The organism is Shewanella sp. SP1S2-4 (assembly GCF_031932075.1).
Lineage (GTDB): Bacteria > Pseudomonadota > Gammaproteobacteria > Enterobacterales > Shewanellaceae > Shewanella > Shewanella baltica.
The window spans coordinates 1-230,686 of sequence record NZ_JAUOET010000005.1; the positions used below are offsets into that span (position 1 = coordinate 1).

At 46.0% G+C, this 230,686-nt stretch carries 193 protein-coding genes (1 of these 193 cut by a window edge); 88 read left to right on the top strand and 105 right to left on the bottom strand.

The genetic code is table 11. The annotated features are described in order from the left end of the window. The 8 genes from Q4Q52_RS07125 to Q4Q52_RS07160 all read left to right on the top strand — a co-directional run. Positions 1–851 (top strand): TonB-dependent receptor domain-containing protein (locus Q4Q52_RS07125; protein WP_311990196.1); only part of this gene is annotated, 851 nt, incomplete at its 5' end. A 1-nt stretch (position 852) separates the two neighbouring features. After that, the gene (locus Q4Q52_RS07130) at positions 853–2,223 is read left to right on the top strand and encodes an ABC transporter ATP-binding protein (protein WP_311990197.1); all 1,371 of its coding nucleotides are present in this window, start codon (positions 853–855) and stop codon (positions 2,221–2,223) included. Next, positions 2,213–2,893, top strand: coding sequence for an energy-coupling factor transporter transmembrane component T (locus Q4Q52_RS07135; RefSeq protein ID WP_006079414.1), 681 nt, complete (start codon positions 2,213–2,215; stop codon positions 2,891–2,893). Before Q4Q52_RS07130 ends, Q4Q52_RS07135 begins: the two co-directional genes overlap by 11 nt. Then, positions 2,886–3,428 (top strand): hypothetical protein, encoded by a 543-nt coding sequence (locus Q4Q52_RS07140; RefSeq protein ID WP_006079416.1) that lies wholly within the window; start codon positions 2,886–2,888, stop codon positions 3,426–3,428. The genes Q4Q52_RS07135 and Q4Q52_RS07140 overlap by 8 nt, the downstream gene beginning before the upstream one ends. A gap of 29 nt (positions 3,429–3,457) precedes the next feature. Beyond that, the gene (locus Q4Q52_RS07145; protein WP_311990198.1) at positions 3,458–4,195 is read left to right on the top strand and encodes a DNA-binding protein; all 738 of its coding nucleotides are present in this window, start codon (positions 3,458–3,460) and stop codon (positions 4,193–4,195) included. Between the two features lie 38 nt (positions 4,196–4,233). After that, positions 4,234–4,473: a hypothetical protein gene (locus Q4Q52_RS07150; RefSeq protein ID WP_006079419.1), complete on the top strand. Its 240-nt coding sequence runs from the start codon at positions 4,234–4,236 to the stop codon at positions 4,471–4,473. A 235-nt stretch (positions 4,474–4,708) separates the two neighbouring features. Beyond that, positions 4,709–5,899: an HD-GYP domain-containing protein gene (locus tag Q4Q52_RS07155; RefSeq protein ID WP_311990199.1), complete on the top strand. Its 1,191-nt coding sequence runs from the start codon at positions 4,709–4,711 to the stop codon at positions 5,897–5,899. A gap of 113 nt (positions 5,900–6,012) precedes the next feature. After that, a complete protein-coding gene (locus Q4Q52_RS07160; RefSeq protein WP_311990200.1) occupies positions 6,013–6,648 on the top strand; it encodes a paraquat-inducible protein A in 636 nt (211 codons plus the stop codon). A 73-nt stretch (positions 6,649–6,721) separates the two neighbouring features. Here the strand turns inward: Q4Q52_RS07160 and Q4Q52_RS07165 are convergent, their stop codons facing one another. The 4 genes from Q4Q52_RS07165 to Q4Q52_RS07180 are packed head-to-tail and all read right to left on the bottom strand — an operon-like array spanning position 6,722 to position 12,327. Beyond that, positions 6,722–7,027, bottom strand: a complete 306-nt coding sequence (locus tag Q4Q52_RS07165; RefSeq protein ID WP_011845399.1) for a DUF3240 family protein — start codon at positions 7,025–7,027, stop codon at positions 6,722–6,724. Next, positions 7,024–10,077 (bottom strand): CusA/CzcA family heavy metal efflux RND transporter, encoded by a 3,054-nt coding sequence (locus Q4Q52_RS07170; protein WP_311990201.1) that lies wholly within the window; start codon positions 10,075–10,077, stop codon positions 7,024–7,026. The genes Q4Q52_RS07165 and Q4Q52_RS07170 overlap by 4 nt, the downstream gene beginning before the upstream one ends. Before the next feature lies 1 nt (position 10,078). Continuing rightward, positions 10,079–11,107, bottom strand: coding sequence for a membrane fusion-like protein (locus Q4Q52_RS07175; protein ID WP_311990202.1), 1,029 nt, complete (start codon positions 11,105–11,107; stop codon positions 10,079–10,081). Continuing rightward, positions 11,104–12,327, bottom strand: coding sequence for a metal transporter (locus Q4Q52_RS07180; protein WP_311990203.1), 1,224 nt, complete (start codon positions 12,325–12,327; stop codon positions 11,104–11,106). The genes Q4Q52_RS07175 and Q4Q52_RS07180 overlap by 4 nt, the downstream gene beginning before the upstream one ends. A gap of 145 nt (positions 12,328–12,472) precedes the next feature. Here Q4Q52_RS07180 and Q4Q52_RS07185 point away from each other — a divergent pair, with 145 nt between their 5' ends. After that, positions 12,473–13,018, top strand: a complete 546-nt coding sequence (locus tag Q4Q52_RS07185) for a LuxR C-terminal-related transcriptional regulator (RefSeq protein ID WP_173497818.1) — start codon at positions 12,473–12,475, stop codon at positions 13,016–13,018. Between the two features lie 113 nt (positions 13,019–13,131). Then, on the top strand, positions 13,132–13,278 hold the full coding sequence (locus Q4Q52_RS07190; protein ID WP_105253023.1) for a hypothetical protein: 147 nt from the start codon (positions 13,132–13,134) through the stop codon (positions 13,276–13,278). Between the two features lie 23 nt (positions 13,279–13,301). Here the strand turns inward: Q4Q52_RS07190 and Q4Q52_RS07195 are convergent, their stop codons facing one another. Together Q4Q52_RS07195 and Q4Q52_RS07200 are read right to left on the bottom strand one after the other, a co-directional pair. Next, positions 13,302–14,252, bottom strand: coding sequence for a putative sulfate exporter family transporter (locus Q4Q52_RS07195; protein WP_311990204.1), 951 nt, complete (start codon positions 14,250–14,252; stop codon positions 13,302–13,304). A 286-nt stretch (positions 14,253–14,538) separates the two neighbouring features. Further along, complete coding sequence (locus Q4Q52_RS07200; RefSeq protein WP_311990205.1) at positions 14,539–15,102, bottom strand: malate synthase; 564 nt, start codon at positions 15,100–15,102, stop codon at positions 14,539–14,541. Positions 15,103–15,355: 253 nt separating this feature from the next. Between Q4Q52_RS07200 and Q4Q52_RS07205 the strand changes: the two genes are divergently transcribed. Next, positions 15,356–16,888 (top strand): DUF3612 domain-containing protein, encoded by a 1,533-nt coding sequence (locus tag Q4Q52_RS07205; RefSeq protein ID WP_311990206.1) that lies wholly within the window; start codon positions 15,356–15,358, stop codon positions 16,886–16,888. Between the two features lie 150 nt (positions 16,889–17,038). On the opposite strand, the gene Q4Q52_RS07210 is transcribed toward Q4Q52_RS07205, so the two are convergent. The 10 genes from Q4Q52_RS07210 to Q4Q52_RS07255 form a co-directional block, all read right to left on the bottom strand. Continuing rightward, complete coding sequence (locus Q4Q52_RS07210; RefSeq protein ID WP_259577597.1) at positions 17,039–18,286, bottom strand: glutamate-5-semialdehyde dehydrogenase; 1,248 nt, start codon at positions 18,284–18,286, stop codon at positions 17,039–17,041. Between the two features lie 48 nt (positions 18,287–18,334). Then, complete coding sequence (proB, locus tag Q4Q52_RS07215) at positions 18,335–19,435, bottom strand: glutamate 5-kinase (protein ID WP_311990207.1); 1,101 nt, start codon at positions 19,433–19,435, stop codon at positions 18,335–18,337. A gap of 11 nt (positions 19,436–19,446) precedes the next feature. After that, entirely contained in the window at positions 19,447–20,943 is a 1,497-nt protein-coding gene (putP, locus tag Q4Q52_RS07220) for a sodium/proline symporter PutP (RefSeq protein ID WP_311990208.1), read from the bottom strand. 3 nt (positions 20,944–20,946) lie between these two features. Next, the gene (locus Q4Q52_RS07225; protein ID WP_006079436.1) at positions 20,947–21,123 is read right to left on the bottom strand and encodes a hypothetical protein; all 177 of its coding nucleotides are present in this window, start codon (positions 21,121–21,123) and stop codon (positions 20,947–20,949) included. Positions 21,124–21,286: 163 nt separating this feature from the next. Then, positions 21,287–23,359: an FUSC family protein gene (locus tag Q4Q52_RS07230; protein WP_311990209.1), complete on the bottom strand. Its 2,073-nt coding sequence runs from the start codon at positions 23,357–23,359 to the stop codon at positions 21,287–21,289. Positions 23,360–23,364: 5 nt separating this feature from the next. Continuing rightward, positions 23,365–24,228 (bottom strand): HlyD family secretion protein, encoded by an 864-nt coding sequence (locus Q4Q52_RS07235; RefSeq protein ID WP_012090615.1) that lies wholly within the window; start codon positions 24,226–24,228, stop codon positions 23,365–23,367. A gap of 6 nt (positions 24,229–24,234) precedes the next feature. After that, on the bottom strand, positions 24,235–24,435 hold the full coding sequence (locus Q4Q52_RS07240) for a DUF1656 domain-containing protein (RefSeq protein ID WP_006079439.1): 201 nt from the start codon (positions 24,433–24,435) through the stop codon (positions 24,235–24,237). Positions 24,436–24,616: 181 nt separating this feature from the next. Continuing rightward, positions 24,617–25,972 (bottom strand): glutathione-disulfide reductase, encoded by a 1,356-nt coding sequence (gene gorA, locus Q4Q52_RS07245; RefSeq protein WP_259562727.1) that lies wholly within the window; start codon positions 25,970–25,972, stop codon positions 24,617–24,619. Positions 25,973–26,151: 179 nt separating this feature from the next. Then, complete coding sequence (locus tag Q4Q52_RS07250; protein WP_311990210.1) at positions 26,152–26,715, bottom strand: hypothetical protein; 564 nt, start codon at positions 26,713–26,715, stop codon at positions 26,152–26,154. A gap of 167 nt (positions 26,716–26,882) precedes the next feature. After that, positions 26,883–27,674, bottom strand: a complete 792-nt coding sequence (locus Q4Q52_RS07255; protein ID WP_311990211.1) for a hypothetical protein — start codon at positions 27,672–27,674, stop codon at positions 26,883–26,885. A gap of 268 nt (positions 27,675–27,942) precedes the next feature. Between Q4Q52_RS07255 and prlC the strand changes: the two genes are divergently transcribed. Beyond that, on the top strand, positions 27,943–29,982 hold the full coding sequence (gene prlC / locus Q4Q52_RS07260) for an oligopeptidase A (protein ID WP_311990212.1): 2,040 nt from the start codon (positions 27,943–27,945) through the stop codon (positions 29,980–29,982). Positions 29,983–30,170: 188 nt separating this feature from the next. Continuing rightward, positions 30,171–30,701, top strand: coding sequence for a thioesterase family protein (locus Q4Q52_RS07265; RefSeq protein ID WP_006079446.1), 531 nt, complete (start codon positions 30,171–30,173; stop codon positions 30,699–30,701). Positions 30,702–30,725: 24 nt separating this feature from the next. Here Q4Q52_RS07265 and Q4Q52_RS07270 read toward each other — a convergent pair whose 3' ends face one another. Further along, the gene (locus Q4Q52_RS07270) at positions 30,726–31,373 is read right to left on the bottom strand and encodes a glutathione S-transferase family protein (protein ID WP_311990213.1); all 648 of its coding nucleotides are present in this window, start codon (positions 31,371–31,373) and stop codon (positions 30,726–30,728) included. A 206-nt stretch (positions 31,374–31,579) separates the two neighbouring features. Between Q4Q52_RS07270 and Q4Q52_RS07275 the strand changes: the two genes are divergently transcribed. Then, on the top strand, positions 31,580–32,269 hold the full coding sequence (locus tag Q4Q52_RS07275) for a DNA-3-methyladenine glycosylase I (protein WP_311990214.1): 690 nt from the start codon (positions 31,580–31,582) through the stop codon (positions 32,267–32,269). Positions 32,270–32,401: 132 nt separating this feature from the next. On the opposite strand, the gene Q4Q52_RS07280 is transcribed toward Q4Q52_RS07275, so the two are convergent. Next, complete coding sequence (locus Q4Q52_RS07280) at positions 32,402–33,148, bottom strand: TorF family putative porin (protein WP_311988740.1); 747 nt, start codon at positions 33,146–33,148, stop codon at positions 32,402–32,404. An 898-nt stretch (positions 33,149–34,046) separates the two neighbouring features. Between Q4Q52_RS07280 and Q4Q52_RS07285 the strand changes: the two genes are divergently transcribed. The 4 genes from Q4Q52_RS07285 to Q4Q52_RS07300 all read left to right on the top strand — a co-directional run bounded on the left by Q4Q52_RS07285 (position 34,047) and on the right by Q4Q52_RS07300 (position 39,094). Continuing rightward, on the top strand, positions 34,047–35,192 hold the full coding sequence (locus tag Q4Q52_RS07285; RefSeq protein WP_220591495.1) for an efflux RND transporter periplasmic adaptor subunit: 1,146 nt from the start codon (positions 34,047–34,049) through the stop codon (positions 35,190–35,192). Positions 35,193–35,201: 9 nt separating this feature from the next. Then, complete coding sequence (locus Q4Q52_RS07290; protein WP_220591494.1) at positions 35,202–38,336, top strand: efflux RND transporter permease subunit; 3,135 nt, start codon at positions 35,202–35,204, stop codon at positions 38,334–38,336. 133 nt (positions 38,337–38,469) lie between these two features. Continuing rightward, positions 38,470–38,733, top strand: a complete 264-nt coding sequence (locus tag Q4Q52_RS07295) for a hypothetical protein (protein WP_311990215.1) — start codon at positions 38,470–38,472, stop codon at positions 38,731–38,733. Between the two features lie 37 nt (positions 38,734–38,770). Beyond that, positions 38,771–39,094 carry a hypothetical protein gene (locus tag Q4Q52_RS07300; protein WP_261272301.1) on the top strand — a complete coding sequence of 108 codons (324 nt, stop codon included), beginning with the start codon at positions 38,771–38,773 and terminating at the stop codon, positions 39,092–39,094. A 74-nt stretch (positions 39,095–39,168) separates the two neighbouring features. On the opposite strand, the gene Q4Q52_RS07305 is transcribed toward Q4Q52_RS07300, so the two are convergent. Then, positions 39,169–40,791, bottom strand: a complete 1,623-nt coding sequence (locus tag Q4Q52_RS07305) for an AbgT family transporter (protein WP_106648966.1) — start codon at positions 40,789–40,791, stop codon at positions 39,169–39,171. Positions 40,792–41,353: 562 nt separating this feature from the next. Here Q4Q52_RS07305 and Q4Q52_RS07310 point away from each other — a divergent pair. Genes Q4Q52_RS07310 through Q4Q52_RS07320 form a run of 3 tightly spaced genes read left to right on the top strand, consistent with a single transcriptional unit; the run spans position 41,354 to position 43,762 of the window. Next, positions 41,354–41,920, top strand: a complete 567-nt coding sequence (locus tag Q4Q52_RS07310; protein ID WP_259582100.1) for a LemA family protein — start codon at positions 41,354–41,356, stop codon at positions 41,918–41,920. A 49-nt stretch (positions 41,921–41,969) separates the two neighbouring features. Next, positions 41,970–43,007, top strand: coding sequence for a DUF3137 domain-containing protein (locus tag Q4Q52_RS07315; RefSeq protein ID WP_311990216.1), 1,038 nt, complete (start codon positions 41,970–41,972; stop codon positions 43,005–43,007). Further along, positions 43,007–43,762, top strand: coding sequence for a lytic transglycosylase domain-containing protein (locus tag Q4Q52_RS07320; RefSeq protein ID WP_311990217.1), 756 nt, complete (start codon positions 43,007–43,009; stop codon positions 43,760–43,762). Before Q4Q52_RS07315 ends, Q4Q52_RS07320 begins: the two co-directional genes overlap by 1 nt. Before the next feature lie 68 nt (positions 43,763–43,830). Here the strand turns inward: Q4Q52_RS07320 and Q4Q52_RS07325 are convergent, their stop codons facing one another. Both Q4Q52_RS07325 and Q4Q52_RS07330 read right to left on the bottom strand, forming a co-directional pair. Continuing rightward, positions 43,831–44,676, bottom strand: coding sequence for a 23S rRNA (adenine(2030)-N(6))-methyltransferase RlmJ (locus tag Q4Q52_RS07325; RefSeq protein WP_006079458.1), 846 nt, complete (start codon positions 44,674–44,676; stop codon positions 43,831–43,833). A gap of 92 nt (positions 44,677–44,768) precedes the next feature. Beyond that, positions 44,769–47,033 carry a bifunctional diguanylate cyclase/phosphodiesterase gene (locus tag Q4Q52_RS07330; protein WP_311990218.1) on the bottom strand — a complete coding sequence of 755 codons (2,265 nt, stop codon included), beginning with the start codon at positions 47,031–47,033 and terminating at the stop codon, positions 44,769–44,771. A gap of 266 nt (positions 47,034–47,299) precedes the next feature. Between Q4Q52_RS07330 and Q4Q52_RS07335 the strand changes: the two genes are divergently transcribed. The 4 genes from Q4Q52_RS07335 to Q4Q52_RS07350 all read left to right on the top strand — a co-directional run bounded on the left by Q4Q52_RS07335 (position 47,300) and on the right by Q4Q52_RS07350 (position 51,782). Further along, a complete protein-coding gene (locus tag Q4Q52_RS07335) occupies positions 47,300–48,049 on the top strand; it encodes a class I SAM-dependent methyltransferase (RefSeq protein WP_311905450.1) in 750 nt (249 codons plus the stop codon). Between the two features lie 315 nt (positions 48,050–48,364). Beyond that, entirely contained in the window at positions 48,365–48,913 is a 549-nt protein-coding gene (locus Q4Q52_RS07340; RefSeq protein WP_311990219.1) for a TnsA endonuclease N-terminal domain-containing protein, read from the top strand. After that, positions 48,910–50,763 carry a Mu transposase C-terminal domain-containing protein gene (locus Q4Q52_RS07345; protein ID WP_311990220.1) on the top strand — a complete coding sequence of 618 codons (1,854 nt, stop codon included), beginning with the start codon at positions 48,910–48,912 and terminating at the stop codon, positions 50,761–50,763. The genes Q4Q52_RS07340 and Q4Q52_RS07345 overlap by 4 nt, the downstream gene beginning before the upstream one ends. Next, a complete protein-coding gene (locus tag Q4Q52_RS07350) occupies positions 50,760–51,782 on the top strand; it encodes a TniB family NTP-binding protein (RefSeq protein WP_311990221.1) in 1,023 nt (340 codons plus the stop codon). The genes Q4Q52_RS07345 and Q4Q52_RS07350 overlap by 4 nt, the downstream gene beginning before the upstream one ends. Here Q4Q52_RS07350 and Q4Q52_RS07355 read toward each other — a convergent pair. Both Q4Q52_RS07355 and Q4Q52_RS07360 read right to left on the bottom strand, forming a co-directional pair. After that, positions 51,764–53,176, bottom strand: coding sequence for a DEAD/DEAH box helicase family protein (locus Q4Q52_RS07355; RefSeq protein ID WP_311990222.1), 1,413 nt, complete (start codon positions 53,174–53,176; stop codon positions 51,764–51,766). The genes Q4Q52_RS07350 and Q4Q52_RS07355 overlap by 19 nt on opposite strands. Before the next feature lie 2 nt (positions 53,177–53,178). Then, on the bottom strand, positions 53,179–53,700 hold the full coding sequence (locus Q4Q52_RS07360) for a hypothetical protein (protein WP_311990223.1): 522 nt from the start codon (positions 53,698–53,700) through the stop codon (positions 53,179–53,181). Positions 53,701–53,920: 220 nt separating this feature from the next. On the opposite strand from Q4Q52_RS07360, the gene Q4Q52_RS07365 reads away from it, so the two are divergent. After that, complete coding sequence (locus Q4Q52_RS07365; RefSeq protein WP_311990224.1) at positions 53,921–54,229, top strand: helix-turn-helix transcriptional regulator; 309 nt, start codon at positions 53,921–53,923, stop codon at positions 54,227–54,229. On the opposite strand, the gene Q4Q52_RS07370 is transcribed toward Q4Q52_RS07365, so the two are convergent. From Q4Q52_RS07370 to Q4Q52_RS07395, 6 genes are read right to left on the bottom strand one after another with little or no spacing between them, the layout of a single operon-like run. After that, positions 54,226–54,885: a hypothetical protein gene (locus Q4Q52_RS07370; RefSeq protein ID WP_311990225.1), complete on the bottom strand. Its 660-nt coding sequence runs from the start codon at positions 54,883–54,885 to the stop codon at positions 54,226–54,228. The two genes, Q4Q52_RS07365 and Q4Q52_RS07370, sit on opposite strands and share 4 nt — an antisense overlap. Positions 54,886–54,891: 6 nt before the next feature. Further along, entirely contained in the window at positions 54,892–56,241 is a 1,350-nt protein-coding gene (locus tag Q4Q52_RS07375; RefSeq protein WP_311990226.1) for a cyclic GMP-AMP synthase DncV-like nucleotidyltransferase, read from the bottom strand. Positions 56,242–56,280: 39 nt separating this feature from the next. Next, positions 56,281–56,961: a DUF6602 domain-containing protein gene (locus Q4Q52_RS07380; RefSeq protein ID WP_224021285.1), complete on the bottom strand. Its 681-nt coding sequence runs from the start codon at positions 56,959–56,961 to the stop codon at positions 56,281–56,283. A 43-nt stretch (positions 56,962–57,004) separates the two neighbouring features. Beyond that, positions 57,005–60,703 carry a DEAD/DEAH box helicase family protein gene (locus Q4Q52_RS07385; protein ID WP_311990227.1) on the bottom strand — a complete coding sequence of 1,233 codons (3,699 nt, stop codon included), beginning with the start codon at positions 60,701–60,703 and terminating at the stop codon, positions 57,005–57,007. 21 nt (positions 60,704–60,724) lie between these two features. Next, positions 60,725–61,915 carry a restriction endonuclease subunit S gene (locus Q4Q52_RS07390; RefSeq protein WP_311990228.1) on the bottom strand — a complete coding sequence of 397 codons (1,191 nt, stop codon included), beginning with the start codon at positions 61,913–61,915 and terminating at the stop codon, positions 60,725–60,727. Beyond that, positions 61,915–63,537 carry a class I SAM-dependent DNA methyltransferase gene (locus Q4Q52_RS07395; RefSeq protein WP_311990229.1) on the bottom strand — a complete coding sequence of 541 codons (1,623 nt, stop codon included), beginning with the start codon at positions 63,535–63,537 and terminating at the stop codon, positions 61,915–61,917. The genes Q4Q52_RS07390 and Q4Q52_RS07395 overlap by 1 nt, the downstream gene beginning before the upstream one ends. 276 nt (positions 63,538–63,813) lie before the next feature. Here Q4Q52_RS07395 and Q4Q52_RS07400 point away from each other — a divergent pair, with 276 nt between their 5' ends. From Q4Q52_RS07400 to cas6f, 4 genes are read left to right on the top strand one after another with little or no spacing between them, the layout of a single operon-like run. After that, positions 63,814–65,046, top strand: coding sequence for a TniQ family protein (locus tag Q4Q52_RS07400; RefSeq protein WP_311990230.1), 1,233 nt, complete (start codon positions 63,814–63,816; stop codon positions 65,044–65,046). Beyond that, a complete protein-coding gene (locus Q4Q52_RS07405; RefSeq protein ID WP_311990231.1) occupies positions 65,040–67,145 on the top strand; it encodes a type I-F CRISPR-associated protein Csy2 in 2,106 nt (701 codons plus the stop codon). Before Q4Q52_RS07400 ends, Q4Q52_RS07405 begins: the two co-directional genes overlap by 7 nt. A gap of 9 nt (positions 67,146–67,154) precedes the next feature. After that, the gene (gene csy3 / locus Q4Q52_RS07410) at positions 67,155–68,204 is read left to right on the top strand and encodes a type I-F CRISPR-associated protein Csy3 (protein ID WP_311990232.1); all 1,050 of its coding nucleotides are present in this window, start codon (positions 67,155–67,157) and stop codon (positions 68,202–68,204) included. 1 nt (position 68,205) lies between these two features. Further along, entirely contained in the window at positions 68,206–68,817 is a 612-nt protein-coding gene (gene cas6f / locus Q4Q52_RS07415; RefSeq protein WP_311990233.1) for a type I-F CRISPR-associated endoribonuclease Cas6/Csy4, read from the top strand. Between the two features lie 642 nt (positions 68,818–69,459). On the opposite strand, the gene Q4Q52_RS07420 is transcribed toward cas6f, so the two are convergent. The 7 genes from Q4Q52_RS07420 to Q4Q52_RS07450 form a co-directional block, all read right to left on the bottom strand. Continuing rightward, complete coding sequence (locus tag Q4Q52_RS07420) at positions 69,460–71,217, bottom strand: ATP-dependent helicase (RefSeq protein ID WP_311990234.1); 1,758 nt, start codon at positions 71,215–71,217, stop codon at positions 69,460–69,462. Then, on the bottom strand, positions 71,217–73,160 hold the full coding sequence (locus Q4Q52_RS07425) for an ATP-dependent endonuclease (RefSeq protein ID WP_006087120.1): 1,944 nt from the start codon (positions 73,158–73,160) through the stop codon (positions 71,217–71,219). Before Q4Q52_RS07425 ends, Q4Q52_RS07420 begins: the two co-directional genes overlap by 1 nt. Before the next feature lie 491 nt (positions 73,161–73,651). Next, positions 73,652–74,329: a hypothetical protein gene (locus tag Q4Q52_RS07430; RefSeq protein ID WP_311990235.1), complete on the bottom strand. Its 678-nt coding sequence runs from the start codon at positions 74,327–74,329 to the stop codon at positions 73,652–73,654. A gap of 743 nt (positions 74,330–75,072) precedes the next feature. After that, the gene (locus tag Q4Q52_RS07435; RefSeq protein WP_311990236.1) at positions 75,073–75,513 is read right to left on the bottom strand and encodes a hypothetical protein; all 441 of its coding nucleotides are present in this window, start codon (positions 75,511–75,513) and stop codon (positions 75,073–75,075) included. Continuing rightward, entirely contained in the window at positions 75,510–82,325 is a 6,816-nt protein-coding gene (locus Q4Q52_RS07440) for a SpvB/TcaC N-terminal domain-containing protein (protein WP_311990237.1), read from the bottom strand. Before Q4Q52_RS07440 ends, Q4Q52_RS07435 begins: the two co-directional genes overlap by 4 nt. A gap of 213 nt (positions 82,326–82,538) precedes the next feature. After that, positions 82,539–83,135, bottom strand: coding sequence for a tyrosine-type recombinase/integrase (locus Q4Q52_RS07445; protein WP_311990238.1), 597 nt, complete (start codon positions 83,133–83,135; stop codon positions 82,539–82,541). Positions 83,136–83,709: 574 nt separating this feature from the next. Further along, entirely contained in the window at positions 83,710–84,387 is a 678-nt protein-coding gene (locus Q4Q52_RS07450; RefSeq protein ID WP_311990239.1) for a TetR/AcrR family transcriptional regulator, read from the bottom strand. Positions 84,388–84,616: 229 nt separating this feature from the next. Between Q4Q52_RS07450 and Q4Q52_RS07455 the strand changes: the two genes are divergently transcribed. The 4 genes from Q4Q52_RS07455 to Q4Q52_RS07470 are packed head-to-tail and all read left to right on the top strand — an operon-like array spanning position 84,617 to position 88,440. After that, complete coding sequence (locus Q4Q52_RS07455) at positions 84,617–85,357, top strand: outer membrane protein OmpK (protein ID WP_311905452.1); 741 nt, start codon at positions 84,617–84,619, stop codon at positions 85,355–85,357. Positions 85,358–85,373: 16 nt separating this feature from the next. Beyond that, positions 85,374–87,134, top strand: coding sequence for an aryl-sulfate sulfotransferase (locus Q4Q52_RS07460; RefSeq protein ID WP_311905453.1), 1,761 nt, complete (start codon positions 85,374–85,376; stop codon positions 87,132–87,134). Between the two features lie 48 nt (positions 87,135–87,182). After that, complete coding sequence (locus tag Q4Q52_RS07465; protein ID WP_311905454.1) at positions 87,183–87,797, top strand: thiol:disulfide interchange protein DsbA/DsbL; 615 nt, start codon at positions 87,183–87,185, stop codon at positions 87,795–87,797. Positions 87,798–87,807: 10 nt separating this feature from the next. Further along, a complete protein-coding gene (locus Q4Q52_RS07470) occupies positions 87,808–88,440 on the top strand; it encodes a disulfide bond formation protein B (protein WP_311905455.1) in 633 nt (210 codons plus the stop codon). Between the two features lie 108 nt (positions 88,441–88,548). Here the strand turns inward: Q4Q52_RS07470 and cyoE (Q4Q52_RS07475) are convergent, their stop codons facing one another. The 6 genes from cyoE (Q4Q52_RS07475) to Q4Q52_RS07500 all read right to left on the bottom strand — a co-directional run bounded on the left by cyoE (Q4Q52_RS07475) (position 88,549) and on the right by Q4Q52_RS07500 (position 94,120). Beyond that, entirely contained in the window at positions 88,549–89,481 is a 933-nt protein-coding gene (cyoE, locus tag Q4Q52_RS07475; protein WP_311990240.1) for a heme o synthase, read from the bottom strand. Positions 89,482–89,494: 13 nt separating this feature from the next. After that, on the bottom strand, positions 89,495–89,836 hold the full coding sequence (gene cyoD / locus Q4Q52_RS07480; RefSeq protein ID WP_311990241.1) for a cytochrome o ubiquinol oxidase subunit IV: 342 nt from the start codon (positions 89,834–89,836) through the stop codon (positions 89,495–89,497). Continuing rightward, positions 89,836–90,456 (bottom strand): cytochrome o ubiquinol oxidase subunit III, encoded by a 621-nt coding sequence (gene cyoC, locus Q4Q52_RS07485; protein WP_006079490.1) that lies wholly within the window; start codon positions 90,454–90,456, stop codon positions 89,836–89,838. The genes cyoD and cyoC overlap by 1 nt, the downstream gene beginning before the upstream one ends. Before the next feature lies 1 nt (position 90,457). Beyond that, on the bottom strand, positions 90,458–92,437 hold the full coding sequence (cyoB, locus tag Q4Q52_RS07490; protein ID WP_311990242.1) for a cytochrome o ubiquinol oxidase subunit I: 1,980 nt from the start codon (positions 92,435–92,437) through the stop codon (positions 90,458–90,460). Positions 92,438–92,439: 2 nt separating this feature from the next. Then, on the bottom strand, positions 92,440–93,543 hold the full coding sequence (gene cyoA / locus Q4Q52_RS07495) for a ubiquinol oxidase subunit II (protein WP_311990243.1): 1,104 nt from the start codon (positions 93,541–93,543) through the stop codon (positions 92,440–92,442). Positions 93,544–93,730: 187 nt separating this feature from the next. Next, positions 93,731–94,120 carry a hypothetical protein gene (locus Q4Q52_RS07500; protein WP_006079495.1) on the bottom strand — a complete coding sequence of 130 codons (390 nt, stop codon included), beginning with the start codon at positions 94,118–94,120 and terminating at the stop codon, positions 93,731–93,733. A gap of 598 nt (positions 94,121–94,718) precedes the next feature. Here Q4Q52_RS07500 and Q4Q52_RS07505 point away from each other — a divergent pair. After that, positions 94,719–98,366, top strand: a complete 3,648-nt coding sequence (locus Q4Q52_RS07505; RefSeq protein ID WP_311990244.1) for an EAL domain-containing protein — start codon at positions 94,719–94,721, stop codon at positions 98,364–98,366. 97 nt (positions 98,367–98,463) lie between these two features. Beyond that, positions 98,464–98,940 (top strand): hypothetical protein, encoded by a 477-nt coding sequence (locus Q4Q52_RS07510; protein ID WP_012588855.1) that lies wholly within the window; start codon positions 98,464–98,466, stop codon positions 98,938–98,940. A 91-nt stretch (positions 98,941–99,031) separates the two neighbouring features. On the opposite strand, the gene Q4Q52_RS07515 is transcribed toward Q4Q52_RS07510, so the two are convergent. From Q4Q52_RS07515 to Q4Q52_RS07530, 4 genes are all read right to left on the bottom strand, one after another. Then, positions 99,032–100,534 (bottom strand): DUF3300 domain-containing protein, encoded by a 1,503-nt coding sequence (locus tag Q4Q52_RS07515; protein ID WP_311990245.1) that lies wholly within the window; start codon positions 100,532–100,534, stop codon positions 99,032–99,034. A gap of 147 nt (positions 100,535–100,681) precedes the next feature. Then, positions 100,682–102,046, bottom strand: coding sequence for an ATP-binding protein (locus Q4Q52_RS07520; RefSeq protein ID WP_220776494.1), 1,365 nt, complete (start codon positions 102,044–102,046; stop codon positions 100,682–100,684). Beyond that, positions 102,039–102,734: a response regulator transcription factor gene (locus Q4Q52_RS07525; protein WP_006079500.1), complete on the bottom strand. Its 696-nt coding sequence runs from the start codon at positions 102,732–102,734 to the stop codon at positions 102,039–102,041. Before Q4Q52_RS07525 ends, Q4Q52_RS07520 begins: the two co-directional genes overlap by 8 nt. 2 nt (positions 102,735–102,736) lie before the next feature. After that, complete coding sequence (locus Q4Q52_RS07530) at positions 102,737–103,027, bottom strand: PepSY domain-containing protein (RefSeq protein ID WP_012588852.1); 291 nt, start codon at positions 103,025–103,027, stop codon at positions 102,737–102,739. Positions 103,028–103,385: 358 nt separating this feature from the next. Between Q4Q52_RS07530 and Q4Q52_RS07535 the strand changes: the two genes are divergently transcribed. Together Q4Q52_RS07535 and Q4Q52_RS07540 are read left to right on the top strand one after the other, a co-directional pair. After that, complete coding sequence (locus tag Q4Q52_RS07535; RefSeq protein WP_311990246.1) at positions 103,386–104,342, top strand: choice-of-anchor H family protein; 957 nt, start codon at positions 103,386–103,388, stop codon at positions 104,340–104,342. Between the two features lie 80 nt (positions 104,343–104,422). Beyond that, entirely contained in the window at positions 104,423–104,896 is a 474-nt protein-coding gene (locus Q4Q52_RS07540) for a peroxiredoxin (RefSeq protein ID WP_113940228.1), read from the top strand. 71 nt (positions 104,897–104,967) lie between these two features. On the opposite strand, the gene Q4Q52_RS07545 is transcribed toward Q4Q52_RS07540, so the two are convergent. The 3 genes from Q4Q52_RS07545 to Q4Q52_RS07555 form a co-directional block, all read right to left on the bottom strand. Beyond that, entirely contained in the window at positions 104,968–105,357 is a 390-nt protein-coding gene (locus tag Q4Q52_RS07545) for a NirD/YgiW/YdeI family stress tolerance protein (protein WP_311990247.1), read from the bottom strand. 154 nt (positions 105,358–105,511) lie between these two features. Then, positions 105,512–106,777 (bottom strand): HAMP domain-containing sensor histidine kinase, encoded by a 1,266-nt coding sequence (locus Q4Q52_RS07550; protein ID WP_311990248.1) that lies wholly within the window; start codon positions 106,775–106,777, stop codon positions 105,512–105,514. Next, positions 106,749–107,417 (bottom strand): response regulator transcription factor, encoded by a 669-nt coding sequence (locus Q4Q52_RS07555; RefSeq protein WP_131525518.1) that lies wholly within the window; start codon positions 107,415–107,417, stop codon positions 106,749–106,751. The genes Q4Q52_RS07550 and Q4Q52_RS07555 overlap by 29 nt, the downstream gene beginning before the upstream one ends. An 86-nt stretch (positions 107,418–107,503) precedes the next feature. On the opposite strand from Q4Q52_RS07555, the gene Q4Q52_RS07560 reads away from it, so the two are divergent. Next, positions 107,504–108,796, top strand: a complete 1,293-nt coding sequence (locus Q4Q52_RS07560; RefSeq protein WP_311990249.1) for a DUF5666 domain-containing protein — start codon at positions 107,504–107,506, stop codon at positions 108,794–108,796. Between the two features lie 37 nt (positions 108,797–108,833). Here Q4Q52_RS07560 and Q4Q52_RS07565 read toward each other — a convergent pair whose 3' ends face one another. From Q4Q52_RS07565 to ompR, 3 genes are all read right to left on the bottom strand, one after another. Beyond that, positions 108,834–110,804 (bottom strand): methyl-accepting chemotaxis protein, encoded by a 1,971-nt coding sequence (locus Q4Q52_RS07565; RefSeq protein WP_311990250.1) that lies wholly within the window; start codon positions 110,802–110,804, stop codon positions 108,834–108,836. Between the two features lie 129 nt (positions 110,805–110,933). Then, positions 110,934–112,250 carry a two-component system sensor histidine kinase EnvZ gene (envZ, locus tag Q4Q52_RS07570; RefSeq protein WP_311990251.1) on the bottom strand — a complete coding sequence of 439 codons (1,317 nt, stop codon included), beginning with the start codon at positions 112,248–112,250 and terminating at the stop codon, positions 110,934–110,936. Between the two features lie 42 nt (positions 112,251–112,292). Next, positions 112,293–113,018, bottom strand: coding sequence for a two-component system response regulator OmpR (gene ompR / locus Q4Q52_RS07575; RefSeq protein WP_006079507.1), 726 nt, complete (start codon positions 113,016–113,018; stop codon positions 112,293–112,295). Positions 113,019–113,376: 358 nt separating this feature from the next. Between ompR and Q4Q52_RS07580 the strand changes: the two genes are divergently transcribed. The 5 genes from Q4Q52_RS07580 (at position 113,377) to Q4Q52_RS07600 (ending at position 124,495) form a co-directional block, all read left to right on the top strand. Further along, positions 113,377–118,266, top strand: coding sequence for a PAS domain S-box protein (locus tag Q4Q52_RS07580; protein ID WP_311990253.1), 4,890 nt, complete (start codon positions 113,377–113,379; stop codon positions 118,264–118,266). After that, complete coding sequence (locus Q4Q52_RS07585) at positions 118,266–119,198, top strand: diguanylate cyclase (RefSeq protein ID WP_311990255.1); 933 nt, start codon at positions 118,266–118,268, stop codon at positions 119,196–119,198. The genes Q4Q52_RS07580 and Q4Q52_RS07585 overlap by 1 nt, the downstream gene beginning before the upstream one ends. 83 nt (positions 119,199–119,281) lie before the next feature. Further along, positions 119,282–119,785: a transcription elongation factor GreB gene (gene greB / locus Q4Q52_RS07590; RefSeq protein ID WP_006079584.1), complete on the top strand. Its 504-nt coding sequence runs from the start codon at positions 119,282–119,284 to the stop codon at positions 119,783–119,785. Positions 119,786–119,948: 163 nt separating this feature from the next. Further along, a complete protein-coding gene (locus Q4Q52_RS07595) occupies positions 119,949–122,312 on the top strand; it encodes a Tex family protein (RefSeq protein WP_311990257.1) in 2,364 nt (787 codons plus the stop codon). A gap of 218 nt (positions 122,313–122,530) precedes the next feature. After that, entirely contained in the window at positions 122,531–124,495 is a 1,965-nt protein-coding gene (locus Q4Q52_RS07600) for an LTA synthase family protein (protein WP_259483618.1), read from the top strand. A gap of 97 nt (positions 124,496–124,592) precedes the next feature. Here Q4Q52_RS07600 and Q4Q52_RS07605 read toward each other — a convergent pair whose 3' ends face one another. Together Q4Q52_RS07605 and bioH are read right to left on the bottom strand one after the other, a co-directional pair. Further along, positions 124,593–125,150 carry a hypothetical protein gene (locus Q4Q52_RS07605; RefSeq protein WP_011845432.1) on the bottom strand — a complete coding sequence of 186 codons (558 nt, stop codon included), beginning with the start codon at positions 125,148–125,150 and terminating at the stop codon, positions 124,593–124,595. 61 nt (positions 125,151–125,211) lie between these two features. Further along, positions 125,212–126,006: a pimeloyl-ACP methyl ester esterase BioH gene (bioH, locus tag Q4Q52_RS07610; protein WP_311990258.1), complete on the bottom strand. Its 795-nt coding sequence runs from the start codon at positions 126,004–126,006 to the stop codon at positions 125,212–125,214. 32 nt (positions 126,007–126,038) lie between these two features. Between bioH and Q4Q52_RS07615 the strand changes: the two genes are divergently transcribed. The 7 genes from Q4Q52_RS07615 to nfuA all read left to right on the top strand — a co-directional run bounded on the left by Q4Q52_RS07615 (position 126,039) and on the right by nfuA (position 133,261). After that, positions 126,039–126,821 carry a ComF family protein gene (locus Q4Q52_RS07615; RefSeq protein WP_311990260.1) on the top strand — a complete coding sequence of 261 codons (783 nt, stop codon included), beginning with the start codon at positions 126,039–126,041 and terminating at the stop codon, positions 126,819–126,821. 178 nt (positions 126,822–126,999) lie between these two features. Continuing rightward, positions 127,000–127,746, top strand: coding sequence for a helix-turn-helix transcriptional regulator (locus tag Q4Q52_RS07620; RefSeq protein WP_311905475.1), 747 nt, complete (start codon positions 127,000–127,002; stop codon positions 127,744–127,746). 2 nt (positions 127,747–127,748) lie between these two features. Beyond that, a complete protein-coding gene (locus Q4Q52_RS07625) occupies positions 127,749–128,426 on the top strand; it encodes a response regulator transcription factor (RefSeq protein ID WP_006084628.1) in 678 nt (225 codons plus the stop codon). Then, the gene (locus Q4Q52_RS07630; RefSeq protein ID WP_311990261.1) at positions 128,413–129,663 is read left to right on the top strand and encodes a HAMP domain-containing sensor histidine kinase; all 1,251 of its coding nucleotides are present in this window, start codon (positions 128,413–128,415) and stop codon (positions 129,661–129,663) included. Before Q4Q52_RS07625 ends, Q4Q52_RS07630 begins: the two co-directional genes overlap by 14 nt. 174 nt (positions 129,664–129,837) lie before the next feature. Beyond that, positions 129,838–130,602, top strand: a complete 765-nt coding sequence (locus Q4Q52_RS07635; protein WP_212599498.1) for an outer membrane protein OmpK — start codon at positions 129,838–129,840, stop codon at positions 130,600–130,602. A 92-nt stretch (positions 130,603–130,694) separates the two neighbouring features. Continuing rightward, positions 130,695–132,443 (top strand): urocanate reductase, encoded by a 1,749-nt coding sequence (urdA, locus tag Q4Q52_RS07640; protein WP_263141477.1) that lies wholly within the window; start codon positions 130,695–130,697, stop codon positions 132,441–132,443. A 239-nt stretch (positions 132,444–132,682) separates the two neighbouring features. Further along, a complete protein-coding gene (nfuA, locus tag Q4Q52_RS07645) occupies positions 132,683–133,261 on the top strand; it encodes a Fe-S biogenesis protein NfuA (protein ID WP_006079591.1) in 579 nt (192 codons plus the stop codon). An 84-nt stretch (positions 133,262–133,345) separates the two neighbouring features. Here nfuA and Q4Q52_RS07650 read toward each other — a convergent pair whose 3' ends face one another. Both Q4Q52_RS07650 and Q4Q52_RS07655 read right to left on the bottom strand, forming a co-directional pair. Then, a complete protein-coding gene (locus tag Q4Q52_RS07650) occupies positions 133,346–135,283 on the bottom strand; it encodes a S9 family peptidase (RefSeq protein WP_311990262.1) in 1,938 nt (645 codons plus the stop codon). Between the two features lie 80 nt (positions 135,284–135,363). Beyond that, a complete protein-coding gene (locus Q4Q52_RS07655; protein WP_311990263.1) occupies positions 135,364–136,731 on the bottom strand; it encodes an MATE family efflux transporter in 1,368 nt (455 codons plus the stop codon). A gap of 22 nt (positions 136,732–136,753) precedes the next feature. Here Q4Q52_RS07655 and Q4Q52_RS07660 point away from each other — a divergent pair, with 22 nt between their 5' ends. Continuing rightward, positions 136,754–137,800 (top strand): polysaccharide deacetylase family protein, encoded by a 1,047-nt coding sequence (locus Q4Q52_RS07660; protein WP_311990264.1) that lies wholly within the window; start codon positions 136,754–136,756, stop codon positions 137,798–137,800. Here the strand turns inward: Q4Q52_RS07660 and Q4Q52_RS07665 are convergent, their stop codons facing one another. The 5 genes from Q4Q52_RS07665 to Q4Q52_RS07685 all read right to left on the bottom strand — a co-directional run bounded on the left by Q4Q52_RS07665 (position 137,801) and on the right by Q4Q52_RS07685 (position 141,778). Next, positions 137,801–138,433 (bottom strand): SCO family protein, encoded by a 633-nt coding sequence (locus tag Q4Q52_RS07665; protein WP_006084621.1) that lies wholly within the window; start codon positions 138,431–138,433, stop codon positions 137,801–137,803. Positions 138,434–138,480: 47 nt separating this feature from the next. Next, on the bottom strand, positions 138,481–139,386 hold the full coding sequence (gene cyoE, locus Q4Q52_RS07670) for a heme o synthase (protein ID WP_063882479.1): 906 nt from the start codon (positions 139,384–139,386) through the stop codon (positions 138,481–138,483). A gap of 14 nt (positions 139,387–139,400) precedes the next feature. Further along, the gene (locus Q4Q52_RS07675; RefSeq protein WP_311990265.1) at positions 139,401–140,378 is read right to left on the bottom strand and encodes a COX15/CtaA family protein; all 978 of its coding nucleotides are present in this window, start codon (positions 140,376–140,378) and stop codon (positions 139,401–139,403) included. Beyond that, positions 140,378–140,923 carry a hypothetical protein gene (locus Q4Q52_RS07680; RefSeq protein WP_219251877.1) on the bottom strand — a complete coding sequence of 182 codons (546 nt, stop codon included), beginning with the start codon at positions 140,921–140,923 and terminating at the stop codon, positions 140,378–140,380. Before Q4Q52_RS07680 ends, Q4Q52_RS07675 begins: the two co-directional genes overlap by 1 nt. Positions 140,924–141,013: 90 nt before the next feature. Next, the gene (locus Q4Q52_RS07685) at positions 141,014–141,778 is read right to left on the bottom strand and encodes an SURF1 family protein (protein WP_311905483.1); all 765 of its coding nucleotides are present in this window, start codon (positions 141,776–141,778) and stop codon (positions 141,014–141,016) included. Between Q4Q52_RS07685 and Q4Q52_RS07690 the strand changes: the two genes are divergently transcribed. Continuing rightward, positions 141,777–141,995, top strand: coding sequence for a DUF2909 family protein (locus tag Q4Q52_RS07690; protein WP_311905484.1), 219 nt, complete (start codon positions 141,777–141,779; stop codon positions 141,993–141,995). The two genes, Q4Q52_RS07685 and Q4Q52_RS07690, sit on opposite strands and share 2 nt — an antisense overlap. A 4-nt stretch (positions 141,996–141,999) precedes the next feature. Here the strand turns inward: Q4Q52_RS07690 and Q4Q52_RS07695 are convergent, their stop codons facing one another. From Q4Q52_RS07695 to lexA, 6 genes are all read right to left on the bottom strand, one after another. Further along, complete coding sequence (locus Q4Q52_RS07695; RefSeq protein ID WP_253989502.1) at positions 142,000–142,875, bottom strand: cytochrome c oxidase subunit 3; 876 nt, start codon at positions 142,873–142,875, stop codon at positions 142,000–142,002. After that, on the bottom strand, positions 142,872–143,453 hold the full coding sequence (locus tag Q4Q52_RS07700; protein WP_300483350.1) for a cytochrome c oxidase assembly protein: 582 nt from the start codon (positions 143,451–143,453) through the stop codon (positions 142,872–142,874). Before Q4Q52_RS07700 ends, Q4Q52_RS07695 begins: the two co-directional genes overlap by 4 nt. Position 143,454: 1 nt before the next feature. Continuing rightward, positions 143,455–145,047, bottom strand: a complete 1,593-nt coding sequence (gene ctaD, locus Q4Q52_RS07705) for a cytochrome c oxidase subunit I (RefSeq protein WP_311990266.1) — start codon at positions 145,045–145,047, stop codon at positions 143,455–143,457. 9 nt (positions 145,048–145,056) lie between these two features. After that, entirely contained in the window at positions 145,057–146,613 is a 1,557-nt protein-coding gene (gene coxB, locus Q4Q52_RS07710) for a cytochrome c oxidase subunit II (RefSeq protein WP_107402923.1), read from the bottom strand. Positions 146,614–147,015: 402 nt separating this feature from the next. Beyond that, positions 147,016–147,528 carry a cell division inhibitor SulA gene (locus Q4Q52_RS07715; RefSeq protein WP_006079607.1) on the bottom strand — a complete coding sequence of 171 codons (513 nt, stop codon included), beginning with the start codon at positions 147,526–147,528 and terminating at the stop codon, positions 147,016–147,018. Beyond that, positions 147,525–148,145, bottom strand: coding sequence for a transcriptional repressor LexA (lexA, locus tag Q4Q52_RS07720; protein WP_106649027.1), 621 nt, complete (start codon positions 148,143–148,145; stop codon positions 147,525–147,527). Before lexA ends, Q4Q52_RS07715 begins: the two co-directional genes overlap by 4 nt. Before the next feature lie 160 nt (positions 148,146–148,305). Here lexA and plsB point away from each other — a divergent pair, with 160 nt between their 5' ends. From plsB to Q4Q52_RS07735, 3 genes are all read left to right on the top strand, one after another. Further along, entirely contained in the window at positions 148,306–150,729 is a 2,424-nt protein-coding gene (plsB, locus tag Q4Q52_RS07725) for a glycerol-3-phosphate 1-O-acyltransferase PlsB (RefSeq protein ID WP_311990267.1), read from the top strand. Beyond that, entirely contained in the window at positions 150,729–151,985 is a 1,257-nt protein-coding gene (gene mtr / locus Q4Q52_RS07730) for a tryptophan permease (protein WP_311990268.1), read from the top strand. The genes plsB and mtr overlap by 1 nt, the downstream gene beginning before the upstream one ends. Before the next feature lie 148 nt (positions 151,986–152,133). Continuing rightward, entirely contained in the window at positions 152,134–152,907 is a 774-nt protein-coding gene (locus tag Q4Q52_RS07735; protein ID WP_311990269.1) for a VOC family protein, read from the top strand. Positions 152,908–152,987: 80 nt separating this feature from the next. On the opposite strand, the gene Q4Q52_RS07740 is transcribed toward Q4Q52_RS07735, so the two are convergent. From Q4Q52_RS07740 to Q4Q52_RS07770, 7 genes are all read right to left on the bottom strand, one after another. Next, positions 152,988–154,157 carry a ribonuclease T2 gene (locus tag Q4Q52_RS07740; RefSeq protein ID WP_311990270.1) on the bottom strand — a complete coding sequence of 390 codons (1,170 nt, stop codon included), beginning with the start codon at positions 154,155–154,157 and terminating at the stop codon, positions 152,988–152,990. 208 nt (positions 154,158–154,365) lie between these two features. Further along, positions 154,366–157,515 (bottom strand): efflux RND transporter permease subunit, encoded by a 3,150-nt coding sequence (locus Q4Q52_RS07745; protein WP_311990271.1) that lies wholly within the window; start codon positions 157,513–157,515, stop codon positions 154,366–154,368. Positions 157,516–157,524: 9 nt separating this feature from the next. Beyond that, complete coding sequence (locus tag Q4Q52_RS07750; RefSeq protein WP_311990272.1) at positions 157,525–159,066, bottom strand: efflux RND transporter periplasmic adaptor subunit; 1,542 nt, start codon at positions 159,064–159,066, stop codon at positions 157,525–157,527. Positions 159,067–159,087: 21 nt separating this feature from the next. Next, on the bottom strand, positions 159,088–159,348 hold the full coding sequence (locus Q4Q52_RS07755) for a heavy metal-binding domain-containing protein (RefSeq protein WP_226059658.1): 261 nt from the start codon (positions 159,346–159,348) through the stop codon (positions 159,088–159,090). A gap of 267 nt (positions 159,349–159,615) precedes the next feature. Further along, positions 159,616–160,053 carry a hypothetical protein gene (locus tag Q4Q52_RS07760; RefSeq protein ID WP_006079621.1) on the bottom strand — a complete coding sequence of 146 codons (438 nt, stop codon included), beginning with the start codon at positions 160,051–160,053 and terminating at the stop codon, positions 159,616–159,618. Between the two features lie 109 nt (positions 160,054–160,162). Beyond that, on the bottom strand, positions 160,163–160,618 hold the full coding sequence (locus tag Q4Q52_RS07765; RefSeq protein WP_259562678.1) for a DUF2057 domain-containing protein: 456 nt from the start codon (positions 160,616–160,618) through the stop codon (positions 160,163–160,165). A 101-nt stretch (positions 160,619–160,719) separates the two neighbouring features. After that, positions 160,720–161,082 carry a hypothetical protein gene (locus Q4Q52_RS07770; protein ID WP_311990273.1) on the bottom strand — a complete coding sequence of 121 codons (363 nt, stop codon included), beginning with the start codon at positions 161,080–161,082 and terminating at the stop codon, positions 160,720–160,722. 433 nt (positions 161,083–161,515) lie between these two features. On the opposite strand from Q4Q52_RS07770, the gene Q4Q52_RS07775 reads away from it, so the two are divergent. Continuing rightward, positions 161,516–162,079: a NapC/NirT family cytochrome c gene (locus Q4Q52_RS07775; RefSeq protein ID WP_006079625.1), complete on the top strand. Its 564-nt coding sequence runs from the start codon at positions 161,516–161,518 to the stop codon at positions 162,077–162,079. Positions 162,080–162,181: 102 nt separating this feature from the next. Here the strand turns inward: Q4Q52_RS07775 and Q4Q52_RS07780 are convergent, their stop codons facing one another. Together Q4Q52_RS07780 and rsmD are read right to left on the bottom strand one after the other, a co-directional pair. Continuing rightward, positions 162,182–162,466, bottom strand: coding sequence for a DUF1145 domain-containing protein (locus tag Q4Q52_RS07780; RefSeq protein WP_311990274.1), 285 nt, complete (start codon positions 162,464–162,466; stop codon positions 162,182–162,184). Beyond that, entirely contained in the window at positions 162,441–163,109 is a 669-nt protein-coding gene (rsmD, locus tag Q4Q52_RS07785) for a 16S rRNA (guanine(966)-N(2))-methyltransferase RsmD (RefSeq protein WP_006079628.1), read from the bottom strand. Before rsmD ends, Q4Q52_RS07780 begins: the two co-directional genes overlap by 26 nt. A 213-nt stretch (positions 163,110–163,322) precedes the next feature. Between rsmD and ftsY the strand changes: the two genes are divergently transcribed. From ftsY to rpoH, 4 genes are all read left to right on the top strand, one after another. After that, entirely contained in the window at positions 163,323–165,260 is a 1,938-nt protein-coding gene (gene ftsY / locus Q4Q52_RS07790; protein WP_311990275.1) for a signal recognition particle-docking protein FtsY, read from the top strand. A 3-nt stretch (positions 165,261–165,263) separates the two neighbouring features. Next, positions 165,264–165,977: a cell division ATP-binding protein FtsE gene (ftsE, locus tag Q4Q52_RS07795; RefSeq protein WP_006079632.1), complete on the top strand. Its 714-nt coding sequence runs from the start codon at positions 165,264–165,266 to the stop codon at positions 165,975–165,977. Continuing rightward, positions 165,974–166,939, top strand: a complete 966-nt coding sequence (gene ftsX, locus Q4Q52_RS07800; protein ID WP_311990276.1) for a permease-like cell division protein FtsX — start codon at positions 165,974–165,976, stop codon at positions 166,937–166,939. The genes ftsE and ftsX overlap by 4 nt, the downstream gene beginning before the upstream one ends. Positions 166,940–167,163: 224 nt before the next feature. Continuing rightward, positions 167,164–168,021, top strand: a complete 858-nt coding sequence (gene rpoH / locus Q4Q52_RS07805) for an RNA polymerase sigma factor RpoH (RefSeq protein ID WP_006079635.1) — start codon at positions 167,164–167,166, stop codon at positions 168,019–168,021. Between the two features lie 99 nt (positions 168,022–168,120). Here the strand turns inward: rpoH and menE are convergent, their stop codons facing one another. The 5 genes from menE to Q4Q52_RS07830 form a co-directional block, all read right to left on the bottom strand. Beyond that, positions 168,121–169,533 carry an o-succinylbenzoate--CoA ligase gene (menE, locus tag Q4Q52_RS07810; protein WP_311990278.1) on the bottom strand — a complete coding sequence of 471 codons (1,413 nt, stop codon included), beginning with the start codon at positions 169,531–169,533 and terminating at the stop codon, positions 168,121–168,123. Position 169,534: 1 nt separating this feature from the next. After that, complete coding sequence (gene menC, locus Q4Q52_RS07815; RefSeq protein ID WP_311990279.1) at positions 169,535–170,635, bottom strand: o-succinylbenzoate synthase; 1,101 nt, start codon at positions 170,633–170,635, stop codon at positions 169,535–169,537. 27 nt (positions 170,636–170,662) lie between these two features. After that, positions 170,663–171,457 carry a 2-succinyl-6-hydroxy-2,4-cyclohexadiene-1-carboxylate synthase gene (menH, locus tag Q4Q52_RS07820; protein WP_311990280.1) on the bottom strand — a complete coding sequence of 265 codons (795 nt, stop codon included), beginning with the start codon at positions 171,455–171,457 and terminating at the stop codon, positions 170,663–170,665. Next, complete coding sequence (gene menD, locus Q4Q52_RS07825; protein ID WP_311990281.1) at positions 171,457–173,178, bottom strand: 2-succinyl-5-enolpyruvyl-6-hydroxy-3-cyclohexene-1-carboxylic-acid synthase; 1,722 nt, start codon at positions 173,176–173,178, stop codon at positions 171,457–171,459. The genes menH and menD overlap by 1 nt, the downstream gene beginning before the upstream one ends. 181 nt (positions 173,179–173,359) lie before the next feature. Beyond that, positions 173,360–174,328 (bottom strand): LysR family transcriptional regulator, encoded by a 969-nt coding sequence (locus Q4Q52_RS07830; RefSeq protein WP_311990283.1) that lies wholly within the window; start codon positions 174,326–174,328, stop codon positions 173,360–173,362. 409 nt (positions 174,329–174,737) lie between these two features. Here Q4Q52_RS07830 and Q4Q52_RS07835 point away from each other — a divergent pair, with 409 nt between their 5' ends. The 4 genes from Q4Q52_RS07835 (at position 174,738) to nrfD (ending at position 177,387) form a co-directional block, all read left to right on the top strand. After that, positions 174,738–175,214, top strand: a complete 477-nt coding sequence (locus Q4Q52_RS07835) for a DUF2726 domain-containing protein (RefSeq protein WP_106649049.1) — start codon at positions 174,738–174,740, stop codon at positions 175,212–175,214. 77 nt (positions 175,215–175,291) lie between these two features. Beyond that, positions 175,292–175,753, top strand: coding sequence for a nitrite reductase (locus Q4Q52_RS07840; RefSeq protein ID WP_107402906.1), 462 nt, complete (start codon positions 175,292–175,294; stop codon positions 175,751–175,753). Positions 175,754–175,762: 9 nt separating this feature from the next. Then, complete coding sequence (locus Q4Q52_RS07845; RefSeq protein WP_006079643.1) at positions 175,763–176,449, top strand: 4Fe-4S dicluster domain-containing protein; 687 nt, start codon at positions 175,763–175,765, stop codon at positions 176,447–176,449. Continuing rightward, a complete protein-coding gene (gene nrfD, locus Q4Q52_RS07850) occupies positions 176,446–177,387 on the top strand; it encodes a cytochrome c nitrite reductase subunit NrfD (protein ID WP_006079644.1) in 942 nt (313 codons plus the stop codon). Before Q4Q52_RS07845 ends, nrfD begins: the two co-directional genes overlap by 4 nt. Before the next feature lie 280 nt (positions 177,388–177,667). Here the strand turns inward: nrfD and Q4Q52_RS07855 are convergent, their stop codons facing one another. Further along, complete coding sequence (locus Q4Q52_RS07855) at positions 177,668–178,099, bottom strand: Lrp/AsnC family transcriptional regulator (protein WP_006079646.1); 432 nt, start codon at positions 178,097–178,099, stop codon at positions 177,668–177,670. A gap of 251 nt (positions 178,100–178,350) precedes the next feature. On the opposite strand from Q4Q52_RS07855, the gene yjeH reads away from it, so the two are divergent. Beyond that, on the top strand, positions 178,351–179,613 hold the full coding sequence (yjeH, locus tag Q4Q52_RS07860; RefSeq protein ID WP_006079647.1) for an L-methionine/branched-chain amino acid transporter: 1,263 nt from the start codon (positions 178,351–178,353) through the stop codon (positions 179,611–179,613). Between the two features lie 90 nt (positions 179,614–179,703). On the opposite strand, the gene Q4Q52_RS07865 is transcribed toward yjeH, so the two are convergent. Next, a complete protein-coding gene (locus Q4Q52_RS07865; RefSeq protein WP_259483594.1) occupies positions 179,704–180,315 on the bottom strand; it encodes an energy transducer TonB in 612 nt (203 codons plus the stop codon). Between the two features lie 340 nt (positions 180,316–180,655). Here Q4Q52_RS07865 and Q4Q52_RS07870 point away from each other — a divergent pair, with 340 nt between their 5' ends. Next, a complete protein-coding gene (locus Q4Q52_RS07870) occupies positions 180,656–181,480 on the top strand; it encodes an HDOD domain-containing protein (protein ID WP_006084589.1) in 825 nt (274 codons plus the stop codon). A gap of 175 nt (positions 181,481–181,655) precedes the next feature. Here the strand turns inward: Q4Q52_RS07870 and Q4Q52_RS07875 are convergent, their stop codons facing one another. Both Q4Q52_RS07875 and Q4Q52_RS07880 read right to left on the bottom strand, forming a co-directional pair. After that, positions 181,656–182,129 carry a TerB family tellurite resistance protein gene (locus Q4Q52_RS07875; protein ID WP_311990286.1) on the bottom strand — a complete coding sequence of 158 codons (474 nt, stop codon included), beginning with the start codon at positions 182,127–182,129 and terminating at the stop codon, positions 181,656–181,658. Positions 182,130–182,229: 100 nt separating this feature from the next. Next, positions 182,230–182,760 (bottom strand): DUF2780 domain-containing protein, encoded by a 531-nt coding sequence (locus Q4Q52_RS07880; protein WP_220591418.1) that lies wholly within the window; start codon positions 182,758–182,760, stop codon positions 182,230–182,232. 190 nt (positions 182,761–182,950) lie between these two features. On the opposite strand from Q4Q52_RS07880, the gene Q4Q52_RS07885 reads away from it, so the two are divergent. Then, positions 182,951–183,658, top strand: a complete 708-nt coding sequence (locus Q4Q52_RS07885) for a hypothetical protein (RefSeq protein ID WP_126493141.1) — start codon at positions 182,951–182,953, stop codon at positions 183,656–183,658. A 33-nt stretch (positions 183,659–183,691) separates the two neighbouring features. Beyond that, a complete protein-coding gene (locus tag Q4Q52_RS07890) occupies positions 183,692–185,164 on the top strand; it encodes a DUF4145 domain-containing protein (protein WP_311990287.1) in 1,473 nt (490 codons plus the stop codon). Between the two features lie 19 nt (positions 185,165–185,183). On the opposite strand, the gene Q4Q52_RS07895 is transcribed toward Q4Q52_RS07890, so the two are convergent. Continuing rightward, a complete protein-coding gene (locus tag Q4Q52_RS07895) occupies positions 185,184–185,531 on the bottom strand; it encodes a hypothetical protein (RefSeq protein ID WP_106649060.1) in 348 nt (115 codons plus the stop codon). Between the two features lie 374 nt (positions 185,532–185,905). On the opposite strand from Q4Q52_RS07895, the gene Q4Q52_RS07900 reads away from it, so the two are divergent. Then, a complete protein-coding gene (locus Q4Q52_RS07900; RefSeq protein WP_311990288.1) occupies positions 185,906–187,777 on the top strand; it encodes a methyl-accepting chemotaxis protein in 1,872 nt (623 codons plus the stop codon). A gap of 365 nt (positions 187,778–188,142) precedes the next feature. Here Q4Q52_RS07900 and Q4Q52_RS07905 read toward each other — a convergent pair whose 3' ends face one another. Further along, on the bottom strand, positions 188,143–189,114 hold the full coding sequence (locus Q4Q52_RS07905; RefSeq protein WP_311890924.1) for a LysR substrate-binding domain-containing protein: 972 nt from the start codon (positions 189,112–189,114) through the stop codon (positions 188,143–188,145). Between the two features lie 113 nt (positions 189,115–189,227). On the opposite strand from Q4Q52_RS07905, the gene Q4Q52_RS07910 reads away from it, so the two are divergent. Further along, positions 189,228–190,436 carry a multidrug effflux MFS transporter gene (locus tag Q4Q52_RS07910; RefSeq protein ID WP_106649064.1) on the top strand — a complete coding sequence of 403 codons (1,209 nt, stop codon included), beginning with the start codon at positions 189,228–189,230 and terminating at the stop codon, positions 190,434–190,436. 156 nt (positions 190,437–190,592) lie between these two features. Next, entirely contained in the window at positions 190,593–191,216 is a 624-nt protein-coding gene (locus Q4Q52_RS07915; protein ID WP_311990289.1) for a tRNA-uridine aminocarboxypropyltransferase, read from the top strand. A gap of 384 nt (positions 191,217–191,600) precedes the next feature. Here Q4Q52_RS07915 and Q4Q52_RS07920 read toward each other — a convergent pair whose 3' ends face one another. After that, on the bottom strand, positions 191,601–193,721 hold the full coding sequence (locus Q4Q52_RS07920; protein ID WP_311990290.1) for an EAL domain-containing protein: 2,121 nt from the start codon (positions 193,719–193,721) through the stop codon (positions 191,601–191,603). Between the two features lie 293 nt (positions 193,722–194,014). On the opposite strand from Q4Q52_RS07920, the gene Q4Q52_RS07925 reads away from it, so the two are divergent. Both Q4Q52_RS07925 and Q4Q52_RS07930 read left to right on the top strand, forming a co-directional pair. After that, complete coding sequence (locus tag Q4Q52_RS07925; RefSeq protein WP_199908772.1) at positions 194,015–194,386, top strand: hypothetical protein; 372 nt, start codon at positions 194,015–194,017, stop codon at positions 194,384–194,386. 104 nt (positions 194,387–194,490) lie between these two features. Next, positions 194,491–195,141, top strand: coding sequence for a methyltransferase domain-containing protein (locus Q4Q52_RS07930; protein ID WP_311990291.1), 651 nt, complete (start codon positions 194,491–194,493; stop codon positions 195,139–195,141). A 46-nt stretch (positions 195,142–195,187) separates the two neighbouring features. Here Q4Q52_RS07930 and Q4Q52_RS07935 read toward each other — a convergent pair whose 3' ends face one another. From Q4Q52_RS07935 to Q4Q52_RS07945, 3 genes are read right to left on the bottom strand one after another with little or no spacing between them, the layout of a single operon-like run. Beyond that, positions 195,188–195,835, bottom strand: a complete 648-nt coding sequence (locus Q4Q52_RS07935) for a DUF6058 family natural product biosynthesis protein (RefSeq protein WP_310802944.1) — start codon at positions 195,833–195,835, stop codon at positions 195,188–195,190. Between the two features lies 1 nt (position 195,836). Continuing rightward, entirely contained in the window at positions 195,837–196,166 is a 330-nt protein-coding gene (locus Q4Q52_RS07940; protein WP_310802945.1) for an antibiotic biosynthesis monooxygenase, read from the bottom strand. Beyond that, positions 196,163–196,546: an NIPSNAP family protein gene (locus tag Q4Q52_RS07945; protein ID WP_310802961.1), complete on the bottom strand. Its 384-nt coding sequence runs from the start codon at positions 196,544–196,546 to the stop codon at positions 196,163–196,165. Before Q4Q52_RS07945 ends, Q4Q52_RS07940 begins: the two co-directional genes overlap by 4 nt. Before the next feature lie 64 nt (positions 196,547–196,610). On the opposite strand from Q4Q52_RS07945, the gene Q4Q52_RS07950 reads away from it, so the two are divergent. The 7 genes from Q4Q52_RS07950 to Q4Q52_RS07980 all read left to right on the top strand — a co-directional run bounded on the left by Q4Q52_RS07950 (position 196,611) and on the right by Q4Q52_RS07980 (position 204,248). After that, a complete protein-coding gene (locus Q4Q52_RS07950) occupies positions 196,611–197,330 on the top strand; it encodes a helix-turn-helix transcriptional regulator (RefSeq protein WP_014620552.1) in 720 nt (239 codons plus the stop codon). A 545-nt stretch (positions 197,331–197,875) separates the two neighbouring features. Beyond that, complete coding sequence (locus Q4Q52_RS07955) at positions 197,876–198,160, top strand: hypothetical protein (protein WP_311990294.1); 285 nt, start codon at positions 197,876–197,878, stop codon at positions 198,158–198,160. Positions 198,161–198,511: 351 nt separating this feature from the next. After that, entirely contained in the window at positions 198,512–198,811 is a 300-nt protein-coding gene (locus Q4Q52_RS07960) for a hypothetical protein (protein ID WP_311990295.1), read from the top strand. 191 nt (positions 198,812–199,002) lie between these two features. Beyond that, the gene (locus tag Q4Q52_RS07965) at positions 199,003–199,341 is read left to right on the top strand and encodes a hypothetical protein (protein WP_311990296.1); all 339 of its coding nucleotides are present in this window, start codon (positions 199,003–199,005) and stop codon (positions 199,339–199,341) included. Between the two features lie 547 nt (positions 199,342–199,888). Next, complete coding sequence (locus tag Q4Q52_RS07970; protein ID WP_311990297.1) at positions 199,889–201,304, top strand: amidohydrolase; 1,416 nt, start codon at positions 199,889–199,891, stop codon at positions 201,302–201,304. Positions 201,305–201,441: 137 nt separating this feature from the next. Then, positions 201,442–202,773: a pitrilysin family protein gene (locus tag Q4Q52_RS07975; RefSeq protein WP_311990298.1), complete on the top strand. Its 1,332-nt coding sequence runs from the start codon at positions 201,442–201,444 to the stop codon at positions 202,771–202,773. Continuing rightward, positions 202,770–204,248 carry a pitrilysin family protein gene (locus Q4Q52_RS07980; protein WP_311990299.1) on the top strand — a complete coding sequence of 493 codons (1,479 nt, stop codon included), beginning with the start codon at positions 202,770–202,772 and terminating at the stop codon, positions 204,246–204,248. The genes Q4Q52_RS07975 and Q4Q52_RS07980 overlap by 4 nt, the downstream gene beginning before the upstream one ends. A gap of 116 nt (positions 204,249–204,364) precedes the next feature. Here the strand turns inward: Q4Q52_RS07980 and Q4Q52_RS07985 are convergent, their stop codons facing one another. Further along, positions 204,365–206,386, bottom strand: coding sequence for a S9 family peptidase (locus Q4Q52_RS07985; RefSeq protein WP_311990300.1), 2,022 nt, complete (start codon positions 206,384–206,386; stop codon positions 204,365–204,367). A 294-nt stretch (positions 206,387–206,680) separates the two neighbouring features. Here Q4Q52_RS07985 and Q4Q52_RS07990 point away from each other — a divergent pair, with 294 nt between their 5' ends. Further along, on the top strand, positions 206,681–207,235 hold the full coding sequence (locus tag Q4Q52_RS07990) for a hypothetical protein (RefSeq protein WP_012586466.1): 555 nt from the start codon (positions 206,681–206,683) through the stop codon (positions 207,233–207,235). Between the two features lie 42 nt (positions 207,236–207,277). Here Q4Q52_RS07990 and trmL read toward each other — a convergent pair whose 3' ends face one another. Further along, positions 207,278–207,742: a tRNA (uridine(34)/cytosine(34)/5-carboxymethylaminomethyluridine(34)-2'-O)-methyltransferase TrmL gene (gene trmL, locus Q4Q52_RS07995; RefSeq protein ID WP_006079682.1), complete on the bottom strand. Its 465-nt coding sequence runs from the start codon at positions 207,740–207,742 to the stop codon at positions 207,278–207,280. Positions 207,743–207,902: 160 nt separating this feature from the next. Here trmL and Q4Q52_RS08000 point away from each other — a divergent pair, with 160 nt between their 5' ends. The 3 genes from Q4Q52_RS08000 to Q4Q52_RS08010 all read left to right on the top strand — a co-directional run bounded on the left by Q4Q52_RS08000 (position 207,903) and on the right by Q4Q52_RS08010 (position 210,630). Next, a complete protein-coding gene (locus Q4Q52_RS08000; RefSeq protein WP_311990301.1) occupies positions 207,903–208,676 on the top strand; it encodes an ABC transporter substrate-binding protein in 774 nt (257 codons plus the stop codon). A gap of 126 nt (positions 208,677–208,802) precedes the next feature. After that, positions 208,803–209,660 carry an EamA family transporter gene (locus Q4Q52_RS08005; RefSeq protein ID WP_311990302.1) on the top strand — a complete coding sequence of 286 codons (858 nt, stop codon included), beginning with the start codon at positions 208,803–208,805 and terminating at the stop codon, positions 209,658–209,660. A 28-nt stretch (positions 209,661–209,688) separates the two neighbouring features. Then, positions 209,689–210,630 carry a LysR family transcriptional regulator gene (locus tag Q4Q52_RS08010; RefSeq protein ID WP_259542882.1) on the top strand — a complete coding sequence of 314 codons (942 nt, stop codon included), beginning with the start codon at positions 209,689–209,691 and terminating at the stop codon, positions 210,628–210,630. On the opposite strand, the gene Q4Q52_RS08015 is transcribed toward Q4Q52_RS08010, so the two are convergent. Both Q4Q52_RS08015 and Q4Q52_RS08020 read right to left on the bottom strand, forming a co-directional pair. Beyond that, positions 210,614–211,495, bottom strand: a complete 882-nt coding sequence (locus Q4Q52_RS08015) for a patatin family protein (protein WP_311990303.1) — start codon at positions 211,493–211,495, stop codon at positions 210,614–210,616. The genes Q4Q52_RS08010 and Q4Q52_RS08015 overlap by 17 nt on opposite strands. A 77-nt stretch (positions 211,496–211,572) precedes the next feature. After that, on the bottom strand, positions 211,573–212,586 hold the full coding sequence (locus tag Q4Q52_RS08020) for a LysR family transcriptional regulator (protein ID WP_311990304.1): 1,014 nt from the start codon (positions 212,584–212,586) through the stop codon (positions 211,573–211,575). 124 nt (positions 212,587–212,710) lie between these two features. Here Q4Q52_RS08020 and Q4Q52_RS08025 point away from each other — a divergent pair, with 124 nt between their 5' ends. Next, a complete protein-coding gene (locus Q4Q52_RS08025; RefSeq protein ID WP_311990305.1) occupies positions 212,711–214,711 on the top strand; it encodes a ligand-gated channel protein in 2,001 nt (666 codons plus the stop codon). A gap of 56 nt (positions 214,712–214,767) precedes the next feature. Here the strand turns inward: Q4Q52_RS08025 and Q4Q52_RS08030 are convergent, their stop codons facing one another. From Q4Q52_RS08030 to Q4Q52_RS08040, 3 genes are all read right to left on the bottom strand, one after another. Then, complete coding sequence (locus Q4Q52_RS08030; RefSeq protein WP_311990306.1) at positions 214,768–215,709, bottom strand: DUF4424 domain-containing protein; 942 nt, start codon at positions 215,707–215,709, stop codon at positions 214,768–214,770. A gap of 28 nt (positions 215,710–215,737) precedes the next feature. Continuing rightward, positions 215,738–215,971 (bottom strand): hypothetical protein, encoded by a 234-nt coding sequence (locus Q4Q52_RS08035; RefSeq protein ID WP_106649081.1) that lies wholly within the window; start codon positions 215,969–215,971, stop codon positions 215,738–215,740. 132 nt (positions 215,972–216,103) lie between these two features. Beyond that, entirely contained in the window at positions 216,104–217,441 is a 1,338-nt protein-coding gene (locus Q4Q52_RS08040) for a coproporphyrinogen III oxidase family protein (protein ID WP_311990307.1), read from the bottom strand. Between the two features lie 378 nt (positions 217,442–217,819). On the opposite strand from Q4Q52_RS08040, the gene Q4Q52_RS08045 reads away from it, so the two are divergent. Further along, positions 217,820–218,731 carry a bile acid:sodium symporter family protein gene (locus Q4Q52_RS08045; protein ID WP_311990308.1) on the top strand — a complete coding sequence of 304 codons (912 nt, stop codon included), beginning with the start codon at positions 217,820–217,822 and terminating at the stop codon, positions 218,729–218,731. A gap of 69 nt (positions 218,732–218,800) precedes the next feature. On the opposite strand, the gene Q4Q52_RS08050 is transcribed toward Q4Q52_RS08045, so the two are convergent. The 4 genes from Q4Q52_RS08050 to Q4Q52_RS08065 form a co-directional block, all read right to left on the bottom strand. Further along, on the bottom strand, positions 218,801–220,192 hold the full coding sequence (locus tag Q4Q52_RS08050; protein ID WP_311990309.1) for a hypothetical protein: 1,392 nt from the start codon (positions 220,190–220,192) through the stop codon (positions 218,801–218,803). 269 nt (positions 220,193–220,461) lie between these two features. After that, positions 220,462–221,352 carry a hypothetical protein gene (locus tag Q4Q52_RS08055; protein WP_311990310.1) on the bottom strand — a complete coding sequence of 297 codons (891 nt, stop codon included), beginning with the start codon at positions 221,350–221,352 and terminating at the stop codon, positions 220,462–220,464. 132 nt (positions 221,353–221,484) lie between these two features. Further along, a complete protein-coding gene (locus Q4Q52_RS08060) occupies positions 221,485–223,026 on the bottom strand; it encodes an esterase-like activity of phytase family protein (protein ID WP_311990311.1) in 1,542 nt (513 codons plus the stop codon). Between the two features lie 481 nt (positions 223,027–223,507). Further along, on the bottom strand, positions 223,508–225,091 hold the full coding sequence (locus Q4Q52_RS08065; protein WP_311990312.1) for a methyl-accepting chemotaxis protein: 1,584 nt from the start codon (positions 225,089–225,091) through the stop codon (positions 223,508–223,510). Positions 225,092–225,756: 665 nt separating this feature from the next. Here Q4Q52_RS08065 and Q4Q52_RS08070 point away from each other — a divergent pair. Next, positions 225,757–227,814, top strand: coding sequence for a TonB-dependent receptor domain-containing protein (locus Q4Q52_RS08070; RefSeq protein ID WP_311990313.1), 2,058 nt, complete (start codon positions 225,757–225,759; stop codon positions 227,812–227,814). Between the two features lie 80 nt (positions 227,815–227,894). Here Q4Q52_RS08070 and Q4Q52_RS08075 read toward each other — a convergent pair whose 3' ends face one another. From Q4Q52_RS08075 to Q4Q52_RS08085, 3 genes are all read right to left on the bottom strand, one after another. Then, on the bottom strand, positions 227,895–228,878 hold the full coding sequence (locus Q4Q52_RS08075) for a formate dehydrogenase subunit gamma (protein ID WP_311990316.1): 984 nt from the start codon (positions 228,876–228,878) through the stop codon (positions 227,895–227,897). A gap of 79 nt (positions 228,879–228,957) precedes the next feature. After that, entirely contained in the window at positions 228,958–229,527 is a 570-nt protein-coding gene (fdh3B, locus tag Q4Q52_RS08080; protein ID WP_006083570.1) for a formate dehydrogenase FDH3 subunit beta, read from the bottom strand. Between the two features lie 29 nt (positions 229,528–229,556). Continuing rightward, a protein-coding gene (locus Q4Q52_RS08085; RefSeq protein WP_311990314.1) for a molybdopterin-dependent oxidoreductase crosses the window boundary here: on the bottom strand, positions 229,557–230,686 show its 3' portion. Its footprint extends 1,723 nt past the window's final position; 1,130 of the gene's 2,853 nt are visible here — the last part of the coding sequence; its start codon lies off the right edge, out of view — the gene reads right to left on this strand; its stop codon occupies positions 229,557–229,559.

Consider the following 230,686-nt stretch of genomic DNA (forward strand, 5'->3'; position numbering starts at 1 on the left):
GCGCCGAGAACTTAAATGATTCTGCCTGGTTATATACAGCCGCGGCTGAGTATCAGTACCAATCTGAGCTGCAGTACGGCTTTACCTTAGGTGGCGCTTACCATTCACTCGACACCACAGATAGTACCGATGGTAACTATTCGGCCATGGCCTCCAGTTATTGGCAGGCGGCGCAGGATTCTCGCTTAAGTTTAAGTGTGGCACGTAAAGTGCGTTTCCCGTCTATGGTGAACTTTTATTCGCAGCTATCTGGTAATCGTGATTTAGAAGCCGAAGAGTCTAAGCATGTGGAGCTGGGTTTAGAGCAGAATCTGCCGGCGAGTACCGATTTCTCCCTTTATGGCTATTACACGGATGCGAAAAATTACATCGCCAAGGATGTCGATGGTTTCTACCAAAATATGGGGCGTTATAAGTTCAAAGGGGTAGATTTCCAAATCAATAACCATACGATTGAGCACTTAGATCTGAGCTTCTCTTATAGTTTTCTCGATTCAGAAGAGATAGACGGCGACGATACCTTAGATGCCTTGCAATATCGTCCACGTCACCAGTTACGTTGGCAGATGAGTTACGAGTTTCCCTTCGAGACTCAAGTTCACCTCAACGTGGAGCGTATTTTAGACCAAGTTTATGCGACGCAGGTGAAGGTTGGCGGTCAGACGCAATATCAACAGCAGTCGTTAGACAACTACACCTTAGTGGACGTAAATCTGGTACAGCCATTAATTCGTGACAAGTTAGATGTTTACCTACGTGCGACTAACTTGCTGGATGAAAACTACTACCAGAGTGAAGCCCTGCCACAGGCGGGACGACAGATCTTCATCGGTGTGAACTGGCAGATCTAAGATGAAACTCCTAGCGCTCGAAGGCGTTAGTTTCAACTATGGCAGCCAGTTACCGACTGTATTGCAGGAGGTAAACTTGGCCATTGGCACCGGCCAATGCCATTGCGTGAGCGGTCCTACGGGCTCTGGGAAATCGAGTCTGCTAAACCTACTGGCGGGCGTGTTAAATCGCCCGCATGAAGGCGACATCTGGCGTTATCCTCAACTGGTTACGGGTCTGGTGATGCAGGACCCGCAAACTCAGCTGCTTCGGCAAACCGTTGGCGCCGAAGTGGCTTTCGCCTTAGAAAACCTTGGCATTCCCGCTGAGCAAATGCTGCCTAAAGTGCAATTGGCGCTACGGCGTGTGGGTTTGTATCTGCGCCTCGATACCCAGGTCAGCACGCTTTCCCTCGGTCAAAAATATCGTTTAATGATTGCCGCCCAACTGGTGTGCGAGCCGCATTTACTGCTGCTTGATGAGCCTTGGGCGCAACTCGATGATCACGGTGTGAGTGAGCTGCTGGTCGTGCTCCGCAATCTTATCCAAGATGGCATGGCGCTAGTGTTGGTTGAGCATAACGCCTCGGCCTTCGCTGAGATTATTCAGCATTACTGGCAGTTAGAGGCGGGCAAGTTATCCGAAGGCATTTATACCGTGACCGATGCGCCGCAAACTGAGGCGCCTGCGTGGCGAAATCAGCCTAAGTTTGAGCACTTAGGTAAAGTCTTGGTTAGCGCCGAAGCCTTTGAGTTTGGCTTCGATGCTTGTCCTACATTATTTGCGTGTCCGCAGGGATTCCAATTGCAGGCGGGTGAGATAGTGACCTTAGTGGGAGATAACGGCTCAGGTAAAACTAGTTTGTTGAAAACCATAGCTGGCGTACTCAGTTCAAGGCAGCGTCTTCCGCTTAAAGTGCTCGGGCGAAGACCTAAGCTGGGGATTTATGGCGCTGAGCTGGGTCTGCTGATGCAAAGGCCGAGTCGACAATTATTCGAGACCAGCGTGCTCGCCGAAATGCAGTTTAGCCTTAGGCGTTTTGAACTCCCCAAAGAACGCGCGGCGCAGATGTTGGATGAATTGGATTTATTTAGCTTAGCTCAGCTGTCGCCCCACAAATTATCCTACGGTCAACAGCACTTGATTGCCTTAGCGTCACTCGCCTGTTTACGCCCTAAAGTATTGCTTTTGGACGATCCATTGGCGGGGATGGATAAGCATTACTACGGCAAGGTGTGGTACTTGCTGAAGCGGTTAAGCTCGCAAGGTTGCGCTATTTTGCTCAGCAGTCACAGAAGCATTGAACACAGCGCTGTATCACGGCAATTGAGTTTGCGTAATGGTTTATTGGTGGAGGAATTGATTGAAACAGGAGAGCGTTATGTGGGCTAGTTGTCGGCGCCTACGCGCGCTGCGGCATTGGAGTTATGAGCGGCGGGAAACGGCACTTTGTGCGTTGTCGCTGCTATTGGTGTGCGTGCTCTCAGCCTGTGCTTTTGTATTGCCTGCTGCTTTACTCTTGCCATTAGCAGGGCTTAATGGACTGCTTGTTATCCACGGTTTGCTGCGGCGCGGCAGTATTTGGGGCGTGCTAAAGCTAGGTTTAGTGCAATTGAGCATTACTTTGAGTCTGTATTTAATCCTCTATGGCGTTGAACATTTAGCCCAAGGCGCCGTGGTGGTTGCGCGTATTATTTTGGCGACCATTCCCGGTTGGTGGTTGTGTATTACGGCGGCTCCCGAGCGGATTGGTGAAGTGTTAAGTGCGTTTTTACCGACCAAGTGGGCCTTTGTGGTCGCGGCATCCTTAAGTTTATTGCCCTATATGGCAGATGAAATTCGCGAGATATATCAGATCCAGTGTCTGCGCGGGGCACGCATTACACCTAAGGCGCTGCGTAACCCTAAAAATTGGTCCGAGTTGGTGTATTGCGTGTTGTTTCCCGTTTTAATCCAATTGCTTAAATTATCTCGCCAAATGGCCGTTGCAGCGCAGAGCCGTCACTTTGGTTTAGCGCAACGGCCAACACATTGGCATTCACCGAGAGACAAAAATGACTAAAAAAATCCCGCTGAGTCTACAAGACTCCTTATTTGTCGGCTTTTGCGCCACCTTGCTGGTGGCATTAACGGGCATGTTAAGGCTTAAGTTGGGCTTGTCTGGACACAGCATGTTCCTGATGAGCTTCTTTTATCTGATCTGTTACGGCGTGTTAGGTCGTTTCGGCAGTATGACGGCATGCGGTGCTATCGCGGGCATAGTGGCTATGGCTTTAGGCGTAGGTAAAGGCGGGCCTATGATTTTACTGAAGTTTGCCTTGCCTGCCATAGCAATGGATCTCGTCGCCTTACTCTTGCCGCTCAGTATGAACTTGCATTGGCGCTGCGTGATCTTAGGCATTGCAGGCTGTATCGCTTGGGCAGGTAAAGTGGCACTCACCAATATGCTCGCGGGCATGGCGCTGGATGTAGTGATGATTCAATGGGGCTTGAGTGTATTAAAAGGCGGCTTTTTTGCCACTCTGGGCGCCTTGCTTGTACCGCCTGTGTTGACGCGATTAAAAGCCCACGACCTGTTACACCGTGACAAATTTTAAAAACCTTTTTAAAGCTTTAGGAAATGCAGATGAAAAATTGGCTGATTTGTATCGACGATACCGATGATATAGGCACTAAGGGCACGGGCGAAATTGCCGAGGAAATCGCCCATCTGCTCGCGAATATGTCGGGCGGCCATGCTTCCTTTGTGACGCGGCATCAATTGTTTGTGCACCCTGATATTCCTTATACCTCACATAATAGTGCCATGTGTTTTGCGCTGCGCTCGCCACTGACGCAGGCCGAGATCCACCAATATGCCGTTGCGCACTTGGTTGCGGAATCGGCTCCTGCGTCAGACCCTGGCATCGCCATACTCGATGTCGACTCTCGCTATGATGCCGCATCTTTAATGGATTTTGGTCGCAGAGCCAAGGTTGAAGTGATTACGAAAGCGGCGGCCTATGATTTGGCGGAACAACTTAATATTCAACTGACCGAACATGGCGGCACAGGCCAAGGTGTTATTGGCGCGTTAGCGGGATTAGGGCTACGTTTGATGGGCAGCGACGGCAGGGTAAAAGGCCAGATTAAACTTGGCCAATTTGAGGATGTTTCACTCGAACTCAGCGTTGCCGATATCCTAGAACAAACCGGGCTTGATGCTGTGATGAGCATGGACAAGTATCGACTTGCGCTGGATGAGCGAGTACAGCTGAAGGGCAAAGTGAAAGCCGTATACCTTGATCACCAGTTTGTATTGCTCGTTCATCGAGAGGCAGAGCAATGGCGCAATGCGGGCAAGCAAGCCCTGCAAGCCTACTAGAGCAAGTTTAGTGAAAGAGTTTAAAAAGAGAGTGCTAAATGGATCTCAACTTGGTCGAACATGCATTTGAATTAAAGGATGACCGCTGGATTTTTAAGGCGGGACTGGCTCAATATCCACAGGCGAGGCAAGTTGCCAAACTGTGCACGCGTTTTATCCCAGATGATGAAGACGAGCAGATCGACGATGAGCCCCGCTCCTGCTACAACTGCCAATATCGCCGCTGGATGGTCGCTGGTTTCGAATGCCTAGCCCTTAGGCATTTATTGAAAAAGTGAGAGTGTGAAACGGGTCTTGCCTAAGCCTTGAGCTCTTATTCCATCGCATACTGTTTAAGGCATTTTGTTTACCAAGAAAGTCTATGGTGATTTTCTAATCCTCGTCTTAGAATGCCCTTCACGTCTGTTCTATAATAATCAAAAATAACAACAGAACATTTGAGCGTAAGTCGCTTTAATGTCGTATGGTTAAGTTGATATTTTATTCAGGCACATCATCCTTGGGGTTGTAGATATGAGTGAGTCGGCAGAATCAGTTGAACTTATCAAATTACCAGTGTCACAGCTGACATTGGGTATGTTTGTCAGTGCCATAGACAAAAATGATAAAGGTCAACTTGCTATTGCAAATGCAGGACAAATTAAACACAAGGATGCGATTTTAAAGTTAGCTAAAAGTGGTATTAAATTTGTTTGGGTAGACGCTGATCGTTCGGCTGAACATTGTGGGTTAAAGAAAAAAATCACTAACGATAATCAAATTGACAATAAAAAAGCACTCATTAGCCGCGATAAGCAACAAGCTCAAGCTAAAGTCATGCTTACCGAAGCGAAAGACCTCATTCGTAAAGTCTTATCTGAGACCTTCGAAGGTAAAGCCATCGAAGTAGCTCCCTTCGAAGCGTTAGCCGATACCATGATAGAGTCAGTGATGTTGGATGATGATGCGCTTAAATGTATGTCTGCACTTCGTTCAAAAGATGCCTATCTACTTGAACATTCAGTGAATGTCGCCTTTCTGCTGGTGACCTTTGGTAAATACTTAAAGCTAGATCGCGTCATGTTACGGGAAATGGCGGTCGGCGGGATTTTGCACGATATTGGCAAGATTAAAGTCGACAATAAAGTGCTGCATAAGCCGGGCAAACTGACGCCGGAAGAGTTCGAACATATGAAGCTGCATCAAGTGTATGCGCTTGAAATTATGAACGAAACTACTGGTCTGTCGCAGATCAGTAAAGATATCTGCTTAATGCACCATGAAAAATTAGATGGCAGAGGTTATCCAAGGGGTTTGAAGGGTGATGAAATCCCCCGCCATGGCCGTATGAGTTGTATAGTCGATATCTTCGATGCTTTAACAGCAACGCGATGTTATAAAGAGGCGATGAGCCCTGCCGCGGCCTTTAAAATTTTACTCAGTCTGACGCCATTCCATTTGGATCAAGAATTGGTCTATGAGTTTATTCGTTGTATTGGTGTTTACCCTGTGGGTTCCTTAGTTGAATTATCGGATGGTCGTGTTGGTATTGTTTGGGCCTCGAAAGATAGGGATGCGCTACATCCAATCGTAAAGTGTTTTTATTCTTTAAAAGTAAAACGTTACACTGATGTCGCTATGGTGGATTTATTAAAATCTGAACTTTATATTGAACGCGGTGTGTCACCGAGTACATTAGATATCGATCCGACTCCTTTCTATTAATCTTCAAATCCTACCTTAAATGCCGGTCATCTGAGTCGATGGCTGGTGTGAATGATTGCAGAGCCTGAGCTAAAAACCGTAAACTGAAAGTATTTCTCTGGTCGAGCAATGCTATGAACAGTGCTATGAAATCTCTATTTCCTATTTTTATCATTATCTTATCCTTGGCTTTGTTAATCCCTGGGGTGACTCAACCTATTTTGAGTATCAGCGGCAGTATCGATAAGGCCAAGCTGGCGGAACAAGGCATAGAGCAAGTTGCCCAAAGATTTGATGAGGACTCTGGGCGTGACAGTGCCCGCGGTATGTTAAGCATGGTCAGTGGTTTGCTTGGGTTTAATAGCCTTAAGGGCGAAGTCCAAGTGCTGCAGAAGACTCGTAGTATTTGGGGGACGGTAACCGAACTTTATCACTCTGGTAATGGGCTCGTCGCGGGATTAGTCATGTTATTCAGCGTGGTGGTGCCTGCCTTGAAGTTGAGTTTAATGCTGGCACAGCAATGTGTTAGCTCGATTGGCCTGAAACTGAGGATTAATGCCGTCGTCAACTTACTCGCCAAGTGGTCGATGGCCGATGTGTTTGTGGTAGCGCTGATCATCACCTTTATGGCGGGGAACGCCTCAGGTGGCATGGGGGAAATGTTAAAAACACAGGCGCAATTTGAAAACGGTTTTTACTTCTTTACCGCTTACTGCATTTTATCGGTCCTGAGTGGTTTTTTAGTGCGGCGTCCAACGCCAATTCTTTAGCTATTTTAAAGGCATACTGACTTTAGTAACAAAGTGAGTATGCCTTGCTCAGTGAGATCAACATCAATCTAGATTAAGACAGAGTGCCATTTTGATAAATGGGCATAATCCAATAGCGACAGGGATTATGTTTGCAGACCAGCGCCAAAGCAGTGAGCAGCGCGGCTTGTTGTGCAGCGGGGTGCATGATTTCGAATTTGCAGAACTCCCGATAACCTTCCACTTGTTCCTTGATATTAAAATGGCTGTGTTCACGGCTGAAACCACAAATATTCCCTAGGCTAAAGCCCGATAGAAACTCTAACTCTATCAAGGTATCGACTATGTCGTCCTTAATATCATTTTGGGCGATCAGTACTAACAGTTGTTCTGTGCTCATTTACGTTTCTCCAGCCAAAAATACAGAATTGGCAGTAAATACAGTGTGGTAATGGTTGAAGTGAGCAGACCGCCAATCACCACAATCGCTAAAGGTTTTTGAATTTCAGCCCCAGGACCTGAGGCAAACACTAGTGGCATAAGACCAAACATGGCCGTTGTCGCCGTCATCAAAATGGGGCGTAAACGCCGCACCGCACCTTGTTCCACCCGTTCGCGCAGGTTGCTGAACATGTGCTTGGTTTGTTCGTAATAGCTGACCATCACCACGCCATTGAGCACAGCGACGCCGAGCAGGGCGATAAAGCCAACCGAAGCGGGCACTGACAAATATTCTCCCGACAAATACAGGCTAACTATGCCGCCCATCATAGCGAAGGGAACGTTGGCGAGAATTAAGCCCGCTTTGGCAAGCGAGCCAAATGTCGTGAATAAAATCAAAGTGATCAGTGCGATAGCAATGGGGATCACTAGTAGTAAATTGCTGGTGGCCCGCTGTTGGTTTTCAAACTCGCCACCAAAACTCACGCTATAACCGCTCGGGAGTTTGATTTCCTGCGCAATTTTAGCGTTGAGCTCTTCTACAAAACTCACGATATCGCGACCTTGCACGTTAGTGGTGATCACTGAAAAGCGATTCCCTTGCTCACGCTCGATAAGGATGGGGCCTTGCTTATAGCTTAAGGTGGCGACATCACTCAGGCGTTTTAAGGAGTGATCTGGCATCACTAGTAACTGATTTTTAAGTTCATTAATGCTGCTTAAGTGGCTCTGATTGTTAGCAATCAGCACGGGTGTGCGCTTTTTACCTTGTAGCACTTCGGTCACGATCACGCCTTCGAGCTGGCTTTTCAGGTAGCGGGCAAACTCCATGGTGCTCATGCCAAAGCCTCGGGCGAGCTCGTTATCTAAGGTGAGGTTGATAAAAGGACTGCCTTCGATCATCGCCATTTTCACATCGACGCTGCCGTTGGTGGCATTAACCAGCTGTTGGATTTGGCTCGTGAGCTGACCTAAGGTGTCGATATCATTACCAAAGACCTTAATCGCCACGTCGCCAATGCTGCCGGTGAGCATTTCGGACACGCGCATTTGTATCGGTTGAGTGAAGTTAAAATTAACGCCGGGATAGTCCAATAACACAGTGCGGATCGCATCGATAAGCGCTTCTTTATTTGCAAAGCGCCATTCGCTGCGGGGCAGAAGTTCTAAGAACACATCGGTTTCATTGAGTCCCATGGGATCTAAGCCGATTTCATCCGCGCCAGTACGCGCCACCATCTGTTTGATTTCAGGAACTTTAGCCAGCAAGGTTTGCTGAATCTGCTTGTCGATGGCAATCGAAGCCTCGAGTGAAATCGACGGAGACTTCTCCAGCTGCAGAATAATGTCGCCCTCATCTAAGGTCGGCATAAAGGTTTTTCCCACTAACCCGAACAGCCCTAGGCTGACGATAAGCAAGCTAAAGGCGATCACTATAAAGCGTTTTTGATGGCTAAACGTGCTCTTGAGACTGCCCAGATAAAGCTGTTTAAGCTTTTCAATCGCCTTAGGTTCCTTGGCGGCTTTTTCGTTGACGAGATAAGAAGCAATAACCGGAATAACAGTTAACGACAACACCAGTGCCGACAGCATGGCAAACACGATAGTGACCGCAACTGGGGTGAAGAGTTTGCCTTCAAGCCCGCTCAAGGTCAGCAAGGGCGAGAACACTATCATGACGATTACAGTGCCCGACACCACGGGAATGGCAACGTCCTTGGTCGCGCGAAAAATCAAATGCAGCCGCGGTAATCTCTGCTTAGTCGCGATGAGATTCACCATGTTTTCGACTACGACCACAGATGAATCCACTAACATGCCTATGGCGATAACTAGCCCGCCTAGGCTCATTAGGTTCGCAGAAAGATTGAAGTAATCCATCATCAAAAACGTCATCAGCGCGGCGAGTGGTAGCGAGAGTGACACGACCAATGCGGCGCGCACGTTACCTAAAAACAACGCCAGCAAGATGATCACTAGCACTACGGCTTCGAATAAGGCATTGGAGATGGTATCAATCGCGGTATTGATCAGATTTGCGCGGTCGTAAAAGGTGTTTATCTGGCTGCCTTCTGGCAAGGTTAGGCTGATTTGATCGAGCTTTTCCTTAATGTTTTTGACTACTTGTGCTGTATTAGCGTCTTTCAGGGCGATGATTAACGCTTCGGCGGTTTCGTTGCCGTCTTTAGTCACTGCGCCATAGCGGGCTAAGTGGCCAATTTGAATATCGGCCAAATCCTGCAGTCGATACACTCTGGCATCATCGGCCTTGATCACTAATTGTTTGAGCTCGTCGATGTCATCGATGCGGCCTTCGGCGCGCACTATTATGGTGTCTGTGCCAATGGTGAGCTTGCCTGCACCTTCGTTGTGATTATTCTCAACGATCGCCTGTTGCAGCGCCGCAAAGCTCACGCCTGCAGCCGCCATGGCCGCAGGTTTAGGGGTCACACTAAAGCTTTTGGCATAGCCACCGAGGATATTCACATCGGCCACACCGGCAACGGTTCGCAGCAGCGGACGGATTTCCCATTCGAGTAATTGCCGTCTTTCCATCAGCGATAGATTGGGATTTTCGAGTGAAAACATAAAGATTTCGCTGAGCGGCGTACTCATTGGCGCTACGCCCCCCGTCACACCTTCAGGAAAACTGTCCCACACGGAGGCAATGCGCTCGCTTACCTGTTGGCGCGCCCAATAGATATCTGTGCCTTCGTCGAAATCGAGGGTGATATCGCTGATGGCGTATTTAGTTGTCGAGCGCAGAATCGATTGATGGGGAATACCTAACAGTTCGGTTTCAATCGGCACGGTAATTTGCGCTTCAATTTCCTCCGGTGTCATACCGGGCGCCTTGAGGATGATCTTCACTTGGGTGGGCGAAATATCGGGAAAGGCATCCAAGGGAATGGAAAACCAGGCTCGCGCTCCCGCTAACATAATAATCAGCGCCACAATCAGCACAAATAGGCGCTGCGTGAGCGAAAAGCGGATGACTGAGGTCAACATCTTATTCGCCTCCTAGGCCAAGCATTATGCCTTTAACTGCGGCAACCGACTGGGATAACACTTGGATTTGGCTGAGTTCTTGATCGCTTTCAACGATATATTGCTCAGGGGTTGAACCGAGAATATCGATCGTAATTGAGGTGAGCGTGTCGGCGGTTTTAGTGAAGACTTGGCTATCTTGCTCCCAACTAAAAACACTATTTTTAGGCAATAAATACACCGCCTTTTGATACTCGGGTATCACAGTGATCTGTTGTCCTAACAGTAAGTTACACTCCTGCGGCACGGGTGATGACCAAGCGGTCACGAAGGCACCTTCGGCGATGGCCGACATGGACTCAATGGCGATATGGCACTGATTGATGTTCACCGCCGAGAGCGAATGTGACTGGCTCATAGGCACGCTGACTTTGACGCGAATACTGTCGCTAGGCACCAGTGAAAATAGCTGTGAACCCGCCATATAAGGTCCATTCACTTGGTTGAGTTTAACGATTCCCGCCACTGGTGTGCCCACCACTAGGGAGTCTGTGGTGGCATCTGTGCTTTTGACTATCTCCATAAAATGCTGCATGTGCTCGTATTCGAGGTGAGTGCTGAAGTAGTCTTGGCTGATCTCGCGCCATTTTTCGGCGCTGATACTGCCATTGTTTAATAAGGGTTTATTACGCTCATAACGGCTTTTTGCCAGTTGATATAAGCTGCCAGCGGCTTCGACTTGGGCAAGGTAGTGGAACACTTCTGGCCCTGTCAGTTTGACTATCGCCTGGCCCTTAGTAACGAGCTGGCCTTGGCCGACGAGGAAGCTGATCTGCTGGATATTCTCCGGCGTGCTGATCCAGTAATCATTACCGGGGAGGATTTCAACCTGCGCGGGCAATGGGCTGCCCTCATAGCTGGCGACTTTCTGTGGTTGCACATAACTCAGGTCTAAATTACCGAGGGAACTAATTGTTAGGGATTCAGCCTGCGCTAACGTGGCTACACTGGCGGATAAACAGAAAAGGCATGCGCCGTACTTGGCCATCATAATGAAATTCCTAAGGCTTGCAGTTGTTGGGAGTGCAGTTGTTGCTGGGCAACTTGGTTCAGTGCCAAGCGGGATTCGGTATCGAGTGCATCCATATAGCGGCGCAGCCAGACTTCGTAGCTAACTTGATTTTGGTCTTTGACCTTGGCCAGCTCTTCAGTAATGGTGCGGCTAAGGTGTAAGGCTTGGGTTAGCAATGTCTGTTGGTCGTGTAAGTTTTGTTGCTGTTGCTCTAGCTTTTTAAGCTGAGTTTTTAGCTCGATATAAGTACGGTCGAGGTTGAGCGTGTGCTCTGTATTGGCTTGTTGCCATTGGGATAATTCGGTTTGCGATAGGGCAGAACCTAAAGTCAGTGGCACAGAAACGGCGATGCCAAGCTGTTGATCATCGACTTGGTTATCGGCGGTATTTTTGGACGTGAGTGAGATTGTCCAAGGGTCTTTATCCCCCGCTTGCTGGCTCTGGATGATCAGTAGCTGTTGCTGCTTCTGCAGGCTCAGTAGTTGCCATAATGGATGCTGCGCGAGCATGTCATTGGGTTGGTTGTTGGCAGAAAGTGGCCGCGCGGTTTCGGCTATGTCCTGCGGTATTTGCTCTTGTCCGGTGAGTTGTTGATAGAGGGCAAGCGCCTCAGCCTGTTGCTGGTTAAGGTCGACCCGCTCCAGTTCAATATCCACCAGTTCGCGCTCTAACAAGAGAATGTGGGCAATAGGCAGTTCGCCCGCATCTGTGAGTTGCTTTTGCTGATTATGGAGTCTGTCGAGTAATTGGCTCTTGCGATCTAATTGGGCCAGTTTCACTGCGGCAAGACGATGTTCCCACAGGCTTTGTCGCAATAATCCCGATAAATACAGGCCTTGCAGCGCGACTTGTTGCGCCTGAATGCCTTGGGTGAGTTGCTTAATTTGCTTATCGCTGCTGTGCATAGCAGGGGATTTTATTGGCAAATTGAGTGAGAGTTCCTGCTCGTAGCTGTTACCATTATCTAGGCTACCTAAGTGACTCAGGCTAATGCTCGGCAGGCCATTGAGCCAAGATGAGCTGCTTAAGCTTATTTGTGATTGCGGTAACTGGCCGCCCGATTGAGATAGAGAATGTAATCTTGCTTGGCTGGTGGTGAGTGCTTGAGATAGCTCGGAATTAGCGGCGTGGCACAGGAAATTGCTGCTGACTAAGGTCGCCAACAGACATAACTTGATACAAGACGTACTGACAGACATAGGACGATTCTATGGTAATAAAGTGTGCTGTCAGTGTAGGGATTGGTGGGCGAAAGTCGTGGGGGACATGTATCATAAAACCGTCTATGGTACATATGTCCCATAAATTAATGGGTTGATTTTGCTTTTATTTAGGAGTTTTTCGATGAAGGATCTTGTCATTATTGGTCTGTTGGCCTTGATCATATGCTTTAAGCTTTTTGACATCACTTCCGACATTCAATTGGGCATTCCCCAATGGCATATTGTGCAGGAAGCCATGTTATTAGTGCTCACTGTGATTGGTGCCATGTACTTAAGTTATGACCTTATTCGTCGCTCCCGCGAAGTGAAAGCGTTGGCTAAACGGTTGGAGCATGCGGATAAAAAAATCGACAATATGTCGACGCAAATGCGCTCTGCCAGACAAGAATATAGCCAAGCGGTGTCGCAGCAATTCGAGACTTGGGGCTTTACTAAGAGTGAGCAGCAAGTGGCATTTTTATTACTTAAGGGCTTAAGCTTTAAAGAAATTGCCGAAGTGCGCCAGACTAAAGAAAAAACCGTCAGACAACAGGCATCGACCATTTACAGTAAAGCGGCAGTCGATGGACGCCATACTTTTTGCGCTTGGTTTATGGAAGATTTTATTCAAGAACATAATCAAGATCTTGCTGCGAATGAAGCAGCATCAAGCCCTAAGGCGGCTTAATCAACGCAGGATTGGCTTAGCTGTTATAGCTATTTGTTATTGAAAATCGATATTTGCTGAGTTTTTAGTTCTAAACAATAATGAGCATCCCCTAAGTTTGCAGGAAGATGCAATTGAAAAACTGGCTGATTATCGTGTTTTGCCTGATTGCCTTGGTCGCTTCGACGCAAACCACAGGACTCGTGCGTTCACTTATCGAATTCTCCGCCTTTGTTGGCGTCCTCTACTGGGCTTGGCGAATGAAGCCGACGGCAGAGTAGATTGGCTTTGAGTTAAATCTTAGCTATTGAAAATAAAGAATATACACTAAAGACGTGATACCAATCGCTGCCCACAGCATCACCCCAAGCAACAAAGGTTTGGGGCCACTCGCCCGCATTTTCTGCACTGTAATTCCTGCACCAATCAAAAATAAACACAGGACTAATGCCCGTTTCGACACCATAAATAAGGTGTCATAAACAGCGTGGAATTGTGGCAACCAATGGGCCACAGCAATGGCTAAACAATAAAAACCGATAAAATACGGCAGGTTAAGCTTGCGCTTATCGCCACCAAACAACATAGCGCTGACCAATGCGATCGGGATAATCCACAGGGCGCGGGCGAGTTTTATAGTGGTTGCGGTTTTTAAGGCTTCATCGCCGTAGGCCGAAGCCGCGCCGACAACCGATGAAGTATCGTGGATGGCGATGGCACTCCACACACCAAAATCGTATTGGCTCATATTGAGTAAGTGGCCGAGTGCGGGGAATAAAAATAGCGCGACTGAGTTCAGCACAAATACGCAGGCTAACGCAGTGGCGGTTTGAGCGTTACGCGCATTGATGGCCGGAGCGACTGCGGCAATGGCACTGCCACCGCAAATAGCGGTACCAGAGGCGATTAAGTGGCCCGTGACATGATCAAATTTCAGGGCGCGGGTGAGCACAAACCCTAAGCTGAGGGTGAAAAAGATTGAGCCAACAATCAGGCCGAAGTTGTGGGTGCTCGCCTCGATCGCCGCGTTTAAGTTAATCCCAAACCCTAAGCCAATGATCGAATAAGACAGGAGTTTTTTGGTAAATGCAGCGATATTCCATTGCACTGGCACCCAACCAAGGCTGGCTAAGGTAAAACCGAGCACTAGCGCCATGGGCGATGAGATAAAAGGCGCGAGGCATAACAAACCCGCACAGATGAAAACGATGCGATGAGTCTTATTATCTTGCTGTGATGTCGATGAAGAATTCATAACGCCTTAGGCTCGAGCGATTCGGTTTATCGTTCCAACCACAGATCTTCACATTAAGCGACGGATACAAAATGGCGATCAATTGGATTGATCATGGAGACAGATGCAAGAGGGCATTATAGCTGTGTGTATGAGCCTCAATAAAATCAATTAAACTTATCTAGTCAGTCAGTTTTATTGACTCTCAGAGGATTGTGCAAAGCAGGAGGGTAAATTGAAGAAGGTGAACTGAGCTCAGTTCATCTTCTTGGCTAGATAATAAATGGCGAGGTTACAAAGCGTGAAATTATAAATTTACGATACTTTTCAAGTTGTAATCGCTGCCATCCTTTGCGGTAAACAACTTATCTTGGGTGTCGTTGGCGCTAGACATACCCGCATGTAATAGGCTGAGCCAATGGCGCGATGCGGCTGAACGTGACTCTGGTGTTCCGACGACCATGTTTAATGACGTTTCGATTTGGATATCTTCCAGATTGGCAACGTCTCTCGCACCTATCATGCCATTGCGGTCGAAACTGAGTTCAACGTGGCAACCTAGGTCCTGCAACACTATGGCGCAAGGCGCATCTTTAGTGCCGTTAAAGGCCACAAACTGTTTTGGCTGACGTAAACCGCTGTGGCTGCCGTCGGCAAAAAAAGCCAACAGGTGTTGATAGTAAACCACATAGCTGCTCACATCTTGGTGTGAACCAGAGTTGAGTGGAAAGAGGCGGTCGAGGAATTGTTTCGCATTGGCGATCTTCTCGTGCTCGGCGACATTCACTTGGGCCACGGCTAGCACTTCTTCTGCGATGAGGCTGCTTAGATTCGGTTGGATCTGGTTGCTCTTGATAATTGACATATTCATCGCTCGTTCCTCTCACTCTTTCAATTTAAAAAATTCAGGGTTTTGATTTAACTTTTGGCTTATCAAAGTTTGTTTTCAACTTGGCTTGTCCGCTTTAAGTGCTTGCCCGCTTTAAGGGTTAGTGGTTAAGCATTTCTTGAATGGGCTGACTCCGCTGGTTTGCTTGAGTCGTTTCTCGATTGCTTAATTTGTAGTCTAGTCTTTTTTTGACTACAATTTCACAATAAAAATTTTACACTGTGAATTTTACAAAATGCGCAATGACCAGAGCTTGATGAGAAAATCACACTTCCTAGGCACAAAAATACGTAACCTACGGAAACGTAATAACTTAACCATGGAAGATTTGTCAGCACGATGCATTCGAGTCGACGCCGGAAGTGCGCCCTCTGTGTCATATTTGTCGATGATCGAACGTGGCAAGCGTGTGCCGAGTGCCGGAATGCTGGCAGTCATCGCCGCGGTTTTTCAAAAAGATGCCGACTGGTTCCTCGACGATGTGCCCGAAGAGAGCGCTATTACGCCAGATAAGGGCCGCCGTGGCGGCATAAGCGGTATGGCGCTCGAACCTAGCTTTTTGTTTTCCAATGATATTTTGCAAATCGCGATACCAGAAATGTTGTCGCAGACGGGGATCTCAGGTCGGCAGTTTGCCCATTTATTGATCCGCGCCCATCAAGAACACCATCAAAATCATTTCCCCGATCTTGAACGTGCCGCCGAAGACGTCGGTCTCAAACGTATGCCCTTATCTCTGGACGATATGATGGATATCGCTAAGGGCATGGGATTAAAAATCAAGTGGATAGATAGTACGCCGCAGGAAGTGAGCGATGAAATGGGCGTGAGTTCGCGTCAGTTGGTCACCTCATTTATTGAGCCGCCGAGCACGATTTATGTAAATAAAATCCTCAAAAATCGCCCCAACAGACTCAAATATGATTTAGCCGTGCACATAGGTCATTGCGTGTTGCACAACAAAGATGGCCTCAAGAGTGTGATGATTTCAGGTCGCAAATTAGAAGTGGATGAAGAGGCGGGTATGCAGTCCAATACCTTGAACGCGCAGGATATCTTGCATGCGTGGCGCGATTTTGAATCGAGCTTCTTCGCCGGTGCGCTGCTGTGCCCTAAAGTGCCTTATCGCCAATTACTCGACCGCCACGGTTATGAGATTGAAGTACACAAGCAACTGCAAGTGTCAGCCTCAGTCGCCATGCGGCGTATGACTGTCGTCTCTCCTTATCCCCATTGGCATTATTTCGACGCTTACGCACCAGGCAAACTCAAAGCCGTTTACCGTGGTAACGGTATTCCACTACCTTGGGGCAATATGCGGTTAGTGGAAGACCCTTGTCAGCATTGGGCCGTCTTTAGGATGATCAGCGAGCCAACGGTTGGCACTTCGGCACAGATTTCGATTTTAAACGTAGGCAACGAACCACGCATTTACTGTTGCGAGTCAATTAAGGTCGAAGATTCGGCAGGCAACCCGCATGTCCTCTGTGCCGGTATTGATTTAAATCCGGCGATTGAAGCCCAAGGCAAAGATGCTCTCTCAATCGCTCACGATTTGAAAGATGCCTGTGTCGCCAGTGGCGGTTCAGTCACTATTCCAAAACACATTAAAAGCGATCTGGTGAGCGTCGCAAAAATCCTCAATATAAACTGGATAGAGCGCGGGATCAAAAACGACGCCCGCCTGATTTGCTCCCGCGGCGCAGTCTGCCCACGCCAACCGAGTTGCTATCAAGCCGGTAAATCACAGTGTGATGGAGTAGCGTAAAGGATGTCGCGGGAAGTTTTATAAAGGATTTAGTGAGTGGTTGCTATTAAGCACTCTTATTTCACTGTTGCCATAAAAAAGCCCCGAAGTATTTTGCTTCAGGGCTTTCGATTTTTGTGTTCACGTATTGGGTCGTTAAGGCGGTAACTATTACGCCCGCACTTGGCCTGTACCTGAGACTAAATACTTCTCAGCGGTCAAGGACTCGAGTCCCATTGGGCCGTAGGCATGTAGCTTAGAGGTTGCGATGCCGATTTCGGCGCCAAGACCGAGTTCGCTGCCGTCGGAGAAGCGCGAAGAAGCATTGACCATCACCACTGAAGCATCGACTGCACGTTGGAAGCGTGCGGCGGTTACTTCGTTTTCGGTGCAAATCACTTCGGTGTGCTGGCTACCAAAACGGGCAATGTGTTGGATTGCATGGTCGAAGTGATCGACTTGGCGAATGGCGATTTCGAGATCTAAATACTCTTGGCCGAAATCGTCTTCTTCCATATAAGTACAGTTTTCAAAATAGCCACCGGATTGGGTACAAGCATTGATTTTAACCTTATGCTCGGCCAGCGCTTTGGCCACTTTAGGCAGGAATTGCGCGGCAATTTCTTGGTGTACTAATAGGGCTTCGAGGGCATTACACACGCCTGTGCGCTGGGTTTTACCGTTGAGCAGTAAGTCCAAAGCAATATCCAGATCGGCATCTTTATCGACGTATAAATGACACACGCCTTTAAAATGCTGGATCACTGGGATTTTACTGTTGTCAGTCACAAATTGAATCAAGCCTTCGCCACCACGGGGAATGATCACATCGATATAATCCCGCTGCTGCATCAGTTCTAACATGAGGGCGCGATCTGGGTCGGGCACTACAGTGATTAACGCCTCGGGTAAGCCGTATTGTTTCAATACGCTTTGCAAAATAGTGGCGATAATTTTACTGGTGTGCAGCGCCTCTTTACCACCGCGCAAAATCACGGCATTACCGGATTTAAAGCACAGGGCACCTGCATCGGCGGTAACATTCGGACGCGCTTCATAAATCATACAAACTACGCCTAATGGCACGCGCATCTTGCTGATGGATAAGCCGTTAGGTCGTTGACCAATATAACGTTCATTGCCAATGGGATCGGGCAAGGCAGCGATGGTTTCAATGCCTACTGCCATGGCTTCTACGCGTTCTGGTGTTAGCGTTAAGCGGTCGAGCATTGCGGGGGCAACGTTATCGGCTGTTGCTCTGTGTAGGTCAATCAAGTTAGCGCTTTGGATTTCGTAGGACTTTTCACGTAATGAACGCGCCATGTCGAGGAGTACAGTATTTTTAAGCTGTTCGTCGACTTGGGCGAGAATAAGAGCCGCTTTGGCAGCTTCTTGAGATAAGTTTTTGATTAAAGTCATATTTACTCCGCTTAGATGTTTACTCGCTTAGTTTTATTCGGCTGATGCTTATTCGAGAATGGCGATGTTTTTCTCGGAAATGATCGGTCCAGTCTTTTGCTGAAATTCACTGGCAAACTCGCGATCGTCTTGGTCCGTAATAAAGCTAAGTAAACAACTGCTGTAATTGGATTTGGCCTTGGCCAATTTAGTACCATCACCTTTGCGTACTAAAATGGTGTCACCGGCAGAAAAGTCCCCGTTGATGGCAACGACATCGTCGCTGGTCAATTGCTCGCTATGGATGTCGAGGGAGATATTAAAGTCATTTTCAACAATGACTTCGCCCTGAGCCTGCGAGGTATGTGTCATCCAGTGCAGATGTTCTTGCATGGGTTTTTCATGGGAAGTGAAGAGTGTGCCCGGATTTTGACCCTTCAACAGTTGGTTGAATGAGTCAGCATCGAAACCATTGATGATAAAGGTTTCAATCCCGTGGGAAATCGCCTTCTTGGCGGCTTGTATCTTAGTCCGCATACCACCTGTGCCGACGGCACTGCTGGCGCCGCCTGCCATGGCGTAGATTTCGGCATTAATCTCGTTCACTTGCTTGATAAGCTGTGCATCGGGATTTTCATGGGGGTTTTGTGTGTAAAGCCCGTTCACATCTGAACAGATAATCAGGGTATCGGCATCGGCCGCCGCGGCTACCATGGCTGAGAGATTATCGTTATCGCCAACTTTGAGCTTGTCGGCGGTGACGGCATCGTTCTCGTTGATGATAGGCAGTAGCCCATGTTCGAGTAGGCTGAAAATCGTATCTTTAATACTGATGTAACGATCTCGGTTGCGTAAATCACCGTGGGTTAACAGTAGCTGTGCGGTCGGGAAATCAAATAACTTGTTCCATGTGGCCATCATATCGGCCTGACCTGCTGCTGCCATGGCTTTCTTCACTGTGACGCTAGGTTTATCAACCTCGCCAAAGTGATGCCATCCCGCGGCGACTGAGCCCGAAGAGACCAAGACAACTTGGATCCCTTGGGCACGACAATAAGTAATAAATTGGGCAATGCCGAGTAAGTAGTGACTGCTGCAACCTTGTTTGTGGGGTGCAATCAGGGCACTACCTACCTTAACGACAATGCGTTTCCAGGGTAAGTCAGTCATACCTGCGCGCCTCATCTGTCTTCGGCTAAAACACGGCCAGCCTTATGGAATAATTTAGTGGTTTTGGCACAGGGATCAGTATCGAGTAACGAGACTATCCAAATCACCACACTGCTCACGGCAAAGCCGGGGATCATTTCATACACCACTGTGGTTAAGGCTTGTCCATCTGCCAATACCGGGGCATAAATCCAAAACAACACTGTAGCTGCGCCTGACACTATGCCGGCAATCGCGGCTTTGTGGGTTAGGTTCGCTTTATACAAGCTAAACAAAACTAACGGACCGAAGGCGGCACCGAATCCTGCCCATGCATTACTCACCAGTGATAGCACACTGCTAGAACGATCGAGCGCCAGTAGACTCGCGACAATTGCTACGCCTGCTACGCCAAAGCGTCCCATTTTCACCATGTCTTTCTCGGTAGATTCTTTCTTCGACATCACGCGATAGATATCTTCCGTTAGCGAGCTTGATGACACTAATAGCTGCGATGAAATGGTGCTCATGATCGCGGCCAGAATGGCGGCCAGTAAGAAGCCACTAATGATCGGATGGAACAACAACTCAGAAAACACGATAAAGATGGTTTCAGGATCGGTCAGCTTCATACCAAATTTATTGGCGTAAGCGATACCAACAAGACCTGTTGCCAGTGCACCCACAATGGTCACTGTCATCCAGCCCATACCTATGTGTCTGGCGGTTTTAATGTCAGCTACTGAACGAATCGCCATAAAACGCACAATAATATGCGGTTGGCCAAAGTAACCGAGTCCCCAAGATAAGCTTGAGATAAGCCCTAACATAGTGACGTTTTGCATCGCATCGGTGAAGTGTGGAATCGACTGATACGCAAAGTTCAACATAGTGTCAGCGCTGGTAAATTCTTGATATGCCACGACAGGAACTAAGACTAAGGCGACAAACATAATACAGCCTTGGACAAAGTCAGTGAGGCTCACTGCCAAGAATCCGCCTAACAGGGTATAAGAAACCACAACCGCTAGTGTGACGACTAAACCTATGTCGTAGTTCAGGCCAAATGCTGACTCAAACAATTTACCGCCAGCCACTAAACCTGCTGAGGTATACAAGGTAAAGAAGATCACAATGATCACGGCCGAAATAATACGGATACTGCCGTTGGCATTGCCGAAGCGTTTAGCAAAAAACTCCGGGATAGTGAGGGCGTTGTCCGCCACCTCGGTATAAACCCTAAGTTTTGGTGCAACGACCAAGTAATTGATTAGAGCACCAATCAATAGCCCAAGTGCGATGTAAATGGTTTCGAAACCAACCAAAAACATAGCGCCGGGAAGGCCCATTAGCATCCAGCCACTCATGTCAGACGCACCCGCTGAGAGTGCGGTGACCTGTGGACTTACCTTACGGCCGCCAAGAATATAGCCTGACACATCGCTGGTGGATTTTTTGTAAGCGAATAAGCCAATGGCGAGCATAACGATAAAGTAGATAGCTAAGGAAATGTAAGCGAGGTAATTCATTGATTATTTTTCTCCTAACGCTTTGTTATTTTGAATAATACTCGGTTTCAAAATGACAAAGAGATAGGTGCTTAATATTGCAAGTAAACACATAAACTGCATTGATTCCTTAGCGTGTAATCGGGTAAAGCTTGCTACTTGCGAGATGAGATTTTCCTCTGGTGGGTTCTCCGTAGACATAATTTCTCCTTGGTTGATAATTGAATTTATATCACCAATATAGTTAGTTATCTAACTATATTAAGGCATTTTATCGGCCAAATATCAAGCTTCTATTGGATTTAAATGGTTTTGGTGGCAGTAAAAGAGTGGCTTTTGGGGCGGGAAATAGTTTGAGAACTGACTATTTTTCTGAGGTGTTTTTCTGCTCGGCGATACTGTGGGCAGTGCGTTCGAAGGTTAAAGTGATGCGTTCAAACATCCCAATAATCATAGTAAATTGTTCGTGGGGTAACGGACATTGGGCCAGCGCTTGTAATAAGGCCTCGCTGCTGATTTTAAACTCTTCTGCGACTTGTCCGTGGGCGCAGGCGATAAATGCCTGACCTAAATTGTGTTGCCAGAGGTTGAGTGCATTTTCTAAGCCTAAGTTTAAGTGCGTATCTGAAATTCCCTGCAACATGCGCCGCATCCGAATCGACACATGGCCCAGATTAAGCGCCGTAAACACCAGATCGGTAAATACCCTCGAACTCTTGCCCGAGCCTTTTTCATAACTGGCGATCCGCAGCAGTCGATCGCCCATGCGGGCGTTAAACCAAGGCTCAGGATCATCATGCTGCGCGATATGCACCAGATCTTTTTGGATGGATTGCAGCAGACGATATTGCATCAACCGCTGGCTAGGTTCGGTAATCAATTTAAACAACCAATACAGCACAGTAACGCCAACAAAAATTGCTAAGGCATTGCTGACGGTGTTTTCTATCGCAAATGAAATGGTATTGCTGGGCTGCACTAACACAGCAAACGGCACGCAAATGCCGAGCCCATAGGGCAAGGTCGGTCGATTCGCCAAGGCGAGTAAGCCGATAAAAAACGGCCCAGCGAGCACTAAAACCAGGATTTCGAAATCGCCGCTACTCTGTGCCAGCAAAGGTAAAGCGTAAAACACTGTGAGGGGTGCCGCGATAGTGATGCCGACAAGAATACGGCGCAAAATCGTGGTTAACATTGGCAGTGGTTGGCGCGCCATCATGATGGAAAAGACCACGGGCAGCAGGATCATCATGAGGACCGCGCTCGACCCTGTGCCAATCCACAATGAAGCCCCAATGACAAACACCGCCATGCTGCGCAGGCCCGTGGTAACGCCTATTAATGGATCTCGGTGAAACTCCATCGGCGGCGCGTTGAGCTGCACCGCAGAATGACTGGTCAGCACGTTGTAGCTCTTGAGCACCATGATCAGATCGGCGCTTAATTCCATCGCGACTTTGAGTAAGCGCGTCTCTAACGGCGCGCGGTCGCGGTATTGCATCAGGTTTTGCTGGAGTTGATACCTCAAGGTGCGCGCCATTTTGTAGCATTCTTGGTAATCACTCGATTGCGCCATCAAGGTAAAACTACTGCGCATATTGGCTAAGGATTTCGCGAGTGGTTCGCTAACAAGATGGGAATGATTACGTTGCAGCCGGCCAAATATTTGGATTGCCGCCAATAGCGAAAGAGTTTTATTGCAGAGAAAGTTCGCCGCATGGCTCTGCCCGCGTCCTTCGGGGCCTTCATAAATCACTGCGCTGGAGTCGTCACTCAGCGCCGATACTGACTCCATAATCGTGTCGATATGTTCATGGCGACTCGCATGTTTCCCCTGTAAATCGAGTTCTAATGCAAGATAGTTAAGCGTATGATTAATGGTGTTTTTAGCATGCAATTGTAGACTATGTTTTACCTTGGTCGGCCAAAGTAGCGAGCTGACTAAAACGGCGCAAATCGCCCCGACGACAATCTCGCTGATCCTCGACTGTGCCACATCGAATATTTTTGCACTATCGGCCGTGCTTGGGCTTGCCATCACAATGAGCACTATCAAGCAGGCGGTCATGCCCGCCATAGCAAAGGCATAGACAAAGTTTTGCTGGCGTACCATGGCCGACAACCCAGAATTTAGCCCTATCCAGCAGGCGAGTAATCCTAAGGCGAGTTCGGGATAGGGCGTAAACCAGTTGAGTATGGCAATCCCCGCGAGCGCGCCGACTAAGGTGCCGCCGATTTGGCATAAGCCCTTTTCGATCACGAGCCCGCTTTCAGGGCGGATTTGCAGAAATACCGCCGACACCAGCGCCCAATATGGTCGTTCTAGATTTAAGAACATGGCCACATATAAGGCGAGCGCCATCGAGATCACGCCCTTAATCGCGAAGATGAGGGTTCGTCGGTCTGGAAAGAATAAACTCTTCAGTAACAGCGCCATAATGACTATTTGTCAGTTTGTAGCTGGATGGAAACTGTCATGCCGACGCTCAGCTCTATGTCCTTAGGAATGCTATCTAGCTGAATATCGACCGGAATACGTTGCGACAACCTCACCCAATTAAAGGTTTGGCCGATTTGCGGCAATAACTGTCCATTAGTAGTGACATTAGTATTGGCGATTGCTTTACCTATGCTGGTCACTTTGCCATGCAAGACATGGCCGCCACTCATCAGGCTGACATCGGCGTTTTGACCTATGTGAACCAAGGGGATTTTGGTTTCTTCAAAATAGCCTGTGATATAGAGGGAGTCTTGTTTGACCAGCGAAAATACCGAGTTGCCTTTGCTGACATAGTTACCATTACGCAGACTTAAATTGATCAGAGTGCCATTTTCGGGAGCGTGAATTTGCGTTCGCGCTAAGTCAATTTTGGCGGTGTTCAATTGCGCCTGTGCGAGTTCATAACTGGTTCTTGCCAGTTCAGTATTGATAAAGGCTTCGTCGAAGGTTTCTTTGCTAACTAAGTTGTCATTGGTCAAACCGATACGACGTTTGTACTTATGTTTTGCCAGTTCCCATGCCAATTTTTGACTTTCCGCTTTGGCATTCAATTCGGCAATTGTGGCCTTGTAGCGGGTATCGTCCACAGTGAACAACACATCACCCTTATTGACGACTTGATTGTCTTTTACATTCAGTTGGTTCACCCAACCGGACACATCTGGCGCTATGGTAATGATTTCGGCGCGAACTCGGCCGTCGCGGGTCCAAGGAGAATAAAGGTAGTGTGACCATATCCAATGTCCCGCGATACCTGCAACCGCGACCACAATGAGGGTGAGGCTGATACGAAAGATTTTTCCCATGAACAATCAACTCCCAAGCAAGTAAATGACCAACGCCAGATAGCAGATAAACAGCCCAACTTCGAACCAAGCTTCGCGCCACAGCTTGTGATAGAGCCCAGTTTGATAGAGTACCAAGCGAGTGATGCAGGAAAGCAGAAAAGCTAAGGGGATAAAGATAATTAATGGACTAAATAACAAACCATCGAACGCGAGTTCTTTAAGCATTACGCTATTTATCCCGATGACAGTGGCGCAGCGATAACCGCGCTATGTGTTTAAAATGCAAAGTACTCAGTCGAGATTATAGGAAAGTCGCGTGAGAGTTAATGATTTTATGCTATCTATGATCAATTAGGGCCAGCATTAGCTGGCCCTAAATATGATGAAATCAAAGCAAAAATCGCTTTTACCTCATAGTAACGAACTCTTCGGCGCCCGTTGGGTGGATAGCAACAACCGCATCGAAATCGGCCTTAGTTGCACCCATTTTCATGGCGACGCCGAAACCTTGAAGGATTTCGTCCATACCAAAACCAATACCATGAATACCGACGACTTTTTCGTCCTTGCCAGCGCAGACTAACTTCATCTTACAGGCTTGGCGATGGGCCGTGACGGCGGTGTACATTGAGGTAAACGTCGAGGTATACACTTTGACGTTATCGTCGCCGTATTGAGTACGGGCTTCTGGTTCGGTCAAGCCCATAGTGCCGATTGGTGGATGGCTGAATACAACGGTTGGGATCAGGCTGTAATCCATTTTGGCATCTGTCATACCGTTAAATAAACGCTCGGATAACAAACGGCCCGCTTTAACCGCAACTGGGGTGAGCTCTACGCCGCCCGCCATAATGTCACCGACACAGTAAATCCCTTTGTGGGTCGTATTTTGCTGCTCGTCAGTGATGACATAGCCTTTGCTATCTACTTGCACTTCGGTGTTTTCTAAGCCGATATTGCCCGTCGCTGGTGAACGGCCAATTGCCCAAATTAGGCAATCGACTGTGATGCTTTCACCGTTCTCTAAGCTTAATGTCAGGCTGTCATCGGCATTTTTAACCACAGCTTTTGGTACGCTATGGGTGTGCAATGTTGGGCCTTCGGTCGCCATGGCTTCAACGAGGGCATCGACTAAGATGGGGTCAAAGTTACGCAGCGGCGCATGTTTACGCACTAATAAGTGAGTTTCACTGCCCAGAGCGTGTAACACGCCAGCGACTTCAACGGCGATATAGCCTGCACCTACAACGGCAACGCGCTTTGGTTGCTCACGCAGAGCGAAGAAACCATCGGAATCGATACCGTATTCGGCACCAGGAATGTTCGGAATAGTCGGCGCGCCGCCAGTGGCGATGAGGATGTTATCGGCAGTGTAATGTTCGCCGTCCACTTCAATAGTGTTGCCATCGACAAAACGGCCGTAGCCATTTAACAGGGTCACTTTGTTGTTGGCAAAACCACGGCCGTAGGCATCATGAATGCGGCCAATGTAGGCTTCGCGGTTCTCGACCAAGGTATTCCAATCGAATTTATTAACAGTGACGTCGAAACCATAATCTTTGGCGTAAAGGTTCATCGCTTCGGCAACATGGGCGCCATACCACATGACTTTTTTCGGCACACAGCCTACGTTTACACAGGTGCCACCTACGTGTTTGGCTTCGATGAGTAGAACCTTAGCGCCACGCATTGCTGCTCGGTTTGCTGAGGCGATACCGCCGCTGCCTGCGCCTAGGCAGATATAGTCAAAATGTTGAGCCATGAGTTTCTCCGTCTTACTTCAAGGATGAGATGCTTTACAGCAGAAGGTCATTGTAGGGGGGTTTGCGATAACAGACCAGCCCATTGCATGACTAACGCATAAGACCGTACTTTGACTGAAAAAGATCCCGAGCTTTACACTTACCTGAACTGGGCATTAGCTGTTCATCGGGTGGGCGTCTAGCGGCGATATTGGCAATTAGAGTGATCGTTTTGAGCTGGACCTTCTACGCCACATTTCAAACATTGCCATTCCTTTTGGCGGGCGCTGAGTTCGTCGGCTTGATACGTAGCGGTGTTATCTTGCTGGCCGCCCAGTTGTGCTTCTAACTGATCCATACGTTTATCGAGCCAGCGGCAGTTGGGATCATTGGCTACGTGTTCACGGCCGGCAAGTTGTTGCTTGCGGCTGAGTTTTTTACTCTTAGAAGCTTTGGTCGATTGCGTGGCTTTAGTTGATTTAGTGGCTTTGGATGGCTCAGCTGGCGTGAGAGTGGGAGCCGAATACTCGAAACTGCTTTGCACTTGGTTAGGCAGATTAATCGGTTTGCCCTCACTGTCGAGCAAGGTGCCTAGGGGCAAAGGCGCGGTTTGTGTCGATTGTAGTAAGGACTCTAGACTCGGTTCAGATTCAGGCTCAAGTTCAAGTAATTGCCGTGCGTCAGCCGAGTGTATGACTGGGAGTGAAAGTAGAAGTAAGGCAATAACGGCGGTGCGGATGAGATAAAAGTGCTGGGCTAACATTCCCTGTTCCTCGGTAAAATCGATATGAATGGTGAGTCGTTCCGTCGACGTTTTGAGTGTAGTTAGTGAGCGTTATTTTGCCAAATGGAGTGGGATAAATTGACTGAGGAAGGTTGTAATACTGAGCTAAAAACACTGAGCTAAAAACCACAGCGCTAAGAATGGAGTTAAAACGTCATCGCAAAGTGGATGCCTGCATAGGTCTCATCTTGCGAGCTCATATCGCCATTCGCCATCGCTTCTTGCTCAATATCTCCTTGGGCAATACTGTGGCTGATGTGACCATCGATACTCATGTAGGATGACAGCTGATAACTGGCTTCGAGGCCAAATTGCAGGTTATTGCGGCCATCGTGTTCTTCTGTGCGGTATTTAAAATCAAACCCTTGAGTTATGTATGGCGTGAGGCTAAGTTGATCTGTGACATGCCAATAACTGTGTAAACTCACTTCAACAAAGTAACCCGCCGCCTCGGTGGAATAGACATAACTTGTCGATGGTACTAGCCAAGGTTCAGCTGTGTAAGCGAGTTCGGCAAATAGCTCGTTATCGTGGCAACGGCTATTGCTGTAGCCTTCAATGCGTTGATAACCCACATTAGCCTCTAGGTTTTCGGCCACATCGAACCCATATTCAAGGCCGATATTCCACTCAGTGTAGGCTTGGCTATCGCCGCGGCCAACTAAAGCGTAGACGGTGATATTGTCTTGCTGGACTGCGGTATTCAGCCAATAGATGCCGCCATCTTGCAGATTATTGCGACCCTGTGAGACGTATTGACTGTCCCAACCTAAATCCAGTGTTACAGCTAAGGCTTGGCTATTCTGGCTGGGCAATCCTGCGCTTGAAATGCTCTCGATGCTCTCGATGCTCTCATTGGCGAATGCGTTGTCACTCAAGCCGTTGATGCCTAAAGTGCAGAGGATGCTCGCCATCAGTTTTACTGAGTGTGTTGCCATATTTTTGCTGATTTAGGTAGAAATGCGTTTGTTAAGGCGAGAATACCTTCCCCATAGATAAGTGTTAATGCGAATTGATTCGATTTGCGATCAAGCCGACAATAATGCTTAGGTACATTAAGCGTAAATGCTAAATGCGAACGAGTTCACTTTTTTTAAGCAGAAATAGCGTTAGCAAGGCGTTCGAAGGGGGCAATCGGTTTTCTTGCCTTGATAAATAGCCCGTTAGCCCTTATCTATAAGTGATACAGATTGTTGAGGAGTCAATATGAGCAACCCTTTGCTTAGCGGCGCAAAATTACCGCTTTTTTCACAGATTAAACCGGAACATATTCAAGTCGCCGTTGAGCATGCCATTGCTCAGTGCCGCACTAAGATTGATCAAGTGCTGCAGAATCAAGGTCCTTACACTTGGGACAACTTGGTCGCGCCACTAGAACAGGTTGACGATGAGCTGAGCCAAATTTGGTCGCCCGTTTCTCATATGAATTCAGTGACCAGCACAGATGAATGGCGCGCTGCTCATGATGCTTGTTTGCCGCTATTGTCGGAATACGGCACCTATGTTGGTCAACACCAAGGTTTGTATCAAGCCTATAAAGCCCTGCGTGCATCGAATGAATTTACACAATTAAGCCAAGCCCAGCAGAAGGTGATTGAACACAGCCTGCGCGATTTTGAACTATCGGGTATTGGCTTAGATGACGCGCAAAAAGTGCGTTATGGCGAAATGGTCAAACGTCTTTCTGAACTCACCAGTGGCTTTTCGAATCAATTACTGGATGCGACCCAAGCTTGGACTAAGTTGATCACAGATGAAGCTGAGCTTGCGGGCCTGCCAGAGTCTGCCAAAGCCGCCGCTAAGGCGATGGCCGATGCGCGTGAGTTAGACGGTTGGTTGTTTACCTTAGATTTCCCTTCTTATTTACCTGTCATGACTTACAGTGAAAACCGCAGTCTTCGGGAAGAGTGTTACCGCGCCTTCGTTACGCGCGCCTCGGATCAAGGCCCTAATGCTGGCGAGTTTGATAACAGCCCGCTGATGGACGAAATCCTTGCTTTGCGCCACGAACTCGCATTGTTACTCGGTTTTGACAGTTTTGCCGACAAATCCCTAGCGACGAAAATGGCTGAAACGCCAGCGCAGGTGATGGCATTTTTAAACGAGTTAGCGCTGCGCTCAAAGGATCAAGCTAAGGCAGAAGTGGCCGAGCTGAGAGCTTTTGCCGAGACGGAATACGGCGTGAGCGAAATGGCCTCTTGGGACTTAAGTTTCTATGCCGAGAAGTTGCAGCAGCATAAGTATGAGATTTCACAGGAAATCCTGCGTCCTTACTTCCCTGAAGATAAAGTGCTCTCGGGTTTGTTCTACACAGTATCGCGTTTGTTCGGCCTTAAAATCGTTGAGCAAAAAGACCTTGATCGTTGGCATAAAGACGTGCGTTTCTTCGATATTTTCGACGAAACTGACGAACACAGAGGCAGTTTTTACCTCGACTTATATGCCCGCACAGGTAAACGTGGCGGTGCTTGGATGGATGACTGCCGTGTTCGCCGTCAAACCGCCGATGGATTGCAAAAGCCAGTGGCCTATTTGACCTGTAACTTTAATGGTCCGGTCGATGGCAAACCTGCGCTATTCACCCACGATGAAGTGACGACCCTGTTCCACGAATTTGGCCATGGTATCCACCACATGCTGACCAAAATCGATGTTGCAGGCGTGTCGGGTATCAATGGTGTGCCTTGGGATGCGGTCGAGTTACCGAGCCAATTTATGGAAAACTGGTGCTGGCAGGAAGAAGCCTTAGCCGAAATTTCTGGTCACTTCGAAACGGGTGAGCCATTACCTAAAGCCTTGTTAGATAAGATGCTGGCGGCGAAAAACTTCCAATCTGGCATGATGATGCTGCGCCAACTCGAGTTCTCGCTATTCGATTTTAGAATGCACCACGAATACGACCCCGCTAAAGGCGCGCGCATTCAAGAAACCTTAGACGAAGTGCGTCGTCAGGTCGCCGTATTAACGCCGCCAGACTTTAACCGTTTCCAACATGGTTTTGCCCACATTTTTGCGGGCGGTTATGCCGCGGGTTATTACAGCTATAAATGGGCAGAAGTGCTGTCGGCGGATGCGTTTTCTCGCTTCGAAGAGGAAGGGATTTTCAACCCTGAAACGGGTCGTCGCTTCCTGCACAATATCCTCGAAATGGGTGGCTCAGCCGAACCTATGGACTTGTTTAAACAGTTTATGGGACGTGAGCCGAATATCGATGCCCTGTTAAGACATTCGGGCATTGCGGCATAGATTTAATGCGTAAGCTATTGCGATAAAAGATAAACTTGCCAATTTTAACTGGCTGGTTATCTCAGACCAATGAGCTTAGTTGAACGATAAAAAGACGCCTTAGGGCGTCTTTTTTGTGATCTGATTCACGCTTGCCCTGTGGTATGACCTCTGTTAGCCTGTGGCTCTTATTCCAAGGGCGACTCGTTATGAATCTGTATTTTCGTTTGTTTTGGTTGTTATTTTGGCGCACGCGTCACTGCCGTAAAATTGATTTTCTAGGCACAAGCCGTATCACTTATCGTGCTTTACCGAGCGATTGCGATATCAATTTCCATCTGACTAACTCCCGCTATCCCGCGTTTATGGATCTGGCGCGGACTTATATGTTGGCCGAGATGGGTCTACTGAAACGTTTCTTAAAGTTGAAGTGGATGCCGATAGTTAACGCCGCCGAATTTACCTATATTCGCGATATCAAGCCGCTAAAAACCTTTGAAATTGAAACCAAAGTCGTCGGTTGGGATGAGAAATATTTCTATATTGAACAACGCTTTGTGAGCGAACGTGGCCTACATTGTATCGTGCATGTGCGCGGCGTGTTCGTGTGCAAAGGTAAGCAAGTGCCGCTAGATGTGTTAGTGAAAGAGGCGGGTTATACCGATGCTGCACCTGAGTTGCCGCCAGAAGTCGTGAAGTGGAAAGCGTTCTTGCAGTTGAAGAAAGAACGCAATATGTGATTGTGTTGAGGCATGACTTACCCGCTAAGGTATGCCTCTTATTCCCGCCGTTTCCTCCATTTCAGCCAGTAACACCTCTTCTTGTACTAACATCCAAGCGCCACGCAATTGTGCCTGCTGCCAATAGCGCACGATTTCATCTAAATCCAATAGGTTTAGATGTTGGAAGCTATAGCTTAAACAAGGGATGAGTGCACAGTCGGCTAAGGTAAAGCTGTCGCCACAGACCCAATGATGTTGTGTGAGTTGCGCGTCTAAGCGTTGAAACTGTGTCAGTAGTTGTTTCTCTAATTGTTTGATTTCGAACTCGTTGCTGTCCTCGGTATGCTTCAACTTTTCTAATTGAAATAATGGGTTATTAATATCATTGTCTATGATGCGATCGAACAAACGCACCTGTAAGTTGCGTTGCGGTTCTTGGGGGAGCAACTGGGTACTGTTATTAAAATGCCTATCTAGGTATTCGATAATAATGCTGGATTCGGGTATCAGCTGTTCATTTTGTGCTTTAAGCAGGGGGATTCGCGCTTGCGGATAACGTTGGTGAAATTCCTTGCGTGAAAAAGGGTCGCGCAGATCTATGATTCTGGGATAGAAATTGGCCTGCTTTTCATAAAGTGCGATCAACACCTTTTGCGAATAGCGTGATAAGGGATGATAAAAAAGCTCCATAGGCACTCACTCCAAACCCTGTATTTTACTGACTTTACGCCTTAACTTTAGTCGTAATTGAAGCGCTTGCTGTAAGAGTTTTCTTAAAAAATGCTGGAATAAACACAATTTTTCTTGGCAAAGCCAAATGATCCATCAGGGGTAAAAATAGGTATTATGAGCCCATATAGGAAGTGTCGGGATTTAATTATTTTAAAGGTAATAATATGAGCCAGTTAGAGCGTTTTTCATCTATTTATGCCAGAGCCAGTGTGCGCAAAGGCGGCCCTGCGGGGCTCGAAGCCTTATTATCTGGTTGCCTGTCCGATGATGAAATTCGCCAGTATCGGGATGCTGAATTATTGTCTGCGATGAGTCGTCAGGTGTTTCAAAGTGGCTTTGTGTGGCGGGTAGTTGTTAATAAATGGCCTGAATATGAGAAGTCATTCTTTGGGTTTGAACCGCATAAAGTCTTGATGTTATCTCCAGAGCAAATTCAAGCGCGGGCGAGTGATGCGACGCTGATCCGCCATTTAAAAAAGACTCAAGCCATTTATGATAATGCTTTAATGATCCACGATATTGCTCGCGAACATGGCAGCTTGGCGCAGCTGATCGCCGCTTGGCCGACGCAGGATATTATCGGTTTATGGGCACTGTTGAAGAAACGTGGTACTCGACTGGGCGGCAACACAGGTCCTTATTTTCTGCGCGGTATTGGTAAAGATACCTTTTTGTTAACCGATGATGTGCAAGGCTATTTTAAAGCGCACAAATTGGTCGATGCGGGTTTTACGTCGCAGACAGCGCTTAAACAAGTACAAGCTGTATTTAATCAGTGGCAACAGGAATCAGGGCGTTGTTTGGCCGACATCAGCCGTATTTTGGCCTGTAGTGTAGGGGATAATCGAATTTAGGATATTTAGATTTAGCACTTGTAAGCGCAACATAAAAAAGACCAGCCGCGGGGCTGGTCAAGGCTCTATTTATCAAGCCACTGGAGTGCCGCAGGGAAGCAGCGGATGAGCGGGTAACGCGACTAACTACACTTAAAAACTTTTACTGATGCCAACCACAAATCTGTCATCGAAGATTTCAGTCTGAGTGCCATAGACTTTGTGGTCGGTATCCACTGTGCTGCCGTGGTAACGGACATCAAAATTCAACCCGTAGAATACTTTGCTAAGACCTAAGTTCCAGTGTCCCCAACCTTCGGCACCTTCACCGCTCAAGTCTTGATAACCGACTGAGCCTGAGATTTTCACGCCATTATCGAAGTTATAGCTTGGATGTAAGGCGTAGTTCACGCCGTGCCAGCCATCGACTCCAAACCAATCATCGACTGTGGGCGTGACTTCTAATTGCAGGTTGGCACGGCCAAACTGTTTGCCGACTTTGAGCCAGAGTTCTGTGTAATTTGAATAGGATGCACCCGGGTAGAGGTATGAAAATAGCATTACATCATAGGTAAATCCTGAGTCGCCAAATTCACCAGCTTTGCCGATAAAAGGCGCGGTAACTATCTCTAAATTAGGATCGGCAAACTTGATGTTGGAGCTAAATACCCCTGCATACCAACCTTCATTATGATTCCAGCTTAAGGTGCCTTGCACTACGGGGATATCACCATCTAAGGTTTCAGATTCACCGCGGAATACATAATCGGAGGCAAAGTTAACATTGGCATTAATCGTACCGCCTAAGAGCTGGTTGTCATCGGCCGCTTGGACAGTCATAGCAAGGGAAAGTAACGCCCCGCTAAGCAAAAATGTAGTGCGAGTCTTCATAATCATCATCTCAAAATTATTTCAAAATATTGGGAGTTGTTAGCGCACCATTATCGTAAAAATAAGTTGTGAATAGCCGTGATGCTTGGAATGAACCAATCACGAAAATATGTGAATGAATATGAACAAATGCGTTTTTAAGCGAGGAATTTTTAGCTTTGTAAGCAATATTCGTCATTAAAGAAGTGTTAATTGTGGGAGTCTGAGTTTCATTTAATGGGGTATTAAACTGGATTTCGGGTTTGCTCCGCCTATGGCTAACCACTAAAATAACCCGCTCAGTATGATTTGAGACGGTTACTTTTATTGTTGTGGGTTTGACTCAAGCCATTGGCGCCGTATTTCGGCCATATGTTTGAGGTAACAAACTGCACATTAATCCGCTAAATGATGTTTTTACGCGTAGGCAGTCTGAAGCCAATTCCTTGTTTACTCTCTTTCGGTATTGTCAGTCTTGATAGGGTCGTTTTTAGCGACTTGATGCTGAGAGTGGCCTGAGTAAAAACAACAGCGCTGCGTTTTTGTCTCTATGTACAAATTATTGCAACAAGTGGCGGTTAAGCTAACGCCGTTGAGCTGTGTGCCTTGGCCTGCGCTAAGTGTAGAATATGAACAGATTTGCAACATATTCAATATGGAGTAGGCTTATTGGGTGTTTTACGGCATATCCCTCTAACAATGTTGCTCAAAGTTAACGGGATTCTTAAATCGAATAACAATTCGATGAATATAGTAATGCCGAATGAGTGAAAATTTTCATTAGTTTACAATTTAGTTTCGTTATCTTCCTTGTTGATTCATATAGGCTATGAGATAAATAACGGATTTGATTTTAGTTACAATTACGGCTCGTGTCAGCGCAATAAGTGTACTGGTATGTGGGCAGTTAATATTTGAAGGAGTTCTCATGCGGCAGACAATTAAACTTGCCTCAGTTATAAGCGTGGCGTTATGGATGGCAGCTTGCAGCCCTCAAGAAGAGAAAGCTCAGGCGGGCGCTGGCCCACGTAGTATGGAAGTGGGAATCCTTAATGTTGTTGCCCAGCCACAAGTGATTCAGGTGGAATTACCTGGACGCAGTAAAGCTTTCCTCGAGGCTGAAGTTCGTCCACAGGTTAACGGTATTATCACTAAGCGTAGTTTTGTTGAAGGCGGCAATGTGAAACAGGGTGAATCCTTGTATCAGATTGACTCTTCAACTTACAAAGCTGCGTTAGTCAGTGCCAATGCCGATTTAGCCAGAGCCAATGCGGGTTTAGCCTCAGCAAAAGCTAAGGCGGCACGTTATCAGCAACTGGTGAAAACCAACGCCATCAGTAAGCAAGAATTTGATGAAGCTGAAGCGGCTTACAAAGAAGCATTAGCGAACGTCACAGTGGCAGAAGCTGCGATTAATACAGCTAAAATCAACCTGCAATACACTGAAGTATTAGCGCCTATCTCTGGTCGTATCGGTAAATCGAGTGTGACTGCGGGTGCGTTAGTGACTGCCAACCAAAGCCAAACATTGGCGACGATTCAACAACTTGATCCTATCAATGTGGATATCGCGCAATCGAGTGCGCAGTTGTTACGTCTTAAGGCTAAGTTGAAGCAAGGTAAGCTACAAGCGTCAGAAAATGCAGACGTGCAATTGTTGCTCGAAGATGGCAGTCAATACAGTCATCCGGGTAAGTTGCAGTTTGCTGAAGTGAGTGTGGATCCAAACACTGGTTCAGTCATTCTGCGCGCTGAATTTCCTAACCCTGAAGGTATCTTATTACCGGGTATGTATGTTCGCGCTATGTTAAATGCGGGCACGGATCCACAGGCTATCTTAGTTCCGCAAAAAGCGATTACGCGTAACTCTAAAGGTGAAGCTGTGGCTATGGTGGTGAATGACCAAGGTTTAGTCGAAGCGAAAACTGTGACGACCGCTGAAGTGATTAACAACCAATGGCGAGTCACTTCTGGTTTAGCTGTGGGCGATAAGTTGATTGTGGAAGGATTACAGAAAGTTCGTCCCGGCGCTCCAGTAACCACCAAAGTTATTTCTGAAACGCAAGCACAATAGGGCATAGCTATGGCACGTTTTTTTATTGATCGCCCCATCTTTGCGTGGGTGATCGCCTTGATTATTATGCTGGCGGGGATCCTCTCGATCCGCTCGCTGCCAGTGTCTCAATATCCTAACATTGCACCACCGACCGTAGTGATCAGTGCTAACTATCCTGGCGCTTCCGCTAAGATCGTTGAAGATTCTGTGACTCAGGTGATTGAGCAACGTATGACGGGTATCGATCATCTCCGTTATATCGCCTCAGCCAGTGACAGTTTTGGTAATGCTGAGATCACTTTAACCTTTAACGCTGAAGCCGATCCGGATATTGCACAGGTTCAAGTACAGAACAAGTTGCAGGGCGCTATGACCCTGTTACCGCAAGAAGTGCAGGCGCAAGGGGTTAACGTTAACAAGTCGAGTTCTGGCTTCTTAATGGTATTAGGCTTCGTATCGACTGATGGTTCGTTAGATAAGGGCGATATCGCCGACTATGTTGGTGCGAACATCCAAGATCCTATGAGCCGTGTTCCTGGTGTAGGTGAAATTCAGCTGTTCGGTGCCCAATATGCGATGCGTATATGGCTAGATCCGTTGAAGTTGACTCAATATAACTTAACTAGCTTAGATGTTATTGCGGCGATTCGTTCTCAAAACGCTCAAGTCTCCGCTGGACAGTTAGGTGGCGCGCCATCTGTGGCTGGCCAAGAGCTGAACGCGACCGTATCGGCGCAAAGTCGTTTACAAACGGCTGAAGAATTCCGCAAGATTATCCTTAAATCGGATATTTCAGGTGCAAATGTCTTCCTCGGTGATGTGGCGCGAGTTGAGTTAGGTTCTGAAAGTTATGCCGTGGTGTCACTGTATAATGGCCAACCTGCAACAGGGTTAGCGATTAAACTGGCAACGGGTGCTAACGCGCTGGATACAGCATCAGCAGTCCGTGAAAAAATCGATGAGATGAAGCCCTTCTTCCCGCAGGGATTAGAAGTTGTTTATCCATACGATACAACGCCTTTCGTTGAGCAATCTATCGAAGGTGTGGTGCATACCTTGCTTGAAGCTATCGTACTTGTGTTCGTTATCATGTACCTCTTCCTGCAAAACTTCCGTGCAACCTTGATCCCGACTATTGCAGTGCCTGTGGTATTGCTGGGTACCTTTGCGATTCTATCGATGGCGGGTTTCTCGATTAACACCCTAACCATGTTCGCTATGGTGCTCGCCATCGGTTTGCTGGTGGACGATGCGATTGTGGTGGTGGAAAACGTCGAGCGGGTGATGTCCGAAGAGGGCTTAAGTCCACTCGAAGCGACGCGTAAGTCGATGGATCAAATTACCGGTGCCTTAGTCGGTATTGGTCTGACCCTATCTGCTGTGTTTGTACCTATGGCATTTATGTCAGGTTCAACGGGTGTGATTTACCGTCAGTTCTCTATCACTATCGTCTCTGCGATGGCGCTGTCTGTTCTGGTGGCGTTGATTTTAACGCCAGCACTGTGTGCGACTATGTTAAAGCCAGTCAAGAAGGGCCATGGTCACATAGAAACAGGCTTCTTCGGTTGGTTTAACCGTACTTTCGATAAGCTGACTAATCGTTATGAATCGAGCGTAGCCGGTATCATCAAACGCAGCTTCAGAGTGATGACGATTTATGTTGTGCTGGTGATTGCAGTGGGTTGGATCTTCATCCGTATGCCTACCGCCTTCTTGCCAGACGAAGACCAAGGTATTTTGTTTACCCAAGCGATTTTGCCGACTAACTCAACCCAAGAAAGCACCCTAAAAGTATTGGAGAAAGTGTCTGATCACTTTATGGCTGAAGAAGGCGTGAGATCGGTATTTAGCGTGGCGGGCTTCAGTTTTGCGGGTCAAGGGCAAAACATGGGTATCGCTTTCGTTGGCTTGAAGGATTGGTCTGAGCGTGAAGCGCCAGGCATGGATGTTAAGTCTATTGCGGGTCGTGCCATGGGTGTGTTCGGCCAGATGAAAGATGCCTTAGTTTTCGCCTTCGTACCGCCTGCGGTTATCGAGTTGGGTACGGCGAACGGTTTCGACATGTACTTGCAGGATAAGAACGGCCAAGGTCACGAGAAGTTAGTGGCGGCACGTAACCAACTACTGGGCATGGCGGCACAGAATCCAAATCTGGTGGGCGTGCGTCCTAATGGCCAAGAAGATGCGCCGATTTATCAATTACATGTAGATCACGCTAAGTTAAGCGCGTTAGGCATTGAAATCACCAATGTGAACAGCGTGCTTGCGACGGCTTGGGGTGGTTCTTATGTGAACGACTTTATCGACCGCGGCCGCGTGAAGAAAGTGTATGTGCAAGGTGATGCCCAGTATCGTATGCAACCAGGAGACTTAGACACTTGGTATGTGCGCAATAACAAGGGCGACATGGTGCCATTCTCAGCCTTTGCGACGGGTACATGGGAATACGGTTCCCCACGTCTAGAGCGCTTTAACGGCTTACCGTCTATGAACATTCAGGGTGCTACGGCTCCTGGGTTCAGTACCGGCGCGGCGATGGAAATCATGGAAGACCTTGCTAAGCAGCTTCCTCCTGGTTTTGGTGTTGAGTGGAACGGCTTATCGTACGAAGAGCGTCTATCGGGTAACCAAGCGCCTGCGCTGTATGCCTTGTCGATCTTAGTGGTATTCCTCGTACTGGCTGCACTCTATGAGAGCTGGTCGGTGCCGTTTGCCGTTGTGCTTGTGGTGCCACTCGGGATCATCGGTGCCTTGATTGCAATGAACGGTCGCGGCTTGCCAAACGACGTATTCTTCCAAGTAGGACTGTTAACCACAGTAGGTTTGGCAACTAAGAATGCCATCTTGATTGTGGAATTTGCGAAAGAGTTCTACGAGAAAGGTTCTGGCTTAGTCGAGGCGACCCTGCATGCGGTACGTGTACGTTTGCGCCCTATTTTGATGACGTCTCTCGCCTTTGGTTTAGGTGTAGTGCCATTAGCCATTAGCTCGGGTGTGGGTTCTGGTAGCCAAAACGCCATTGGTACTGCGGTACTTGGCGGTATGATGAGCTCGACCTTCCTAGGTATTTTCTTCGTACCATTATTCTTCGTGATAGTGGAGCGTATCTTCAGTAAGCGTGAGAAGAAAGCTAAAGAAGAGAAGCCAAGCTCAGCTGAATAAGCTCAGTCGTTTCTAAACTAAAGCCCTGCAATAGCGGGGCTTTTTGTTATTTTAATGCTGTTAGTTATAAAGATGGATAGGCACTGTGCGCGAGTTCTGGCATATTGCGCTTAGGCCGTTAAGAGGAGGATACATGGATGATGCAGCATTGCAATTGCAAAAACTAGATGCACTACTTGCAAAGGGTAAGTGGTACTTTATTTTAGTCTTTGGCGCACTTTATTGGGGTATGCTGACGTCCCTCGTGGTCGCCTTAATCCATTATTTTATCTCGGGCGATCCATTCTGGGCGGAACTGCAAAGAGCGCTCTATATTTATCCCATTGGCGGTATTTTATTTGGTTGGTTTGCGTGGGTGCTGATTAATCGTAAGCGAGATAAACTGCGCGCCCAATAGCATCAATAGTTCTGGTTAAGCTGAGTGTAGGGGTGACATGGTGTTTTCGTGGGGTAATCTTGCAACTAAGCAACTTATCGTGGGAATGATATGCTATACCATAGCGCTGGCGTTTTTGGCCTATGGCGTTTATGCGTTTTATTTAGAGTCGCTTGCAGTGCCCGAGTTAACCCGCTGCGTCGGTGCTGCCGTGTTATTTGTGGGAATGGGATTAGCACCGCAATTCTTTTTTATGCCAGTAAGCCAAATCGTGTCGCAAGCCAAAGACACGCCAGAAAAATCCACACTGCAAACCTATGTGTTTAATCTCGGTATTTTTTTGATGATCTGCAGTCTGTTAATGGAATGGCTATACGACTAAATCTACGGGTTTTAGTGGATCAACCCGATAAAGTAAGGGCGTCGACTTGATCATCGACGCCCTTTTTATTGCGATTAAGGCGTGTAGTAAGTTGCAGCGCCCGGCCCGACGGGCAGACCAAAACCAAATACCCACAGGAAGAAGAACGCTGTCCAACCCACGAAAAACACCAGGGTGTACGGCAGCATAGTGGCGATCAGCGTGCCTATACCGAGGTTTTTCTGGTAACGACAGGCGACCGCTAATATCAAACCAAAGTAGCTCATCATAGGTGTGACTAAGTTAGTCACTGAGTCCCCAATACGGTATGCCGCTTGAATTGTTTCGGGCGCATAGCCGACCAGCATCAGCATAGGCACAAAAATCGGAGCGGTAATGGCCCACTGTGCCGAGGCGCTGCCGAGCATCAAGTTGATAAAGCCGCAAAGCATAATAAAGAACAGGAACACAATAGGGCCAGTCAGACCTATGGATTGCAGCCCATCAGCCCCTAACACTGCGAGTACCGCACCTAAATTACTCCAGTTGAAGAAGGCGACAAACTGCGCGGCGAAGAAGACGAGTACGATGTACATGCCCATAGTGCTCATGCTGTGGGACATGGCATTGATGACATCTTTATCATTTTTGATGCTGCCCACGACTTTGCCGTAAATAAAGCCCGGTATGGCAAAACAAATAAAGATGAAGGCGACTATACCCTTGAGGAAGGGCGAACCTGAGATAAGGCCAGTTTCTGGATGACGCAGCGGTGCACCTTCGGGGACGACTGAAAGCGCTAGGATAACGGCGAGCACTAACATAGATAACCCTGCCCATTTTAAGCCACGCTTTTCAATCGCACTAACGCTCTCCATTGATTGCAGTACGGTTTCATCCGCATCTTCACCTTGGTATTTGCCTAACTTAGGCTCGACGATTTTCTCGGTAACAAAGGCGCCGAGGAAAGTGATCACAAAGGTGGAAACAAACATGAAGTACCAGTTCACTTCTGGGCCGACGTTGTACTCAGGATCTATCATGCGCGCAGCTGCTTCGGTTATGCCAGATAATAAGGGATCGACAGTACCCAGTAACAAGTTAGCACTATAGCCTCCTGAAACCCCTGCAAAAGCTGCAGCCAAACCCGCCAGAGGATGGCGACCTAGGGAATGGAAAATCATCGCTGCCATAGGGATAAGCACCACATAGCCAAGCTCGGCGGCTGTGTTAGACATAATGCCGGCAAAGACTATGGTCACAGTAACCAATCGCTTTGAGGCGCCCATGACTAATGCACGCATAGCGGCGGATAATAAGCCAGAACGCTCAGCAATCCCGACGCCAAGAAGTGCGACGAGCACAGTGCCAAGCGGTGTAAATCCGGTAAAGTTAGTCACCAAATGCGACACTATCATCCGCAAGCCTTCGGCGTTCATTAGGCTAACCACATGAATTAACCCGTCTGCACTGCGGCCATGGGAGCCAACGGGCCTTGGGTCGACAACGGTTAAACCAAAGTAACCCGCGATGCCTGAAATAATGACCACAGCAACACAGAACAGTGCGAAAAGGGTGATTGGGTGGGGAAGAAGATTACCTAAGCGTTCAACAATATTGAGAAAACGCACAAACCAACCACTGGTGCTGATATCGCCATGTTGTGGATTTGGCTCAGGAGCCTTTTTTGGGGGGATATCACCGGAATTAAAACTCATCGTACTTCCTTTATGTCGACCTTTGCGCAGCGCACTATCTTTTACCCTAGAACTGGCGCGAGGCGTTGCCGACGGCCGATGACGTGGCTGAGGGGATGACTCTGGCTGCAAATACTCTGGGTGAAAGCTAAGGTAAAAGTTAAAAAATTAGCCGGAAAGTATGATTGTTAAGTTTTAATTGAAACTTAAATGTTGCGATGAGCGATATTGAAGCGGTTAGGAAAAAATAGGATAAAAAAATGGACTCTCGAGGAGTCCAGTATTCACGAGCAAAATTGGATGCTCTAATGTTGTGCCAATACACTATAGACCTTGTTTGCTGTATCGGAGCTGAATATCGTTAAATTTCTATTTTTATAGTGCTTTTTAATTCACATGAACAAAGATTATGGCCTAAAGTGGGATTTTGCTGGTGGTCGAAGCTCTAGATAACTGCTTCTACTGTCGCCAGCTCTGACCAGCGAATAATTTCATCGACTTAATCTGTGCCATAGGTGAAATTTCCGCTCATTTATGATTAGCTGTATCCTGTTAACAAGAATAAGAAACCTAAGGATGGAAGATGGAAAAATTGTTATTGGGATTAACGCTGATTTTTATCGTGACCTATCTTTGGTACGTCAGCTTAGTCAAAAAGCGCAATACCGCACTCGAGGCCCTGTCAGGTATTGATGTACAACTTACTAAGCGTGCCGATCTTGTGCCCAATATTCTAAAAATCGCTAAACGATTTATGGATCATGAAAAGTCGTTGCTCACTGAAATCACCGAATTACGTACTCAGCTTAGCCGTAATTATAACAAGGCTGATCCGAGTGCCGTTAAAGAGCATTTAGTTCAGGCTGAGCAGTTGAACGACAAAATGGGCGCCTTGATGGTGAATGTGGAGAACTATCCTGAGCTCAAGTCCGACAACACTATGCTGCAGGCGATGCAGACCTATAACGAAGTCGAAGCGCATATCTCCGCTGCGAGACGTTTCTATAATTCGGCAGTGTCAGAGCTTAATACTGCTGTTGAAATCTTCCCTGGCTCGATTATCGCTTCAATGGCGAGTATTAAAGTAATGCCTTTTTATGAAGTGAGCGAAGCGGCAAAAGCGCCCATAGATGCGGCGGAATACTTGTAAGCCTAGCTGTGCAGGGTGAGCTATCACCCTGCAATACTATGATATCAATATGAATATTTTAACCTTCATTTTAGGTAGCCCGATTCAAACTTATCGGGGTCATGTTGGTTTGTCTGCGGATTTGGATGAACTTCCTCAACTCGAAGCGTATTACGAAGAACACCTAGCCCCCATTAGTCGTAAATATGAAACTAAGCGCGTGGCCTGCCTTAAGGCGGCGCGCAAACGTTTATATTTGAGTTTGATGATAGTACTTGGGCTGACCTTGCTGACTGTGATTGGCTATTACCGCGGCGTTGCTTATTTTCCTCCTTTACCCTTGCTTGCTTTAGTTGGGTTGAGCTGGTGGAGCTTTGCGCCGACTCGAGATTTTAAACATCTGGTTCAACGGGATATTTATCCACTGATGTTTAAATATTTCGGAGATGATTTTGTTTATAGCCGCGAAATGCGCCTCGATATGAATCGACTCGTTGCGGCTAAGGTATTGCCGCAATACGATAAAGTCAGTTTCGGTGACTATATTCAAGGCCGCTATAAAGGCGTTGAGCTAACTGTAAATGAACTCACCTTGACCAAAAATGTGCAAGTCGAAGAGCTGGATGCCAGCACCAATAGGCGCAGAACCGTTACCCGCACCGAAACCCAGTTTAGTGGCTTAGTGGTTGAGCTGAGTAGCCATAAAGCGTTTATCGGCCACACTGTGGTGCTGAGGGATCGCGGTGGTTTAGCGAATTTATTGTCTGACAGCCATGCTGGACTGGTGCGAGTGAAACTTGAAGATCCGCAATTCGAAAAAGAGTTCGATGTGTTTTCAACGGATCAAGTTGAGTCTCGCTATTTGCTCAATACGGCATTTATGGAGCGCTTACAGGAACTTGCCAAGCATTTTGGTGGAAATATTCAATGCGCTTTCTTTCGCAACAAGTTGATTATGTTCCTGCCAAATCGCAGAACGCGTTTTCAAATGCAGTCCATTTTTAATGGTGCGACCTTTTCAGCAGAATTTAGTCAGATAAACCGAGAGATGAAGCAACTCTTTGCTATTATTGAAGTACTTAAACTTAATCAGCACACGGGACTTTGATGTTGCTCACTCGCTCGGTACCGACTCGTACACTGATGGCAGCGGCCTTTTTATCGCCTCGCAGCCTTGCCGTGTTGGGTCTGTGTTTATCGCTGATATCGAGTCTGATGATGAGTGTAAACGCGGAGGAGGCGAGCGTTAAAGCTAAGCCGCGTATCGTTGCCAGATATTCAGAGAGCGGCATAGTCAGCCGTGAAGGCTTAGAAAAACTCAAGATTTATCAATACCAACAAGCCAATGGTGTCACTGTATTTACCGACAAAGCCCCTGCCAATAACCCATATCAAATTCTGTTGTATGACTGTTTTGCCTGTCGCCCCGACTCGACTATAGATTGGAATGGTATCCGTTTATTTACCGCCAATTACGATGCCCTGATCACCCGTGCTGCCCATAAACATCAACTCGACCCCGCCTTGATCCGCGCCGTGATTCACGCAGAATCAGCCTTCAATGCGCGTGCATTGTCGCGTACTGGCGCTATGGGATTGATGCAATTAATGCCTGAAACGGCTAAAGAAATGGGTGTGGCAAACGCGTTTTTACCCGAAGAAAATATCTTAGGTGGCAGTAAGTATCTGGCGCAAATGCTAAAACAGTTTAACGGGGATGTGGCCTTGGCTTGCGCGGCCTACAATGCGGGGCCGACAACTGTGGTGCAGTACAATGGCATTCCACCCTATCCTGAAACTCAAGCCTATGTTGAGCGGGTGAAAATTCTATTAAAGCGTTATCGCGAGCAGAAGGGCGTTTAGCTGTAGGCTTTGTGAACTAAAATCAAGCGGCGAAAACCTGAGATCATCACCGCCATTTGAGTAGAAGGTTATTCGCCGACTTCCCATTTTACTGTGATATTACCGTCCGCTTGTCCGAGCGTCTTACCTAAGTAATCCATTAATTCGGTTGCGATTTCATCTAACTGCCAAGGCGGATTGATGATCCATAACCCTGCCGCTGTCATGCCAAACTCATCCGAATCGGGTTTAATCGCCTGCTCAATTCTCAGCTGACGTTTAATACCACTGCTGGCGAGGCGCGATAACATGCCTTCGGTCTGAGCGCGATTTACCACGGGATACCAAAGCATAAACACGCCCGTAGCAAAACGTTTATGCGCTTTAATCAGGGTTTCGGCTACATCTTGATAGTCGGTTTTCATCTCGTAGCTAGGATCGACGAGCACCAGAGCGCGGCGCTCTAATGGTGGCACTGCGGCGATAAGGCCTTTTAAGCCATCACCTTTGATCACTTTTACTTGCCTGTCTTCGCAGAAATAATCGTCCAGCAACACATAATCAGTGCTGTGCAGCTCGTGCAGCACCATGCGATCTTTAGGCCCCAATTCCATGTCTATAATGGCAGGCGAACCTGGGTAGAAGTTGAGTTCGTCAGGATTTTCTTCATTAAAATGACGCACGGCGGCGACATAGTCCTGCAGCGATTGCGGCAGATCAGTTTTATCCCAAAGCTTAGCTACACCTTCGAGGTATTCACCGGTTTTTTGTGCAAATTCATCGCTTAAAGCATAACCACCTGCACCCGCATGGGTATCGATATACACGAGTGGTTTGTCTTTCTTGTGCATCAGCTGCAAGGTTTGAAGCAAGATGGCGTGTTTCAACACATCGGCATAATTGCCAGCATGATAACCATGGCGGTAACTTAACATGGGGGATCCTAGTAATTTGCAAACAAAGCAAAGAGAGGCAAATGCCTGACGCCAATTATACCTGCGATGCTTGTAGGCGTAAATTTAATGCCTCAGTTGGCGCTCTTTTTATTGGCGAACCAGTGTGTGGGCGTTTGCATTTGAAAGGTTTTCAGCCATAGATTCGCGGGTGCGGGTTTACCGAATAGATAGCCTTGAAATTGTTCACATCCTAACGCCGTGAGTTGCAATAACTGGGCTTCGGTTTCGATACCTTCGGCAATGACGTTGAGTTTTAAGCTCTTGGCTAACAGGATGGCGGCGTTGACAATTTGGGTATGGCGTTCACTAATGCCCATTTGACTGACAAAGCAGCGGTCGATTTTAATCGTGTCGGCACTGATATCAATGAGTTGGCTTAATGACGCATGGCCAGTACCAAAATCGTCAATGGCGATAGATACTCCCATGCGAGCTAAGGTGTTTAGGCGTCGGCCCGTTTCTTTATGGGTTGAAAATACTGAGGTTTCCGTGATTTCAATCTCTAATAATGGGATGAGTTCGGGGTGATTCATATAGGTTTGGATCAACACTTTAAAGAAGCGATCCGATAAAATATCTTGCCCAGATAAGTTGAAGGCTATCCTGACCAGAGGCACATTTTTCGGCCAAGAACGGATCAGTTGTAGTAATTGCCTGAAGACTTTTATCGCAAAAATCGCCTGTAATTGGGATGACTCTATGATGGGAATAAACGTGTTCGGCATAATCATAGTGCCGTCTTCATCGAACATTCTTGCCAGCGCTTCAAAGCTAATAATGTGGCCATCTGCCCTTACTTTAGGCTGTAGCCACATTTCCAGACGATTGTGTTTCAATGCGTCGCGAATTTTAGCTTTCTGCGATGAGGCTTCGAGAAGATTATTAATCAAACCAATGTAATACACCATGACTGGGCTAGCTTGGGTGGTTTGCTTAATGGCAATTAAACATTGCTCTGCGGCTTGCTGCGGTGAGGCTTTATTGCCCGAACTGCAACCGACTCGGCACTCGAGATGATATTCAATCTGTTGTTCTTGCTTAAGCTGCAGGTGTGTTGGAATACGCTCGCGTAATTGCTGCGCGAGGTTTTCGGGGGAGATCAGCGGCAGGCTGGTAAACTCAAGCGCAAATGAGGCTCCCCTAAACCGGTATATTTTTGCGTGATGCCCAAAGCGATTTTTGAGTTCAGTCGCAAAGCCTTTTAGGATGGCATCCCCGACGCTGATACCGAATGCCGCATTGATTTGACTCAGATTATCAATTTTGACTAAGGCGACTGTCATATCCAAATGGATCGTACTTGGGGCTGGGTTATACCAGTGATTCTCGTTGGGTAATCCGGTCACTAAATCATAGAAATGTGTGCTGATATGGTACTTTTTAAGTCGGCTTAGTTCAATCGCATGGTTTGCCTGTTCTGTGACATCGTGGCAGTGAAACAACAAAGTGTCATGGTGCTCTAATGAGGCTTTCTGCAGCAGATATTTAATACTGTTATTGTTCTTTAAATGGGTCGGAAACGCGGCCGCCAGTAAATTTGTGCTGGTATCTTCGGTAAGTTCAAAAATGTCACATAGGCGAGTGCGGTTTAGTGTGACCTCTCCGGCGATTTCTTTGGCCGCATTATTCAGGTTGAGGATCACGCCGTCCTCATTACAGAAGAAGGACGCGGTACCATTATTTTCAAAGATTTCAGCATATTGATCTAAGGTACGTTGCAGATCATTTTGATGCTGGATCATTTGCTGCGCATGGACTTTCTGGGTTTTTAGCAGGCGCATCGCCGACAAGGGAATACAGATATTAAAAAAGACAAACAGCAAGCCATTCAGATAAGCGTGGGTCGCAGGCAGACTGATATCAATATCAATAATCGGGGGAATATTTTGGTTACGCAGTAGCAGTAGAAAAGGCAATACATTAAAAAACATCAGAATAACGGCTACTTTTCTGCCAAATAGAAAAAGCGCCATTAAGGGCAAGGTATATAAGAAGGTAATCCCTGCCTGGGATAAGTTAAAGTCTGGAATAAACAAGAGTATAGAAATACAGGCGGCAATCACCATGGCCAGCAGGCTAATTGAGCTGGCGAGTAAATATTTGCGGGTAAACCATAACGCCAAGAACAGTACAGTTAGAAAGCTGACCGTAATGCTGATAATGAAAGCGAGGTTTAATTCATACGCAATTAAAGAGCTATGCAGCACTATGCTAGTGGTCAACATTGCGCCACTGAGCAGAATAATCCGCAATAAGCTGGTTTTTAGTATTGTTCTATCAGGATTTAAAAAGTCTTGATCCCTAATAAACAAAAAACCTTTCAGCCATTGAAGCAAAAAGAGTCCTTATCCCATACGGAAGTCACGCAGGTTGACTGGGGATATAACATATAACATAAATCACTTAATTGTTATACAAATAGATTACTATCTTTATAAATCAGTGGATTACAGTGTGATGCTTGTTTGAATCCTTAAGGGTGCACTGCGACAAATTGACTAAGACAGTGATGAGTTTGCTGATGTGATTTGCTGACTGGCATATTCATAAACGAGATTTTTAGGCATAATGGCCATCATTTTCGTTGGTTAGAAGACAGCCTGTGACCCCGATTTTTTTCAATCAGCAATACCCAACACTTGTGGATATTTGTGCACGTTGGCAACTCGTCTACGATGCGAATGCGACCTTCGAATTGCGTTTTGAATCAGATACTTTATCACTGCATAAACGCGATGAGCCTAAGCTCGATGGCATAGTGGTGGACTTTGTGACTGGCGCCGTCGCCCATAGACGTAAGTTTGGTGGTGGTCGTGGCCAATCCATCGCTAAAGCCGTGGGATTAAAGCAAGGGGTTACACCGAGTGTGGTTGATGGCACTGCGGGTTTAGGGCGTGATGCGTTTGTGCTTGCAAGCCTTGGTTGCACTGTAACTATGGTTGAACGTCATCCTGTGGTTGCGGCATTGCTTGAAGACGGCCTGCGCCGCGCCTATCAAGATGCTGAAATCGGCGATTGGATGCGTGAGCGGATGCGCCTGTTTCATGGTTCGAGCCTCGAAGCCCTATCGAAATTGGCACTAGAGGTGGATGTGGTGTACCTCGACCCTATGTATCCCCACCGCGATAAATCGGCCCTCGTTAAAAAGGAAATGCGTGTATTCCAATCTTTAGTTGGCGCCGATTTAGACGCCGATGGTTTGCTCGCCCCCGCCATGGCCCTAGCCAGTAAGCGTGTAGTGGTGAAGCGCCCCGATTATGCCGAAGACCTCGCTGGCGTTAAGCCCAGTATGATTATCGAAACGAAGAAAAACCGCTTCGATGTCTATATAAAATCGGCAATGAAATCATGACACTGAAATATTAGATCTATAGCCAACAAGTTTGTCGCTGAACCCATACATTGACATAATGTACCCATAGCTTGACAAATTTAACTCATTCAATGACATAAAAATGGCTTTTGTAATTACAATACAGAAGCTATTTTCTTTAATATCAGTATCTTGGCTTTAAAATAACCCATAGTTTGACAAATATTTGTATCTTAGTACACTAAATGTACATTATTTGTGCGAATTTAACTCATGTACATAAGAAGCTTACGCAAACCATCACCGAACAAAAACGTATTTAAATTCGCTAGCGCAAAAGTTAGCGAAACGATAATGTGTGAAAGTTCATTGGAGTTTGATGCGTGCTTTCATCATGAATACAATGATTGTATAGAGGTGTTTGGTAGCCAGCCTGAAGGGTTCTATTACGCTTTTGAGGGCAAAAGATTGCCCTATACTCCTGATGCGATAATTCAGTTTTTTGATGGGACAGTAAAGTTCCATGAATATAAACCTTATAGCAAAACATTCGATCCAATCTTTAGGGCTAGATTTCTAGCAAAGAAAGCGGCTGCTCAGTCTTTAGGTGCAGATCTTATCTTGGTCACTGAACGTCAAATCCGTGTAAACCCGATTCTAAATAATCTTAAAATTTTGCATCGATATTCGGGAGTTTACGGCTTGAGCGACATTCAAGTTGAACTGCTCAATCTTATAAAAAAAACAGGGAAAATTAGTGTTAACGATGTGGCTGCAAAGCAATCATTAGCATTAGGGGAAATCCGTTCACACTTGTATTCCCTTATGCATAAAGGATTGCTTAAGGCGAACTTAAGCCAGGATGATCTTGGTTGTAATCCAGCGGTATGGTGCATTGAATGATGGATTTTGAGGATGAATTTAGTGAGTCTGAATTAGTTAAAAAACCAGATACCCCCATTCAATATGTGAAGTTAGAAGATACAGCATTAGTCAAAAGAGACTTAGATACCTTCCCTGAATTTTTAAGAGACAATGCGTTAAACAAATATCAACTCATTGTCTTCATAGACAAAAAAATTTCTGGTGGATGGACTCAAAAAAATCTAGATCCAATTCTTGATGTTCTTTTTACTACAGCCATGGACAAGCGGCCTAACTGGCGAACGTTAGTCCGTTGGCGTAAAACCTACATTGAAAGTGATGGTGACCTTGCATCATTAGTCGTTAAGCGACACAAAATGGGTAATAGAACAAGTCGAGTTAAGGGGGATGAAGTTTTTTTTGAGCAAGCACTAACTCGTTTTCTAGATGCCAAAAGACCTAGAGTATCTACAGCATATCAATACTATAGAGACGCCATCACAATTGAAAATGAGAGCATTGTTGATGGACAAATTCCTATCATTTCTTATAAAAGCTTTAACCAAAGAATAAAGTCATTACCTCCTTATCCTGTTGCAGTAGCGCGGCATGGTAAATTTAAAGCAGATCAATGGTTTGCATATTGCTCATCCCATATTCCCCCAACGCGAATATTAGAACGGGTAGAAATCGATCATACTCCACTAGATCTAATCCTGATTGACGATGAATTATCTATCCCAATTGGCAGACCTTATTTAACTTTGATTGTTGATGTTTTCAGCGGTTGTGTTTTGGGGTTTCACTTAAGCTATCGGTCGCCTTCATATGTTTCAGCTGCCAAGGCAATCGTACATGCAATAAAACCTAAATCACTTGAAGGTCTTGATATAGAGCTTCAAAATGAGTGGCCTTGCTATGGTAAATTTGAAAACCTAGTTGTGGATAATGGAGCTGAATTTTGGTCGAAAAGTTTAGAGCATGCCTGTAAAGAGGCAGGAATAAACATTCAATATAACCCAGTTCGTAAACCTTGGTTAAAGCCTTTTGTAGAACGTTTTTTCGGGATGATTAACGAATGCTTTTTAGCCGAAATACCAGGTAAAACCTTCTCGAATATCCTAGCAAAAGAAGACTATAAACCTGAAAAAGACGCCATTATGCGCTTTTCTACTTTTGTTGAAGAATTCCATCGCTGGATTGTTGATATTTATCATCAAGAATCAGACTCACGTGAAACACGAATTCCTATAAAACAGTGGCAGCGTGGCTTTGATATTTACCCGCCACTAAAGATGAGTACAGAGGACGAACAACGGTTTACTGTGCTGATGGGTATTTCAGGTGAGCGAACATTAACCAGAAACGGTTTTAAATTTGAAGAGTTAATGTATGACTCTACTGCTTTGGCCGATTACAGAAAGCATTACCCACAAACCAAAGAAACCATCAAAAAAATCATTAAAGTCGACCCTGATGATCTATCGAGTATCCATGTTTACCTCGAGGAATTAGGCGGTTATCTTAAAGTCCCCTGTACTGATAATAGTGATTATACCCACGGTTTGAGCCTTCATGAGCATAAAGTGATTAAGAAAATTAATCGTGAGATTATTCGGGAAGGGAAGGATGATTTGGGATTAGCTAAAGCGCGTATGGCTATTCATGCTCGAGTTAAACAAGAGCAAGAAGCATTTATAGCATCCAAAACCAAAGCAAAAATTACAGCGGTTAAGAAACAGGCTCAGTTGGCTGATGTGAGTAGCACAGGCCAAAATACGATAAAAATGAAAAGTGATGATCAGAGCTTACTTTTACCTAGTAAATCAGCAGCTAAACAAATCCATATTTTCGAAAACTGGGACGACGATTTAGAGGCTTTTGAATGAAGACATTAAGTCCTACTCAAATTGAACAACTGGGTAAATTTAGCGACTGTATTGTCATGCATCCTCAGCTGATAACCATTTTCAATGATTTTGATGAACTAAGGTTTAATCGAACTTTTCAATCAGATCAGCAATGTATGCTCTTAACGGGAGATACCGGAGTAGGCAAAAGCCATCTAATCAGCCACTATAAAAAACAAGTATTAGCTAGCCAAAATTACGGACGTGAATCTATACCAGTTCTAGTTAGCCGTATATCTAGTGGCAAAGGATTAGATGCAACACTAACTCAGATGTTGATGGATCTTAAACTGTTTGGAAGCCATCAAAGAAAGAAGCATGGCTATGCCACTGACTTGAGGAAAAAACTGGTTGATAACTTGGTTAAAGCCAAAGTTGAGCTGCTTATCATTAATGAGTTTCAAGAATTAATCGAGTTCAAAACAGTTCAAGAGAGACAGCTGATTGCAAATGCGTTCAAGTATATAAGTGAAGAAGCCAGAGTTCCTATTGTGTTAGTCGGTATGCCTTGGGCCGAACAAATTGCAGAAGAACCACAGTGGTCATCTCGCTTAGTGAGAAGAAGAAAACTTGAATATTTTAGTCTTCAAAAAGACAGCAAGTATTACCGCCAATATCTGATGGGTTTAGCTAAGTACATGCCCTTTGAGGAGCCTCCCAAGCTGGAAGACAAGCATGTGGCAATTCCCTTATTTGCAGCCTGTAGAGGTGAAAATAGGATTCTAAAACACTTTCTTTTAGAAGCATTGAAGAATGCGCTACTCGCAGGTGCTAACACGCTAGAAAATCAACATTTTGCTGACGCTTATACAACACTTTTCAATCGAACATCAGGGACAGTCTCAAATAATCCATTTACTCAACCAATAGAGGATATTCTGATTTCTGAAGTTTTTGAGCATTCTAGGTATAACTCAAATGCAATGTCAGCAGAAGACATGCTGATTGCTAGAGTATTTTCTAAACCACAAACCTTAGCTCAGCTACTGAGTAAATAATTATCAAACATTCTGACGATTTGCTCTTTATATGAACCTAGCAATGCCAAATTGTAAGAGTTCTCTTCGTCAATGGCTGACTTATGTGAAGCGCTAGCATGTCCATTAGTATTGGATAATGAAAAACCTGACAGATCCACATGTAACTCATTACCTATATTCCCTTGAGTAGCTTCACTTGATGTTAATTGCGGTAACTCTATGTCTAAATCCTGTGAGCCAGTCTGCTCGATAACCACAGATTGCTCTGGTAAATCTTGGTCAATTCTATAAGCAAACTCTGTCAGGCTTGATTCTGCTAACGTGAATAACCAAGCTTGTTGAGCGTCATTTGAATTAACCCTTAATATTCGACCTAGGACTTGTCGGTAATGCATTTCAGTTTTTATTCGGCTCAAATGACAACATACTTGCAGCCGAGGGATATCTGTACCTTCAGAAATCATCCCCACACTAACAATCCACTGGGTGTGACTTTGTCGAAATCCATCAATAATACAGGAAGGATTCTTTGAGCTAGATGTCACGATGCACGCACTTTGTTTAAGATCAGAGACAAGTATTTGGAGTAATCGTTTAGCATGCTTAATTGACGCCGCAACAACTAAACCGCCGGCATTCGGGTTACTCAGGCGTATTTCAGTTAATTTTTTAACGCTTTGATTCAACATATAATGCATTATTTGATGATGATTAATTAACGCCTGATAACTGTATCTTGGATCTAACAAGAGCTCAGCTATAGATGCAAATGTCTCAATCTCTTGATCAATTTCTAGTTTGATTTTGTTGTTATCAATTAAAACGATATTAGGCTGACGACAGACGTTATCCGCAATTGCCTGCTTTAATCCATAGCTAAAATCACAGTGGATTGTATTATCTGGTTCAGTGAATCGTGAAAGCACAATAGGGGCCTTGTCTGAGCGCCAAGGTGTACCAGAAAGCGCTAACGTATATGCCGCATGATATTGAATGTTTAGTAGTACCTCTTCTCCCCATGCATTGGCATTACTAAGAAGATTGCCCTTTAGATGATGAACTTCATCCATGATCACAAACACTTTATGCGTTCGTAAGAGCTGCCAAAACGCCTCAGTTAAGGAGGGCATGAACTGATAGGTATAGACACTACCAATTGCACCCATTAGCCCGTCAAATCGCTTGTTCAGACGCTTTGAAAAGGTTGAGCGAATGCTGTCATTCACCTCTGATGATGGAGAGAAGCACAGCACAAAATCAATTTTCCCCATAGCAATCAGTCTTGCAGCTAGTTCTGCAGCCATAATAGTTTTACCAGCACCTGGCGTGGCTAAACACATAAAGTGACTTTGAGTTTGGTATCGTACCAACGCCGCATCAACGCATTGGCTTTGCCATTGTCTTAACTTCACCGTCATAGGCCTTTGAGGTCGTTAAGGCATGACTCTACAGCTTTAATCTTCCCCATCAATGTTGAACTTTGATTACGAGCATTCATGTATCTTGGATAAAGCCTGGGTTTCGAATTGGGGATCTCTTCAATGAGACGTTTAAACTCTTCCGCTTCCCCAATGTATCCAAGTAAATCAACTTGATATTGGTTGAGTGTAGTCTTAAGGCGTGTTAGTTCTTGTGAGTTTGAAGATGTGATCGCTATTGCTTTGACTCGCGCGTTGCTGGGTACTAGCTGTGATTTATCGAACAGTGCTGTTTTATAATAAACGTGCTTATTCCCCTGGTTTCTTTTCTCCAAAAATCCAACATTGACCAGCTTTGCACAAGCACGACGCACCAGCTGATCTATATCTTTTGGCGATACTGAAGAATTTGCCTCTATTATCAAGTTTTTTATCTGAGTAATAGTGAATTTTTCAAGCTCTACGGCAATGATAATACTAAACAAAATTTCATTTATACGGATTAATTTTATAGCCACGGTTTTTACCAATAGTTTTTAATTTCAATGCTTAACGAGCCACTCCATGACATTTTGTTACGCTTAAATCAACAGAACCTTCATTGATAGGTAACTTGATATTACTTAGCTCAGATTAAATCTTGACAACAAGCCCTAAAAAGCTAAGGATTCCTTAGTATACCTTAAGTGAAAAAACTAAGACAATCTGAGTTATCAAAGGACAAATCATGTTGAAGCTGTGGCAGATAAAATCATCAATCCATTACCTCTTAGGCTTAAACAAGCTCGCACTGCTAAGGGAATTAGTCAAAAACAGCTTGGTATTCAGCTAGGTATGGAGGTTGGTAGCGCCAGTGCGCGTATGAATCAGTATGAGAAAGGTAAACACACGCCTGACTACAAGACCTTAAAGGCTATGGCCAATGAGTTAGGTGTGCCTGTCGCGTATTTTTTTTGTGAGTCAGAAAGCACAGCAGAGTTACTGTGCTTGCTTGAAAAGATGACTGAGGAAGAGAAAGCGGAGTTAGCTCGATTAATTAAGCGTTAGTTTTCAAGCATCAGAGAAATAGTTCCGGCTGTATTTTCACCTCGTTGCCAAGCTCTATTTGTCCAATAGGTACCGACAAGAAAAATATTATTATTTTCAAAGCGAACAACTAACTTTGCAGCACCATCGAATTTACTATCATCCGTTGGTAATGGATTATCAATAACAGATTCAAAAATATACGAAACATAGAAATTACCATCTCTCGGATCTTTGTATATTTCACTTTGAATGACAGTACTACGCTGGTAGTTATCTGTTGACTTTAATTTTATTTCAAAACCAATAAAGTCGGCTTTAATGACCATTTCAACGGTTTTTGTTTTGGAATTACCTTCTTCATCTTTAAAGCTTGAAACAACACATCCAGTCCACTTACCGTTTAAATTTGGACATACTTTCTCATTTAAAATTCCATCTAATTTTGGAATATACCATACTGACTTCCACCCCCATTTAGCAAGTAGCCAAATGATTAACACAAAAAGTAATGATACACCACTGGAATATGTAGATATTTCGAGTAAATTATCAAAACGTAAGGTTACTAAGAAATCGACCCCTCCTAATAAGCATAGGATGACTGATAATAGTAAAATTGAGAATATAAATGCTAGAGCTTTGATTAACCCAAGTTTAGGGAGCACCTTCCACATAATAGCTTACCTTTTTGGACCATAACTTTGTCGAGGAGGATTCCTCAAAGGCCTTTCAATAGAACTCACTATAACTTTTATCGATTTAGCACCTAAAATTTGACCATTGGATTCAATTACACACTCCATATAGTGAGTGCCTCTATACCCACAATGTTCTTCACAAACATCACTAAGTTTGAATGATCTAAAATGACCTAAGTCATTGGCGATTGATACTTCTTTTTCTTTGTTTCTAACCATCCACTTTACCGTTGAGTTGGTCGGATAGCTATTGGTATTAGCGATAGAGAAATCTAAATGTTCACCTAGAAATCCGTGAATAATGTCACCGGATGAGTCTTCTAAGAACCTATTATCTCGGTCTTTTTTCCGAATATTTATACTTGGTACAGTAGTAAGTGCTGGAAGGTTAGTAACATTCGCTAACTCTTCTACTTCTGCAAAAGGTGGGTATATATGTTCAAAAATAGTTGACCAAGATGGATGTGCTTCCATTGCTGATTTACAGTTGTTAGCCTGAATTAGGCTATCTAGTAAAAGTGCTAGTTGTTCACTTAGTCTTGCTTTATCTTTATCAGTACCACCGATTAAGTCATCGCCATTTATTGGACTAAGAATTTTATTATTTTCTTTTAAAAAGTGGAGTAGGTTGGCTGAATTTTTTATAAATACATCGTCATCTTGCTCAAAGTCATCAAATTTATTGGCTATGAAAACAGTGATTGCAATCGATGGAAGCTTAACTGCTCGAAGTGCAGCCCAAGTCTTAATGTTTTTAATACATCTTCTTAAGCGTGCTTTTTTTTCTGCTGGATAAGTACTTATTTTTTTGTCGAACCAGTCTTGCAAAGATTTCGGATCACTGTCTATCCAACCTAACGTTTCTGTTGCTAAGCGACAAGTTTCAGTCTCTTTATCAAAATAATATAGCGGAAGATCAATATGAAAGTTGCCTGGAAAGCAAACTCTCTCACAGTTCGGCTTTGAATCAGCTAACTTTGCATCATTATTAGCACTACAATAGCGCGTCAACACAGAACGAAAAATTGATTTAGCATCACTTGCCCGAATACCTTGAGACTCAGCATTGAACATTAAATAAACACCAGCATCAATATCAAAATCTTCATCCATTCTAACAGGACGAATTAGAGTATGATTCGGATACGATCCTTGGAGGCTGTATCTTACTTTTACGCCAAGACTATTTGATAACTCACTCTTTAAATATTGAAGTAGATGATCTTTTTTCGAGCGAGCATAGTCAATTTGTTCATCTAATAGCGTAACTCGTTTATTAAGTGTTTCCTTTTTTTCGTTTGAGGAAATAAACATATGTGCACTTTTTCCCATGAAATCCTTCTCCTATAATATTTTTTAATAGTGCAAGTTTTAATTCAACTCATCAGCTCTTTTTAACTCTTGAAAAAACATTTTTGAAAATGGAGCTGAGTGAAAAAGTTGGTATTTATTGTTTTCTTTCTTTAAGAAAAAACCCTTGGAATATGTGATATCTGCCTTATGACGATCAATGCCATTAACTTCCACGTTATCATCCAAGCAAAGGATGAAGTCAATATAATCATAAATTTTTTTGGATGAATCTTGTTCAAATATTTGATACTCTCGATCAAACTTTAAACCTGAACGCTCGAGAACGGTACTTGTTTTACCACTAATTTTGTAGCAGAACATGCCACAAACAAGATTAGGCATTCTTTGTTTTAATTTTTTTGATTTTTCTTCAAAATCGCTTATTTCGGTTAACTTTGCGTTTGTTTTAACTTCAATTATAGCTGCACATTCTTCTGAACTTATCCGTATCTGACGACCAAGAGAGCTATTCAGAGTACCTCTTTTTCGCAGAATAATGTCATGTTGGCCAAACTCTTGATCTTTAAAGTAAACCTCTCCTTTATGAAGTCTATTAGCTAAGTTATCAATTCTTGACCTGATTTCAGAATGAATAAACTCTTCACGAGCGTCACCAAGAACTCCTTTGTGGTTATATTTTTCAACGGCTCTTGACTGCAACCTTAGTAGATCATCAATGTATTCATATAGATATTCCACGGCTAGCATTTATCCTTAAGTATTTTCCATATCAGCATTATCTTTAAGCCGTCATTGGTTGTTCAGTCGTCACCATTGCATTGGCATTCACCGCTCGTATCACCCCAAACAGCTCGACCACTTTGCCTTCATCAAAAAAGCCGTAGGCGCTTTCGCCGTGGTAGTCAGTAAAAGGCGGCTCGAATATATGCGCCATATCTAGCACACCATTATTAACTAAGTAATCAATAACTTGGTTTACAAAGTTAATTTGTTCGGCGTTATATATCCCTTCATCTAAGAAGCTGCTGAAGGCTTCCTTAGCGGCATTCAAGTCCATGCCCACCAATTGCCGAATAAAGGTGCCTAATGGCTTTTCTTGTAGTATTTGGTGGCGATAGGCATCAACATCACTCATGCCACTGGCGTCTAACAGTAAACCGTCAAGAACATCTAAGTCGGCTTGGGTAATGGGTTTATTGCGCTTGAGTTTTTGAATGGTCAGTTGATCTTGATGATCTTGAATATACAGCTCAATTTTCTTGCGGTATTGGGCTAAATCCATCGTAGGATTTTGATACACGGCTGTTACGTCATGTACACCTTGTACTTCATCCACAAATTGGGTGTATACCACCTCTTTTTTATCTTTATCCAAGGCAAACATTAGGTTACGCAAGCGCTTACGAATATCTTCTAATGTCGTTACATGAATATCTTGCCAAAACTCATGCACTTGAATGTCTTGAATTAACTGTAACTGCGCTTGTACGGCAGGGATGGTGGACTTGGCCTCAAGTTGCTGGGCGATTTCCATCACTCGTTGCCGACTCAGTTCTGGCAGCATGCCTTTTTCAAGTAAGGCTAACTGCATGGTTAACATCAGATTGTCAAAACGATTGGATAAATTATTAACCTGCTCATCCTGATTAAAAGCGTCGGCTTCTGTGGGGAGCGCCGAGACATGGCTTTCAAGCTCAGTAAATTTTGCATCATCAATATGATCCCAAAAACCGCGTTCCAAAAACGGTTCAACCTTCTGACGTTTGGGCCTCACAATAAAATTATCAAGGTTCATGCCCGTTACTTGATGATGCAGCATATCCAGTTGATAGTTGTTTAAGCCCCGCAGTAGCTCGCAATCTTCGGGGTATTTATCGCGGTAGGTTTCATCGAGCAAGCGGGCATTGAGCAAGGTACTTAATTGTACCCGCTTTTCAAACACTTGCTGCATAACTGGTTTTGTAATGCCGACGGGTAAACCTTCAGGGTTGGCGTCAAAAAACTCAAAGTTTTGGCAATAATCGAATATTTTAAAAGTGGTTTTGTCATCACCTGGGCCAAATAAATTGGGGCATAAACGGGTGCCTCGGCCAACCATCTGAGTAAATTTGACCTTAGAGCGAACCACTTTAAAAAACACTAAATTGACTACTTCAGGCACATCAATACCTGTGTCAAGCATATCCACCGATATCGCAATTCGGCAGGTGGGATTCTTCGGATCAAAGTCTTTGCGCTCGTTTTCATCGCCGCCAAACTCATCGATCAAACTTTGGGCATAGGTTTCTTTAAAGGTGATCACCCGCGCCAGCTTTCCTGCCCATTTGGGGTAGTTTTTGTTAAACATTTTTTCAAGGAATACCGCATGATCATTGTTGGCCGCAAAGATGATGGTTTTACCTATCACATCGCCACCTTCCACATGAATGCCCCCAAGCGGCTCTTTACTCATCAGCTGGGCAAACATCTTCTCGGCGGTATCTTCATTGAACAGGAATTTATTTAATTCAGACGGCAAAACCTCATCGCGGCCCTCAAGCTCGGGTTTACTTTCCCATTCCTGTTTTTCCTCATCCGATAATGCTTGGTACTTCACCCCATCACGCAAAAACTGCGTCGCGACCGAAATCTTAGTCGGTGGCACTAAGTATTTTTCGGCATAGGCGCTGCCGTCTTCATAGGCATAGGTGGGCATGCCTTTTTGTAAGTCAAAAATGCCGTAGGTATCCTTTTCAACCTCATCTTTCGGGGTGGCGGTTAAGCCTACTAACAGGCCGTCAAAATACTCAAAAATTTGCCGATACTTGGCATATACCGAGCGATGCGCTTCATCGACAATGATTAAATCAAAATGGCCGACACCAAAGGGGCGCTCTTTCGCGCCACGGTCGAGCAGGTTTTTCATGGTGGGATAAGTGGCAAAATACAAGCGGCTGTCGATGCTGTCTTTGCTCTGGCCAGAACTTAATATGGCGCAACTGACACGGGGTAAAAGTTTAACAAAGTTCTTTTTTGCTTGAGATAACAACGCATTGCGATCGGCCAAAAACAACACGTTTTTCACCCAGTTATTTTTAACCAACAAATCGACCAGACTTATCACAGTACGGGTTTTACCCGTACCCGTTGCCATCACCAGTAGCGCCTTGCGTTGATGTTCAAGCTCAAAGTGCTGCAAAATATGGGTAATCGCCGCTTTTTGATAATGACGGTTGGTAATATCCTCATTGATCTGGGTAGTCAGTTTTTTGCCTTTACCCTTATCGTCATTAAAAAACGCCACCCTGTCACTGCGGCGCTTAATCATTAGCGCCAATTCATCGTGGGTATAAAAACCTTGTACTTTGCGCGGCGGGTAAAAGGCATCATCCCACAAATACGTTTCGTAACCGTTGCTGTAAAAAATAATCGGCCGCACACCGCATTGACGCGCTAAACAATCGGCATACAGCTTGGCTTGCTGTTGGCCGTCTTCTGGGCGGCGACTGGTGCGCTTAGCTTCGACGACTGCCAGCGCAGTGCCATCATCGCCCCAGAGCACATAATCGACAGCACCATTGCCCAGTGGATTAGCCTCCGAGATTGGCATGGTGGACACGGGATATTCGCGGTCGCGCTTAGCTTTAAGCGGCCAGCCCGCCTCATCTAGCAGCGCATCTATCAGGTAATCACGGGTTTCGACTTCGTTATAGTCATGGCTGTCCTGCGTGCTATCGGCCGTTTGCTTGGCCTTGGCAATTTGCGCAAGCAAAGTTTCGTTCTGCGCTTTTAACGCGGTATTTTCACTCAGCTGCTTTTGATAGTCTTCACGCTTAATGCTGTCACTTTCGGCGAGCTGTTTTTCAAGCTCTTGCACCCGCTTAATACTGCTGATGGCTTTAGTGACCAAGCCCGCATCAATGGCGAGCTTTTGCGGTACTAGGGCTTCATCAAAGGGCGCGATGGTAAAGCGGGTTTTATCGAGCGTTGGCGTATAAGTGCGCATAAACCAATACAGTACATGGTGCAGCTCTTTGACCGCTTGCAACGCATCCCGTTGTGGTGGGGTACTTTTGCCGTGCACCGCCTCGTTACCGATTTTTATGATGAGTTTAAGCTTGGGGAATAAGTTACTGGCAAGGTTATCTTTAAAGCCTTGGTCATGGATAAGCGACATTAAGGTCGCATCATGGCGCGGCCGTTTTAGCCAGTTGTCGATATCAAACACGGTTTCAACCATTAGCTCCAGCGCGTTACGGGCATAAAAGCCTGCAATACGTGGGTCGCTTTTAATATTGGCCTCGGCGCTTTGGGCGCGGGCCAGTATTTCGGCGCAATGTCGGCTAAAGAGATTGGCCTCCTTGCCTACCTTGGCATTCGCGGTATTAGCGCTAGAATTGGCTGCGCTAAGCAGCTCAGCCATAAACGTAAAGTTGCTAACACCCAGCGCTACACTGGCGGGGGTTACTGTACTGGCGGAAGGAGTGACCGTCTCTGACATGTAATTTCCTTTTACATTTTATTAGGTTTTCACGTTAGCAAGGTTAAGTTCGCCGCTAAAGGCTTTTTGCATTAGAGCGTTGAAATTATTTGATACTTCTTTCATCAGCTCTCTGTTTATATCGATTTGTTGTTGAATTTGAATCAACTGGCTTGAGTATTGTTTTTGGTCACTAAAACTAGGCAGATAAAATTCAAAAAGTGATAACTCTTTCCTGTTAATTTTCGGTATGTTAGCTCGCGAAGCCAACACCTGTAGGTACTCATCAAATGTAAGAGATAGAATTAATCCCCAAATGAATTCTTTCGTAGAAATACCATCTACTGGTTCCAATGGGTACATATCTGCACTACATAATCCATCAAAATTAGGAATTGCTACTTTTTTCAAATTGGGACGGATTTTTGAAAACAGAACACACCCTTGTTTGAAATGAAATTTACCACTAATCAATCCATCTTCTTTTGCTGTTTTATACGGTAGTATTTTCCCTGTGATTTTTTCAATGTGTTCAGGGCCGATATGTGGCATATCTTCATATTGCTCTAACTTGGGGTCCACTAATTTACTTGAAATATTAAATATCTCACTGAAAAAGACTTTCTTTGTATAACGTCCTTTTACCCTAAGATCACCGAACATCTCGATAAAGACAGACTGGGCGAGGCTGTTTAGCTCTTGCTCCATTTGTTCGCAGTCTTTACGCAGTTGATCGGCTTTTTCTAATACCCCCGCAATTTGCTTTTGGGTTTCCAGTGGTGGGAGTGGGATTTGGAACTCTGCTAGTTCAGAAACCCTAATATTCTTAATATTCGCACCATCTGAAGCTCCAGACCAGTTTCTAAAAGTTGGTGAACATAAGAAATAATAGAGATAGCTAGGAACACATTTAGTAATATCAGGCCTTATACCAGAACAGAAAGCTCCAAAAGATCCAATCCAATCCTCACTCGCTTTTGCACACTTACCTACCAAACTAGAACTTCCAGAAGACATACACATGATGATGTCATTCTTTTTGATAATCTGATTTTCTTTAATTTTTTCCTTTGGAACCCAAATTTGACCTTCATCTATTAATAGTTCGTTTTGAATACTACCAGCACGAATAACAGGTAATAGGCCTTTCTCTGGTGTTGATGAGCCATCAGCTTTAGAGAAAGTAATTCCCCTCACAATTTCAGATATTGCGTCCAAAGCAACAAGTTTCATCACAGCAATTTCTCCAACTCTTGCACACCCGTCGCCATTTTTTCTTGCAGGGTTTTAATTCGCGCTAAAATGTCTTTTGGCGAGTCATATTGCACTGCTTCGTACACCACTTGCTTATATTTATTCAGGCTTAAATCGCAGTCATTGGCGGTAATGCGTGCCACTGGCACCATAAAGCTTTGCTCTGTGGTGCTGCGTTTATACTCAGGGCTGGCAAAGTTCGGCGTGCCATCGGGATTGGTTAAGCTGGTAAAGCGGGCAATAATATCGGCAATATTGCTTTGCTCGTGGGTCGGCTGCCCTTGACTACCATCTGGGCCGTCTTTAAACAGTGGCGAACGTTTATCATCCAGCGAGTACCCATCGGCCTGCATATCGTAAAACCACACCTTGTCGGTGCCGCCGGAGTTGGTTTTGGTGAAGATTAAAATTGCGGTGCTCACCCCCGCATAGGGCTTAAACACCCCCGATGGCAGCGAGATAACCGCCTCAAGCTTTTGCTCGTTAACCAGTTTTTCGCGAATGCTTTTGTGGGACTTGGTTGAGCCAAATAATACCCCGTCTGGCACAATCACCGCGGCGCGGCCACCGACTTTAAGCATGCGTAAAATCAGCGCTAAAAACAGCAGTTCGGACTTTTCAGTCGGGCCCTTGGCTTTCACTTCAACTTGGGTTTCAACCCCGTCTGCATCGATTTCGGTTTTGTACTTTGGCGCGACTTTTTTGGCGGCAGGGTTTTTACCCAGCGCGCGCAGTAAATCCGGCGCAATAATGTCAAAATCGACCGAGCCCTTAAAGGGCGGGTTGGCCAAAATCAAGCTATAGGCTTCGCGAATATTGGCATCGCCTTGGTCTTGTAAACTATCGCGATACAGCACAGTTGGGTTTTCAATGCCGTGCAGCAGCATGTTCATCGCGCCGATGCGCAGCATACTTTTATCAAAGTCAAAGCCGGTGAACATGGCATTATTAAAGTGCTGGCGATTGGCAGGCTTATTAACCTCTTGCTTGTAGCGGTGTTCAACGTATTCGAGCGCCGCCATTAAAAAGCCACAGGTACCAGATGCAGGGTCGCAAATGGTGTCGCCCAGTTTTGGCTGCATCAGCTCGACCATCATTTGAATAATGTGGCGCGGGGTGCGGAACTGGCCGTTAACGCCCGATTGTTGCAATTTGCTTAATAGATATTCGTATAAGTCGCCCTTGGTGTCTTTGTCGTCCATGTTGATGGCATTGAGCAAATCGACCACTTGCGATAGCAGCTTAGCGGAGGGGATCATAAAGATGGCATCTTTCATGTGCTCAGCAAAGCTGCCTTCATCGTGAAGATTTTTGATTTTAGGAAACACCTGATTTTGGACTATGTCCATCATCACATCAGGATCTTTATCTTTAAAATGACTCCAGCGCAGTGCTTGTTCATCAGGGCCAAAAATGGGGTTAGCCACAGCAATGCCCGTGGCCTGCGCGCGCCGCTCTGCGGTGCGCTGAAGCTCGTCTAAACGGCGGATAAATAACAGATAAGAGATTTGCTCAATCACAGAGATAGGGTTGGCGACACCGCCAGTCCAGAACATAGTCCACACTTGGTCGATTTGATTACGTATTTTGCCTGTTAACATTTAATCTCTCTGTATTCAATATCACGAATCAAGCGGGGTATGGGCCACTTGATATGAGCCGCTTGGATATAGGCAGGAGCCTTAGCATTTGGCGGCTAAAAAATTGGCCTCATCATAGCAGCAAATTTGCGTTATGTTATGGTAATAGGTCAAATTTTTGAGCCAGTTATCTGCATGAGTTAAAGGTTATGGAAGGTAAAATTTGGAGGATTAACTTGCTATTTTTTCGGCATAACCTTATCGTCAAACTAAGAATTACTTAGTTTTTGGTGGGTGATGGCATTTTTATTTTCCCCTAGAGCGCGTGCATTCATTGATGAGTCGCTTGAAAGTTATTTGCTTCGAATCGTTTCAGAGAACTTTTTTGATTCTTATCAGCAGCTCAGTTTGGCGATCAGAGAAGAGCTACATGAGCTCGATTTTGAGGCACATGGGGCTTTTCCTATCGAGCTAAAACGCCTCAATATTTATCATGCCAAGCACAATAGCCACTTTAGGATGAGGGCACTGAGTTTGCTTGAGTCCCTTCTTGGTTTACCTCCTCATGAACTGGAGAAAATAGCCCTATTTAGATCTAACAGAGTCTTTATGGGGTCTAGCGTTGCAGTGCATCGTAATGGTATCGATATTCCTTTGAGCTTTATCCGTTATGCCAATGAGGATGATGTCGAGAGTGTGCCCGTTTGCCCTGAGTGCTTAAAGGATGAGCCTTATATTCGGCAAGTTTGGCATTTAAAACCATATACTGCCTGTGCCAAGCATGAGTGCGCGTTGATCCATCATTGCCCAGAATGCAAAGCAAAGCTCAACTACATCGAGAAAGAATCGATTAGCTATTGTTCATGTGGATTTGAGCTTTCAAAAGCAGCAGTTATTAGCGCCAAACAATCAGATCTCATGTTAGCGCGAAGCCTTATCAATGGTGATGTTACCTCTACAAATCCACTTATTAATGAAACATCTGCGACTCACCGACTTGCGGCTCTACTTTGGTACCAAAAGCGTCATGGTGGAAGTAATGACAATTCTTTTAGCGATGCAATTGAGTATTTTGATAACTGGCCTGACAACTTTTATCAAGAACTGGATAAAGTGACTCAAGGTGCTGAACTAAGGCTGATAGAGCTATTTAATCGTACTGCTTTTCGGTTTATTTTTGGTGAGTTGATTTTGCATTCACGATGTCTTTATCCAGAGGATAAAGAGCCACATTTTATCTATGTTGCTTTAATGCGTTATTTGCAAAGATTAGTTGAGTTACATCCAAAATCGAAAAAACCTAACGTGGCTGATACGCTAGTGACAGTTGCAGAAACGGCGGTTTTACTATCAACAACCCAAGAGCAGGTTTATCGGCTTCATCAAGATGGGATATTAACGTCGGCGTTTAGACAAAAAATGAAGCAGCGGATTGACCCTCACACAGCTGTATTTTATTTAAGGCAAGTGATCGAATATAAAAGTAGCTTTGGTAGTGATAGACAGGGGATGTACTTATCGGCATGGTAAAGAATTTACATTTGCGAGAACTGCTAGATATTGAAGATGTTCAAGCACGTTCGGCAGCGTTGAGGCGTGCATTTGCTGCTTATACAGAACCGTTAGATGTGACTGGCGAGGAAAGCTCTGCCCTAATTATTTTGCTTAATCTTACCTATCCGAAAAAGTTGGTGGATGACTTACTCGATAAAAGGTTAGCTAGAACAACGGTTAACAACCAAACCCATATTGATGTTTGCATTGACGAAGTACAATGGCTGCATACCCATAATCTCAAGTACCCAGATATTCGGGTCAGTAAACAAAGGCTCGTTGCCCCCAGTCCTCAATTACATCCCAATATACTGAGTAGCGCTAATTGCCAGCGTACTTTAGGGTGGTCTCATGACAGTGCTAAAGTCAATTTTGCCAAGCTGTTTGGCTGCCAGTTTATTTGGCAAGGTAAAGTAACTTGCCTTGCAACGTTAATGTGTGAAGCACCAAAACACTGGAAAGAGGCTTTTCAAGAACTTGGCATGCCTGTTAAAGATTTTATGAATGTTTGCGGCAGGGTGAAGCGTTTTTTACCTGAGGAGTTAAGCCCAGATAGAGTCGATAAATACTCCGTACAGGTTCGAATGCCATTCCGTGATGGATATATAGCGATTACCCCCGTTGTAAGCCATGCACTTCAGTCTGAACTCCAACAAGCAGCAATCAAAAAACAGGGCCGATATACCAGTCTTGAGTTTATTCGTCCCGCGGCAGTCAGTGAGCTAGCCGCATCTCTTGGCGGTAATGTTAAAGCTCTGAATTATCCGCCTCGTATTAATAAAAAAACTTACGGATTAAGCGACAATTTACTGGCTAGGGTTTTATCTGGTCAGGATGTATTGAATCTAAATGTATTGTCACAGCGCAGGTTTATCAAGGCATTGGATGAGCTGTTATCGAGCTCCTCAGCATTGGCGTTAAAGCAACGCAGGCAGCAAAAAGTCTCCTGTCTTAAACAGATAAGAGAGATATTATCTGAGTGGCTTGCGCCAATGTTGGAATGGCGATTTGAGGTCCAAGAAGGACCGAGAAATTTTAGTGAGCTTGAGCCTATTAATGGCTCATTAGAGTATCAGTTTTTAACCTTTGAGAATGAGCTATTACCTGAATTGCTGATGCCTCTGTTCGGTAGATTAAATTCGGTGATGTCGCATTCTGCAACGATAAGTCAGTATGCCTTTCACCAGAGATTGATGCCCTATCTTCGAAATAGCTTGAAATGGTTGTTAACTCATTTGGCTTATAAAGAACCTTTGCTACAAAAAGATGCTGAGGATGAGCATTTCCAGCGATATTTACATTTGAAAGGTATTCGGGTGTTTGATGCCCAAGCTTTATCTAATCCCTATTGTGTTGGTATTCCTTCTCTCACAGCTGTTTGGGGAATGATGCATAACTACCAGCGGCGATTAAATGAAGGCTTGGGTACTCAGCTTCGATTAACCTCATTTTCGTGGTTTATTCGTCAGTACTCATCTGTCTCGGGCAAAAAACTGCCTGAGTACAGTATGCAAGGATCGAAAGATAATCAATTTAGACGAGCTGGAATAATTGATAATAGACATTGTGATTTAGTGTTTGATCTTGTCATTCATATTGATGGTTATGAAGACGATTTAGCTATCTTAGATAATCAAACTGAAATGTTGAAAGCAAGATTTCCGGCGAACTTTGCCGGTGGAGTAATGCATCCTCCCGAGTTAGATGCTGTTGGTGCGTGGTGCCAGCTTTATCAATCCGAAGCTGAACTTTTCTCAACATTGAAAAGACTGCCTATGTCAGGAAAATGGATTATGCCGACTAGATATTCAATGGGTAATATTAGTGATCTTCTGTTTTTGTTGGATAAAAATTCATCGCTGTGTCCCACTATGGTTGGCTATTTACCATTGACTGAACCCGTTAGCCGAGTAGGTAGCCTAGAGCCTTTGCATTGCTATGCTGAACCAGCGCTTGGCGTAGTTGAGTGTGCATCGGCAATTGAGATAAGGTTACAGGGGCAAATAAACTATTTTAAGAGAGCGTTTTGGATGTTAGAGGCAAAAGAGCATTCAATGCTGATGAAACGGATTTAAGGAAGGTTTATGGAGCTATGCAATGTTTTAAAGTATGACCGATCCCTCTACCCAAGTAAGGCGGTATTTTTCTATAAAACGGCCGGTTCTGATTTTGTTCCTCTTGAAGCTGAAATCACTCGTATACGTGGTCAAAAAGCTGGATTCACTGAAGCTTTTAATCCTCAATTTAAGTCGAAAAACTTAGCACCCCAGGACCTTACACACTGTAATCCTCTAACGATTGAGGAATGTTATGTTCCGCCAAATGTAGGACACATCTATTGCCGCTTCTCGCTAAGAGTACAAGCTAACTCGCTCAAACCCTCTGGCTGCAGCGATCCTGAAGTTTTTACTTTGCTTGAAAAGTTGTCGGCAGCATTTAAGGAGTGCGACGGTTACCAAGAGCTGGCGACCCGTTTTTGTAAAAATCTGCTGTTAGGAACTTGGCTCTGGCGTAATCAAAACTCTGGTAACACTCAAATAGATATTAAAACCAGTACGGGAAAGTGTTATCAAATAAGTAATACGAGGCAGTTAGCTTGGAATATTTGGTCTGATGAAGCTCGGACTGTTCTTGATGAATTAAGTAAAGAGATGCACTTAGCTTTGACTGATCCGAATGTATTTTGGAACGCTGATATTACGGCAAAAATTGAGACTGTCTTTTGCCAAGAGATCTACCCAAGCCAAACCTTTGGTGAAAAGTCTGCAGAAGGTGAAACTTCAAAACAGTTTACTAAGGTTAAATGTACTGATGGTCGTTATGCGGTGAGTTTTAATTCGGTCAAGATAGGTGCGGCTATTCAATCAATTGATAGTTGGTGGGATCAGGACGATGTTAAACGGTTACGAGTACATGAGTACGGTGCGGACAAAGAGCTGGGTATTGCACGACGTTCACCTGAATCTGCACTGAGTTTTTATACTTTATTTGTAAATACTGAGCTGTATTTAGCTGAACTCAATCAACAGGCTGCAGAGTCAGGGCATTCAATTCATCCTAATATTTACTATCTTTTTGCTGTCCTGATAAAGGGTGGTATGTTCCAGAAGAAAGCCGAAACGAAGAAGGCATAATATGCAGCGCTACTATTTTATGGTGCGTTTCTTACCACGAGAAGCAAACTTGGCTCTGCTAATGGGGCGTTGTATCTCAGTTATGCATGGGTATATCTGCAAACATGAAATTAAAGGTCTTGGGGTGACGTTTCCTGCTTGGTCAGACGCTTCTATCGGGAATGTCATTGCTTTTGTTCATTCTGATGAAATTGTATTGAGTGAGCTGAAGCAACAATCCTATTTTCAATATATGAAAGAATGTGGCTTTTTTAGCCTTGGTAACGTTGAAATTGTGCCTAGTGATTGTATAGAAGTAAGGTTTAAGCGTAATCAGGCAATTGCAAAGATGTTTGTTGGTGAGGCTCGCAGACGCTTAAAACGTTTGGAAAAACGAGCGTTAACTCGAGATGAGACATTTAATCCTAAAAAAAATACTCAGCCAAGAGAGTTTTACACTTTTCATCGTATAGCAATCAGCAGCGGTAGTAATAAGCAAGATTACCTTCTTCATATACAGAAAATATTATCAAAGGAGCAAACTGAACCATTATTTAGTAGCTATGGACTTGCAAGCAATCAACAACAAAATGGAACAGTACCGGAGCTATCTTGTCTTGTAGATAAGATTTGACCTTTGGATCTTATGGTTCATGTAACATTTTGATTGTAAAGAATAATTTCATGTGAGCAATTATATGGTTATTAGCTTAATTTTGACTCTTGTAATTGATTTTATATAGGTTTATTTTATAAGTGTATAGTGACCTGCCGTATAGGCAGCTGAAAATGAAAAACAAGAGAATGGTGATTGGTTGTTAACGTGACCTGCCGAATAGGCAGCTGAAAATAATACTAAACGTGAGAATGCCGCGATGTATTAGTGACCTGCCGAAAAGGCAGCTGAAAATAAAAACAATCGTTTCGACGTTTATGTTAATACAGTAAACTGCCGGATAGGCAGTAAAAGCCTCTTCTTACCCTATGTAGGAAGAGGCTTTTTATTGGCAATGCCCCAATTTTCGCTGGATAATTGTTTGAGTGGAAAAGTGCCTTTTTAAGCTATTCATAGCCATTAAAAAGCTAAAGTTTTATCAAATTTGATGAAAATCACTACCAACAAGACGGTAGAAGTGACAATAAATATTGATCAATCTCTAGTAAGCTTTGGGACAATTGTGAGTTACGATCCATAGAGCATTTTGACTATTCGGATTACTTCTAGTATTGCAACCATACGATCAGCATACATGTGGTGACTAAACTCCCTTATCCACTACACAATAGTAAATCCAACCGACTCTAGTTGTTGCCTTTCTGGTGGTTTCAGCGTTTTTACTGCCCAAATCAGAAGTTCTCTCGGCCTTGATGATGCAACATAAGCAAATCTAGCAGCCTCGCTATCAGGGTCTTTGAGCCAATCTTTCCAATGAGAATCACCTCCAGGGCGAGCAGATGATATAACTATGGTGGCACAGTGGGTTTCGCCTTTCGCCCCATGAATAGTTCCTTTTGCAAACTGCAAAGATGGCTTGTTAGTAACAGCCAATGATGGCGCAACTTCAAGCTTGGAAGAGCCGGTCGGAGAAATTAAGTTTACGTTTTTCAACGGAGCTAATGTGCTTGCAATAGCTTCAGTACAAAAGCTCTGCTTTGGGAGAGCTCGGATTAATACCTTTGCTTTTTTTGTCCAGCTTGACCACTCAACATCAAAATTATGTAAAGAGTTACTGGTCAAATATTTTAATGCACCATATAAAAACTTGCGCCATGAAAGGTTAGAGATAATAGATTGAGGGCAATTTAAACTGTTTGGCTTGTAACTTTCCTTTAAGTGATAACGAAGAAACTCTGAGAAGTGCTGTAAAGACTGATTTAGAGCTTCCATATTATCGGGATTATATAGCTTAACAGCGAGAGCTAGATTCTGAATGTTGTTTGGCTTGGCAACAGAAGTCTGGAATTTGTTCAGTATGGAGTGGCCTCTTGACACAACAACGTTGTTTTCAAACCCATCACATTTTTCCTCAAAAGAACTTATGAGTTCTGTAGGGCAATTGTCATACTGGAGCACTAAGCACCTTGGTTCAAGCCAAGTTATGTTGCCAACTATATTGTCACGACCAGTTAGCTTTGCACATAGGTTGACGATGTTTTGGCAACTTCTAAAATTTCTTGTTAGATACAAGCAATTAAAATTATTATCTTGTACAAACTGTTTAACTTTTTTGGGCTCAACTTTACGGAAGCCATAAATTGCTTGATGAAGGTCCCCAACAAAGTGGAGACTTGTTCCATTGCGGGCTAGTAGTTTTACAATTGTTAGTTGTAATTCTGATAGATCTTGACACTCATCAATAATAATTAGTGGGTAGCGTACTGCAAGCAAAGAAAAATAGCAGTTAAACTCCTTTTGCTTCAGTGCTTTATAGGCTAAATATTCAATATCTTGATAGGTTGCAAATCCGCCTCTGAGCATTTTTTTCTTGGTAGTGATCAAGTCTTGTATTTGCGCCTTTTCCAAGGCAATTGAATTAAGGGCTCTATCTAGCTTTTGGTCTGCAGTTGCAAAAATAAATTTCTTTTTTATCGGGTCAAAGGAGTAATGGTGGGCACTTATTCGCCCTCGTTCTGAAATTTCATTTTCAGTTCGATACCCTATATACGCACTTGGCTCAATAATGCGTATTGACGCATCTCCATTTTGTCCGACATAACCCGTGAGATCAGTAGATAGTGGCGAGACGATATTCTTGTAGATAAAACTGTCAAATGTACCTAAAAAATGGGGGAATTGGCTCTGACCTTTGGGTAGATACTTTGAGACTCTTCTTGCTAACTCTTCTGTAGCGCTGTTTGCAAACGAAAGTGCAGCAAGCCCACCTGGATGCTTCTCCCAAGCATCGATTTCCTTAGCAACCTTTGCTGCAACTACTTCAGTTTTTCCGCTTCCAGGACACGCTTCTAAAAAGGTGTTATCTTCGATGCTTGAGTGCACATAAGCGAGTTGCTCATCAGTAAATTCAACAGCCATTAGCTTTCCTCAGCAACATCAATTGATGAAGCCCACAGAATTGCATCCCTGATATATTTAGGGGCAGCAAAAGGGCGGCCCTCACGTTGAATTTTTTCGGTGAGCACTTGAGCAAAAATCCCTTTCCCAATCTTATCATCGTCAATTCTTTTTAGAATGTTGTGAGCCATTACTGCGACATCTTCTGGAGATTTTTTTGTCCAGTCTATCGAAGCTAGCTGTGTAAAATGTTCAACTATTTTGCTCGTTCCATTTTTTGGCTTAGGCCACAGAGAAGCGATGATTTCAGACATTAACGCAGCATTGTTTCCTTCCATAGCTAAGTCATATTCTAAAGTCTTGTAATTACTCACATATAGCCGAGCATTGGTTGATTTATTGATGGAATCAACTAGTTTGATGGCATGGTTAGTCCCGTCTTTCATATGACCTTCATAGGGCATGAAATCCTCTTCGATTTCTTTTGTTTTATTTGTATCTTTCGGATCGGGAATCTGCCTTGTTTGCTTCTTCGGTGGATCTAAATCTGTGATGCCAGCACATCTAATAGGAATGTTATTCCAGGAGCTCCTTTCTTCATCATTCTCGCCATTAATATTACAATATAACTGCATGAAATGATTGAAATAAATTCCGTTTAGGTTAATTGCTGAGATGCCTAAATCTTCAAGGTTTTGGCGTCCTACTTCTTGTTCTTTCAGTACTATTTCTGCCAAGGCTGGAATGATCATTTGTTCAGCAATCCCTTCTACAAGGATTACACCACGAGCAAACAATAAGTTTGATTTAGTTACATCTAACCATCGGTTTATGAACTGACCGCTAGTTTTAGGAAGTCCACAGGTACGCAGAGGAGTTGCTACTGGGGCTGGTGACTTGGACAAATGAATGATCGATTCAAGGTCTACAGAAGAGGCTAAAACGGTAGAGTGTGTAGTTACAATTACTTGAACATTTTTATTCTCCTCCGCCACTGATTTTAAATGATTTAACAGCCTTATTTGCAGCTGAGGATGAAGATGGGCTTCTGGTTCTTCAATAAGTAATAGCTTGAAAAGTGGTTGGTCTTCATCTTCGTCATCAAGCGTTAGCTCTGCCAAAATTGACGCAATATAAAGCAAGTTGTTATAGCCCAAGCTATTTTGACTGAGCTCACGGAACAGTTCCTGATCTTTTACAGATAAGTCCGGGAAGAAGAGTAAGGTCAGGCTTTCAGCAATTTTAGTAAAATCGCTTTTCGCAAATTGGATGTTGGTTTTTTGCCCAAAGTAATGCCCAACTGCCTTGGTCAAATTTTCATTTATTAGCTTACTAGCTTCTTTAATCCCTAATTTGCCGTCATCAGCCAATGATTCATTGAATTCTTTCAATTTAGATTCAAGAGGATGAAGTTTAGTGTCTCTTTTACACTCTTTTAACTGTTTACGATTTAGAGCTTTTAGAAGCTTTGATAGCCTAGATTGGCGTCCATTTGATAGGTTTGCCTCAGCGTCTCTTAGTGGTGGAAGGTAAATACACTGAACAAGATCTAGTAGCTCAGGATCAAACTGGGAGCTTCTAGATATCCCTCCCCAAATAACCTTTTTGAATCGCCCCCGAACTTCCTTGTTTTCAGCTTGCAGGTTTAACAGCGCAGTATTAGAGGCTCCAACCCAGGGAAGAAACGCAACTTTATCTGCTGCGTCTAACCCATCAAACTCAGCGCTGATAGAGAGCGATGAAGCATTTTTGCCTCCAGCGACAAAAGGGCTGAAAAAATCATCGCTAGTAATGCTATATCTACCTGATTCAGAATCGTGAAAAAGCTGCCTAATAGCGCTAATTATTGCCGTTTTACCTGCGCCATTTTCACCAACTATCACATTTAACCCGCCTGCTAATTGGACGTTAAACTCTTTTCCAAAACACCGAAAACCTTCAGTTTTTAAGTTACTTAAGTACATCCATTACCCTACCCACTTAAATAAATTCATTCTAACTGTTTGATATGGTTTCTGTAACTAATTTTGAAAACTGGCTGTTAGTAACTTAGCTATTACAGTTCTTAGCGTGCTGGACATGTTGTAGTGGCTACGGAATAAACCAATACACTCAGTATTCACACGTCACATTCGATAACATTTGTTAAGGCAAATTCGCATAAACAGGATGTGAGTGAATTTTTACCCTAAATGATAATGGGGCAAAAGCGCGTTAGTCCAAAGCCTGCGTAAAATGACAGTGTTCGGCGTGTGAATCAGACTAGGCAAATCTGATTCACCAACACGATTTTTGGACACTAATGCGTTAATGCAAAGGGTCTAAAAATAGGTAGTGGGTTTAGTTAATAATGGGTATCTATTAAAATTTACACTGACCCCTATATCTAAACACATATATCTACACAGAAACGCGTAGTAAAATGTGACGCTTGCAGTTGCTTGTTATATGAGCCTTAAGTATGAATTTCACATATTGTATGATCAATGTCATCAGCTAAACTAATAGCTGAGTTCAATAAACGATTAATGGAGTCAACTGAGACATCGATCTGCTTATTATCCTTGTCGTAACCAGCTCTATGTACACAATGATGACGAACTGCCACAGCTTGAAACAACCATGACAACTCAGAAAATTGATGCCCTAAAACTGACTCATACATTGGTTTTATTTTTTTTAGATCGTGAAAAATCAAATCTTTAAGGTATGTAGCAACAGTTGCCTTTAGCTTGTCCTTAGTTTGATATAATTCACCAAGTGTAAATTGCCTTTTTGAAAGCTCTGGGTTTGTTTCAATAAGTTTTCGAGTTAATGTTTCTGAGTTGCAAACTTCATGAATAAAAACTCCAGCTAAATAGGCCTCCACAGAGGAAACAACATGAGCATGAATCATTACTAGAAAGCTAAATTTCGCATCTACAGGTACTTGGAGGTTTAATATTGTATCTATGCTGTTTATTTGATCCATGAGCAATTGATAGTGATTTTTATCTTCACTATCTTTAAACCAGTCAAAGTCCTCTACATGAAAATCACCTCCACGAGGATTCCCGTCGATTAAATCATCGATAAAATCTGGATCGCTCGCACTTCGCCCATACATTTCACATAAATCTTGATAATCGCTCATATATCCATTCTTTCAGTAAGCGCCGAAATTAATGGGCTTTATAAAGTTTAGTGAACGGCTCGTCCGAAAAACCGACCGTTTAAGTTATTGATGAGTATAACCTTATATTTTATATGTCTTTGAAGTAAAGCAATTTAATGACTCTTACACTCAAATAAAAAATTAGTGGGGTCAGAGTAAACTTTATAAAACTCACTTTTGGACAAAAGCGTGATAGATTTTTTACTCTAGTCCATTAGTTTCGGATTAATATTTGTAAGGCAACTATTGAACGTTAGTATTAAAACCGATGAACAAGCCATCCTAAAGCGAATGATCTTCTAAAACTCATTTTGTCAACACTTGCAGCAGACTGAGCAGCTCAAAGCAGTAGAAGTGATCACCCATAAACAGCAGAAGCGATCAATTGCGTCAGTGTCATCAGTTTGGTGGCGCTGCACCAAATCGCCCACACGGCTGTTACAGACTGAACGCTTCTACTGGCAACGACTGCCCAAGCCGCTGGTCAAATTGCCCAGTTTTAGGCAAGAAAAAGCCTCTAGGAAATGGGGCTGAATGACAAAAGTGTTGTTGGTGAGTGGCTTAATCAAAGCCATCCTTGCCCGTAAGGTCTTTACCTCATATCAAAAGTGAGTGTGGTCATAAATCATCTCTTTTGGGTACAGCTTAAAGAAATGACACAGAAATTTGAACACTACCGCGCGCCCGTTTAATTCGGAGCTGACCCTGACCCCCATTTATTTTTAGTTAAGTTTTTTTGAGCTCCTTGCTATTTCTTTAACATTTACGATTGTTCCTTTATTAAAACCAGAATAGCCTCTATTTTGGGCATCAAAGGTACCCGAAACTCGTACAAACTGACCATTTAACTCCATCAGGGCTTCCAGCTTATCTGGAGATATTCCTGCAGGTAATTCCAAACTTATTGATGAACTAAATACGTCTTCTACCAAATATTCCTTGCTCGGATATAGCGTTGCTAAATCCAAATCAAACCTATATACACCTGTTACAATTATGTCGAGACTATGAAATTTATTTGGGTTAGTGAGCACTTCAAAAATAGACACAGCAACTGCACCTTGGTTGTTTTGTAATTCCGCTTCTGAACCTTGCGCTCTCATATGCATAATTGAACTCAGCAGCAATGTTAAAAATAGGAATACTAATCTTGGGTTAATCATCTTTTCAATGCCCTCTTAATTTCGCTGTTTGATGGGGTTGCATCAGCAGGTGACCAATTGGGAGGCACTGCAGCCCCTCTCAATGTTCTGACTTGATAGTTTCCGTTCTTAAACTCAAGAACCCTAATCGCCCCCTTAGGGGTTAAAATGTAGTTTGGTGCACCACTAATAACAGGAAATGCATGATCACCCGGGCCAGGCATTTCCCTCTTTTCAGTTATCAATTTGGCAACTCCAGAATGCGGATTATCACTTTTGACATGCGTATGTGCACTAAAAAGCACTTCTGATGGATCCACGTCGAAGGAACACCCCTTATTAGTGCAAGACGATGGAGGCACTGAAGTTCCATCCCGCATAACCACTATTGCTTGTTCCTTGGTATCGCTACCAAAGGCGTCAAGTATCTCAGTGGCCCTCTTGTCAGCATCTGCAGTACCGAGCACATCACTTGTGGGAATCGATGAGTTGGTGAGCTTTGAAGATTCACTCGATCCAGTTACTTCCATGTGACTCCCACTGATACCATTCTTAGCGACATTCTGTTTACCTACATTCGTAGTACCACCTTTACTTCCTGTAAATGAGAGTGAAATATTGCTGTCTCCACTCGAAACAGAAACTGATGTTACATTATAGGTTTGCCCGTCAGCAGTAATGTGAACGCTACCATCCTTAAAAACTTCCATTTTCTCAAATGTTTTACCAGAGATATCTTCCTCTATGTCTTCCGACATATAACCTGTTGGGTCTACACCGCTCATCGGATTATTGAGGATATACGAATACGGGTTCGCACTCTGGCTGTTCTGGGGGAACTGCAAGAACGGGTCCACACTTAAGAAGCGGCCGACATTAAAGTCGTATATCCGGCCGTTCATATGAATTAACTGCTGCTCATTCAAATGCTCGTGATTGGTGTAGCCCTTAGTCACGCCTTGCCAGGCCGTCAGTAATACATTGCCTGCGGCAATATCCCGTGGCCGGCCGAACACATCATAACCCCGGTATTGCAGAACTGCGCCGGTTTGCCCATCGATTAAGGTATCGACACTGCCTAAGTGGTCCCTTAAGACATGCTGAAATGGTGATTGATTGCCTAAGCTCCCTACATGGGCTTTCATCTTGATGGTGTGGTCACCGATGTAAGTCTTATCGATGGTGGCACTGCTGCTCACCTCACGTTCAAAACTGCCCACATAGTAGGTTGTCGTAACGCTGCTACCTTGCTGCTTAACCTGTTTATAGCGCTGACCATTCGCATCATAACTAAAGGTACTGGTAGTGCCATTACGTACGACAGTTAACGGCTTGTTTTGGTCATCGTAAGTTAAGGTCGCCCCATCGCCAATTAACCGATTACCATTGTTATCATAAGTAAAGTTGTAGGTTGTACCCCCGCGAATAAACTGTCTTATCGCGTTGGGGCCTGCATTACCCCCTAAACCTTTACCCACGTTACCATAGAGATAACTGCTGCCATAATCGCCTTTGACCAGAATATTCCCCGCGGCATCATAGTCATAATTGATAGGCGCATACGTGGTGCCTTTAACGGTTTTGGTGGAATTATCGACCCGCATCAGTTCATCGTAGCTATAATCCTCTGCAAAGCGGGTGATGGCATTTTCTTGCCGAACCAGATTGCCCATAGCATCGTAGTCATAGTTAAGATACTGAATACCGACCGTGCTACAACTGCCGTTATTACTGGTACAAATCGAAAGTGGAGAGCCCGCTTCATTGCGGAAGAATTGTTGTATCTTACCGTTGCTGAATCGTTGCTGGTTGATACTCCCTAAGGCACTGTATGCCTCAACCGTGCGTAGAGACAATTCACTGCCATCGGTAAAGCGTTGATAGTCTTCAATCAGATAGCCGTTATCATTGAAACGGTAAGCAACATGCTCACCACTGGGGAAGGCCATGGCCTTGAGGCGACCAAATTGACTGTCGTAGGCATACTTTTCAGTTAAGTTAAGGCCGCCCATTTGCGTGATGGTTTGTATCATTCGCCCCGCGGGATCGTAACTGTGGGTTTGCGTGTGCCCTGTAACACTGGCTTGATATAATTTGCCATTACCGACCGTGGTGTCATACACCCAAGTGCGTGTAGTTTGGGTATTGGTTTGCTTTGTTTGTCTGCCCAACTTGTCGTAGGTAAACGTGGTGACGAGATCACGCGCATCAGTTTGGGTAGCTAATTCACCAAACTGGTTGTAACTGAATCGCCACTTACCCATATTGGGGTCATCAAACCATGCCTTGCGCCCCAAATCATCATATTGCGCTGTAATACGACTGCCGAGCACATCTTGAATGAGCACCGGTAAACCGGCGGCATTATAAGCAAAATAGCTGTGATGCCCTTTAGCATCGGTTGTACTCAGCAGTTGGCCCAAGCTGTTATAGCTGCGACTCATTTGGAGATTAAAATCACCCGAGACATTGATATCGGTTCGAATACCAGCATCATCATCACCATCAACAACATAAGTGTATTGCGATTGATAGGAGACCATGCCGTCGTCATATAACTTGTGACTGGGTCGGCCCAATACATCAAAGCCTTGATATTGCACGACTTCAGCCGTCCCATAGGATTGGGTTGGCCTAGTCTCGCTCACCAAATTGCCTCTAACGTCATAGTGTTTTTCGGTAATAATATCCCCAGCAAATCCAGCCGTAACGGTCTTCACCTCTCGATTTAAGCTGTCAAAATAGACGATGGTTTCCGGTTGACCACTGCTGCGCTGTGTGACGCTGTAGGCATAATTGCCAGTTAACCATTCCATACTGCTATACACGGTTGGCGTGACGACTGTGGCCCCTTTAGCGCTGCTGCCGCTGCTGGTGATTTTGCCGATAAAATTCACGATATTGGTGGTGGTCACACCGTTGATATCTATCGAGGTGAGCACTGCACCAGTCAAGGGGTCGTATTGCGTTGTTGACGACGCAACGCCCGGCCACTGGGCATTAAATGTTTGATACACAAAGTAACCATCATTACTCATGGAGACTTGGGTATAGCGGTCACCGACCGTGGTTTTTAATGCATGCCCATAGGGGTCATAAGCACTAAATTGCGTCGTACTTCCAGTGCCAGTTAAGGAGCCAATACCCTCGACCTTAGTCGATGTGAGCGCCATTACACCCTGCTCATTGGTACCATAGGTATGAGTGACTCTTTGTCCCGTTGCGGTGTTCGCGGGATTAAGCACCACACTTTCATGGGTTGTTTTATAGGCTACCGTTTGATTGGTGCTGCTCACCGTCGGCATTAACCAGCCGAGACTATTCGTAAAAGCTTGGTTAGTAGTTTGAGTATGCAGCACCGTATTGTCTTCACTGGTAACCGTGTTTGAGGTCACTTGGCAGTGGGCATTTTTAAGTGTGGTCTCTTTGACCGTTGAAACTCTGGCACTTGGGTTAACAGTCCATTTTGTGGTCGTGCTTTCTTGAGGGTAAAAACACGCGCTTTGGCCGACCACATAACTACTGGATAAAGGGGAATTTTTCTGTACTAAATACTGACTAAGAATGCGGTTATTTCCATCGGTGACTTTTTTGTTCTTCACCATCCCGGACCAAGGGAAGGTTTGTTCAAATTGAGTCAGAGTGGTGATGCTTTCACTATTAAGCGCATCGGAGCGGGTTTCAATGATGTCGCTAAAACCTTGAAAACCACGGCCTGCGACATGAAAACGGGCATTTTTATAGCTGTATTGGGTGGTATCGACCCCGCCAACCCCATTATCGCTCTTTAAGGTTGACACCACTCGCATGGTGTTGGTGAAGTAAACATAAGGATAATTTAATGTCGGTTCAGCAACACTATAACGTTGCTTCAACTGAGCATAATCCAGTTGAATTTTCTGCCCCATGCCAGTATTAACACTATTGATAACAGTATCTTGTGTCGTAGCATGGGCAAAAGCCAAAAATCCAACCGGATAACTGCTTGGCTTGCCACCTTGCTTACGGCCATAGAACCAAGTGCGCTTGACTGCATCCGACTCAAAACCCACCCCGGAGACAAAATCGACGCGGCCATCGCCCGTTAAATCAATCGGTGATAGTGTTGCTAACGCGCCATAAATCGGTAATTGCACATCGGTAAAGGTTTTACCATCAGGGTTGGTGAGCAGTACGTTCCAGTACCACACATCATATTCATAAAATTTTGGCGCAGAAGCCCCATCTACCGCCGCACACGCTTCATTAGTGCTCCAGGCCCAACATTCGTAAGTATATTTTTTACGAAATCTATCAGGATACAGAATGTCTTGGCGGCCATCGCCGTTATAATCGACAAATTGGATAAATTGCTCATGCACATAGCCTGCTGGCCCTCCATGGAGAGGGTCCTCGGCAATCTTGCCACCATCAACAGTCCAGGCGAGCTCTTTCATTCCCGTGTTATAAGGCGCTTCAAATAATCCGGCCCCTTTGTTAATAATGATGTAACGAGTAAAAAAGTTGTCGGTACTTTTGACTTTGTGCAGGGTTAAAATATCGCTTAGCCCGTCACCATTAAAGTCCACCCATCGACTGGGGGTGGCGCGATACAGCGTATTGACACTAATGGCAAAGGTTTGGTTTTTCTCGATAAATGAAACCGTGTTATTCGCACGGTTAAAGACAACCTTGTACCATTTTAGCGTTGAATTAAATTGGCTTGGCGCTAAATCTGGCACGCCATCACCATCCACATCGATGGGAATTAACGGCTCTGCAGCGCTGACACTGAAACTGCCGCGATAATCAAAACCATCACCCACAGCTTTACGCTGGTAAGCCTTATAGGTGATAGTGAAATTACCGACACCGGCTTGCTTGTTGGTGGCTAATAGAATGTCCTTGCGACCATCCCCATCGAAATCCATGACATGGCTAGTGCAAAATACATCTCCAAGCATTTGAGATACTGAAGCATAGCACGTGGCATTAATGCCAGTGGCATAGGCACGCTTTATGCTGCCATTAGGTTGTAAACTGGTGATGATTAACTGTGAATTATTATCGGTGTAGACAAAATCATCGGCCCCATCAAGGTCATAATCAATGGCACCGTTGACCACATTGGTACTGTATTCATTGGCAGAGGGAACGCCATCGCCATTAACGTCTCCGGCCCAGTTTTCAGCACTCTTATATGGCAAAGTTCGATAACTGACCTTTCTACCACCCCGAGAAAGATAGATACCATCTAATGGAATCGATAAATCCGCCACGCCATCACCGTCATAGTCGTTGTCTTTGCGCACAGCCAAACCGACGGTGTAATTGTCATTAATGGAGGCAAGCGCATGATTTGTTATCAAGTTATGCTGATAAATACGCTCAAACCAACCAAAATCGGTATTCAGACATTGGCTGGGGTCAGTACCATCACAGTAAGATAAGCTGGCAAGTCTCGCCGCATCGTTACGCGCTGCTGGAGAGAGGGGCGCATAATTGAATAGCCACTGCGCTTTTACGCCACCATCAATCAGTACATCTATACTACTCATGCGCTTATTGTTAATGCTATAGCCACCCCAGTGGTAACTGGTTTCTGCAGGCACAGCCGTATAGTTAACGTGCACGCTGCGCGAACCCTGAGTGCCTTTATAGCCGGTGTAATAAATATCTTGAAGGTATCGATTCCCTGCTGAAGAAGTATCGTAAAAATACGTGACTTCATTTCCATGCGAGTCTTGCGTGAGTTGTTGCAACCAAGAGGACGCAACACTAATGCCTACAGGGGTAATCCTACTATTAACATCGCCCCCTAAAAGATGGTAGGTACCATTAGCTTCATACACTTTGAAGTAAACTGAACTCGTGTTGAGCGCGCCACCGAGCTGTTCGATAATGACAGTGGAATTACGCTCCGTTTTATAGAACGTACCTAATGCCCCGTAAACACCCCGCACGCTGGAGTTGGGGGCTGTCGTCACCACAAGTCGACTACCGCTGTAGCACAACTTGTCATTACTGCTGTAAGTTGCATTGCTTGCGGTTGCATCTAAGTCATAGATTTGGCTACAGCGTGAAATACTGGAATACGCTGACAGTGACCAGCCCATTCCGGCCAAGCCTTCTCCGGCTTGGCTACTGTAATTAAGTGATAGCGAGGGCTGCATACCATTTCGCCCCGGCGCGACTGTTAGCGGCACGGTGTAAGAAAACGCGCCACCATCAACCGTCGCTTGTCCTTGAATTTCGCCGACTAATTCATCAAACGCAGGTGACGCTAACGAGTTGCTGGCATCCGGGATGGTCGCAATACTGGCTAGGGTTGATGACTGAGAGGGGGTGCCACCTGTTGGTGCGGTACCAACAAGCGTACTTGCGCTGTAGGCACTACACAATGAACCTTTGCAGGCATTGATACGGTAGTAATAACCTGGGAGCGTTTTACCCGATAAATTGATATAACGAGCACTTGTCCAGCTAGTAGGGCACACAGTACCAGTGACATTATCGAGTGCAGGGGCCAATGCCATTGACATTAATGATACACCATTATCGGCATTACCGAGCCCACTATAAACACTGCCCCATGTGCTACCGTTGGTAGATTCCTGGATATTAACGGCAGTGACTTCACATCCTATATTCCAATGTAATTCGACACTTGACGAATATCGACTACCGGAAAGAGAAGGTATTTCTATAGGTAAAGGAATACTCGATAATACAGGATCAATCTCGGCATCGGGTTTCGTCAGCGCCGCCTCACTCGGTGCTACGCCAACCAGTCCACATAGTAATATTAAAGCGGCAAAAGATGATTTACAGCGCTGCGTCCATAGCGGCAACATGGCATTCCCTTTAGTTTTAGTTCCTATTTTTGTCAAGTGACAATACGAAAATAAACACATCTTGGCAACATAGAGTAAACACTTTATTTTATTTTTGAAATCGGGGGGGTAATCATGTTCTCTCATCGAGAATGAGCGGATTATTTTTAAGACGCAATACCGCTACACCAAGGCAATAGGGATGGTTTAACCATCCCTATTGCCTTGGTACACTTACATTTCAATGGATTCAGATATTCGCAGTGCATCTTCAATCTCAACACCCAAGTAGCGGACGGTATTATCCAACTTGACATGGCCAAGCAAAATTTGAATCGCTCGAATATCTTTTGTTCGGCGGTAAATCAGCGTGGCTTTGGTTCGGCGCAGTGAATGCGTGCCGTATAATTCACTATTTTGGCCTAACTGACGCGCCCAGTTTTTGACTATAGCGCGGTAATAACTGTAACTCATCGGTTGATGAGCACATCTTGGGCTCGGAAATAAGTAATCCTCTGCGGTGAGCCGCTGTTCAAGTAACCAAGAGGTCAAACAATGTTGGGTTGGTGGCGTAATTTCAAACTGCACTTCACGGTGGGTTTTACGCTGTGTTAATCGCACTCGCGAATTGATGATGCCTGCAGAGGTAATGTCTTGAACCTGCAAATGCAGTAAGTCACAAGCGCGCAATTTTGAATCAATCGCTAAATTAAGTAACGCTAACTCTGCAATATTATGCTCTAACTCTAACCGAGTGCGAATGCGCCAAATCTCTTCCAATTTAAAAGGTCGTTTTTGGCCCATGGGATGACCTTTATTCCAAGCGTCCATACAAACCTCCTCAGGTTGTGATGAATAGACACTTAAATTTTAGGAAATGGTGCGCTTAATTGAACACATATGGATTATAAAATCTCATGGATAAATGGAATTAAAGCGGAGTCTAAAAATGGAGTGCTAAATTGCTTTGGGGCAATTTCGATTTAGAAATGGCAGCGCAACTATGCGATCGCTGCCATTTTAGTATCAAACTTATTGCTCCCCACAGTTACAGTTGAACAATTCACAGATAGAGAGTCATTAAAGACCGCTAAGAAATTTGCGCAAGATCTAGATTTAAGAAGATAGGTCGCTAGTAACGAATGCTGGATACTCAGTTAAGCAACTTTTCAATGCCCATTTTGATTCACTGGTGGCTAGATTAGCAATACAACCAATACTGTTTAGATCAATTGTCAGTTTGCAAAGGTTTAATAGTCATTTGTAGTAAAGTTACATTTTTCACTTGAGTTATTTTGTGGCTGTTCCTATTTGTCAGACTATGGGTACATTTTATGTCAATGTATGGTTACATGATTTAGCTAAGTAATTGTTTCTGGCTATACTGCTATGTCATAGTTTGGTTTCAGCGACAAAGTTTTCTACGTAATTCTTGGGCATTTCGAAGAGTTTGAGGCTTGATACTGTGGTTAGGGCATAATTCTTTTAGTAATTGTGTAATAAAGCGTGCATTATCAAAGCGTAACTCTTCAGAGTATTCCTTGCCAGTATAAGTGTTGTTTATCATTTCTCTGCCTCTAAGATAGGTGCATAAAAGATGGCAAAGCTGGTTAATTTGTTCGTCTGTTGCCTGAATTTCCTGTTGTTCTCTTGCTTGAATAAGAAGTTGAATAGGCGTTTCCCAATATTCTCTTGCTAAGTGATTTAATTCTTTCAAGTGAACTGAATTAGCATTTTTAAATATTAACCTATTACAAGAAATGGTTGAAATTGCACTATGGAGTGAGTGTTCTTCTGTAAATTTTATCTCTTCTAAAATATAAGCAATAAATTTTTCAAGTCCACTATTATCGTTAAAGTTAATCCACCATCGCATTGTAAGTGTCTGATTAAAAGCTCTAGTTGTAAGTGCTACTAAAATATCCTCTTTCGTTTGGAAAAGACTGTAAAACAAAGTTGTAGATATGCCTAGGCCTTTAGTGAAGTCTGAAATCTTTAAGGATATAACTCCTTTTTTTGCTATGATGGCCTCTGCTCTGTCCAAAATAGCCTCCCGAATCTTTGCATGTTCTAGCTTGTCCATGCCATTAATACTCTATTATTAAATTTTTTTAATCATAATTGTTTATGTGTTTCTTTTCTTTTCTCGGTTTAAAAATTGTGATCGTTAGCTCGTTAAAATAAATTTTTATTTTATGATGATTTTGTTTCAAATTTTTAAACAAAAAAGATTATGTTATTTTTTGTGTGACCGACGTCAAAAAATAACCCTTTTCAAAATGAATAATTGTTTATGTCGAATAGGGGGTAACATGAAAAAAATATTATCTTGTTTATTACTTTTTCCAGCTTTGTTTTCAGCGTCTTCACAGTCAGCAATGTTAGCTGTCGAGGCTGGTGTAATGGATTGGCAATCCAAAGCATCTGATTATTTTGGTGAGGCCAAGGATAATAATCCATTTGTTAAGGTTAAAGGTTTTACAGCTAATGAATATGGCGATTTATATGGTCATGTGACATTTGAAGATCCTGATGACAATGCTATGTATGGGACTGAGATTAATTTAATCGGCCAAATTAATCTGGGAGATAGCGATTGGAATTTATATGGTCAAGTATTTGATAAAAGCAAACCTAAGTGGGGAGAAACAAACACTTTATTAGGTATTAGCTGGGATAAAGATATCGATGATTATTATCTACAGGTTGCTTTAGCCGGTCATTATGTCGATGCCACTTATCAAGCTTTTGATAAGGACTTTGAAGGTGGTTTTAATGGTGGTTATTTTTACGTAATGTTGAGTAAAAACCTCAATGTTTTCGATCAGAACTTTAAATTAAGTTGGTGGCAAGAACATTATTTTGCTCGTGATGATGAATACTTGATTATGGCCGGTGATGGTAAAGATTTTGGTTTTAACGGTCAGTTTTCTGTTAATTGGAGTTTTACTGAAAATTTGAGTTTAAATCTAAGTTATCGTTATGCAGAAAATAATTTAGGTAAACAAGGGTATCAAGACGCTATTTTTTATTCTGTGCAATACAAACTTTAATTCTATGGTGACAAATATGAAACTGAAAAAGTTATGTTATTTAATGCTGATGTCATCAGCAGTATCATTAGCGGGTGTTTCAACTCAGGCATTAGCTGGTGGCGATTTACCTGGAACAAGTTCAACTGCGGTTGTTCAAGGACAATTAGGCCATGTGTATGTAGACCCATACAAATTTAGTCCATTGGTTGCCGTTATTGATTTGGGTGGAAAATCAATTTCTGATGTAGCTGTTACTGTAAAAGGTAAGGGTAAAAAGGGAATTGATATTAAGTATCCCGTAGGGAAAGGTCAGCTTGATACGCATAATGGTATTCCTGTATTTGGTATGTATCAAGACCACCTTAACTTAGTTAAAGTCAGTTATATGATGGCTGGAAAACGTGTTAATGAAGAATATAAAATCCGCACGAGCGCGTTGCCACATTTACATATTGATGGTGCAGATCGTACTCAATATGAATATGAGCCATTAAAAGTTGCTATGGGTTTTGAAGACCGCTTCTACCTCGTAGATGGCCAAGTAATTCCACCGAATATTCGAGATCACTGGGACTGGATCCCAACACAAAATATCATCGATACCAATGGTGATGTACGTTGGCATATGAATAGTGATGTTATTTACGATCGTCCAGGTGGGTCTATGGGTTTCAAACAAACCCGCGATGGCAAATTGGTATTTGGTCAAGGGTTGATGTTTGAAATGAACCAAGGGTTCTTAACGCCTTACTATGCCAAGTATGACTTTATTGGTAAGCCAATTTTCAAACGTGAATTACCGCGTGGCTTCAATGGCTTCTCCCACGAAGTTACCGAAATGCCCAATGGCAATCTTTTATTGCGCGTTGGTAAACGTGACTATGTGACTCCCGAAGGGTTGAGGGTTGATACCGTTCGTGACCATGTGATTGAAGTGGATCAAAACGGTGATGTAGTTAAAGTTTGGGATTTTAACAAAATTCTTGATCCAATGCGCGACACCGTTCTGAAATCATTAGACATGGGGGCGGTTTGTCTAAACGTCGACATGTCTAAGAATGGTCAAACAATGACCTCCGAACAATTAGCAAATGAACCTTACGGTGATGTTGCTGGTGTTGGTACAGGTCGTAACTGGTTACACGTTAACTCCATCGGATACGATCCAGTTGACGATAGCATTATCATCAGTTCTCGACATCAATCTGCAGTAATCAAAATTGGCCGTGATGACCAAGTTAAGTGGATTTTAGGCACTCCAGAAGGTTGGAAAAAAGAGCTTGCCAGTAAGGTGCTAAAACCTGTCGATGCGAAAAACAATCCTCTGAAATGTGATGCCAAGGGTTGTGAAGGCGACTTTGACTGGACTTGGACACAACACACGGCATGGCCTGTTGTTGACCGTGGCACAGTAACAGTGTTCGACAACGGTGATGGTCGTGGTTTAGAACAGCCTGCAATGCCATCAATGAAGTATTCTCGTGGTGTTGAATACAAAGTTGATATGAAGAAGATGACCGTTCAACAAACGTGGGAATACGGTAAAGACCGCGGTTATGAATGGTATAGCCCAATCACGTCTATTACTGAATGGCAACCCGATCATAAGACCATGTTTATGGCATCAGCTTCAGCAGGTTTATTGGAGGGGGATAAGGCTCCTGAACATTGGATTACCGAAGTGGATCCTAAAACCAATGAAATCAAAGTTGAAATTAAAGTGAAAACCCTGACAAAGCACGAGCCTGGTTATCGTTCAACCGTTGTTCACCCTGAGAAAATGTTTAACCGTTAATCTTATTAAGGACGGTGGCGTAGAGCCACCGTTTAACTGGAGTTTATTATGTTGAAGAAAAGTCTTGTTGTCTTAGGCGCTATGTTATTATCCTGCTCAGTTTCTGCGGCTAAATTTAGCGAAGGTGAACATTATCAGTTGTTAGGCGATGCCAGCTTTAATGCACCAAACCAAGTGGTAAAGGTGTATTCCGTAAACTGCCCATTCTGCTACAAATACGATAAATCAGTGACACCTGGCATGGTTAATAACCTGCCTAAAGGTGTCACTTTTGATGCTTACCATATCACGACTAAACCGCCATTTGGTGCTGAGAAAGCGCTAGTACTTGCCTATGCAAAAACTCAATCAGAAGAAGCATATAAAGCCGCTAAAATGGCTTTTTATAAGCACTATCACGATGACAAAATCCATTTTACTACGGCAGATGAAGCAATTGATTTCGGCTTAAAGGCTGCCAACTTAGATAAAGCTGCCTTCGATACTGCGAAAAACTCACCAGAAGTGAAAGCATTACTAACCAAGTGGGATCAAGGCGTTGCTGTGGCTAAAATCCAAGGTATTCCAGCCATTGTGGTTAATGGTAAGTATCTCATCAATACAAAGTCTATTCGTAGTATGCAAATGCTTGATGAATTAGTTGCTGAGTTAGTGGCGAAATAAGGAGGAATTAATGACGGTATTTAATTCACTCATTAAAGATTTCACACAAGCTCCAGTTCCTACGTTAGCTCGTTGGCAGGAAGGTCGAGTGCTGTGGGCAGTGATGCTTTTCGCTGCAGTATTTCTACTTTTGTCAGCTATGGGATATTTTCAGGTCTTTCTCGGCATGGCTCCCTGTGAATTATGCGTTTATATCCGATTCAGCCAATGTTGTATTGTAATTGCTGGCGCGATTATCTTAATCAACCCTAGAAACCATATTCTGAAAGCGATCGGTGTTGTGCTAGCGGTGTATGCGGTCGCTCAAGGTATGGATTGGTCTATTAAGCTCATGCATATTCATGATGCCGCACATCTGGTTGTAGATGAGTCAATGGACTTTTTTGCTGAAGCTGGCTCTGCAGCAGGCTCTGCTTGCTCTACTGAACCGCGATTCCCGCTTGGTTTACCATTAGATAAATGGTTGCCTTTCGAGTTTGCGCCAACAGGGGGATGTGGTGAGGATGATTGGTCATTATTAGGGATGAATATGGCGCACTATTGCATTATTGCTTATACCGTATTTGCTATCGGTTTGACGGCTGCAATTGTTGGTTGGCTTGCCGTATTACTTGGTCATAAATCTGCGAAAAGTCGTATTTAGCTTTATTGAGGCAATTCTGCCCAGTTAGCTTACTACGACTATATAGTTGTGCTTAATAAAAAAGCGCTAACCTAGGTTAGCGCTTTTGTTTTTGAATAAAGGTTATGTTTATCGCACTAAGGTAAACAGTGGGGTTTGACTGACCGCTTGAAAATCCAGCGCCATGGTTACACTGAGTGCTGTGATGGTAATAATTGAAAACCCAAACACTTGGCGAGCCCAGCGTTGCATGTCGACGCCGTGGCGATAACCTTTTAATGCCATGGCAAGCCACCACAGGCTGGTGGCACAGGTGACCGCCATAAAGGCGATACCTGTGTAACCCGCGAGTGGCAACAGTGCACTGACTAAGGCGAACACGGCAATATAAAGCACGATATGCAGTTTTGCTTTGGTCATGCCTTCTGCCACTGGCAGCACAGGAATATTGGCGGCCGCATAGTCATTAAAACGGAAAATCGCGATGGCGTAAGAATGTGGCATCTGCCATAGACTGAACATCAACAGCAAAATAGCCGCGCCCATGTCCATTTGGCCTGTCACACTGCAATAGCCAACCACGGGCGGTACAGCGCCCGAGAAGCTGCCAACCAAAGTGCCATACACTGAGTTACGTTTCATGTAGAGGCTATAAACCCCCACATATACTATGTAACCAATAACGGCAAATAGCAGGGCTAATGCATTGGTAAACAAGGCTAAGATGCTAAAGCCCAACACGCCTAAGGCGAGTCCAAACGCGAGGACGTTACCCACGGCAATTTCGCCCGTGACGGTCACGCGTTTGCAGGTTCGCTGCATCTTGGCGTCGATATCACGGTCAATACAGTTATTGACTGCGCAACCCGAGGCTACGACCAAGGACAATCCCACTAAGCTCGCCAGCATCAAGACCAGATTTACGTCGCCTTTGGCGGCTAATAAAAAACCGCCAGCAACGGAAATCAGATTCCCGAAAATGATGCCAGGCTTAGTCACCTGTACATACCCTTTGAAGCGTGCTTTCCATTGCGGTGACATAAATCTGTCTTGTATTTGCATAGACTGTTTCTCGTTACATCATCAAAGCGTTGGCTTCGAGTATGATCCACACCGACAAGCCGACTACCATGACAATAATCAGGGCGGTAAACAGGAAGGAGAAGGTATTTACTTTGCCTTCTTTCGAGAAATCTAAGTGCAAGAAGTACTTAAGATGTACCACTATCTGCACTATCGCCATCACTAGCACTAAGCTAAGGGTGGTCGTTTTCTCGAAGTGATGGGCCATTACGGCCCAAAACGGAATGGCGGTTAATACCACTGACAGCACAAAGCCCATTAGATATGACTTAATGCTCGCGGCCAGATCGTCAGTGCCATTGCTAGGCTTTTCAGTATGACTATGTGCGCTCATTAAAGTGCTCCCAATAAATACACGACCGTGAATACACAAATCCACACTATGTCGAGGAAATGCCAGAACAAGCTTAAGCAGCTCAGGCGGGTGATGCTGCGATTACCTAAACCGGTTTTCGCCACTTCAATCATCATGATCGCCATCCAAATCAGACCTGCGGTCACGTGCAAGCCGTGCATACCGACAAGGGTGAAGAAGGACGACAGGAAAGCGCTACGCTGTGGGCCATTGCCGTGTTCAATCAGGTGATGGAATTCATAGACTTCCATCCCGATAAACACACATCCGAGGGCGAAGGTGACGAGTAACCAAGCCAAGGTCGCAGCTTTGTTGTGGCGCTTAGCAAAAATCAACGCCATGCCATAGGTAATACTACTAACGAGCAGGGCGGCAGTTTCAATCAGCACAAAGTCCAATTCGAAAATGTCTTTACCCGAAACGCCACCGTCCGTGTTCATGTAGAGCACGGCATAGGTTGCGAAAACCGAGGCAAACAAAATGCAGTCGGTCATCAGGTAAATCCAAAAACCAAACAGAGTGTTGCCACTCGTGTCATGGTGTTCGTGGTGATCTTCTGCGTGAGCTACTTCTAAATCTGCTGGGATTGCAATACTCATATCAGCCCCTTACTACATTGTTTAAGTGGGCATTTTCAATGCGAGCCACTTCATCGGGTTGCACGTAATAGTCGACGTCATTGTTATAAGCACGGAACAGGAACACCACGAAAGCGCCCACTAAACCCACAATGGCTAACCACAGGATGTGCCAAATAGCGGCAAAACCAGCGGCAGTGATCCCCAGCGCCATTAAGATACCGCTTGGGGTATTTTTCGGCATATGGATAGCTTGGTAGTGTTTTTGACGTTGATAAGCCACGCCTTTTTCTTTCGCATCGGTAAAGGCATCGATATCAGCAACCTGTGGCAGCTTAGCGAAGTTATAGAACTGTGGTGGAGAAGCGGTTGACCACTCTAAAGTATGGCCATTCCATGGATCGCCCGTGGTGTCGCGGTTTTGGCCGCGGTCACGGATACTCACATACAGTTGAATAAACTGCAGAATGATACCGACCATGATGATGCAAGCACCCACGGCGGCTAAGTAGATCCACACGTTCCACGCTGGGTTATCAATGTGGTTGATACGGCGTGTCATACCCATAAAGCCCAGTACGTACAACGGCATAAAGGCCACATAGAAACCGATTTGCCAGCACCAGAATGACGCTTTACCTAAACGCTCATTCAAGTGGAAACCTGTCGCTTTCGGGAACCAGTAAGCAAAACCTGCTAAGTAACCAAATACCGCACCACCAATAATAGTGTTATGGAAATGTGCGATTAAAAACAAACTGTTATGTAGAACGTAGTCGGCACCCGGTAAGGCTAATAACACACCTGTCATACCGCCTATGGTGAAAGTCACCATAAAGCCTAGTGTCCACAACACAGGTACCGTTAAACGTAGGCGGCCACGGTAGATAGTGAACAACCAGTTAAACAGTTTCACCCCAGTTGGAACCGCAATCACCATAGTCATCACCCCGAAGAAGGCGTTGACGTTGGCACTTGAGCCCATGGTGAAGAAGTGGTGTAACCAAACGATGAAACCTAGAATTGAAATCGCACCACTCGCCCACACCATAGAGGTGTAACCGAACAGACGTTTAGAGGTAAAGGTTGAGATCACATCGGAGAAAATACCAAAAGCAGGCAAAATCAGGATGTAAACTTCAGGATGTCCCCACGCCCAAAACAGGTTGATATACATCATGGCGTTACCGCCACCGTCATTGGTGAAGAAGTGGAAGTCCATGTAACGGTCGAGTGTCAGCAGGGCTAACACAGCGGTTAAGATTGGGAATGACGCGACGATCAATATGTTCGCCCACGTACAAGTCCAAGTGAAGATTGGCATTTGCATCAGCTTCATGCCTGGGGCACGCATCTTCAGCACGGTGGCGATAAAGTTCACCCCGGTTAAGGTCGTCCCTATGCCCGAAATCTGCAGTGCCCAGATATAGTAATCGACCCCAACCCCCGGACTGTAAGCCAGCTCTGAGAGTGGTGGATACGCCACCCAACCTGTCTTAGCAAATTCACCTAAACCCAATGAAATATTGATCAACACAGCGCCAGAGGCGGTAAGCCAGAAGCTGAGGTTGTTCAAGAATGGGAAGGCAACGTCGCGGGCACCAATTTGCAGCGGCAACACTAAGTTCATCAGGCCTATCATAAATGGCATCGCCATAAAGATAATCATGATCACGCCGTGGGCGGTGAAGATTTGGTCGTAATGTTCAGGCGGCAGATAACCTGCGGCGCCGTTGGTGGCGAGTGCTTGCTGGGTACGCATCATAATGGCATCGGAGAAGCCACGAATGAGCATCACCAAAGCTAACACTATGTACATGATACCGAGGCGTTTATGGTCAACTGAGGTTAACCAGTCGTTCCAAAGTACGCTCCATTTTTTGTGTTTAGTGATCAAGGCTGCGATATACAAACCTACCACTGCGACGACCGCTAAGGTCACCATGATGATAGGCTCGTGATACGGAATCGCATCTAAGCTTAATTTACCGAGAAATGACATGATTACTCCGCCTCCACTTTTTGAGTGGATGAGTGCTCTAAGGATAAAGGTTCTGTGGATGAGTCCTGTGTTGATGACGGTACAGAAGGTGTTGAGCTATCCATGTCGGCCATGTTCTGTGTATTTTCCATCGCGTGCTCGCCTGCCATATGTGCCATGTCGTGCATACCTTTCATGTCTGCCATGTCAGATGTGTACTCAGTGCCCATGTGTTCCATGCCTGCGTGCATGTCCATTCCTTCGTGACCTTTCATGCCGTCATGTGAGTCCATGTGCATGTATTGCATCACGATTTGGTCAAACATCCCTTTGCTCACTGAGCCAAAGTATTCAACCGGATTGTATTCACTCGGTTTAGCCAGTGTGGCGTAGGCCGCTGAGTCCAATGTCTTGCCCTGTTGTTTTAACTTGGCAACCCATGCATCGAAGTCGGCAGGTGTCTGAGTGGCAATCGCTTTAAACTTCATGCCCGCAAATCCGGCGCCGCTGTAGTTAGCCGAGATACCATCGAAGGTGCCTGGCTCGTTAGCGATCAAATGCAATTTAGTAGTCATGCCCGCCATAGAGTAAATCTGGCTGCCTAACTGAGGGATGAAGAAGGAGTTCATCGCAGTGTCAGAGGTGATCTTAAAGTTCACTGGCACATTGGCAGGAAACGCCAGCTCATTGACCGATGCCACGCCTTGTTCTGGATAAATGAATAACCATTTCCAGTCCAGCGACACCACTTCAACCGTGACGGGTTTAGCTTCGTGCACTAAAGGCTTATATGGATCAAGATCATGGGTCGAACCCCAAGTGATCACACCGAGCACTATTACGATCACAATCGGCACTATCCACACTACGGTTTCAATCGCCGTTGAGTGTGCCCATTTAGGCGCATAGATTTCTTGATCACGGCCATCGCGATATTTCCACGCGAAGTACAATGTCATGGCAATCACAGGGATAACGACAATGAGCATGAGTAGGGTGGCGACGATAATCAGGTGTTTTTCATCGATACCGATTTGGCCCTTAGGGTCCAACACACCGCCATCACAACCCGCGAGCATGAATGCTACTGCCGCGATTGCCGCTTTACTTAATTTTCGAATTAACAAAGGAAGATTCCTCTAACCCTAAGGTTTACAACTCTGCCAAGCGTGAACAGGCAGTCGCACTAAGCGGCGTTATCTGAGCGCAAATCCTGAAATCCAAGAGGAATGACACAAAATGTGCCGCCATCCCGACGAAATCGAAGATCAGCTTTCAGCGCTTAATGCTTAATTTGAATTTAAAAACAGAGGGTTAAAATGGTGGGGCGCGACAACCGTGGGCGGTATGTTCGAGGGATTTTAGCCTTGGGGGTGCTAAAAAAAGTGAAGCGTTAGTTAAATCGAGATTATTGAAAAATTTGAAGCAGCAGTCGATTAAATGCCATAACTGCAGAATAACGAGGGGGTTGAGCAATAACAGGCTGAGCAGACTGGCGCCGATAAACTCGACTAAAAAGCCATTGCTGAGGCTGATGAGTTCACTAATATCGACACAACCGCCGATCAATACGTACAAAACGTCAGCTACAGGCAGCACAAACAATAACCCGAAAAACAGGGTTAGGTTTGTCATGCTAAAGGTTGAAAACCGAATAATCAGGTTCAATCTTTCAGCAATGAATTGGCTAAGAGCTAATTTCAATTAACGGGTCCGGTTGAACGGGAAAGGGAGTCAGTTGGCAGAACAAAAAATATTCAGCATGCAACTTTTTTATGCGGCAGGAGGATACCAAGAAGCGGCTATTGAATGAAAGCGGATCCCCGCGGTAAAAGGGCCTAAGCGTTAAAAAAACCTTAATTAAAACCAAATTAAACCAATAAATTTACAAAATTAACCGAAATTTAACTGATTTGGTTCTCATAAAATAAAAATGTGTGAGGCGCTTCATTTATTCGTTTTGGCTAAAGTTGATGTATTGGCGACGGTATGGCGTGGATTAATGCCCCATGAGCATGTGGGTTTTAGCCAACAGTCGCTTTTATCGCATACGAATGACACTGCTATTTACCCTTGCGCGCCGCACATTTTTGCATGCTGATTTTTGATGCGAGTTAAGTGTCGTGGAAGGGATTTTAGCTGGGCATCTCAAATAAAAACATCAAGTTAAAACAGCGGAAATGTCAGTCATTTACGCTATTTACATTAGATAATGCGATTATTAGACTGTGATTTCATCACAACCTTGATATCTGCTTGAGATTGATCGAGTGAGTAGGGCATGATACTTGTTAACATTTAGATGTGCCAGCTTGAAGGACTACACATAAAGTCATTTATTCCATACCTTAAGGTAAATATTTTCATCGCCTTAGCTTACATTGTTGTAGGTAAATTAGGCTTGATGATTGCTTTGCCGCCTGGATATTCTGCGGCGATTTGGCCTGCCGCAGGGATTGCTATTGCCGCATGTATCCTGTGGAAAGAATATGTCCCTTGGGTTGGCGTGTTAATTGGTTCGATGCTGATTAACATCAATATTGGCGGGCATATCCATTGGGGCTGGTTACCCTTTGCTATCTCGATTGGGTCTTGTATACAGGCTGTGCTTTCAGCCCATGTTCTTGGGCGAGTCGATCATTTATTCACCTTAGATAATCCTAATACCGTCATTAAATCCTGCTTGAGCTTAGCCTTAACTTGTATTGTGGCGACCGTTTTTGGCAACAGTGCCTTAGTGATCAACGGTACGATTCCACCATCTGATTTACTGGGAAGTTTAGTGAATTGGTGGACGGGGGATTTGCTCGGCGCAGTGATCTTTATCCCTTTGACTATGTTGCTATTTGATAAGCGGACTATCTGGCGTGCTCGCCGCATTCAGACGGGTGTTCCCCTGCTGGTGGGCTTTTTATTCTGCGTGGGAATTTATTACTACTCGGATATGAACCAGCGCCAACAGTTGCAGGATAAGTTTCAGATCCAATCTAATGCCGTGATTAGCAATATTGAAAGTTTTCAAGAGGCTAACCTGCAGCAAATCGTCGCCCTAGCGAGCTTGTTCGATAATAGCGAGCAGGTTTCAGAGGATGAGTTTGTGCAATTTGGCAAACGTAACATGCTGCAGCAAGATGGCTTTAGAGCTTGGTCTTGGTCGCCGTTAGTGGCGGCTGCCGATCTGCCCAGTTTTGAGGCATCGACCCGCTCAGCCATTGGCGGCCCTTACAAAGTCACGCGGCCTCAAGGCTGGCAAAATAATACCGATGGCTGGCTAGTGCCTGTGATGTATATTCAGCCAATCAGAGGCAATGAGGCGGCGCTGGGATTAGATCTCAATAGCGAGCCGACACGAGCCGCTGCCATTGCCAAAGTGCGCGCGACCTTAGCGCCTGTGATGACGGCTAAGATTCAATTAGCTCAAGATCCCAATGGCCCAGGTGGTACTTTACTCATTGCGCCCGCGTTCGACCGACTAGGTAGAATCTCAGGATTTTGTTCAGCTGTGATTGATTTGCAAAGCATTATTAATGATGTTGAGAGCGTAAAGGGACTGCAGTGGAAACTCTCCGACATGAGTGCGGGCGGTGCATTACTTTATAGCAATACCACGAAGTCGTTTCCCGAGTTTAGCAACAAGCTATTTAGCGATAAAACCGGCCAGTATTTTCAAGCAAGCCTGATGCTAGCGGATCGGCATTGGCACATAGTGATTTATCAATCCTATGCCGTGCTGATGGGCGATACTTTTAGCTTATCGCTACTTATGCTGCTCCTCGCCTTTATCACCTGTGCTGTTTTGGGTGGTATGACGCTGGTTTCCTCCGGCGAGCGCCAACGTATTGCCGAGAAAGTGACTGAAAAAACCATGGCCTTGTCGAAGGAAATTGCCCGTCGTCAGGCTTTTCAGGCTACCTTGGTACAAAGCGAGCAAAGATATCGTAATTTGTTTGATAAGGCGCCTGTAGGGCATGTGCTTAAACGTTTAGATGATGGTCAGTTTGTGGCGATTAACCCCGCATTCGAAGCCATGACGGGTTACTCACTCGATGAGTTAAATCAGCTTGACCCTTGGGATCTCACGCCAAAGCGTTATCAATTAAGTGAACCTGAGCAATTAGAACGCCTAAAGCAAACCCGTCGTTATGGCCCCTATCAGAAGCATTATGTGCATAAGAATGGCCAGTTAGTGGCAGTGCGCCTTAATGGTGCGTTAGTCACAGGCGCCGATGGTGAGCAGCTTATTCTCTTTATCGTTGAAGATATTACCGAGCAGGAGCGCACCGTTGCGCGGGTAAATCTATTGGCGCAGGTGTTCCAGCAGAGTGGTGAAGGCATCACTATCATGGATGCCAACGACATTATTGTGGATGTGAATAGTGCGTTTTCTCAGATCACCGGTTATTCCCGAGAAGAAATCATTGGTAAAAACTGTCGCTTTTTAGAGGCCGAGCGTACCGACAAAGGTATCGATCCTCAAGTGCGTGCTGCCCTAGAACAAACAGGTTTCTGGCAAGGTGAAGTTTGGGACAGGCATAAGCATGGTTACGATTTCCCTAAATGGTTGATGATGTCTGTGGTGCGCGATGACGCAGGTGCGGTGAGCCATTACATCGGCAGCTTTACCGATATCAGCGAGCGTAAAGTCAGTGAGGAACGGATTCATTTCCTCGCCCACCACGATTCTTTGACGCTACTGCCTAATCGACTCAGCTTGCAGTCGCGCCTTGAAGTGGTCTTTAGGGAGGCGCTGGCATCCGACAGCCAAATTGCGGTGATGTTTATCGACATGGACCACTTTAAAAATATCAACGACACCTTGGGCCATCATGTGGGCGATCAACTGTTGTTAGAAGTTGCGCGTCGTTTGAAAAACATCGTTGGTGATACTGACACTGTGGCGCGTCTGGGTGGCGATGAGTTTGTGGTCGCATTATCTGATACGAACCATGATGAGGTGGCCAGTTTAGCCGAAGCGCTGCGCAGCGGTTTGAGTCAAACCTATATCATTAATAATCAAGCATTACATTCATCGCCAAGTATCGGCATCAGTTTATTCCCGACCGATGGTGACAGTGTTGAAGCCCTGATGAAAAACGCCGATATGGCCATGTACCGCGCCAAATCGGCGGGGCGCAATAACTATCAATTCTTTACTGCGGCGATGAATACCTTGATCACTGAGCGCCAGCAAATTGAAACTGGCCTCAGGCAAGTGCTCGCCAACGATGAATTGCGGCTGCATTATCAGCCACAAATTGATATCCGTACTGGGCAAGTGGTCAGTGTTGAAGCCTTAGTGCGCTGGCAACATCCCGAATTTGGCATGGTAGCGCCAGACCGCTTTATTCCCATTGCTGAAGAGATCGACATGATCATTCCTATCGGCCAATGGGTGTTAGAAACCGCGATGGCGCAGCTTGCCGCTTGGCGCGCTGCGGGTGCGACCGAGCTGCGAATGGCGGTGAATCTGTCGGCGCATCAACTCCGTAAAGATAGCATTGTCGCCGATATCACCAATGTGCTTTTAAAGCATAAGTTGGGCAAAGGGGCATTGGAGCTCGAAATCACCGAGAGTGTGGCAATGCAATATCCGGAGCAGAATGCGCGCCTATTGGCTGAATTGCGCCAGCATGGTATCGAACTTGCGATTGATGATTTCGGCACGGGTTATTCCTCGTTATCCTATTTGAAACTCTTGCCCTTAGACAGATTGAAGCTCGATCGCTCCTTTGTGAAGGATATTGAGAGCGACCCGAACGATGCAGCTATCAGTGCTGCGACCATTTCTATGTCCCATGAGTTGGGGCTAACTGTGGTGGCCGAAGGGGTTGAAAACGAGGCGCAGTTGGTATTATTGTCGAGGATGGGGTGCGACTTAGTGCAAGGGTTTTATTTTAGTAAACCCTTAGCGGCAGAAGAGTGTTTCCGCTTTATCCAGCGTAATTTATAACGGCAGAGTGTTGCTGTTTTTCTAATGCTGGCGCAGAGTTGGACTATACTTGAGTTCGCATTATGTATGCGTTAATCGAAATACTAAGGATGGTTTTATGCAAGTCATCTTCACCAAAGGAACCCAGCGTTATGGTCAGTTGCGCTGCGTGCGCATGGACGGTAGTGCGACCCAAACCCAAATGCCAGAACAGGGCATTGCTCCCCACGATATGATCCATTATGTGGTTGAAAAACGTCTGCATATTCAAGGAGCTTTCTTCTCGCAGGTCAGAGCTGGCGCCGATATCAGCTTCGCCTTGGAACATAATGAAACCTCCCGCGCCATCGCAGATAAAACGGAAGTGTGGCAAACCGAATCCATAGTCGAGACCTTGCAGTCGCTACTCTGGTCGGGTGAAACGCCAACCTATGACGGCTTTATTTATCTGTTAGAGCAAGCCTGTAACAGCCGTGACCTAGCCGTTCCAACCGTTAGCCAATCGGACTTTGAACATATTCTCAATGAGATTATGGAGTTGAGTATCGAGTGGCAGGGAATGGGTGAAGGCCAGTCCCTGACCTTGAAGTTTTAAGCGGTTTAAAACTAAGTGATTTAACAACAACTGATTTAAAAAAAAGAGCGCAGTTAACTGCGCTCTTTGTGTTACTGCAGCCATAGCGGGATCATTCCCTATGACGGCGTTCTTGGCTTTGAGTTGAGCGACCTTGGTTATGTTCTACCGAGCGAGCGGTTTGCGCATTTTGGCGTGGCTCACTTTGTCTCACTCTCACGTCTTCGCGTTGTCTTGGCGCTGCTTGTCTTGGTTGTTCAATACGTTGCGGTTCTGCGCGTCTTGTCTCAGGTCGTGGCGTTTCAACTCTTGGGGTCGCAGTTCTTGGATTTTCTTGTCTTTGTGGCTGCGTCCTTTGTTGATCGACATTACGCGGCTGTGACTCCCGAGTTTGATATTGCCTTTGCTGTGACTCCTTCGATGGCATTGGCTTTGACTGCACGGGTCTCGATTGCGCGTCATTACGATCCTTGTGAGTCGGCGTTTGTACCATAGTCGCGGATCGACGTTCCTTTAACTCGGCCTGCGTTTTTTGATAACTCGGTGCGCGGTTATCACGTTCACGACTGGCGTTGTGATAGTCCTTATTGTCACGACTCTTATGACCCTGATTACTCATATTACCCTGATTGCTATGGGTATCTTGGCGTTCTTTTGACTTCGAGTATTGGCTATTAAAGTGCTGCTTGCTGCCGCTAGAGTGTGAATCTCTGCCGCGATACTTGTCTTCGTTGTAATAGCGTTGCTTCACGACGGGGTTGTGGTAACTCACGCCACGTCTATGTTCGGGTTTATGTTTCCAAGGCTGGGCACCATAACTGACTGTGTATCTTTCACGTGGGCGATAACGATGTGAATGGCGATAGTCGATCACGACCACTTTATGGTTGTGCCAGTGGAATGAACTGAAGAAGTAGTTAAAGGAAATATGGATGCCAGGTGACCAGTAGAAATGGTTATGACTCGGACGATAGGGATAGCCAGCATAGCCGCCAAATTCCCAATACACGGGGGGATAAGCCACACCCCAGCGCCATGTACCATAAACCACGCGCGGATCATAATAGGGCACGTAGACGATTTCTCGCTTAACGGGTTCTATGATGATCTGATTGTTGGCGCGGGTGATCGCCATGTTATCCATGTCTGCTAAGCTGTTCGCTTTATCAGCCTGTTGTCTTAGGGATTGAATGCTGTTCATCACTTGGCCTTCATCTTCTAAGAAGGCTTCACCGAGTCTTTGAGTCCAGTCGAGATCTTCACTCATTTTTTGCAGCAGCGTCGGAAAAGCCAGCAAAGCTTTGACGCTCGGGTCCCAGTCTTGATCTTCGGCCTGCGACATCAGTTGATCGACCGATGATTTGGGGCGCTGGGTTAACCAACGCTGTGCCTGCACGATTTCGAGTGGATAAGTTGAGGCAATAAGTATGTGGGTCAATAAACTATCGGGATACAGGGCAATAGGCGCCAGCATTTGTTCGAGTTCGGCTTGGCTTGCCGCAGTGCTCGAGCCTTGGCTCACAGATACGCCCGCAGCTTGTGCTGTAGTAGTGAAAGGCAAGGCCACTAATGCCGCCGTTAACACTAGCCAATTCCATCGATGTTGTCTGTTCATGGTTTGCTCCAATAATCCTGTTCGAGGATGTTATGGGCATCATAGGCGCTTGAATATGAACATAAGCTGAAAGCATTTTGCGGTTAAAAAGTTATGTTAAACCGCAATGTAGGAGGGGGTTTAAATTTATGATATTGAAATTAATGGTTAAATAGAATGTACGAAACTAATGCTGAACTTGGCGCCGCCCAAGGTTTCTGAACGTGAGACTGAAATTCTGCCGTTATAGCTGTCGACTAAATCGCGCACGATCGCAAGCCCAATACCATTACCCTGATGATAGGAGTCGGCGCGAATGCCGCGTTCAAAGATTTGATTTTGCAGCGCTTCACTGATCCCAGGCCCATCATCTTCGATGCAGATAAGCAGTTGATAGGCATCGCCGGTCACGGTTAATTTAACTGTGGACTTTGCCGCTTTGCAGGCGTTGTCGAGCACGTTACCGAGAATTTCCGTGAGATCCGCTTCATCACCTTTGAATACTGCTGCGTCTGCCATCTCGCCGCTGAGATTGATTTGCGGCTCACGATAAATTTTAGCTAAGGTGCGTAATAACTTAGCGGCGACTTCATCGACGCGAATGCCTAAATGCCACGAGGCCGCCGCTGCGGTTTGGGCACGTTTTAGCTGGTGGCCAATAATGCGGCTGATCACCGACACTTGCTCGCTGGAGGCTTCGCTTAAGTCGGCCTGACTCTTGATCACCGCCAGCGGTGTTTTGAGGCTGTGAGCAAGATCGGCCAAGGCATTACGGTAGCGTTTGCGTTGGGTTTGCTCGGTATTGAGCAAAATATTGAGCTGCCGCGCAACCGCTTGTAATTCAGTGGGGTACTGACTACTTAGCTGCATCGACTTACCTTGTTCGACGGAATGTAATTCTTGGGTAAAGCGCGCCAATGGCCGCAGCGTCCACACTAGCCAGCTCAGTTGGAACACCAGCATGACGAACATTAAGATTAGCAGCCAAGTCCAAAGCTGTTGATTAAATTGATCGATTTGCTGCTGAAATTCGCGCTCGTCCTTAATGATGTGAATCGTCACTGGCACGTTTTGATTTTGGCTGGCAAAACTGACGCTAAAGCTATAAATCAAATGGGGTTGTTCGGCGAGCTCGATTTGCTCAAAGGCACTTTGACCCGTTGCTGGGATGGTAAAATGCGGCGGTGGCACCATGCCCATAAAAGATTGCGAGTGCCACACGATCGTTTGTTTGCCGCTGGCATCTTCAGTGGTCGCAATGGCATACAGCCCTGATTGAATGAGGTTAAAACGATTTTCGAGTACTAATTCTGGGATAGAGATTTGTTTATTCTCGACTTCAGTCACCGCGAGTATCGAATAGACATAGGCGCTGAGTTCATTTTTGGTCGCGCTTTTAACTTGTTCGGTAAAGGCATCGTTTAAGGCAACGCCGATCAAAGGTAATAACACTAAGATAAACAATAGCGCGCTAATCACTAAGCGCGCTTTAAGGGAGTTCAATACTTGCCACACAATGGCACGTTTACTCATCGGCAGTGGGCTCGGGCGTTAACGCTTTTAGGCGATAACCTTGGCCGCGCAGGGTTTCAATCAGGTTATATTGATTATCAGGATCGAGTTTTTTACGTAACCGGCGAATAAAAACTTCGATGACGTTTGAATCTAAATCAAAATCCTGATCGTAGATGTGCTCCGTCAATACGGTTTTAGATTTCACTTCGCCCTGATGCAGCATAAAAAATTCGAATAACTTGTATTCAGAGCCGCTGAGGTTAACCAGTTCTTCACCCTTACGCACTTCTAAGCTGCTGGTATTCAAGCTAAATGGGCCGTTATAAATTAAAGGGCTGGCTTTGCCGGCAGAGCGACGGATCAGGGCTTTGAGCCGCGCGACCAGTTCTTGGGGATGAAAAGGTTTCGTCAGGTAGTCGTCGGCACCGGCGTCGAGTCCTTCTACTTTATCTTGCCAACTGTCCCTCGCGGTTAAAATCAGGATTGGGAAGTCGCGTTCCTGTTCGCGTACGCTACGGATAAGCGCGATACCATCGAGTTTAGGCAAACCGACATCGATGATCGCCGCATCATAGTTGTATTCGAGTGCTTGAAATAAGCCTTCTTCACCATCGCTCGCCACATCGATACTGTAATGGGCATCGAGCAGATGTTGTTTTAAGTTCGCCTGCAGTTCTAAATCATCTTCAACCAATAACAATCGCATAGTTAGTTCCTCGACACTCGGCCAGTTGCGGCATCCACTGAGACTGAAAACACTTGGCCGTCATTATTGAGGAGCTTAACCCGATACCCTGAGCCGCTGGATTGCACGCTCAGAACCTTGCCTTGGTATTGGCGCTGCACCATAGCCACAGCTTGATCTGGGCTATTGACCGCCAGACGGCGCTGCTCATTCTTCGCACCTTGGTTGCGATCATTCTGTCTATCATTGCCTGCCATGCTGCCAAAGGAGGCCAATAAGCAAGCGATTAGGGCCAATGTCAAACCAAGTTTCATATCTGGTACCCGCAATGTTCGGCGATCTTAAGTTAATGGGTGAGATGGATAACTTATCGAGTCGACTAAGAATACCTCATCACCTTAACAAACACATAGAGATCAGCCAATTGGTTGGCACAATTCCATCAAAATTAACTTTGGTAGTCATTTTGTTATTCGTGACAGAACTGAAGCTCTGTCAGCGAGTCTATTCCTATGCTCGCATTCAATATGCCCTAGTGTCGACTAATCCAGATGAACTAAGGCTGAACGTATTGTCGCGCTAAGAACACTAAATGTTGATGTTCAGCTTATGTTCACCTTCATTGCACTTTAATGGCTCCAATTTGAACGGGTTATCCATGGGGTATTCAAGATGAACACACTCAATAAACAAGGTATGGCAGCCACAGTTAACTGTCGGGTTAACACCCATTTCGTTAAAGCGACGGCCATTGCTGCGCTGTTTTTAGCATCTTCTGCTGTTAACGCTCAGCCCCGCGAACTGGAGTCATCGCAAAGCTTAACGCCATTTACTGCGGCCAGTGTCGGCATTGCCAAAAAAGCTGAAAACAGCGAGCAAGCAGCCGAGCAGGAACAGCAAGCTTTAGCCCTGTTACAACAAGCTGCGCCCGCAAAAAATGTCACTGAAGCCGCTGCTGCAGCCGTTAAATCCTTGGCGCCCGCGTTATCCTCTAAAGCGCCGACGGCAAACCGCGTGCAACTAATGGGCGCATCGCCGATGACGCGTGAGCAAGTGACTGCGAAACATGCGAGCCAAGGCATGCCGAGTTCGAGCACGACCAGTGAAGATCCCTATCGCGCCCCTGTGTATCACAGCTTTTCGATTTTTGATGCCAGCAGTCGTTTGTTCGAAGACTTTGACTACGATGGGTTTTATCAAACCTTTAGCGTGACCTTCGACGTCGATGTTAACGGCGCGTATCTTAATGAAAGAGCTGACTTATTTGCCGAGCTGTATCTCAGTCGTAATGGCGGCCCTTGGGTGCATTATTACACCACGGACGTGTTTACTATTTATGGCGATTCAACACAGGACGACTATGAAGTGCTGACCACGCTCTACACGGGTTATGCGACGGACCACTACGATGTGTTGATTGATGTGTATGAAGTGGGTTACAGCGATATTGTCGCGACCATCAGTGCCGATGAAACTGATGGTTTGTATGCGTTGCCACTGGAAAGTAGCGATCGAGACCGAGAGCCTGAAGTCATCGTCGTCGAAGAAAGTGGCGGTAGCTTATCGGTATTGGGTCTGTTATTCCTCGGTTTGTGTGCAGGGCTGAGGATGAATCGTACTCGCGGCTAATCACCCTTTTTTCTCTCTGTGTTTATCTCAGGTAAATAGGGCTAGTATGGTCAGGTTAATTTAACTAAATGGAGATAAATATGATTGCTCAAGGTCAAACATTACCAGCAGCTACATTAGGCCAACTAACGAAAGATGGCATGGTGAATCACCAAGTTACTGAACTGTTCGCTGGTAAAAAAGTGGTATTGTTTGCTGTACCCGGTGCGTTTACTCCGACCTGTTCTGAAGCGCATTTACCTGGCTATGTCGTATTAGCTGATCAATTTAAAGCGAAAGGCGTGGATTTGATTGCCTGTGTTGCTGTGAACGATGCCTTCGTGATGAAAGCGTGGGGCGAAGCGCAAAATGCCTCTGAATTGATGATGCTAGCCGATGGCGATGCCAGTTTTACTAAAGCGTTAGGCTTAGAAATGGACACTGCTGGTTTTGGTGGCGTGCGTTCACAACGTTACGCCATGATCATAGATAACGGCGTAGTGACTCTGCTGAATGTTGAAGAGCCAAAGGCTTTTGAAGCCAGTAAAGCTGAAGTTGTTTTGGCTGCTATCTAAGCGTATTTAAGACATGAAGTTTGGATGTGACCAAAGCCAGCCATTCATTGGCTGGCTTTAACTAAATCAATTTATTGTACGATTTGAATGTTGTCTGCATCTATGGTCACTTCAGACCAATCTTTATCCACTTCACCACGAATAATGACCTGAGTCTCAGGTGTTACTGTGTTGCCGCGCCATAAATCATCATCAATTTCGACCTTAATATCACCCGTAGCGTCACGGAAAATATAATCATCGTGTCCAATGAAAGAAATGATATGGCCCGTTAACTCAATTTGGGCGTCATCACTGGCATTGAGCGCGCTCACCACATCATGAATCACTTGTCTTACGCTCGGCCCTTGGAAGCCACCCTGTATTTGAGGTTCACCCGTTGTAGGTTGAAAGCCTGCTTGGCTGGCTATAGTCGTGAATGAAAGTGCCATTGCGAAAACGGTAAGAGTCATTTTATTCATCTGTTTGTCCTTTCTATGGTTTTATGTAACTCAGCCTCAATGGCTATTACAGTGTTGCGAGCATAGTGCCAAGACAAGCGTGAAGCGGTTGTGAAGATTGGTTTTGCAACTCAGAATTTGCTAAAACGAGGTCATTTATCCAAGCTAACTTCAGTTAATGGGCATTATCTATAAACTGAACATAAGCCTGATAGCTAGCACCATCGTTTTGGGTTGAAAATGCCCAGCCCATTCGCTCGCAAATACGTTCAATAATAATTAATCCGCAGCCATAGCCTGATGTATCAGTACTTTGAGTGCTTAGTGGATTCAGTATCCATAATTGGTTGCTTTGCATCGTAATTTCAATGTTTCCGGCACTGTAATTGAAAGCATTTTTAATTAAATTACCTATCACTATGTCAATAAAGCTCAGTGGCGCCTTGATGCTCAAGCAATCTTTAAGCGTTAAGCTGTAGGTGATTTCTTGCTTGGCAAAGTGCTGCGCCATTTCAGCTAAAATGTGTTCAAGGCGTGGTGCTAAATCAATTTGGCTGTAGTGCTGGGATTCAATGTCTTCTTTTCCGAGAAGTAAAAAGGCCTCGGTGAGCGTTTTCATTTGATGCCCTGCGTAATCAATACGTGTAATGGCTTTTTTGACCATTAATTGTTGAGCCTCGGTTGTCGCATTGGGGATTTTTTTGAGCAATTCTACCGAACCTTGGATCACCATAATGGGCGTGCGTAGCTCATGGGAGGCAAAACGGCTAAATTCTTGTTCCCGAGTGAAGTAGGCGGCAATTTTAGCTTTGTTGCTTAATAGGGTTTGCTCAATCTGGCGGGTTTCACGGTATGAAGTACTCGGTGTTGATGTCGGTCTTTTTGGTGATAGTTGATTGATTTTATTTTCAATCTCAGCAAGTGGACTGGATAGCAGACGTACAAAATACAATCCATACGCCATGATAAACAGGAGCAAACCGATCCCCATAATAGAGATCAAAATGTGCATTCTATCTTCATAGCTATCAAGGAAATCGTCCGCGTCATCCTTATAAACCACATACAACAGCCCTTGCCCAGAAGGATGAGCGGATATTAAAAAGTGTTTATCTTCACCACCCAGCTGATGTTCGTAAAACCCTGCATTTTCATAATGTTGCAGCCAGGCTGGTACAAATTCTTTGCTCCAATATGTTTTCAATTCATTGATATCGGGGAGCTGTGCTTTATCACCAAACCTTTGATAATTCTTTAGATATTCGCGAGTCTCTGTGGCCAGCGTTTGTTCGAGGCTAATCTTCTCAATTTGTTCTTCGGCGATATATATGAGGCTCCAAAAAATGGCAAACATCAAGCTAGTTAATACTAAAAAAGTGAGGCGGATTTTTTTATATAAACTCGGAAAATGCTCAGGGGATAAGTCGGTAACCTTGGCCATGGATAGTCTCTAATTTTGAGTCTGAAAAACCTTTATCGAGTGCACTGCGTAAGCTGTATATGTGGCTGCGAAGTGAATCACTCGAAGGAGCATCATCTCCCCATACTGTATCTACCAATTGCTCTTTACTCACGATAGCGGGCGCATGTTTTAGTAACAGTGAAAGAATGGTGCGCTGAATTTTACTGAGCTTAATTTCTTTACCAGCACGGGTAACTTGATGGGTTTGCAAATTTAAACTGATATCACTGAAGCGCAAAATACCCACATCTAAACGTGGGCCACGATTATGCAGTGAATGTAGTCGTAAGCATAATTCTTCCATCGCGAAAGGTTTATTTAAAAAATCATCCCCACCTGATGTAAAAGAATCAATTTTATCCTGCAAACTATCTTTGGCGGTTAAAAATATAATCGGTGTATTACAATAAATTTCTTCACGCAGTTTTTTAACCGTATTAATACCGTCTAATTTGGGCATCATAATATCCATTATGATGACATCGTAATGGTTTTGTTGAATTAAATTGATTGCACTTTCCCCGTGATATGCACAGTCGGCAATAATACCTTCTAGGGTTAAATAATCCATGATTGTTTCAATAACATCATGATTATCATCAACAATTAATACTTTCATAGGTTAATTCATTTCTTCACATTTGCTTGACGATCTTCATACTAAGATGCCCAGCACTGATTTAACAAGACATAATAGGGAAGAAAATGAATAAACTCTTAGTCTGTATTACGGCCATTTTGCTGGCAGGTTGCGGTGGTAATGATTCATCAACAGATACCTCTAAACCCGATCCTATCGTTCCACAACCTACGTTACCCGCAAAAATTAACGGTACAGTAACAAATATTGCTTCTGACAATAATTCGATTACGGTCAACGGATATAACGTAAATATCGCTAATGCTAAGATTCACTATGGTCAACAGCCGTTAGAGGTAAATGCCATTCAAATGGGGATGAGGGTCAAAATTGATAATGAAGGCCAACAGGCTAAAAATGTCATATTAGATCCAAGCCTCGTGGGTGAAGTCAGTTCCGTTAATCAAAATACTATTGCCGTTAATGGGATTAATTTAGTCGTTAAACCAGCGGACGCTACCCAGTATAAAGTAGGCGATTGGGTGGCGGTAAATGGTTACCCAACGGTAATGGGAGAATGGCAGGTTAATTCTATAAACCTTATCCCCAATTTTGCGTTTGCTGAAATAGAGGGACGTGTCTCTGGATTAAACAAGGCCACGCAACAATTCAATATCGGTTCGGCAGTGATTAATTATGCCAACGCACGTTTAGAAGGCAGCTTACAGGAAGGCGCATGGGTCGAAGTGGAAGGCCAGCAAAGTGGTGCTTCATTTTTGGCCTCTGAAGTCGAGGTGGAAGATACGGCGTCTTTTAACGATATGGAGCTAGAAGGGACTATTACTTGGGTCAACCAAGATAAAACGCAGTTTGAGCTTAATGCCCGTACTCGACTCTATGTCACTACAAATACTCAATTTGAAGATGGCAAGCAAGCTAACTTGGTTGAAGGCAAGCTAGTCGATGTAGATATTCAATCTATGCCGCAGGGTTTATGGGCCAGAGAAGTTGAATTTGAAACATCACATGATAATGGTGGAATACCTCCAACCTTAGGTAAAAAGTTCGAGCTAGAAGGTCTGGCGACACTGACTACCAATAATCAGCTACAAATTAATGGATTTACATTTGATATTGATGCCAGAACTCAATTCGATGACGGTTTAACCTTAGCGACACTTGACCAAAAATGGATTCAAATAGAAGGTGTTGAACTCGCAGACAACCAGTGGTTAGTGAAAGAAGTTGATCTTGAAGTGCGAAGCAATGAACTTGATTTGTCGGGTTTAGTGATGCAAAAGACCTTGTGGGGCTATCAAGCGACTGATGCTTCATTAACGCCATTTGAAGGCAAATGGGTTGATGTCGAATGTCAGTTCGATGGCTCTAATATCCATAATTGCCGAATCGACGATTAAACACAAATAGAGAAATTAAGTGAATAAACGTGCGGTTTTAGGCCGCACGGTTTATTTGGCTTTGCCCAATCCCCAAGCTGGTTTCAATATCTTCTACACTCTGCTGTACTTCTTGGGCGATGACTTCACTCTGTTGTGAACTGGTTTGCGCCTGTTCTTTTAAACTATCCATAGTGCGCACAAATTGATCGAGATAATCGACTTGCTCCTTGGCATTGAGCGAGCCTTGTTTGGCGGTATTGGCCATGTCGCTCGCTTGATTTTGCACCGTTTGCGCCACTTGCCATAGGCTTTGAGCGCGCAGTTTTTGGCTGCTGGTGGCCTCTGCTATGCCATCGACACTCTCGCTGAGGGCATGATTCGATTGGGTCAGTTGCTGCAGAATCTTCACGATTTCATTTAAAGACACTTGGGTGCGCTGACTTAAATTTCGCACTTCATCGGCCACCACGGCAAAGCCGCGACCTTGCTCTCCGGCCCGCGCAGCTTCAATGGCGGCATTGAGGGCGAGTAAGTTAGTTTGTTCGGCGATATTGCCAATTACATCAATGATTTTCGACACATCCGTCACTGAGTTATTCAGGCTTTCAAGGGAAGCATGGCAAAGGCCAACGGCGGTTTGCGTCTGCTCAGTTGCGCTCAGCACTGCCTCTGCTTCGGTTTGGCTCGACTGCATTTGGCGCATGGTTTCGGCGGCGCTGTCTTCCACGAGTGCCGAAGTGTGGCTCACCTCATTGGCGAGGCTGCGGATATGTTCGGTCTGTGTTTGCGTATCGGCCACAATCGTCTGAGTGTGCTCTGTGTGCTGCGATAGCTGAGTAATGCGCGCAACCAGTTGGCTTAATGATTGAGAAACCTTAGTGATTTGTTGGCGCTGTGCCTCGTCTTCCTGTTCAAACCTTTGCAGCAACTGGTTGAAATGACCTGCGATTTGGCCCGTCTCGCAGCGCCGATTAATGTCTAAACGCTCGCGGCTGTTTGATTCGCTTAATTTCATAAAGGCTTGGTTGAGACGTTTTAACGGTTTGACGACGCGGTTTTGCTGCAGGATTAAATAACCAATCGAAAACAAGGCCATGATGGAAACCATAGTGTAGAGGATCAGTTGTAGCTCATATTTCAGCTGTTGATTCTTTGCTGCTTGAGCCTCACCTAAGCCAATAAGCTGTTGTTCCACATTGCTAATCGCTTGAATGAGTTGATCTTGCATCTCTTGGTTGGCTTGCAGCAATTGGTGGGTATTAGCGACTTCTTTATTGTATCGATTGGCGAGACTCAGCAGTTCACTACGGTCACTTTCGCCGACTTCAACCTGTTCCGGTTCGCTGGCACCGAGGGCAAATTCATCGGCTTCTTGCTGCTCATATACACCGATTAACGGCAGTGCGCTGAGTGCGTCGTGCCACGTATTGAGCTCTTTGCTGGTGCTGTCTAAAATGCCCTTGAGTTGCTGATTTTTGCCGATCAGATAGCCATCGGTCAGCTGGGAAAGTTGATAGACGATGGAAGGTAAATCGCGGCTCAATTGCAGATACTGTTCGGCGACCGCCGCATTTGTGGCTAAGCCTTTATCGGCATAACTGCCCAAACGACGGTTATAGTCGAGCATTTCAGATTCGGCGTGGGCCAGCAGTTGTCGCGGGTTGCCAGCGAGTTTACCCGCTGCGCGGTACTTGGTATCTAAATCTTGAATGAAGCTGCTGAGACTTGCTTGCAAGTCATTATCGGTAGCGCCCATGGTGGCGAGATTAAGCTCTGTGAGCTGGTTCTTAATGGCGCTGAGTTTAGTTTTCGCTTGTTCAAGTTGGCTAGAGTTGCCGCTGGCGAGATAGCCGTCGAGATCGCGGCGTACGCCGACGAGGAAGTCTTCTTGTATGCTTTGCAGTGTGAGTGTTTGTTGTTCTATATTTTGTCGCTGATCACTACTCCACAGCACTACGGCCGCTAATAATCCCGCGAGCAATAACAACAGGGCAGAAGCTGAGAGCGACAGCGTTGAAATTTTCATTTTGCAATCTTCATAATTGTCAGAGCCAGTTAACTGTTCTGAGTTTATGAATTTAGCGTGACACTAATATGACAAGCGCCAACATGAATGTCAGCGTTGTCATTTGATTTGCCGATATGTGATCTCGCGTTATTCCAGCGGCAGCCACACTTGGGCCCTTAAACCGCCTTCGGCGCGGTTGGAGAGGGTGACTTGCCCTTGGTGTCTATCGATAATCCGTTTGATGATGGCGAGGCCTAGGCCTGAACCGACACTGCCACGGGCGATATCACCTTGGGTAAAGGGTTGAAATAGTTTGGTAATTTGTGACTCGTCGATTCCTGGGCCATTATCTTCAACACTAAAACCGATACGTTTGCCATCGAACTGCGAGCTAATGCGGATCCAGCCAGAACCATAGCGAAAAGCATTTTCGACTAAGTTACTCAGTACCCGCTTTATGGCAATCGCTTGGAATTGAGCTTCTGGGCAGTCAGTTAACACCACTTCAATTTCGCCGGCGCGATTGGCCTCTGCTTGAGCGACATCTTGAATGAGTTTATTGATTTGGCCTAGCTCACGGCTGGTTTCCTGATCTTGGCGAATATACGCAATAAACTGGCTGATGATGGCGTCCATATCTTCGATATCGTAGACTATGCCATCTTTAAGATATTGATCTTCTTCAACCATCATCTCAGAAGCGAGCCGAATACGGGTGAGCGGCGTGCGCAAGTCGTGGGAAATCCCCGCCATCAATAGCGCTCTGTCCTGCTCCAGTTGTTTCATGCTGTGCGCCATCTGGTTGAAGGCGTTAGTCACTTCGACAATTTCACTCGAACCATTCAGCGGCAAGGGCTCGGGGAATTCACCGCGGGAAACGGCAATCGCGGCTTTTTGTAGTCGTCTAAGTGGGCGGTTTTGTTGGCGGGCAAACCACCAACCCCCAGCGACGCTGAGGGCACCAATGACCATTAAATAGAGGGTGAGCGGCGAAAGGTCTGAAACATTTTGGCCAATTAGCGGCACTTTTATCCAAATCGAGGGCGCCTGTGGCGGACGGATCCAAATCTGCAATACGCTGCCGTGGGTGACACGCACTTCGGCGTCGCCGCCGAGATATTCCGACATCTGCGCCGACCAGAAACCATAGTAAGTCGCTTGCTCAATACCGGCTTCGCGCGCTTGCTGTTGATTGTAGATCTTCATGCCATCGTCGTGGACTTTGGCATTGAGGGCGTCGACTATGGTTAAGTGCTCACGGCCAATATCTATGCCATCGACAAACAGTAATTTGACTTGGCGAGCAATTAACTGATTGATTTGTTGGTAGCTTGGCTTAAGCACATAGACGGCAACCGTGACGTAAGACACCAGCTGATTGATCAGTAATAGACAACCAATCAGCATCACGGTTTGGCTAAACGCGCTGCGAGGCACAAACCGCCACCAAAACTTAGGTTTCATCGTGGGCTCAATAACCGCAGCAGATTAAGATGGCAACGCGGCTCATCGACGCGCGGCGCCATCGGGCACAAACACATATCCTAATCCCCACACAGTTTGAATGTAACGCGGATTTGCAGGATCTTTCTCGATTAAGCGGCGCAGACGTGACACTTGCACGTCGATGGAGCGTTCTAGCGCAGAATAATCGCGGCCACGGGCGAGGTTCATCAACTTATCCCGCGACAAGGGCTCGCGTGGATGGGTGACAAGCACTTTAAGCACGGCAAACTCACCGCTGGTGAGTGCAATCGATTCGTCGCCGTGGTACATCTCACGGGTGGCTAAATCTAGCGAAAACTCACCGAAGCTGATTTGTGCTTCTTGCTGGGCGGGCGCACCGGGCACATCTTGGGTTTGGCGACGCATCACTGCTTTGATCCGTGCGAGTAATTCCCGTGGATTGAAAGGTTTTGGCAGATAATCGTCGGCGCCTAACTCTAGGCCAATAATACGATCGACTTCATCGCCCTTGGCCGTCAGCATCACGATAGGAATAGGATTACCTTGCTGGCGCAAACGGCGACAGATAGACAGGCCATCTTCACCGGGCAACATCAAGTCGAGCACGAGTAGATGGAAGTTTTCACGTTCTAATAGGCGGTCCATCTGCTCGGCATTGGCTGCGCTGCGCACCTGATAACCTTGCTCCATCAGGTAACGCTCGAGTAACGCTCGCAGGCGCATATCATCATCGACGACGAGGATTTTCGAGGTTTCTTGTCCCATGGGATGTCCTTTAATTGCTCAGATTGGTGCTTATTCTACTGACGAGAAACAGTTAAGATTAACCAACTGGCTGAAATTGAAAACGAATCTGCCTAATATAGCCGCATTCAACCTAGGCGACTAGCTCACCTTAGTGGCTTGAATGCGATAAATGCTGACATTTATTGCCCAATGTTAATACTAAGCAAATGAAATTGCATGGGAATACTCGCGTTTATTCACGCCAAGGGTGAAATTGTAACTAAATGGGCATCAGCAACTTTTGGCGCATTTATCCTTTGTTGCCACTCGCTGAGTGGCAAAAGGATTTTTATTAGTCCAAAATCATAACTCTCTGATTATAAAATATTAGGCGTTTATGCACTTGTCCATGAGTTATAAAAATGCTTCGAAATGGGGCTTATTAGTCCTGTTGATTGGATTGGCGCTAAGCGCGTTATTAACAGGGTTGACGGGGCGCATGAACGCCCAAACGATTGAGCAAGCCTTGCGCGAAAACGCGGAGCAAATCAGTGAGAACGTGATTAACCGTATTACCTTATATCAATATGGTTTACGCGGGGCACGCGGCACGATAGTCACTGCGGGTGAGCATGATATTAGTCGTGCTAGCTTCCATCGTTATAGTTTAACGCGGGATGTGGACCATGAGTTTCCCGGCGCCCGTGGATTTGGCTTTATTCGTCGAGTACCCAGTGCCGATGAAGCGGCATTTATAGTAAGAGTTCGTCAAGATGATTGGCCTGATTTTAATATTCGCCAACTTAACGCTCATGATGGTGAAAGATACGTTATTGAATATATTGAGCCAGTAGACCGCAATAAAGCTGCCGTTGGCTTAGATATTGCCTCAGAGGCACATCGTAAAGCCGCTGCCGATGCGGCGATGTTATCCGGTGAAGTGCGTTTATCTGCACCCATCACATTAGTGCAGGCTACGGGCAGGCCGCTACAATCATTCTTAATTCTGCAGCCTATTTATCGCACGGGTTTAGTACCTAAAACACAACAGGAAAGACTTTCAGCTGGGTATGGTTGGAGTTATGCACCCTTAGTGACGAATGAAGTACTGACTGGGTTAGCGCTAAATCAAAAGATGACTAAGCTGCTCCTTAGCGATATCACCCAAGCTGAGCACCCCATCAGTTTTTTTGAAACACACCCTGATGATGCGTCTCCACTATCTGCATATCGCCATAAAATGACGAAAGACATTTTTGGGCGTCAATGGCAGATAGAAGTCATCGCTTATCCATCATTTATTAAGTCACTGCGTCTTAATCAGCCCAGTTTAGTGCTGTTGAGTGGCAGTTTGTTTAGCCTGCTTTTAGCTGCGTTAATTGCCATGTGGTCTATTAGTTTGCAGCGTAAGAAACAAGTACAACTTGAGCAGGCAAGGCGCGCTAACATGCTGGAGCATTCCCTCGATGGCATTATCAGTTATGACACTAAAGGCCAAATTACCAGTTGGAACCGAGGTGCGGAGCAGTTATTTGGTTATACCGAGGCGCACGCTCTTGGCCAGTCGTGTTGTAAATTGATTATTCCTGCCAGCATAGTGCAGCAAGAAAGAGCATTATTCGCCGAAGTGTTAGCGGGGAAAACCTTATTAAATCGGATATCTAGCCATCAACGACAAGATGGTAGCCATTTATCAACCTCGACAACAGCCATGCCTATTTACGACGAACACGGCAACATAGTAGGTATGAGTCAAACGATCCGCGATATTACGGCGCAGCAGGAAGCTGAGCGATATATATTGAGCTTAAATGCGAGTCTCGAACGGCAAGTAGCCAAGCGTACCCATGCGCTGCAGCAGGCGTTACTCGAAAACCAAACCTTGCTCGACACTATTAATCAACAGCTACTCTATTCCGTTACTGACCCCAATGGCGTCATCTTAGAGGTGAATGATAATTTTTGCCGTATTAGTGGCTATGCGCGTGAGCAACTGGTGGGGAAAACCCATGCAATACTCAAGTCAGGTGAACATGATGCATCTTTCTGGCGAGCTATGTGGCAACAGATAAACGTGGGACAGTCTTGGCACGGTGAAATCTGCAATCGTGATAAGCACCAAACGTTGAAATGGTTCGATACTGTGATTGGTCCAGTATTTGATGAATACGGTAAAATTGAACGTTTTGTGGCATTAAGGATTGATATTACCGACCGTAAGTTGACACAGATTGAGAAAAATAACTTAGGGTCATTACTGACTAACGTGCTCGATGCCGCCTCTGAAATGTCCATCATAGCCACTGATGTACAAGGGAATATCACCATTTTTAACCGTGGAGCAGAGCGCTTACTCGGTTATTCAGCCGAGGAAATGATAGGTCAATCTACCCCTGCGCCTCTGCATTTGCCAGAGGAGGTAATGGTCAGGTCTGCGGAGCTCTCCGCTGAATATGGTCACGACATTCAAGGCTTTGATGTTTTCATCTATAAGGCAAGAGCCGAAGGTTCGGAAACCCGCAATTGGACCTATGTGCGTAAAGACGGTAGCCAGTTTCAAGTGTCACTTTCTGTCACTGCGATGCGGGACAGTGTTGGCGAGATTATTGGTTATTTAGGCATTGGCGTCGATATTTCACTGATGTTACTGCAGCAACAAGCACTGATGACGGCCAGTAACCATTTAAGTAAGGCCGCCGAAGTGGCTCAGTTAGGTATCTGGACTTGGAATCTGCTCGGTAATTCGCTTGAATGGAATGAACGTATGTTTGCGATTTACGATCAGCCTGAAAGTCTTCGTGAACAAGGATTAACCTATGAGCACTGGTCGATGCGGGTCCATCCTGACGATATTGCTTTTGCTGATGCTAAATTGAAAGGCGCTGTTGAAGGAACGGCGAAATATGACCCTATTTTTAGGGTGGTAAGGACAGATGGCTCGATTCGCTTCGTTCAGGCAGCCGCCCAAGTAGAGCGCGATAAACAGGGTCATGCGATTAGAGTGATTGGGATTAATTTAGATATCACTGAACAGCAACAATTGGAAGAAAGCTTGCGAGAAGCTAAGCAGGAGGCCGATGCGGCGAGTGCGGCTAAGTCTGCATTTTTAGCCAATATGAGCCATGAAATTCGCACCCCAATGAATGCCGTATTAGGCATGCTGCAATTAATTCAATACACCTCTTTGTCTAAGCAGCAGCAAGATTATGTTAATAAAACTCAAACGGCCGCTAAGTCCTTATTAGGACTGCTGAACGACATTCTCGACTTTTCTAAAATTGATGCTGGCAAGTTAGTACTCGATCTTCATCCCTGTTCGATTGAATTGCTGATGCGGGATCTTGCCGTTGTACTGTCGGGTAACCATGGTGATAAAGATGTCGAGGTGATGTTTGATCTCGACACGGCTTTGCCTCCTTGGCTGTTAGCAGATCAACTTAGATTGCAACAGATCCTCGTTAACCTCGCAGGTAATGCCCTTAAATTCACTCACCACGGTCAAGTGATTGTCGGCATTGAATGTTTACGACATGAGGCAGATACAGTCACAGTGCAAATTTCAATTACCGATACGGGTATTGGTATCAGTGACGAGCAGATTGAGCGGATTTTTACCGGATTTGAACAGGCAGAATCCTCAACATCACGCCGTTTTGGGGGCACAGGGCTCGGGCTAGCAATAAGCAAAAGGCTGATCGGCCTTATGGGCAGTGAGTTACATGTGACCAGCAAGGTGGGTGTTGGAAGCCGTTTCTGGTTTGATGTGACGTTTCCTATCATACAAGTCGAAGAAACTCGGCACGCAGACCTTAGCGGATACCGAGTGTTAGTGGTTGATGATAATGAATTGACGGTAGAAATTTTAGAGAAAATTTTGACCGGATTTGGGTGTGAGGTTGAAACTGCCTTAGGCGGATATGCTGCTCTAGAGAAGGCTAAACAATCCCATGAAAAATCGGCACCGTTTGATGTGGTGTTGATGGATTGGCGTATGCCAGACCTTGATGGGTTGCAAACCGCCGAAATGCTGCGTAACTCAGACGCGAATAACCAGACTCCGCTGGTGGTAATGTTAACGGCTTACGGTCATGAAGTGATTGCCGAGAGTCAGCAGATTAGACATGTCCCTTTCGTTAATTTCCTCACTAAACCTGTGACATCGCAGATCTTGGCAGAAGCTGTGTTAAATGCCATCGAAGGTAAGACAATGGAGGCGCACCCTCAGCCGCGTTCACAACGATTTTTAGCAGGGCTAACCATATTAGTGGTGGAAGATAATCAACTCAATCGACAAGTTATCGATGAGCTATTGAGTTATGAGGGCGCGAATGTCGTATTGGCAGAAGGCGGCATGGAAGGTGTTTCCTTGGTGCTCGAGAGTGGTGACTTATTCGATATTGTCATCATGGACATGCAAATGCCCGATATGGATGGATTGGAGGCGACTCGACGTATCCGCGCAGATGGACGTTTTGCAGCATTACCGATACTTGCGATGACAGCTAATGCTTCACAGTCCGATAGGCAAGAGTGTCTCAATGCGGGTATGAATGACCATGTTGGCAAACCCATCGATATGCCACTATTACTACCGAGTATTTTGCGCTTAGTTGGCCGTGAGGATATGACCTCTGCTGAATTTGAAGGGCACTGGCCTGAAGCGACGCAGGATCAGAGTGATGAGCAATTACTCGATGATATTCGCCTGATCCTGCGTCGTTTTGGGGGGAATCAGTCTTTCTTCCAAAAAATGGCCAAAAGTTTTGCGCCTGAAATGATGAAGCAACTCGCGCTCTTTAAGCTGTCGACTAAGATATTTGATCACTCAACAGCGGCGGCGATTAGCCATGGTATTAAAGGCATTGCCAGTAATTTTGGTGCTCGGCGTTTAGCTGCGCATGCGGCTTACTTAGAGAAACAGTTTAAGCAAGAATGCCCTGAACTGATAGATATTAAGCGCTGGACGGATACGTTAGAGGAACTCATTAATCAGAGTAGTCAGCAGCTTTCAACCTACTTTGAGGTGGAAGAATTTAATGCAGTTATTAGCGATAATGTAGAAAAAGCCGTGTATTCTTCGGTATCGGTGCAAAGTGTTAAGACGGACCTTAATACCCTAATGAACCTATTAAAAGAGAACAATTTAGAGGCTATGGCCTTAACTGACCAGTTAGCTGAATTGCTGTCAGGCCATCCACAATGGTCCATATTGCATGGGCAAGTGCAAGCGCTCGATTTTAATCAGGCATTAGATACGCTACGGATTATCATGTTGGAGGAGGCGTAATGCATCTTGCAGAATTAATTGCTCGGCCCCAAAGTGAGAAAGGTAAGATCCTCATCGTTGATGATCAGCCGCTCAATATCAAAATATTGCATCAACTCTTCAATGAAGAGTATGAGTTGTTTATGGCGACTAATGGTGAGCAGGCGATAGGCATATGCCAGAAGGTACAGCCAGATTTAGTGCTGTTAGACATTGAAATGCCTGGTATGTCGGGTTTTGACGTTTGCCAACATATTAAAGCCGATCCTGAAACCGCGACTATTGGGGTTATTTTTGTCACGGCTCATTTTGATGAAGTGCAAGAAGTTAAAGGTTTTCAGCTTGGAGCAGTCGATTTTATCCATAAACCTATCAATCCAATTATCACCACTGCGCGGGTAAAAAATCAGTTTACCCTCAAGCGACAATCCGATCTGTTGCACTCTATCGCGCTGCTTGACAGTTTAACGGGTGTCGCCAATCGACGTCAGTTTGAGCAGCGACTTCCTGAAATATGGAAACATTGCTGCCGCAACGAGTTAGCCTTATCTGTGGTGATGCTAGATGTGGATTTTTTTAAACGTTTTAATGATCGTTATGGTCATCAGGAAGGTGACCAATGCTTGCGGCATGTTGCAAAAGCCATAAGCGATTCTCTGCTGCGCGCGACTGACTTTGTTGCACGTTATGGCGGGGAGGAGTTTATTTGTATTCTGCCAGAAACCAAGCTTGCCGGTGCCATTCATACGGCACAGAAGATAGTAAATGCAGTACAAGCTTTACATCTTGAGCATCTCGAGTCGAGCTTCCAAGAAGTGACGATTAGTGCGGGTGTTGCGAGCGTGCTGCCCAAAAGTGATTTGACTTGGCAAACGCTGATCGAAACAGCGGACCAGCAATTGTACTTGGCGAAAGAGAATGGACGTAACCAAGTAGTAGGTCTAGGGCTTTAGCCTGTGAGTTTGTATGTGATTTTTAGCGTGCATTTTGTGAAATTGCCGCTGTTTTTTGCTCAGCATGTGGATAATAAAGAGTTATGAAAGCGCATTTGATCACCCGACAGGGTTGGCAAACTTTAGATAAAGAATTGAAGTATTTGTGGAAAGAATATCGGCCGCAAATTACCCTTAAAGTCCAAGAGGCGGCGGCGCAGGGCGACCGTAGCGAGAACGCTGATTACACTTACAACAAGCGTTTGTTAAGACAAATTGATGGCCGAGTCAGATACTTAGTTAAGCGGTTAGAAGAATTAAAAATTGTCGATTACTCGCCGCAGCAGGAAGGTAAAATATTCTTCGGCGCTTGGTTCGAGCTTGAAAATGAAGCGGGTGATCGCGTGCGTTATCGGATCGTCGGTAAAGATGAACTCGATACCAAATTGGGCTACATCACCATCGACTCGCCCATGGCGCGTGCCTTAATCGGCAAGCAAGTGGACGATGAGGTGGTAGTGCAAACGCCATCGGGTCCAAAAGAGTGGTATATCAATCAGATCCGTTACACTCCTTTTGAAACCACTCTCGCCAGCGAGGCAGATTAGCGACAGGGTTGCTGCCGTGACAACCGCTGCGGTCACCATGGCATGACGGGGAAAGATCAAAGACTCTGCTTTGACCTAGGCTTTAGCATGAAACATACGGGGCGCCTGTGGTATCTTTGGCGCAATAACGACTTACTTTACAGTTAGGCACGACACTTTATTTATGCAAACTAATGCACATAACATCGCTCAGATTATCGCTCAAGAACTGAATGTTCGTGAGCAACAAGTTGCCGCAACCATCACTCTGCTTGACGATGGTGCGACAGTTCCCTTCGTTGCCCGTTATCGTAAAGAAGCCACGGGCGGATTAGACGATACGCAACTGCGTACCTTGTACACACGTTTAGGTTACCTGCGTGAGCTGAACGACAGACGCCAAGTGATTCTGTCTAGCATCCAAGCTCAGGGTAAGTTAACGCCAGAATTACAAAGGGCTATTGACGACGCCGACAGCAAGACACGTCTCGAAGATTTATACCTGCCCTTCAAACCTAAGCGCCGCACTAAGGGCCAAATCGCTATCGAAGCTGGGCTTGAGCCATTAGCCGATGCCTTACTGGTTGATCGTAGCGTAGATGTCGAGACTACAGCGGCGGGTTATATCAATAGCGAAGCGGGTTTTGCCGATGTTAAAGCTGTGCTCGAAGGTGCGCGTTATATCCTGATGGAACGCTACGCCGAAGACGCTGAATTACTGCGTAAAGTGCGTGAGCATTTAAGCCAAAACAGTGTGTTAGAAAGCCGTTTAATTGCCGGTAAAGAGAAAGAAGGCGCGAAATTCCGAGATTATTTTGAGCATACCGAACAGTTAGCTAAGATCCCATCACACCGTGCGCTGGCTATGCTGCGTGGCCGTAACGAAGGTTTCTTAACCTTATCTATGAATGCAGACCCCGCCGCCGAAGCGGGCCAAGGTAGTTACTGCGAAGTGATTATCTGTGATCACTTAGGGCTGAAATTAGGCGATAGCAGCGTTGATCAATGGTTAAAAACCGTGGTGACGGCGACATGGCGCATTAAGATTGCGCTACAGATGGAAACCGAGTTTATTTCGCAAATGCGCGAACGCGCCGAAGCCGAGGCCATTAAAGTTTTCGCCCGTAACTTAGGTGATTTATTGATGGCCGCTCCAGCGGGCGCGAAAGCGACCATGGGACTCGATCCAGGTTTACGTACTGGCGTGAAAGTGGCGGTGGTCGATAACACGGGTAAGATGTTGTGCCATGCGACGATTTTCCCGCATGCACCGCAAAATCTGTGGGAAAAGTCGATTCGTACTCTGGCGAACTTAGTCAAAATGCATAAGGTTGAATTGATTGCGATTGGTAACGGCACGGCATCACGGGAAACCGACAAGCTGGCCGCTGAGCTGATTGCCGCCGTGAAAGATACCCATCCACACTTGACCAAAGTAATGGTCAGCGAAGCGGGCGCGTCTGTGTATTCGGCATCGGAATTGGCGGCGCTGGAGTTCCCCGATCTCGATGTCTCGATTCGTGGTGCTGTGTCTATCGCCCGCCGTTTGCAGGATCCGTTAGCCGAACTGGTGAAAATTGAGCCTAAGTCTATCGGTGTGGGTCAATACCAACACGATGTGAGCCAAAGCCAATTATCGGGTTCACTGGAAGCCGTGGTTGAAGACTGTGTAAACGGTGTGGGTGTGGATCTCAACATGGCCTCTGCGCCTTTGTTGTCGCAAGTGGCGGGTTTAAACAAGACGTTAGCGAAAAATGTGGTCGATTACCGCGATGCCAATGGTCAGTTTAAGAATCGTAAAGAGTTACTGAAAGTGCCACGTTTAGGGCCTAAAGCCTATGAGCAAGCGGCGGGCTTTTTGCGTATTCGTGAAGGTGACAACCCACTCGATGCCTCGTCTGTACATCCAGAGGCTTATTCGCTAGTGGAAACTATCGCTAAGACTAAGCAAGTCGAGTTGGCGAGCCTGATGGGTAACTCAGATCTACTGCGCAGCATTAAGGCTGAAGAATTTATTACTGCGGAATTTGGTTTGCCGACTGTGACGGATATTTTAGCTGAGCTGGATAAGCCGGGACGCGATCCCCGTGGTGAGTTTAAAACCGCCAAGTTTAAAGATGGCGTGGAAGAACTTAAGCACTTGAAACCTGAAATGGTGCTCGAAGGTGTGGTGACCAACGTGACTAACTTTGGTGCCTTCGTCGATATTGGCGTACATCAAGATGGACTGGTGCATATCTCTTCACTGACCGACAAGTTTATTAGCGATCCCCACACAATCGTGAAAGCGGGTGATGTGGTCAAAGTTAAAGTGATGGAAGTGGATGTTGAGCGTCGTCGTATCGGTTTGAGCATGCGTTTGGACGAAGCTATCGACCAAAGCAAGTCGCAGCAAAGACCGCACAATCCTGCCAGAACTCATAACAGTAAGGCACCACAGTCAGCGAAACCTGCTGCGCGTCCTACGCAAAAGCAAGCACCTAAAGCACCTGCGAACGCGGCCATGGGCAATGCCTTTGCCGATGCCTTCGCTAAGCTGAAAAAGTAAGCGTTAACCGTTAAGACTCGGACTTAAGCCATGTCCGAGTCGACTTTTTTACATGTTACTCACAAAATTGTTGCATCAATGTCGTCTTAGGGAATATAAAGTCGGCATTTAATGCAACGTTAAGCAAAATCGGTTGTCATAGCACAGCTTATTCATCGATTTTTTTTCAAATTGACACTCCAACGCTGAGTGGCTCTTTATACGTTTTGGGGTAACACATGCAATCTGGTTTATCACCTCGCGGGCACAACAATGCCCATGGGCCTTTCCGCGCCATCTTTATTTTCTCGCTATTAGTGCTTTTTATTGCCACCGCGAGCCGTATCGCTTTAGGGCTGTGGCAAGCCGATCGCGTGGCCGCTGTGGATGGTTGGTCGCATCTCTTAATCCAAGGTTTACGCGTCGATATCGCTACCCTGTGCTGGTTATGGGGTATTGCTGCCTTAGGAACCGCATTGTTTTCGGGTGATCATTTTATTGGCCGTCTGTGGCAGCCGATTTTACGGGTGTGGTTAACTGTCGGTCTGTGGATCATCCTCTTTTTAGAAGCATCGACCCCTGCGTTTATTGAAGAATACGGTATTCGCCCGAATCGTTTGTATGTGGAATATCTGATCTATCCGAAAGAAGTGCTTTCTATGCTGTGGGCGGGTCGCAAACTTGAGCTGATCTTCTCCGTGCTATTAACTATCGGTACGCTTTGGGGCGGCTGGGTGTTAAGCGGTAAGCTCACTAAAAATCTACGTTTTCCGCGCTGGTACTGGCGTCCAGTATTGGCAGTGCTTGTTATCGCCATGACGTTATTGGGTGCGCGTTCAACCTTAGGCCATAGACCGATTAACCCTGCTATGGTGGCGTTTGCCGACGATCCATTAGTGAACTCTTTAGTCATCAACTCAGCCTATTCATTAGTGTTTGCCATCAAGCAGATGGGCAGTGAAGAAGATGCCTCTAAAGTGTATGGCAAGTTAGATAACGCTGAGATTATTGCGACCATAAGACAGGAAAGTGGTCGTCCTGACAGTGCATTTACCTCAACGGATATCCCATCGCTAAGCTTTAACCAAGCCAGTTATACCGGAAAGCCAAAGAACTTAGTGATCCTACTACAAGAGAGTTTAGGCGCTCGTTTTGTGGGGAGTTTAGGTGGTTTACCGCTGACTCCGAATATCGATGCTTTATCCAAAGAAGGTTGGTATTTCGATAATTTGTACGCCACTGGTACTCGTTCAGTGCGCGGGATAGAAGCTGTAACGACAGGCTTTACCCCGACGCCAGCTCGTGCTGTGGTGAAACTGGGTAAGAGCCAAGTTGGCTTCTTCAGCATAGCTGAATTACTTAAAAATCATGGCTATACAACGCAGTTTATTTATGGTGGTGAGAGCCATTTCGACAATATGCGTAGCTTCTTTTTGGGCAACGGCTTTAGTGACATCATAGATCAGAAAGATTATAAATCTCCGGCCTTTGTGGGCTCGTGGGGCGCCTCTGATGAAGACTTAATGCGCAAAGCGAATAGTGAGTTTGAGCGTCTACACAGTGAAGGTAAGCCTTTCTTTAGTCTAGTTTTTAGCTCGAGCAACCACGATCCATTCGAATTCCCTGATGATCGTATCGAGCTGTACGAGCAACCTAAGCAAACCCGCAACAATGCAGCGAAATATGCCGATTATGCGATTGGTGAGTTTTTCAAATTGGCGAAAAACGCGGACTATTGGAAAGACACGATTTTTATCGTGGTTGCCGACCATGACAGCCGAGTGGGTGGTGCAGATCTGGTTCCAGTATCGCGTTTTCGGATTCCGGGTTTAATCCTTGGGGATAATTTAGCGCCAAAACGCGATCATCGTATTGTGAGCCAAATTGATTTACCGCCAACACTTCTATCATTGATTGGTATTTCAGACTCTTATCCTATGCTGGGCCGAGATTTGACTCAGGTCAGCGATGATTGGCCTGGACGCGCGTTAATGCAATACGATAAAAACTTTGCCCTGATGGAAGGTAAAGATGTAGTGATCCTGCAGCCAGAAAAAGCGGCTCAAGGTTTCGAATATAACGAAAAAACTGAGCAGTTAACGCCTTATGCGCCAGCTGCGGCAGCGTTAGAGAAGAAAGCCTTAAGTTGGGCATTATGGGGCAGTTTGGCCTACCAGCAAGAGCTGTATCGTTTGCCTAAATAAGCGTTAAACAGCATAAGAAATGCCGCTATTTAGCGGCATTTTTGTTTATTATTTTTGTTCATCTTGTGCGGGAAAAGATTAATCCGATTGGAATAAGTTAAATCCACGTCGACATGATAGATTCTTGCTCTGGCTGAGTCTGTTGTTGATAGAACTGACCAATACGTTGTCCAAGCTGTTGATAAAATTGAGTCGGTTCTCCTTGGAGCGATTGACGCGCCGCACTACTGGTATTCGCTTTGGCGTTACTGCTGGCATAATTTGCCGCACCTTGACTGACCTTTAAGCGGATATCCTTACGTTGCAGCGCCGCTTGACCGCGTGCAGCAACTTTAAGCGTCTTAGGTAACACCCGCTCGGCCACCACAAGGGGGGCTTTTTTCTCTTGCTGTTGTTGGCTTTGTTGCTGCGAGGATTGCTGTTGCTGCTGTTTTTCTTGAACTTGTTGCTGATTATTCTCGAGCGTTTTGGTTTGTTGCTGAGTTTGATCCGCTGTGCGTTCATTCTGCGGATTAAAGGCGCGTTCTTCATGACCTTTAGTGGCAGCTTGTGGGGGAATGACCACAGGTTTCAGTTGGTTGTCGACCCGAGCCGAGTCCGTCGCGACATTACTGGTCGCTAGTGGGACTTGGGGGTAGTTACTGACAACTAACATGGAAAATTCCTTGGTACACTAATGGTTAAATACTAGCCATTAATCGCTCAAAGATAAAGCGTTAGCGTGTCTGTAACGCTAACCAAGGCATAAATACCTGCAAAAACTCCTGCTGATGGGAAATAAAGGGCGCGTGAGAGGCTTTGGCAAGCATCACATCTTCAATTTGCGGCGTGATCGGCATCTTAGGTGGTACGCGTTTGGGCACTAGCCCATCGAGTCGACCCCAGATTCTTAGCCAAGGTTGCTGTAATTCTGTCAGTTGCGGTCTTAAGTCGATGTCAGTCAGCATGCTTAAACCTTGATTTAAGGCTCTGGCATCGGGTAATGGGCGCGCAAGAACAAGATCGCGCAGCCGTTTGATATCTTCTTTGGCGGTTTCGCTACCCATGGCCTGAATCGCTAGAAATCTCTCAATAGTTTTAGGTAAATTTTGCCCAAGTTGTTCACTAAATTGACTCAGCACTTGGGGGGGGATGCCCGGCCATGCTTCATCCTCTCTCGCCATAAAGCAGGGTGATGAAGCGATAGTGATCAAGCCTTTGATTTTTTGTGGATAACTCAGTGCTGCCTGAGTCGCCACGAGCCCACCGAGTGACCAGCCGGCCCAAATAGCGTGTTCTGGTAATGCGACGACTAAGGCATCGACCCAAGCTAATAGATCACCTTCCACCATCTGACTATGGCCGAAGCCCGGCAAGTCGACATAGTGCACCCTATACTGAGACAGTGACTCATGTAATGGCGTAAACACAGCGCTATTGACTCCCCAACCGTGAAGCATCACCAGATCTGGCCCTTGGCCTCTGATTTCAATATGCAAATTTGCGTGGTTTGTGGATGTCACTTGGCTCACTTGAGTGCCTCAAAAATGGATTAGGTGAAGGTATGTCGCGCTTTGTTAAAAGGATTTGGCCGCCATCCGCTTGGCGGATAGTGTGTTTAGGCTATCAACTCAGCACAAGGTGGTTGGCGGGCAGTTTACCTAACCGTTGCCTGCTGTGCCACCAATCCATATCACTTCCCGAGACTGGCATTTGCGCCGTTTGTCTTCAATCTGGCTTATATCATGGGCCTATTTGCTTAGGTTGCGGTAAGTCGATGCAAATAGAAGTCGATTATTGCGGTGAATGCCAAAAGCGCCAGCCACGTAAAGTCATTGCGCCTTGTAGTTATCATCAAGGTTTGGGTGCTTGGGTTGGTGCGATTAAATATCAAGGTCAACTTGCCGCTTTGCCCGTGCTTTGTAGCGCCTTAGTGGCACGCATTAAGGTATTAGAACAGCAAGGATTAATCTCGCTGCCTCAAGCGATAATGCCAGTCCCATTGCATCCCAAACGCTTACAACAACGGGGATTTAATCAGGCGTGGTTAATTGCTCATGAGCTTTCACAGCTCTTACAACTGCCATTAGTGAGCGAGGGATTAACGCGCCAGCAAGACACTCGGCCGCAGGCCGGACTTTCGGGTGCACAGCGACGACGCAACTTACACGGGGCCTTTATGTTAGCGGATGATTTTGCGTTCCAGCGGATTGCACTGGTGGATGATGTGGTCACGACAGGCACCACAGTCTCTGAAATTGCCCGCTTATTCGAAGCGCGATACGTACATGTGCAGGTATGGTGTTTGGCAAGGGCTGAGGCGCCAGGCTTGTTGGATGATATTTAAAAACGGTTAAAAGCATTGCTCCATTATATCTTTGTGTATGTCAAAATTATGTCAAAAATACTGAGTAAAAAAGAATAAGTTTTACTTTTGCGACAAGATGTAAGTATCTGTATCAATGGGTTTTGTTTATTTTTTGTATTGAGATACCTTCCTATATTATTTCGTTTGGAGGGTATTTATGGACGCTAAACTGGCGCGATCAAATGCAGATACGGCATCAACGCTGAAGGACGTTATTCAGGCGATAAACTACTCTTTAAAGCTACATGGTTTTTGTGGTTTCTGGTTTCAAGGAGTTCCACATTGTGCGTATGAAAATTATCACTTTCCAAAAGATACCAATCTGTTCTCTCCTACGGCACTAAGAAAACCTATCGCCAGCATAGCTTCTTCCCCTGTTATGGCTGAATTACAGCGTTTTTATTTAAATCAGATAGCCTCCCATGATTTCAATTTTGGTTTTTCATTGGATACTTCAAAATCTTATATGTATAGATTCACGAGTGAAAAAAATGATAAGACCAGCCTACTGTTTAGTAAGCATAATATTCAAAGTGTTTTGAGCTGGCCCATCTCTTGCCACTCTAATCGTCATTGGGCTGGCCGCTTCATACTACTCAGCCATCTTAGTGCCTCGGAGGTGGTGTTAGAGGGATTGGCAGACACTTTAAAGGAAGCCCAAAACAAGCTGTTTGAATGTAATAAACAATTGTTCAATCCATTTCTACAAAGCTCGCTACTTAAAGATAATGCGAGAGATATCCTGCTCATGGTCGCAAACGGCCTTCAGAATGACGAAATTTCAACTCAGCTCCCGATAAGTGTCAGAGGAGTTGAATATCATATGGAAGCTATGCGCAAGAAATTTGGGGCTACAAATAGAGCAAACTTAATCCATTTAGCCCATCAATATGAGTTGATCTAAATATGTTGATATTACTGGTTGAAGATAATCGACTTCTCTCTAACAACATCATTCAATATCTTGAATTGAGTGGCATAGAGTGCGATTACGCTTTCAACCTAGCTCAGGCTGATATGCTCATTAGTCAGCAGCAATTTGACGCTATTATTCTCGACCTAAATTTGCCTGATGGTGATGGGATTGAAGCATGTGAACGCTGGAAAGCACAGTGCATTACTTCGCCCATAATAATGTTAACCGCACGTAGTAGTCTGAATGAGCGCTTGAATGGGTTTGCTGTTGGCGCGGATGATTATTTAGTAAAACCATTTGCAATGGAGGAACTCGTCGCGCGATTGAAGGTGGTTGCTCAGCGTCGTCCGGCGCCTCAAAGGCTAGTCATTGGGGAGCTAGAAATTGATTTTGGAAACCATAGGGTATATCGCCAAGGACAGCTTCTTGCTTTACCTAAAACAGGCTGGCAGATCCTTGTTTTATTAGCTCGGCGTAGCCCAGAAACAGTGAGTAGAGAAGAGATTGAGCGAACGATTTGGCCCAATAGTGCTCCTGATAGTGATAGTTTACGCAGCCATATTCATCTGTTACGAAGGGTGATAGATCGACCCTTTGAACGACAAATATTGCATACGATTCGTGGAGTCGGTCTAAGCCTTAGGGATGATATCAATGCAAGCTCCTAAGCTTAGCCTCAAGCGGAGCTACCAAGTATGGGGTGTTATTTTTCTATTAATAACATTAGGTATTAATAGCTTTATACCACTGTGCATGATGTGTGCAGGTATGATTTCTATGCATGAGGTCACCATACATAATGCAGGGCAAGCTGCTGAGTCATTACTGACTATGGCGGAACATGCTCAACCGCAAAAACAATTACTTAATCAGCCGATTCTAAAAACTGATAACTTAACCGTCTATCTTAATTGGTCAGATATCCCTCCGCTGATTCGACAATTAAGTAATGATGAAGTCTTAACTGATGCGAATACAATTCTGTATGAGCATGCAGAAGGTCCCTTTGTTGATGCTTTGAGTGTGTACTACACACAGAGTGGCCAGCCACTCTATGTTTGGCTGCAGTACAGCGTTACCCATGACTTGCAATTTGCACCTAAAAACATGACTGCAATCTTGCTTCTAGTATTGATAACCTTCTGTGCAAGCGCAGGCCTTGCGTTTTATATGCAAAGTAAAGTGATTACACCTGTCCATCAAATTAGCCATGCGATTAAGCAGCATGATTGGGAGGGAGGAGGGAAACTTAGCTTACCGAAACAAGAATATGCTGAATTAAAGGCTATTGTTGATGCTTTAGATAACTCAATTTTACAACTTCAAGAGGCTCAGCAGCGGGAGCTAAATTTTCTGCGATTTGCTAGCCATGAATTACGTACGCCTGTTGCAATATGCCAGTCTTCATTCGAAATCCTCGCTTTACAACAAGGTGAACTCACTGGAGCGACTTTGTATGCTTCTCAAGCGACTGGACAAATGAAGTCTCTTATTGAAACACTGCTATGGTTAACAAATAAAGAGTGCTCCAGCCTAGAAAAAGAAAACGTAGCTCTGTCACCTTTACTTCTCAGTATTATCGAGGAGCAGCAACAAGTACATGGTCATGAACAAAAAATACAGTTATTAGCTGATGATACTTGTTTGCTAGTTCAGCTCCAGCCTTTAAAAATAATAATAAGTAATTTATTAAGGAATAGTATTGAACATGGTGGAGTCGATATTAATATTACTCAAGATGCTTGTTGTATAGCAATAACCAATTCCTACAATAGTAAGGGCCGCCATGGATTTGGTTTAGGGCTTTTACTGGTGAAACGTCTCGCGAATCAACTGGGTTGGATTTTTACTCGCTCATCTGCAAATAATTTATTTACTGCTAGGCTGGTAATATCTAATAACTAAAGAATGGGAACTATAGATTTACTGCATTAAACCACACACTTTTAAAATTCAAAAGCGCCGTTGGGCTTAGATCACATAGTCATCATGCTATTCGTAGTAACTTTATTATATAAAGTTTACTGGTCGATAAGTATTTTAAAATACTTCCTAGAATACATGATTGAGAGGGACTCTATGTGTAAAAAAAGTGTGGCATCTATTTTAGTCAGTGCAATTATTTTCAGTGGTTCAGTATATGCTGATGTGAATAAAACGAGCGTGGATTTAGGTTATAAGTTTTATACCAGTGACGCAAAAAATGATAACCCAGGTGTTTTTAATCAACCTTTTGTAAAGTTGAATCATTTAGGAATTGCTGATTGGGGTACTTACTTTGCTAATCTTAAGCTCGAAAACCCTGCTGAAATCGCGGAAAATCAGAAGAACCTTGATGGTAAAACTACCATTAAGTCATTATTGATACTTGAAAATAAGCTGGGAGAGTCGCAGTTCAACTTCTGGACTCAGAACTTTATCTCTGCGAGTGAAACGCTAGTTGAAGATAATCTTTACTTAGGTATTACCCATAATGCAAAAATTCAAAATTTATCACTAAACTATGGTGTCGGTTTAAATTATACCATTGGTAGCTTTTCCCCCACATCAGAGAAGTTTAATGATCTGTCAGGTTATGCCGTGGTTTTAAATGCAAAGTACCCATTTGAGTTGCTAGGGTTAAAACATAGTTTAAGTTTGAATTATGAAGCACAAATTGATAGGGATGAAGCGCATCAAGCATTATTTTCATATGACAGCTATGGCCATCAGATAATTACAACATTACAAACAAGCCTCACAGATTCAATATTTTCAAAGTTATATATCACCCATTATGATAGCTGGGGTTCGCAATATAATGATGGGATTGAATACGGTATATCTGTTGGTTATCAGTTTTAACGGTTTATCAAATAGGTTGAAATTTTGATAAGTAGAATCTCATTTAATTTGGTGCTGTTCTAATTTTTATCAAAAATAATAAGGGAATTGTAATGCATTATAAAAAATCCATTATTGGTATTGCTGCAACGGCAACAGCAATTATTGTCGGCTGTCAAGTTACCCATCAAATAGTAAAAAGCCAGGGAACCGCTCAAGGCAAGCATGGTGAAGTGCAGGTCGAAACCACATTCAAAGACGGACACATTGTGGCGATTGATGTACTAAAGCAAAAGGAAAATAAGGTCCTTGCTGGTGCCGTATTTAAAGATGTTAAACAGGCGATTATTGATAATAACTCTATCGAGGTTGACGGTATTGCAGGCGCAACCGTAACGTCTAAAGCGCTTAAAGAAGCTGTGGGTAAAAGTATTGAAGCCGCAGGTGTTACGTTAGTTGCTGTCGCTTCAGCTAAAAAAAATGAAGCATTAACACCAGCAGAATATACCTATGATGTGGTGATTATTGGCTCGGGTGGTGCAGGTTTCAGTGCTGGTTTAGAGGCTATGGCCGCAGGCCGCTCCGCCGTTATTATTGAAAAAATGCCAATTATTGGTGGTAACTCATTGATCTCGGGTGCTGAGATGAATGTGGCTGGTAGTTGGGTACAAAAAAATATGGGTGTTACCGATAGCAAAGACCTGTTTATTAGCGACACGCTAAAAGGCGGCGATTTCAAAGGTGACCCTGAAATGGTTAAGACCATGGTCGATAATGCGGTTGATGCAGCTGAGTGGTTAAGGGATTACGTCAAAGTAGAATTTTACCCAGATCAATTATTTCAGTTTGGTGGACACAGCGTGAAACGAGCGCTAATCCCTAAAGGTCATACCGGAGCAGAGGTGATCAGCAAGTTTTCTATTAAAGCTGAAGAAGTTGGCTTACCAATTCATACCAATACTAAGGCTGAAAAGTTAATTCAAGATCAAACGGGCCGAATTGTGGGTGTAGAAGCGACTCATAATGGCAAAACGGTAACCTATTATGCAAAACGCGGTGTTGTGATTGCCACGGGTGGCTTCTCGTCTAACATGGAAATGCGTAAAAAATATAACCCAGAGTTAGATGAACGTTATGGCAGTACTGGTCATTCAGGTGGTACTGGTGACGGTATTGTGATGGCAGAAAAAATACATGCAGCAGCTAAAAATATGGGATATATCCAGTCATATCCCATTTGTAGCCCAACCTCGGGTGCGATTGCCTTGATTGCAGACTCTCGCTTCTTTGGTGCGGTGTTAATCAACCAGAAGGGTGAGCGCTTTGTTGAGGAATTGGAACGCCGAGATGTGATTTCACAGGCCATTCTAGCCCAACCAGGCCGTTATACTTATGTGCTCTGGAACCAAGCTATTGAAGATGTTGCCCATACTGTTGAAATGCATCAAGGTGAACTGAAGGAATTCACAAAAGACGGGCTAATGTATAAGGTCGACACCCTAGAAGAAGCCGCCAAAGTCTTTAATATTCCTGAAGACAAGTTGTTATCAACGATTAAAAACGTGAATCGTTATGCCGCAACAGGAAAGGATGAAGCCTTTAATCATCGCTCAGGATTGGTTGATTTAAGTAAAGGACCTTATTGGATTTTAAAGGCTACACCTTCTGTGCACCATACAATGGGTGGACTAGCGGTTGATACACGTACTCGTGTACTTGATGAACAAGGAAAAGTGATTCCGGGCTTGTTTGCTGCGGGTGAAGTGACTGGTTTAACCCATGGAACCAATCGACTCGGTGGAAATGCTTACACTGATATCATTGTCTTTGGTCGTATCGCGGGACAAGAAGCGGCTAAATAGTTTGTATTTTATGTCTGGCTTAAAGCGACCCAATTGGGTCGCTTTTGTTTGTAAATGATGCAGTTCACTCGCGTACAACACATTCGTTTAAAGCTTGTTTATGATGAATAAATCGTGATCGCTATGGCAAAAATCCATAAACTTGCTATCCAAAGGACTACAAAGCGAAGGTGAGTCGGAGTATCATACGGCTAATTCTTACTAAAACACTCAGGTATCCCCTGACGGAGCAGGTTTTCATGATTACCATTTCCGATGCGGCTCAAGCCCATTTTGTTAAGTTGTTAGCAGATCAACCTGAAGGCACTCATATTCGCGTATTTGTGATCAGTCCAGGAACCTCGCAAGCCGAGTGTGGTGTGTCTTATTGTCCACCGGATGCCGTGGAAAGTGATGATATTGAAATCGAGTTCACTGGCTTCAATGCTATGGTCGATGAGAAGAGTGCACCTTTCCTTGAAGATGCCACTATCGATTTTGTGACTGACCAATTAGGTTCACAACTCACGCTCAAAGCACCTAACGCAAAAATGCGTAAAGTGTCTGGTGATGCACCTTTAGTCGAGCGTATCGAATACGTGATCCAATCAGAAATCAACCCTCAGTTAGCCGGCCATGGTGGTAATATCATGCTGGTTGAAATCACTAAAGAAGGCGTGGCTGTACTGCAGTTCGGCGGTGGTTGTAACGGTTGTTCTCAAGTTGATATCACCCTGAAGGATGGTATCGAAAAACAATTGTTAGACATGTTCCCAGGTGAGTTGACTGGCGTACGTGACGTGACAGATCACCAACATGGTGAACATTCTTACGCTTAATCTTGTTTGTTAAGCTGAATGAAAAACGCGACCTCAGAGTCGCGTTTTTTATATTTGGCTTTCGCTTTAAGTGCAGTTGCTAAGTTATAACTTAGGGTTGAGATTATCAGCTAAGAACTTATCTAAGGCTTTAAACGTCGCGAGTCTGTTGTCGTTATTGCTCAGGTAATGATCACCATTTTCCAACTCAATATACTCCACTGGTTTATTTAGTGATTTGAGCTCGTCATACATTTCTCGGCTATGTTGAACCTTGACGACTCTGTCCTTATCGCCATGTAGCAGTAATACTGGGATGTTAATTTTATCTGCTTTACTGATAGGTGATCGCTCATAGAGGGCATCGAGATCATCTCCTATTTGCTCTTTAACCACTTCATAGTTGGTATGTCTGCGGCTTGATTTTACGAGGTAGGCCACATCGGTCACACCAGCCACACTGATGGCGCAACGGTAAAGATCGGGAGTCATAGCAGCCCCCATTAAGGCCGCGTAACCACCATAACTCGCACCGGCAATACAAATGCGTTTAGGATCGCTAATCCCTTGAGCAATTAGGTAACGAGTCCCGTCTTCAACATCGTTTTGCATTTCGAGTCCCCAGCTTTTTAGGCCAGCCTTCATAAACTCATAGCCGTAACCTGCCGACCCCCTGAAATTCATTCGAAATACCGCATAACCCCGATTAGCGAAAAACTGTGCCCAATAGTCAAAGTCGTTACTGTCGTAACTAATCGGGCCGCCATGGGGGAAAATAATCGTCGGTAGCTGTTTAGCTTCGAGTCCCTTTGGTACTGTTAGGTAAGCATCGATTTTGAGCTTATCCCTTGCTTCATAAGTTAGATGTTGGGTGTTGGCGAGTAGCTCACTATTGAGCTTGCCGTATCGGTTAGCGATGGGATAAAGCGTTTTTTCGTCCCTATCGCCGAAATAATAAGTGCCAGGCTCGGTCGAGCTGGTGGAATACACTATGTAGCGGCGTTCATTTGCACTGAATTGAGTAATATAGTTGTGAGCATCGGGTAATACAGCCTTAAGACCATTTTGTAGTCCAACATATTCTGTTTCCCAGAAGGTGTATTCCTCGCCGTCGCCTTCACTGATACCAATGACTTTTTTCTTTAATTGCGAGTAGAGTAAATCCCCTTCGACGTCAGTTGCTTCATTGGCGTAAACCAACTCTTTTGTAAGATTAGGGTCGGTCAGGTTCACTTTAAAAATGGCTTCGAAACCTTGGTGATAGGCGCGAACGTAGAGGATATTAGGGTCTGCATCAAAACCTAATGGCCAAACAGTGTCCTCAGAAAAAGCTTTAAAGGTCCAAAGCAAGCGTGAATCACTCTTTTGCTCGGCCTGTTCATAAATGCGGTACTCAGTATCATCGTTGTAGATAGAAATTCGGACTTTGTGCTGCCTGTCGGTAATCCAACTGATGATCTTCTTTTTAGCATTTTGGGTGTAACTGGATTTCCCCTGCGCTAAATTGACTTTCAGAACGCTGTCTTCGCCTACGTTTTCTCCCATTCCGTCTAATGACAGTAAAATATTATCGGGATCATCTTGCATAAGATCGATAATTTGTCCCTGATGTTGCGGGATCCAATTAAGACGGTCTAAGACGCTGCGCGGAAGGACACTCGAGGTCTTTTTCGTGGTCAAATCATACTTAACAAGGCGGGTTTCGGTTGTAGGTGTACCGTAACGGTTAGCCGGAAACTTAGCACTGATCAGTAAGATATTATCGTTTGCCCACTGCAGAGACAGGATGACAAATTTTTGGTTATCCGTGTGCAGCGGAATGCTTTTTTCGCCTGTTTCTATATCTTGGATACTAACGACAGTACCTTTGAGTTTGGCTTGATCGACCCGTACAACAGAAGCGATTTTTTTGCCATTAGGCGAGAGCTGCACGGAGCTAACATCTGGGATGCTTGCAAAGGCTTCAACGGGTAATTGTGGCGCAGTGTTGGCAACCGTATAGTTACATAGCCACAGCAATAGCAGCGGTAAAATCCTTTTCATTATCGATTCACATCTTTGTTACATTTGTAGAATCAACATAATAATGATTTTGAGATTAGTAAACTACTGTCTTTACAGATTTATTTATGTAAAAAGGCCTGACTGAAATAATAGTGCCCAGCAAGCGTTAGGCTTCTGGCGACCATAAAGGCACTCATTGCGGCCCAGAGAGCGTGGTTACCTTGCTCTGGTAATAATAGTTGCTGCAGTAAATACCATGTCGGGAAAAATGCGCCGAAGGTGGCGAGTATCATGCTATTACGCATCACTTTACCTTTAGCGGCACCTATGTAGACCCCGTCGAATAAATACGAGCTAAAGGACCATAAAGGCAAGAATATTAGCCAGATAAGATAGGTTTGCGCAGTGGCTCTGACCTCATTAATGCTGGTCAATAACGCGATAATATTACTGCCAAAAAGACTAAATACAGCGCAGAATCCTAGCGCTGTTATGGCCGACCAGCACCAAGCTAATATTACAGCTTCCCTTAATTGTTCTACCTGTTTTTGCCCATAGGCACGGCCGACTTCTGCCTCGGCATAATAGGCTATACCATCTAGAGCATAGGAGATTAATAGCAGCAAATTCAATAACACGGCATTGGCCGCAACGGTATTATCACCTAGACCTGCACCATGGAATGTCATAAAGGCAAAAGCTGCCTGTAAGCAGAGGCTACGGACAAAAATATCTGTGTTGAGCCTCAGTAATTTGCCATAACCCGTTAATGTGACATGAGGAAATAGCTGGGATAAGTGAAACTCGGGTGCGCGCTTGAGTTGTTGTAACACCATAGTGAGTGCGACTGAGAAAGCGGTGATATCGGCAAAGACTGAGGCAAGGGCAGCGCCTTTAACGCCCCAACCTAAGCCGAGGACAAACACCACATCGAGAATAATATTGGCAAGGTTGGCTAAAATCAGCTGCCACATGGCGGCTTTAGGTTGTTGTCGCCCTAAGAGCCAACCTAACATCACTAAATTGAGCAGGGCGAAGGGCGTTGACCAAATCCGTACCTGAAAATACTCGCGGCAATAACGTTCGACCTCGCTACTCGCTTCGGATAATCCTAACGCTAAATTCAATATCGGGACTTGCAGTGCGATAACGCCTGCGCCCAATAATATCGCTAGCATAGCGCCTTGGACTAAGAGCTTGTGCTGGGCGTGAAGATCGTCAGCACCAAAGGCTTGCGCGACTAAACCTGTCGTCGCCATACGCAAAAATCCCAATAACCAAATGATTAATGTGATAATCGTTGACCCGACAGCGACTCCCCCTAAATAATAGGCTTCACTCAGATGACCTATGACAGCCGTATCGACTAAGCCCAACAGTGGGACAGTGATATTGGAGAGTATCATCGGCAGGGCGAGGATGAGTAATTGACGATTTTTCGCGCCGTTGAGCATCAGGTCGAGCCAAGTTAATTTAGCTGTATTCATTAATTTCAGAGGTGTTCACATTATGGTTAAACGTGTGCTGTTGGCACTCATAGGGCTAATGACGTTTTCTGCCCATGCCGTGGTCATTCTGCAATATCACCATGTATCTGAGACCACTCCGGCGGCCACAAGCGTGACGCCCGCGCAATTTCGTGAGCAAATGCAGTTTCTAGCCGATGATGGCTTTAAGGTGATCCCGCTTTCTCAGGTGGTTGAAGCGATAAAGCAAAAACAAGATTTACCGGCCAAAACAGTCGCGATTACCTTCGACGATGGTTATCGCAGCATAGCCACGACGGCGCATCCTATCCTAAAGGAATTTGGCTTTCCCTACACCTTGTTTGTGGCAATTGAGCCGATTAAACAAAAGTTTACTGAGATGATGACCTGGGATGAGCTGATAACGCTATCCAAGGAAGGCGCCGATATTGCTAACCACAGTTGGGCCCACGAACATTTGATTCGCGCCTTAGAAAATGAATCACAGGCGCAATGGTTAACGCGGATAAAAGCCAATATCTTAGATACAGAAAAGGCGATTGCAGATGCCACTGGGCACAATTTTAAAATGCTGGCTTATCCCTACGGTGAGTACAATCAAGCCTTGCAGGATATGTTAACCGAGAACGGCTTTGTCGCTTTAGGGCAGCAATCGGGAGCCGCTGGGCCCTATTCGCCGTTAACGGCACTGCCGCGTTTCCCTGTTGCGGGACAATATGCGGATTTAAAAAGCCTTAAGGCCAAGCTATACAGTTTAAACATGCCTGTAATTGCGCAGAGTCCTAGTGATCCTGAGTTAAAGGGCGGCCATTGGCGCCCAGAGCTTAAAGTCACCCTCGATATGAGCGATATCTCGGCTAAGCAAGTGATGTGTTATATCCAAGGCCAAGGTTCAAAACAGCCGACTTGGTTGAGTGAGAGCGAGTTTAGTGTTCAAGCGGATTTAGCTTTACCTGCGGGGCGTTCGCGTTATAACTGCACTGCGCCGAGTAAGGCGCGCAATGGCTACTATTGGTTTTCTCAACCTTGGGTGAGGCCAAAGGATGATGGCTCTTGGGTCAAAGAGTGATCAACGGCTAGGTTTGTATTGCGCCACTATTTTTCTAAAATCGCTAATCATTTCATCATTTAACACCTGCGGCGGTTTGCCTAATGCGGCCGTAGGTTTAAACACTGCGACTCGCGTTCCCTGCGGCGACACCAACACATAACCCGCACTATGGTCGACTTGGTAGTTTTCCCCTTCACCGACCATGGCATAGGTCAGTCCTAAGCTGCGGGTGAGCGGGAAGATTTGTGTCTGCTCGCCCGTGACCGCTTTAAATTCTGGATTGAAAAAATTCACATAGGTCAGGAGTTTATCCGGTGTGTCCCGTTTAGGGTCGACGGATAAAAACACCACCTGCAATGGCGCAATTTTGTTTAGATCGGGATAAGCCGCCGCGAGTTTATTTAAGGTCGTCGGGCAAACATCGGGGCAAAAGGTAAAACCGATAAAGAATAAGCTCCATTTCCCCTGCAAGCTGGCGTTGGTAAAAGCCTGCTGATGTTGATCGACCAATTCAAAGGGCGCTAATTCATAGGCTTGCGGAAACAAAAAACCACTCTCTAGCTCGATAGGTTTCGGGGGATTAAATTTCACCGCAAATAGGCCGCCAAGGCCGATCAATAATATGGCGATGACTAAAATTCTTTTCTGCATTATTGGCTCCATAACGACAGGTTAGCGCGACAAACGAGTTGCATACACTAGTTCCACAAATAGTGGTCGAGCAGTAATGCCATGAATAACAACATCAAATGATAGATAGAGAAGCGGAACACTTGCATCGCTAAGCCATCATGATCCCGATATTTAAGTTGCCATGCTTTATAGATAAATCCGCTACTGAGCAAACTAGAGCAGACGAAATATACAGGCCCACACATGCCAACCAGTACAGGTAATAGGCAAGCAATCGCCAGCAATACTGTGTAGAGCAGAATACAGGTTTTAGTAAACTCGACACCGTGGGTAACCGGCAGCATGGGAATATCCACTTTGGCATATTCGGCGCGTCTGTGAATGGCCAGAGCCCAAAAATGTGGCGGCGTCCATGTAAAAATGATGATCACTAACAACAGCGCATGGCCGTGAAATTCGTTCGTCACTGCAGTCCATCCCAGCAAGGGTGGCATAGCTCCCGCAAGGCCTCCAATCACAATGTTTTGTGATGTTGCGCGCTTCAAATAGGCCGTATAAACCAAGGCATAACCAATCAAGCTGGCAAAGGTGAGCCAAGCTGTGAGTGGATTTACTAAGGAATATAAGACGATAAAGCCAAGACTACCTAAGCTAGCGGCGAAAATTAACGCGCGGGTTGCCGAAATACGCCCTTTGGGTAGTGGGCGATTGTAGGTGCGTGCCATTAAGCCATCAATACGGCGATCGATCAGATGATTTAACGCCGCCGCCGAACCCGCCATCATGGCAATGCCCAGCATGCCTGCGAGTAAAGGTTGAACGGGCACAGCATGGGGCACAGCCAGACACATGCCGACTAAGACAGTGAGCAGCATGAGTGCGACCACTTTAGGTTTAGTCATTTCAAAATAGGCGCGCCATGTCACGCTGAACGTGGGTAGGCTACTGGTGATTGAGAGTGGTTTTGCCATCTTGGAGCCCTCGCTTAGGCTTTGCGCCATAAGAAATAGTTGATTGCGACTAAGGTCAGCAGCAGTAGTGCCGCCCCGCCGTTGTGAGACACGGCAATACCCAGTGGTAAATGCATTACTACGTTAGAAATACCTAAGCTCACTTGTAGGATCACTAACCCTGCCAATAAGAGGCTTAAGGCCCTCATTCCTGCCGCGCCAACAAATAATCGATAGGCGAGCACGAGTAATAAACTCGCGGTAACAATAGCGCCAATTCGGTGGGCGATATGGATAGTCATACGGGCTGGGTAATCGAGCACTCCAAATTCGAAACTAGGGTGTTGGCCTTGGAATGGTGAAAAGGCCTCCGCTATTGCCAAGTTATCCACCCAGTTGCCTTCGCAAATGGGTAAAGCGGTGCAGGCTAGCGCCGCATAGTTAGATGAGGTCCAAGCGCCCAGCATAATCTGACCCACAAGCACGAACAGGCTCACCAGTGCCAGCGGTGCCAGATTGCGGGCATAGGTTTCGCTATTAAAGATCCGCCGCGGCCGCGTTCGTAGATAGAGGAGTAACAACAGTGAAATTAGGCTGAAACCACCAATAAGATGCGACATCACCACTATGGGCATGAGTTTCATCGTCACTGTCCACATGCCGAGTGCGGCTTGAAAGAGGATCAGCAGCACTATGATGAGCGGTAACTTTTTCGGTGCTTCTGGCGTTTTCAGGCACAAAACTAAGATTAACAACACCAGTAAGCCAAGTCCGCCTGCGATATATCTGTGGATCATCTCCAGCCAGGCTTTCTCTGGGTGGATATCGTGATCGGGATAGATGGTTTGGGCATGGGCGATTTCATGGTCTTGGGTAGGCACCTTGATATGGCCGTAGCAACCCGGCCAATCGGGGCAGCCTAGACCTGCATCCGATAGGCGAGTGTAAGCACCCATTAAAATCACTAATAGGGTAAAGACTAAGGTTAAGCGTAGAACCCAAGTTAGCTGCATCAATCTACCCTCGACAGTTTTAACAACTTACGCAGATCCGCAACCAAGGCCTTGCCTTGAGCTAAATGCGCTTCTCTACCCTGCACTTGGGGATAGCGCAGCACTAAGCTGCCTAAGGGATCGACTATGATCAACTGCTGTTCATCTAGCCAGTGGCTTAAGCCAGCATTGGCGGGACGAGTGTTGAAGTTAAAGGCGCTTAAAGCATTAAGATCGCTGTCGGGATGAGTGAGAATGAGTGGTTCGACTCGCGCCTGATCTGGCCCTAGCGCAGTGTGGCTTTGGCGTAAAATATACAGGCGTTCGCGGCAAGCATCGTCGCATTGGGCGGGCAGTAAATATAGCAGTTGCCATTCTTTGGGATTGGGGTTTTCAACCCCAAGGCTGGCATAACTGGTCTCAGGATTGATCAGCTCGCCATGATTAGTGGCGCCGCCGTGGTATAAATTCAGGCTCAGCACTAGCTTGGCTATCACCACGGGCGCGATAAACGCCAGCAACAATAAGCCCAATGCCTTGTGTTTCGATTTATTCTGGGAGTTCATGCTTGCTCCTCTCATTCAAATTATCCCTAATTTATTGTTTTATATTTATTTAGTTTTATTAGTGTCTTGCTAAGTATGGTACGAATTTCCTTATTTGCTCCTTGAGTTTGCGACTGTTTGGGCGCTATGGCGTTTTACATATTTAATCCCTTGCCACAGCATTAGCCCTGCAAATACGGCTGCCATCGAAAACCACTGCAACGCATAACCCCAATGTTTTTGCGCCGACAGTGGGAAAGGTTGCCAAGGATGGGGCAATGTGAGGGAAGGTAATTGCTCTGGTTGCAACACGACAGGTAACACTGGGTGCCCTAATACCTTAGCCATTTCGGGCATATTTAAATTTTGAAAGCGAATACTTGTCCCTGTTTCTGCCATTAAAGCTTGGCTCAAGGGATTGATTTGCTTTTGATAAAGCCTGCCTTCGATATTTAATGCCCCGCTTAGGGGAGTGATGTGGGGTAACACATCCCGATGGGATCCAGCGGCAACAAAGCCTAACTCGACCAGCAACCAAGGTGTTCCAGCTTCCACTTGCAGGGGCTGAAAGGCTAAATAGCCCACTTGGCCCTGATAAATTTGATTATCCAGTAGCCAGATTTGCGAGCTCGTGGGTGTGGCGTGCACTTGAAGTCGATAACCTGTCACCCCTTCTTTATCGATTTTGAGTTGGAGCTGCTCAAAACTTAATGGTAGCAAGGATTGTCTTGCCTCCATTTGGGCTAACAGCCTAGTTTTTTCTTCGCCGCGGGCTAATTGCCATAGACCCAACTTGACCAAAATCCCGAATACAGCCACAGTCAGTATCAGCAAAAAAACCGTTAATTTATTCAGCAGGACATAAGGATATTGCATGAATACCCTGTTTATTTTTAAGTTGGCCTTAGTTCTGCTGTTGCTGTTTATCATTTTTAATTTAGGTAGTGCCTTGTTTATTATGGTGAAAGGCGACAACAAAATGCCTATGAGCCGCTATCTTGGTCGCCGGGTGCTCTTCTCTGCGCTCGTTATCCTGCTATTGCTGGTGGCATTAGGGACTGGATTAATCAGCCCCAATCCCACGCCTTACTAGCGCCTTAGAGTACGTAGACGAAAATAAACAAACACAGCCAGACCACGTCCACAAAGTGCCAATACCAACTGCCCGCTTGGAAGGCGAAATGCTTATCTGCGCTAAAGTGCCCCTTCAACACTCTGAAAAACAACACTAATAAGAATACCGTTCCTAGGGTCACGTGCATGCCGTGAAAACCCGTTAGCAGGAAGAAGGTATTGCCATAAATCCCAGAGGTTAAGGTGAGTCCCATTTCCTGATAGGCGTGGATATACTCTTCGGCCTGTAAGGCAAGGAATCCCATACCTAAGAGTATGGTGATCCCGAGCCACAGCGTAATGGCAGAACGCTTGCCTTTCTCTAAGCTGACATGGGCAAAATGTAAGGTGACAGAAGAGGTTAGCAGCACAATAGTGTTGATTAATGGCAGACCAGTCCATGGCATAGCCTCGGTTTTTGTCCCATCAGGTGTGGTGATCAATGGCCAAACGGCTTCGAACTGTGGCCAGAGCACTTCGTGGGTCATGGCATTATTCGAGGCGCCGCCAAGCCAAGGCACCGCGACCATGCGGGCGTAGAATAATGCCCCGAAAAATGCCGCGAAAAACATCACTTCGGAGAAAATAAACCAACTCATGCCTTGGCGAAAGGATCTATCCATTTGATGGGAATAGAGTCCTGTCATGGATTCGTTGATCACGGTTCTAAACCAACCCACTAGCATAAAGAGGATTACGGCGATGCCAGCGAGCAGTATATAGCCGCCACCGGAGGCACCCGATTTGAGTTGTTGTACAAAGCTTCCTGCACCAAAGGCGATTAAAAACAGCCCTATAGCACCAATGATGGGCCAAGCGCTTTGGGCGGGGACATAGTAAGGTTCATGTTTTGTAGTCATTTTGCAGCTCCTTGCTCTAGGGCAGACGCTAACTGCTTGTCGGTAATGTCGTAGAGGGTGTAAGAGAGGGTCAGAGTGTGGATGGACTCAGGTAACTGAGGATCCACAAAGAAAATGAGTGGCAACTCTGCGCTGGTCGAAGCCGCTAAGTGCTGTTGATTAAAGCAAAAACATTCAGTTTTATTAAAATAGGCAGCACCTTGGCCTGGGGATACCGAAGGTATCGCCTGACCGATTATGGCTCTGTCCGAGAGATTGCGTGCCAAAAAAGCCGTGTGGATAAGTTCGCCGGGGTGGACTTCGAGCCGCTTGGTTTGCGGCTCAAATTTCCACGGCATACCCGTTTGCACTTGGGAGATAAATTCCACAGTAACAACCCGGCTAGTATCAACAGTAATAGCTTGATAATTGCTGGCGGTGCTGGAGGTTTTACCGTTAATCCCAAGCTGCTCACATAGCACATCGTATAGCGGCACCAGCGCAAACCCAAAGCCAAACATACCGATACAACCCATGACTAATAGGCTGATGAGTTTACGATTTGACTTAGGTTTTTCTGGCTGGCTATGGTTGGTCATTTCATTTCACCTCGGGTGGTGTCGTGAAGGAGTGGTAGGGTGCTGGGCTTGGCAATGTCCACTCTAAACCCTCACTGCCTTCCCAAGGTTTAGCGGGGGCTTTTTTGCCGCCACGGATGCACTTGATCACTAGTACTAAGAAAATCAATTGCGATAAACCGAAGGCAAACCCACCAATAGAGACGATTTGATTAATATCGGCAAATTGAATCGAGTAGTCGGGAATACGCCTTGGCATACCCGCCAGCCCAAGGAAATGCATTGGGAAAAACAGTACGTTGACCGAAATCACCGAACACCAGAAGTGCCATTGTCCCAGTCGTTCGTTGTACATATGCCCCGTCCACTTAGGTAGCCAGTAATAGGCCGCCGCCATGATGGAGAAAATCGCCCCAGTTACGAGCACATAATGGAAATGCGCCACCACAAAATAGGTGTCGTGGTATTGGAAGTCGGCGGGCGTAATGGCGAGCATTAACCCCGAAAAACCGCCAATGGTGAAGAGTATGATAAAGGCCACGGCGAACAACATAGGGGTTTCGAAGCTGAGCGAGCCGCGCCACATAGTCGCCACCCAGTTAAATACTTTCACCCCCGTTGGCACCGCAATCAACATAGTGCAATACATGAAAAACAGCTCGGCAAACACTGGCATACCTGTAGTGAACATATGATGTGCCCACACGAGGAACGACAGAATTGCAATACTCGCAGTTGCATAAACCATTGATGCATAGCCAAATAAGGGTTTGCGACTGAAGGCGGGCACTATGGCTGAGATGATACCAAAGGACGGCAAGATCATGATGTAAACTTCGGGGTGGCCGAAGAACCAGAAGATATGCTGGAACATCACAGGATCGCCACCCCCCGCGGCGTCGAAGAAGCTAGTGCCGAAAAACTTATCGGTCAGCACCATAGTTACAGCGCCCGCAAGTACGGGCATCACAGCGATCAGCAGGAATGCAGTGATAAGCCAAGTCCACACAAACAGCGGCAACTTCATCCATGTCATGCCGGGCGCACGTAAATTCACTATGGTTACAATCACGTTGATTGCGCCCATGATCGAACTTATCCCCATGATATGAATAGAGAACACGAAGAGTGCCGTGCTGTCAGGACTATAAGTGGTAGACAGTGGCGCGTAGAAAGTCCAACCAAAGTTAGGTCCGCCGCCTTCCATAAACAGCGAACTGAGTAGGATGGTAAAGGCGAAGGGTAAGATCCAAAAACTCCAGTTATTCATCCGTGGCAGCGCCATATCGGGCGCACCAATCATCATAGGGATCAGCCAGTTTGCTAGCCCAGTAAAGGCGGGCATTACCGCGCCGAATACCATGATCAGCCCATGGACTGTGGTCATTTGGTTAAAGAAGTTGGGCTCGACCAATTGTAATCCGGGCTGAAACAGTTCAGCGCGGATCACCATGGCCATAGCGCCACCGGTTAAAAACATAATGAAGCTGAACCATAAATACAAAGTACCAATGTCTTTATGGTTGGTGGTTAGCACCCAGCGCATGATGCCCTTTGGCGCACCATGATGATGGTCATCATGGGCTGCGGTTTGATCTTGAGTCGTTGTGCTCATCATAATCCCCTACTGTCCATGGCTTGCGATATCAGCAGGTTGCACTGTATCGCCGGTATTGTTGCCCCAAGCATTGCGCTCATAGGTAATGACTGCTGCGAGTTGCTGTGGGCTGAGTTGTTTGCCAAATGCTTGCATAGCCGTGCCTGTTTTGCCGTGCATCACAATATCGAGATGATTGGCGACGGGCCCAGTGGCGATAGCACTGCCAGCGAGGGCGGGGAAGGCGGGTGGTATGCCAGCTCCCGTCAACTGATGGCAGGCCGCACAAGTGGTGGTGTAGACAGTTTCACCTTCGGCCATCAGTGCCTCATGGGTGAGAGTGGGGAGGCTCGCCGGATCCACTATGGTTGCGGAGTCGACAACTGCTGCGGGCTCAGTTGTAGGTGCGGGAGTTGGGGTCGTATTGGCTGGTGCGGTAGCAGGTGCCTGTGTGCCTGCACTACCGTTCATGTGCTCGTTGACGTCTTTGGCCTGTACAGCATCGCCAGTATTATTGCCCCAAGCATTACGCTCATAGGTAATCACAGCGGCAATTTCTTGTGCAGTCAATTGCTTACTAAAGGCTTGCATAGCCGTACCCGTTTTACCGTTGAGCACAATTTCAAGGTGGCCGCTGAGCGGTCCCGTTGCTATCGGACTGCCTTTGAGGTGTGGGAATACGCCTTGTAACCCCTCGCCATTGGGCTGGTGGCAGGCTGCGCAGTGCCCGAGGTAAACTTGCTCACCTTGGGTCATCAGATCATCTTTGCTAAGGGTCTGTGATAAAGCGGCTTGAGCGGCTTCTGCCGCCGCGCCTGCGGCTTGTTTCTGCTCCGTCACCCAAGCTTCAAACTCGGCTTCGGGTATGGCTTGCACTACGATCGGCATAAAACCATGGTCTTTACCGCAAAGTTCGGCGCATTGACCACGGTAAATACCGGGTTTGTCGATGCGAGTCCAAGCCTCATTGATAAATCCTGGGTTGGCATCTTTCTTCACGGCAAAAGCAGGTACCCACCATGAATGGATGACATCTTCAGAGGTCATCAAAAAGCGGATTTTGCGATTTATCGGCAGAACGAGCGGCTTATCGACCTCCAATAGGTAGTGTTCACCCTTGGTTTCGGTACCGTCGATTTGTGCTCTAGGGGTTGCGAGTATGCTGTAAAAATCAATGTCTTGATCGAAATAGCTGTAATGCCATTTCCATTGGGAACCCGTGACTTTAACGGTCAGATCGGCGTCGCTGGGATCTTCCATCGCAATTAAGGTTTTTGTCGCAGGAATCGCCATTAAGATCAAAATGATAAATGGCAGAATCGTCCAAGCGATTTCAACTTTAGTGCTTTCGTGAAAGTGGGACGCGACAGCGCCTTTGGATTTTCTGTGGTTGATCATGGCGTAAATCATCACGCCAAAGACCACAAGGCCAATGGCGCAGCAGATATACAAGATGGTCATGTGCAAGTGATAAACCTTGCCACTGATCTCGGTTACGCCAGGGGTCATGTTGAACCGCATGTCCGCGGCGGCCAACGGTGGTGCGAATAACACCACGAGTAAACAATACAACAATTGCTTCACAAGACTTCTCCTCTGCCAATTGCGAATAGCAACTACAAAGAAGAGCAACACAGTAAGTCTCAACTCTATGCAAACTCTTCAGTTCCCAAAAAAGCTTTTTTGACTTCAACGTGCGTTGGCGGCTGTTACTTTTAATTAAGTATTATTACTGCTGGTATTAGCCACGCTGGCACATACGACTGAAATAAATCTGTTCTCTATTTTTAGTGGCATTTTGAACTCGATTACGGCTCGATTTATTTGCCACGGGCGGCGATATATCATCGCCGACTAAACCAACCATACTTGCTGTTTAAATATTGATCAAGATCACTTATTTATCTAATTGTCTGAAAAATTGCCAAAAAAAAGCCTCACATTCATAGGCGAGGCGGCTTTCAAGGTAAAAAATTAAATGAATATTTAATGTACAGCACTAAAAAAAGATTGTTGGCCGAAGAGGCTACCTTGCTCAATGCGTACGTCGCCATGTAAGTGACTGTTTACGTCTTCTAGCACTATGCCCATGGCGCGGGCACTTTTAGCGACAATTTGCAGGCGACGATTATCGCGTGCATCCAATGATTGGGTCCAGGTAATAACCGCACTGGACGTACCACTTGTTAAGGCTTTTTCCATTGCCCACAGGGTTTCCACTTCATCTTTCGCGTGCACCAGCAAGACTCTGTCCATACGCACGCCTGCATTGGCGAGCATTTGTTTGTAGCCAATACTCGGTGGGTTGATGAGCACTAACCAACGGCCCTGTTGGCTTAACTGGGCGAGTTGCGCACTCAGATGGATTAATTCTTGGCGGCCTTGAGTCTTAGTTGGCATGCAGGCGATAGGTGCGTGGTGCCAGTCATAGTCGGCATCACGGACTTCATCGAGCCACAAGCCCGGATGGCGGGGTGCATTGCCAAGTAGTTTGTTCATAGCCAATCTCCATTACGGATCACACCGACGGCGAGTCCTTCAATTGTTAAACTTTGATAGCCTAAATCCACTTTTATCGGGGAATAGTCTTCATTTTCGGCGTGTAGATAGACCACATTGCCTTTTTTTTCGAAACGTTTAACAGTGACATCGTCGTCGACTCTAGCGACAACCACTTGACCATTTCTAGCTTGTTGTACTTTATGAACAGCCAGCAAATCTCCTTCGAGAATGCCGATATTCTTCATGCTGTCGCCTTTAACCCGCAGTAAGAAATCGGCGGCGGGATGGAACATGCTCGGGTCGACTTGGTAGTACTGTTCGACATGTTCTTGGGCAAGAATAGGTTCGCCAGCAGCCACTTGACCGATAAGTGGTAAACCTGTTTCAGTTAAATCTTCGACTTCCGCAGGTAGGCGAATGCCCCGCGATGTGCCTGGCATGATCTCAATGCAGCCCTTTTTCGCCAACGCTTTAAGATGCTCTTCAGCCGCATTGGCGCTCTTAAAACCTAAACGGGTCGCGATTTCTGCCCGAGTGGGTGGCATGCCAGTATCGGCAATATTTCGTTTAATTAGCTCTAAAATTTCAGCTTGGCGTGGCGTCAAAGGTCTCATGGTGTTTCCTGTTTTTCTATACAGTTACTGTTAGTATATACAGTATTATTTGCAGCGCAAGTATTAACCACTTTTTAGCTATGTTGGAGAGAATTAGCGAATATTACCCATAGTCTGGTATTCTACCGGGCTAGTAAACGTACTTAATTGCATAAGAATAATGCCTAAACACGACTCTCTTTGGTTGAAATCATTACGCTGGATCCAAAAACACTTAGTGCACACTATTGTTGTGCCTCAGGATCCCTTTGCCGATCTGAATCTGGATGCCTCCAGACCCCTTGCTTATGTGATGAAAACGGAATCGCTGAGTGACATCGCTGCCCTGAGTGAAATAACGGCTAAGTTAGGACTACCGAGCCCCTATGAGCCCTTAGTGGCGAATGGTGTGATTGCGCCTCGGGTTGTCTGCCTCCAGGGGCGTAAGCCGCTGTTTGGCGAGCGTGCCGGTAACGAGCCTTTCCTCGAATGCTTTATGCGTTTGTTAGCCGTGCATAAGGAGCGCCCTGAATTAGACATTCAATTGGTACCCGTGAGCCTGTATTGGGGCCGCACACCAGGGAAAGAAGATGACACTATGAAGGCGGCTGTGTTTGAGCGGGAAAACCCGACTTGGCTGCGCAAATGCTTGATGATTCTATTCTTAGGTCGACATAACTTCGTGCAGTTTTCGAATGCGGTATCCCTGCGTTATATGGCCGACGAGCATGGCACCGACATGGGGATTGCCCATAAGTTAGCGCGGGTCGCGCGGGTGCATTTCCGTCGTCAACGCAAGGTGATGACAGGGCCTGTGCTGCCAAACCGCCAAGCACTGTTTCATTCGTTGCTCAAATCTGAATCGTTGCGTAAAGCGATTCAAGAAGAAGCCGTCAGTAAGAAGATTTCAGAGACCCAAGCGCGCGAGACAGCCATTGAGTATCTCGATGAAATCGCTGCAGATTACTCAGATAGTTTAGTGCGTATTGCCGAGCGTTTCTTAACTTGGTTATGGAACAAGCTTTACAGCGGGATCAATATCAAGGGTGCCGAGCAAGTTCGCCAGTTGCACCACGATGGTCACGAGATTGTTTATGTGCCTTGCCATCGCAGTCACATGGATTACCTGCTGTTATCGTATATTTTGTACTATCAAGGTATGGTTCCGCCGCACATTGCCGCAGGTATTAACCTCAACTTCTGGCCCGCTGGACCTATGTTCCGTCGCGGTGGTGCCTTCTTTATCCGCCGTAGTTTTAATGGCAACAAGCTGTATACCGCAGTATTCCGTGAGTATTTAGATCAACTGTTTGCTAAAGGTTATTCGGTGGAATATTTCTCCGAAGGCGGCCGCTCACGTACCGGTCGTCTATTGGCGCCCAAAACTGGCATGATCGCCATGACGATGAACAGCGTACTGCGCGGTATTGAACGTCCTGTCACACTTGTGCCTGTGTATTTAGGCTATGACCATGTGATGGAAGTAGCGACTTACCATAAAGAGTTAAGCGGTAAGAAAAAGAAAAAAGAATCTGTGTGGCAGGTGTTCGGTGCCATTCGCAAATTAGGTAATTTTGGCCAAGGTTACGTGAATTTTGGCGAGCCTATTACCCTGCAAAATTTCTTAAATGAGCGTGCGCCAAACTGGCGTGCTGAGTTGGCCGATGATCCCGAGCAGAAACCAAGTTGGTTAACGCCAGCGGTAAACGTGCTGGCTAATCGGGTGATGACGCGTATCAATGATGCCGCAGCCGCGAGTTCAGTGACTTTGACCAGCTTAGTTTTGCTGGCGACAGATCAAAACGCCTTAGAACGTAGTCTGCTGGAGCGTCAGCTTGATTTGTATCTGACCCTACTCAAAAAAGTGCCTTACACTTCTTATACATCTGTTGCCGAAGGTGATGGTAAGCATTTAGTGCAGCAAGGTTTAGAGCTGAACAAGTTTGTTGTAAGTGCCGATCCTTTAGGGGAAATAGTGTCTATCGAGGCGAGTCAGGCAGTGTCTATGACTTACTATCGTAACAATATCATCCACTTATTTATCGTGCCGTCCTTAATTGCGAGTTGTTTAACGCATAATGAGCAAATCCCGCGTCAGCAAGTGGTGTCAATCGTTGCCGATTTTTATCCACTGCTGAAAGCCGAACTCTTTATGGGCATTAAAGATGTACCTGCATATGTCAATCAAGTGCTGGATTTCTTCATTGAACAAGGGTTAGTGGTTGAGACTGATACCTTAACCGTCGTGCCTGAACACACTAGCCAACTATTATTGTTAGCCAGTTCCGTGAGCGAGACCTTGCAACGCTATGCGATTATTTTCAACCTGTTAGCGAACAGACCTAAGATGGAGCGCTCAGAACTTGAGTCTGAGAGCCATTTACTCGCCCAGCGTTTAGGGGCTTTACATGGCATTACCGCGCCTGAGTTCTACGATAAAAAACTCTACGGTACTTTGAGCGTGAAGCTCAAAGAATTGGGATATCTTGCGGATAGTGAAGATAAGTCCAATATCAATCGCATACGAGATCAGGCCAATAGCTTATTACGTCCGTCAGTGAGACAAACGATAGTGGCGAGTGTCACCGCGGAGCACACAGTTTAATGGCAAATCATATGAATGCGGCTAAGCATAAGCCCGCAGGTAAGTCCTTGCTCGGTGGTGCCATGATTATTGCTGGCACGACCGTAGGTGCTGGGATGTTTTCTCTGCCCGTGGTCGGTGCAGGTATGTGGTTTGGCTATTCGATTTTAATGTTATTGGGTATTTGGTTTTGCATGTTGATGTCGGGCTTATTGTTGCTCGAAACCAATTTGCATTTCGAACCCGGTGCTAGCTTCGATACCTTAAGCAAGCAAACTCTTGGGCAGTTTTGGCGGATAGTGAACGGCGTTTCTATCGCTTTCGTGTTGTATATTTTGACCTATGCCTATATCAGCGGCGGTGGTTCGATTGTGAATCACAGCTTGCAGGGCATGGGAATTGAGTTACCGCAAAGTGTGGCAGGGCTAGTATTTGCCATAGTATTGGCGAGCATAGTGTTGATCAGTACTAAAGCCGTGGATCGCATTACGACGATTATGCTCGGCGGTATGATCATTACCTTCTTCCTCGCTATCGGCAATTTATTGATCGAAATTGATGTGACTAAGTTGCTCGAACCCGATGGTAATAACAGCTTTTCACCATATCTGTTGGCGGCGCTGCCCTTTGGTCTTGCCAGCTTTGGCTACCACGGTAACGTTCCCAGCTTAGTGAAGTATTACGGCAAAGATTCCGCCACCATTATCAAGGCGATTTTCGTCGGCACCTTTATCGCGCTGGTGATTTATGCCTGTTGGTTAGTGGCGACTATGGGCAATATTCCCCGCAGCCAGTTTATCGATATTATTGCCCAAGGCGGCAATATGGGTGTCTTGGTGGGCGCTTTGTCTGAGGTGATGGCGAGTAGCTGGTTAAACAGTATGTTGACCTTGTTTGCCAACTTGGCCGTGGCCTCATCTTTCTTAGGGGTGACCTTAGGTTTGTTCGATTATCTCGCCGACTTGTTTGGTTTTGACGATTCACGCTCGGGCCGGATGAAAACCGCGTTAGTGACCTTTGTGCCGCCAACGATTTTAGGATTACTGTTCCCCGACGGCTTCTTAGTGGCGATTGGCTTTGCGGCATTAGCGGCGACAGTGTGGGCGGTAATCGTCCCGGCGCTGATGGCCTATAAATCGCGGCAGTTATTCCCCGAGAGCACAGGTTTTAGAGTGATAGGCGGTACACCGTTAATTATTCTTGTGGTGTTATTTGGCATAGTCACGGGTGCTTGTCATCTGCTCGCGATGGCAAATTTATTGCCTCAGTATTCCTAATTTGTTTCGATGATTTAAGCCCTCTGCGTGAGGGCTTTTTTGTCTTTAGCGGTTGAGTTTTGTCTTACAGATCTTTTTAACCTGAATACTGGACAGAAATACAAACTCAGGCTTAACTCGAATGATTGTTAAAACAAAGGAGCCGATAATGAAAATGACTCAGTACGCACAAGGACATGCATGTTGGGTTGAACTCGCAAGCCACGATTGGCAAGCTGCTAAGGCATTTTATCAAGCGTTATTTGGTTGGGACTCAGTTGAAATGCCGATCCCAGAAGGTCATTTTTCGCTATTTAATTTAGCAGGTGATGATTTAGGTGCCATGTACCAAATTCCTGAGTCTGAGTCGCAGATCCCCAGTCATTGGCGTGTCTACTTTGCCGTCGATGATATCGATGCCAGCATTGCAGCGATTCAAGCGGCGGGCGGCCAAGTGCACATGGGGCCGCATATTGTGGGTGATGCGGGCGTGATGGCGCAGGTGAGCGATCCGCAAGGCGCACGCTTTGCCTTATGGCAAGCGAAGAACCACATAGGTGCTCGCCGTCAGGGTGAACTCAATACCCTTTGCTGGGTTGAGCTGGCTTGCAAAGAGCCGCGTACTGAAGAAGCCTTTTACTGCAAAATCTTCCCTTGGACCAACATGCCAAGTGACATGCCTGACATTGAATACTCAGAATGGCAGCTTGATGGTCAATCCATCGGCGGTATGATGACGATAATGCCCGAATGGGGTGATATTTCTCCCCATTGGTTGCTCTATTTTGTGGTGGCGGATTGCGATGCGTTTGCTGAGAAGGCCCAAGCCTTAGGTGCGCAAGTGTGCATTCCGCCTAGTGATATCCCCGATGTGGGTCGATTCTCTGTGATAGCTGATGCTCAAGGTGCCACCTTTGCGGTGATCAAGCTTAATCAGATGTGACAGCTATATTTAGGACGAGTCACATTTAAGATTAAAAACGGCGACACTCAGTCGCTGTTTTTATTCGTCTAACCATTTGTTTAATTAGCATTATCGATCATGATTGTCTCAGGGCAGGAGCCTCTGCCTGCCTTGTTAGCTTTGGCGAGTAGGCTAGGCAAGGAGTCTGAGGCTTTAATGACCTCGGGCAAATTAATGCGGATTTCACTCAGTAATCCCTTGCCACATTCTAGACTCATTTTAGTGTGAGCACCTTGACCGAAGCTGATATCAAAACTTTGGTTTAACTCACTTTTACTGACACTCTTACCTATGTTTTCATGAATAAATTTTTGTACCCATGCCGAGGCATTGACCGCTTGGGTCAGCTGGGTTGCCAATAAAAAGTACTCGTTAGGGTCTTGGCTACGGCAAGTACCGTGTTTCCACCATTCGTGGCGTTCTAAACAGGTGCCATATTGGGCGCTTGGCATGACTTCTTCTAAATTTTTGCGCACCGATGGATTCAGTTCAAACTCAGGATAAGTACAGAAATCATTCGGCTGCAGTTTGACTGTGCTGCAATAGCCATAACGTGTGCCGCATTGTTGTTTATTCGGCCACAGCCCGTGCAGGCTGAAGTGTTGCCACTGGCTCGATTCTGGCGTTTGGCTGAGGGCGCGGCATTCGGCTTTGCGGCGGCCATAGAGTTCACAAAAGGTGCTTTGCCAGCTTAATGCCAGCACGTTGGTGTCAAATTCACCGCCGATTCGGCATTGATCCCCTTGGCGTTTCTCTGGTGTGCCATGCTCCTTAAGGCCGTCTCGGCTTTTGGCTTTGATATCCGATGCCGTGGTGGTTTGCGCGGGTTCTACCGCCGTTGCAGGTGTCGATACATTACTGCCGGCAACATTGGAAAGATACTGACCACAAGTGCCACTGATCCAACGCATGGGAGACTTCACTGCGTTGGTGCGCACTCGCAGCCAATCAGGTTTGGCGCTGTTGCCGAGGATTTCGAGTACTGGGTAGCGCTCACCAATATTGCTCTGCCGTTGATCTGGATTCGTCTGCTTATTTTTCGATTGAAATAGCTCACAGCGTTTATCGGCAACGAACTCACCGGTTGCGGGCGCGGCAAAGGCAGGTGCTGCTGAAATGATTAGCGCAGCGCATAAACCGAACGCCGCAAGTAACGTACGCGATAGGCTTTTAAGGGAAAGTGCTTGCGGCCATATCCGGCGGATGGTCAAACAAAATGGCTTAATCATGTGATGGAATCCTTTCTGCTGCAGTAAGTCGGGTCAATCCTGTGGTGCGCTAAGTTAATGGTACACATAAGCGTTATAAACTAAGAGGCTTATTTTACTCAGAGTGTTGTGTGGCACGGCTGCTAAATTAGATTTTTAATCTGATTGAATGAAAAATCCTCTCAAACTCTAATAGCTTGAGGGGATTTTTATGGGTGCTCTCTTGCCGTTAACTTACGTGCGCAGCTTCTTTGTTTAATTTACGCGAGTAAATCAGTAGATAGAGTGCAGGCAGGACAAACAGCGACAGTATAGGCGCTGTGACCATACCGCCTACCATAGGTGCGGCGATTTTTTGCATTACATCGTTACCAGAACCTGCGCCCCACATAATGGGCAGTAGGCCGAAGAAGATGGTTGCCACTGTCATCGCTTTGGGGCGAATGCGCATGACAGCGCCTTCAATCAAGGCTTCTTTCAAGTCATTGACGCTGTGGTAATTATCTTTTTCTTGCCTGTGTTTGATGGCGTTATTGAGGTACACCAACATTACCACTCCAAACTCGGCGGCGACACCCGCTAAGGCAATCATACCGACAGCGACGGCCACTGAGATGTTGTAATCCAGCAGATATAACAACCAAGTGCTACCGACCAATGCGAAGGGGAGGCTGAGCATAATAATGCTGGCCTGAATGGTGGAGCCGAAGGTCATCATCAGCAGGATGAAGATGACGGCTAACGCCATAGGGATCACTTGTTTAAGCTTAGCATCGACTCTTTGCATATATTCGTACTGACCCGCAAAGCTATAGCTGTAACGGGGCGGGACGACGAGTTCGGCGTCTAAGGCAGTTTTCGCGCTGGCGATATACTCACCGATAGAGGTGCCCTCAATATCGATAAACACCCAAGAGATTAAGCGGCCATTCTCACTCTTTAACATAGGCGCGCCATCGTTAATTTCGATGTCGGCCAAGTTACGTAGCGGCAGATAATGCCCCGACTTAGTGATCACGGGTAGCTCGCGCAGTTTCTCAATATTGTCGCGCAGCTCACGGGGATAACGCAGATTGATAGGATAACGTTCGGCACCTTGCACCGACTCGCCAATGTCCATACCGCCGATGGCGTAACGCACCACATCTTGAATATCCTGCAACGTCATACCGTAACGTGCGGCTACATCCAGTTTCGGACTGATATCGATATAACGGCCGCCGCCACTGCGTTCGGCGTAGGCCGATTTGGTGTGCGGCACTTTGCTTAAGATAGCTTCAATCTTAGTGCCAATGCTTTGCAACTCGTTGACATCGGCACCAGTGATCTTAATGCCGACAGGGGTTTTGATCCCCGTCGAGAGCATGTCGATACGGGTTTTGATGGGTTGCACCCAAGCATTGGTGAGTCCCGGTACTTTTACGGTTTGCTGCAGCTGGGCAATAATGCCATCTAAGGTCATGCCTTCACGCCATTCGTCATGGGGTTTAAGCATGATAGTGGTTTCAAGCATGGTCAGCGGCGCGGGATCGGTCGCGGTTTCGGCGCGTCCTACTTTGCCAAACACGCGGGCTACTTCGGGCACGGTTTTGATCAAACGGTCGGTTTGCTGCAACACTTCGGCGGCCTTACTGGCACTGATGCCGGGCAATGCCGTTGGCATGTAGAGTAAATCACCTTCTTCGAGGGCGGGCATAAACTCGCTGCCCATGCGGGTCATAGGATACCAAGCGCTGGCCAGCGCGACTAAGGCTAACATCAGGGTGACTTTAGGGAATTTCAGTACCAGTTTTAGTGACGGTTGGTAAATTGCGATCAAGAAACGGCTGATGGGATTGCTACGTTCGCTGGGGATTTTGCCGCGAATAAAGTAACCCATCAAAATCGGCACTAAGGTGATTGATAAAAAGGCCGCCGCTGCCATGGCGAAGGTTTTAGTGTAGGCCAGTGGCGCGAATAATCGACCTTCTTGCGCCTCGAGTGCAAACACAGGTACAAAGCTTAAGGTGATAATAATTAATGAGAAAAATAGCGCAGGGCCGACTTCAATCGAGGCCTCGGCGACGATGCGCCAATGCTCTTTTGTATCGGGTTCGCGCTCATGTTCCGCTTTAAAATGCTCTAAATGTTTGTGCAGGTTTTCGATCATCACAATCGCGCCATCCACCACGGCGCCGATAGCAATGGCGATGCCGCCAAGGCTCATGATATTGGCGTTAACACCCATCTTATTCATCACAATAAAGGCGATTAGGATGGATAGCGGCAGGGTGATCACGGCCACGAGTGTGGAGCGCGCATGCAGTAAAAACAGCAAGCAGACTAAGCCGACCACCAACATTTCTTCGACGACCTTGCTAAACAGGTTGTCGACGGACTTAAGGATCAAGTGGGATCTGTCATAGGTTGGGATAATCTCAACCCCATCGGGCAGGCCAGCTTTGAGTTCTTCGAGTTTTGCTTTCACTGCATCAATTGTCGCTAAGGCGTTTTCGCCGTAACGCATCACCACAATACCGCCAACGACTTCACCTTCACCGTCGAGTTCTGCTATGCCGCGGCGTGAGGCTGGGCCTTTACGCACAGTGGCAACATCTTTGAGGGTTAAACCTGTGCCAGAAGGACTGGTGATACCAAGGGGGATTTCACGAAAATCCTCTAGCGTCTGGCGATAGCCTTTGGCGCGCACCATGTACTCGGCTTCGGCCATCTCGATCACTGAGCCGCCAGCTTCGCTGTTGGCTTTGTCTATGGCTTGTTTAATGGTGGCGATATCGAGCTTATAGATCGCCATTTTGTCGGGCTCAAGCACTATCTGATAGGTTTGCTCCATGCCGCCGACGGTGGCGACTTCAGACACGCCTGCCACGCTTTGCAGCTCTAGCTTGAGATACCAATCCTGCAGACTCTTGAGTTGCGATAAATCTAAATTGCCGGAGCGATCGACTAGCGCATATTCAAACACCCAACCGACGCCAGATGCATCGGGGCCGAGGGAAGGTTGCACATTTTGTGGTAAACGGCTGCTGATCTGACTTAGGTATTCAAGCACCCGTGAGCGAGCCCAGTAAATGTCGGTGCCATCTTCAAAAATCACATACACGTAAGAGTCGCCGAACATGGAATAACCACGCACGGTTTTAGCACCAGGTACGGCTAACATGGCGGTCGACAAGGGATAAGTCACTTGTTCTTCAACCAATTTTGGCGCTTGACCCGGATAAGGGGTTTTAATGATCACTTGCACATCGGATAAATCCGGCAGCGCATCGAGCGGCGTTTTTCGCAGCTCCTGTACGCCCCAAACAGTGATCATGATGGCGATAATCAACACCATAAATCGCTGCCTGATGGACGCCTCGATAATATATTTCAACATAACGCGCTCCTAGTGCTGATGACCGCTGCTTAAACGCATTAAACTGCCCTTGAGGCTAGCCTCGGAGTCGAGTAAGAATTGCCCCGAAATCACCACACGTTCACCTTCATTCAGGCCTGAAATAATCTCGGCCTTGCCTTGGCTCATCATGCCGACGGTTACGGCCTTGGCAGTAAAGCTGTCGTCGCTTTGCTTAACGATTACGCGGTTTTCTTTTCCCGTTTGGATTAAAGCTTCCTGCGGGATCACTAGCACATCTCTACTCGGGCCACCAAATAGTGAGACTTTGGCGAGGGTTTTAGGTCTTAAATCGACGTCGTTATTGTTGAGCACCACTCGTACTCGCAGGCTGCGAGTGACAGGATCAAGTTCAGGGTAGATGTAATCGATTGTGCCTTCGACGCCGCTGATATTCATGGCGGGGACGGCAATTTCGGCCTTCTGACCTTTGGCAATCCAGCTTTGCTCATTCTCAAATACGTCGGCAATCACCCAGACTTTAGACAGATCCACCACAGACATGACTTCGGTTGACGGCTGGATATACATGCCATCGCGAACATCGAGGGCTTTCACTATGCCGTCTTCTTTGGCGTAGAAAGGTACCCGATATTGAGTTTGATGTGATTCCGCTAATTGTTTGATTTGCCTGTCGTTAAAACCGAGGAAAGATAAGCGTAAGCCCGCATTACGCACCAAATCTTTGTAGCGACCTTGGCCGTTTGCTTTAGCTGTGTCTATCGCAAGCAGGTAGTCATCTTGGGCGTTGATTAAATCGGGGGAGTAGATCTCATAGATTAGCTGGTCTTTCTTGACGGTATCACCCACGGATTTGATCATCAGCTTTTCAATCCAGCCGGTAACACGGGCATGGATATGGGTGATCTGGCTTTCGTCATAGTCGATTTGACCGACGGTTTCGACGAATTTCCACAGTGTGTCGCGTTCAACCTTGGCCACCTTTAACGCCAGTGCTTGCTGCATACTGCCGGAAACATTGATGTTGATCTCTTGGGTATTGCCGCCCGTTTCAACTTTTTCTAAGTTCATGCCGCAGATAGGGCAAGTGCCTGGGACATCACTAATAATGTGGGCATGCATAGGGCAAACGTACTTGATTGTTGTCACGTTATTTTGGGTTTTAACTAAACTGTCGGCCTTAAGTGCAGGAGTATCAAATACTTGACTCGAAGCCTTGGCAGCAGAGGTTTGCCCATGCTCAGAGGCCTGATGATCGGCGGCTTGATGCTGTGCATGCTCGGCAGCAGGGCTCTCGGCATCGAGTTTTTCGACCAAAAACATATTGCACTTAGGGCAGCGACCGGGCTCATGGCTGATCACTTCGGGGTGCATAGGGCAAGTGTAGGTTTTCACTTGATTTAACGGATTATGCTTAGGCGCAGTTGCAGAATTTACTGCCGCTTCGGTCGCCGTGGGCTCTTGTGTGTTAGCCAGCTGGGCATGGCTCAACCAAGGCGTACTGATGAGTAAGCTACTCAAGATCAGTACGGCCTTAGGGGCCTGCTTTTTTACTGTATTAAATTGGTTCATATGCCTCATCTCCAGCCTAGCTTAGTGGTGTTCGTGCGCGTTGTGCATCGTACCTTCAGCCGTTTTTACTTCCGTCGCCTTTGGCTCTAAGTCCATGCCACATTTAGGGCAAGTATCGCCTTTATTGCCAGTCACTTCGGGGTGCATAGGGCAAACATAGGTTTGTGCTTGTTGCTGAGGATTTACATTGTCGTGTTGATGTTCGTGCGGCGCAGCCGTGGCAAACACGCTAGTGCTGCTCAGCAAGAATGCGATTAAGGCGAGGTTAGTTAGTGTTTTCATATTATTCACTCCATCGGATTAACGGCCGAATATGAGCGCATAAACGTCTGTGAGCACAGTGGTTCAAAGCGGTTCGCTTCGATAGACGGATTGATGCCACAACTTGGCATTCAGCTCAGTTATTAACGTTTTGCTAGACTCGGGTGCACGATTTAACGATAAGGCACCACAATAAACGGCTAAATTTGGCGTTAGCTTAGGGCTAACCGAATTGTCGTTTTAGCTTGGCTTCTTGAGGGCGATTTGCCCATTAAGCGCAAAGTAGGCCTAGGCTATCGGAGGTTTAAAGGCCGAAGACAAAGAGATCGAGTGGAAATGAGGCATAGGAGTGGCCATTGCAGTATCGCTCATGCTCACACTTGGCCAGAGGTGTGGGCTGAATAGAGTGCCAGCGACTGAAATCGTCAAACAATGACCACAATCATTTGAACATGATGTGGTGCCATCACAGCAATGCTGTTTCGCGCCGGGAAGCATTTTATCGTTGCAGCAATCCGCGTTGGCCATTGAATGTGAGTCAGAAGGGTTCTCTGTGTTCATCTGCATCATGGCAGCATGGTGCATTTGGGGGGAAGCTTCATGATTCATCGCACTCATATCCATAGTGTGTGGCACCATGGCGTGACCATTAGACACAACACTTTGCCCGACGAGTGCGAGTAAAGTGAACATGACTAAAAAGTAACGACCGAGTGTGTGATGCATAAGTATTCCAAATGATGAACGGCTCGAGTCTAGCATAGAGGCATTATGCTGTAATGATTTAACTCACATTTCAGCACATGCCTCAGATTAAATATTTAACTCGTCTAAATTAGAAAGCGGGATTGCTTACTAACATTTTCGCCATCAGCTGGCTGTGGCTTTGCAGTGGATATTCGCCCGCTTTGTCACCATTAATACTGAGTTGAATCGTTGGATATTTAATAAATTGGCGCGCTTCAGCTTCAGTCATTATTTTGGGCTGGGTGATTTGGTAGCTATCACTCGCCTTCACATCCAGCACTAAGTAAAGCGGCGCTGATTTAACCCAGTTACCACTATCATCGGCGCGATAATCAAATATATCCTGATATTTTAGCTCGAGCAGTACTTTCCCTGCGGAGAGTTGGATGGGTTTAAAGGGCGTGGTTGGCACACCATTGATACTGATAACACTGAGCGCATCTGTGCTTTTTAAGCTGGCGGCTGTAACTGTGGTGCTACTTAATAAGGCACCGATAACGAAAGTAAGACCTAGTAAGCTTTTGTTCAATAAAGTGGTTTTCATAATAAACTCCAAAAATTCTCTGTACCTAGTTGCAGTGCGAATATGCAGCGGCGCAAGCTAAGGTGTTTAGTCGGTTTTACGTTGTAAAAAACGAGTGACGTTTACAGTGAATAGGAGTTAGGAGGCGGTGTGGTGAGCCCGAGGTCGGCAGTTTGCATCGCCCAGCCTTGGATGGCAATACGCTTGCTTGCTGGGTTGGCGAAGGCCAGTTCTAGCACTGCAGGCTCAAGGTAAAGTGATGATAGGCAATGGGTTTGACAATGACTTGTCATACTATCTTGGCAGTGTTGCAAGCAATCGGATGCAGAACAATCTGGCATGGTGCAGTTCATTTCTGCATCCATCATCAGCATGGTTTGACTGCTGTGGCCATTGGTATTGGCTGAAGTTGGCATAGCACTCACCATCGCCGATTGGGCGATTAGCGAAAATAGCACTGCTATGGTGATCCAAAATTTAGCCATGATAACTCGGAAAATTGATTGCTACCCTTAGAGACCTTAGCTAACCCGATAAAGTTTCATATCGCGTTCAATTTTTAATTTCTAATGATTTATTTCCTGGCCACTTCTAATAATTAAACAAAACGTCGATTAGATCACATTTCTATTTTCTAGAAATGATTTGATAGTTATTGATTCTCAAAGGGGAAATCCCATCGCGATAATCGCTAACTTGCGATTATGGGGTGATTGCATTAGCTTTAGTTAAAGTGCATTGCAGCTCAGCTAGCGGTTTTTACCAAATGTCGTCCTAATAGTTAGAGCTAAGTCTCATTTTGCGCTTTTAAGGTTAATTTAATCGGCAAATTTCGGCTTAAAATCAAATTTCTAATAAATGAAAGAACATAAACTAGTCTTATAAAAACTAATTTTGACAATTTTTGGAGATAGAGTGATGAACTGGCGTGCACTATTTAAACCTAGCGCAAAATATTCAATCCTGGCGCTACTGGTCGTCGGTATTGTTATCGGTGTTGTGGGCTATTTCGCAACCCAAACAACCTTACATGCAACCAGCCAAGACGCATTCTGTATGAGCTGCCACAGCCAGCATTCATTGAAAGATGAAGTGATGGCGTCTGCCCACGGTAACAACCGTGTGGGTATCGTGGTTCAGTGTCAGCAATGTCACATCGCACAGGAACCATTCCAATACCTGAAGAAAAAGATCATCGTTTCTAAGGACGTTATTGGTTTCTTAACTATCGATGGCTTTAACACGCAAGCATGGTTAGATGAAAACCGTAAAGAACAAGCTGAGTTAGCGCGTGATTACCTACGTGCAATCGATTCTTCAACCTGTCAAAACTGTCACAACCGTATTTATGAAAACCAATCAGAAAATATGAGCAAAATGGCAGTGAGAATGCACAGCAATAACTTCAAGAAAGCCCCTGAAGACAGAAAAACCTGTATCGACTGTCACAAAGGCGTCGCTCACCCTTACCCTAAAGGATAAGGTTTAACGATTAACTTACGTTATCGTTAGTCATTAAAAAGCCCTCTGTTGAGGGCTTTTTGCTGTCCGTGTCTGAGTACCTGATGGTGTCTAAATGTTAGGTTAACTCGCTGGAGTAATCACTTTTTGTCGATAAGCTAACAGGCTAAAAATACCGAAGATAAATACTTGCAGATAATCAAGCTTTGTTAATGGCAGTAAGGTCTTAAATAGCATGTGGAAAATGGCCACTTGGAAGCAGTGCATCATGCAGGTTATGCCAAACAGGATATTCAAAATAATTGCCACATTACCTTCAAATGGCATAACCAAGTTGTAGGCCATCATCAACCAAGCGATGAGGGTAATGGCTTTACCTAGGTTAATCAGCAAGGGCATGGCTTTCATCTTCGATAGGCTCGGCAGTGTTTTCGGCTTGATATTGATATAAGCGGTAACTCACTTGCCCCGCATTCTTTTCTTTCAAGGCGTGCCAGCAAGGTGGAATGGCCAGTTGGGTTAATTCAGATTCGATCTCGACATAAATCAGCGCGCCATCATTGAGCCAAGCTTGAGTATCGAGCAGTTGAATGGTCTTTTCTGCCAATCCTTTGCGAAAGGGCGGATCGATAAACACCACATCGAAACCTTGCTCGCAGCCCCTTTGCAACACCACTAAAGTATCGGCGTTGAGCACTTCGGCCTTGTCGCATTTTAGGGTTTGCAGATTTTCTTTTAATTGCATGGCTGCGCCGCGTTGCAACTCGATAATCTTGGCGAAACTGGCATAGCGAGATAGGGCTTCGAGGGCTAAAGCGCCGCTGCCGCCGAAACAGTCGAGCACTCGCGCATTAACTAAGTCATTGGCAAGCCAGTTAAACAGGGTTTCGCGCACTCTGTCTGTTGTCGGGCGTAAACCTTCGAGATCTTGAATAGGTAAACGACGCGAACGCCATTGGCCCGCGATGATCCGCACTTGACCGCTACCGGGTTTATTTTTGGCTGTTGGACTTTTGGTCACATTATTTTTGACCGTTCGATTCTTAACCAAAGTGCCCCCGTGATTTTGCCTGAAGAAAGAAAGTGGTAGACTATGCCACCTTAATAAAGGCCACTATTTTATATCAAAGTCTCACTAAAAGGTGAGAAGGCTGAGTGAGCTTAGCTAATTGCCGACTTTTTGGGCGTAATTGCCGAGGCAATCTGGTATAACATCAGGGTCTTATTCAAAATTCAACACTGAAGTAGAGCGCTGGAATCACACATGGCAAAGAAAGGTTTTTTCTCCTGGTTTCGTAAAGATAAGTCACAAGATGAGGTCGTCGCTGAAACTCCAGTTGTTACTCCAACACAAGACACTGAAGCAGCAGAGCGTTTAGAACAGGAACGCGCAGAGGCGCAACGTTTAGCTGCTGAGGCAGAGGCTCAAGCGGCCGCAGAAAAGCTGGCAGCAGAACAGTTAGCTGCCGAGCAGGCGCAAGCCGAGCGTATTGTCCAAGAACAAGCCGCAATCGAAGCCCAGCGTTTAGCCGAGCAACAAGCCGAAGCGGCGCGTCTAGCGGCTGCTCAGTTAGAAGCGGAACAACTTGCGAACGTGCAAGCAGAGCGTATTGCTCAAGAACAAGCGCAAATTGAAGCCCAGCGTTTAGCCGAACAACAAGCCGAAGCGGCACGACTGGCGGCAGCGCAACTAGAAGCTGAACAACTTGCTGCAAATAACTTAGCCGCTGAAAAAGCCGCTGCAGAGCAATTAGCCCAAACGCAAGCTAAGGCTGAAGCCGAGCGTATTGCTCAAGAGCAAGCACAAATCGAAGCTCAACGTTTAGCAGAACAACAAGCCGAAGCGGCACGACTGGCGGCAGCTCAGTTAGAAGCTGAACAACTTGCTGCAAATAACTTAGCCGCTGAAAAAGCCGCTGCAGAGCAATTAGCCCAAGCGCAAGCCAAGGCTGAAGCCGAGCGAATTGACCACGAACAAGCACAAATCGAAGCTCAACGTTTAGCCGAGCAACAAGCCGAAGCGGCACGACTGGCGGCAGCTCAGTTAGAAGCTGAACGACTCGCTGCTGAACAAGCTGCAGCCGAGGAAGCTGAAAGTGCTCGTGTTGCCGCCGAACAAGCTGCCGCTGAAGTGTTAGCTGCGGAGCAACTCGCTGCTGAAGCATTAGCACGTGAGCAAGCAGAGGCGTTAGCGCAACAACAAGCCGAAGCTCTGCAACCCGCTGAGCCTGTTGTTGAATTGCAGCCTGAGCCGCAGGCGAGACCCGTTAAGGAAGGGCTATTTGCTCGTTTGAAACGTGGCTTGATGCGTACCAGCGAGAATATTGGCAGTGGTTTTATCGGCCTGTTCCGCGGCAAGAAAATCGATGATGATCTGTTTGAAGAACTCGAAGAACAGTTATTAATCGCCGACGTTGGCGTCGAAACAACCACGCGTTTGATCAAGAATTTGACCGAGCAAGCGTCGCGTAAGCAATTGAAAGATGCTGAAGCTTTATATGACTTGCTTCGGGAAGAAATGCAGAAGACGCTCGATCCTGTTGCAATTCCGTTAGTGCCAGACAATGCAAATGGCCCATTTGTGATCTTAATGGTCGGCGTTAATGGTGTGGGTAAAACCACTACTATCGGCAAATTAGCCAAACAATATCAGAGCCAAGGTAAGTCAGTGATGTTAGCCGCGGGCGATACCTTCCGTGCAGCGGCGGTAGAACAGTTACAGGTTTGGGGTCAACGTAATGATATTACTGTGATTGCCCAACATACGGGTGCCGATAGTGCCTCTGTACTGTTCGATGCTTTGCAAGCGGCTAAAGCCCGTAAAGTGGATGTGTTGATCGCTGACACTGCGGGTCGTCTGCAGAACAAAGCGCACTTGATGGAAGAACTGAAGAAAGTGGTGCGAGTGATGAAAAAGCTCGACCCTGATACGCCACATGAGGTCATGCTGACACTAGATGCGAGCACGGGACAAAATGCGATTAGCCAAGCGCAATTATTCCAAGAAGCCGTAGGTGTAACGGGTATTACCATCAGCAAGTTAGACGGAACGGCTAAGGGCGGCGTGGTGTTTGCGATTGCCGACAAGTTTAATATTCCGATCCGTTACATAGGCGTGGGTGAGCAAATTGATGATTTGCGTACTTTTAATTCGAAAGAATTTATCGATGCCTTGTTCACTCAAGAAAAAGCGGATAGCTAATTTATGATTGATTTTCAGCAGGTCAGTAAGATTTATCCTGGCGGCCAAATGGCGCTGGAAGATGTGAATTTTCATCTACAACAAGGTGAAATGGCATTTTTAACCGGCCACTCGGGTGCGGGTAAAAGTACGCTGTTGAAATTAATCACGGTTATCGAGCGGGCGACGACTGGTCGTGTCGCCATCAATGGCCACGACATCGCCAAAGTCAGCCCTAAGCATGTGCCTTATTTGCGTCGCAATATCGGCATGATTTTTCAAAACCATCACCTATTGATGGACCGAAGCGTGTTCGACAATGTGGCCTTGCCGCTGGTGATTGAAGGTTTCTCCCACGGTGAAATCCGTAAGCGAGTGGCCGGCGCCCTCGACATGGTGGGTTTGTATGGCAAAGAGCGCCATAACCCGATTATGTTGTCCGGCGGTGAACAGCAACGCGTCGGCATTGCCCGTGCAATTGTCAACAAGCCACCCTTACTGCTCGCCGATGAACCAACGGGTAACTTAGATCCTAAATTATCGATGGATATTTTGCGTCTGTTTGAAACCTTCAACGATGCAGGAACCAGCGTGTTAATCGCTACTCATGATTTAGGCTTAATCGCGCGGATGAAATATCGCACTTTCACCCTCAAACAGGGTCGTATGTTGGGCGCACAGGAGTTACATCCTAGCGTGCATACGCGCGCGCCGACGAATAGAGGTGAAGGGCAATGAGCGACAGCGCTAAATTAACCCGCAGTAAGTTACCTCTGTCTGGGCGGATTGTGATGTTCTTTATTCGCCACGTACAGCAAGCTATGGCGAGTATGGGAGAACTCTGGCGCAACCCAGTGTCTTCCGTGATGACGATGGCGGTATTAGGTGTGAGCCTGAGTTTGCCTGCGGCATTGCAAGTGTTAGTTAAAAACGCTGAGACCATTACCAGCTCGTGGAACAGCGCAGCGGAGATATCTTTGTTTATCGAAGACAATCGCAGCGAGCAAACGATTCAGAGCCTCCTGACGCGGATTCGTACTTATTCCGAAGTGGATAAAGTGCAGTACATAGATAAAAACCAAGCCCTAGAAGAGTTTCAACGTCTGTCTGGTTTTGGCGAGGCCTTGGCCTATTTAGATAAAAACCCTCTGCCAGCGGTCATTACCGTCACACCGACACCGCGTTATTCAACGCCAGTGGGCGCCCGTGAACTGTTAACTAAACTAGAGCGCGAGCCTGAGATTAGCTTTGGCCGCTTAGACATCGAATGGCTAGAGCGGTTACAGGCGGTAGTGCGCCTACTCGAACGCACTGTGATGGCGATTGCCGCATTACTCGTGCTGGCTGTGGTCTTAGTGATAGGTAATACGATTCGCTTAGCCATTATGAATCGACGCAGCGAAATAGAAGTGATGAAGCTTGTTGGGGCAACCGAAGCCTTTATTCAGCGTCCATTCCTCTACACTGGGATTTGGTACGGGGTGATTGGCGGCATATTGGCTTGGCTGATCACTAACTTATTAGTGTGGTATCTCGATTCGGCTCTTGCCGAGCTGTTGGGCTTGTATGGCAGTCAACTCGAGATGAAATCGCTCACTTTTACTGAACTGCTGCAATTGGTTGGACTTGCCTCATTTTTAGGCTGGTTAGGTTCGTATTTGTCTGTACGCCAGCATTTACGGTCGATTGAACCTTCATAATAATCAGTCGATTAAACTAAAAAAAGTGATGAAAAAAATGCTGAGGAATGAACTTTTGTTCACTTGCAATGTCTACTTCAGCGAGGTAAAAAGGGTATCCGCAAACGAGCTGAGGTTGACATACTCTGTCAATTAGCCGATAGTTCGTGAGCTTATTCTTAGGGTATTTTGTTATTGAACCTTAGAATGCACTCGTAAGTAGTCTGATAAATGTAGGAGAGCGAATGACCTTTCAAACGCAATCAATGGCACTGACAGTCCCACAGGGCGCCAGTAGTCTAGAAGCTTATATCCATTCAGTGACTAGCATCAGTATGCTGGACGCTGAGGCTGAGTATGAGTTAGCCAAGCGTTTACAGGAAACTGGTGATCTACAAGCTGCGAAGCAACTGATTATGTCGCACTTACGTTTTGTAGTGCACGTTGCTAAAGGCTATTCAGGCTATGGCTTGCCACAGGCAGATCTGATCCAAGAAGGCAACATAGGCTTGATGAAAGCGGTTAAACGCTTCGATCCGGATGTTGGCGTGCGTCTCGTCTCTTTTGCTGTGCACTGGATTAAAGCTGAAATTCATGAATATGTGCTGAAAAACTGGCGCATTGTTAAAGTCGCGACCACTAAAGCGCAACGTAAGTTGTTCTTTAACATCCGTAAAGCGAAAAAACGCTTAGGTTGGTTCAGCGATGCAGAAGTCACTATGGTGGCTGAAAATTTAGGTGTATCTAAGGCCGATGTGACCGAAATGGAATCACGTATGGCTGCGCAAGATCCGGCATTTGATTTAACCAATGATCAAGATGAGGAGCATGATTTTGCCCCAGTCCATTACTTGGAAGATCATTCATCGGATTTAGCGGAAAACATTGAAAACGACAACTGGGAATCGAATGCCCAAGGTCGGTTATTATCGGCCATCAAAACCTTAGACGAACGCAGCCAGCATATTCTGCGCGCCCGTTGGTTAGATGACGATAAAACCACACTGCAAGAACTTGCAGAGACTTATCAAGTGTCGGCTGAACGTATTCGCCAACTTGAGAAAAATGCCATGAACAAGCTGAAAGCTTGCATGGAAGCCTAAGTCGCATCACATGTAAAGTGACTGTGATTTAGCCATAAAAAAACCTGCTACGGCAGGTTTTTTTATGGCTAAATTTGGCTTGATGACCTTGATGATAAATCAGTGTTTAACAAGATTAGCTATCAAGGCTTTTCTGTTTACTTTCAGTCCTATTTGTTCATTATTTTCTGGCCATGAATAATATTGTCTTGGGCGTTTGAAGCGGGCGATTTTGTTGGCAAGGAATAGTTCGAGCGTATTTGCAATCGACTCTGGGTGGTGGGTTAAACTGCCGCGAATGATGGCGGCAGGGAGATTGCCAAATTGTACATCTGGTATGGCAAAAACGATTGCATCGTCTATTTGTGGGTGCTGTTTAAGCGCGGCTTCGATTTCTTCTGGCTGGATGTTTTCGCCGCCGCAGATGAACATGTTATCGACGCGGCCAAGGATGCGTAGATTACCATTTTCGTCCCATTCGCCCCTGTCTTTGGTATAAAACCAACCGTCGGCATCGAGTGGTTTTTCGATTCCCTTATCCGTGAGATAACCCATAAACAGGCACTCGCCGCGCACCCAAATCACACCGTCTTCGATTTTAAGCTCACGTTTGGGAAGCAATTTGCCACTGCTACCATCGCTTAACGCTGGGCCTGTGGTGATCTGCGAGCCCATTTCCGTCATGCCGTAACTCGTGTAGCTGGCGATATTGCGTTGCTTAAGCTCGACGAGTAAGTCTAATGAAACTGCACCGCCGCCCAGCAATAATGCTTTGATGCTTTTAAGTTTGCTGCTTGTATCGGCTAATAACTTGCTCAGTTGTGCTGGCACCAAAGAGAGGTGGGTTAGCTTATCTTGGTCAATTTGCTGACTAAGACTCAGCGCGTGATCTGGCATCACAACAGTGGCACCGGCTAGGGCACAGCGGTTCAATATCGCTAGACCGCCGATGTGGAATAAGGGCAAGGAGAGCAGCCAAGCATCACCTTGTTCGAGCGGGATTAAGCTGCGAGCGCCTTCGGCATTGGCAATATGGTTGGCTAAGCAGTGAACCGCCGCTTTTGGAAAACCGCTAGACCCCGACGTTAAAATCACATTGGCGGGTCGGGTAACATCGATAGATTGGGCTAACTCGTTGCTGAGGCGATTAAAATCTAAAGCTAATTGGCTGCAATTCTGCAGATCAGAAATCTCAGCACGCCAAACATAGTGGATCTGATGTTCATCGATTAAGCCTTGGATCTGCGCGAGAGGAAAACGGGGTGAGATAGGGAAAAAGATCGCCCCGATATCGATGCAGGCCCAATAGAGGCAAATCATCTGGAGATTATTCACTGCAATACAGGCGAGTGGCTCACCCTCTGTAAGACCTGCTGCTCTTAGCTGCTGACCTAGAGCGATAACGCGCTGGCTAAGCTCAGAGTAACGAATGTCTTGTCCCGCCAACTTGATGGCCGTCTGCTGTGGAAACACCAGTGCGGCTTGGTGCACAGGGGACTGTGCTAGCGACTTCGATAGGTGGGTAGCAGACAAACTAGTTTTCCTCACGCTTGGCTGCACCCAAATCACTTTGCTGCGTTGAATCAATGGCGTGTTGTGCAATGAGTTCAAGTTGGGCGAGTGTGAGGCAGTGTTTTTTACCCGATGACACGACTAAATCTTGGCTAAAGGCGCTTAGGGTATCGAGTCCTGGGATTTCATCGGGTGTGAGAATCGCGGCTAAATGGGCCAGATCGCTAATGCCTAAACTGCTTTCAAGACTCGAACTGATAATGCAACGCACGCCATAGCTTTGCGCCGTATCGATTAAATTAGCTAGCTTTTCAATACTGCCGAGCAGCATAGGTTTGATGACGAGCGCAGTCAGGCCATTTTGCATCGCAAACTGATAATCGGGATCGTTAAGTGATTCATCGAGGGCGTAGGGCATACCAATCGCTTGATAAAATTCCAGATTATCCTGTGGATTCTGGCAAGGTTCCTCTATGTATTCGATGGTGTCTAGGGGCAAACAAGCGGCAAATTCGATCGCTTGTTCCAGTGTAAACCCTCGGTTTGCGTCTAAACGTAGCTTGAGATCGTGGCGGGTGCGTAAAATGCCATAAATCAGGCTCAGTTCGTCTTCGATTGAGGTCTGCGCGACTTTAACTTTCACCGAATGAACATGCATGCCGAGCGCCGCAATCTTGTTATCGAGCAAGTCTTTGCCCGCATCTGTTGGATGATAAATCAAAGGGACTGTGGCAGTTTGTGGGCGGATAGCATCGAGCTTACCCATTAACTTGGCATGCAACAGACTTAAACCAAAGGCCAAGGAAGGGTAAGGGCTTTGCTCGGCGTAATCCAGCAGGGTATCGATATGCTGACCGTCGAGTTGGGGTAATAACTCAGTTAACGCCGTTTGCACTTGAGCCAGTGTTTCGCGGCTAAATCCCACTAAGACTTGTTCATCGACATCTATGCCTGAAAGTGGGGCAATTTCAACTTCGACTTGTCTGTATTCGCCACCAACATTAGCGCTGGCGCAGGCTTGCAATACTAATCCAGCCCTGTGGTCGATGCGTTGCTTGCCTACGGGCAATAATACATCGAGCGGTAGTCGATATTGATACAGGTTAAGCGAAGTTAAGATCATATATTTCCTACATTTTAATTCTGTTATTTACCCAAGCAGCTTAACTATTTTTGTGATTAATGCCTCGGGAGCTGCTTGGTGTATGTTGTGTCCGGCGTCGCTAATACTGTGGACTAGAATAGGTGCGTGTAATTGCCACTCTTGGGCGAGGGCGTGAAACTTGGCATCTTGGCTGCCCGCAAAGAAATGGCATTCACAGGCAAGCTGCGAAGGCACATTCCACATCGATGCTTGGCGCGCAAGTGAAGTGGCTAAGAATATCTCTTTAAGCAGCTGCTTAGGATGCCGATCTAAGACGGCAGATCTCTGCTCAATTAAGGCTTTACGTTTGGTCGCAGTCATGTCGGCAAACACGGGCTGCTGATACCACAAGTTTAAAAAATCTTTGCTAGCCAGATGCAATAAACGCTCGGCCCACTGGGCATCATTCTTGGTTCTGGTCGTTTTTTCTTGCGGGTCTGCGAGCCCCGGATGGCAAGACTCGAGGTTCAAACTTAGCAAGCGCTGCGGATAGGCTTTTGCAAGGTGCAAGGCAATACGCCCGCCTAAGGAATAACCGTAGAGATGAAACGGTTCGGGACTTGGATTAAGGCTATCGAGCCGCGCTATTATGTTTTCGACGCAAAAGTCGAAATCGAGTTTAGCTTCAGTCGACCCTTCAGCTTGATTATCTCCATGGCCCGGCAGATCTAAGCAAATACAATGGAAGTGCTGGCTTAGCGCAGGCATGAACGGCAACCAGTCGGCCTTAGTACCCAAAAAGCCATGCAGTAGCACTAAGGTCGGTAGTGAAGGATCGCCGTAACGGGCCATGGTTGGCATTAGCTTTGTTTCACCCAAAGGTTGAGCGCGGCGATTTGGTCGCTGGCTTGGTTTTGGCTCACATTGACTTCAATGATCGAAGCCCCCTGAAAATCCAGCGCTTCATTATAACTATCTTGAAAATCGGCTAAATTATCCACTTGATTATAGGGCAAATTAAACATGGCTGCGGCGTAGCCAAATTCTAAGCCGTGGCTGAGTCGATAATAATCACTGCGGACTTGTTCATTGGGAACCGGTAATAAGTTAAAAATATTGCCACCATCGTTATTGAGGATCACGATCACCAGCGGGCTGCTTAAGCCTTTGGCGATGGCCAGCGAGTTAAGATCGTGCAATTGCGATAAATCACCGATGATCAAACTGGTGGGTTTGCCTTCGTGGGCCGCAATGCCGCAAGCGGTGGCGAGCAAGCCGTCAATACCAGAGGCGCCACGGTTGGTATAAGTGGTCGCTGTGCAGCAACTGACAGGGGCGTACATGTCGTACAAGCGTACAGGCAGGCTGTTGCCGATAAAAAGCTGCTGTTCTAAGGGACGAGTGTTGGCGATAGCGCGTATCACCTGCGCTTCACCAAATTCCCCTTGATCTATATTGCGCACAAATAAGTTATGCAATTCATCGTTATAGGTGATTAAGGTATTCGCCCAGTTTGCCGAGGATGAACGATACCAGTTCAAGGCCGCAAACTGCTCTGCATTGGCATGCCAAATGTGCTTCGCATTGTGGCTCGGGTCAAGCCTGTCTTGTTCTGGTAACACCTGCCAATAGCTATGCCAATTTTGCTCGGCGAGATAGCCTATCACCCGTTTTGATAATAAACGGCCGCCAAATACGAGTACGCGATCCGCTTCCTGTAATAGATTGCGTGCCCTTGGATGTTGAAGCAGTTGATCAATATTACCTATTGCCGCGGGATGCTGACGCAGTTGCGACTGGGCATCGGTAAGCAAAGGCCAGCCGATTTTTTGCGATAGGGCAATTAGTTGCTGTGGATCTTGCTCGGGTGTGAGTGTGCCGACAACGATCACGCCTTTACCGTGGACGAACCGCATAATGGCATCGTCACTGGGGCTGCTCAGCTGCTTGCTCTTGCCATATTGGGTATATGGGCGGGCGAGCTGCAGCCAAGTTTGCAATGGTTTGAGGTAGGGTGATTCGGCATCGAGAATCGCGCCACCGAGTTCACTCGGATACAAGGGCTCACGGTACATGCAGTTGATGTGCACCGGACGAGTTTGATTCGCCACTGCTTCATCCACTGTGGTGAGCAATGCCTGCGGTGCGATATGCATGTCCGGCGTTGGCAAATTAACTTGGGTGGCGTAATTCGCAAAAATCCCCGGTTGGACTATGGCTTGATTGGCACCGCAGCCGAGTAATTCCGGCGGACGATCGCCGCTTAAGACGATCAAAGGCACATGGGTTAGCCAAGCTTCAACAATCGCAGGATACAAGTTGGCGACGGCGGTGCCCGAGGTGGTGATGATAGCGACCGGTGCGCGGCTGGCTTTTGCCAGACCTAAGGCCATAAAGCCGAGTCCACGTTCGTCAAAATGCAGGTGACGCTGGAGTTTAGTTTGCTGGGCGGCGGCGAGGGTTAACGGCGTCGAGCGCGAGCCCGGTGCCATACACACATGTTGCACACCAAGACGTGCTAACTCCTCAAGAATAAGTGCGCCCCAAATAAGATTAAGAGTGGCTGTATTTTCGGTCCGCATAGCTGAATCTATTAGGATAAAGATGGGCTTAGTGTAACGTGTTTATGCTCCAAGATGTATGCTTGGCTTAACAATTCTCGGCGGGTTTGTGTGGGAGCTGAGGTGGAGCCTAAGCTAAGGCAGGGGATGCCTATCACCTCTGTACAGTGGCTAATCTAAGCGTTGCGTAAGCGGCTTTGGGCTAAATAATATGGTCAACAATCTTTTTAATTTGCCCACTTAGCCACACTAAATCATCACTCACTTTGCTTGGCTGATTTTTTTGCACTAAGAAAATGGTTGGCGCTTCAGTATGAGCATATAAACGTTCGGCTTCGTGTTGTGACAGTTGGCATGTGTGCAGTTCAGCCACATCACTCACCATCTCGTAAACCACGCGGTAGGGTAATAACGACAGTGCCTGACTCTCACCTAGGTATTCAAACAAACTTGAAATACTGGTAATGGTAATTTCAGTATTGAGTTTAATGTTACTCTTCAGGCAAAACTCTTGGTAAGGACTGAGCTTAGAGCTGGGATTACCGAGGTCGGTATTGACGTAGGGATATTCTGCAATCGTCTCTAAAGTAATTTCTCGTTTGAAAATAGGATGATTACGGCTCGCAATAAGGTAAACCTTATCCATGCGTTGCAAAGTGGTCGTCAGGAGTTTATCACCAAAGGCGGCCACATCTGCCGTACTTTTATTGCAGCAAATACCCAGTGTAGTATCACCGTTAACAATATCTTGGGTCGTATGCATAGACCAAGGCGTGATATTAATGTGCATCAGCTTCTGTTCATCTTTAATGGCTTGCATTAATGCTTTCGGAAAAGCGTAAGCAATTAAGCCGGGAGCTGCAATTTCTATATGCGTCTTTACTAAGTTAGCATTTGCGGCTCTGGCCTTATGAAACTTTTCAGTACATTCAATGGCTTCTTTCGCGATTGGATATAAATGGGTCGCAAACTCATTAGGGAATAGTCCGTATTTACGACGAATAAAAAGTTCATCACCAAAAATTTCCCGTAGATTTTTAAGGCTACGACTTATTTTAGGAGCTGGAATATCAAGGGCCTTAGATACATAAGTTGCAGACTTGTTCTCATATAATGAAACGAGTATTTTCAAACTCAGAATATCCAGGCCATCCATGTTACTAATGTGCATTTTTTATATTCCTTTTGTCGAGCAAATACTTTAAAGAACGATTAATTATGGCGTCATTAAATAATTTTAATGTGAAACATATCTCAACTTCAAAACTATAATATCGCAGTCTGCTAGTGTCGTTTTTAGATTTAATATTTTTTATATTTCAAAATGCGATAAAGATAAATTTGGAATTTTAAAAGGTGAAATTCATATAGTTTAATTTCACATTGGCGATTATCAATTATCAATTTTTACATTCAAGATTTGCGCTAAATAGTAATGAGATCTGATTCTTAACTTGTTGTTTATTATTAAATTGCCATTGTTAAATGTGATCTTGGTCAAAAAAAATAAAACGCTTCACGTTAATACTGAAGTTGCTTTAAAGGAGATAACAAAAAATAAATAGGTTATTGGAGGCGTTATGAATACTTCAGTCATTCTCAGCTATGCGTTTATGTATTTCGTGCTGTTTGTAGCAGTGCCATTTGTTTTTGTCATGTTCGTCATGACCTGCATTAAGTTTTTTAAAGCGGGCCCCGATGAGGCAGAACATCATGAAATGAAACTTAAACCAGTACTGTTCGATAAACAAAGTTTTAACTTTTTTAAATCTTTAAAAACCGTAGTGGAAGGCAAATACGATGTTTGCTGTAATGTCCCGCTAGACACTGTATTTGAAATGGACCAGCATGATGCTGATTTAAATCATGAGTGCCGACTAGACTATGTGTTAATAGATCATGACTCATCTGAAGTGAAAATGGTGATCAGTGATTTTGGCAAAGAAAATAACTCGCCAATGAAAAAGCTGTTTAGTAAGTTCAATATCAACTTTATTGAAATGAACCAACATAAACAGTGGGATACACAAAGCCTAAAGCAAGCGTTAGCCGTCTGATCCGACCGTCGGGTTCGGGTAACTCCGAACCCTGACACTCCTCTTCTTCCTTCCCCAAATAAATGTGAGGACTCCCTATGTCCAAAAGACAATGGCTGTGGTCGATTCGCTTGGGTGCAATTGCATTGCTTTTAAGCTTTGGTGCGACAAGTGCCGAGTCGGCCCTTCAAATTAACAGTGACATGAGTTGTATGAAGTGTCACAAACGTAACGGTCAAATGTTAGGGCATCACGGCCAAGATGCGATGAAAATGACCTGTTCAACCTGTCATGGCGAAAAAGGCGACCACCCTAAAAAGCCGAATGATATCGTAGTGTTTGGTCTGAAAGATGGCTCGGAGCTTGATACTCAGCTCGCCGTTTGTCACAAGTGCCATACACAGCGAAAACTGGGCGAAACCGAATGGACGCATAATGTGCACGCACAAAAAGTGCCCTGTGCCGCCTGTCATAAATTACATAGCCCAACCGAACCTATGGCGGATATGACGCCAAAAGTTCGCAGTGAGCTGTGCCGCAATTGCCATAGTGGCCAGTAGGGGTAGGTTATGGAAAATTCAAAAAGAAGATTTCTAAAAGGCACATGTGCATTATTTGCTGGCGCTACGGGCGCATCACTGCTCGCCACAGTGAATGCCGCTGAAGGTGCTAAAGCAGAGTCGGATATTAAATATGCGATGATTCATGATGAAACTAAGTGTATTGGTTGCCGCGCATGTGAAGTGGCATGTCGTGAGACCAATCAAGTGCCAGAAGGGGTTTCTCGGGTCAGGATTGAACAAACTGGACCGTTCGGTGAGTATCCGAATGAGTATTATCACTTTAGCCGTATCTCTTGCCAGCATTGTGAAGATGCACCTTGTGTCAACGTCTGCCCAACGGGCGCTGCCTTTATTGATAAAGAAACCGGCATAGTGTCAGTCAATGCGTGGAAATGTGTCGGCTGCCAATATTGTATTGCGGCTTGCCCTTACAAAATTCGCTTTATTAACCCAGTCACCCACGCGGCGGATAAGTGTGATTTCTGCCGTGAGACGAATCTCGCTCAAGGAAAACAGCCTGCCTGCGTTGAGGCGTGTCCGACTAAGGCGTTAGTGTTCGGTAATTTAAAAGATCCGACGTCTGAGTTAGTACAAGTGCTGCGCGCTAATCCAACTCAACGCGCGAAAGTCGCCCTCGGAACGCGACCTAAGTTGTTCCGTATCCTGGCGAAATCCGGGGAGGTGATACTATGAGTGCCCTACATTTTGATACCTTAGTCTGGCATTGGCCGATTGCGATCTACTTGTTTTTGGCGGGTGTATCAGCAGGGGCTATGTTCTTCGCCGTACTGTTGAAACATTTTGTTTTGAAGCAAAACGCCTATCAGTCTGGCTTTGTGCGAGCCGCCTGTATTGTCGCCCCAGTCGCCGTGATGGCGGGCTTAGGCATATTGGTTGCAGACTTAACTAAACCCCTAGATTTTTGGAAGATTTTGGTGTTTTACAATCCAAAATCTGTGATGTCGATGGGTGTACTTATTCTGTTGATTTACCAAGTGTTTATGTTTATGTGGATTGGGTTAACTTTCCGTAAACCTGTCGATGCTTGGTGTGAATCGCGTTTCCCTATCGTCCTTAAACTGACGGCATTGCTAGCTCGGTTTGAGGCGACGATTACGGGATTACTGGTCATTCTATCCTTAGCATTGGGCGCGTATACCGGCTTCTTGTTATCGGCGTTACCTGGTTATCCCATGCTGAAAAATCCTGTGCTGCCTTTACTGTTCTTGGCATCAGGGCTGTCTTCCGGTGCGGCATCTTCTTTACTCGGTGGCGTGTTGATGAATGGCAAACCGAATGACAAAGAGGTGCACTTTATCCACAAAGTGGAAATCCCGCTGATCTTAGTTGAGATTGTGCTGCTGTTTACCTTCTTCGTTGGCTTATTGCTCACCGGAGGACAGAGTAAAATTGCCGCCTTTAATGCCTTAGGTTATGGCTTCTGGGGCTGGATTTTCTGGGTAGGGATTATCGGACTCGGTTTATCAGGACCCTTAGCAATGAACCTGTTTATGACCACGACGTCGAAACGCAAGTGGGCTTATGTAGCAGGGACGGCTTGCTTGAGCTTAATCGGGGTGTTATTGCTGCGTAACTTCATACTGTACACAGGACAAATGACGATCGCTTAAGGTGCGAACGCTTCATTCAAGACGAACAAGATGATAATAATCAAGGAAATCGACGGATCGCGGAAACAATGTCAAAGGAAAACATTGTAGATGAGGCCCTTGCGGCGCTGGCTGAGCTCTCAAGGGGTAAGTCTAGTCGCGGTTGGTTGTGTAACAGGGAGGTCGCTGGGCAAGGATGCCATATTTTACACTTCAATATTTTGCCCTGCCTCCAAATGGGCCTCGCCACCTCTATTCCTTAGGGTGGCGTTTCTTGCTTTAGGGGCCACTCGATTTTCCTTTACTCGCCTAAATTATTAATCCACTCACTCATCACTACATGGGTTTTGATCTTGATGATATCTGTGTGAGTGTCGATATATTCACGGATCTCATGCAGGCGGCGCATCGAGGGTGCATGCACGTACACGAGTAAATCCATATCACCGGAAATACCACGGCAGGTAATCACTTCGGGGATCGCTTGGAATACGTGTACCACGTCGGCGCAACGTGGACATTGATGCTGGATTTCGAAATAAGCCGACACCCCTTCTTTTTGCGACTCACTCAAGAGCACTTGATAGCCACGGATCACCCCAGTCTGTTCGAGTTTTTTAATCCGCTCGGCTACCGCGCTGCGGGAAAGGTTCACCTGTTCGGCAATATTCGACACGCTCTGGCGTGCATCCTGACGCAAACTATGAATGATGGCGGTATCGAATTTATCCAAGGGTGACTCCAGTGAAAATGGCTATATTGGATTTGTGTGCAATTTTGCCATTGGTTTGAATGGCAACAGAATTTACTGAGTATTTGAGCTTATAATTTCACCACACCTTAAGCTGGCCGTCATTTTGACGGAAATAACGCTATTTGCCGTGATTTTGCCGGTATTGGACGTGGAGAACACTGAAATTAACGGCAGATTGTGGGGCAAAATCTCACTATACTGACAGCTCAAATACCACAGAATATTAACAGATGAATTCAAATAGCGGAACTATAGGTCGTTGGCAAGGTGCGGGTCTGATGGCGACCACTTTGCTTGGTACTGGGGTGTTTATTTTGCCTCAGATGACAATTGAAAAAGCGCAATCTGGCGCGCTAGTCGCATGGATATTACTTACCTTAGCCATTATTCCTGTGGCGCTGGTTTTTGGCCGTTTAGCGAGTGTATTTCCCCATGCCGCTGGCCCCGCTTACTTTGTCGAAAAAGCCTTTGGTCGCACCGCTGGACGAACAATTGGACTGATCTTTTTACTGGTTGTACCCATGGGCGCGCCCGCCGCGATTTTGATGACCTTTCAGTTTGTGAATGCCTTAATGCCGATATCGGGTTGGTCCAAGGTCGGTGTTGAAGTATTAGTGATTTTTGGCCTGTTCCTGATTAATTTAAGGGGGATTCAAGTGTCGGCCAAGCTGCAATTTGGCTTAACGCTGTGCATAGTGGCCGTCGTGGTCCTCTTATTTGGCGCAAGCAGTTTTCAGCCAGGTCACCTGACAACACTCGCCAGCCATGGTATGCCTGAAATGCCAACCGTGATGATTGCCGCTGGCATCGCTTTTTGGAGTTTCTTGGGCATAGAAGCGATGACGCATTTGGCTGATGATTTTCGTCGTCCACAGCAGGACATGATCCCCGCTATGATGATGGGCACTGTGCTGGTGGGGGTAATTTATGTGGCTTGTACACTATTACTACTGTTAGTGCCGACGGATAAAAGCGTCGCCATGATCGGCGTGTTTGATCAGTTGCTCGGTGGTTACGGCGCGCAAGTGATTGGCGTGTTGGGGATTGCAAGTGGATTGGCAACCGTGAACGTGTATTCGGCCAGTGCGGCACGTTTAGTGTGGAGCTTTAGTTGTGAAGGCATTTTGCCGCGCTTTTTTGCGGTGAAGAATGCCCACGGCGTACCTATTCGCGCACTGGCTGCACTGTTATCTGTGATGGCGAGCGTGATAGTGCTGACTTATCTTACTGGACAAGAGTTAGAACACCTTATTGCATGGAGCAACGGCGTATTTGTGGTGATCTATTTGATGGCTATGTTAGCGGCCGCTAAGTTATTACCGCGCCATAATTGGCCACTAGTAGCGCTGGGTTGTGCGTTTTGCTTGGCATTAGGTTTTGCCTTAGGTGCGAGCATGTCCTATGTATTGGTACTGATATTAGTGGTGGCGCCATTTCTGTGGTGGCAAAAGACTCATATCAGCCGCAAACAAGGTTTAGCGATTCCTGAGTAATCCTGAAAAAAGTTCAATCAAAAAGCCCTGAACTCTTTTAATTCGAAAGAGATTGCAGGGCTTTTTTGTGCGTTTTGATTCGTCTGCGGATTAAATTTTTTGATCTAATTTAAAGTCTAACTGCACTTGCTGATTGAGTTGCGCAACGGCTTTGCCTGCATCAAATTTCGGTTTGTACTTCCAATTCTGCACCGCTGATAACGCCGCCTTATCGAAAACACGCTTAGGGTTCGCATCCAATACCCGCACATTACTCACAGTGCCGTCGGCCGTAATATCAAACCCCACAACCACATAACCTTCTTTACCACTTTGCGCCGCATCTATGGGATAACGAGGCGACACTTGCACAACTGGCAGAGCTTCGGCTGTCATCGCAGATTGTGTATAGAGGGTGGTTTGCGTTGGCATTTCGGGCATGAATGTCTCAGGAGTAAAAGTTAACGACTCGCTGTTTTCACCGGGGACACTCACACGCTCCCGCGCAGGAATGGGCTTTGGTGGTTCGGGCTTAGTTTTTTCTTTTGGCGGTATCGGCGTGCGTTCTGCCATCAGTATATTGATTTGCGGCGCATCCGAGGCTTGTCCTGCGACAGTTTGTGGATTGTTGATGAGCTGCGCCATAAAGACGAACAGCCCTAAGGTGATTAAAGCACTAGCTAAGATAAGACCAGTGCGGCTAACGAGTGCGTTTTGGCTCATATTGCTTCCTTACAGTGAGTTAATGGCCTTTTATCAATATCACTCTTTACTGAATTTTTGAAATATTTATTTACAATTTAAGCAAAGTTGCTCCTCTAGCGTTAGGGCTTCAATCCCGCTTTCGCTCTGCGTCAGCCTGTGCATAGCTTTATGGATCTCGATGCTGAATATGTTGGAGTGTGACTAATATTGAGCGAAATCGAGGGGTAAACCTTAAGTTTGATGGCCGGTAATAGGTGTCGCAGAAGGATTGCACATTACTGATATTTAATTATATCTAGCGAGCGAGGCGCTAGTTTGTGTTCTATATTTTGATCATTCATACAGAAGGAGCATAAAAATGGATTCAGCTGCGTTACTCAATCGAGTGGATGAATTACCCAGGTTACCCAAGGCGATCAGTGAACTATTAGACGCAGTCAATGATGATAATGCGACAGTAAAAAGTATTGCCACTAAGGTTGCACACGATCCCTTAATCAGCGCGAGGGTATTACGCCTTGCCAACTGTGCCCACTATGGACGCAGTCGAGAGGTGGGTACGATCGACGAAGCCGTGGTGCGTCTTGGGATGCAAACCCTGCGTACTTTAGTGCTTGCATCGGCCGTAATTGGCGCGGTTCCTAAGTGTGAAGGAATCGACTTAGCCCAGTTTTGGGGGCAAACCTTTGAGATTGCCCTATACAGCCAAGAAATGGCGAAACGTTGTGGTGCTATACCTGAAGAAGCATTCACCTGCGGTATCTTGCACCGTATTGGCGACTTACTCATTGCGGCTGTGTCACCTGAAGATGCGGCGAAAATTGCTGAAGCCGTGGCGCAGGGCAAAGATAAGCATGAGTTTGAGCGTGAGTTGCTTGGATATGATTCACCCGATATCGGCGCATTGCTGGCCAAAAATTGGAAATTCACCACAGCGTTGGTGGAAGGTATTTTGTATCAAGATCATCCTAAGGATTCGGACCCATTTTCAAAACTTGCCGCATTATTATGCCTATCTTACAAAGTGTTGGATGAGTGGGATACCATTGAGGATGATGAGAAAACCAGTTGGTTATCCCAGTTAGCCACCAAGAAAGGATTAAGAATGGAGATGGGTGGATTGCGGACTAAGTTGACTGAGTTACGCGGTTCAGGGTTCGAAATCGGTAAAGCCTTAGCTTAGGATTTAAGTGAGTTGGGTTTAAGTAAATCGCGCGGCAGGACAAATCATTTTTAGTCAAAGGCGATATCAATAGAGTCTTGAGACTATAGCGTGAATGTGAAACGAGATAGCGTTTTGCATTCACGCTTTTTTATGCGACGGATTAATCGATTGGTACTTTGATTTAACCGTGGAATTACTGAGGCGCTTGATCAGTATGTCGACTGGCGGCGATGGCAAGATTGCGCATTTGAATTAACTCGCTGTGTTTGAGGTACAGCAAATCAGCGGTACGGCGAATGATTTGGTCTTCATATTGGGATAACTGCCCATCGGCATAGGCCAGTTGCCACATGGCGAGCAATAATTGCTGCTTTTGCGCTAGGCTAAATTCGGCGTTAATGGCTGAGGTAAATTCAAACAGTGAGGTCGCGCTACCTTGCACACTTTTAGCCTCAGTAATCAATGTTTTAGCGTCAGCTTCTGACATTGATAGCGTTTCTGTCAGCAGCTTAGGCAATAAGGCTTCTTCCTCAGCCGTTAAGGTATCATCGGCAAACACCACTTCAAGTAACATGCTCGCTGCGGCGAGTTTAAGTTGATGCGCCTTGTCTTCAGGTGAGACTGCTTGCGTATGTGCTTCAAAGAATCGTCTTAACTTCGCAATCATATTTGGCGGTTCTCATGTTGGGGGCAATATAAGGTAGAGTCGATTGAGGGGCGAAAGTTCACCCTAAGCACTGAGTTGCTTAGGGTGAGATAAAACGGGATTACAGTAGCGAGTTCAGACCTTTCATCAGTAAGTCAGAGGTGCCTTCAGTGCCATTGGTTTCTAAGTAAGACTTAGCAATGTTGATCATTGGCATCGCCAGATCTTTAGAAATACCCAATTTTTCAAAGGCGTCTAACACCATAGCACTGCCTTGCAGTGATGAGCCTAAATTACCCGCCTTGGATAACAAGCCAGAAACGCCTGATGTTGAGTCCAATTTAGGTGCTGCCGCTAACAAGCTATCGGCATTAGGAATGCTGGCAGCCAGTTTTGAATAGTCGGTTGTCCCTAGGCTAGATTGTGCTAAGCCTAATAAACTGCCTAAGCCACCTTCGGCTTGAGTTTGGTTTAAACCCAATTGTGACATGACGTTGCCAACCAAATCATTTGACTGAGTCGCTGCCGCCGTCGTGGCCGCTTTTTCCGTTTTGGCTTGAGTTCCGGCCAAGTTATCTAACCATCCTGCACTGGCTGGCGCCGCTAAAATACAAGTGCCGAGGAAGATCGAGAGGGTAAGAGTGTGTTTCATATGGAAGCGTCCTTTGATGGTTTGCGCACGTGTTCGCAGGACAGTTTAGCGGGTTTGCAACTTTTGTTGCAGTAGTTTTCTGTGATTTACGATTCACACTGGTGATTTCTGCTGTGCATTGCTTCGGGATTTTCGGTATCCTTAGCGGCAATTCTAAGTGTTAATTCATTTCAATTATTTGGAAAGTCGCATGTCACTGTCCGCAATTTTGTCAGAAGCCTATAACTTCTTCCGTAATCATCTGGCGCAACTCGCTATGCTGACGATTCCATTACTTTTGATCCAAGTGGGGATCCAGTTGTGGCTTGGCGTAGAGATGAGTAAAGTCGATCTTGAAAATCCACAGTTTGGCGCACCACACATGGTCGCCATGATGCTGTTACTGCTCACTTTTTCGGTATTAATCGCCGCCCTGACACTGTTTTTAGAACTGCGTTCTCAAGGGCATAGTCCTTCTGCTGGCATGGTGCTGAAGGCCAGTTTACCTTTTGTTCCACCACTATTATTAGCTGGGGTGTTTTCTGGTTTAGCGATTTTAGCGCCAGTGATGCTGTTTGCTGCCTTTGGTCCTGTGTGGCTGGTGGGGTTGGTTATTAGCTTCTATCTCTTCGCCCGTTTGGCCTATGTGAACTTTATGGTCGTGGTTGAGCGTTTAACACCGCTGGAAGCCATCAAGGGCAGTTTTAGCTTTAGTGGCCCTATCGTGCTGAAAACTATTGCACTATTAATGCTCTATCTGCCTCTTTCTGTGGTGGGTAATCTGTTGTCAGGCGCAGCTTCTATGGGCGGATTACCGCTGCAAATGCTATCGGATACCTTTATGTCTTTCATTGGCTTATTCGTTAACGTGGCTTTGTTCCGCTTATATATGGTGTCGAAAAAACCAAGCGTCGAGTAATGTAAACTCAATTCAGCCTGCAGGGAATCACTCATGGGGACGAAAACGGTCATTAAGGATAGCGAGTTTATCCAAGATTTTTCGGCTTCCTTGAGTGATGACTACCTCAAGGCAAAAAGCTATGTGCAGGATGTGCCGACTCAGTCGCTACTGCACATTCGCAGCTTTACCCACAAGCTTACTGAGTTACTGGGACAAGATAAGCAAATCGCGTTCTCGAGTCCGAATCTATACGATAGGATCGAGCAACTAAATCAGCAGCGTGTTATTGATGTTAAGACGACCCGCGCCCTGCATCGATTGCGGGCTGACGGTAACCGCGGCGCTCATCCTGAAAAATATCACCTGACCCAAGCGCAATTGCTCGCGCTGGCGCAAAAATCTATTAAAGATGTTTTGGCGCTAGTCGAACACTTGTATCCCAAGGTTAAAGGCCAAGTCGCACCTGATTATCGTTATGAAGCATCTGATACTCTGACGGCGAAGGATTTATGCTACCGCGCTGTGATGGAAGATGACGCCGAAGCCCAGTATCTAGTGGGAATATCCTTTAAGACCAAGGCTCTGATACTGAAAGAGCAAGAGCAGCAACAAGATCAAGAGTTTGTCACTTCAGCTGAAGCTACTGCTAATCCAGAACCTTCTGGCGTTTTACCTCTTACTTCCCACATTAGCGCCGCTGACAGTTTTGCCCGTGCCGCCTATTGGTTTGCCCTTGCGGCGCCTAAGCATATGGAAGCCTTACATGAGCACGGTGTGGCCTTGATCCACGGTTATCAAGGTGTGCCAGAGGTGGCGAAAGGTGAGCAACTTATTGCGACGGCGGCCGAGGCAGGGGTAGTCAATGCGATGGCGTTATTGGGATATTTTTATCTTGTCGGCAGTGAGTCATTTCAACCCGATAGCAAATTAGCGCAGCAATACTTACAGCGCGCAGCGGAGGGTGAGCAAACCGAAGCGATGGCGAACTTAGGTGTGCTGCATTACCAGCAAAAAAATCTAACTCAAGCCTATCATTTTATTAGCAAAGCCGCGCAAGCGGGTTATCCCCATGCCCAGTATCATTTGGCATTAATGCTCGCCAATGGTGATGGCTGTACTCGAGATATGATTGCCAGCGAGTATTGGATGGCAGAAGCTGCCGAGCAAGGACAACTCGATGCCATGCTGACGCGGGCGCAGCATATGCTCAATGACGATAATGCCTTTGGTAGTGACTTGACTCAGGCTGAGGATTATCTGCGCCAAGTGATTAAATATGGCCACAGTGTGCCCGCGATGATCGAGCTGAGTATGGCGCTGGCCGACGGTATCTTAGGGCGAGTTGATGTTGTGGGAGCCGCCGCTTTGCTGAAGCTGGCGCGACAAAATGCCAATAAAAAAGAGGCTGATATTATCGAGCCTCTTTGGCGTTCTCTTGCATTACAGATTGAAAATGTACTTAAAGTCACTCAAGATCCTGCGGAAGTTCATAGCCTTAATCGCGCACAGACATTACTCGCTTAAGGGGAGTATGCTATCGCTGCTAGTGTTCATCCTCTTTATGCTCAAAAGTTCGCCCTTGATAGCGCGTTGCATTCGTTTCCCTAACAATTGTCTCTGAACCATAAACTTGGCTCTGTGGCTCTTCTGCTGCATGGGCATGTTGCTTGGCGTTTGCCTGTGCTTGATTAAATTTAGCCAACTGACGTGCCATGTAAAAACGGCTAAACAGGACTAAACAACCGAGCGCAATAGCGCCAAATAAAAGCACGAAGGGCAATAAAAATAGCGATAAACAGATCAGGCTAACGCTAAGCGCCATGGCTAACCAAGCCCGTGGGCCAGAAATTCGGGTCTGCAGCGGGCTCTGTTGGAACTGGTGATAAATCATAAGAACTCCTCGATAGGCAGTGGACATTTAGTGTGCAATAGCGAGTGTGTCTAGGTCACGTTAATCTTGATTAATTTACTTTATTTTACCTCTGATGCTATTAAGCTGTTACGTATCATCTTGATATGTGAACTCGAGGTCGCCCATGTTGTTCATCGAATAACGGTCGGTTAATTATATGTTTTAACAAGAATCTTTTTGATTTAAATCTGAGCAACTTCTTTGCGAACTGTACAGAGTATGAGAAAATTCAGTTCAGATTAAGCTGCAGTTTTAACTCAGTTAGCCGCCTTATTACATTGGATGTAAATGTTTGTTCAACTCGCTCAGACACCCTCTTATTTCACTGCTTTGTTAATAAATTAGACGCCAACATGAACTCATATTCGCTCAAGCAAAAAATTCTGTTCTCCGTCGTGGTAGCCCTTTCACTCGTGATTGGTTTGTTGTCATGGCAAAGTTATTCCAGCCAAAAGTCCCAGCTGTTACAAAACAGCCTAGAACAAGTGCAACGCTTAGGTGAGCAGCAGGCAGAGCGTATTCAAGAATGGTTGGCTGGCCGCCAAGATATTATGGGGGCACTGGCGAGTAAAGTTGAGGGTGATAGCCTAAATACATTACAACAAGCACAAGCGTCGGGCCGTTTCCAGTTAACTTATTTTGGGAGCCAAGCGGGGCAAATACTGGATTCTGATCCGAGTATAGACCGAACGGGCTATGATCCCCGTAGCCGCCCTTGGTATCAACAAGCCACCAGTGAGCGCGGTCTTATTTTGACAAAACCATACGTGGATGTGGCTTATAACATTCTGGTTGTGACTATGGCGCAGCCTACCGCACAAGGTGTTGTGGGTGGTGACTTATCTATCGCCAGCCTAGTGGACGGTGTTAATCGGATGAAGTTACCGGCCAACGGTTATGCCATCATGATGCACAAAGACGGCACGGTTATCGCTTATAAAGATCAAGCTAAGACGATGAAACCTATAGGTGATATCGATAATGAGCTGAATCGTAACTTGCCTGAACAGAGCCGTGCATCTGGCACTCTGTTACCTATGTATTTTGAAAATGAAGGACGCGACAAGTTAGTTTGGAGCGTTGATATTCCTAATACAGATTGGGAATTAGTGTTAGTGCTTGATAAGGAAACGCTAGAAGCGCCACTCACGAGCCTGTTACTTACTCAGCTGGGGCTATCGGCACTTGTATTGCTCTTGAGTGTGTTAGCGATTTCTTGGTTAGTTGGCATGTTACTGGGCCCGTTGAGCCGAGTATCGCAGGCACTGGCGCGTATCGCCGATGGTAACGGTGATTTAACTCAGCGTATTTCTGTCGATACTCAAGATGAAGTGGGCGTACTTGCCGACAGCTTTAACCGTTTTGTCGGTAGTCAACATCAGTTGATCAGCCATATCCGTCAGTTAGCGAATGAGTTAGATGCTGATGCTGAACGTAGTCTTACCACCACGCAAACCTCGGTGGCTGAACTGCAACGTCAGCAACAGGAAGTCGCTATGGTCGCGACTGCGGTAACTGAAATGGCAAGTGCGACCAATGAGATTGCGGCCAATGCTGAAAACACGGCGACGGCCGCTCAACAATCTGCAGCCAGCAGTTTACAGGGTAAAGAGTTAGTCAATAAAACCCGTAACTCGATTAATTCGTTGGCCGATGAAGTCACTCAAGCGACCGATGTCATTGGGGATTTGAGCCGTCATGCTCAATCAATTTCAAGCATTCTAGCAACGATTCAAGGGATTGCAGAGCAAACCAACTTATTAGCGCTTAACGCGGCTATTGAAGCGGCTCGTGCTGGTGAACAGGGCCGTGGCTTTGCCGTGGTCGCCGATGAAGTGCGTGTACTGTCACGCCGTACTCAGGATTCGACCCAAGAAGTGCACACCACGATTGAAACGCTGCAACGTACGACCGCTAGAGCCGTCAGCTTGATGGAAAGCAGCCAAGCATTAGCGGGTCACAGTGTTGATGATGCGAATGCGGCGGCAAAAGCCCTTGAAGAGATTACACAAGCGGTCAACGTGATTTCAGATATGGCAGGCCAAATTGCTACCGCAGCGGAAGAGCAGACTCAAGTGACGGGTGAAATCACCCAAAATACGGTTGCGATTAAAGATGTGACCGATGAGATTACCGCCTCGGCCATGGCTGATTTGGCACAGGCGCGAGACTTAAAAGCCCGTGCTAACGATCTTAATGCACAGGTCGCGACCTTTATTCTGTAGCCACTATTTGTAGCGCTTCACTTTGATAAGAGCCCGATAACGCCTTTGCTTTATCGGGCTTTTTTATTGATGGTGATTTGGTGTTTCATACCAATCGTATTAAATATCTGTTCATTCAGCGGAAGTTCAACGCGCTTTAGACAAGGCGAAGGCTTGAAGGCATAGTGGTTCTCTGTCGAAAGCCTTGAATGCAGTATAAAGCGCGTTGCCATGCCATTAACATCAGCCGCCCTTCGGGAGCCACACAGGCATCCCACTCCGGTGTTGCATTGACTTAAAAGGGAATAACCATTTCTGCGTCAATTCGCCTTGGATTGAAATGCCTGTGTGGCTCTGAACTGATTAGATATTTAAAGTGATTGGTATTAAAGCATTTCTGCGGGAGTAAATAACTTAGCGACACTCTGACAAATCGTTTCTCTAATCCATTTATGCCCTTGATCTTCATCATTTCTTTGATGCCATAACAGCACATAGGCCATGGGCATAAATTCGAAGGGTAAGGGCAGTAGTTTAAGCGGATAGAGCTGGCAGGCGTGCCTTGCAAAGCTCGAGGGCAGAGTGAAGATTAAGTCGCTGTGGGCGCATACACTGGCGGCACCATAAAAATCGGGTACTGTCGTACTGAGCCGGCGTCGATGGCCGAGATCGGCAAGAAAGTAATCCAGTGCCCACCAATCGCTGCCTTCACAGCGAACCTGCACATGGGCCATGTCGAGGTAGAGTGGGAGCTTCCATTGTTCTGAAGTGAGCGCCGCCATCAGCGGGTGGTCTTCACGCACTAAACACACTTGTTGATCGGTAAACAGTGTTTGATAGGCAATCCCTTCGGGCAGGCGATCCACCTGAAAATCGGACAATGGATGCAAGTCCCGCCCTGAAATACCAAAGTCAATTTGCCCTTGTTGTAAATCCTGCATCGATTTTTCGGTCCAGACATAGGAGTCAAGTTTGACATTGGGTGCAGTGGTCAACATAGGGCCAATAAAATATGGGATTAAGGTTTCATAGGCGCTTTCCACCATGGCAAAGGAGAACTGTCGATTGCTACTGGCGGGATTGAAGGTCGGAGGTTGGGTGAGTTGATACAAGTCTTGCAAAATATTCGGCAGTTTTTGTCCCAGAATGAGGGCGTGCGCCGTCGGTTTTAAGCCGTGGGCCGTGCGCTGAAATAGCGGATCATCTAAGGTTTCTCTGAGCCGATTTAAGCTCTTACTGAGGGCTGACTGGCTTATATGTAATCGGCTGGCGGCGCGAGTCACGCTTTGCTCTTCTAGCAGAACTTTGAGTATGACCAGCAAGTTAAGATCGATTCTGGCTAAGTTGTCGATATTCACAGATATTCCTCAGAGGAAATTTACTTTGGAAATTATACCATTTCTGTTCATACCTTGAGTTAATTAAAATAGCGCCCACTGAAATACCTTTTCCTGATCAACTGAGATTATTTATGCGGCGCAATCTATTACCTATCCTGATGTCTATGGTGCTTCTTAGCCCATTAGCCATCGATATTTACTTACCTTCAATGCCAACTATGGCGGCAGAATTCGCCGTATCTGCCAGTGATGTGCAATCCACGATCGTATTATTTTTATTCGCTATGGGTTTAGGTCAAGTGTTGATTGGGCCATTAGCCGACCGTTATGGTCGCCGTCCCGTGGCTATTTTCGGGGTGTTACTCTACTGTGCGAGTAGCCTTTTAGCAGCTGCAGCTGTCGAATTTCATTGGTTACAGATTGCCCGTTTGCTGCAAGGTTTGGCTGCCTGTTCGACTTCTATTGTGGTGTTCAGCGCCGTACGTGACTGCTACGATCAAAAGGAAGGCGCTAAGATTTACAGTTACTTAAATGGCGCCATTTGCGTTATTCCCGCATTAGCACCGACCTTAGGCGGCTTATTAGCAATGCAATTTGGTTGGCGCTCAACCTTCGTATTCATGACGTTATATGCCATGTTGATGATGCTTGTTGTCGGTTATCGCTTACCTGAGACTCGACCTGCTAATACGGTCACCACTGGCCCACTTTACCGTTGGGGTCGATATAAGCCTGTACTGGGTAACGCTCATTTTTTGTTTTATGCCTTTGCTTGTATGTCGGCGATGGCGGCGATTTTGTGTTACGTGTCGTATGCGCCTGTGTGGCTGATTGGGCATTTAGGGCTTTCTGAGCTCATGTTCAGTGGTCTATTCGGTTTCAATGCCGTGTTTAATATCGTGGCCTGTTTTACTGCACCCCTGATCATTCGCAAACTCGGTAATCGTCCTACAACGATTTTGGCCCTGTCCATACTCGTTTTGTCTGCAGCACTCACTGTGGCGGGTCAGCAATTCGGTCCGAGTACTGGAATGATGGCAGCGTTTGCCTTTATGTTGCCTATGTTGATGTTAGGGGTTGGATTTTCCTTCTTACTCGGTCCAGCGACCAGTATGGCTCTGTCGGCCTTTGGTGAACGAGCTGGAACTGCCGCGGCTATGTTAGGTTTTATTCAGATGAGCGGTGCGTCCGTGCTTGCTGGACTCGTACAACAAACGAGTTTAACCGCCCCTTATGCAGTGGCCTTAGTGATGGGCGTATTTCCTCTCGGTTTATTATTGATGATGGCGCTGAGTCGATTTGACCACTGGCATCAAGAGCAGTTAGCTGGCGAGCATTAGTTCGCAGCACAGGTTAATTACAAAGTCGTTAATCACAGAGTACACCCTTTACCCACAGTTTGTTTGACCGCGAACTGTGGGTATTTTTTATTGTGTCTAATACCCTTTTATCCTTTGGTATACTCGTAAAATAACTCACTAAACCGAGGGTAAAGCTTGTCCCGCCACTATTGTGCTATTTGTCGTTATCCCCTGAATGCTTGTCTGTGTGCGAGTGTTCTGCCTATCTCTCCAATGACTCAGTTGGTGGTTTTACAGCACCCGAGTGAAGTCGAACATAAAAAAAATAGTGTGCGGGTATTGAGTCTTGTGGTCGCAGAAACGCAAGTTTATGTGGGCGAAAACGAGCCCGACTTCAATGGTTTGCGGGAATATTTAGCGGCATGTAATAAGCCTATTTATCTCGTCTATCCCTCTGAGCAAAGTGTGAGTGTTGAACAGCAGCCTATCAACCCAGATTGTGTATTGCTCTTACTCGATGGTACTTGGCGTAAGGCATTTAAGATGTTGCAGCTGAATCCTTGGTTAACCCAGTATCCAGCGGTGCATTTGACTGAAGGTTATGAGTCGCGTTATCGGATCCGTAAGTCGAGTCGTAGCGACAGTTTATCGACCTTAGAAGCTTGCGCTTATATGCTAAGCGCTCTTGATCCTGCACTGGATGTTCAGCCATTAATGGCGGCATTTGATGCTATGGTTGAGCTGCGGATTAAGGCGATGCCGAGCACTGTGCAGGCTCGTTATCAGAACTCAAACAAACCTAACTGCGAGACTAAGTGAATGGTTTGAAATTATTTAGCCTTAGAGGTTTTAGGTCTGATTTAATGCCTTTAAGTTATTGAGTTTTGATACTGCGTACGAATTAAATTAGTCAAAATCTTATTCAGATCACGCTAACTTAGTGTGAAATACGGTTTAATAATAAGGATTCATTTGCGCAGCAAATGATGAGATAGCTTTGCCAGCCAATTGCTTTGCAGGGGAGTGATTCCATTGTTAATCACAATTAGTTGATGGCGTGCTGGCAGGGCTATCGAGCTTTAAGCTATATGTTTTTGTTAATAATAGTGAAAGTGCTTTGCCAGTCCATAACTGGCTTTGCAGGGGAGTAATTCTATTGTTAATCACCATTAGTTGATGGCGTGCTGGCAGGGCTATCGAGCTTTAAGCTATATGTTTTTCCGCAAGAAAGGTTTGGGTGAAGTTATCGACTGAACTCGGATAACCAAAAAGAAATCCTTGGGCAAAACCTTGGCCCATGTCTGTCATTATGTCCCTTTGTTGTTGAGTCTCTATGCCTTCGGCGACGAAGTGAATATCGAGTGCCTGTGCGAGTTGCACTATGGCATTGCAGAGCTTTTGTCCTGAAACTTCGTTTAAGCGCAAGGCAAACTCGGCATCAATTTTTACACTGTCTATGGGCAAAGTGCCTAAACGACTGAGTGAGGATAATCCAGTACCAAAATCATCGATAGCAATGCTGACACCTAGGGCTTTTATGCGGTTGAGTGTGAGTCGTGCTTGCTCAGGTTGGCGTAACAGTGCCGATTCGGTGATTTCTAAAATCAGTGCTTCAGCAGGTAAATTAGCCATGTCCAAGGCGTTAATTACTTGGTCGATAAAATCTAAGTGTTCCAATTGCAGTGGCGACACATTGACTGAAATTCTAAAGTCTGCCTGATTATGTGCCCGCCATAGTGCCGCTTGCACACAAGCTTGTTCTAATACCCATTGACCAATACTGACAATTAACCCTGTTTCTTCCAGCAATGGTACAAAGTCGGCAGCGTCATAATACTCGGTAGGTGATTTTTGCCAGCGCAGTAATGCTTCGGCTGCAATCGTTTGATTTGTGTGTAAATCCACTATGGCCTGATAGGCGAGAGTGAACTGTTTTAAGCTGTGAGCATGTCTTAGACTATTGATTAACTGCAGCTTTAACTCTGCGGCCTGGCTCATAGCCTTATCGTAAAACACGAGGTGCGGTAAGCTCTTTTTAGCACAATACATGGCCGTATCTGCAAGACTTATCAGCTGTCCCGCTTTATCACTGTGGGTCGGAAATAGTGCAATGCCGATACTTGTGCCTAAGAAAAACTTTTGTCCTTCAATTTCAAAGGGGCTCTCAAATAAGCTGAGTATCTGTTCTGCAAACAGTTGGATTTCATCCTTGCAGCTACAGTCTTGCAGCACTAAGGTAAACTCATCTCCGCCCATCCTAGCTATGTCGGCTTTTTCGATACAACCGGCTTCGAGTCTGGCTGCGACGAGTTGTAATACTCTATCGCCCATGGAGTGGCCGAAGCTGTCATTGATATTTTTAAACCCATTGAGATCTAAAAACATTAGCGCACCGAGGGCGAGGGGATCGGTTTTAAGTTTTTCGAGGGCAGTATTGAGGATCTGCTTAAGGTGGAATCGGTTAGGCAATCCAGTCAAGGTATCGTACATAGCACGGGTCGTCAGCTGAGTTTCTAACAACTTTTTCGTGCTAATATCACTGAAAATATTCACATTATAGTGAGCGCCATCTTCGGTAATGATTTTACGGCTACTCTGCCAAGCTGGGAAATTGCTACCATCTGAACGTTTCTTCCAGGTTTCACCCTGCCAAAAGCCCCTTTGCTTCAGTGCAGTTTGGCATTCGGTTTCTGCCCCTAAATGATGGCTTTTCAACTCTAAAAATTCAGGGGTTTTACTGATAAGCTGCTCGGCGCTATAACCGCAAATACGGCACATAGCTTTATTAACTGCCAAAATCTGATCTTCCGTGTCTGTGATATACACAGCTTCGGCACTTTCCTCGAGCGTCGTCGACAAAATCTCTTTAGGAATATGGGCAAAGCCATCGGTAATAATTTCGCGCATTTGATTACGGCGATTGAGCGCTTTAAATTCCACGAGCACAACGGGCTGTTGCTGCAGATAGCAGCGATAAAGGTTTACTCGAGTTGGCAGTTCATTGCCGAGTTGACTCAAGTGTAGCCAGTTGAATTCAACATTATTTCCTGCAATGGCTTCGAGGATCATTTCCCTCGCATATTCAACACTGTTGCGGCCGGAGGATTGAATTCTCGGAGAAAAGTCATAGGGCGTCGCATTCACAAAGGCGTCATACTCAGTCTCAAAATAACCGAGTGTCGCTTGGTTGGCGCTAATAAAGCTGAAGCCTTGAATTAAGGCTAGGGGAGTTTTGTGGGGATGTGCTTGCCAGAGCGACAGCTTTTCTTGCAGTACTGGATCATCCGTACTGAGTTTCTTAAGTAAGTGTTGCCATCTGATCATTTAGGATACTCCCTTGTGACACATATAAGGTCACATCCTATTTTTTAGGTCTTCGTTGATACGAAGTTGCCCAATAGTACATCATTCCAATGGGGTTAAAAATAAACCTAATTGTTGTTTCACTCAAATAGAAACTCAAAAAGTGTAGTTTAAGACTTGTATTTAAGCATATTTTTTAAGAACACCTGCTGCATATTTCAAACTTTGACAGATTTTATGCTATGTTTTTCGCATCGTGTTTGAGTTGGCTGTTATCGTTCATCCATCCGATGACCAAATAAAGGAGGCAGGAAATGGCACATTTATCTAAGGTGCTCATCTCTAAAATGTTGATGTCGTTCATACTGATTTCCAGCATTCATCTTGCTGTGGCTAATGCCGCCGATGCGCCAAAGCCAAAATTAACCCTAGAGCAAAGAGCCGATAAGGCCCGTATAGACTCCCAGCGATTAGAGCAGGCCCAATTAGAGAAGGCGCGCCAAGCCGCCAAGGAGACTGCAGAGCGAGAAGATAAAATCAAACAGCAGTCCCAAACCCATGATTGGGAGGCTCAGCAAAAACTCAAGGCACAGAAACAGTTCGACGAGAGGGAAAGTCGCGAGCAAAAATATTTACGGGAAGCAAAAGAAGCCGCAGCAAAAGAGCGTAAAATCCCAAAGCCTTAAGCGGGCCATCGACACAGTCGATTTCAGCTAGGCAGTGCTAGCCTTATTTGTTGGCATTGCGACTACTCTCATTAATTACACCTTACTATCCCTAGGAATTGTTGTTGAATATCTGCCCCTTATGCCACTGCACAGAATTACTCGCTTATCATCAGGATAAAAAGCGCGATTATCACCAATGCCAAACCTGCCAACTGGTTAGCGTGCCAGCCCAGTTTTATCTCTCGGCCGAGGAAGAAAAAGCCGAGTATGATAAGCACGAGAACCATGCCGATGATCTGGGCTATCAAACCTTTTTAAATCGCACACTCGAGCCACTACTTAGCCGTGTTAGCACTTCGGCCCAAGGGCTCGATTTTGGCTGCGGCGAAGGCAAAGCCTTGAGCTTGATGGCAAAGGCGCGGGGTTATCAAATCGATAATTACGACCTTTATTACGCTAATAACCCCGCAACCTTAGTCCGCCAATACGACTTTATTACCTTAACCGAAGTCATAGAGCATGTGAGCGATGCCGCAGGTTTGCTTGCCCAACTTGATAGGTTATTAAAACCCAACGGCATATTGGCTGTGATGACCAAGCGCGTACAAAATCAAACCGCCTTTGCCAGTTGGCACTATAAAAACGATCCCACCCACATCAATTTTTACGCACAAGCGACCTTTGAGTGGCTTGCGCATTACTATGGCTGGCGACTCGAAATCATCGATAAAGACGTAGTGTTTTTATATAAAGAGATGCATAAAGTAAATTAATGCAGTCGTAGCGGTTTAACTAAAATCATGTCCTTTGCAGCTAAGGCTATGTGTTGGCGTGATCCGCTAGTCGATAACGCCGACGTATTTCATCCACTAGACGATAGCGGGAACTTCGGGATTTTTCGTGCGGCGCAAATGCAGCGCTGACCTCATCTAGCAGCGTGACTGCCGTTGTCAGTTTGAGCAACTCGTTATGACTCAGCTCGTCTTTGCTGGTTAAAGCGTTAATTGTGATTATGGCGAGTTCTTTTGCGACAATATCTTCCGGCAATCCAGATTGAGTACATAAGCCATAGGTGCCCGCTAGGAAATGCTCCCATTCCTGCTGTATATGTTGCGCTAGATTGGTGTCTGGAATCCGCTCGAGGCCGTTGCCTTCTGGGGCGGTTAATTTTTCAATGGCTTCAAGATAGCGCCGCTGAAAGATGGGATAAATGTCTGTGTCTGTATCGAGTTGATGCAGCATAGTTAACCAAGCGCCATAGCCTTTGGCATAGTATTCAATTGCCAGCTGTTCATTATGTGTGCCAAAGACGGAATCGCAAACTATGCTGAGCTGCAGTCGATAGGAGCATGCAGGCATAACGCCTTGAGTTTGGTAGTTAATCAACCTAGCTTCTGTCTGCCCTGTCACTTCGAGCAGTTGTTGCCGAGTATAAAAATGGGCGTTCAGATACTCAAGTAGCAGCATATCAGTTGCTCCTTGGTGCCTGAGTACGGTCGAACATGCCATAGTCACGAACAACTTCGGCAACCCGCAGGCGATAGTCGGCAAATAATTGTACGCGTCCTTGAGTTTGTGCCTCGCGGTGATATATCTGTTGTCGCCAAGCCTGTACCGCAGCCTCATTCTCCCAGAATGACAGCGATAATAAGCGTTCGGGATTGACCATGCTCTGAAACCGTTCGATTGAAATAAATCCTGCAATTTCACTCAGGCTTGATTTCAGGTCGGCGGCTATCTCTAAATACCGTTCTTGGCAGCCGGGATTCGGCACGACTTCAAAAATAACGACCATCATAGTTTTGTCTCCGCAGCTCTTTGATAGGTCTTTGCTATCGGCTTTAGGAAACTGCGTTTTTCACTCAAAATGAATTCTCCTTGCTTGGCCAACTGAAAATTTGCCTTGCCTGCGGCTTCTGTCTTCAGTTTGTCTCTATAGCGTTCATAGTGGGCCAGACTATCGAAGCTAATGAGACCAAATGCAGTGTCGTTGGTGCCTTCGTGTGGCAGAAAGTAGCCAAGGAGTTCGCCGCCGTAGGCTGGAATGATATCGCCCCAGTTTTCAGCATATTGGGCAAATTGTTCCAATTTGAAGGGGTCTATTTTGTATTCGATAAAACAGGTAATTTTCATAGTGTTTGGCGCCATTGGCTTGTGTGCTAAAGGTTTTAGTTGCATTGTAATTACCAGAAAAATTAATGCTTCGATGGTTATCGAACTGTCCCCGAATGAGATTACAAGCATGGAACCTAACATCGCTTTTATTGCCAACTTGATTGGTGACGCCGCCCGCTCACGTATGTTGATAGCTTTAATGGGCGGAGAGGCATTGACTGCGACAGAACTGGCTCTTGAAGCTGACATCACGCCACAGACTGCCAGCAGCCATTTAACTAAGTTGGTTGAAGGTGAGCTATTGCTCGTGCGTAAGCAGGGGAGGCATAAGTATTTTCAGCTCCAGAGCCGCCAAGTGGCCGAACTGTTGGAAAGTCTGCTCAACATGAGCGCTGCCATTGCGAACCCTAATGTCATTCATGGACCTGCGGACCCTAGATTGAGACTGGCTCGCATTTGTTATGATCATCTCGCGGGTGAATTGGGGGTTGCGCTTTATGACAGCTTAAGTCGGCAGGATTTGATCGTCCATGAAGGGGGCGAAACAAAAATCACCGCAGCAGGGATGACCTTTTTTGCTAAACGTGGCGTAGAACACTCGTTGCTGGGTGCACCAGATGATGTATTCGATGTACCGAAAAGTCGTCAATCTCGCCGCCCTTTGTGTAAGTCATGCCTCGATTGGAGCGAGCGTCGCAGCCATCTAGCTGGTGTTCTAGGTCAATGGGTTCTTAAGGATATTTTGGCTAAAGGCTGGGCAGAGAAAGCCCTCGACACCCGTGCCCTACAATTTTCAAGCCGAGGGTTGAAATCCTTTCGTGCTGACTATGGCATTGAGTCAAAATAGCCAAGGTAAATTGGTCTATTTTACCAATGATGCATAGCGACTTGGCCTTGTTTAACAGCGCGCCGCCAGTCCGATGGTTTGAAGAAATTTATCAATAAAAATATGTGACCTGAAGGTTTTTATAAAATGTCTTTAGGACGAAGTTTAAATACATGGTCGTTAAAATCCGTGAATCAAACTTACCTAGTTTGGTTCTGGTGCTAAAAACAGGCATTTAGTGTTAGCTTCGGGCTAACGTGCTTTTGTCCAATACGCATCTCTTAGGCCTCAAGTTGCCTTGTGCACTTAGCATCACTGCATTGCAGTCAAGTGATAATCATTTGCATTTAACTAGTATTTATGGTACTGTATTGATATGGGCTAGTTCTAGCCTCCATTACTTTACTCAAGATATAAACCATATATTGTCGTTACCTTTACATCTTCTCAATAAGTTATTTCTTTTCAAAAGGAGGTATTTTCATGCCTGAATAAAAATATGCACTCAATTAATAGAATGGTTTCTAACCAAGTTAGCTGATTATGAAATAATTATAAGGAAACATATGCTAAGTAAACAAAGTCAGGATTATTTAAATGATGTTAAAAATCGCATGAAGAAGCGTCAAGGTGAGATAAACATTATTACAACTCATCCAATTCCAGAAATATATAAGCTTGTCTTCCTAAGTGGAACGCCTAGTTATATGGTTAATGCTAAAGAACTTCAGGGGAAAAACACTGAGGGAAGTATAGTCCATCTAAATGATACCATTTATAAGGTAGTAAAACGACTAACCATATCTAGTAAGGTTATAGAGCTACATCTAGATGATGTATCACCTCAATAAAGCAAAGAAATCTAATATGGCACTTGTGTTAATGTGACCTTAACGGGCGATGAGGGGAAATCTAGCTCTCTTCTGTCCCAAAGCGAGAAGTTAATCATTCTACCGCAGACTTACCCAGGCGCGTAAAGCTGCCTTCTACATTGATTTTAGTGGTTGTTTTTGGGCTCCAAAATCAGTACTAATGTTGGTTTATATTTTGTGTATAGGGCGTAAATCAAGATCATTAATCGGTGAAAAGTGAGCCTAAAAGAATGATAACGCTACCTCAAAAAAATAAAATTCCGATAACATCATTCATACCTATTTAAATGGTATGTTGCCGCGGAGAATTCTAACAATAAGGAGATTAAGATGATTGAATTGAAATATGAATATCAAGATAAAGTTGGCAGTTTAATACTATATGAAATAGTTGGTTACAGAGGAATGCAAGACCTGCTCAATTCTCTGGAAACATCAGATATTCAGTTCAGCATAATAGAACAAGCTTTACTTGTGTTAAATCCAGAAATTGATTCTTCTCATGAAATTTATGCGTGTGAACGAGGGGGGGGAAGAAACGTAGTATCTCCATCTTCAGAAGCTACAAGATTAGGTTTTAAAAAACTAGAAGCTACTATTGGTGGATATAAGATCAATGTCTTATCTTAGTTTTTTGGCTGTGTCACTTAAATCGTGTCCATGAATCACTCTAGGACTAAGTGTTTTAGTCTTCTTCTGTTTGTTGTTTTCGTGATATATGGTGGTGACGATTATGACAAAATTTTACCAACGCATGTTGGCTGACTTGTTTTTAGCGGAACTCCAAACCAGCCGTAAATGCATTACTTTTTAGGAAGAGTATGGAACTTAAAGATATAGTCGGGTGGTTTCTTGGTATATTGATCCCATTGATTGCTTTCGCTTATACGGCACCTAAAGTATATAGTGCAGTTCTACGCGATTGTGTGAAATATGTATTTTGGGGATGGTGGTTAGTTGTGTTTGTTACCATGACTCTTTGGTTTATAGAGAAAATTGAATTACCAAAGGTATCTTTTTTTTCAGACTATTTTAGGAAAGTCTTAGACGACTTATCGGGTCCAGATTTATTGCTGGTTGTGTTTATTCCACCTCTGTTTGTGTTGTGTTTTGGTAGATTGTTAGGGAAGGTCTCGAAGTATCGTGAATATGAAAGGTGACAAAGTCCATAAAGCAGATTCGCAACACGATCACATTCGATGTAAAAAAGTAGCTGAAAATTGTGCCGTTGAATCACTCTAGAGCAGACTGATTCACGCTACCCCCTAAAACCCGACCTCGCGCCCCGTTTGCGGCTATGCTGGGGCGGTTTTTCTCTTAAGATGAATCAAATCGCTTAAGAATTGATTCAATGCCAAATAATGGAAATTAAGTCGGCTTCTGGTCGTGAAAATTTGCGCCTAAAGAACAGAGTGATTCATCCATTGATAGATGTTGTGGATGAGAAATAAGCTAAATATGTACGCCGGAATTAACGGCATTAAGCACTGTCATGGAAGTGACCGTCCGTGGCATGGATGCCACGTTCGAGCATTCATGGACGGACTGGCTGCGAGTCACTGGAATGACAGGGCTTAATCTCTATCGCTGACGTTTTTTAGTCCTTAATACCTGTTGTGTTTTTTACCTTCATCATTAAATCTATTAACAATTAATCCATGTCCGTGTAGTTTAGGTAGCTTATAAAAACAACAATAGGCTATCGCTATGACTTTACCTTCTGTATCACCATCTGCTATCTCAAAATCAGCAATCCTAAAGGCGTTTGAATTTAAATCTTCAGCAAATAAATCCCATTTTTCTAAGACTTTACTCGCTTCGGCTTTAGCCTTGAGCTTTATGGGCGCGAGTTTGAGTTCGGCACAAGCAGCGACCAGTGCTATGCCGGATGCGGCTAAGTTGACGGCGGGTGTGGAGCAAAAGGTGATCGACTGGCGCCGCGATTTACATCAACACCCTGAGTTGTCAAATCGTGAGTTTCGCACCAGCAAGATTATTGAAAAGCATCTGAAATCATTAGGATTGGAAGTACAAACGGGTGTGGCGCATACAGGCGTTGTGGCCATTTTGAAAGGCGGGAAGCTGAAAGGTGGCAAGTCTGGTCCGTTGATTGCAATTCGGGCGGATATGGATGCTTTACCTGTTACTGAGGTGGTTGACTTGCCCTTTGCCTCTAAAGCGACCGATACCTATCGAGATCAAAAGGTAGGGGTGATGCATGCCTGTGGCCACGATACCCATGTGGCCATGTTGATGGGCGTGGCTGAAAACCTTGTGAAAGTGAAAGACAGCCTCGCGGGTGATGTGATGTTTATCTTCCAACCTGCCGAAGAAGGCGCGCCAGACGGGGAAGAAGGCGGCGCAGAATTGATGCTTAAAGAAGGGCTGTTTGCTAAGCGTAAACCTGACCAAGTGTTTGGTATGCATGTTACCTCTAGCATGCCGAGTGGCATGATTGGCGTGCGCAGTGGCCCAGCGATGGCGAGTGAAGATTCCTTTACGATCAAAGTGAAAGGCCGCCAAACCCACGGTTCGCGTCCTTGGAATGGGGTCGATCCTATTGTCGCTGCGGCGCAAATTATCACTAACGTGCAAACGATCGTCAGCCGTCAGGTGGATATCACTAAAGCCCCTGCCGTGGTGAGTTTTGGTGCGGTTAATGGTGGCATTCGCTCTAACATTATTCCCGATGAAGTCGAGCTGATTGGCACTATTCGCACCTTCGACCAGCCCATGCGCGCCGATATCAAACTGCGTTTAGCTGAAATGGCCGAGTTGTCGGCGAAAACGCTTGGTGCGAGTGCGACCACAGAGATCCACCCAGGTTATCCTGTTGTGGTCAATAATCCCGAGTTAGTCGCTAGCATGCGTCCTGTGCTTGCCAGTGTGGTGGGCGATAAGATGCTGATTGAACCTGGGTTAATTACAGGTGCCGAAGACTTTTCTTATTACGCCTTAGAAGCGCCGGGGATGTTTTTCTTCCTTGGGGTGACGCCAAAGGGAACTGACCCTGAAACCGCGGCCAGCAATCATTCTCCGGCTTTTTATGTGGATGAAAGTGCGTTAAAAGTGGGAGTTGAGGCCATGACTAAAGTGGCGTTGACTGCGCTAAATGCGCAATAAGTCGGACAGACGTTATTCCGTAAGCTCTTCGGTATAACTTGAGCTTACAAAAAATCGGCGCGGGATACGCTTTCTGCGCTTGATTTGTTAAACAATTTACCTCTATATGTGGATATTTACAGCAAGGAGCGAACAAGATGAAGCGCACGCTATCGGCTCTTGTGTTGGCCATGGGACTTTTGAATCCCCTAAGCCAAGCACAGGCCACCACGGCAGAAGACATTAAGAGTTTCACGCTAGATAACGGCATGAAAATCATGGTGCTAGAAGATGCCTCAATTCCCAATGCCAACATGTATTTGTTTTGGAAAGTCGGTTCACGTAACGAAGTGCCCGGCATTACCGGTATTTCGCACTTTTTCGAACACATGATGTTTAACGGTTCGAAAAAGTACGGCCCGAAAATGTTCGACCGCACTATGGAAGCCGCAGGTGGCGCGAACAATGCGTATACCACTGAAGACATGACGGTTTATACCGATTGGTTCCCTGCCAATGCGCTTGAAACTATGTTCGATCTCGAAGCCGACCGTATCGCAAACTTAGATATCAACCAAACTATGGTCGATAGCGAACGTGGTGTAGTGCAGTCGGAACGCTCCACTGGCTTAGAAAACTCTAACTGGAATGCCCTTGAAGGCGAAATTAAAGGTGTGGCGTTTTTAGCTCATCCTTATTCGTGGTCGGTGATCGGCCATGAGTCGGATATTGCCGCTTGGACGCTGGAAGATCTCGTGCAGTACCACAAAACCTATTATGCGCCGAACAATGCCGTGGTTGTGATTGCCGGTGATGTGAAGGTTGCCCAAGTTAAAGCCTTGGCCGACAAATACTTTGCGCCTATTCCGGCACAAACTCCGCCTAAAGCGATTCGCACCGTAGAACCTGAGCAAAAGGGCGAGCGTCGTACCTTTGTGCAAAAGGCATCGGTGAGCACACCGAATGTGATGCTGGCTTACCATATTCCGGCGGCGACTCACGCAGATTATTATGCGCTGGATTTATTAAGCTCGATTTTAAGCCAAGGTAATAGCTCGCGTTTATATCAATCACTGGTTGATAAACAAGTGGCCTTAGAAGCGCAAACCTATATGCCGATGTCGGTCGATCCTAACCTCTTCTATGTGATGGGTGTTGCCACGCCTGAGGTGAAAGCCTCGACGCTGGAGCGTGCGCTGATTGAACAAATCGATGCGATTGCGACAACGGGCGTTACCCAGCAAGAACTGGATAAAGTTAAAAATATCAAGTTGATGGATTTCTATCGTTCGATGGAAACCATTAATGGCAAGGCCAATACCATAGGCACCTATGAGATGTATTTTGGCAGTTACGACAAGCTATTTAATGCGCCAGAAGCCTATAACAAGGTAACGCCAGCGGATATTCAACGTGTTGCCCAAACCTATTTACGTAAATCGAATCGCACTGTAGCTGTGCTGGCGGCAAACGAGGAGATCTCTAAATGAAATCAACGGCAGCGAAATTGACAGCAATGAAATCACTTAAGATGGCATCACTCGGGAAACCTTCTAAGTTAATGGCCGCATTAGCCCTAGGCACAAGTTTAGCCTTAGCAGGTTGTGCTACGACATCGGCGCCAAAACGCGTCGAAACTGGCAGCTTTGTGATGCCAAGTTACGACAAGTTCGTGCTGGATAACGGCTTAACTGTGTATTTAATGCCGCAGCGCGAAGTGCCTTTAGTCACCTTAAATGCCGTGGTACGTGCGGGGGCTGTCAATGACACCACCGCAGGCGTGGCGCAAATGACGGCAGAAGGTTTGCTGTTAGGGGCGGCGGGTAAATCTAAGGCGGATATCGAGCAGCAAGTGGATTTTCTCGGTGCAAGTTTAGGTGCTGAAGCGGATAAAGAAGGCAGCTATCTCAGTGCCGATTTTATGGCGAAAGACACTGACGTCATGCTGGGCTTATTTAGCGCGGCGATGTTAACGCCAGACTTTGACGCTGCCGAGTTCGATAAACTTAAGCAACGCGCGATTGCGGGGCTGCAGCAAGATAAAGAAAGCCCACGGGCGGTGATTGGTCGTTACTTCGATAAGCTGGTATTTGGTGCCCATCCTTATGGTAATGCGGCTTCGGGTAACAGTGATTCGCTTGAACAAGTGACAGTGTCGCAACTGCGCGCTTTCCATAAGAGTTACTACCAACCGGCCAATACCGCGATTACCGTCGTGGGTGACTTTGATGTTGCTGCGATGAAGTCTAAGCTGACGCAAACCTTTGGTCAGTGGAAAGGCAGCGAAAAGCTGGTGCAGCCTGACTTAAATCAAGGCTTGCCTCAGTTAACTGCGGCTAAAGTTTTGCTGGTGGATAAACCCGATGCAATCGAAACCACCTTTGTTATCGGCGGTTTAGGCATTAGTCGTGACAATCCAGACTATGTCGGTTTAACGGTAGTGAACACTATTTTAGGTGGTCGTTTTACCTCTTGGCTTAACGACGAGCTGCGGGTAAACGCTGGCTTAACCTATGGCGCACGCTCAGGTTTTAGTCCTTATACCGATTCGGGTGTGTTTACTATTAGCACTTTCACTAAGACGGAAACCACTCAAGAAGCGATTGATCTCGCACTGAAAACCTATGCTCGTTTATGGGAGAAAGGCGTAGATCAAACCACCTTAGATTCGGCTAAAGCCTATGTGAAAGGTCAGTTCCCACCTAAGTTTGAAACCTCAGGCCAACTGGCGGGATTATTGTCTGGCATGTATCTATACGGCTTCGATGATAAGTTTATCAATGAGTTCCAAGCTAAGGTGGATGGTTTGACCTTAGAAGAAACTCAAAGGCTCGTGAAAACTTACTTCCCGCAAAAAGATCTGCAATTTGTGCTGATTGGCAACGCGGCTAAAATTGCACCTATCGCCGCTAAGTATGGCAAAGTGCAAACCGTGGATATTAAAGCCACTGGCTTTGGCCAATAAGCTCAGTCATTTTAAGCTAAGTCATTTCAAACTAAAGCGTTAGCCTACGCTTTAGTTTAAGTAAACCCATTAAAAAGGTCTGCATTGCAGACCTTTTTTGTATCTATGAATCGCGTTTAACGCGCGCCAGGTTCGGCAAAGTGGGTCATCCACTTCTTCACTTCGTTATACCAGTAGACTGAGTTATTAGGCTTCATAATCCAGTGATTTTCATCGGGGAAATAAATCATCCGCGATTCAACATGTCGACTTTGCAGGGTGTGGAACAGTTCGAACCCTTGGGTCGCCGGCACTAAGTAATCGAGTTGACCATGGCTGACTAAGGTTGGAGTGTTGAAGTTAGCCGCAAAGTAATGGGGCGAAATGGCTTTATACAGTTCTGGATTATCCCAATAGTAGCCAAATCGGGTACTGTGTACGGCAAAGTCCGACGCCATTTGTGCATACATGTCGTAAACCGCAGCATGGATCAATAGCGCTTTAAAGGGATGCGGCTGACCCAAAATAATCGAGGTCAGGTAACCACCATAACTTGCACCACCCGCCACCATGCGATCACTGTCTATCCAGCTTTGTTGTTTAAACCAGTCTGCCGCCTTGAGCACATCCTCAAGGGGTTTTGTCTTCCAATCGGGATTGATGGAATCGGCAAATTCCTGACCAAAGCCACTCGAACCGTGGAAGTTTGGCCACGCCGTGACATAACCCCAAGAAGCAAAGGTTTGCGCGTTCCAACGGAAATGGAAACCGTCGGTAATGGCATTGTGTGGCCCGCCGTGGACGAGCATAAACAGTGGGTATTTTTTGCTGCGATCAAACCCTGCGGGATAGTGAACCCACATTTGAATATCTTTACCTTGATAGCCTTTGTAGGTAACTGATTCATAGGTACCTAGGTCGACATCTTTGAGAATATCGTCGTTAAAGTTTTCTAGGCGTTCAATCTTACCATTGCGAGGATTGATGCTGACCAAGCGAGCGGGATACAAAAAGCTCTGATTGGTGGCAATCAGTTCGCCATCTTTGCCTATGGCGGGTTGGCTAAAATCGGTTGCCTCTGTGATGGCTTTTACTTTGCCGTTCTTGGCATCGATAGAGTAAATACGGTTTGTGGCTGCGTCCTCCACAGTGGCATAAAAGCCCTTGTTGTCGGGTGTCCAACTGAATTGAGAGACAGAACGGTCCCAGTCAGCAGTGAGTGTTGTGAGTTTACGGCTGTCGATATCCAGCAGCATCAGCCTTGAGGTATCGGCGTAGAAACCGGGGATTTTTTGGCGGGTAAAGGCGAGCGTTTTACCGTTAGGGCTAAAGCTCGGATTCAGATCCGGCGCTTGATTATCTGCGGTGAGATTTTCGGCCTTGTTGCCTCCAATTGTGGCGAGAAATATATCAATTTTAGGATCGACTTTATTCTCTGAGCCATAGGCATTGAAGGCGATCCAGCGTTCATTGGGGGAAACATCATAGCTTGCACTGCTTTGATCTGATCGTGGTAATTCATGGCCCGCAGGCTGGGTGATGTTTTCGACATTACCGCCTTTGGCCGGAATTCTAAATACGTGGGCTTGACGACGTTCATCTAACCAGTGATCAAATTGGGAATAGGGCAAGGCGTTCCATTGATGGGCGGAAACCTTATTGTCTGTATCTGTGGTGAGCTGGGTTTTCATTTCTTCCCAGCTTTGATTAGGGAAGATATTGCTGATGAAATACAGATGCTTGCCAACCCACTTAATACTGTTAACGCCTGTGGGAATATCGGTTAAGCGCTGCGCTTCACCCGGACCGTCCATCGGCAGCAGGTAAATTTGGCTCGCCTCGTCTTCATTGCGCTGACTCACAAATGCCAAGATTTTGCCGTCGGGGGAAAACACGGGCTCGCTCACCCTTAAACCTTTGGCTGTGATGGCTCGGTTTTCCTTGCCATCGAAATGCCACAGCTGGGTTGAGCCTTTATCGGCTTTTAGATCGTACTCTGTGACTGGCGCGATGATGTGTTCGCCTGTGGGGGATATAATTGGGCTACCGATACGTTTGAGTTGCCAAAGTAATTCCGCTGAGAGTGGTTTGCCTTGGTCTGCAAATGCCGAGCTAAAGGGCATCAGTAAACAGAGTAATAAAATGCCTGTCTTCTTCACTATGAGTCTCCTTGTGATACAAACAGTTACTAGGATTATGATGTTGCGTATTTTTGCTAAGTGGCAAGTTAGCATGAAAACCCGCTATGCCTGAATAAGCTGTTATGTAAGCAACTGTGAATCTTTGTTGGGTATCTCAGCTCAAAAGAGGTTGATGTAGGCGGTAAACAGTCAGGCTAACTGCAATACAAAAGCGTTCATTCCGTCGTTAAAGGAATCATTTGTGATGGGGGATTTGTCGATTGATGCTTTTAACGCTAATGTATTGATATGTTTCGGGTAGGTGCTAGAGATATGCCGCTTAAAATCGACCGTTTGAACCTTATGCTGGGTCTTGCCATTGTACTGAGCGTGTTTTCGTCCTTCTCAGTCATGGCCGCTAAGGTCAGTTTCAAGGAATTTTGTCCACAATTAGTGGGGCAATGGGCGGGTGATGCTGCCAAGGCGGGGGAGATTCCGAGAAAAGTGGCCGTCACGGGCTTTTGCTCCCACGATCAGCGCCAGTTGATTTTATCTGTGAGTATCGGCACGCGGGCGCCCTTTAGCGAAACTTGGTGGTTTAGGGAACAAGGCGATCAAGTGTTACTGACCTATTACGACGGTGTGGCGGAAGATAAACAGCAACTCTTTAGTTTATATCGACAAAATGGGGATTATTCTCTGCTAGGGGAAGGGGTTGTTAATGCGAGACCCGCGTTGATCCAGTTACTCTTTGATGCTCAGACTCGGGCTCAAAATCAAGCGGGTGGATGGCAATGGACGCAGAACATCCAATATCTCGATGATGATATCGATCGCTATCAGCTGTTTCGTGGGATTGAGATGACGCCTGTCGCACCATCTCCTTAGCCGCCCCTTAGCCACAAATCAGCGATTTAGCTTCGACAGCGTTTAAAGTGCGCCAGCAAAATCCAGTTGGCGCCACGCTTCATAGCTGATAATCGCCACCGCATTTGACAGATTCAAACTACGACTGGTGGCCGCCATGGGGATGCGCAGTCTCTGTTCAGTCGGAATCGATTCGATAATCGCCATCGGCAAGCCGCGGGTTTCAGGGCCAAATAGCAGCACATCATCTTTCGCAAAACTCAGCTCAGTATGCGGACGACTGCCTTTAGTGGTGCAGGCCATAATGCGCTTACCTGCCATGGCTTCGAGGAAGGCATCGAAGTCTTTGTGGCGAGTCACATTGGTCAAGTCGGCATAATCTAAACCGGCGCGGCGTAACTTTTTCTCTTCTAGATCAAAACCTAATGGCTCAATCAAATGCAGCTGACAACCGTTGTTGGCGCATAAGCGAATGATATTACCTGTGTTAGGTGCGATTTCTGGCTCATAGAGTGCGATATGGAACATACTGGCCCGCCTATAGAAAAATGACGGCTGATTATACGGCAAACGGCGGCTAAGCGCAGTGACAGAGTGATGCTTTATCACGTTCTCATTTGGATGCGAGGAATGAACGCCACAATCGTTGTCGTCTGCTAAGCTTGAGACAGCCACCGAGGGACCATTCATGTTCAGTCACTTTATTACCTTGTGTATTTTTTCTGTACTTTTCCTTCACAGTATTTTCACCCCAGCCTATGCCGCGGATGATGCTGTCACTAATGCTGGCGGCAAGCGGCAGATGACGGCTTATTTAGGGGAGATCCCTGGATTAATTAATGCCGATGGCACAGGGCCATTTGTGGAACTGGTTAAAGCAATTGATAGGGCAGATCCTGAGGTTGAAATTGATATTAAGGTTTTCCCGCTTTCACGGGCGATGCTAGGCGTGACGCTTGGTCGTGCTGATTTTGGTTTGCCCGCAATCCGTAATAATGCCGCGTTAGATGCCTTACCTTATCGTTTTAGTTCTGTTTCATTTGGGCAAGTCACCCACGTGCTTTATACCAATGTGGATAAGCCGATAACGAAGGCCATGTTATTTGATCAGCAGCAAACGGGGCGCGTATTTACCGTGGAGGCGATTCCAGATTACATGCCTATCCCTGCGGAGCCTTCAATAACCATTAAACGTTCTTTGCTAAAACTTTCCCATGGCCGTATCGATGCCTTCGTTTGGGCGCAGGAAGAGGCCGATATGATGCTGAAACAGTTGAAGTTGCATAATATCCACCGTGAAGACTTTGGCGATTTTGAAGATGTGTTTGTGATTGCCAAGGGCCCCGAAGGGGATGCCGTAGATGCATATTTGACTCGCATGATTGAATTACTGCGGCAGACTGGAGAGTTAAGCCAGATTTATCAAACTATCCATCTGTCCTACAATGACTGGCAACTTTAGTTTTAAAATCAAATAGTTAACCTGATTAACTCCCGCCGATAATGAGATATTCATAAACTTCACTTGCTAGGAGTGAAGACTGAGAATAATATATCTTCACATCAAGATACTTTTTAAAGAGTTATTATGCCTTTTGTAATCGCCTTACTCGCCCCTGTGTTTTGGGGGACGACCTATGCGTTAGTGAGTCTCTACTTACATGACATGTCGCCCTATTGGGTGGCTGTGTGGCGCGCGCTGCCTGCGGGGATACTGATGTTGATGCTGCGTCCTCGCTTGCCAACGCTGGTGTGGTCAAAGCTCGGTTTGCTGGCTTTTTGTAATATCGGCGCCTTCTTCACCTTGTTATTTATCGGCGCGTATCGTTTGCCGGGCGCAGTGGCGGGGACCTTAGGGGCGACGCTGCCGTTAATTTTCTTAATTTTAGCTTGGGTGATTGATAAAAAACGTCCTGGAATGAAGTGGTTACTATTAGGCTTAATGGGCCTTGGCGGGGTGATTTTACTGCTTAACCCGTCGGCGGATCTCGACCCTATCGGCGTGTTGTGCATGTTGAGTGCCACGACGTTAATTGCTTTCTCTTCTCGCTGGATGCAAAAGTGGGATGTGGGTGACTTTTTAGTGCTCACAGCATGGCAACTGTTTTTGGGCGGCTTGATGTTAATTCCGCTGGCATGGTTTATGGCGGGCCCGCCGCAGTTACCTAGCCTGACAGTGGTGCCGTCGTTACTATGGTTAGTGATTGCCAACACCGCCATCGCTTATTGGGCTTGGCTGTGGTCGATGCGAAATTTAGGACCAGAAATCATGGGCATGGTCGCTTTAGTCAATCCCGTGGTTGCCGTATCATTAGGCGTATTGATTGTGGGTGAGACCTTAGACATGCGTCAGTGGGCGGGGATAGGTGTGATATTACTGTCGCTGTTATTGATGAAATTGCCACAGAATTTAAGGTTAAACCCATTTAAAAAAGTGCAGCCCTAGTCAGTATTTTGGGGTAAATGAGGGATAGATGCTAAAACGTTTGGATCTGAATTTACTACCCGTACTGGAAATCCTGCTTGAGGAGCAAAGTGTGACCGCCGCTGCGGCGCGTTTGCATTTGAGCCAGTCGGCGGTGAGTAAACAACTGACGCGCTTGAGGGAAGTATTTGATGATCCTCTGTTTGAGCGCACCGCCTACGGCCTAAAACCGACGCCTAAAGCCTTGTCGCTCGCGCCGGAGTTGCGCCAATGTTTACAGCAATTAGCGCAATTTACCCGGCCCGATACCTTTGAGCCCGCCTTAAGTCAGCGGCAGTTTAGAATGCATTTGGTTGAGACCACATACTCGCTGACTTTTCCGCATTTTATGCCCTCGCTGCTCGCCCAAGCGCCCGGTGTGAGTCTCAATTGCCAAACCTGGCGTCTCGATACTATGGACAGATTACTGCGCTGCGACATCGACTTAGCCATAGGTTGCCGCGAGTGGGACGAGCGTTCGCCCATGCATGTGAGTCATATTCCCGACGACTTGTGCCATGTCGAGTTAGTGCAGGATTATACTGTGTGCTTGATGCGCCGCGATCATCCGGCGTTAGCACAAGAGTGGAATTTAGACACCTTCTTGAGCTATCGCCATCTGCAAGTGGCTTTTGGTGGCATAGAGCATTGGTTGCTGGATGATGTGCTGCAACTTGAGGGGCGTCAGCGTGATATCGCCGTGAACATGACCGACTTCCAGAGCGCACTCACCCTGTGTGAACAGAGCGACTTGATCCTCTGCGCGCCGTCACGTTATGCATTTGCTGTGATGAAATCCTTCGAGCTTCAGTCTTTACCATCCCCTATCAAGCTGATCCCCGGCGCTTATTTATTGATGTGGCATAAACACTTCGAGCACGACTTGAGCCATAAATGGCTGCGAGAACTGATCATCAGTCAAGTGCTGCCGTCGATTACGCCTCGGGTTTAGGCTCTTTTGGCGCAGCTAACCAAGCCGTTAATGCGGGTAAGACTGTTTTCCCATCCGCTAGCCCTTGTTGATAGACGGCGGTCACTTTATCGATATTGCGATCGAGCCTGGATAAATTAAGTGGCTGCGCTGGGCGGATCACAAAGGCGTTATCTTCTGCAACGGCTTGGTCTAACTCGGTTAATGCTTGATTATAAACTCGGTGCCGCTCACTCAGCGCATGGGAAACTGCGGGATAGCGTTTGTAGGCTTTGCGGGCTAACCAATTCATTTTCATCGCGGATTTTTGGTAATGCTGATCTTGAGTCAAGATCACCACTTGGCGTGAGTAACCATCTTTGCGTGATTGTGCTAACGGTATCGGTTCGCCGATCCCGCCATCGAGGTAATGATGTTGGTTAATCACGCTGGGTTTAGACATAAAAGGCAGGCTAGAGGAGGCGATGAGCACGTCGAGTAATTTATCGTGGTCGTCAAAATCGTCCATACCAAAGTAATCGGTTTTCCCTGTATTGCAGTTAAAGGCGCCAACCTTAAATTCGGTATGACTATTTAAAAATGTATCAAAATCAAATGGCAGTAACTCATAGGCCATGCGGCGATAGGTAAAGTCAGTGTTGACATAGTTGCCCGTAGTCAGCCAATGGCGCAGGCCCATATAGCGTTTATCGTTGAGATATTGCTGCTGAATTTGAAGATTACGACCGAATTGACGGGACACATAGGACGCGGGGTAAATGGCACCCGCAGACACCCCAATCACATAGTTGAAGTTGAGCGACTGCTGCAAAAACGCGTCTAACACACCTGCAGTATAAATGGCTCTGAGGCCGCCACCTTCCAACACTAAGGCCACATCTTTCATCGAGTTATATCTTTTTATCGGTTCATCCCAGCAGAATACCCCAGCTTAGCGCAGAAATGAATGCAGATAGGGCACGTTTAAGAAGCGTGGTCGACGTCGGTGTGATGGGACGCTTGCTTGGGTTTTATGGGTAAGATATTGGTTATGCTACCCTTTGTGCCGTCTTTTTGAACACACTGTTTAAAGTGATAGGCAGGGTTAAAATTCGCCTGACTGAAGTATTGGCTAAGCGTATTGAGCGCTTCTTTCACTTTCGCGGGCTGCTTATCCCGCGCTGAAGTGACGCTATACACGCTGTAGGTATTGAGTGACCACTCGGGTAAGAGGGTGACAAGCTGGCCGCTTTCGAGGTATTTGTGCACTTCAGGTTCGGGCAGGGCGGCAAATCCGAGACCATCGAGAGTGAGTTGGATTAATGCCTGCATATTATTGACTGTAATGCGCTGGCTTGTCAGCTCGAAGCACTCTTGGCTGCGGGCGAGGGTCAAGGTTTCACTGTTAGCGCAGTGGTGATTAATGCGATTAAAGGCTGCTAATTCAGTCGGGTGAATTAGCTTTTCATACGTGGGTATATAGTCTGACGAGGCACACAGCAACATACGCCAATCCGCTAAGTGGCGGGCAATTAAGTTAGAATCCGATAAGGGACCGATGCAAATTGCCAGATCTATGCCCTCGTTGACTATATCTATTGGGCCATCCTGCAGCAGTAAATTCAAACTTATCTGCGGATGCGCCGCCAACAGGTAGTTAAAGGGCTCGCTCAATAGGCCGCCGCCAAAACCTATGGGCGCGGCAATCTTTAATTCCCCCGAAGGAATCCCTTTCAAGTTATTGAGTTTTTGCTCTGTGCTTTCGACTATCGCGATGACTTTTCGGCAATTTTCATAGAACAAGCTGCCCGCCTCTGTGAGGGTAAGATTGCGAGTATTGCGGTGGAATAGACTGATCCCCATATCCATTTCGAGCTTAGTCACTTGTTGACTCACAGCCGAGGAGCTGAGGTTTAACTGCTGCGCTGCGGCGCTCATTGAGCCCTTTTCTGCGATTGCCGCAAAAACGATCATGCCTTTGATCATGTTTTTATTCATTTTTAAGTAACTCTTACAAGTGAATACCTAAAGTCTAACTTGAGCTGATTGTAACATAGGGATACATTGCCGTATTGAAAATTGTTCTCATTTACAATCTTTGTCCAATGGAGACTTGTCGGTTATGTTGTTAAGTCGTAAGAAGTACCTCGCTCAAGTGATCACCGCTTTATGTTTGTTGCCCGCAGTACCTGTGACTAATGCCCTTGCGGACACCGCGCCTGATAAAGAAAAGATGATGGAAAGAATCGTAGTGACCGCATCGGGATTTGAACAACAAATTCGCGACGCGCCCGCATCTATCAGTGTGATCACCCGTGAGGATCTGGATAACCGCTTCTATCGTGACTTAACCGATGCCATGTTAGAAGTCCCCGGTGTGGTGATTACCGGCGGCGCCGACCGTCAGGACATCAGCCTGCGGGGCATGGGCAGCCAATACACGTTAATTTTAGTGGATGGTAAACGCCAATCTTCGCGCGAGACACGTACTAACAGCGACGGTCCAGGTGTTGAAGGCGCTTGGACTCCACCATTGGCGGCCATCGATAGAATTGAAATTGTTCGCGGGCCTATGTCATCACTTTATGGTTCGGATGCCATTGGCGGCGTGATCAACATTATCACCCGTAAAGTGCCGAACGAGTGGCAGGGTGAAGTGCGACTCGACACGACATTGCAGGAAAAGTCGACCTCGGGAAATGTGTATCAGAGTAACTTTTTCGTCAACGGTGGTTTGATTAAAGATCTGCTGGGGATGCAACTGTACGGTCAATACACTCAGCGTGAAGAAGATAATATCTACGGCGGTTACCGTGGCCGTGATGCGACGAATCTGACCGCGCGTTTTGCGCTCACCCCCAATGAAAACCACGACATCATGCTCGAAGTTGGGATGTCAAACCAAGAACTCGACAGCAGCTTAGGCAAAACCGTTACACCGCTGGCGCCGGGCGAAGCCTGTGGTCGTCGCGGTTGTCCTCAATCTTCAACGACAGAATATGAAAACAGCACTATTTCGCTTTCACACACAGGGCGTTGGGACTTTGGTACCTCGGATTCTTATATCAAGCATGAGGTTTTCGATAACAAAACCCGCAAGATGAAGATCACTAACACGGATGTGCAATCTAGCCTGATCACCACCTTAGGCCAAAGCCATACGGCGACTTTTGGTGCGGCATTTAACCATCAAGATTTAACCGACGAAACCGGCAATCAGGTTAGCGACTTAACCGATATCAGCCGCAGACAATGGTCGGTATTTTCTGAGGATGAATGGCGCATAGTCGATAACTTTGCCCTGACCATGGGGCTGCGTTTGGATGATGATGAAAACTTTGGTCACCATGTCAGCCCGCGTGTTTACGGCGTGTGGGGATTAACCGACAGCACCACCTTAAAGGGCGGCGTGTCGACGGGCTTTAGGGCGCCGAGTTTGCGCCAGACAGTGCCCGATTGGGGACAAGTCAGCCGTGGCGGCAACATGTACGGTAATCCAGATTTACAACCCGAAACCTCTGTGAACTATGAGTTAGGTGTGTATTCGGATCTGACCGAGAGCATTACCGCCAGTGCGGGTGTGTTCTATAACGAGTTTAAAGATAAGATCACCCGCGTGGCCTGTCCTGCGACTCAATGTACCGATGGTCCCAATCAATTTGGTTCCGACCCAACCACTTACGTGAATATCGACGATGCTGTGACTCAAGGGATTGAGCTGAGTATCGATTATCGGATTCGCTCAAACCTGAGCTTTACGGGTAACTATACTTATACGGATTCAGAGCAAAAGACGGGTGCTTACAAAGGTAGTCCATTGAATCAATTGCCTAAGCATTTGATCCAAGCGTCGTTCAACTACGAGCCTATTGATAACTTGAGCACTTGGTTGAGAGTCAACTACCGTGGCGAAGAGAGCCAACCGACGACGGGACCGTCATCGAGCAGTTTAATCGCCCCTTCTTACACTCTGCTAGATTTGGGCGCTAACTATCAGTTGAACGATAGCCTGAAATTTAGCGCGGGTATTTATAACGCCTTCGATAAGGACATTACCCAAGAGGAATACGGTTATATCGAAGACGGCCGCCGCTATTGGTTAGGTATGACCTATAGTTTTTAAATTAAAAACATATCTCGTCCTGAAAGAAGCCAGCACTTAGCTGGCTTCTTTTTTGATTATTCAAAATTCGGTTTACGAATAAACAGGACGCTGAGATTTTGCTTTGGCGTGAACTGTTTTTGCTGGAACTCAAAGGTGAGTGGGTCAGTTTTTTTAAGCTCGCCATCAAAACATAAGCTAAGGAGATCTGTGGGCTGGGATTTTTTTAGGGTGAGTTTGAAGTCCTTAATCGACCCTTGCCAGTTATTGGCCGTCACCAAAATATAGCTAAGATGGCTCCATTCGACGCCAATCTCCTGATCTTCACCGTCTTGTTTAACGATAAGGTTGCGCTTCCTAATGCCTTGCTTGGCGCTTTCATCTAAACAGGCCAGTTCAGTATGAGTATCGATAATTTCGCTGGCGGGATAGGGAACACCCGTTGAAATACTCGGGCTGTAGCTATGGCTGATAGCGACAGATTGGCCCGCGGGAAATGTTTGTTGCCAGACAAAGTAATCGCTTAGGGTAAAGGCGATTTGTTGGTCCTCATCCAACCATTGCTGGGGGAGTGCGGGCTTACCCTTGGGGATTTCGGCATATTCGGCAAAGTAAGCGACTTCATCTACTCCCCAGCCAAGCTGTTTCAGCTCGGTTGAAATATCGGTTTTATCGGCAAGTTGGGCAACAAGCCTGTGCTGAGTTGGCTGGGTTTTACCATTCACTTTAAGGGTGAAGTTATCAATGCTGCTGTGATCGGCGGAGCCAAAAAACATCGGTGGCATGGGGAAGGCTATGGGGACGATAAGATCCTGCGAACTGGTGTTGGTAAACACATAATCGACCCTGACTTCGGTCTCGCTGATAAAGAGCAACTCTTTGTCCATACTGATATTAGGCTGGTATTTCAAGGTAATAGAGCCATTAGCATCGCCAAAACTGCTGTCGTTGGCAAAAGCCGGTGTGCTAAATAACAGCGCGGTTATCGTGCCAGTTAAGATGCGAAAATAAGATGGCATAAACATCTCGAGGGGAAGAAATATCAGACTAGCTGCGGCGAGCAAGCTCAATAGCCGCGGCGATGGCATTTCGCGCTTGGGGACTGTTTTTCCAACACGTGGTGCGTAGCATGCTGGCGACTAAGTTCGCGATATCATCCACTTCGTGTTGTGCCAGTTGTTGCAGTGAACTGATACCTATTTCTTCGAAGCGCTTTATCACAGTGGGGCCAACGCCTTTGAGTGCCAATAAAGCATGTTTTTCTTGTTCATTAAAACCCATAACGAATACTCCTTTATTGTTGGGATTGTGCTCAATTAATAGCACTGGGCAAGACTACCTTTAAACCGAGTTAACAAAAAGGCCCTCGAAGGGCCTGTTTAGTCTTTATGAATCAATAATCATCAATAAGTGTTACATATCACAGGGTTTGAGCGGTTTACGCAATTGGGCGCGCACATTGTCCATGCCTGAATAAAACTCTTTCATCATCAAGAGACCCATCATCTTGCCGTTGTCGGTCACGATCAGATTGTCGGGATCCCTTGGGTCATTCTTGATCGCACCAATTAACTTCATCGACGTCATTTCTTTAAACAAGGCGGTATCTAAGTTGACGCCAAAGGTGTCGCGGAAATATTTACGTGATAAACGGCCGGAGAACATGCCCAGCAAAAAGCGATATTGCATCACATCTTTTTTGCTGTAGTTCTTTTGCTGCTCGACGCCCATGTGGCCAGCTGCAATGCGTTCTTGGTACTTGCGCAGCGAGAAAGTGTTCACATAAAGCGTGTCATTTAAGAAGCTAAATGAGCCCGAACCTACACCTAAATACTCATCGTAGTCGATAACGTATTCGTCGAAGCCTTCGTCATTCGCCTTACCAAATGCCCATGCAGATAGTTGATTATATTGGCCATTTAGGCTGTTTAAGATCTGACGATATTGGTTGGCCATATCTGCCTGCGGCGCCGCTAATTTGCCTTTCACGCTCTTACGAGTTTGATGAGTGATCATCAGCGGATAAGTGGTAATTTGTCTTGGGTCGAGGCGCGATGCCATGTCGAGATCGTGTTGGATCACTTCATCGGTTTGGCCGCGGAAACCAAAGATCAGGTCGACGTTGATAATGGGGAACAGCTCTTTGGCGCCCATGATCTTGTCGAAGGTTTGTTGACCCGTACCGAACTTATCGAGTCGGTCAGTCATTTTTAAAATATCGTCATTAAAGCTTTGCACGCCGATAGACATGCGATCCACTAAGCCTTTGAGTTGCTTAAAGCCTGGGCTGTCTAAATGCTGCGGATCGGACTCGCAGGAGACTTCTTTAATGCTAGGAAATAGGGTTTTAGCGTGTTCTATGGTGCGGGCTAATTCGTCTTCTAATACTGTGGTGGTGCCGCCGCCAATGTACATAGATTCAAAGTCATAGCCGAGGGCTTTGACCATTTCCATCTCTTTACGCAATGAGATGAAATAGGCGCGTGCCTTGTCTTCCTTGAACATGAAACGGTGGAAGGTGCAGTAAGAACACAGGGTATGGCAGAAGGGGATATGCGCGTACAGCATATACTTTTTGCCTTCTACGGGCGCTGGCATCATTTCTGCGGAAAGGGTATCGAGGCGAAGATTCTTATCGACGTAGTACTGCATGACTCGTTCCATCGAGCCGAGCATCCAGTTAGGGACGGTAATATTCGCTTGATAAGGCGTTGCGATAGCGCCGCTGAGCGTTTGGATAACTGAAGACATAACGATTCCTATCTGTGAGTGCTAACCGTAAACACCGAAATTGCTTTAGGTAATTCACGACCACCTAGCGCAATAAGACTACATCGTATGTAATTGTTAAAACGTGAACTGGTTATAAGTTACGGTTTCCTAACAAGGAAATCACGGGCTTTTTGTTAAGCAGATCATGTTTTAGCGATCAGGAATGCATTTTTATCCTGCGCTTTGGGGCGGAATCTACTGTGAATTTGGGGAGTTAACTTAAGGTGTCAGTCGAAATGTGGAGATTAAAAAATCACCATTCTAGGCTTTATTGCTGGTGGATTAGCGCTTGTCTATCCAATGCTCGACTGTCATCATCCGAGCGATAAAATAACCTCATGATCTAAAGGGCTAGCTATGTTGGTAAACGTAAACCGCTTCTTCCCGCTGTTGGCACTCATAGGCGCTGTGACCGCTTATTTAATGCCGAGTTGGTTTACTGAGCTTAAATCCGCCATAGTGCCGCTGTTAGTGATCATCATGCTCTCTATGGGACTCACCTTAGATCTGCAGGATTTTGCTAATGCATTCAAACAAAAACGCGCCGTGCTGACTGGGTTGATACTGCAATTTTCGGTCATGCCGCTCAGCGCATTATTGATCAGCCAGTTATTAGGATTAGATAGGGAACTCACCATCGGCATGGTGTTGGTGGGCAGTGTTGCAGGTGGCACTGCCTCAAACGTAGTCTGTTATTTGGCAAAAGGCGATGTGGCTTTATCGATAACCATGACGGCACTGTCGACCTTAGCGGGCGTAGTATTAACGCCACTGATTATTAAGTTGTTGATTGGCGAAATGATCGATATTCCCTTCGCCGACATGCTACTGAGCTTAGTGAAAATCGTGCTGTTCCCCGTTAGCGCAGGCGTGATCATCAATCATTTTTTTAAATCGCTGGTGGCCAAAGTCGCTCCCGCATTGCCGTTGATTTCAATCTTGGCAATCGTGATGGCGATTACCATTATCGTGGCATTAAATGCCAATCAGTTTGATAAAGTTGGCCCCATTATTTTGCTGGCCGTGTTCTTACATAATGGTCTTGGTCTCGCCTTAGGCTATTTCTGTTGCCGTTTATTAGGCTTTAACCATACAGTCTGCAAAACCATTTCCATCGAAGTTGGCCTACAAAACTCCGGTCTCGCCACGGCTTTGTGTATCAAGTTTTTTAGCCCGATTTCTGCCATCCCCAGCGCGATATTCTCGATATGGCATAACCTATCAGGCGCCATCTTGGCGGGATATTGGGCGAGGGAATCGCAAGATTAAGATGTTGCTGGCGAAAATAGACAATACCTGTGGCCTAGCAAGCGCGGCCACAGGGTTAAATTGCTGTGACTAATTAACCGGTAATGGGGTCTCGATGGGCATGAGTGTCAGCTGCAAGATATTTTCTTGCTGGCTTAATGCCAGTGGCAGGGTGTAGTTGGGAAAGCGCAATCCGAATACGGCACCTTGTTGTAACAAGCGATACAGCTGATCTGTCATGGCAATCGTTAAGCTGGCACAACCATGCTCGTCGACTCTGCCTTCAAGTGGTAAAGCGATTTTGTCAGTTAAGGTTAGATACGCCGCCATACGCCAGTGCGAGTTTTCTCCAATATTGTATGTGCTGCCATGTAATTGGTTGTAGCCTAAACCACAGGCCTGCAAGCTTAATTGGGTTTTGGCCGCTGTGGGTAGCGAAATAGTCTGTTGCCGCTGCTGTGCCAGAAACGTGCCCCACGCCAGCCGATTTATAACTGAGTCCAGTGAGATGGGAACATACTGATCTTGCTGTTTTAATGCATGAAAGCGGGCAATGCCTTGTTCCAATTTAGTGAGATCGTCTTCATATTCCAGTTGTGACTTAAGCAGTTCATAAGCGGGAGCCTTCGCTTGTTCCATGCCCGCTAACGCCGCTTTCTCGTAGTATGCCAGTGCTTGCACTTTATCGGTTTCTGCGCCCAAACCGCGCTCTTCCATACTGCCTAAATGATAATTAGCGATGGCAACTTGACGCTTAGCACCTTGTAAAAATGCGGCTTTCGCGCCGCTGTAGTCATTTTCATTCAACAGTAGGGCGCCGTAGTTTGTCCACGCCGTACCGTTATCTGCTGCCATACCCAATTCTAGCCACTTTATGGCTTGCTGACGTAACTGCGGGAGGTCGAGACTTTCTCTTTCGCTGCCGACACTTTGCATCGCTATTAAGTAAGCGCGCAGATACTCGCGTGAGGCATTATCCAGATAGAGGTTATCGGGTTGAAGTTCAAAGGCTTGTCCAAAGTAACTCCCCGCTCGCTGCGCCGCTGCGATTGCTTTCGTTAGATAGAACCTTGAACTGGGATCTGCCGGACTGTGTGCTCGTCCTAGGTTATATAAGGTCGGTAGTTTAAGGCCCCGTGCCAGCGCTTCTTCTAACAAGGGGATGGCCTGCGTTTTTCGATCATTATCCAGCGCCATACTGCCCAGGTTATGGCTGGCACGGGCCGAACCTAAGGCTCTGGCTTGTTCATAGTATTGGCTGGCGGTGGCATTGTCTTGCGTGACGCCGCGGCCGAGATGGTAGGCTTTACCCAGTAGAAATAACGCCTCAGCATTGTTTTCTGCGGCTTGCTGCAGCGCTTGTTGCAAGAAAGCGTCGTATTGTTGTTGCTCAAATAACTGTTCCCGCGCGGATTTTTCCGCCGTTGCGGCAAAGCTTAGGGTCAACAGTAATAGGAGAGTCGCAATCGTGAATATCTTCATAACATCCTTGTAGTTAAGCGGGTACTTGCAAGCGGTAGTGCGAGTGAAGTTGGCTAACATAGAGGCTTGTTATGCTACAAGCAAGCCTTGCTGTTTGCCACTGTGTTATGACTTGCGGATAAAATGCAGCGATAGCACTGCCGTGGCTAATGTGTGGCATTGCCAGTTTGAAGGAGCTACCGACATTTTCCTTGATACCTAGTTTACCCGCCCCAATAGCCGTTTTACGGCTTTATGCCTCAGTACTAACGACGCTGATTTGTGTGTCGTTATTGACTGCAAAAATGGGGTGTTGCTGCATAGATGAAAGCCGTTTTAGTCAGTGAACTCGTTGAGTTCCACGCACTCATTTGCGCCATAGCGTCTAAAGCCAGCTTAGCTCTTTGCACGACTTTGGCGGTGTAATTGCCATTGGGATCTTTATATTTAAAGGACACTTCGGCAATAACGGGTTGCTGCGAGGCATTTGGGGAGCTGGTGTACCACAGCGTGAGTTCGAGTGAGGCGTCTATGCTGCCTAAATCGATTTCACTGCCTTCAAACACATATTCATTAATCGTAAGGCCACCGACTTTGGCGAGTGTGAGATTGTTACTTAAACCGTAAGCGTCGGCAAAGCCTGAAAAGTGACTATTTACATCGGCCATATCATTTAAGGTGCGGGTGTTTGGCGTGGTGGTTGAATGGCTATATACAATGCGGATGCCATTATTGATATCGGTACTGATGTCGGCTTCGAGTTTAGTGTCGGCTTGATTATCGGGTGAGCTGAGATCTTCAAAGTCAGCAATAAATCGATCAGGGCTGCGAAATTTGAGCGTCACTTCACTTTGGCCATCGCTCGTTCGGTCACGAAAGATATAACCTAACTGCTTTAGCTGACAACTGGTTGGGGTGTCATAGAAAGCTACTTGACGTGTTTTGGTTAATGCCCAAGAGCCTGTGATATTACGACTGATAGCGTTGCTAATGACTTGTTTAGCATCCGTTAGATAGTTATTGGCGGTTGTGCTTTGAGTAGCATAATTAAAGTGGCTTGGGTCGAGCAATAACTTATATTCCCTTGATGTTTCAACAGGATTTGCTTGTACCACACATGAAGCGAGCAGGACACTTGAGGCTAACGTGAATGACATCATCGCCTGTGAAGCTGTTCTCATCGGTTAATCCTTAAGTGATGTGCTGATGCAAGGTGGTTTATGCTTTCGTTATAACGACTTCTATTGCAATTTGAGTGCATCATGAGCCACCACTAAAGACAGTGGTGGCTCATGCGGTTGAATACTCAATGGTTATTTATCAGCCGATAAGGGCAAGTTGTCAACGATATACAAAGTGTTGCCGTCGATGTCACTTTGCGCACTATCGAGATATTTCTGTTCTAAGGTGTTGTTATTACTCCAAGTGGCAAAGTCATCGTCATTTAGCACACCCAAACGCTTATTATCAATTAGCCACAAACCTTCCATTTTGTCATGGGGATATTGTGTTTTGGCAGCCATATCTAGCACCAGTGATTTTGTCGCGGGTATGATGCCATTAGCTGCAAGTGCCTCCCAGCCATCGCTTAGCGCTACCTGCTCTAAGGTTTTACCTTTAATGGTTAAACCTAACGCCGCATCTTGGGCTATATCAGCTTGTGCAGTGACGGTCTCGAGATCTGTCGCGCCGCTGATATCTATCTTGTACACATGCTTCATCACATCAGTGTCGATATTAAAAAACTTGCCATCACGTTCTAACACTAAAAATTGGCTGTTACTTAAGGCAACGATTGCTGAGTTAGAGTTTTGGGCAATTTCTTGCTGATATAAATATTGGCTAATAGCGCCTGTCGCTAAGTTGATGGTCACGATTCGAGTCAGGGTATTGTTGTTAACACTCTTATCGGGATTGGAGATGGTCGATTGCATTATGCCCACAAGTGTCGACTGATCGGGCGTGATGGTCAGCCCTTCCATCCCTCGGTTGGCGCGGCGATGAGCAAATTCTGCCGGTAGGCTATATAAGTTGCGTGCATCGTCTGCGAAAGGATTAATCCGCGCTATTTCTACCCCTTCAGCCGAGTAATGCACTATGTGTGGACCATACTCATCGCTGACCCAAAAACTGCCATCATCCATGGCGGCGAGACCTTCAGAATCTAACCCATAATCATCGAGTTTGATGGGGTTGGTCTGGGCATTATAAGGCTGGCTCATGTCTTGACGAATGACTTCACCTGCTGCGTCATAGGGGATTTCTCCTGTGCCTCCAAGGCTACTGCTATTAGGCAGTCCAGTGATCAAGTTGCCATCAGGGCGTTTAAATAAGATGTCTTTGACCTTAGTGATAGTGCCATTGGTTTGCAGTTCAAACAAACCGATACGTGGCGTGTAGTCAGGCGTTGGAAACATTTTTCCTTTGCCTAAACTACCGCTGTAATCTGCATTCGGGCCGCGATCGGTGAGGGCATAAAATTGAATAGGGTTATTGGGGTTGGGCGCTGCATCAGAGCCATAGCCGCCGTTACGAATTTCAAATTTAGTACCAGGCATAGCGCCATTGTCTAAATCATCGCGCAGCACAGTGAAAGGTAAATGCACCGCTTTGTCCGTAAACAGGTCGGCGTTACATGCATAGCTGCTATCAACCACTTCATTACTGTCGAGCTTGCCGTTATCGTTGTTATCAAGACCTGAATCCGTGCGAGTGCCGCCCATCCAGCAGTGGCTATCACCGCCAATTAAGGTGGTTTGTGTGGTCAGGCTACTGATGTCTTTATCATCCGAATTACAAGCACTCAGTAGCAAAACTGACAGGCACAAGCCGGAGGTGACGAGCACATTTTTCATCTTAATATATCCCGATTCTTAAAGTGATTAGCTATGTTGTTGGCAGGTAATATAAAGTTAGGCTGTGAACTAAATGTGACAAGTGTGCCGCTTAACGTACCGAGTACGAATACGGTGTTCACGAGTAATACGGTATGTTGGCTGTGTATGAAAGCCCATGATGGCGTCGTTGATTGGCTGAGTCCGCAGTTTTTTAGTGGTATTTAATATTGTGGGAGTGAGTGGTGGGCAAACTTCATTTCTGAACTACAGGCTTCACGCTCTTATTATTGCTTTAGTACTGTTGACACTGAATCAATTTAATCATTTTTTGGTAAATAATTTTTTATAAAAATACAGTATTAATAATAGGTTAGTTTTCTTGGCTGCGATTTATATTGCAGGTGTGTGACGCGCTTTATATCTCATCTAAAAATCTGACAGCCCAATAATTTTTGTTATTAGGCCGCAGATTTAAAAGCTTTTTTCAGGGAGCCTAAATCTAAAGCTTAAAATGCGATACCACGCCGACGAGTTGTTCCTTCGTCGCGGCTAAAGCTGTAGCGCTGTTAAGGGTGGCTTTACCGCTTTGATTCAGTTCATCGACCATTTCACGAATGGTGGTCAGATTACGGTTTATTTCTTCGGTCACGGCGCTTTGCTCTTCGGCGGCGGTGGCGATTTGAGTGCTGAGCCCATTAATATCGAACACATAAGCGGTCAGGGTATCGAGGTTTTCCGTTACCAGAGTGGTTGTGTCAGCGGCTTGTTGGCAACTGTGTTTGGTTTGCTCCATTGCGGTCACGGCAGCATCGGCACCGCGGCGTAAACGTTCAAGCATCTGATTGATCTCGGATGTACTGGCTTGAGTACGAGCGGCCAATGTACGCACTTCATCGGCGACAACGGCAAAGCCTCGACCTTGTTCACCTGCGCGGGCGGCTTCGATAGCCGCATTGAGCGCGAGCAGATTAGTCTGATCGGCAATCTCGCCTATTACATTTAAAATAGCGGCGATATGACGAGTGTTTTCGTTCATATCATTAATCGCATCGGCTGCTACATCGACTTTAGTCACCAAGGCAATCACAGTGTTGGCGGCTTGTTCAACGGCTTTCTTCGATTTATCAGCTTGTTCATTGGCTTGCTGAGTAAACTGGGCTGCAGACGCGGCATCACCTGCAACGTTATGGGCAGTCGCGCTCATTTCTGTCATGGCCGTTACGACTTGGTCGGTTTCGACTGCGTGAGTTTGTAGCGCACCACTATTAGTATTGGATTGCACATTCAGTTGGCCAATTTGGTCAGACATGTGATCTGAGGCTTGGGTAATATCTGAGATGATATGGCGTAGATTATCGATAACGCGATCGAGATCGGTGGCGAGTGAGCAGAGTTCGTTGTCACCCTTTATGTTTGTCTTATGTGTCAGGTCGCCATTGGCTAGGCGTTCCATTACCAGCTTAATGTCATTGACGATTCGGACTAAGCGTTTGCTCATAAAGAGCGCGCTGAGGAGAGAGGCGATGATGGCAATTAGGATTAGGCCAAGGAGCAATGCCTCGGTGGCGTTCACTTTGTCTTCGGCTTGTTTGCCAAGATCATGGTTTCGCTGAGTGATCAACTTAACTAATTGATTAATCTCATTGCTTACTTTGGGTCCAAGGGCCTTGCGCTCGAGTGTTAGTTCAGGCTCTGCGCCAGTTTGTTTGGCGTAGTTGATTTCTTGCTGATACAGACGCACATATTGCTCAATTTGCGGCAACAGCGTACGGATCGTTCTGGCATCTGGCCCCATAAAATCGGTGTTGAAGTTTGCGAGTTTCTCTATGAGCAGCTGCACATTTCGTTGTTGTGAGCTGATGGCGTCAGTGTTATGGACTAATGTTGCTAAACGCAGTTCAAAGAAGGATTCACGCACACTAGTGAAGGTTTCGGCGAGCTGGGTATTGTTGACCAGTTTGCTGCTGGTGTCATTGAGTTCGGCAAAGCCCCGATAGGAGAAAATACCGATAATGATCAATAGAAAACTCGAAAATACTGAAGGCAGCGCCGTCAATGTGCTGGTTTTTGCATTGTTAAACATGGTGGCCTACTGAGGTATAAATCAAGAGAGGTGTAATTAAATTACATATAGCGGCCATTTTAACGCTTGGTATTACACAGTCGCAAGGTGATATTCTGAGCCTTTTTGGTGTAAATTTATGTTTTTAAAGGGGTTGTTATTGTTTTGTTGGTTTGAAATAACCTCCTGGTTGTTATATGTTGTGTAATTAAAATTCAATAATATCTCAGTTAATTGATTTTTAAGGTAAAAATAAAGCAGGGTTAGCCGCCATTCTACAGCTTATTAACAGTGCAAAAGGCGATTGTGACGCAGATCGCAAAACACGCAAACGCTGCCCAAAGGGTTTGTCTGGCAAGCTCCTGCTCGTACTATCAATTACACGATCTGCTCCTCAGGTGGGAGGAATAACGGCACTTCACTCTTTGTTTCGCGATCACGAGCTTGCCATGGCGAATAAAATTTAATCGCAAAACGTCAACAAGCTCTAGTCCCTGTCAACGTAAGTCGCACTTATTCCCAGTTCACTCTTTTACTTATCATCACACGCAAATTTGCGTTCAGTCACAAAGCCATAAACTTAATGTAAATGATATTGGTTATCATTTGGATTTAAGGTTGTTTTAATGTAGATTGTCGGCATTTCAAGCTAACACCGTTTATCAATGAGTGCTGTCGAGGTTTTAATGGAATGCAGGGCGTTTAAGAAAAGTGCAATTGCAGTAATGGTTTCGAGTTTAGTGATGTCATCAGCTTACGCTGCTGTGGACGCAGAATCTTCTGAACCGATTGAAAAGATAACTGTTTATGGTGAAAAGATTGAGCGTAGTCTTAAGGATACAACCTCTTCTATTTCGGTGATCGACAAGGAAGCGCTCGACAGCGGTCAATATCAATCCACCTCGAGTGCTTTATCTGAAGTACCTAACGTGGTGGTGCTATCGGGTTCTGTGCCGGATATCCGTGGGGTTTCAGGTAACGGCTCAGCCTCTGGATTTAACTCTTTTACCGGAGGCGCTCGGGCGCGGGTATCCACCTTAGTCGATGGGGTTGCTGAGCCTTTTGTTGCCGATCTTACTGGTGATACTGGTCTGTGGGATATCCAACAAATTGAGGTGTACCGCGGCCCACAATCGACGATTAACGGCCGTAACAGCATTGGCGGCACAGTGTTTATTAAAACCGAAGACCCGACCTTCGATTGGCAAGGCGCGGCTCGTGTCGGTTATCGTAATCAAGATAACTTTATCGACAGTGCTGTGATGCTCTCAGGCCCGATCCTCGATGATGAGTTGGCATTTAGGGTGAGCGGACAAAATGTGACAGGGAATACCTTCAATAAAGGCTTGGAATACGAGACTAATCCCGCCACTTTTGATCAAAATGAACTGATCACCAATCGCTGGCGCGGTAAATTCCTGTGGCAGCCGAGTGCGATTGAAGATCTCAAAGTGCTCTACAGCTTTTCATACAATGATGAGAAAGGTGACTCCGGGCGTAACTATTTTACCGGTGATGATCCTTGGGCGTTTAAGCCTATTTTCCAGCGATATATCGAGACTAAATCCACGACTCACTCAGTGAAAGTTGATTATGACCTCGGTGAAGGGCGCGCCTTAGATCTCATCGTGGCTTATATGGATTATGACTGGGGTTTTGAATCCTATGAACCCCTTGTCACGGCGCAGCAATATGTCGATATGAGCGACCAGAGTTACACTGTCGATGGTAAATACAGCTTTGGCCTTAAAGATAAAGACTTCAACGGCTTTGTGGGTTTAGCCTATTTTAAACGCAGCCAAGATTTTGGCAGTACTGGCAGTTCCGTTTACAGTGGTGATGACAGCACTGAGTCCACCTCCATTTACGGTGAAATAACCTATGGGCTTGCCGAGTCACTCTGGGTTACTGTCGGCGGCCGCGTGATGCGTGACGAGCAATTACGTAACTTCAATATGCTCTATAAGGGCAGCCAATTGCAGGAAAAACTCGACGATGCCAATACTGTCACCCTGCCCAAGCTCGTGTTGCAATATGCGCTGAATGACAGCACGACCTTGGCGGCCAGTGTTCGCCGGGGTTATAACTCGGGCGGCGGTGCGCTGTCGCTAGCCGAAAGTGAGTATTACTATTACGACGAAGAGTACGTCAATACCTATGAACTCAGCAGTCGCAGCTCATTTGCCAATGGCGATGTTAACTTGAGTGCCAACCTCTTCTACAACGATTTTGATGGTTATCAAGCGTCTAATAGCGCCCGCAAAATTACCAATATCGATAAAGCGGTCAGCTACGGTATTGAGGCTGAATTTAGCGCCATGTTAACCGAAAACCTGCAATTTATTTCGGGCGTAGGTTTGCTCGATAGTGAGATCAAACAAGCGGATCCTAGCTATGGTGACATTATCGGCAATCAGCTGAACTCGGCGCCGCACGTGACCGCCAATGCGGGCTTAAAATATTGGTTGGGCGATGCGTTTTCTTTCGGTTTTTCAGGCAACTATGTGGGTGAGTATTTTGCGGATATCAATAATACCGAATCACGGGTGGCTGGTGACTATGTGGTGGCTCGCTTAAGCCTCGATTATCAAACTGATAGCTGGAGAGTCAGCGGTTTTATAAACAACCTGTTTGATGAGCAAGCATTGACGGTAAATGAACCCGCCAGCCGCAGTTACCCCGATGGTTATGCGGCGATTATCGACCCCAGAAATCTCGGTGTCTCTGTAATGTACCGCTTTTAAGCGCTCGATTTAACGCACTTATTTTACCCATAAAAAAACCTCCACAGCATGCTGTGGAGGTTTTTTATTTTCAGCGACTTTTACTCTTTATATGTCAAAGTGCCGTTGGCTTTGATTTCGTCGTACCACAGGTTGTGGTGTTGAGTTGCCCAGTTTTCATCACAATAACCAGACACCATACACTCCATACCGCCTTCAGACATTACCGTTGCCATGAAGATGTGCACGATAGAGAAAGCACAGATCACTATGGCGCTCACTGAGTGCAGCACGAGTGCGATCAAGCTTAATGTACGGCTTGGCTCGAACAGGTTAGGGAAGAGTAACAACATGCCAGAGGCCGAAATCACTAATCCAAACAGGGCAAAGGCCCAGAACCACATTTTCTCACCGGCGTTGGCAAAACCTGCGTCTGGGTGCTTACCTTTAAACGGGCCAAAGTTAATGTAACCGCCCACGACTAAGAACCACTTTACGTCGTACATTTTTGGCAGCTGGTTTTTCGCCCAGAGGGTGGTCATTAATGCCCAACCTATCATGAAGGGAATCGCCATCACGTCATGGATTTGCTTTGCACCGTAGACGGTGGCTTCCCAGATGCCTTCGCCCAACCAAGGTTGGAAGAAGAAGCGACCTGCCAGCAAGGTTAAGCCCGTTAAAATCAACAGTAAGCACGGGATCGCGCCTAGCCAGTGGATTGAAACATCAAACTTAGACCAGCGATGCACTAACTTGCCTGAAAAACCATGGTGCAGCTTAGAGATGCCATTCACCTTGATAAATAAGACAAAGATAATAATCATGCCGAATAGTGCTGCCATTAAGGCCGGCGCTAACCAGTCGCTACGTAGCTCTAATACCCGTAGATCATAGGTATTGATGGGTTGAGCATGAAACTCACTTTGGGAGGTAGTGTATCCCGTGGCACCATCCTTCAGTTGTGCCCAAATTTGGGCATCAGACTGTTGAACTTGATTCGCCAGTTCATCACCACCATTGGCTATACACACGGCACTAAATAGCAGTGCTATGGCTAAACCTATGTGTTTGAACCATTTGTTCATCATACATCCTCTCTCACTTAGTCGCGCCCGCCTTAGCAGGCGCTAAGCTAAGCCTGTGGACAGATCCTGTTGACTTGAATTAATTCCAAGCCGCGTTTTTAGCACCACGGTAAGCCACACGTTCACGGAAGATGTTTGAAACAATTTCAGCATCACCCGCTAACAGGGCCTTAGTGGCACACAGTTCTGCACACATAGGCAGTTTGCCTTCGGCAATACGGTTTGAACCGTATTTTTGGCGCTCTGCCTCTGAGTGGTTTTCTTCTGGGCCGCCAGCGCAGAAGGTACATTTATCCATCTTGCCACGGCTACCAAAGGCACCTTTTTTCGGGAACTGTGGTGCGCCAAACGGACAGGCGTACAAGCAGTAACCGCAACCAATACAGGCATCTTTGTTGTGTAGCACTATGCCGTCGTCGGTTCTGTAGAAGCAATTTGCTGGGCAAACTGCCATACAAGGTGCATCGCTGCAATGCATACAGGCGACAGAAATAGAGGCTTCTCCACGTTGACCATCGTTAATGGTCACTACGCGTCGGCGTTGGATCCCCCACTCGAGAGCGGAGTCGTTTTCGTTTTTACAGGCAGTGACACAACCGTTACATTCGATGCAGCGCTTGGTATCACACAAAAATTTCATTGTAGCCATAATGGCAATTCTCCTAGCTTAAGCTGCACTTACGCTTTAACGATCTGACACAGTGATGCCTTGGTTTCCTGCATTTGCGTCACAGGGTCATAACCATAGGTCAGCGCAGTGTTAGCGGATTCACCGATAACGTAAGGTACTGTGCCCTCTGGATAATTAGGCGCTAAACTTTCACCGTGCATCACACCCGCAAAGTGATATGGCATAAAGGTCACGCCAGGTTTAACGCGTGGCGTCACCATAGCTTGTACCTTAATGCGGCCACCTTCGGCGCCTTCTAACCACACGAAATCACCGTTACGAATACCGCGATCAGCAGCATCGGCAGGGCTTATCTCAACAAACATTTCCTGTTGAAGTTCAGCTAGCCAAGGGTTACAACGAGATTCTTCACCACCCCCTTCGTATTCAACCAGACGGCCAGAGGTCAGTACCAGTGGGTACTTGCCGCTCATGTCTTTGTCTTGGATTGACTTATACAGAGTTGGCAGACGGTGCACTTGCATGTCGGCATAGGTTGGGTATTTGGCTACTAAGTCACGGCGTGGCGTGTATAACGGCTCACGGTGAACAGGCGCTTGGTCTGGGAAAGTCCAAACAATACAACGGGCTTTGGCGTTACCAAAGGGAATGCAACCGTGCTTGATCGCCACGCGTACTATGCCGCCTGACAAGTCTGTCTTCCAGTTGCGGCCTTCGGCTTCGGCTTTTTCTGCCGCAGTCAGATCATCCCACCAACCGAGTTGTTTGAGCAGCTTATCGGAGAACTCTGGGTAACCGTCTTGGATTTCAGCACCTTTAGAGAAAGAGCCTTCGGCCAACAGATTTTTGCCATTGTATTCAACACCATAACGGGCGCGGAAGTTACCACCACCGTCTTTAACGTGTTTCGATTGGTTATACAGAATTTGAGTACCAGGGTGTTTCGCTTCTGGCGTGCCCCAACATGGCCAAGGTAAACCGTAGGTTTCGCCTTTCGCTGGGCCGCCTGCGGCTTCCAACGTCTTGTTGCTGAAAGTGCCCCAGTTTTGGGTGTGTAACTTGATACGCTCAGGGCTTTGACCCGTCATACCGATAGTCCACATACCGCGGTTGATTTCACGGGTGATTTCTTCAATCACAGGTAAACCATTTTCAATCGCGATGCGTTTAGTGTACT

Coding starts and splice junctions, on each gene's coding strand:
- Q4Q52_RS07130 (WP_311990197.1), top strand. CDS start 853: ATGAAACTCCTAGCGCTCGAAGGCGTTAGTTTCAACTATGGCAGCCAG.
- Q4Q52_RS07135 (WP_006079414.1), top strand. CDS start 2,213: ATGTGGGCTAGTTGTCGGCGCCTACGCGCGCTGCGGCATTGGAGTTAT.
- Q4Q52_RS07140 (WP_006079416.1), top strand. CDS start 2,886: ATGACTAAAAAAATCCCGCTGAGTCTACAAGACTCCTTATTTGTCGGC.
- Q4Q52_RS07145 (WP_311990198.1), top strand. CDS start 3,458: ATGAAAAATTGGCTGATTTGTATCGACGATACCGATGATATAGGCACT.
- Q4Q52_RS07150 (WP_006079419.1), top strand. CDS start 4,234: ATGGATCTCAACTTGGTCGAACATGCATTTGAATTAAAGGATGACCGC.
- Q4Q52_RS07155 (WP_311990199.1), top strand. CDS start 4,709: ATGAGTGAGTCGGCAGAATCAGTTGAACTTATCAAATTACCAGTGTCA.
- Q4Q52_RS07160 (WP_311990200.1), top strand. CDS start 6,013: ATGAACAGTGCTATGAAATCTCTATTTCCTATTTTTATCATTATCTTA.
- Q4Q52_RS07165 (WP_011845399.1), bottom strand. CDS start 7,027: ATGAGCACAGAACAACTGTTAGTACTGATCGCCCAAAATGATATTAAG.
- Q4Q52_RS07170 (WP_311990201.1), bottom strand. CDS start 10,077: ATGTTGACCTCAGTCATCCGCTTTTCGCTCACGCAGCGCCTATTTGTG.
- Q4Q52_RS07175 (WP_311990202.1), bottom strand. CDS start 11,107: ATGATGGCCAAGTACGGCGCATGCCTTTTCTGTTTATCCGCCAGTGTA.
- Q4Q52_RS07180 (WP_311990203.1), bottom strand. CDS start 12,327: ATGTCTGTCAGTACGTCTTGTATCAAGTTATGTCTGTTGGCGACCTTA.
- Q4Q52_RS07185 (WP_173497818.1), top strand. CDS start 12,473: ATGAAGGATCTTGTCATTATTGGTCTGTTGGCCTTGATCATATGCTTT.
- Q4Q52_RS07195 (WP_311990204.1), bottom strand. CDS start 14,252: ATGAATTCTTCATCGACATCACAGCAAGATAATAAGACTCATCGCATC.
- Q4Q52_RS07200 (WP_311990205.1), bottom strand. CDS start 15,102: ATGAATATGTCAATTATCAAGAGCAACCAGATCCAACCGAATCTAAGC.
- Q4Q52_RS07205 (WP_311990206.1), top strand. CDS start 15,356: ATGCGCAATGACCAGAGCTTGATGAGAAAATCACACTTCCTAGGCACA.
- Q4Q52_RS07210 (WP_259577597.1), bottom strand. CDS start 18,286: ATGACTTTAATCAAAAACTTATCTCAAGAAGCTGCCAAAGCGGCTCTT.
- proB (WP_311990207.1), bottom strand. CDS start 19,435: ATGACTGACTTACCCTGGAAACGCATTGTCGTTAAGGTAGGTAGTGCC.
- putP (WP_311990208.1), bottom strand. CDS start 20,943: ATGAATTACCTCGCTTACATTTCCTTAGCTATCTACTTTATCGTTATG.
- Q4Q52_RS07225 (WP_006079436.1), bottom strand. CDS start 21,123: ATGTCTACGGAGAACCCACCAGAGGAAAATCTCATCTCGCAAGTAGCA.
- Q4Q52_RS07230 (WP_311990209.1), bottom strand. CDS start 23,359: ATGGCGCTGTTACTGAAGAGTTTATTCTTTCCAGACCGACGAACCCTC.
- Q4Q52_RS07235 (WP_012090615.1), bottom strand. CDS start 24,228: ATGGGAAAAATCTTTCGTATCAGCCTCACCCTCATTGTGGTCGCGGTT.
- Q4Q52_RS07240 (WP_006079439.1), bottom strand. CDS start 24,435: ATGCTTAAAGAACTCGCGTTCGATGGTTTGTTATTTAGTCCATTAATT.
- gorA (WP_259562727.1), bottom strand. CDS start 25,972: ATGGCTCAACATTTTGACTATATCTGCCTAGGCGCAGGCAGCGGCGGT.
- Q4Q52_RS07250 (WP_311990210.1), bottom strand. CDS start 26,715: ATGTTAGCCCAGCACTTTTATCTCATCCGCACCGCCGTTATTGCCTTA.
- Q4Q52_RS07255 (WP_311990211.1), bottom strand. CDS start 27,674: ATGGCAACACACTCAGTAAAACTGATGGCGAGCATCCTCTGCACTTTA.
- prlC (WP_311990212.1), top strand. CDS start 27,943: ATGAGCAACCCTTTGCTTAGCGGCGCAAAATTACCGCTTTTTTCACAG.
- Q4Q52_RS07265 (WP_006079446.1), top strand. CDS start 30,171: ATGAATCTGTATTTTCGTTTGTTTTGGTTGTTATTTTGGCGCACGCGT.
- Q4Q52_RS07270 (WP_311990213.1), bottom strand. CDS start 31,373: ATGGAGCTTTTTTATCATCCCTTATCACGCTATTCGCAAAAGGTGTTG.
- Q4Q52_RS07275 (WP_311990214.1), top strand. CDS start 31,580: ATGAGCCAGTTAGAGCGTTTTTCATCTATTTATGCCAGAGCCAGTGTG.
- Q4Q52_RS07280 (WP_311988740.1), bottom strand. CDS start 33,148: ATGATGATTATGAAGACTCGCACTACATTTTTGCTTAGCGGGGCGTTA.
- Q4Q52_RS07285 (WP_220591495.1), top strand. CDS start 34,047: ATGCGGCAGACAATTAAACTTGCCTCAGTTATAAGCGTGGCGTTATGG.
- Q4Q52_RS07290 (WP_220591494.1), top strand. CDS start 35,202: ATGGCACGTTTTTTTATTGATCGCCCCATCTTTGCGTGGGTGATCGCC.
- Q4Q52_RS07295 (WP_311990215.1), top strand. CDS start 38,470: ATGGATGATGCAGCATTGCAATTGCAAAAACTAGATGCACTACTTGCA.
- Q4Q52_RS07300 (WP_261272301.1), top strand. CDS start 38,771: ATGGTGTTTTCGTGGGGTAATCTTGCAACTAAGCAACTTATCGTGGGA.
- Q4Q52_RS07305 (WP_106648966.1), bottom strand. CDS start 40,791: ATGAGTTTTAATTCCGGTGATATCCCCCCAAAAAAGGCTCCTGAGCCA.
- Q4Q52_RS07310 (WP_259582100.1), top strand. CDS start 41,354: ATGGAAAAATTGTTATTGGGATTAACGCTGATTTTTATCGTGACCTAT.
- Q4Q52_RS07315 (WP_311990216.1), top strand. CDS start 41,970: ATGAATATTTTAACCTTCATTTTAGGTAGCCCGATTCAAACTTATCGG.
- Q4Q52_RS07320 (WP_311990217.1), top strand. CDS start 43,007: ATGTTGCTCACTCGCTCGGTACCGACTCGTACACTGATGGCAGCGGCC.
- Q4Q52_RS07325 (WP_006079458.1), bottom strand. CDS start 44,676: ATGTTAAGTTACCGCCATGGTTATCATGCTGGCAATTATGCCGATGTG.
- Q4Q52_RS07340 (WP_311990219.1), top strand. CDS start 48,365: ATGTGTGAAAGTTCATTGGAGTTTGATGCGTGCTTTCATCATGAATAC.
- Q4Q52_RS07345 (WP_311990220.1), top strand. CDS start 48,910: ATGATGGATTTTGAGGATGAATTTAGTGAGTCTGAATTAGTTAAAAAA.
- Q4Q52_RS07350 (WP_311990221.1), top strand. CDS start 50,760: ATGAAGACATTAAGTCCTACTCAAATTGAACAACTGGGTAAATTTAGC.
- Q4Q52_RS07370 (WP_311990225.1), bottom strand. CDS start 54,885: ATGTGGAAGGTGCTCCCTAAACTTGGGTTAATCAAAGCTCTAGCATTT.
- Q4Q52_RS07375 (WP_311990226.1), bottom strand. CDS start 56,241: ATGGGAAAAAGTGCACATATGTTTATTTCCTCAAACGAAAAAAAGGAA.
- Q4Q52_RS07385 (WP_311990227.1), bottom strand. CDS start 60,703: ATGTCAGAGACGGTCACTCCTTCCGCCAGTACAGTAACCCCCGCCAGT.
- Q4Q52_RS07390 (WP_311990228.1), bottom strand. CDS start 61,915: ATGAAACTTGTTGCTTTGGACGCAATATCTGAAATTGTGAGGGGAATT.
- Q4Q52_RS07395 (WP_311990229.1), bottom strand. CDS start 63,537: ATGTTAACAGGCAAAATACGTAATCAAATCGACCAAGTGTGGACTATG.
- Q4Q52_RS07400 (WP_311990230.1), top strand. CDS start 63,814: ATGGCATTTTTATTTTCCCCTAGAGCGCGTGCATTCATTGATGAGTCG.
- Q4Q52_RS07405 (WP_311990231.1), top strand. CDS start 65,040: ATGGTAAAGAATTTACATTTGCGAGAACTGCTAGATATTGAAGATGTT.
- csy3 (WP_311990232.1), top strand. CDS start 67,155: ATGGAGCTATGCAATGTTTTAAAGTATGACCGATCCCTCTACCCAAGT.
- cas6f (WP_311990233.1), top strand. CDS start 68,206: ATGCAGCGCTACTATTTTATGGTGCGTTTCTTACCACGAGAAGCAAAC.
- Q4Q52_RS07420 (WP_311990234.1), bottom strand. CDS start 71,217: ATGGCTGTTGAATTTACTGATGAGCAACTCGCTTATGTGCACTCAAGC.
- Q4Q52_RS07425 (WP_006087120.1), bottom strand. CDS start 73,160: ATGTACTTAAGTAACTTAAAAACTGAAGGTTTTCGGTGTTTTGGAAAA.
- Q4Q52_RS07430 (WP_311990235.1), bottom strand. CDS start 74,329: ATGAGCGATTATCAAGATTTATGTGAAATGTATGGGCGAAGTGCGAGC.
- Q4Q52_RS07435 (WP_311990236.1), bottom strand. CDS start 75,513: ATGATTAACCCAAGATTAGTATTCCTATTTTTAACATTGCTGCTGAGT.
- Q4Q52_RS07440 (WP_311990237.1), bottom strand. CDS start 82,325: ATGTTGCCGCTATGGACGCAGCGCTGTAAATCATCTTTTGCCGCTTTA.
- Q4Q52_RS07445 (WP_311990238.1), bottom strand. CDS start 83,135: ATGGACGCTTGGAATAAAGGTCATCCCATGGGCCAAAAACGACCTTTT.
- Q4Q52_RS07450 (WP_311990239.1), bottom strand. CDS start 84,387: ATGGACAAGCTAGAACATGCAAAGATTCGGGAGGCTATTTTGGACAGA.
- Q4Q52_RS07455 (WP_311905452.1), top strand. CDS start 84,617: ATGAAAAAAATATTATCTTGTTTATTACTTTTTCCAGCTTTGTTTTCA.
- Q4Q52_RS07460 (WP_311905453.1), top strand. CDS start 85,374: ATGAAACTGAAAAAGTTATGTTATTTAATGCTGATGTCATCAGCAGTA.
- Q4Q52_RS07465 (WP_311905454.1), top strand. CDS start 87,183: ATGTTGAAGAAAAGTCTTGTTGTCTTAGGCGCTATGTTATTATCCTGC.
- Q4Q52_RS07470 (WP_311905455.1), top strand. CDS start 87,808: ATGACGGTATTTAATTCACTCATTAAAGATTTCACACAAGCTCCAGTT.
- cyoE (WP_311990240.1), bottom strand. CDS start 89,481: ATGCAAATACAAGACAGATTTATGTCACCGCAATGGAAAGCACGCTTC.
- cyoD (WP_311990241.1), bottom strand. CDS start 89,836: ATGAGCGCACATAGTCATACTGAAAAGCCTAGCAATGGCACTGACGAT.
- cyoC (WP_006079490.1), bottom strand. CDS start 90,456: ATGAGTATTGCAATCCCAGCAGATTTAGAAGTAGCTCACGCAGAAGAT.
- cyoB (WP_311990242.1), bottom strand. CDS start 92,437: ATGTCATTTCTCGGTAAATTAAGCTTAGATGCGATTCCGTATCACGAG.
- Q4Q52_RS07505 (WP_311990244.1), top strand. CDS start 94,719: ATGTGCCAGCTTGAAGGACTACACATAAAGTCATTTATTCCATACCTT.
- Q4Q52_RS07510 (WP_012588855.1), top strand. CDS start 98,464: ATGCAAGTCATCTTCACCAAAGGAACCCAGCGTTATGGTCAGTTGCGC.
- Q4Q52_RS07515 (WP_311990245.1), bottom strand. CDS start 100,534: ATGAACAGACAACATCGATGGAATTGGCTAGTGTTAACGGCGGCATTA.
- Q4Q52_RS07520 (WP_220776494.1), bottom strand. CDS start 102,046: ATGAGTAAACGTGCCATTGTGTGGCAAGTATTGAACTCCCTTAAAGCG.
- Q4Q52_RS07525 (WP_006079500.1), bottom strand. CDS start 102,734: ATGCGATTGTTATTGGTTGAAGATGATTTAGAACTGCAGGCGAACTTA.
- Q4Q52_RS07530 (WP_012588852.1), bottom strand. CDS start 103,027: ATGAAACTTGGTTTGACATTGGCCCTAATCGCTTGCTTATTGGCCTCC.
- Q4Q52_RS07535 (WP_311990246.1), top strand. CDS start 103,386: ATGAACACACTCAATAAACAAGGTATGGCAGCCACAGTTAACTGTCGG.
- Q4Q52_RS07540 (WP_113940228.1), top strand. CDS start 104,423: ATGATTGCTCAAGGTCAAACATTACCAGCAGCTACATTAGGCCAACTA.
- Q4Q52_RS07545 (WP_311990247.1), bottom strand. CDS start 105,357: ATGAATAAAATGACTCTTACCGTTTTCGCAATGGCACTTTCATTCACG.
- Q4Q52_RS07550 (WP_311990248.1), bottom strand. CDS start 106,777: ATGGCCAAGGTTACCGACTTATCCCCTGAGCATTTTCCGAGTTTATAT.
- Q4Q52_RS07555 (WP_131525518.1), bottom strand. CDS start 107,417: ATGAAAGTATTAATTGTTGATGATAATCATGATGTTATTGAAACAATC.
- Q4Q52_RS07560 (WP_311990249.1), top strand. CDS start 107,504: ATGAATAAACTCTTAGTCTGTATTACGGCCATTTTGCTGGCAGGTTGC.
- Q4Q52_RS07565 (WP_311990250.1), bottom strand. CDS start 110,804: ATGAAAATTTCAACGCTGTCGCTCTCAGCTTCTGCCCTGTTGTTATTG.
- envZ (WP_311990251.1), bottom strand. CDS start 112,250: ATGAAACCTAAGTTTTGGTGGCGGTTTGTGCCTCGCAGCGCGTTTAGC.
- ompR (WP_006079507.1), bottom strand. CDS start 113,018: ATGGGACAAGAAACCTCGAAAATCCTCGTCGTCGATGATGATATGCGC.
- Q4Q52_RS07580 (WP_311990253.1), top strand. CDS start 113,377: ATGCACTTGTCCATGAGTTATAAAAATGCTTCGAAATGGGGCTTATTA.
- Q4Q52_RS07585 (WP_311990255.1), top strand. CDS start 118,266: ATGCATCTTGCAGAATTAATTGCTCGGCCCCAAAGTGAGAAAGGTAAG.
- greB (WP_006079584.1), top strand. CDS start 119,282: ATGAAAGCGCATTTGATCACCCGACAGGGTTGGCAAACTTTAGATAAA.
- Q4Q52_RS07595 (WP_311990257.1), top strand. CDS start 119,949: ATGCAAACTAATGCACATAACATCGCTCAGATTATCGCTCAAGAACTG.
- Q4Q52_RS07600 (WP_259483618.1), top strand. CDS start 122,531: ATGCAATCTGGTTTATCACCTCGCGGGCACAACAATGCCCATGGGCCT.
- Q4Q52_RS07605 (WP_011845432.1), bottom strand. CDS start 125,150: ATGTTAGTTGTCAGTAACTACCCCCAAGTCCCACTAGCGACCAGTAAT.
- Q4Q52_RS07615 (WP_311990260.1), top strand. CDS start 126,039: ATGTCGCGCTTTGTTAAAAGGATTTGGCCGCCATCCGCTTGGCGGATA.
- Q4Q52_RS07620 (WP_311905475.1), top strand. CDS start 127,000: ATGGACGCTAAACTGGCGCGATCAAATGCAGATACGGCATCAACGCTG.
- Q4Q52_RS07625 (WP_006084628.1), top strand. CDS start 127,749: ATGTTGATATTACTGGTTGAAGATAATCGACTTCTCTCTAACAACATC.
- Q4Q52_RS07630 (WP_311990261.1), top strand. CDS start 128,413: ATGCAAGCTCCTAAGCTTAGCCTCAAGCGGAGCTACCAAGTATGGGGT.
- Q4Q52_RS07635 (WP_212599498.1), top strand. CDS start 129,838: ATGTGTAAAAAAAGTGTGGCATCTATTTTAGTCAGTGCAATTATTTTC.
- urdA (WP_263141477.1), top strand. CDS start 130,695: ATGCATTATAAAAAATCCATTATTGGTATTGCTGCAACGGCAACAGCA.
- nfuA (WP_006079591.1), top strand. CDS start 132,683: ATGATTACCATTTCCGATGCGGCTCAAGCCCATTTTGTTAAGTTGTTA.
- Q4Q52_RS07650 (WP_311990262.1), bottom strand. CDS start 135,283: ATGAAAAGGATTTTACCGCTGCTATTGCTGTGGCTATGTAACTATACG.
- Q4Q52_RS07655 (WP_311990263.1), bottom strand. CDS start 136,731: ATGAATACAGCTAAATTAACTTGGCTCGACCTGATGCTCAACGGCGCG.
- Q4Q52_RS07660 (WP_311990264.1), top strand. CDS start 136,754: ATGGTTAAACGTGTGCTGTTGGCACTCATAGGGCTAATGACGTTTTCT.
- Q4Q52_RS07665 (WP_006084621.1), bottom strand. CDS start 138,433: ATGCAGAAAAGAATTTTAGTCATCGCCATATTATTGATCGGCCTTGGC.
- cyoE (WP_063882479.1), bottom strand. CDS start 139,386: ATGGCAAAACCACTCTCAATCACCAGTAGCCTACCCACGTTCAGCGTG.
- Q4Q52_RS07675 (WP_311990265.1), bottom strand. CDS start 140,378: ATGCAGCTAACTTGGGTTCTACGCTTAACCTTAGTCTTTACCCTATTA.
- Q4Q52_RS07680 (WP_219251877.1), bottom strand. CDS start 140,923: ATGAACTCCCAGAATAAATCGAAACACAAGGCATTGGGCTTATTGTTG.
- Q4Q52_RS07690 (WP_311905484.1), top strand. CDS start 141,777: ATGAATACCCTGTTTATTTTTAAGTTGGCCTTAGTTCTGCTGTTGCTG.
- Q4Q52_RS07685 (WP_311905483.1), bottom strand. CDS start 141,778: ATGCAATATCCTTATGTCCTGCTGAATAAATTAACGGTTTTTTTGCTG.
- Q4Q52_RS07695 (WP_253989502.1), bottom strand. CDS start 142,875: ATGACTACAAAACATGAACCTTACTATGTCCCCGCCCAAAGCGCTTGG.
- Q4Q52_RS07700 (WP_300483350.1), bottom strand. CDS start 143,453: ATGACCAACCATAGCCAGCCAGAAAAACCTAAGTCAAATCGTAAACTC.
- ctaD (WP_311990266.1), bottom strand. CDS start 145,047: ATGAGCACAACGACTCAAGATCAAACCGCAGCCCATGATGACCATCAT.
- Q4Q52_RS07715 (WP_006079607.1), bottom strand. CDS start 147,528: ATGAACAAACTACTTGGCAATGCACCCCGCCATCCGGGCTTGTGGCTC.
- lexA (WP_106649027.1), bottom strand. CDS start 148,145: ATGAGACCTTTGACGCCACGCCAAGCTGAAATTTTAGAGCTAATTAAA.
- plsB (WP_311990267.1), top strand. CDS start 148,306: ATGCCTAAACACGACTCTCTTTGGTTGAAATCATTACGCTGGATCCAA.
- mtr (WP_311990268.1), top strand. CDS start 150,729: ATGGCAAATCATATGAATGCGGCTAAGCATAAGCCCGCAGGTAAGTCC.
- Q4Q52_RS07735 (WP_311990269.1), top strand. CDS start 152,134: ATGAAAATGACTCAGTACGCACAAGGACATGCATGTTGGGTTGAACTC.
- Q4Q52_RS07740 (WP_311990270.1), bottom strand. CDS start 154,157: ATGATTAAGCCATTTTGTTTGACCATCCGCCGGATATGGCCGCAAGCA.
- Q4Q52_RS07745 (WP_311990271.1), bottom strand. CDS start 157,515: ATGTTGAAATATATTATCGAGGCGTCCATCAGGCAGCGATTTATGGTG.
- Q4Q52_RS07750 (WP_311990272.1), bottom strand. CDS start 159,066: ATGAACCAATTTAATACAGTAAAAAAGCAGGCCCCTAAGGCCGTACTG.
- Q4Q52_RS07755 (WP_226059658.1), bottom strand. CDS start 159,348: ATGAAAACACTAACTAACCTCGCCTTAATCGCATTCTTGCTGAGCAGC.
- Q4Q52_RS07760 (WP_006079621.1), bottom strand. CDS start 160,053: ATGCATCACACACTCGGTCGTTACTTTTTAGTCATGTTCACTTTACTC.
- Q4Q52_RS07765 (WP_259562678.1), bottom strand. CDS start 160,618: ATGAAAACCACTTTATTGAACAAAAGCTTACTAGGTCTTACTTTCGTT.
- Q4Q52_RS07770 (WP_311990273.1), bottom strand. CDS start 161,082: ATGGCTAAATTTTGGATCACCATAGCAGTGCTATTTTCGCTAATCGCC.
- Q4Q52_RS07775 (WP_006079625.1), top strand. CDS start 161,516: ATGAACTGGCGTGCACTATTTAAACCTAGCGCAAAATATTCAATCCTG.
- Q4Q52_RS07780 (WP_311990274.1), bottom strand. CDS start 162,466: ATGAAAGCCATGCCCTTGCTGATTAACCTAGGTAAAGCCATTACCCTC.
- ftsY (WP_311990275.1), top strand. CDS start 163,323: ATGGCAAAGAAAGGTTTTTTCTCCTGGTTTCGTAAAGATAAGTCACAA.
- ftsE (WP_006079632.1), top strand. CDS start 165,264: ATGATTGATTTTCAGCAGGTCAGTAAGATTTATCCTGGCGGCCAAATG.
- ftsX (WP_311990276.1), top strand. CDS start 165,974: ATGAGCGACAGCGCTAAATTAACCCGCAGTAAGTTACCTCTGTCTGGG.
- rpoH (WP_006079635.1), top strand. CDS start 167,164: ATGACCTTTCAAACGCAATCAATGGCACTGACAGTCCCACAGGGCGCC.
- menC (WP_311990279.1), bottom strand. CDS start 170,635: ATGATCTTAACTTCGCTTAACCTGTATCAATATCGACTACCGCTCGAT.
- menH (WP_311990280.1), bottom strand. CDS start 171,457: ATGCCAACCATGGCCCGTTACGGCGATCCTTCACTACCGACCTTAGTG.
- menD (WP_311990281.1), bottom strand. CDS start 173,178: ATGCGGACCGAAAATACAGCCACTCTTAATCTTATTTGGGGCGCACTT.
- Q4Q52_RS07830 (WP_311990283.1), bottom strand. CDS start 174,328: ATGCACATTAGTAACATGGATGGCCTGGATATTCTGAGTTTGAAAATA.
- Q4Q52_RS07835 (WP_106649049.1), top strand. CDS start 174,738: ATGAATACTTCAGTCATTCTCAGCTATGCGTTTATGTATTTCGTGCTG.
- Q4Q52_RS07840 (WP_107402906.1), top strand. CDS start 175,292: ATGTCCAAAAGACAATGGCTGTGGTCGATTCGCTTGGGTGCAATTGCA.
- Q4Q52_RS07845 (WP_006079643.1), top strand. CDS start 175,763: ATGGAAAATTCAAAAAGAAGATTTCTAAAAGGCACATGTGCATTATTT.
- nrfD (WP_006079644.1), top strand. CDS start 176,446: ATGAGTGCCCTACATTTTGATACCTTAGTCTGGCATTGGCCGATTGCG.
- yjeH (WP_006079647.1), top strand. CDS start 178,351: ATGAATTCAAATAGCGGAACTATAGGTCGTTGGCAAGGTGCGGGTCTG.
- Q4Q52_RS07865 (WP_259483594.1), bottom strand. CDS start 180,315: ATGAGCCAAAACGCACTCGTTAGCCGCACTGGTCTTATCTTAGCTAGT.
- Q4Q52_RS07870 (WP_006084589.1), top strand. CDS start 180,656: ATGGATTCAGCTGCGTTACTCAATCGAGTGGATGAATTACCCAGGTTA.
- Q4Q52_RS07875 (WP_311990286.1), bottom strand. CDS start 182,129: ATGATTGCGAAGTTAAGACGATTCTTTGAAGCACATACGCAAGCAGTC.
- Q4Q52_RS07880 (WP_220591418.1), bottom strand. CDS start 182,760: ATGAAACACACTCTTACCCTCTCGATCTTCCTCGGCACTTGTATTTTA.
- Q4Q52_RS07885 (WP_126493141.1), top strand. CDS start 182,951: ATGTCACTGTCCGCAATTTTGTCAGAAGCCTATAACTTCTTCCGTAAT.
- Q4Q52_RS07890 (WP_311990287.1), top strand. CDS start 183,692: ATGGGGACGAAAACGGTCATTAAGGATAGCGAGTTTATCCAAGATTTT.
- Q4Q52_RS07895 (WP_106649060.1), bottom strand. CDS start 185,531: ATGATTTATCACCAGTTCCAACAGAGCCCGCTGCAGACCCGAATTTCT.
- Q4Q52_RS07900 (WP_311990288.1), top strand. CDS start 185,906: ATGAACTCATATTCGCTCAAGCAAAAAATTCTGTTCTCCGTCGTGGTA.
- Q4Q52_RS07910 (WP_106649064.1), top strand. CDS start 189,228: ATGCGGCGCAATCTATTACCTATCCTGATGTCTATGGTGCTTCTTAGC.
- Q4Q52_RS07920 (WP_311990290.1), bottom strand. CDS start 193,721: ATGATCAGATGGCAACACTTACTTAAGAAACTCAGTACGGATGATCCA.
- Q4Q52_RS07925 (WP_199908772.1), top strand. CDS start 194,015: ATGGCACATTTATCTAAGGTGCTCATCTCTAAAATGTTGATGTCGTTC.
- Q4Q52_RS07935 (WP_310802944.1), bottom strand. CDS start 195,835: ATGCTGCTACTTGAGTATCTGAACGCCCATTTTTATACTCGGCAACAA.
- Q4Q52_RS07940 (WP_310802945.1), bottom strand. CDS start 196,166: ATGATGGTCGTTATTTTTGAAGTCGTGCCGAATCCCGGCTGCCAAGAA.
- Q4Q52_RS07945 (WP_310802961.1), bottom strand. CDS start 196,546: ATGCAACTAAAACCTTTAGCACACAAGCCAATGGCGCCAAACACTATG.
- Q4Q52_RS07950 (WP_014620552.1), top strand. CDS start 196,611: ATGGAACCTAACATCGCTTTTATTGCCAACTTGATTGGTGACGCCGCC.
- Q4Q52_RS07955 (WP_311990294.1), top strand. CDS start 197,876: ATGCTAAGTAAACAAAGTCAGGATTATTTAAATGATGTTAAAAATCGC.
- Q4Q52_RS07960 (WP_311990295.1), top strand. CDS start 198,512: ATGATTGAATTGAAATATGAATATCAAGATAAAGTTGGCAGTTTAATA.
- Q4Q52_RS07965 (WP_311990296.1), top strand. CDS start 199,003: ATGGAACTTAAAGATATAGTCGGGTGGTTTCTTGGTATATTGATCCCA.
- Q4Q52_RS07970 (WP_311990297.1), top strand. CDS start 199,889: ATGACTTTACCTTCTGTATCACCATCTGCTATCTCAAAATCAGCAATC.
- Q4Q52_RS07975 (WP_311990298.1), top strand. CDS start 201,442: ATGAAGCGCACGCTATCGGCTCTTGTGTTGGCCATGGGACTTTTGAAT.
- Q4Q52_RS07980 (WP_311990299.1), top strand. CDS start 202,770: ATGAAATCAACGGCAGCGAAATTGACAGCAATGAAATCACTTAAGATG.
- Q4Q52_RS07990 (WP_012586466.1), top strand. CDS start 206,681: ATGCCGCTTAAAATCGACCGTTTGAACCTTATGCTGGGTCTTGCCATT.
- trmL (WP_006079682.1), bottom strand. CDS start 207,742: ATGTTCCATATCGCACTCTATGAGCCAGAAATCGCACCTAACACAGGT.
- Q4Q52_RS08000 (WP_311990301.1), top strand. CDS start 207,903: ATGTTCAGTCACTTTATTACCTTGTGTATTTTTTCTGTACTTTTCCTT.
- Q4Q52_RS08005 (WP_311990302.1), top strand. CDS start 208,803: ATGCCTTTTGTAATCGCCTTACTCGCCCCTGTGTTTTGGGGGACGACC.
- Q4Q52_RS08010 (WP_259542882.1), top strand. CDS start 209,689: ATGCTAAAACGTTTGGATCTGAATTTACTACCCGTACTGGAAATCCTG.
- Q4Q52_RS08015 (WP_311990303.1), bottom strand. CDS start 211,495: ATGAAAGATGTGGCCTTAGTGTTGGAAGGTGGCGGCCTCAGAGCCATT.
- Q4Q52_RS08020 (WP_311990304.1), bottom strand. CDS start 212,586: ATGAATAAAAACATGATCAAAGGCATGATCGTTTTTGCGGCAATCGCA.
- Q4Q52_RS08025 (WP_311990305.1), top strand. CDS start 212,711: ATGTTGTTAAGTCGTAAGAAGTACCTCGCTCAAGTGATCACCGCTTTA.
- Q4Q52_RS08030 (WP_311990306.1), bottom strand. CDS start 215,709: ATGCCATCTTATTTTCGCATCTTAACTGGCACGATAACCGCGCTGTTA.
- Q4Q52_RS08035 (WP_106649081.1), bottom strand. CDS start 215,971: ATGGGTTTTAATGAACAAGAAAAACATGCTTTATTGGCACTCAAAGGC.
- Q4Q52_RS08040 (WP_311990307.1), bottom strand. CDS start 217,441: ATGTCTTCAGTTATCCAAACGCTCAGCGGCGCTATCGCAACGCCTTAT.
- Q4Q52_RS08045 (WP_311990308.1), top strand. CDS start 217,820: ATGTTGGTAAACGTAAACCGCTTCTTCCCGCTGTTGGCACTCATAGGC.
- Q4Q52_RS08050 (WP_311990309.1), bottom strand. CDS start 220,192: ATGAAGATATTCACGATTGCGACTCTCCTATTACTGTTGACCCTAAGC.
- Q4Q52_RS08055 (WP_311990310.1), bottom strand. CDS start 221,352: ATGAGAACAGCTTCACAGGCGATGATGTCATTCACGTTAGCCTCAAGT.
- Q4Q52_RS08060 (WP_311990311.1), bottom strand. CDS start 223,026: ATGAAAAATGTGCTCGTCACCTCCGGCTTGTGCCTGTCAGTTTTGCTA.
- Q4Q52_RS08065 (WP_311990312.1), bottom strand. CDS start 225,091: ATGTTTAACAATGCAAAAACCAGCACATTGACGGCGCTGCCTTCAGTA.
- Q4Q52_RS08070 (WP_311990313.1), top strand. CDS start 225,757: ATGGAATGCAGGGCGTTTAAGAAAAGTGCAATTGCAGTAATGGTTTCG.
- Q4Q52_RS08075 (WP_311990316.1), bottom strand. CDS start 228,878: ATGAACAAATGGTTCAAACACATAGGTTTAGCCATAGCACTGCTATTT.
- fdh3B (WP_006083570.1), bottom strand. CDS start 229,527: ATGGCTACAATGAAATTTTTGTGTGATACCAAGCGCTGCATCGAATGT.